The organism is Serratia bockelmannii (assembly GCF_051803255.1).
Lineage (GTDB): Bacteria > Pseudomonadota > Gammaproteobacteria > Enterobacterales > Enterobacteriaceae > Serratia > Serratia bockelmannii.
The window spans coordinates 3,689,588-3,915,195 of the sequence record NZ_CP196512.1 but is presented as its reverse complement, the minus strand read 5'-3'; the positions used below and the strand labels follow the sequence as shown (position 1 = coordinate 3,915,195).

The window sequence follows — 225,608 nt, the reverse complement described above, 5'->3', positions numbered from 1 at the left end:
TCAGCGCCCTGGTGGTGGAATCGTTCGATAAGAATCAAATGGCGACGGTGAACGGCATGCGCGGCTCCAGCGCCTGGATCGCCAGTTTCCTGTTCACGCTCCTGATCGGCGCAGTATCCGACACCCTCGGCTTTAACCCGCTGTTTATCGCGATGGGCTTCTTCGATTTGATCGGCGCCCTGTTCCTGATCGCCCTGATTGCCGAGCGCGGCGGTAAGAAAACCCCTTCACACAGCTAAGTGGAATATTTATGAAAACCTTGAAAAATTGGACATTGGCGGCGCAGCATGCGGACCACGTCGAGCTGCTGGTCGATGAACGCCACCGTTTCTGCCTGTACGTGCTGGAAGACGGTCTGTTCCGCGTGTTGATCAAACGTGAGGGCGGGCTGGCGCTGGATCGCACTTGGAGCATTGCGCCGCAAGAGGATGTGCCCTGGGAGGGGCGCGATCGGCTCAGCGTCGCCGGTTTCAGCCTGCCGGGCTATCAGCTGCGTCGGGAGGGCGATCGGCTGGTGGTCAGCACGCCGCTGCTGCGCGTGACGGTGCATCAGCCGCTGTGGCTGGCGTGGGAGTATTGCACCGCCGACGGCGAGTGGCGGCCGCTGGCGTCGGATCGGCCGACCAGCGCCTACCTGCTCAATGCGCACGGCGACGGCGTGGCGCATTACCAGCGGCGTTTCGCCGATGAGCGCTATTACGGCCTGGGGGAGAAGGCCGGCGATCTGGAACGCACCGGCCGCCGCTTTGAGATGCGCAATCTGGACGCCATGGGCTACAACGCCGCCAGCACCGATCCGCTGTACAAGCACATTCCGTTTACCATCACCCGCGGGCCGGAGGCGAGCTTCGGCCTGTTCTACGATAACCTGAGCAGCTGCTGGCTGGATCTGGGCAACGAGATAGACAACTACCACGCGGCCTACCGCCGCTATCAGGCCGAATCGGGCGATCTGGATTACTACCTGTTCCTCGGGCCGAAGGTTTTGGACGTCACCAAGGCCTTCGTGCGCCTGACCGGCCGCACCCACTTCGGGCCGAAGTGGAGCCTGGGCTACAGCGGTTCGACCATGCACTACACCGACGCGCCGGACGCCCAGCAGCAGCTGCAGCAGTTCATCGCGCTGTGCCGTCAACACGCCATACCCTGCGACTCTTTCCAGCTGTCGTCGGGCTACACCTCGATCAATAACAAGCGCTACGTGTTCAACTGGAACTACGACAAGGTGCCGCAGCCCAAGCTGCTCAGCCAGGCGTTTCACGACGCCGGCCTCAGGCTGGCGGCCAACATCAAGCCATGCCTGCTGCAGGATCACCCGCAGTATCAGGCGGTGGCGGCGCAGGGGCTGTTTATCCGCGATTCGCAAAGCGACGCACCGGAGCGCTCCAGCTTCTGGGACGACGAGGGATCGCACCTCGACTTCACCAACCCGGCGGCGGTGCGCTGGTGGCAGCAGGGCGTCACGCAGCAGCTGCTGGAGATGGGCATCGACTCGACCTGGAACGACAACAACGAATACGAAGTGTGGGACGGCGAAGCGCGCTGCCACGGCTTCGGGCGGCCGATCGCCATCAAGCATATCCGACCGGTGATGCCATTGCTGATGATGCGCGCCTCGATGGAGGCCCAGCAGCGCTTCGCGCCGCAGCGGCGGCCGTACTTGATCTCGCGCTCCGGCTGCGCCGGCATGCAGCGCTATGTGCAGACCTGGAGCGGCGACAACCGCACCAGTTGGCAGACGCTGCGCTACAACATCCGCATGGGGCTGGGCATGAGCCTGTCCGGGCTGTATAACCTCGGCCACGACGTCGGCGGCTTCTCCGGCGACAAACCGGACGCGGAGCTGCTGGTGCGCTGGGTGCAAAACGGCGTGATGCATCCGCGTTTCACTATCCACTCCTGGAACGACGACGCCACGGTCAACGAGCCCTGGATGTACCCGGCCGCCACCCCGGCGGTGCGCGAGGCGATCAACCTGCGTTACCGGCTGCTGCCGTATTTCTACACCCTGCTATGGCAGGCCTGCGCCGACGATGAACCGATGCTGCGCCCGACCTTCCTCGATCATGAACAGGATGCGCGCGCCTTCGGCGAGAACGACGATTTTCTGATCGGCCGCGATCTGCTGGTGGCCAGCGTGGTGGAACCGGGGCAGCGCCGGCGTTCGGTGTATCTGCCGGACAACGGCGAAGGCTGGTACTGCTTCTACAGCGGCCAGTGGTTCGGCGGCGGCCAGACGGTAACGCTGGCGGCGCCGCTGGAGCGTCTGCCGCTGCTGGTGCGCGCCGGGGCAGCGCTGCCGCTGTCGCAGCGGCTGGCGCATGTGGACGTGGCCGCCGACGATCGGCGCGAGCTGCGGCTGTTTCCGCTCAAGGGCTGCGGTGCAAGCCGTGGGCTGCTGTTTGAGGACGACGGTGAAAGCGACGGCTGGCGGCAGGGCGATGCGCTGTGGCTGCGCTGGGAAATGCGCTGCGACAATCAGCGCATTATGCTGGATATCACGACGGAAGGGCATTTCCGCCCGGCTTGGCGCACGCTGACGCTCAGCCTGCCGGAAGGTGAAACGCGCGCGCTGTGGGTGAACGGCGAACCGGGCGAGCGTTTTACGCTGGAGTAGGAGGGTTACTCGGCCGCGCGCTTCTTGCGCGGCTTTTTGGCGACGGTGATGGTTTTCACCTCGCTTTCCACCCAGCCATCCTGCAGGCGGGTTTTCAGCAGTTCGCCGACCTGCGCCTGCTTGGTGGTTTTCAGCAGCTCGCCGCGCGGAGTTTGCGTCACGCTGTAGCCGCGCGCCAGCGTCGCCAACGGGCTGACGGTTTCCAGTTGGCTGCAGGCCACGCCGAAGCGCTGGCGGTAGGAGTTGAGCTGCCGCTCCATCGCCTGCTGCAGACGGTATTCCTGCTGCTGTACGCGCTGTTGGTAGCGGTGAATGCGGCCCTGCGGCTGCACCTGCGCCAGCCGCTGCTGGGCGCGTTCGCTGCGGCGGGCGGCCAGGCGCAGCTGTTGCTGCATGCCGTCTTCCATCCGGCGCTGCAGCTTGAACAGCAGCGTCTGCTGGCGCGCCAGGCGCAGATGCGGATGCTGCTGCTGTAAACGGTGGTGAATGCGGGTGAACTGCTGCTGGCGCTGCGCCAGATAGTAATCCATCGCCATCTCCAGCCGCTGCTGCTGCGACTGCAGCTGGCGCAACAGCTCAAGCTGATTGCGGCTGACCAGTTCGGCGGCGGCGGAAGGGGTCGGCGCGCGCAGATCGGCGACGAAGTCGGCGATGGTGACGTCGGTTTCATGGCCGACGGCGCTGACGATCGGAATGCGGCTGGCGAAGATCGCCCGCGCCACGCGTTCGTCGTTGAAGCTCCACAGATCTTCCAGCGAACCGCCGCCGCGGCCGACGATCAGCACGTCGCATTCATCGCGGCGGTTGGCGGTCTCGATGGCGCGCACGATTTGCATCGGCGCTTCCGCGCCCTGCACCGAGGTGGGGTAGATGACGATCGGCAGCGATGGATCGCGCCGCTGCAACACCTGCAGGATATCGTGCAGCGCCGCGCCGCTGGCGGAGGTGATCACCCCGACGCGTTTGGCCGGGGCGGGCAGCGGCTGCTTGAACTGCTGATCGAACAGCCCTTCGGCGCTCAGGCGCTGTTTCAGCTGCTCGAACTGTTGCTGCAGCAGGCCGTCGCCGGCGGGCTGCATGCTCTCGGCGATCAGCTGGTAGTCGCCGCGCGGTTCATACAGCGTGATGCTGGCGCGCACCAGGACCTGCTGGCCGTTTTGCGGCCGGAAGGTGACGCGGCGGTTGCTGTTGCGGAACATCGCGCAGCGCACCTGGGCGCGGTCGTCTTTCAGCGTGAAATACCAGTGGCCGGAGGCGGGCTGGGAGAGGTTGGAGATCTCGGCGGAGAGCCAAATCTGCCCCATTTCCATTTCCAGCAGTTGGCGAACCGTCTGATTGAGGCGGCTTACGGTAAAAATGGAAGGCGAAACAGGTAGCGACATGTGACCCAGATCAAATTTCAAAACAATCACTTAATTGGTCGATACTACATGGCTGAAAAAGGTAATCAAGACTTTTTGTAAGAAAGTGCTGGAGGCAACCGATTCCGCTCTGTATAATGCCGCGGCAATATTTTATCTTTTTCACAGCCCACCCTGGTGAGATATTGCCCATGCTACGTATCGCTAAAGAAGCTCTGACGTTTGACGACGTCCTCCTGGTTCCAGCCCACTCCACGGTTCTGCCTAACACCGCAGAGCTCGGCACTCAACTGACCAAAACCATCCGCCTGAACATCCCTATGCTGTCCGCAGCCATGGATACCGTGACCGAATCCGGCCTGGCCATCGCGCTGGCGCAGGAAGGCGGCCTGGGCTTCATCCACAAAAACATGTCCATCGAGCGCCAGGCTGAAGAAGTCAGCCGCGTGAAGAAGCATGAAAGCGGCGTAGTTACCGACCCGCAGACCGTTACCCCGTCCACCACGCTGCAGGAAGTGAAAGAGCTAACCGCGCGCAACGGCTTCGCCGGTTACCCGGTCGTTACCGAAGACAACGAGCTGGTCGGCATCATCACCGGCCGTGACGTGCGCTTCGTGACCGATCTGTCTCAGCCGGTGACTGCGGTGATGACGCCGAAAGATCGCCTGGTCACCGTGAAAGAAGGTGAAGCGCGCGACGTGGTGCTGCAGAAGATGCACGAAAAGCGCGTAGAAAAAGCGCTGGTGGTGGACGACAGTTTCCACCTGCTGGGCATGATCACCGTTAAAGACTTCCAGAAAGCGGAACGTAAGCCGAACGCCTGTAAAGACGAGCACGGCCGTCTGCGCGTGGGCGCGGCGGTCGGCGCCGGCGCCGGCAACGAAGAGCGCGTTGACGCGCTGGTGGCGGCAGGCGTTGACGTCCTGCTGATCGACTCCTCGCACGGCCACTCCGAAGGCGTGTTGCAGCGCATCCGCGAAACTCGCGCCAAATACCCGGATCTGCAGATCGTCGGCGGCAACGTCGCGACCGCAGCGGGCGCCAAAGCGCTGGCTGAAGCCGGCGTGAGCGCGGTGAAAGTGGGTATCGGCCCTGGCTCCATCTGCACCACCCGCATCGTGACTGGCGTGGGCGTACCGCAGATCACCGCCATCGCCGACGCGGTGGAAGCGCTGGAAGGCACCGGCATTCCGGTTATCGCCGACGGCGGCATCCGCTTCTCCGGCGACATCGCCAAAGCGATCGCCGCGGGCGCATCCTGCGTGATGGTCGGCTCCATGCTGGCGGGCACCGAAGAATCCCCGGGCGAAATCGAGCTGTATCAGGGCCGTTCGTTCAAATCTTACCGCGGCATGGGCTCGCTGGGCGCGATGTCCAAAGGTTCTTCCGACCGTTACTTCCAGACCGATAACGCCGCCGACAAACTGGTGCCGGAAGGTATCGAAGGCCGCGTCGCCTATAAAGGCATGCTGAAAGCCATCGTGCACCAGCAGATGGGCGGCCTGCGCTCCTGCATGGGCCTGACCGGCTGCGCCACCATCGACGATCTGCGCACCAAGGCGGAGTTCGTGCGCATCAGTGGCGCCGGCATTCAGGAAAGCCACGTGCACGACGTGACCATCACCAAAGAGTCGCCGAACTACCGCATGGGCTGATGCCTTAACCTCTCCTGAGTGAGAGGCCGGGGTGGGGCGCCAAGCCCCATCCCGAAACACACATTTTCGCTCTTTTTCTCTTGTTGCTGGAATTCGCCTCACATGACACAAAATATCCATAAGCATCGCATCCTGATACTGGACTTCGGTTCGCAATACACTCAACTGGTCGCCCGCCGCGTGCGCGAAATCGGCGTTTACTGCGAACTGTGGGCCTGGGACGTTAGCGAAGCGCAGATCCGCGAATTCAACCCAAGCGGCATCATCCTGTCCGGCGGCCCGGAAAGCACCACCGAAGCCGGCAGCCCGCGCGCCCCTGACTACGTGTTCAACGCCGGCGTGCCGGTGCTGGGCGTGTGCTACGGCATGCAGACCATGGCGATGCAGCTGGGTGGCCATGTGCAGGGTTCCAACGAACGCGAGTTCGGCTACGCGCAGGTGGAAATCGTCAAAGAGAGCGCGCTGCTGCGCGACATCGAAGACGCTATCAGCCCGGCCGGCAAACCGCTGCTGGACGTGTGGATGAGCCACGGCGACAAAGTGACCGCGATCCCGTCCGACTTCGTGACCATCGCCAGCACCGATACCTGCCCGTTCGCTATTATGGCCAACGAAGAAAAACGCTTCTACGGCGTGCAGTTCCACCCGGAAGTGACCCACACCCGCCAGGGCCAGCGCATGCTGGAGCGCTTCGTACTGGACATCTGCCAGTGTGAAGCCCTGTGGACGCCAGCCACCATCATCGAAGATGCGGTCGAGCGCATCCGCGAGCAGGTGGGTGAAGACCACGTGATCCTCGGCCTGTCCGGCGGCGTCGACTCCTCCGTGACCGCGATGCTGCTGCACCGGGCCATCGGCAAACGCCTGACCTGCGTGTTCGTCGACAACGGCCTGCTGCGCCTGAACGAAGCCAAGCAGGTGATGGAAATGTTCGGCGACCACTTCGGCCTGAACATCGTGCACGTTGAGGCGGAAAACCGCTTCCTGACCGCACTGGCGGGCGTGGACGAGCCGGAAGCCAAGCGTAAAATCATCGGTCGTGTGTTCGTTGAAGTGTTCGACGAAGAAGCCTGCAAGCAAGAGCAGGTGAAATGGCTGGCACAGGGCACCATCTACCCGGACGTGATCGAATCCGCCGCTTCCGCCACCGGCAAAGCGCACGTGATCAAATCGCACCACAACGTGGGCGGCCTGCCGAAAGAGATGAAGCTGGGCCTGGTCGAGCCGCTGAAAGAGCTGTTCAAAGACGAAGTGCGCAAGATCGGCCTGGAGCTGGGCCTGCCGTACGACATGCTGTTCCGTCACCCGTTCCCGGGCCCGGGTCTGGGCGTGCGCGTGCTGGGCGAAGTGAAGAAAGAGTACTGCGATCTGCTGCGCCGCGCCGATGCCATCTTCATCGAAGAGCTGCACAAAGCCGACCTGTACAACAAAGTCAGCCAGGCGTTCACCGTGTTCCTGCCGGTGCGTTCGGTCGGCGTGATGGGCGACGGCCGCAAATACGACTGGGTGGTCTCCCTGCGTGCGGTAGAAACCATCGACTTCATGACCGCGCACTGGGCGCACCTGCCGTATGACTTCCTCGGCCGCGTCTCCAACCGCATCATCAACGAAGTGGACGGCATCTCCCGCGTGGTGTACGACATCAGCGGCAAGCCGCCGGCGACGATTGAGTGGGAGTGATCCTGCTTTGATGTAGTAACGATAAAACGAAGCCCGCTATTGCGGGCTTTTTCATATTTACTTAGTTCTCATTTTTAGCAATTTGTTGAATCGCCAAGTACTTCATTTTTAAGGTATGGTTGGTGGTATGATTTGAGCCTATTTCTATGTTTGGGGTCTGGCACCATATCGCCATGAGCAAGCAGTTCATAGTACGAGTAGGTCAAGCCACTGAGGCATATTTTATATCTATGGTTAATTTGGAGATGAACCGAGTATTACTCTCCGGTGGCTACGAGAGAAGTCTCCTTGTCAAATATAGCCTCTCACAAACAACAAATTTACGGTTCAGAGAATGGCAATTTAGGTTTCTAGCGCATTGATTCATATGCTGCTGCACTTACCCACAATGAGCAATGCCATTTACCTCCGATCCGTGGACGACAGATCAGTACGTTACCTCTATGTAGTATGCAAAACTCCGAGGAAAAGTTATTTATGGCTAAGCCTGGCTTTGTCTGTTTGTATTGCGGGCTTAATAAGCCTAAGAGTGAAGAAAGCCTTGAGCATGCGATCCCACAATTCATGGGCGGCGAGTTTGCTCCGCAACAATATATGCTTCGTAATGTCTGCAAGCAGTGCAATAACCGGCTTGGGTTGTTCGTTGATGCTTCCTACGCAAAATCATGGTTTGTGACGAATGGCCTGAGCATTGCAGCACATCGGTTATACACGAGCCTGATCGATCAACCGATACCCTTGGTCTGTATTGGCCAGAGCAAGTTTGCCGGGCTAGTTCTTGACGAGGGGCAAGTTGCCGAGCATTGGGTTGGCCCATCAGGGGAGACGATCATCTGGCTTCGTACGGATGACAAGCGACTCCATGGTTATTCGGGTGGTAATCCTATCGACAAGAAAAAGAAGCCATCGACAGCATACTATTCCTGACGAGTCAAGACCCTATCCGCTGGGAAATCGGTATTGCCAGCTTCTTGGAAATGTTCAGATCCACCAAAGTCCGGAAAATCCTTTGTGCAAGAGTAGATGAATCAGGTGAGGGACTGCTTTCTGGTTTCGATGCTTGGTCGGTAGATGATGAGTCGAATATTAGCGTTGTCATGGCTGCCCTTAAGTCAGGAAGCGTTAGGGGGCAAATTGATGTACATGTACACTTTGATCAGCGCTTCCTTGCAAAGCTGGCAATGGGGGTGGGTTGCTCACTGTTTGGCGAGTTATATCTGGATACTGATATGGCGAAAGAGGCACGCAAGACCTGCTGGCCGAAGGATGGAGAGTCTGGACAGACACGAGGTAGCGCGACTTTGATAGCGCCAAAGAATCCATTGTTTTCTAAATTCATTGGTTACCGAGGGGCTGTCGTGTTTACTGTGGTGAACACGGGTTCCTCTTATACGCTGAGTGGCACTATTGATCAGGCTATTCCGTTTGTTGTGGAACTGGCTCCATCGACTTTGTCTAGCCCATTCATTAACTGCGAAGAGGGTTACGCATTGGTGTTGTTCCCGTCGCTTGGTAAAACCATAGAGATGACGCTGGTTGAACTGGTAGCCCATTCTTCTGGTGTAAAAAAACATCCAGAGCTGGTGGCGATCGATTCGCGTATTGAGACATCCGTCGAGTTTTGGAGCCAACTTGCTTCTCTGTGACGTATTACTGTCTGTTTTTTAATGGGAGAAAGTAAGCCATGGGTAAAACAGATTATTGTTTTTGGTCTAAATTTGGCCTATATTTAGACCTTGGTGTGATTGATAGCCTTGGGGGCACGATGAAAGTAGAGACCATCAGCTACGTTAAAAAAAACGCGGCCACGCTCGATCTCTCTGAGCCTATCTTGGTCACGCAAAATGGGGTTCCCGCCTACGTGATAGAATCCTATGAGCAGCAGCAGGAGCGGGAGAACGCCATTGCTTTGCTGAAATTGCTGACGCTGTCAGAGAAAGATAAAGCGGAAGGGCGCGTGTTCTCGAAGGAACAGCTGTTGAATGGGCTTTAAGCATTACAGTGCTCAACATTAAGGGATTGCAATGGAACAGCAGGTGACCTTTGAGTACACGCTTACGGTAAAGCACTGCATCGATACAATAGTGAACCATCTCCGTCGCGTTGATGTCGAACCGCGCCCGGTTATCGCAGATATTCTCACTCAATTTGAGAGCATCATTGGCCAGTTCCCGCAGGGATGCCAGATTTGCCCTGAGCTGCTCAAAATCGGCTGCGCAAAGTACCGGGAGTTTAATCATGCTGGCGGTTACCGGGTTTTGTATTCCGTAGACGGAAGGTTGGTAACAGCACATGCGATTTTGTCACATCGGCAGGATATCCAGCAGCTGCTGTTTAAGCGTCTGATCATGCCCTGATAGCCCGTTCGATTGCCTAATTCCTGTTTTCCGACAATGATGCGGCCTTCAATAATTGGAACAGGAGGAACCGCATCACTCGTCCTGCTCATCATACTTGCGTTGGCACTCCTGAATCGCCTCAATATTCCCCAGCGTCCAGTCGAACAGTACCGAGAACGGCCCCTGCAGGGATTTGCCAAGCGGCGTCAGCGAATACTCGACGCCAAGCACCCGCCCGTCCAACACTTTGCGATGCACCATGCCGTTGCGTTCCAGTTTGCGCAAGGTCTGGGTCAGCACGCGTTGCGTGACGCCATCCAAACGGCGCTTGATGGCGTTGAAGCGCTGCGGTTCACGCAGCACTTCCAGCACCATCATGGACCATTTATCGGCAATCTGATCGAGGACGATGCGGCTTGGGCAGTCGGCGCGGTAAACAAGGTCGGTCGTATCCATCGGTATCCTCCTGCATCCCTGGGATGCTTAAGGTGCGTAATTGACGCCAGGTATGCAAAGTATACCATTCGACACACGGCGTGAAAAACCCGCACTTGTACCCCAGGTAAAAGGACATTGAGATGACAGATACAGATTTCAGCAAGCTCAGGCTGTCTCATGCGCACGGCGTGATGACGATCGCTATCGATAACCCACCGGTAAACGTGCTTGATGTGGCGCTGATGTCGGAAATCAGCCGTTTATTGCTCGCGGTGCGTGACGATCCGGATACGCGGGTGTTGGTGTTCCAGAGCGCGAACCCAGCGTTCTTTATTGCTCACGTCGATATGACCTTGATCGATGAGCCGCACGCTTTCGACGAACTGGCGAGCAACGCGCCGGAGGGGCTAAATCCGTTCCAGGCGTTTGGCGAACTGCTGCGCAGCCAGCCGCAGGTCACTCTCGTTAAGCTGGCCGGGCTGGCGCGCGGCGGTGGCGCCGAGTTTGTGGCGGCGGCCGATATGGCTTTCGCGGCACGGGAAGCGGCGGGGCTGGCCCAGTGCGAGGCCTTGATGGGCATTACGCCCGGCGGCGGCGCGACGCAGTATCTGACGAGCCGAATGACACGCGGCCGCGCTCTGGAAGTGATCCTGGGCGCCGATCTCATCGATGCCGCTACCGCAGAACGTTATGGCTGGATTAACCGCGCCTTGCCTGCCGCCGAGCTGGATGATTTCGTCGAGCGGTTAGCGCGCAATATCGCGGCATTGCCTGCGGGGGTGATTGCGGCGGCCAAACAGGCGATGCCTGCACCGGATCTGCAGGCCGGTTTTTATCGCGAGCACGACGCCTGGGCGGGATTGTTCGCACGCCCGGCCGCGGAGCGGTTGATCCGCGGTGGGCTGAAGGCCGGTGCGCAAACCCCGGAAGGGGAGCGCAACCTTGAAGGCCTGCTGCGGCATCTTGCCCGCTAAGGCACCGCCTCGCGCTAGCCCGCCCCCCACTGCGTCAGCAGCGCATGCAGCTTGGCCGGCTCCAGCGGCTTGCGCAGCACCAGATAGCCTTCCTGCTCGGCCTCTTGCAATATCTGTGAGTTGAACTCGCCGCTGACCATCGCGCCGCTCACGTCCGGCAGGCGCTCGAACAGCGCTTTCAGGATGTCGAAACCGCTCTCGCCGGAGCGCAGGCGCTGGTCGCACAGCACGGCGAACGGCGTAAAACCGTCCTCGACAATGGCGAAGGCCTCCTCGGCGGAGGCCGCGCAGCGCACGGTGATGCCCCAGGTGCTCATCAGGCTCTCCCAGGCGGAGGTCACCAAGGGATCGTCGTCCACCACCAGGCAGGCGCCGCGCAGCGGCGCATAGCGGATAGGCGTGGCGGTGTTGTCGTAGGCGGCCGCGGTGTCCGGCGCTTTGTCTTCGCCGCTGTATTGCGTGAAGCGCATCCAGAAGCGCGAACCTTTGCCTTCGACGGAGTGCATGCCGTACTTCACCTTCATCAGCTTGGCGCAGCGCGCCACCACCGCCAGCCCCAGCCCGTGGCCGGCGCTGTCGATTTTCCACGCCAGTTCAGGGCGGTAGTAAGGGGAGAAGATTTTGCTTTTCTCTTCGTCGGCGATGCCCACGCCGGTGTCCCACACTTCCACCAGGCACTCGGCGCCGCGTGGGCGGATGGCGATCAGCACGCCGCCCTGTTGCGTATAGCGCAGGGCGTTTTGGATCAGGTTGATCAGCGATTGCCGCACCAGCAGCGGATCGCCCATCACGCTGATACGCCGTCTAGGCCGCCAGGTGCGCAGCGCCAGGGCGCGGCTGTTGGCCTCTTCGCGGAACAGGGTGACTACCGAGTCGAGCAGGGCGCCGATATCCACATGGGTGGCGGCGGTGCGCACGTTGCCGGATTCGATCTTGCTGAGATCGAGCAGTGAATTGAACATCAAATGCACCGAGCGCACGCTCTGCTGCAGATCCAGCAGCTGCGGCGTCAGGCTGTCGTCGCGGTTTTTGTGGATGATGGCTTCGATCAGAAAGCCCATGGCGTGCACCGGCTGGCGCAGATCGTGGCTGGCGGTGGTCAGAAACTGGTTCTTGTCCAGCAGCGCCTGTTCCGCTTCCTCTTTAGCCTGGCGGAACTGCTCCGCCAGGCGCGAGCTTTGTTCTTCGAGCAGCGCCTGCTGAATAAAGAACGCATGCGAGGTTAATGCGTGGCGGTAAATGGCGAAGCCGTACAGCAAGTTCAGCATCAGTACGATGAACATCACGTCTTCCAGCCGCCAGATGATGCCGAGGTTCAGCAGCCCCCAGGAGGCGAAGAAAAAGCGGGTAAAGGTGCTGATGACGGGCGTCAGGTGCGTTGCGTTGGCGGCGACGATCGCAGCGATGCTGATATTGAGCAGCAGAAAAAAGTCAAAGTTATGGGTCTGTGGGGTAATTAAATAGAGTGATGAGATCCCCAACCCGTGAATAAACGCCACCTTATTAATGCGCGGCAGCCAGCGGCGCAGCACGGTGTCTTCATCATTTTCTTTGGCCTCATGCAGGTAGCGACGATGTCCTATTCGGATCGCCACGGCGCATAGCAGGTAAACGATGATCCAGGTAATGGTTGGGCCGAGTTCATCACCCAGCAAATAAATCCAGATGGCGAACGGGATACCGACGAAAGGCACGGCGGTGAAGCTGAACACTAGCCGCATGAAGGTGTTGTCCAGCAGGCGGATCTGTGCGCGTGGGGAGATGCCATCATTTTGTAAATGTTGGAAAAACCTCATGACGACGGATCCCGTTTGCCGTGCAACAGCGTGATGGCTTCCACTCGGCTGTTGACGCCGATCTTTTTCAATATATTGCTGATATGCTCTTTGACGGTCGGCTCGGAAATAGACAGTTGCGTGGCAATTCTTTTATTTGGCAGGCCGCGCAGCATCATAGTTAATACGTCTAATTGCCTCGGCGTTAAATTGAATTTATTTAAATGGTCATGGTTGTTTTTAATGGCGGCTTCATTGCCTTCCGGGAACCATTCCTGATTGTTATTCAGCGCAAAAACCGCCCTGGCGAATAATTCTGGCGGTTCATTTTTTAACACGAACCCATGCCCGCCGGCATTGTGCACTTTCTGCCAGATATCGTTATTCTCGTCGCCGCTGACCACCAAAATCCGCACCTGCGGATAACGTTGTTTTACTTCTTTGAGTAATTTCAACGCCGTACCGGAAGAGAGCCAAAAATCAATCACCAGTAAACGCGGTGGGCCATTTTCCCTAATATGGCGGTAGTAATTCTCTTCATTGGTCACCACATGCGCCTGTTTGAATCGGCAATGCGTGCTGAGAAAATTGGCAATGCCGCTTGCTACCAATGGATGGTCATCAACGACCAACGCATAATCCTGCCCCAAAGGATTCTCCTTTCGCCTTCAAATATCAGATAGGTCTGATGAATTATTATCAACCCTCCCTACTTTAGGAGGGTTTTTTCGTTTAGGAAAGGGAAATATATTATTCGAGGATTTGGATAAGAGAAAACATAAAGCTAATCGGTAATTTTAACTGATTGGTTATAAAGGATAATTTATGAAGAAACCACTTATCGCTTTAACCGTTACGATGATGATAGCCGGTTGTTCCACCCTGAAAACCGATCAGGCCATTCCATTACTGCAGGCGGAAACCGCCAAAATGCTGGGCCTGGGCTCATCGGACGAAATTACCGTGACCAATGTCAATGGCGCACAGCCAGATGCGCTGGGCGGCCAAAAACTTTCTTATCGCGCCACCACGGAAAAAGGCCGTATTTTTGATTGCTCGTCGCTGATGATGCCGGGAATTTTAGGTTCGTCGCCGTCGCTGAGCGCGCCGACCTGTACGCCGGTGGTCACGCATAAATAATTCGCTTCGGGGGCGGTATTGCCGCTTCCTGGTTTTCCATCGTCGGAGCGTCAGCGCCGGGGGGCAATAAGCTTTTGCTTCGACGATCACTAAACCGGCGTGCGCGAAATAACGCCTCACACCTCCTCTAGTGTATTGAGTTTTCCTATAACAATAAATTTCGCGACATCACGCTAACGAGTACGGAGATAGCCCGTGAATGACAAGACATCGCACCCTTTAGCGGTTAGTACACCGCTTTCCAAACTTTACCTCGCTCTATTTTCTGCGCCGCTGTTGATGCTGGCGCCCGCCGATATCGCTCGTGCAGACGATGCCATTTTTGACGGCGAATCAAAAATTACCGAATCATTGGCCTACACCGGGGACGTTTACGTCGGCCGCAATCAAAGCGGCAACCTGCTGATCGAGAATGGCAAGATCAGCGCCTATAACATCAATATCGGCCGGATGTTCAACGGCCAAATTCATGAGAGCGTAGTCACGGTCCGCGGGCCGAACGCCGAGCTGAACGCGGTGAACGATCAGTTCGTGCTGCGTGGCGGCCTGAATCTGGGGCGGGGCACCTTGCGGGTTGAAGACGGCGCGCTGGCCAGCGCGAAAGAGATCGTGGTCGGCACCACCCGCGGCTACGACAGCCACCTGATCGCCACCGGCGCCGGTTCTCGCGTCACCAGCAATTTTCTCAGCGTCGGCACCGACTTAGGGGCACGATCCACGCTGGCGATTGAAGACGGCGCGGTGCTGAACACCGCCTTTGACGCGCGCATCGGTAATGGCAGCGGGCCGGGCGAGACCGATACGCTAAGCCCGAAAGCCACGGTCATGGGGGCCAATTCCCAATGGAACGTTGGCCGCGCGCTCACGCTTTACGGCGATCTGGACGTGCTGAACGGAGGCGCGGTCAACGTCGGTAATATTCAGGTGGCGGGCGTCTCCGGCGCGCGTAAAACCGCCGAGCTGACGATCGCCGGCAACGGCTCACGGTTTACCAGCGGCAGCAGCGTCAACGTCGGCGATTACGGCAATGGCGTGTTGGCGGTCATGGACGGCGGCACATTCTCCGCCGGCGGCAACGACGTGGTGCTGGGCAAGACCGGTTCCGGTTCTAACCGCGGCGCGCTGATTATCGGCAGCCGCGGCAACATGGATACCGGCACCGGGTTGACCGAGCCGACGCTCGGCGCGGCGGGCGCTGCAGGCACTATCGATGCCCAGACGGCGATCGCCCTGCGGGGCGGATTGTTCCGCAGCTATGTGTACTTTAACCATACCGACGGCAATTACGTCTTCAGCAACAAGATGAGCGGCGAAGGCGAGGTGATCAACACCGCCGGGCACACGACGCTGAACGGCGATCTCACTGGGCTGCAGGCAAACGTCACCGCGCGCGGCGGTAAGCTCATCATCGCCAGCGACATCAACACCCAGAAAGAAGACGATATCTTCGAGATCCAAACTCTCAGCGCCGAGAACGGCGGCACGCTGATCCTCAATGCGACGGCGGGTACCGACGTCAATAACGGGCTGGGCTACAGCAGCGCCGCGTCGATCAAGGCCGGCGGCACGCTGGGCGGTAATGGCACGCTGGGCCAGACCGAGATCCTGTCCGGCGGCCATATCTCGCCCGGCGACGGCAATATCGGCACGCTGACGCTGAAACGCTACCTGAACTTTATCGGCGAATCCTTCTATGACGTCGATATCGCCGGCGACGGCCGCAGCGATCAACTGCTGGTGGCGGGCAAAACCACCATCAGCGATCAGGCCAAGGTGCAGGTTACGGCGCTGGATCCGCAAACCAGCTATAAAACCGGCCAAAGCTACCGCATTCTGACCTCGGACGGCGGCATTGACGGCCAGTTCGCGTCGGCGGTTTCCAAGTCCGCCTTCCTCGATGTGGCGTTGAACCACAGCGCCAACGCCGTGGATCTGACCATCGCGCAGAAAGACACGGGCGGTGAAAACCCTGGCGGCGAGAACCCGGGTGGGGAAAACCCAGGCGGTGAGAATCCAGGGGGCGAGAATCCAGGCGGCGAGAATCCGGGCGGAGAAAACCCAGGCGGTGAAAATCCGGGGGGCGAGAATCCAGGCAGCGGCAAACCGGGCATTTTCCAAACGGTGGCCGAGAGCGGCAACCAGTGGAATACCGCTGGCGCGCTCTCGACGCTGGCGCAGAGCGGCCCTTCGCTGGCGCTGTATAACTCGCTGCTGCTACTGAGCGCGCCGGAAGCGCGCGAGGCGTTCAATCAGCTGTCCGGTGAAGTCTATCCGTCGATGCAGTCTAACCTGATCGCCGGCAGCACCCAGCTGTTCAGCGTGCTGAACCAGCGCATGCTGCGCCTGTTCGACAATGACAGCCTGCCGATACCGCCGTTGGCGATGTCGCTGGTGCAACCGGCGCAGGCGCAAAACAGCGGCGTTTGGGGGCAAACCTTCAGTTCCTGGGGCAAAAACAGCGGCAACGGCAACGTGGGCAAGCTGGATGGCAACACCACCGGCTTCCTGTTGGGCGCGGATCGCAAGCTGGCGGACCATAACGTGCGCATCGGCGGCTACTTTGGTTACAGCCGCGGCGACTACGACGTCGACAGCCGCCGTTCCAAGGCCGATACCGACAACTACCACCTCGGCCTGTATGCGGCGGGGCAGCAGGATGCGTTCTCGCTGCGCGGCGCGCTGGGTTACACCTGGCACAAGATTGAAGGCAAGCGCAACGTCGATTTCAGCGGCTTCTCGGATCGGCTGAAGTCGGATTATGACGCGAACTCGCTGCTGGCGTTCACCGAAGCGGGTTACCGTTTCGGCCAGCCGGAGATGAACGTCGAACCGTTCATCAACCTGAGCTACATCCGCCTGCATACCGACAGCTTCCAGGAGTCGGGTGGCGCGGCGGCGCTGAGCGTGCGCAATGAAACGATGAACACCTTCTACTCTACGCTCGGGGTGCGCGGCGTGACCGAACTGCCGAAGAACGTCAGCCTTTACGGCTCGCTCGGCTGGCAGCACGCCTACGGCGATAAGAACACTTCATCGCGCATGGCGTTTGCCGGCAGCGACGCGTTCGTCACGCAGGGCCAGGCCGTGGATGACAACGTGATGGTGGGCGATATCGGTGTGAGCGTGAAACTGTCGCACGCCGCGACGCTGGATGTCGGCTATCAGGGGCAATTTGGCGCCGATACTCGCGTTAATTCGGTCAACGCCAACCTGCGCTGGTCGTTCTGATTTTTTCCTCCAGACTTCTCTGGTACTTGCAGGCCCGCTTGATGCGGGCCTTTTTTATGGTGAGAACGCAGTGGCGGCCTGTGGCTGACTTTTATGATGAAAAAGCCCGCGCAAAGGCGGGCTGAGCGAGGGAGAAAGGGCGTTAACGCCCTTTTTTCTTGCGCCCTGGCTGGGTAAAGCGCTTGCGGCCGGCTGGCGCAGCGGCTTTGTCGGCGCCTTTCGGCCCGCCGGCGTTCGGTTTTTTCGCCGGGGCAGATTTGGCCGGGGCTTTCTTCGTCGGTTTAGCCTCGGACGAAGAGCCTTCAATCAGCTTGAACAGCTCAATCAGCTCGTCATCGGTCAGATCGCGCCACTCGCCCAGCGGCAACCCTTTCAGGCTGACGTTCATGATGCGCGTGCGTTCCAGCTTGGTGACCTCATAGCCGAAGTGTTCGCACATGCGGCGGATCTGGCGGTTCAGCCCCTGGACCAGCGTGATGCGGAACACGAACGGCGCCTCTTTCTTCACCTTGCACTTTTTGGTCACGGTGCCCAGCATCGGCACGCCGGCGCCCATGCCGCGAATAAACTCGTCGGTCACCGGCTTGTTGACCGTCACCAGATACTCTTTCTCATGATTGTTGCCGGCGCGCAGGATCTTGTTGACCAGGTCACCGTGGTTGGTCAGAAAGATCAGCCCCTGTGAATCCTTGTCCAAACGGCCGATCGGGAAGATGCGTTTGCTGTGGTTGACGAAGTCGGCGATGTTGTCGCGCTCGCCGTCTTCGGTGGTGGTGACGATGCCGACCGGTTTGTTCAGCGCGATCAGCACCAGATCTTCTTCATTGCGCGGTTCGATCAGCTGACCGTTAACCTTTACCACATCGCCGGCAAATACCTGAGCGCCCACGGTGGCGCGTTTACCGTTGATGAAAACGTTGCCCTGTTCGATGTATCGATCGGCGTCGCGGCGTGAGCAGATGCCACTCTCGCTAATGTATTTGTTCAAACGAATGGATGAGTTAGTCAGCATGGGTTCTCCGTAAAACGCGGACTATACATTACCCGCAGGGGATTGCGGAAGCTGTTCGATAATAGATGCAATAGCGCAAGGTGATGCAGGCCTTATTGAGATGCTTCATACCTTCACCACCCGGGTATTCAGCGGGGTGAGCGTTTGCCCGGCGCTGCCGATCGGCGTCAGGCGCGGGACGGGGCGGCCGCTGTCGCTTTCCACCAGCGTTGAGTGCGCTTCTCCCTCGGCGAACAGATGATCTTCCCCCCACTGGCGCAGGCCGACGATCACCGGAAACAGCGCGCGGCCTTTCTCGGTCAGCACATATTCCTGATAGGCGCTGCCGTCTGCGGCGGGCACGATCTCCAGCACGCCGTGCGTCACCAGCGCGCGCAGGCGGGTGGCAAGGATGTTCTTCGCCATCCCCAGCCCTTTTTGAAATTCGCTAAAGCGGGTGACGCCGTCGAAGGCGTCGCGCACGATCAGCAGCGACCACCAGTCGCCAATCACATCCAGCGTGCGCGCCACCGGGCACGGCGCGTCTTCCAGGCTTTTACGTTTCACGGCGGTTATCTCCAGCTGCACATTCTGGTTGCATTATAAAACCTCTGCGCCTAAAGTTCATTGGGTTTAATAATGAAACCAGATTGAGGTGTGTAATGAGCGACAAACTGCTGGATCCCCCCTGTGCGGTGCTAGGGCGCCTGCCGGCCACCCTGGTGCTGCTGCTGGCTGCCGCCAGCGCATTTAGCGTGGCCAACGTTTATTATGCGCAGCCGTTGCTGGACGCTATCGCCCGTGATTTTTCCATCAGCCTGGCGGCGGTCGGCATGGTGATCACCGTGACTCAGTTGGGCAGCGCGCTGGCGTTGCTGTTGGTGGTGCCGCTGGGGGATCGGCTGAACCGGCATCGGTTGCTGGCGGGGCAACAGCTGGGGCTGATCGGCGCGCTGCTATTGGTGGGCTGGGCGCACAGCGCGCCCTGGCTGCTGGTAGGGATGTTGCTGGTAGGCTTATTGGGCACCGCCATGACGCAGGGGCTGATCGCTTACGCCGCAGCCCTGGCGGCGCCGCAGGAGCGCGGGCGGGTGGTTGGTGCGGCGCAGGGCGGAGTGGTGCTGGGATTGCTGCTGGCGCGCACTCTGTCCGGCGTGCTGGCGGACGTTGGCGGTTGGCGCACGGTGTATTTCTTCTCTGCCGGAGTGACGCTGGTATTGCTGCCGATCCTGTCGCGGCTGCTGCCTGCGCCGCACACCGCTCCCAGCACGCTGAGTTATCCCGCGCTGCTGCGTTCGATGCTGAGCCTGTTGCTGCATGACCGCACGCTGCAAATTCGCGGCATGCTGGCGCTGCTGATGTTCGGCGCTTTCAGCCTCTTTTGGAGTTCGCTGGTGTTGCCGCTGAGCCAGGCGCCGTTCAACTTCAGCCATGCCGCGGTGGGGGCGTTCGGCCTGGTCGGCGCGGTGGGCGCGCTGGCGGCGGTGCGCGCCGGGCATCTGGCGGATCGCGGGCTGGGGCAGGTGGCCAGCGGCGCGTGTCTGCTGCTGTTGACACTGGCCTGGCTGCCGCTTGGTTTGCTCGGCAGCGGCCTGGTTTGGCTGGTGGCGGGCATCGTGCTGCTGGATCTGGCGGGTCAGGCGATCCACGTGCTAAACCAGAGCATGATCTTCAGCGCGCACCCGCAGTCGCACAGCAGGCTGGTGGGCTGCTATATGCTGTTTTACGCCGTCGGCAGCGGTCTGGGCGCCTTTGCCGGCACCCATATGTACGCCTGGGCGGGCTGGAGCGGCGTCTGCTGGCTGGGGGCAGGCGTCAACCTGAGCGCACTGCTATTTTGGCGGCTGACGCTGCGCGGCATGCCGGATGCGGCGGGTAAGGGCTAGCGGGCCGGCGAATGCATCAGGTAATAATCTTCTTCGCCGTCGTTACCGGTAGAGATGATGCGCCAACCGTGTTTGCGGTAGAACGCCAGCGCCTTTTCATTCTTCACCAGGCATTTCAGCGAGCCGGTGGCGGTGAAGGTGGCTTGCGCTGCCTGCAGTAGCGCACTGCCGACGCCGCGCGGCGGCTGATGGGGATCGACATACAGGTTATGAATGAAGTTGTCTTCGCGGTAGACGGAGACGAATCCCAGCAGCGTGCCGCCGTCTTCCGCCACCCAAATCGCTTCGCCCAGCGTCGCGCCGTCGAAATCTTCCAACTGATAGTTTGAGGTATCGCGCCAGCCGAACGCCGCCTTGCGCGACGCCAGGTACAGCGTGCGCAGGAAGGGGCGATCGGTCTCTTGGTAGGGTCTTATCTGCATGGCATCTCCCGGTGGTTTGTGCTCACTATAGCGCATTGCACCGGGCGTGCACGGCCACAAACGGAAAATGCTAGGCGTCGCCCCAGGCGGGCAGGCGATTGAGCCCGTCGCTCAACTCCTGAGCCAGGTGGCGCACGGTGTCGGCATGCAGGGCGGCCAGCGGTGGATGAAAGTCGGGCGTCCGCAGCGCTTGCGGCGCGCTGGCAAGCTGCGCCGCATACTCGGCGAGAACGCGCCCGCCCTGGCGTTGCACCTCGATCAGCGCCTGGCGTTCGTGCACGGACAGCGCCGCGCCGCCGCCTGCCAGATAGGTGTTGAGCTTTTCGCTGGTCAGCAACAGGCTGCGCGTCTGGTTAAAGATCAGTTGGATGTGCCGGGTGAAGCTTTCATGGTTATCATCTGCCAACTGCCAGGTAGGCTCCAGCGTCACCCGGGCCACCACCGCTTCGCAGCCCTCGATCTTTTGCCAGATGCCGATGGCGTTTGTGTTCTCGCCGCCGAGGAAGCGCGCCAGTTCCCGCAGCACGTTGGCAACCTGCTGCCGCAGCGACTCCCCTTCGTATTCCGGCCACAGCGTGGCGTGAATGAAAGTGGCGAACCCTACCCCCAGCACGATGCCGATCAGGCGATCGCGGATCTCGGTCAGCTCGGTGACCGGGCCAAAGCTTTCCAGCAGCGCCAGGGAAAAGGTGAACAGGATCTGTACCCCTGCATAGCTTATCTTCTCGGAGCCGGCGGCGATCCAGGCGGAGAGGGCGATCACCGGCAGCGTCAGCAGCAGTAAGCCGACGAGACTGTCGAGGTGAGGCATGATCCACACCACCGAGATCAGCGCCAGCAGGCTGCCGATCGCCGCGCCGCCGAGACGCAGCCGCGCCCGCCGCTGTGTGGCGCCAAGGCTGGGCTGGGCCACGATCAGGCAGCTCAGCATGATGGTATGAATGCCGGGCCAATCGACGGCGGTATAAAACACGTAGGCGACCAGCACGGTCAGCAGCGTTTTCAACGAAAACTGGATGTAAACCGGGTTGGTCAGGGCATCGGGGGTAAAGAAGGGCACTTTTGGCGGTGGCGCGGCCTGCAGGGCGTCGGCGTAGTCGCTGCGGTTGGTGTAGACCTGCAGGAGGCCGGCCATTTCATTGAGCGGCGCCGGCACCTGCGGATCGTCGCTGCCGGCGATCGCGACGGAAAATCGCAGCGCGCTGTCGTGGCTGATCGCGGTTTGCAGCGCGCGGCAGGCGGCGTCTATCTCTTGCGCCAATTGACGCGCGGCCGCGCCGAAAGCCGGCGGCAGCTGATAGGCCAGAATATTCAGCTGCAACACCAGGGTGATCAGCGCCAGATAACCGGGCTCGCTGGCGCGGCAGCGATCGCTGCGCATCACCGAAAAGCGCAGCAGCTTATGCAGCTCGGTGGCGTGCTGCGAGATGGCGCTCAGATCGCGCGTCTCGCCGCCGTTGGCCAACATAGCGCGGGTTTCGTCCAACACTGCGTTCATCCGGCCCTTTAGCTGCTTCAGCGGTTCGGCCGGCAGCAGCAGGGTATTGACGATCAGGGTGAGCAGGATGGCGTAATTGATCGCCACCCATACCCACAGCACCAGCCGTATCACCACTTCCGCCTGCGGAGTGAGATCGACAAAGCTTTGCGTGTAGATCACCACCAGCGCCATCAGGAAGAACAGTACCCCAACCTTGGTCACCCGCATCAGGAACACGCTGAGGAAAAACAGCGCGCTGGAGAGCAGGATGCGCAGCATCGGGTAGTCGTAGGTGAACTTCAGTACCAGGATAGCGGCGCCGATCGCCAGCGTGGAGCTGACGAAAAACAGGATGCCGATCGTGCGGGTGATAACGATATTGGACTGCGTGATAAAGAAGACAGCGATCAGCGACAGCGCCAGCCACGGCACCTGCAGCGTCTGCGAGATCACGATGGCGATCGCGCTGGAGAGCAGGGCACGGATCACCAGGTTGATGCGGCTGTCCGAAGGGCGCAGTTCGTCGATCAACGAGGACAGCCAGCCGCGAGACATCGTTTTATTCTTCATGGCGCAGGTTCAGCTTGGCCACCGCCGAAGCGCCCACGCGGAACAGCGCCGGGTTGGGGGCCTCGACCGCGATCTTGACCGGGAAGCGCTGCGACACGTGCACCCAGTTGATGTTGCGCGACACGTTGGGTAGCCCGCCCAGCACGGTGCCGCCGTCGTCGGGCTGCACGCCGTAGCTGATCGATTCCACCTTGCCGCTGAAGGTCTGGCCGGCGTCGCTCATTAAATACAGCGTGGCCGGCACGCCGGGATGCACGCCTTTCAGGTCGGTTTCGCGGAAGTTGGCGACCACGTACCAGTGGCGGGTGTCAATCAGCGTGAACACCGGTTTGGCGCTGGAGGCATATTGGCCGACGGTGGTTTTCAGGGAGGCGATGCGGCCGTCGAACGGCGCTCTCACCTCGGTGAACTCCAGGTTCAGGTTGGCGATGGCGATGTCGGCCTGCACTTCGGCGCGCTGTGCGACCAGGGCTTCGACGCCGCTGACGGCGGCTTCCGCCTGTTTCGCCTGCAGCAATGCGGCCTGCAATTCCGCCTGCGCCGAGCGCTGGGAGGTGCGGGCGGTTTCCACTTCTTCCGCCGAAACGTAGTTCTTGCCGAGCAGCTTTTGCCGGCGGTTAAGGGTGTCGGTCGCCTGCGCCACCAGCGCCTGTGAGCGTTTGATGATGGCGTTCATCGATTCGGCGTTGTACTGCTGTGCGTTGACCGAACGCTGCGTCAGCTTGATCTGTTCATTCAGCGTGATCAGGCGCGCTTCGCTGGCCGCCAGCGCGTCCTGGTAAGGGCGCGGATCGATGCGGAACAGCAGATCGCCTTGCCGCACTTCCTGGTTGTCGCGGATCGGCATCTCGACGATGCGACCGTTCACCTCCGGCACCACGTCGATGGTGTCGGCATAGGCGTAGGCATCGTCGGTACTGGGGGCGTTTTCCACCCGCCAGACGACGACGGCGGCCACGATGAATGTCAACGCCAGGATGGTAAGCACCAGCAGTCTGCGCCGGTTTGGGGTGTGTGGTTGGGTCATGGCGTCAGTCTCAGTGGGGGAAAACCAGTAACCAGATCAGCATGGCGATCAGCGCGGTCAGCGCCGGATACGTCAGCAGCTGCGGCGCCAGCCAGGCGCGTTTTTCCGGGGTGCGCAGCAGCAGGTGGATCGCCACCATACCCGCCACGCCGCCGCACAGGCAAAACAGCCAGTCGGGGAACGAAGCGCCGAACACCACTATCGACGGTGCCGGCGAGCACCCGGTGAGCAACAGCGCGGTCAGGCAGGTGATGAGCAGTTTTTTGTCGGGCATAGGGCATTCTCTGACGATTGGCTTGGGCGACGGGCCGAATGAAATGACTCTTTTTCAGTGAGTGAGGTCACTGTTTGTCTTCCCCACGCTTGCGTCAGGGTAAACTAGAATAAATACTCTACTCTAAACTAGAGGGGTTAATCTAGTTTTTTGTGTCGCCCTGCCTTCGTAGCGGCAAATGGGTATAATGCGTTGATGACAGCGGGCAGAAACGAATATGCAAATCGACGAAAACATCACCGGGCGAGAGCCACAGCAGGAAAGAGGGCGGCAACGCGTACAAACCATTCTGGATTCGGCGGCGGCGATCGTGGCGCAGGACGGCCTGGCGGCGCTCAGCATGCAGCGGCTCGCCAAGCACGCCAAAACCTCCATCGGTTCGATGTATCACTTTTTTCCCGATCGCCACGCGGTGATCAAGGCGCTGGCAGATCGGCATACCGAGTCGATTGAGGCGCTGGTGCGCGACATGGCGTTGGCCAGTGACGATGAGTGGCGGCGCCTCTCCGCTGAAGCGGTGATCCAGCGGCTGTTTTCACCCTATGCGCAGTACCTGCGTGAGCATGCCGACTACCTGCCGGTGATGCGGGAAATGAACCTGCCGGATGAAAAGTCCAGCTTCCTGACGCTGATCGCCAGCGTGTTGCAGCTGCGCCGCCCCGAGACCGCCGAAGCGGAGATCCTGCAGCAAACCCGGCTGTTGCAAAGCCTGGTGGCCGGTACGCTGCACCATATCTTCAAGACGGCGCCGCAGAGCGTGGCGTTCACGCTGGCGGAGCTGCCCGGCGTGCTGAGCCTGTATCTGGCGGGAAAAGAGGGAAACATCGCTTAGGCGCGAGTCAATTTATTCGCTTGTTTGTCCGCGCCGCCGCTGGCATGATCCCCTGCAGGGATTAACGCAACGTTGATCACAACCTATTGATTTTCATGACTCGGGGTGCCCTTCTACGTGAAGGCTGAGAAATACCCGTATTACCTGATCTGGATAATGCCAGCGTAGGGAAGTCACGGCCGCCCAGCCGGCGCCGCCTTCTTGAACGCCGGTTGGGAGGAATATGATCGCTCGACCTGATGCACTACCCGGCGCGCGCGCCGCGGCCTGTCTGACCCAATTCCAACAGCGCCCTCCGCTGATCCACTGCCTGACTAACGAAGTGGTGCAATCGCTGACCGCCAACGTGTTGCTGGCGCTCGGCGCTTCCCCGGCGATGGTGGTGGAGCCGCAAGAGGCGGCGCAGTTCAGCGCGCTGGCCGACGGCCTGCTGATCAACGTCGGCACCCTCAACGCGCTGCGTGCCGAATCGATGCGGGCGGCGGTGGCCGCCGCCAATCGGGCCGGCAAGCCCTGGACGCTGGATCCGGTGGCGGTCGGTGCGCTCTCCTACCGCACCGCCTTCGCCAAACAGCTGCTGGACGAGAAACCGGCGGCGATACGCGGCAACGCTTCGGAAATCATGGCGCTCAGTGGGTTGCTGGCCAGCGGCCGCGGCGTGGACAGCGGCGACGATTCCTTGGCGGCATTGCCCGCCGCGCGTGAGCTGGCGCGGCGCAGCGGCGCGGTGGTGGCGGTCACCGGCGCGGTGGATTACGTCACCGACGGCCAGCGCGATTGGGCGATCGAAGGCGGTTCCCCGCTGATGACGCGGGTGGTGGGCACCGGCTGCGCGCTGTCGGCGGTGGCGGCGGCGTTTTGCGCCCTGCCGGGCGATCGCCTGGATAACGTGGCGACCGCCTGCCGAGTGATGTCCCACTGCGGCGGCCTCGCGGCCAGGCAGGCCGCCGGGCCGGGCAGCTTTACGCCGGCGTTCCTCGACGCGCTGTATCAACTGCGCGGGGAGGATCTGTGATGAAACGCATTAACGCGCTGACCATCGCCGGCACCGATCCCAGCGGCGGCGCCGGCATTCAGGCCGATTTGAAAGCTTTCTCGGCGCTCGGCGCTTACGGCACCTCGGTGATCACCGCGCTGGTGGCGCAGAATACCCGCGGCGTGCAGTCGGTGTATTACATCGATCCGGCGTTCGTCGCCGCGCAGCTGGACTCGGTATTCAGCGACGTGCGCATCGACAGCGTCAAGATCGGCATGCTGGCCAACGCTGACATCGTGCAGGCGGTGGCCGAACGGCTGCGCCATTACCGGCCGGAATTCGTGGTGCTGGACACCGTGATGCTGGCGAAAAGCGGCGATCCGTTGCTGGCGCCGGAGGCGGTAGCGTCTATTCGGCGCGAGCTGTTGCCGCTGGTGTCGATCATTACGCCGAACCTGCCAGAAGCGGCGGCGCTGCTGGCGTGCGCGCCGGCGGAAGATGAAGCGCAGATGCGTGAGCAGGGACGGGCGCTGCTGGCGATGGGCTGCCGAGCGGTGCTGATGAAGGGCGGCCACCTGAGCGAAAGTGAGAGCCCGGACTGGCTGTTTACCGCAGAAGGCGAGCAGCGCTTTACCGCGCCGCGCGTCGCCACCCGCCACACCCACGGCACCGGTTGCACGCTCTCGGCCGCGCTGGCGGCGCTGCGCCCGCGCCATGCCGACTGGGCGGCCACGGTGGCCGCCGCCAAGGACTACCTGCAACACGCGCTGCAACAGGCGGACACCCTGGAAGTGGGGCACGGCATCGGGCCGGTGCATCATTTTCACGCCTGGTGGTGAGTCAACTTTTTGCCGCAACCGTGGTCTGACTAGTTCAGGCCCGGTTTGACGGGCGAAACCTGATTTAACCTAGGGAGAAGGACTATGACGGGACACCAGGCGCTGCGTTGCGCCCTCTTCGGCGCACTGCTCAGCTTCAGCGCGGGCAGCTTTGCCCAGCAGATCGTCACCACGTCGGATTTAATTCAGCAGCCGGGGTATCAGGCCAGCTGGCAAAACATGGTGAAAGGCCAGGCGCGGATGCCGGGCTGGGCGCGCAAGGGCGTCGGCACCTCTACGCCGGCGCAGAACCTGAGCTGGAAGGGCAAAGAGTATCTGGTCGGCAACCTGTGCAAGCCGCACGACTGCGGCAACAACTTTTTGATCGTGGCGTTCAGCGCGGATAAATCTCAGGCCTGGGGCGTGCGGGTCGCGGTGGAAGATCGGCCGGAAGCCGTCGATCATCCGAAGAAGTATGCCAAGTACCAGTGGCTCGGCAAGCCGGATGACGACATGAAGGCGCTGCTGAAGCAGCAGTTCGAGAACAATCCCGACTGGAAATAATCTGACCGGGGGCGCCGGTGATGGCGCCCCCGGCGTTGATCAGCCGATGCCGGCCTGATGCAGATCGTGCAGGTTGAGCGCCCCCACCAGCACGCCGTCCATATCGACCACCGGGGCCGCGCTGATGTGCTGTTCGTGCAGCGCTTCCAGCGCCTCGCCGGCGCGCCACTGCTCCGGCAGCCGATAGCCGGGGCGGGTGATCGCCGGGCTGAGCGGATCCTGCAGGCTGTTGCCCTTCACCAGCCAGCGGCGCAGGTCGCCGTCGGTAAATACGCCCACCACCCGCTGCTGCGCGTCGCAGACCGCCACCAACCCGAGCCCGGTGCGGCTCAGTTCCAGCATCGCTTCCATCACGTTGGCGCTTTCGCTCACGCGCGGCAGGCGATCGCCGGTGCGCATCAGGTGATGCACGCGGTTCAGCAGGCGCGCGCCCAGACTGCCGCCCGGGTGCGAGCGGGCGAAGTCTTCCGCGTTGAAACCGCGCTGGCGCATCAGCGCCATCGCCAGGGCATCGCCCATCATCAGGGTGTTGACCGCGCTGGAGGTGGGCGCCAGCCCCATTGGGCAGGCTTCTCGCTCGACGCCGATATCCAACACGCAGGCCGCGGCCTGCGCCAGCGGCGACTCTTTGCCGCCGGTAACGGCGATCACCGGAATACCGTTCTCCGCCAGCAGCGGCAGGATCAGGTCCAGCTCTTTGGCGCGGCCGGAGTAGGAGATGAACACCACCACGTCGTCGGCGCCGATCATGCCGAGATCGCCGTGCAGCGCCTCCGCCGGGTGCACGAAGAACGACGGCGTGCCGGTGCTGGCCAGCGACGCGGCGATCTTCTTGCCGATATGGCCGGACTTGCCGATGCCGGAAATCACCGCTTTGCCACGGCAGTTCAGCAGCAGTTCGCAGGCGCAGACAAAGTTGTCGTCCAGGCGCGCCAGCAGGCGCTGCGCTTCGGTCAGCTCGATCTCCAGCGTTTCGCGGGCGAAGGCGAGCAGGGCGTTGGCGTTACTCATCGGGGTCTCCTACCAGAAGGATATTGATGCCTTTCGCCTGCAGGGCGGCGAGGTAATCGGGGTTGATGTCTCGGTCGGTGATCAGCGTGTCGACGGCGCTGAGTTCGCACACCACGTTCGGGCTCTTACGGCCGAATTTCGAGGAGTCTACCAACAGAATAATGCGGCCGGCGGCTTCGCACATCGCTTTGCTGACGTTATGCACTTCGTTGAAGGTGGTGACGCCGGCGTTGAGATCGACGCCGTCCGCGCCGATAAACAGCTTGTCGAAGCTGAACTGCTGGAACGCCGATTCGGCCAGGCTGCCGTGGAACGAGGCCGATTTTTTGCGGTAGGTGCCGCCGGGCATCAGGATGGTCTGATCGTTGTCCAGCTCCACCAGCGCGTTGACGATGGTCAGGCTGTTGGTCATCACCGTGATGTTATTGAACTGCGCCAGGTGCGGCACCATCTGCAGCACCGTGCTGCCGGCGTCGAAGATCAGCGAGTCGCCGTCGGCGATCAGCGCCACGGCGGCGCTGGCGATGTGGCGCTTTTTCTCGGTATTGATATGGGTTTTGCGGTCGATCGGCTGATCGCCGTCGTCGCGGCTGAGCACCACGCCGCCGTAGGTGCGGATCACCTCGCCTTCGTCTTCCAGCAGGGTGAGATCCTTGCGGATGGTGGTGCCGGTGGTGGAGAAATGCTCGGCCAGGGCGTCCACTGCCGTTTTGCCATGCCGCTGCAGATATTCAAGGATAGCGGCCTGCCGCTGCTTTGGTTTCATCGCGATTCCCGTTCACAAGAGTGGGGCATTTCCCCTCGCTGAATAATTCACTATGAAAGGTAATGCCTTTTAATATGAAAATATCACGATTTGGGTTCAATCGCTAACGATAGTGCAGACTGGCATGCGCGATCCTCGGGGAAGATCACATCCGGGCGCAAATCCCGCTGATGCAAACCGTGTAATCGAGGCAGCGGGCGGGGCTGGGCGAAAACGGTCAGGCCGCGTAGCAACAGGCTGCCGCACACCCGCCGATCGGCATCGAAGGCCAGCGCCAGCACCACCCGCGGGCGGAAACGGCCGCCGGAACGGCCGACGCCGACGGCGCCCAGTTGGCACAGGCCGTCGAAGGCGCGGTTGAAGCGCTGCAGTTGCCACCAGCCGAAGGCGATTTGCAGCAGCCAGGCCAGCAGTGCGAAGGCGATCAGAGCTTGTGTCATGGGGTTCTCCTTAGGCCCCCTTCCGCGGGAGGGGGCGTCGGTGGCGTCAGAACATTACCTGGCCGCCGGTGATGTTGATCGACTGGCCGGTGCAGTAAGAGGCCTTCTCGCTGGCGTAGAACAGCAGGATGTTCAGCACGTCCTGATAGTCGCAACCGCGTTTCAGCGGCACCTTGTCGATGTAGTACTGCTCCACCTGGTCCGGTGCGATGCCCAGTTTTTGCGCGTATTGCGGCAGCAGCGACTGGAACATCGGCGACTTCAGCAGGTTGCCGAGCATCAGCGAATGCACGGTGATGCCGTACTCCGCCAGATCGAGCGCCAGCGACTGCGTCAGCCCCACGCCGCCGAACTTGGCGGCGCTGTAGCCGGAGTTGTGCTTGCTGCCGACCTTGCCGGACTTGGAGTTGATCTGAATGATGCGCCCGGCGATGCCGTCGCGGATCATCAGGCGCGAGAACTCGCGGGCGCAGAGGAAATAGCCCACCAGGTTCACCTGCAGCGAGCGGTCGAAGTCGCCCAGCGGGAAGTCGGTGATCGGCGCCGCCTTGGCGATGCCGGCGCTGTACACCAGCAGGTTGGTTTGGCCAAATTCCCGGTCAACCGCCGCTGCCAACGCGATCACGCTCTGCTCGTCGGTGGCGTCGGCCTGAAAACCGCAGGCGCTGCCTGCGCCAAACGCTTCGTTGATCTGCTGTGCCACCCGATTGGCATTGTCGGCGTTCAGATCGGCCACCGCCACCCGATAACCGGCCTGCGCCAGCCCGTGGGACAAAAAGGCGCCTAACGTTTGGCCGCCGCCAATCACTACAGCTACTTCAGACATGGTCTACTCCTTATGCGATAAATGACAGCGTGCTGCCCAACGGGATATCGGTCGGCGTCGGGCCGGATACGTGGACCGATCCGGGGAATTCGGCTTCGGCTTCGCCGTCGAAGCGCACGGTGATGTGGCCCAGTTCGCGCAGATTCTGCGTGGCGACGCTGCCGACGGCGGTGATGGCGTAGCGCTGCTGCGCCAGCTCCATCACGCCGCCGACCTGCAGCTCGCCGGCGGTCGCACCGTGGCGGTGGATGAAGCAGAACTCTTCGATATCCGCCGGCGCGCCTTCACGGAAAGTGATCAGCATGTTGTCCAGCAACGCGTCGCGGGCGCAACCGCCGATCTGTGTGATGGTGGTATGAAAAATGGTGTGCATAAATGTCTCCCTAGGGATCAACTTATTGATAAATGAAGGCCGAGGCGGCCCAGGCGATCAACACCGTCGGCGCGCCGGTCAGGAAGCGGCCGACCAGCACTGAAGGCACGCCGACTCGCACGGTGTCCTGCTTGGCTTCCGCCAGCGACAGGCCGACCGGAATGAAGTCGCAGGCGGCCTGCGCGTTGATGGCGAACAGTGCGGGCAGCGCCAGCTGCGGCGGAATATGGCCGAGGCCGATCTGCACCCCGACCAGCACGCCGATCACCTGGGCGATGACCGCGCCGGGGCCGAGGAACGGCGACAGCAGCGGGAATGAGCAGATCAGCGCCAGCGTTACCAGGCCGATCGGGCTATTGGCCAGCGGCGTCAGGCCGTGAGCGATAAAGTCCCCGAGGCCGGAGGCCATGATGATGCCGATCAAGGCCGAGACGAACGCCATAAACGGCAGGATGGTCTTCAGCACGGTGTCGATGGTGTCGCGCCCGGCCTGGAAGAACACCGCCACCACCGATCCCATGCCCATGCCGACCTTCGCCAACAGCCCGTCGCTTTGCTCGGTGATTTTCTTGCTGGTGTCGTAGTCGCGCGCCTTGGGCGGCGCTGCAACGGCGGCGGCGGGTGGGTTCTCCGTCGCGTCGATTCGGCTGATGTTGTGGTCACGCACGCCGGAGACATAGATGTCTTCGAGGATAAACTGCGCCAGCGGGCCGGACTGGCCGGTGGCGTGGATGTTGACTGTCGGAATGCGGCGTTTCGGGTACAGGCCGCAGCGCAGGGTGCCGCCGCAGTCTATCACCGCCACGCCGATCTCTTCCGCCGGCGGCTCGCCCTCTTTGAAGCCGTCGACGGCCGGCCAGCCGGTCAATTCGCTGAGGCGATCGACGATGGAAGGTCGGGTGCCGGCGGTGATGTACACTACTTTTTTACCGGGTTCGATCGGCAATTCCAGGGGGCCGCCCCAGCCGCTGGCGCCTTTTTCAATACGGATATAAGCACTCATGCTGCACTCCACGAATTAAAGTTGCACCTGGCGATCCAGACGGATGCCCATCTTGCGTTCAAACAGGCTGGTGGTCAGATCGGTGACCCAGCCGCGGAAGAAGTTGGTGAACAGTCCCACCAGGAAATAGCTCACCGCCAGCGGGCCGAGCGGCAGACCGAGGGTGGTCAGGCCGCTGGCGATGCCGAGATAAACGAACAGTTCGCCGGGGTTGATGTGCGGAAACAGGCCGTTCATCGAGTGGCAGCTGTAGGAGGCCGCCGCGTAGTAGCTCGGCTTGTATTTCTCCGGCATGAAGCGCCCCAGGCTGAGGGTCATCGGGTTGCAGAAGACAAAGGTGCCAATTAGCGGCAGCAGCAGATAACGCGAAACGGGGTTGCCCGCGCAGCGCTGCGCCAATCGTTCGATACGTTCCTGGCCAACAAATTTGATCAGCGCGTTCATGATAACCAACAGGCTGATCAACAAAGGTAAAATGCCGGTCACCATGCCGACAAACACTTCACCGCCTTTCTGAAACAGGCCGATAAACCACTCGGCGCCGTGGGTGATTAGCTCAATCATTATGTTCTCCTGTAATGGACTGATATGGCCTGGAGCGAACGGCGGCTCTGTCGCCATGGGCCTTACAGTAGTCACTTTGGTGGGCTATTTGTTTTAAATAGATCACAATTTGAAAGATAAATATTTTATTTTGAAAGTTTAAGGTGAAAGAAAGAGAAGGTTGACGGCGTCGGGTTTAGGGGGACGGGCACAAAAAAGCCCGGCGAACCGGGCTTTGGGTAGGGTGATATACGGAAATCGCCGTTGTTAGCTTGTTTCTGTTACTGTTCGAGAATCTTTTGTATTGTCTGTACGGAAGCACCGTTTCTTTCGGCCGTTTGGGCCAGCTCTTGCTTTTGTTTGTCTTTTTCAGCGATTGCCATATCTTTGGCGGCGGCTATCGCGGCCAGGAAAATTTCTTTTTCCGTAGCGGTGAGCGGGCCTTGTAGCCTGGCTTCGCAGACGCGATACAACGTATCACGGATAAAATTTACCGTGGTGGTGCGCCGAGCCAGATCGACTACGGCGGTGCTGAACCCTGCATCTCCACTGACTTTTTGAATTTGTTCCGTGCTCATTTCAGCTTTCAGCGCGGCAATAACGGACTGCGCGACATCAGGTGGGGGAGCCACGCAGTACTTGATATTTGAGTCTGCGGGAATATAAATGGCGCTGCTTCTTGTTGAGTCATAGTCAAACCAATACGTTTCTCCCGGTTTCAACTCATGCTTAGAGGCCGGAGATTTAAATAGCGCGCAAGACGATAGCGAAAGGATGAGCAGGGAGATGATGACAATATTGACTTTCATGATAGCACCACCATAAAAGTGTGGATTAATTAGCGTAAAATTTAGTCAAAAGTCCATAAATAACAATGAACTATAATAATTATTAATGCGCTAACTTTTTGTGTTTTTGGAAAAGGTGGGAAATTTGAAATTTGATAAGGTTAACTTTCAATCTTTAATGATTTATGTCGTTCTCTTTCGCATATTTGGAATAAAAAAAGCCCAAGGATAGTAAATAAAAACTAATTCTTATTTTTGCTTATAAAATACATTCGGTTGCATTATTTCCTTGTCAAGACCTCCCTCGATGCACAAAAAAGCCCGGCGAACCGGGCTTTGGGACAGGCGGTCTGTCACATCAGGCGATGGTGACCTTCTTGTCCAGGTAGGCGTCTTGCACGGCGTTGATCAGCGCCACGCCGTCTTTCATCGATTTCTTGAAGGCTTTACGCCCCAGGATCAGGCCCATGCCGCCGGCGCGTTTGTTGATCACCGCGGTGCGCACCGATTCCTGCAGATCGTTCTCACCGGCGGCGCCGCCGGAGTTGATCAGCCCGGCGCGGCCCATGTAGCAGTTGGCCAGCTGGTAGCGCACCAGATCGATCGGGTGATCGGTGGTCAGCTTGGTGTAGACGCGGTCGTCGGTATAGCCGAATTTCACCGCGCGGTAGCCGCCGTTGTTTTCCGCCATTTTCTGTTTGACGATGTCGGCGCCGATGGTGGCGGCGATGTGGTTGGCCTGCCCGGTCAGATCGGCGCTGGAGTGGTAGTCCACGCCGTCTTTGTTGAACGCCGGATTACGCAGATAGGCCCACAGCACGGTGACCATGCCCAGCTCATGCGCGCGCTCGAAGGCGATCGAGATCTCTTCGATCTGGCGGCGCGACTGCTCGGAGCCGAAGTAAATGGTGGCGCCGACCGCCACCGCCCCCATGTTGAACGCCTGCTCGACGCTGGCGTACAGGGTCTGGTCGTACTGGGTCGGGTAGCTCAGCGTTTCGTTGTGGTTGAGTTTGACCAGGAACGGGATCTTGTGCGCGTAGCGGCGCGATACCGACGCCAGCACGCCGTAGGTGGAGGCGACGCAGTTACAGCCAGCTTCAATCGCCAGCTCGACGATGTTCTTCGGATCGAAATACAGCGGGTTGGCGGCGAACGAGGCGGCGGCGGAGTGCTCGATACCCTGATCGACCGGCAGGATAGACAAGTAGCCGGTGCCGGCCAGGCGGCCGTGGTTGAACAGGGTTTGCATCGAACGTAGCACGCTGTTGGGGCGGTTGTTATCGATCATTACGCGGTCGACGAAGTCGGCGCCCGGCAGGTAGAGATTCTCGGCGGGGATAGTGGTACAGCGGTGTTGCAGCAGATCTTCCGCTTCCTTTCCTAGCAACTGCACAATATCAGTCATGATTCACTCCCGATTAAGCTTCTTCATACACCGGCAATGCAAGGGTTTTTGACCACCGGCGCAGTAAAAAAGCGGTGATTGAAGCTGTAAAGCGATGCTACCGAACTTGATCCGGCAAGGACAAACAATAGATGCGATTGAGAGGAAATGCCATTGGCGTGGCCAAATACGCGGGGGCGATCGCCCCCGGCGCGCTAAGCGATTGATTATTCGATCTCGAACCACTCGGTGTTCTGCAGGGCGATCGGGGTGATGGAGTAGATCATCTCCTGCAGGTGATCGTGGATGGCGCGCTCCGCCGCCTCGGCATCGCGCGCTTTCAGCGCCTCGTAGATGCGGTAGTGCTGCTTGATCAGGCTCTCCGGCGGCGAGACTTCGCTCAGGCTGAGGAAACGCACCCGATCCATAGTGGCCTTGATGGTTTCGATGGTCTCCCACGCCAGCGGGCAGTCGGCAAACTGGGTCAGCAGTTGGTGGAATTCGTCGTCCAGCGCCAAAAACTCGCGCGTTTGCCCGTTCTGCGCGGCCAGCGCCTGGCGGTGCAGATTATGCTCCAGCGTCATCAGCTGCGCCGGGGTGGCGCGCTCGGCCGCGCGGCGCACGATGGCGCATTCCACCGCCTGACGGATAAAGCGCCCGTCGGCCACGCGCTTGGCGGAAATCTTCATCACGAAGGTGCCGCGCTGCGGCAGGATCTGCACCAGGCCGGCCTCCGCCAGCTTGATGAAGGCTTCGCGCACCGGCTGGCGCGAAACGCAAAAGCGGGTAGAAATCTCTTTCTCGGACAGCAGGGTGCCGGGGGGAATGGTGCAGTCGACGATATCCTTGCGCAGGAAGCGATAGATCTGTTGGTTGACCGGGACGTTGTTGGTGAGACTGTACGTTTCAGACATGGCGACAATCAGGCATCTGGCTGGAATTCGAATGCCACCATACTAGCAGATTATTGGTTAAGGGCGGGGGGATAAATCCACCCGCCGAGCAGGGTAACTCAGTGATGCCAATCCTGATATTCCTGCTTGCGCCGCGCTGGCGCAGTTTCCGGCATCAGGCTCAGGCCGATGGCCGACACCACGCCCAGCACCATCATGTACCCCGCCAGCCCGTAGTAGTGGCCGCCGGTCACCTGCAGGATCTTCACCGCCAACAGCCCGAGAATGCCGCTGCCGATCAGCGAGCCGATCTGCCAGATCAGCGCGATGCCGCTGCAGCGCACGCGGGTGGGGAACAGCTCCGGGAAGTAGGAGGCCTGCGGCGCGTAGCACATGCTGTGGCCGAAGGTCAGCACCACGATCATGGCGATCTGCGTCACCCAGAAGCTATCGAGGTTGATCGCCATAAAGAACGGCACGATGCACACCACCTGCAGCAGCGCGCCGGCGATGTAAACCGGTTTGCGCCCCAGCCGATCGGAGAGGCGGCCCATCAGCGGAATGGCGAAAATCTCCAGCAGCACCGCCACGATCATCGCCTCCAGCAGAATAGTCTCGTTGAGGTGGTTGGCTTTGCCGTAGGCCAGTACGATCACCGTGAACATGGCGAAGGCGCAGGCTTCGATCAGCTTGGCACATACCCCTTTGCCGATAAGGCCGGGATAGCGGCGGGCCACTTCCACCACCGGCCGGCTCTCCACCGCTTTGGTGGCGCGGATCTGGGTAAACACCGGCGATTCGTCGATCCTCAGGCGAATAAACAGCCCGACCAGCACCAGCAGCAGGCTGAGCAGGAACGGAATGCGCCAGCCCCAGTCCAGCATCTGCGCCGGCGACAGCACGGCGGTCAGCAGCGCGAACAGCCCGGACGGCAGCAGGAAACCGGCGGGCGCGCCGATCTGCACCCAACTGGCGTAGAAGCCACGCCGGGGCGGCGGCGCATATTCGGCGGTCATCAGCACCGCGCCTGCCTGTTCGCCGCCGACGCCGAAGCCCTGCAGCACGCGGATAAAGATCAGCGCGAGCGGCGCCCAGATGCCGATCTGCTCATAGGTGGGCAGCAGGCCGATGCAGAAGGTGCCGAGGCCGACGATCAGGATGGTGATCACCAGCGCCTTCTTGCGGCCGACCTTGTCGCCGATATGGCCGAACACGATGCCGCCCAGCGGGCGCGCCAGGAAACCGACCGCGTAGGTGGCGAAGGCCGCCAGCGTGCTGATCAGCGGATCGGCGCTGGGGAAAAACAGCTGGCCGAAGAACAGCACCGCGGCGGTGCCGTAAGCGAAGAAATCATAATATTCGGCGGCGGTGCCGATGGCCGAAGCGCTGGCGACGCGCCGCAGCAGCGGTTGATTGCCGGTATTGACGGCGTTATGCGTGGTGACGGTCATCGGAAACCTCCCGGGCGGTAAGCGGCAGAGCGGCGACGGTGGCTTTGGCCCCCAGACTCAGCAGTTGATGATAAGCGTGGCTGACGGCGCGGACGAAGTCAGGCGAATCGGGCAGATCGTGGCCGAAGACGCTGTCGAGCTGCAGCAGCGCCAGGACGCGGGGCCGGCCTTCCTCACTGCCGGCGACCAACGCGGCGAGGCACTCGCGCAGCGGATCGCTGATATCGATCGGCCCGCCTTGTTCATCGCGGCCGCCGACGTAGCGCATCCAGCCGGCGACGCCCAGCGCCAGGCAGTCGAAGCGGCTGCCACGCGCCAGATGCCAGCGGATCGCGTCCAACAGCCGCTGCGGCAGCTTCTGCGTGCCGTCCATGGCGATCTGCGCGGTGCGGTGTTTCAGCGCGCGGTTGCGGTAACGCTGCAGCAGCGAGTCGGCATACTGCGCCAAATCGACGTTCGGCACCTGCAGGGTCGGCGCCTGTTCCGCCAGCATCAGGTGACGGGCGGCGCGGACAAAATCCGCATCCTGCATACAGTCGCCGACGTGCTGATAACCGGCCAGGTAGCCGAGGTAGGCGAGGAAGGAATGGCTGCCGTTCAGCATGCGCAGCTTCATCTCCTCGTACGGCAGCACGTCGCTCACCAGTTCGGCGCCGGCCTTTTCCCAGGCCGGGCGCCCCTGAGGAAATCGGTCCTCAATGACCCACTGGCTGAACGGCTCGCAGGCCACGCCGACGTCATCCTCGACGCCGCCCAGCCAGGTGCGCAACTGCCGGCGGGCCTCCGGCGTTACCGCCGGCACGATGCGATCCACCATGGTGGAAGGGAAGGCGACCTCTTGACGCACCCAGTCGGCCAACGCCGGATCCTGCCGCTGCGCCAGTTCGACCAGCACCTGGCGAGTGACCCGGCCGTTAGCCGGCATGTTATCGCAGGACATCACGGCGAACGGCGGCAGCCCGCGTTCACGGCGCAGGCGCAGTGCCGCCAGCAGCAGCCCCGGCGCCGACTGCGGCCGTGCCGGGTGGGCGATATCGTGCGCGATCGCCGGGTGTTCCTCCATCAGCCGACCGCTGGCGGGGTGGTAGCAATAGCCCTTTTCGCTGATGGTCAGCGAGACGATGGCGATCTCAGGCTGTGTCAGGGCCGCCAGCACCGCCGCCAGCCCGTCGGTTTGCAAGTGCAGCGCCTGGCGAACCACGCCGATGACCCGGCCCCGCCAGCCGTCGTCGTCCATCTCCGCCACCGAGAACAGCAGGTCCTGTTGCCGTAGGTCGGCGATCTTTTGCTGGCCGTGCTGCATGCTGATTTCGCAGTAACCCCAGTCACTGCCGTGCTCGCTGGCCAGCCTGTCGGCGTACATCGCCTGGTGCGCGCGGTGAAACGCGCCGAAGCCGATATGCGCCATGCGCGGTTTCACGCGCTCACGTGCGTAGCCGGGCCGGATAACGGCGGCCGGCAGCGCGCTGTGGTCGGAAAGTCTCATGTTCAATGTCCCTGGAGAGGTAAGCAAAGGGGCGAAGCCGCCCCGTCTGGCGTTAGGGTTTTAAGATTTGCACGCCCGCCGTTGCGCGCGGCGCCTTGATCACCAGCAGCACCAGCAGCGCGCCCAGCGCGGCGACGCCGCCCGCCAGCATAAAGGCGCTGTCGAATTTGCCGGTGTTCTGCACGATGTAGCCGGTGACGATGGGCCCGATGATGCCGGAGACGCTGCCGATCAAATGAATGAACCCGCTGGCGCCGCCGACCCGGGATTTATGCACCACGTCCTGGATAATCGCCCAGTAGAGAGCGCCGGTAATGTAGAGGAAGAAGATCGACACCGACATCAGCATCACCGCCGGCACCACGCTGCTGACGGTGCCCGCCAACGCCACGCACACCGCCGCCGCCAGCAGGCTGGTGACCAGCACGATCTTGCGCGACAGCAGCAATTTGCCGGTGATGTTGAAGATCTTGTCGGAAATATAGCCCCCGAGCGCCAGCCCGACGAAGCCGACGATCCACGGGATCATCGTGGTCAGGCTCATCTCTTTGATGTTCAGGTTGTGCGCCTGCACCAGATACGAGGGGAACCAGCTCAGGAAGAAGAACAGGATGTAGTTGTAGCAGAAGAAGGCGAAGGCGGTGACCAGAATGATCGGCTGCTTCAGGTAGTAACCCAGCCCGTGAGCGGCGTCGCTCAGCACGCTTTCCTCGCCGAGATTTTCCTGTTTCAACTGTGCGATCAGCGCCCGTTCTTCGTTGCTGACGCGTTGGCTTTTCGCCGGGTTATCCGCCACCACGAAGAACCACACCAGCATCCAGACGATGCCGATGGCGCAGATGATCATAAACGCCGGCCGCCAGCCGAACGCCAGCGCCAGATAGCCGACGATCGGCCCGGCCACCGCGCCGCCCAACGGTGAACCGGCGCTGAGCAGGCCCATAGCGGTCGCCGCCTGTTTCTTCGGGAACCAGCCGTTGATCATCTTGTTGGCCGAGGCGCAGATCGGCCCTTCGGCCATGCCGAACAGGACGCGCAGGATCAGCATTGAGTAAAAGCCGGTGGCGATCGCCGTCATGCCGCAGAAGATGGACCACAGGCCGACCGCCACGCCCAGCACCAGCGTCGGGCCGAAGCGGTCGACCGCCAGCCCGCCGACGAAGTTGAAGATGGCGTAGCCGAAGAAGAAGCTGCCGAAGATCAGGCCGAACTGTTCGGCGTTCAGCATCAGATCCTGTTCGATCATCGGCACGGTGATCGACAGCGCCACGCGATCGAGGTAGTTGATCATGTAGACCATGAACAGCAGGAACACGATGGTCCAACGCAGGTTTTTAAACATAAAGCACTCCACTGGGTGTCGTTTTAATCGTGATGCTTCGTTGTTTGCACGGGCGGCGGGTGCCGCCCCATGCCCCGATGCTGCCGTGACGTTACTCGAACTGCAGCAGTACCTTGCAGCAGGTGCGCTGATCCCGCTCGAACATCTGCATTGCCCGTTCGACGTCGCCGGCGGGCACGCAGTGGGTGAGTAGCCGCTGCGGGTCTAGCTTGCCGTCCGCCATCCAGGCGATCACCTGCGGGAAGCGCGCGCTGTTCAGGCGCGAGGAGAAGATCGACAGCTCCTTGCTGGTGATGCTCTGCTGGGTCAGGGTGCAGGCGTCGCCGGAAAAGCCCATGATGCCGATGCGCGCCGCCGGCGAAGCCAGCGCGATCGCCTCCGGCAAAATGGCGGGGTGGCAGGCGGCATCGACGATCAGCGTCGGCTGAATGCCGCGCTGCTGCAGCGCCTGCGGCAATGCGGCCTCGGCGTTGTTGAATACTTCGTCGGCACCGTTGGCGCGTGCCATGTCCAGCCGTTCGGCGATGCGATCGACGACCCACACCTGCTTGACGCCGTACACGCCTTTCAGCGTCTGGATCACCGTGAGCCCCATCGGCCCGGCGCCGTAGATCAGCGCGATGTCGTCGGGGCGTGGTTGCAGATGGGCGGTAATGTTGGCGGCGATAGTGAAGGGTTCGATCATCGCGGCGTGGCGATCGCTGATGGCGGCCGGAACCGGATAGGCGTTGCGTGCCGGCACGCAGGCGTAGTCGCTGAAGCCGCCGTCGCGGTGCACGCCGATCACCTGCAGCGAGGTGCAGACGTTGGGGCGGCCGACCGAACAGGGATAGCAGTGGCCGCAGCTCACCACCGGGTCTACCGAGACGCGTTCGCCGAGGCGCGCCGGATCGACGCCTTCGCCCAGCGCATCGATCAGGCCGAAGAACTCGTGGCCGATCACCCGCGGGTAGCGGGCGAACGGGTTATGGCCGTGATAGATATGGACGTCGGAGCCGCAGATGCCGGCGAATTTCACCTTGACCCGCACCTCGCCGGCCGCCGGCTGTGGCAGCGCGCGCGTCTGCAGAGCCAGGCGCCCGGGCTGTTCGATCACGACGCTGCGCATGGTGTTTACCAGTTCCATAAGGTGCCATCCTCCAGACGCGCGACCGGCAGGTAGGCCGGTTCATAGGGGTAACGGGCCGCCAGCTTCTCATCGAACTCGATGCCGATACCCGGCTTGTCGCCCGGATGCATATAGCCGTCGTCGAACGTCCAGCTGTGCGGGAACACCTCGAGCATTTGCTCGGAATAGCCCATGTATTCCTGCACGCCGAAGTTTGGCACCCACAGATCGAAGTGCAGCGCCGCCGCCATGCAGATCGGCGACAGATCGGAAGGGCCGTGAGAACCGGTGCGCACCTGATACAGCGAGGCGAAGTCGGCGATGCGCCGCATGCCGGTAATGCCGCCCGCGTGCGTCAGGGTGGTGCGGATGTAGTCGATCAGCTGTTCTTCGATCAGCTGTTTGCAGTCCCAGATGCTGTTGAACACCTCGCCGACGGCGATCGGCGTGACGGTATGCTGGCGGATCAGGCGGAAACAGGCCTGATTTTCCGCCGGCGTCGGATCCTCCATCCAGAACAGGCGATACGGCTCGGCGCTTTTACCAAAGCGCGCCGCTTCAATTGGCGTCAGGCGGTGGTGCATGTCGTGCAGCAGGTGCTCGTTGAAGCCGAACCTGTTGCGCACCGCGTCGAACAGTTTGGGGGTGAAATCGAGGTATTTTTCCGTCGACCACAGCTGCTCTTCCGGCCAGTCACCCTTGGTGGCCGGCTCATAGGCCTGGCCTTTGCCCTTGGCCATGCCGTAGGTGGTTTTCATGCCGGGCACGCCGCATTGAACGCGGATCGCCTTGAAGCCTTGTTCTTTATGTTTGGCGTAGTCGTCGAGCACCTCGTCGATCGAGTGGCCGGTGGTATGGCAATACACCATCACTCCCGAACGTGAGGCGCCGCCCAACAGCTGATACAGCGGCATGTTGGCGGCCTTGGCCTTGATGTCCCACAGCGCCATGTCGACGGCGGAAATGGCCGACATGGTCACCGGGCCGCGCCGCCAGTAAGCGCCTTTGTAGAAGAATTGCCAGAGGTCTTCGATCCGCTGCGCGTCGCGGCCGATCAACTGCGGGCAGAGGTGATCTTTCAGGTAAGAGGCCACCGGCAATTCGCGCCCGTTCAGCGTGGCGTCACCGAGGCCGATGATGCCGTCATCGGTGGTGATTTTCAGCGTGACAAAGTTGCGCCCCGGGCAGGTGACGAACACCTCGGCGTTGACGATTTTCATAACCTTCACATCCTGTAGCTGCGGAGAGATAGCGCGAAAATACGTCATGAACTAACTACCATACAAGTATGAATTGATGAATTTGCCGGAGAGGATCACATTTGATCGCGAGTGGAAGCGGATGAACGGAGGGGAAGAAGTGGGGCGCAGCGGCTGCGCCCGACAAGGTCAGCCCAGCAGGGCGCAGTTAGGCGGCAGGCGGCATTCGATGGCCTGCGGCAACACTTCGATGCGGAAATGGCGGCCTTTGAGCGGTTCGCCGTCGAGGTTGAAGGTCATCTCATGCGGCGCGTCGATCTCGAGCCACGGCAGCGCCGCGCTGAGGATGCTGTTGCTCTCTTCGTCGTTGAACAGGGCGGCGACCAGTGCCGGCAGCAGTTCATCGGCGATCAGCAGGCGCAGCTGCAGCAGGCCGTCGTTGATCAGCGCGCTGGGGCACAGTTCCTGGCCGCCGCCGGCCTGCTTGCCGTTGCCGATGCCGATCACCAATGCTTCGCCGGCCCAGCGGAAGTCCGGCCCGCGGATTTCACAGCGGTCGGCCTGCAGCGTATCCATGCGCAGCAAGCCGTGCACGAAGTAGGACACGCCGCCCAAGGCCGCCTTCAACTTCTCCGGTGTCTCGGTGGTGATGCGGGTGCCGAAGCCGCCGGTGGCCATGTTGATGAAGTAGCGCTCGCCGTTGACCTTCGCCAGATCGATCGGCACCGAGCGGCCCTTGATCGCCAGCTGCAGCGCCAGTTCGGGGGATGGGGGGATATTGCACGCCATGGCGAAGTCGTTGGCGGTGCCGAGCGGCAGAATGCCCAGCGCCGGCCGGTTATGCGCCGGCAGCTGCACCAGCGCGGCGGCCACTTCGTTGATGGTGCCGTCACCGCCGCCGGCGACGACGGTGCCGACGCCGAGTTGTGCAGCTTCCGCGACGTAGCGCGCGGCGTCGCCGTGCTCCCAGGTCACGCGCACGTACAGCGTGATTTGCTCTTCGCGCAGCCGTGTGACCGCCTGACGCAGTTCTTCGTTGCCGGCGCCCTTGCCGTTGAGAATAAGCAGGGCGGCTGCATGTGAGTGTTGAGGCATTACCGATCTCCTCCGGCGGAAAACCAAGAATGCCTCAAGATAAACCAGCCTACGCCGCCAAGCCATCAGAATATTCAGCTAATTCCGGTTATTTCCTATTGTGCCGTGAATATGAAGACGATGCGAATTTATCTGAATTTAACCTGACAATAAGCGGAATTTTAATGGCGGCAGGATTAATCGCTATAGCGTTATTTATATATCGATGTGGCGTTATTATTTTTATTAAAATGGATAACGGGAAAACGTAATGAAAAATAGGCGCACCGGCGGCAATGGCGGACCCATAAAGAAAAAGCCAGCCCAAGGGAGATTGAGCCGGCTAAGGAGGTGGTTCCTAGTATTGCTATGCAAATATTTTCGTTGTTCGTTTTAAGCAGCGTGATAGTAACCAAGCTGCGGGCACATTGATGTGATCCAATTCTAATATTTGCTAAAAATCGCCGCCGAATGGCGACGATTGATTGTTAGGCTCCGGCGCTATTTTCTTCCGCCAAATTGCGGATCAGCAATGCATAATTGAGATCAATATCCTGCGGGATCGGCAAATAAACGATATGGCCGTTGCCCGGCGCGACCTCAATCGGCTCGCCTTTCTTATTTTGCATGCTTTCGAGGGTGAACAGCACGTTGCCGCCTGGCGTCATCATCTCGACGCTGTCGCCGAGTGAGAATTTATTCTTCACGTCGACTTCCGCCCAGCCTTCGCGGCGCACGCCGGTGAACTCGCCGACGAACTGCTGGCGCTCGGAGAGCGAAGAGCCGTATTCGTAATTCTGCTGCGCTTCGTGCACGTGGCGGCGCAGGAAGCCTTCGGTATAGCCGCGGTGCGCCAGGCCTTCCAGCGTGGTGAGCAGGGTCGGATCGAACGGTTTGCCGGCAACGGCGTCGTCGATGGCGCGGCGGTAGACCTGGGCGGTGCGGGCGCAGTAGTAGAAGGACTTGGTGCGCCCTTCGATCTTCAGCGAATGCACGCCGAGCTGCGTCAGACGCTCTACGTGCTGGATGGCGCGCAGATCCTTGGAGTTCATGATATAGGTGCCGTGTTCGTCTTCGAAGGCGCTCATATATTCACCTGGCTTTTGCGCTTCAGACAGCATGAACACCTTGTCGGTCGGCGCGCCGATGCCCAGCGTCGGCTCGACGGTCTGCACCGGGATCGGTTCGTGCAGGTGCACGATATTGCCGGTGTCGTCCTCTTTGCCTTCCTCCGCCTTGTACTGCCAGCGGCAGGCATTGGTGCAGGTACCCTGATTGGGATCGCGTTTGTTGATGTAGCCGGACAGCAGGCAGCGGCCGGAGTAGGCCATGCACAGCGCGCCGTGGACGAAGATCTCCAGCTCCATGTCCGGCACTTCGGCGCGGATCTCGGCAATCTCTTCCAGCGACAGTTCGCGCGACAGGATCACGCGGGTCAGGCCCATTTGCTTCCAGAACTTCACCGTCGCCCAGTTAACGGCATTGGCCTGCACCGACAGGTGGATGTCCATCTGCGGGAAGGCTTCGCGCACCATCATGATAAGGCCAGGATCGGACATGATCAGCGCATCCGGGCCCATATCGATAACCGGCTTCAGATCGCGCAAGAAGGTTTTCAGCTTGGCGTTGTGCGGGGCGATGTTCACCACCACGTAGAATTTTTTGCCCAGCGCATGCGCTTCGTTGATGCCCTGCGCCAGATTCTCGTGGTTGAACTCGTTGTTGCGTACCCGCAGGCTGTAGCGCGGCTGGCCGGCGTAAACCGCATCGGCGCCGTAGGCAAAGGCGTAACGCATGTTTTTCAGCGTTCCGGCCGGGGAGAGAAGTTCCGGTGTAAACATAGTGTGTCTCGGTCTGATTTCAGGTCAGCACCACGCCACCTGATGGCGCAGTAAAAGCGGGGGATTGTAGCCGCAGCGCGGCAAGAAATCAGCAGTTAACCGGATTTATTCAAGGGAGATTGATCCCGGTCAAACGGAAAACGCGCGGTGGCGGCCACCGCGCGGGCGAAACGGGGGATCAGGCGCTCAAATCGCGGATATCGGTGGTCGGGCCGTTTTTCGTCACCGACTGGATACCGTTTTTGGCCGCGCTTTCGGAGCTGTACATTTCGCTGACGCCGATCACCTGATGGTTCTTGGCCTTCAGCACAAAATAGGGCTGATTGCTGGCGCTGTGCTTCAGTTCGTACTGCGCTTCGTGCGGTGAATTGGTCTGCACCGAGGCGATGCCGTTCTCCGCCGAGGCTTTGCTGGCATACATCTCGCTGGCCAGAATAATTTCGCCGTTACTGGCTTTCAGGTTGAAGTGGTACTGTCCGTTCTTTGCTTTTTTCAGCTCGTAATGACCGATTGCCATGGTTCTTCTCCTGTAGGTTCCGATTCGTGATGTAAGTGTAGCCAATCGCTTGAAAATCGGCGGCTAAACCTCACAGCAGCTTAGTCGAAAAAATGCGCAGTTTTTTTGCGCCGGCGCGGAGTTTTCATTCGGTGAGCCCGGCGCCGCACGGGAAGCTAAGGAAAGGCGCGGTGATTGCGCAGTGCGCCGCATAATGACAATTACGTGGTTTCATCGAGCAGCATTGCGCGTTACCGTTTGCCCGCTACGTAAAGGTGAGTGAAAAGTGAGCGATAGATCTTGGCATCGACGCGCTGCAGGCATATGCTTTGGCCTATGCCTGCTGTGGAGTGTCGAGATGGAAAGAATCGCCAAGCTGTTTAAAAACGGTAGAAATCAGGCGGTGAGGTTACCGGTGGAATTTGAATTTGATACGGATCGTGTGTATATCCGTCGCGATCGGGAGGGAAACGTGATTTTATCCAAATATCCGGCAAAGCCGGACAGCTGGGCACCGCTGCTGAGCATTATCGCCCAAACGCCGGTGCCGCAAGAGTTTCTTGGCGCGGAAGATCGTCAGCAAGGGGTTGCAGACCGCGATCCATTCTCAGAGGAAGAGTAGGCGATGTACATGTTTGATACCAACACCGTCAGCCACTTGTTTCGGCAGCATCCGCAGGTGCTTAACGTCATGCAAAAGCTCCCGCCTTCTGCCGTATGTATTTCCAGCGTCACGGAGGCGGAACTGCTTTACGGTGTGGCCAAACGGCGGAACAAAGCGTTGCAAAGCATGGTCGAGGCCTTTCTTGCTGCGGTGACGGTCTATGCATGGGATCGCGAGGCCGCCCGCTGCTACGGTGAAATGCGGGCAAACATGGGGAGAAAGGGCAAAATCATGGGCGCGATGGATCAACTGATCGCCGCTCACGCGCAGAGCCGTGGCGCGACGCTGGTGACCAACGATCGCGCATTCGCCATGGTGCCCGGGTTGGCGGTTGAAGACTGGACGCGCTGATTTCCCTCTAAACCCCATTCATCAGCCGGCAGGGCTCGGCTTCCCAGCGGTAGCCCACACCGTATACCGAGCGAATAAAGGATTTTTCCCCGTCGATCAGTTCCAGCTTGCGGCGCAGGTTTTTGATGTGGCTGTCGATGGTGCGGTCGGTGACCACCCGGTAGTCGTCGTACAGGTTGTTCAGCAGCTGCTCGCGAGAAAACACGTTGCCTGGCTGGCTGGCCAGCGTTTTCAGCAGGCGGAACTCCGCCGGCGTCAGATCCAGCAACTGCCCCTGATAGCTGGCCTGGAAGCGCGGTTCATCGATGTGCAGCAGATCATCTTCCCGCGCGTTCTCCTGCGGCCGATAGCTGCGGCGCAGGATGGTTTTCACTCGCGCCACCACTTCACGCGGGCTGTAGGGTTTGCAGATGTAATCGTCGGCGCCGATCTCCAATCCCAACAGGCGGTCAATCTCTTCGATTTTCGCCGTCACCATCACGATGGGCACGTCGCTGAAGCGGCGCAGCTCGCGGCACACCGTCAGGCCGTCGGCCCCTGGCAACATCAGGTCGAGTAAGATCAGCGCCGGCGGATGCTGGTGCACGGTCGGCACCACTTCATTACCGTTGGTCAGCCAGCGGGTGGCGTAGCCCGCCGCCTGCAGATAATCCACCAGCAGCTGGCCCAGCTTGGGCTCGTCTTCAACAATCATGATCTGCACGGGTTGATTCTGAATGTCCATCAGGGCGCCTTATTTTTTATCGGGGTAGCAAATTCTACTGTAATGCGCACGCCGCCTAAAGGCGAATGCTCGGCGCGGATTTTCCCGTCGTGCGCTTCCACGATGTTGTGGCAGATCGCCAACCCCAGCCCTGAGCCGCCGCTGGCGCGGTTGCGTGAACCTTCCGCCCGATAGAAGCGTTCGAAAATGCGCGTCAGTTGCTGATCGCTGATGCCCGGCGCGCTGTCCTGCCAGCAGAGGATCAGTCTCCCCGGCTGCAGCTCGGCGCCGATCTCCAGCCGGCCACCGACGTCGGTGTAACGCAGGCTGTTTTCCAACAGGTTATTGAACAGCTGGTTCAGGCGATCGGGATCGCCGAACAGCGGCGCCTGGGCCGGCAGATGGGTGACGATCTCCAGCCCTTTGGCGCGGAAGCGTTCGCGGAAGGCGGCGACGGCGATCTGCACCAGGTGCACGCAGTCCACCTGCGCCTTGCGATAGGCCAGCGCGCCGAGATCGGAGAGCGATAGCTGGTGCAGGTCGTCGACCAGTTTGGTCAAGGTGGATACCTCAGCCTGCAGCGAGCTGAGCGACGCCGGCGTCGGCTGGCGCACGCCGTCCTGCAGCGCCTCCAGCTCGCCGCGCAGCACCGCCAGCGGCGTGCGTAGCTCGTGCGACACGTCGGCCATAAAGGCGCGACGCATCTGCTCGTTTTTTTCCAGCGAGGTGGCCAACTGGTTGAAGTCGTGCGCCAGCCTGCCCAGTTCATCCTGGCTGCTGACCGCCACGCGGGTGGTGAAATCGCCCGCCGCCAGGCGGTGGGTGCCCGCCACCAGGCGCTTGACCGGGGCCAGCATGCCGCGCGACAGCAGCCAGGTCACTGCCGCTGCCAACAGGGTGGAGAGCGCGACGATAATCCAACTGGTGCGCCGCTGCTGGCGATCGAAGTTGATGTCCGTATTGCGCGTCAGGCGCTCGACCGGGGTGGTGAGCACCCAGCCGACGATCTCGTTGTTATAGCGGATTGGATGGCGCGGCCCCTCTTTCGGCAACGGGCCGGAATGCCCGACCAGCCGATTGAACTGGCTGTCCACCACCCAAAACTGGGTGCGCCAGCCCTTGGGCGGCAGATTGTGGCTGCTGTCGCTGTTCTGTTCGAACGAACGCATGATTTGGTAGACCACCTGATCGTTGTTGCGCAGGAATATCCAATTGCCATGATGGCTGTACTGTTCCTCCAGCGCTTCGCTCAGCATGTTGATGCGCTGCTCGTTGCTGCTCTTGATGTAATCGATAAAGCCGCGCTCAAAGCTGACGCGCACCCCCCAATGCATGGTGATCAACACCAGCATGCAGGTAGCGAAAATGGCCAGGAACAGCTTCCCGGTAATGCCTATCCTCATTGCAACCTCGTTGAGCCGGTACCCGGCTCTTTGGTCAGCGTGCGGTTGGGCGCGCTATCGGCCGGCACGCGCGCGAAGGCGAGCGCGGGCAGGGCGATAATCAACGCCATACAGCAGTAGCTGTAAATAAATGCGCTGTGAATGGCTGGGCTATCGGCCACCACCTGGTGATGGGCGAAGCTGCCGATCAAGATGCCGGCGACGCTGACGCCGAGGCTCATCGACAGCTGCATGACCATCGACAGCAGGCTGTTGCCGCTGCTGGCCAGCCGGTCCGGCAGATCTTTCAGCGTCAGGGTGTTCATCGCCGAGAAGCGCAGCGAGTTGACCATCCCCTGGAAGAACAGCACCACCGGCAGCAGCCACAGCCAGTCGAGCATCGCCGCCAGCAGGAAACTCAGGCTGACCAGCGCCAGCAGCAGCGTGGCGGCCACCAGCACGTTGCGGTAGCCGAAGCGGTTGACCACCTGCACCACGATGCGCTTCATGCCCATGCTGCCGATGATCATCGGGATCATCATCAGCCCGGCGTGGAACGGCGAGAAGCCCATGCCCACCTGCAGAAACAGCGGCGTCATGAACGGCAGCATGCCGCTGCCGATGCGCCCCAGCAGGCTGGCCAGCAGTCCGATCTTGTAAGTCGGGGTGCGCAGCAGCCGCAGCGAGAACAGGGCGCGGCTATTGCCGTAAGCATGCCAAACATACCCCAACAGCGCCGCCACGCCTAGCGCCACCAGGCCGGCGATGGCGCTGCCGGACAGCCCCATGCCTTTGTGGCCGTCGAGCGCCAGCGTCAGCGACGCCATGCCGATCGCCAGCAGGAGAAAGCCGCTGACGTCGAAGCGGCGGGTCTGCATTTGGTAGTTGGGCATCAGCAGCAGCGTGGCGATGGCGCCCACGATACCCACCGGAATATTGATCAGGAAAATCCAATGCCAGCTGGCGTATTGCACCAGGAAGCCACCCAGCGCCGGCCCCATCAGCGGGCCGATTTGGCCTGGCAGCGTTACGAAGGTCATCGCCGCCATGTACTGCTCGCGCGGCACGATTTTCATCACCGTCAGGCGGCCGACCGGCACCATCATCGCGCCGCCGACGCCCTGAAGCACGCGCGAGGCGATCAGTTCGTTCAGGGTTTCCGAGCGGGCGCAGAGGAGGGAGCCGAGGGTGAACAGCACGATGGCGCTGAAAAACACCCGCTGTACGCCGACCTTGTCCGCCAGCCAGCCGCTGGCCGGCAGCGTCACCGCCACCGTCAGCACATAGGAGACGATCACCGACTGCATGCGCAGCGGGTTCTCCCCCAGGCTGGCGGCCATCGAGGGCAGGGCGGTGTTGACGATAGTGGTATCCAGCGTCTGCATAAAGAAGCCGAATGCCACTATCCAGAGTTGCCAGCGTACCGTGGCGGTGTGTTTCATCAGCATCGGTCGGCCATTAATGGGGCAGCGGGGCCAGTTGCTTGTTGCGGCGGAACTTCGCCTGCAGCCGGTCGAAGTAAAGGTAGACCACCGGGGTGGTGTACAGCGTCAGCAGCTGGCTCATCACCAGGCCGCCGGCGATGGTGATGCCGAGCGGCTGGCGCAGCTCCGCGCCGTCGCCGCGGGTCAGCACCAGCGGCAGCGCGCCGAACAACGCCGCCAGCGTGGTCATCATGATCGGCCGGAAACGCAGCAGGCTGGCCTGGAAAATCGCCTCGCGGGCGCTGATGCCGCCATTGCGCTGCGCTTCGAGCGCGAAGTCGACCATCATGATGGCATTTTTCTTCACGATACCGATCAACAGCATGATGCCGATCAGCGCGATCAGGCTGAACGGTGCGCCGAACAGCTCGAGCGCCAGCAGCGCCCCCACGCCGGCGGAAGGCAGCGTGGAAAGGATGGTCAGCGGATGGATATAGCTCTCATACAGCACGCCGAGCACGATATACACCGTGGCGATCGCTGCCAGGATCAGGATGAGCTGCGACTTCAGGGTGTCCTGGAATACCTGGGCGGTGCCGGCGAACGCGCCGCGCACCGTGGACGGCACGCCGAGCTGAGTCATGGTGCGCTCTACCGCCGCGGTGGCGTCCGACAGGCTGCCGCCGTCCGGCAGGTTAAAGGAGATGGTCGAGGCGGCGGACAGCCCCTGATGGTTTACCGACAGCGGCGCGTTGGCCGGTCGCCAACTGGCGAAGTAGGAGAGCGGTATCGCCTTGCCTTCGTTGTTGATGATGAACATTTTGTCCAACGAGCTCACGTCCTGAGTGTAGGGCGGCGCCACTTCCATCACGACTTTGTATTGGTTGAGCGGTTGATAGATGGTCGAAATCTGTCGCTGGCCGAAGGCGTTGTTCAACAGGTTGTTGGCGTCGGACACCGAAATGCCGAGGCGCGCCATGGTTTCGCGATCGTAGACCAGATCCATCTCCGAGCCTTTATCCTGCTGATCCGAGTTGACGTCCGCCAGCTCGGGCAATGCGGCCAGCGCGGTGCGGATCTTCGGCTCCCATTCGCGCAGCGCGGCGAGATCGTCCGCCAGCAGCGTATATTGGTAGCTGGCGTTGGCCTGCCGGCCGCCGACGCGGATATCCTGTACCGCCATCAGAAACAGGCTGGCGCCCGGTTCTTTGGCCAGGCGGGCACGCAGGCGGGCGATCACTTTCTGCGCGTCGTCGCTGCGTACCGACAGGGGTTTCAGTGAGATGAACATCGAACCGCTGTTGGTGCGCGAGCCGCCGGTAAAACCGGTGACGTTTTCCACGTCCGGATCTTCGCGCACGATTTTCATGAAGTCTTCCAGTTTGCCGCGCATCGCCTGGAACGAAATGCTTTGGTCGGCCTGGATAAAGCCCATCAGACGCCCGGTATCCTGTTCAGGGAAGAAGGTTTTCGGGATGCTGATATACAGCCAGACGTTGAGCGCAACGGTGGCGAGGAACACCGCCAGCACCCAGCGCGAGTGGCCGAGCACCCAGTTCAGCGAGCGTCCGTAACCCTGCTGCAGCGCCAGCAGCATTTTGCCGAAGCCGCGTGCGCGCCGCTGCGAACGCGCCGGCTGGTGGCGCAGCAAATAGGCACACATCATCGGCGTGAGCGTCAGCGAGACGATGAGCGACAGCCCGATCGATACCGACAGGGTGACGGCGAACTCGCGGAATAGCCGGCCGGGCAGGCCTTCCATCAGCAGCAGCGGGATAAACACCGCCACCAGCGAAACGCTCATCGACAGCACGGTGAAGCCGACTTCCCGCGCGCCCAGCAGCGCGGCGTTGATCGGTTTCATGCCGGCCTCGACGTGGCGGGAAATGTTTTCCAGCACCACGATGGCGTCGTCCACCACAAAGCCGGTGGCGATGGTCAGCGCCATCAGCGACAGGTTGTTGAGGCTGAAGCCGCACAGATACATGGCGGCGAACGAGCCGATCAGCGACACCGGCACGGCGACCGCCGGGATCAGCGTGGCGCGCCCGGAGCGCAGGAAGATGAACACCACCAGGATCACCAGCCCGATGGCGATCGCCAGCGACTGTTCCACCTCGGCCAGCGACGCGCGGATGGTTGGCGAACGATCCTGCGCGACGTTGAGTTGAATCGAGGCCGGGATATTCTCCTGCAGGGCGGGCAGCTCGGCGCGAATGCGATCGACGGTTTCGATGATGTTGGCGTCCGGCGCGCGGCTGATGGCCAGAATGATCGCCGGTTTGGCGTCGGTCATCCCGGCGTTACGCACGTCTTGCACCGAGTCTTTGACCTCGGCCACGTCGGCTAAACGCACCGCCGAGCCGTTGTTGTAATGAATGATCAGCGGACGATAAGCATCGGCGGTTTTCAGCGCGTCGTTGGCCTGGATCTGCCAGCGCTGCTGCGGGTTTTCCACGGCGCCCTGCGGACGGCGCACGTTGGCGTTGGCGATGGCCTGCCGCACGCTGTCCAGCGACACGTCCTGATTGAACAGCGCCGAAGGGTTCAGCTCCACCCGCACCGCCGGCAGCGAGCTGCCGCCTACGGAAACGTCGCCGACGCCCTCGGTCTGGCTGATCTTCTGCGCCAGCTGGGTGGAGGCGAAATCGTAAAGCTGCCCCTGGCTGTAGGTGTCCGAGGTCAGCGTCAGGATCATGATCGGCGCGTCGGAAGGGTTGACCTTACGGTAGCTGGGGCGGCTCGGCATGCCGGTCGGCAGCAGGCTTTGCGCGGCGTTGATCGCCGCCTGCACGTCGCGCGCGGCGCCGTTGATGTCGCGATCGAGATCGAACTGCAAAATGACGCGGGTACTGCCGAGCGAACTCATCGAGGTCATTTCGTTAACCCCGGCGATGCGGCCCAGCGCGCGCTCCAGCGGCGTCGCCACCGAGGACGCCATGGTTTCCGGCGAGGCGCCCGGCAGCGACGCGCTGATCGAAATCACCGGAAAATCCACCTGCGGCAGCGGCGACACCGGCAGCAGGCGAAAGCCGATCGCGCCGCTGATGGCGATGGCCAGCGTCAGCAGGGTGGTGGCCACCGGCCGGTGAATGAACAGGGCGAAGAATTTCACGGCAGCTCCTGCGTATCCAGCTGGCGATGCGTGTTACGCGCCAGTTTGTCAAACAGCAGGTAGATCACCGGCGTGGTGAACAGCGTCAGGATCTGGCTCATGATCAAACCGCCGACCATACAGACGCCGAGCGGATGCCGCAGCTCCGCGCCGACGCCGGTGCTCAGCATCAGCGGCAACGCGCCGAGCAAGGCCGCCAGCGTGGTCATCAAGATCGGCCGGAAACGCAGCAGACAGGCCTGATAGATGGCGTCGCGCGGCGATAAACCCTGCTCGCGTTCCGCCGCCAGCGCGAAGTCGATCATCATGATGGCGTTCTTCTTCACAATGCCGATCAGCAGGATGATGCCGATGATGGCGATCACGTCCAGCTCGCTGCCGGCCAACATCAGCGCCAACAGGGCGCCGACCCCGGCGGTCGGCAGGGTGGAGAGGATGGTGACCGGATGAATGAAGCTTTCATACAGCACGCCCAGCACGATGTACATCGCCACCACCGCCGCCAAAATCAGCCACAGCGTGCTGCCGAGCGCCGCCTGGAAGGCCAGGGTCGCCCCCTGGAATTGGGTGGTGATGTCCCTTGGCATATTGAGATTTTTTTCCGCCTGGGTGACCGCGTCGACCGCCTCGCCGAGCGAGTAGCCGTCGGCGACGTTGAACGAAACGGTGGCCGACGGGAACTGGTCGAGATGGTTCACCGACAGCGGGCCGAAGCGCTCTTCGATTTTGGCGATGGCGCTCAGCGGCACCACGGCGCCGTCGTTGCCGCTCAGACGGATCTCATTGAGCGCCGCCAACCCCGGTGTCGTGCTGACGTCGTGCTCCAGCACCACGCGGTATTGATTGGCCTGGGTGTAGATGGTGGAGATCAGGCGCTGGCCGAACGCGTTATACAGCGCATTGTCCACGTCGCTCATGGTGACGCCGAGGCGGGAGGCCGAATCGCGATCGACGTTGACATAGGCGACCAGCCCCTGATCCTGCCAGTCGCTGGTGACGTCCGCCAGCTGCGGGGTTTGCTTCAGCTCATCCATCAGCTGCGGCACCCACAGGCTGAGATCGTCCAGCGACATCGCCTGCAGGGTGAACTGGTACTGGGTGCGGCTGACCTGGGTATCGATGGTCAGATCCTGCACCGGTTGCAGATACAGTTTCACGCCGGGGAACTGCGCCGTTTGCTGCTGCAGGCGGCTGATGATCGCCGGAATGCGCTCGCTGCGTTCGCTCAGCGGCTTCAGGTTGATCTGCAGCCGGCCGCTGTTGAGCGTGGCGTTGCTGCCGTCGACGCCGACGAACGAGGTCAGGCTCTCCACCGCCGGATCTTTGAGGATCTGCGCCGCGACCTGCTGCTGGCGCTCGGCCATGTTGCTGAACGAGACGCTCTGCGGCGCCTCCAGCGTGCCCTGAATGATGCCGTTGTCCTGCACCGGGAAGAAACCTTTCGGGATCAGCAGGTACAGCAATACCGTCAGCGCCAGCGTGCCCACGGCCACGCCGAGCGTCAGCCAGGGATGGTTAAGCACCGTTTTCAGCCACTTGCCATATTGCGCGATCACCCGGTCGAAAAAGCGTTCGGAGGCGGCGGAAAAACGGTTCTGCTTGCGCAGCGATTCGTGGCTGAGCATGCGTGCGCACATCATCGGCGTCAGCGTCAGCGACACCACGGCGGAGATCAAAATTGCCACCGCCAGCGTGACGGCGAACTCGCGGAACAGGCGGCCGACGATGTCGCCCATGAACAGCAGCGGGATCAGCACCGCCACCAGCGAGAAGGTCAGAGAGATGATGGTGAAACCGATCTCGCCGGCCCCTTTCAACGCGGCGTCGAGCGGTTTTTCCCCTTTCTCGATGTAGCGCGAGATGTTCTCGATCACCACGATGGCGTCGTCCACCACGAAGCCGGTGGCGATGGTCAGCGCCATCAGCGTCAGGTTGTTGATGGAGAAGCCAAGGAAGTACATGGCGGCGAAGGTGCCCACCAGCGACAGCGGCACCGCCACGCTGGGGATAATGGTCGCCGGCACGTTGCGCAGGAACACGTAGATCACCATCACCACCAGCGCGATCGCCAGCAGCAGCTCGAACTGCACGTCGCTGACCGAGGCGCGGATGGTGGTGGTGCGATCGGTCAACACCTTGACGTCGACCGATTTGGGCAGGCTTTTAATCAGCGTCGGCAGCATTTCGCGGATGCTGTCGGCGGTGGTGATGACGTTGACGCCGGGCTGGCGTTGGATGTTCAGCACGATCGCCTGTTGCTTGTTGGCCCAGGCCGCCAGTCGGGTATTTTCCGCCCCTTGTTCGATGGCGGCGATATCCTGCAGGCGGATCGCCGCGCCGTTCTGATAGGCGACGATCAGCTGGCGATAGTCGTCGGCAGATTTCATTTGGTCGTTGGCGGAGAGGGTGACCGATCGGGTCGGGCCGTCAAGGCTGCCTTTCGCCGAGTTGACGTTGGCGTTGCTGATGGCGGCGCGAATGGTTTCACTGTTCAGGCCATAGGCGGCGACCGCCGCCGCGTTCAATTTTACGCGCACTGCCGGGCGTTGGCCGCCGGCCAGCGTCACCAGGCCGACGCCGGTCACCTGAGAAATTTTTTGCGCCACGCGGGTTTCCACCATGTCTTCCACCTGCGTCATCGGCATGGCGGTGGAGGTCACGGCCAGCGTCAGGATCGGCGGATCGGCGGGGTTAACCTTGCTGTAGATCGGCGGGTAAGGCAAATCGGTCGGCAGCAGGTTGGTGGCGGAGTTGATCGCCGCCTGCACTTCCTGCTCCGCGACGTCGAGCGGCAGCGCCAACTGGAACTGCAGTGTGACCACCGAGGCGCCGCCGGAGCTTTGCGACGCCATTTGCTTCAGGCCGGACATCTGGCCGAACTGGCGTTCCAGCGGTGCGGTAATGGCGGAGGTCACCACGTCCGGGCTGGCGCCGGGGTACAGCGTCACCACCTGGATAGTGGGGTAATCCACCTCCGGCAGGGCGGACACCGGCAGCGCGCGATAACCGATAATCCCCGCCAGCAATATTGCCACCATCAGCAGCGTGGTGGCGACCGGACGCAGAATAAACAGGCGGGACGGACCGCCGCCGGCGTTGGGAGGCATCACCTGCATCAGGACTTCCTCTGAACGTCAGGTTCGCGCTTGGCGTTGGCCGCCGCCGGCGCTTCGCTCGGCGCGAGCACTTCCACCTGCATGCCTTCGGTCAGGCGATCGATGCCGTCGGTCACTACCCGATCGCCGGCGTTGAGGCCGGCGCTGATCACCACCTGCCGGCTGTCCTGCACGCCGGCGGTGACCCGATGTTTGCTGACCTTGTTGTCTTCGCCGAGCGTCCAAACGAAGTTGCCCTCGTTGCCCATCTGCAGCGCAGCGGTCGGGATCACCACCGCATCGTGCAGGGTATCCACCTGCAGCCGCGCGTTGACGAACTGATTGGGGAACAGCGCGTCATCTTCGTTGGCGAAGCGCGCTTTCAGCTTGATGGTGCCGGTGGCGGTATCAATCTGGTTGTCCAGGCTCAGCAGCGAACCGGTCGTCAGCTTGTTCTGGTTGGTGCGATCCCAGGCTTCGACGCTCACCGGCCCGGCTTTTTGCGCCTTGAGCAGATCGGCGATGTTGCCTTCGGGCAGCGTGAACACCATGTCGATCGGGTGCGTCTGCGTGATCACCACCAGACCGGTGGTGCTGCCGCTGGTAACGTAGTTGCCGACGTCGACCAGTTTCAGGCCGACGCGGCCGTCGATTGGCGCAGTGATGCGGCTGTAGGTGATCTGCAGTTTGGCGCTGTCGACCGCGCCCTGATCGGCCTTGATCGCGCCTTCGGTTTGCTGCACCAGCGAGGCCTGCGTATCCAGCTCCTGACGGGACACCAGATTGGTTTTCACCAGCTGCTGATAGCGCGCCAGATCGCGTCGGGCGTTGGCCAGCGTGGCCTGATCTTTTGCCAACTGCCCCTGAGCCTGGGTCAACTGAACCTGGAATGGCCGGGGATCGATTTCCGCCAGCAGATCGCCGGCTTTGACCTGCTGGCCTTCGGTAAAGTGGATCGCCATCAGTTGGCCATCGACCCGGCTGGTGACGGTCACGGTATTGGCGGCGGTGGCGGTGCCCAAGCCGGAAAGATAGCGTGGCACCGTCTGTTGCGTGGCGGTCGCCGCTTGCACCGGCGACATCGGCGCGCCGCGTCTGCCGCCCGCCGCGCGGCCCGCTCCCGTTTTACCGGCGGCCTGGTGCGCGCCCGGCGTCGTCCCAGCGGTCGGTTGGGCGGCGCTGAAATGGCGCCAGGCCAGAACGGCGACGATGATCGCAATCGCCGCAACCAGCAGGCGCAGCAGCAGGGAACGACGTTGGGGTTTTGCATTCATGGTGGTGAAAATTCTCTCCAAAAGGCAGGGGCGCGGGCACTCATTGCCACAAAAATGACACTCCTTACAGGATACTAGTTTAGCCAGCGAAGACGGCATAAAAATGAAGGAAATATGGAGGAACCGTCAGCATTGTCTTAATAAGTGGGTGATTTGAGCGTGCTATGTTTATAAGTGATTTATTCCGGCTTATAGCCAATACGTTTTAACGATTCCCTGTATTTGGCGCTAATAATTAACAGGAAAATCATTTAACCCATGGAGCCTTTGTGATGAGCAAGAAACAACTGGGTCGTTCAGGCATTCAGGTGCCGGCGTTAACCTTCGGTGGCAACGTGTTCGGCTGGACGGCGGATCAAGCGACCTCGTTCAGCCTGCTGGATGCGCTGGTGGACAATCAGCTCAACTTTATCGATACCGCCGACGTTTATTCCAGCTGGGCGCCGGGCAACCGGGGCGGCGAATCGGAAACCGTCATCGGCGAATGGCTGAAGAAGAGCGGCAAGCGCGACCAGGTGATCATCGCCACCAAGGTGGGCAAACCGATGGGCGAAGGCAAGCAGGGGCTGTCGCCGCGCTATATTCAGCAGGCGGTGGAGGACTCGCTGCGTCGCCTGCAAACCGATTATATCGATCTTTATCAGTCGCACGACGATGACCGCGATACGCCGCTGGAAGAGACGCTGGCGGCGTTCGATGCGCTGATCAAGGCCGGCAAGGTGCGGGCGATCGGCGCCTCTAACTATCAGGCGGATCGCCTGGAAGAAGCGCTGCGGGTGAGCGAGAGCAACGGATTGGCGCGCTACGAAACCCTGCAGCCGGAATATAACCTGTATGCGCGCGAAGGGTATGAAGCCGAGCTGGAAGGCGTGGCGCAGCGCCATGGCCTCGGGGTGATCAACTTCTTCGCGCTGGCCAGTGGTTTTCTGACCGGCAAATACCGCAGCAAAGCGGACGAGGGCAAAAGCCAGCGCGGCGATCGCATCGTCGAACGCTACCTGAACCCGCGCGGTTTCCGCATTCTGGCGGCGCTGGATCAGGTGGCGGGCAAACACGGCAGTTCCCCGGCGCAGGTTTCGCTGGCCTGGCTGATCGCGCGCCCGAGCATCACCGCGCCGATCGTCAGTGCGACCTCGTTGCCGCAGCTGGATGAGTTGGTCAGCGCCACTAAGCTGACGCTGGATGCGGACGACATTCAGGCGCTGAACGACGCCAGCGCCGAGTAGGGGGCGTTACCCGGCGGCGATTTTGCTCTATGCTGAAGGGGTTAACATGGCCCATTCAGGAACCCGCAATGTCTGGTGATACCATCAACGACCTCGCGACGCTGGAACAGCTGTACGGCAAACCCGCCGCGCCCTCGGTTTTTAAAGAAGTCAGCTATATTCACCCGGCGTACCGCCCGTTTATCGAGGCGGCGCCGTTTGCCGCGCTCTCGACGGTCGGGCCGGACGGCATGGATGTCTCTCCGCGCGGCGATCCGGCCGGTTTTATCCATATCGAAGACGAGAAAACCCTGCTGCTGCCGGACCGTCGCGGCAATAACCGCATCGACAGCCTGCGCAATATCCTGCACGACAACCGGGTGGCGCTGCTGTTGCTGATCCCCGGCATCGGCGAAACGCTGCGGATTAACGGGCGGGCGGAAATCGTGGTGGCGCCAGCGATGCTGCAGCGCTTCGTCCACCGCAACCAGCTGCCGCGTTCGGTGCTGCGCATTCGGGTGGAGGCGGTGTTCTTCCAGTGCAGCCGGGCGATCTTGCGTTCGGGATTGTGGGAAGAGGGCAGCCGCCTCGAACGTTCGGCGCTGCCCAGCCCCGGCCATATTTTGGCCGCGGTGAGCCAAACGCGCTTCGACGGTGAGGAGTACGACAGCGCGCTGCCGCAGCGGCTGAAGGATACGCTGTATTAATCGCCGTGGCGTTCGCGCCACATTTGCCGGTTCAGCCGATACAAGACGTGCTTTTGCAGCGGATGGCCCGTCGGCAGGCGCGGATGCAGGAAGGTTTCGCCGTCAAACTGCATGCCGATGCGCGTCATCACCCGGCGCGACGGCTGGTTATTTTCGGCGGTGAAGGACACCACTTCCGGCAAGCGCAGCGTGTCGAAGGCGTACGCCAGCGCGGCGCGCGCCGCTTCAGCGGCGTAGCCGTTGCCCCAGTGAGCCGCCGCCAGCCGCCAGCCAATCTCCACGCAGGGGGCACAAGGCAGATCGTCGCCCGGCCGCGCCAGCCCGACAAAACCGATAAAAGGCGCGCCGCCTTTCACTTCCACCGCCCATAGCCCCCAGCTATGTTGTTGCATGAAGGCGCGGATGCGTTCGGCCTGCGCGTGGCTTTCCTCGGCCGTCATCGTCGCCGGGAAATAGCGCATCACCTGCGGATCGGCGTTAAGCGCGGCGAAGGCCGGCAGATCGTCGTCGCGCCAGGCGCGCAGCCGCAGCCTGGCGCTGTCGAGGGTAAGGATGGTCGACATGATGCATAGCCTCCAATGAACAAGGGCGCGGCGAGCCGCGCCCTTGGGCTGTCAACGGAACAGCGTTTGCGCCCAGCGCGCCAGCCCGGCGGTGACCGAGCCGAAGTCGTTGCCGCCGACGATCGGAATGCCCGGCAGCTGCTGTTGCAGCGCGGCGCGCAGCAGGGGTGAGCGTGCGCTGCCGCCGGTCAGGTAGATCACCTGCGGCGCGGTCTGGCTGCTGGCCAGCGCGGCGCTGACCTGCTCCTGAATGCGCATCAACGGCTGCGAAATGGCGTCGGCGAGCTGAGCCTGGCTGATGCTCTCCGCCAGATCGGCCTGCACGAAATTGAGCGGCGCGCTGATGGCCGTTTGGCCGGACAGGGCGATCTTACTCTCTTCGGCCGCCCGCACCAATCGGTAGCTCAGGCACTGTTGGTACACTTTCAGCAGGCGTTTGACCTTTTCCGGCTCCGCCGCGTCGAGGATCAGATCGCGCAGCACGCGGCCGTTGGCGGCGCTGTAGAAGTCATTTTGCGCCGGCACGTCGTTGGTCGCCACCGCGTTCCAGTAAGGCAGCGCCGGCAGGGCGATGCCCTTCGCGGTTTCGCCGCCCAGGCCGAACAGCGGCATCAGCTGTTTGAAGGCCAGCATGATGTCCAGATCGTTACCGCCGACCCGGCAGCCGCTGTGGCCCAGCAGGCTCTGCTGGCGATCGGCGCGGTCGCGCCACTGCGGCCCCATCAGCAGCACCGAGCAGTCGGTGGTGCCGCCGCCGATGTCCACCACCAGCACGGTTTGCTCTTCGCTCAGCGTCGCCTCGAAGTCCAGCCCCGCCGCCACCGGCTCGAACTGGAATTCAATGTCCTTGAAACCGGCACGTTCGGCGGCGCGCTGCAAAATGCCCTGCGCCTGCCGGTTGGCTTCGTCGCCGCCGATGCCCTGGAAGTTGATCGGCCGGCCGATCACCGCCTGATCGATGCCGGTCTGCAGCACGTTTTCCGCCTGGCGTTTGATGTGGAACATCATGGCGCACACCAGGTCTTCGAACAGCGCGATCTGCTGCGGTTTCAGGCCGTTGGCGCCGAGGAAGGACTTCGGCGAGCGCACGAAGTACACCTCTTCGGGATCTTCCATATAGTGCGCCAGCGCCTGCAGGCCGAACAGCACGCTGTCGCCGTTGACCGGAATGTCTTCTTCGCGGTTGTAACTGATGGCGCGGCGCAGCAGCTGCTGGTTTTCTTCGCTGCCGGTCGGCACCTGCCAATGGCGGTGCAGGCATTCGCTCACCGCTTCGCGGGTCGGCGCGCACAGCATCGAAGGCAGATACGGCTCGTTGTTTTCCAGCGTCAACAGCTCGGGGCCGTGGTCGCGCATCACTGCAACGGAACAGTTGGCTGTCCCGTAATCGAATCCAATAAACATCTCTTTTTTGTCCCCATGCCAATGAAGGGGGGCGACTTTACCCGAGACGGGGCCGGCGGGCAATGCGCCAATGCGCGAGTGTCGAAAAATTTAGCGGGCGCGGCGGCGGCGTGCTTAACTTAATGTCCGAATTCCGCACGTCAGCGCGCCAGGCGAGCCCCATAATGCAGAAAAAACCGAACCCGAGCGTTGCCATGAATACTCAACAGCAAGCGTTGTACGACGCGCTGCGCGCGCGTGACCGCAAATTCGACGGCCGTTTTTTCGTCGGCGTCTCTTCCACCGGCATCTATTGTCGCCCGGTGTGCAGCGCCCGCACGCCGAAGCGGGAAAACTGCACCTTTTATCCGAGCGCGGCGGCGGCTGAACTGGCGGGGTTTCGCCCCTGCCTCAAATGCCGACCGGAACTGGCCCCTGGCCTGGCGCTGATCGATCTGGGCAACCGCTATGCCCAGGTGGCGGTGCAGCTCATCGAGCAAGGCTATCTGTCCGAGCACAGCTGCGAAGCGCTGGCGGCGCGGCTGGGCATTTCCGATCGCCACCTGCGGCGTATCTTCGCCGAACAGTTTGGCGCTTCGCCGATCGATTACGCGCAGTCGCACCGGTTGCTACAGGCCAAGCGTCTGCTGGCGGATACCGACCTGCCGCTCAGCGAGGTGGCGTTCGCCGCCGGTTTCGGCAGCCTGCGGCGTTTCAACGAGCTGTTCAAGGCGCGCTACCGCCTGATCCCGTCGGCGCTGCGCAGCGGCGGCGCGCGCGGTGAACGGGCGGCCGCCAGCGGGTTGGTGTTTCACCTGGGCTATCGGCCGCCCTATGACTGGGCGCGCATGCTGAATTTCTTGCAGGCGCGCGCCGTGCAGGGCGTGGAGCGGGTCGAGGGGCGCCGCTACCTGCGCTCGATCGCCGTCAGCCAGGGTGGCACTGAACACCGCGGCTGGTTCAGCGTGCAGCCGGAAGAGGCGCGCAATCGGGTTCGGGTCGAGATCGCGCCGACGCTCAGTCTGGTGACGACGGAGGTGTTGCGCCGGGTCCGCTTGCTGTTTGATCTGGACGCCGCGCCGGATCGCATTAATGAGGCGCTGGGCTCGCTGGCGGCCGATGCGCCGGGATTGCGCCTGCCGGGCTGCGTGAACAGTTTCGAGCAGGCGACGCGTGCGGTGCTGGGGCAACTGGTCAGCGTGAAAATGGCGGCGACCTTCGCCGGGCGGATGGCCGAACGTTGGGGCGAAGCGCTGGCGACGCCGCATGAGGGCATCACCCACGTTTTCCCCACCGCAGAACGGGTGGCGCAGCTGCAGCCCGAAGAACTGCGCCCGCTCGGGGTGCAGGTGAAGCGTGCGGCGGCGCTGATCGAGATCGCCCGCGCGCTAGGCGAAGGACGGCTGCAGCTCGATAACGTGCTGGATATCGAACAGGGCATCAAGGCGCTGACCGCGCTGCCGGGCATCGGCAGTTGGACCGCCAGCTATATCGCGATGCGCGCCTGGTCGTGGCCGGACGTGTTCCTGGCCGGCGACTACCTGATCAAACAGCGTTTCCCTGGCATGACGCCACGCCAGATTGAACGCTACGCCGAGCGCTGGCGCCCGTGGCGCTCTTACGCCACGCTGCACCTGTGGCACAACGGTGGCTGGGCGCCGGAAGGGGAGAGTTGAACGTGGCTAGCGGGGGGACTCGATCAGCTGCAGCAGGCGGCTCATGCCTTCACGCATCAGGAACGCCAGCAGCTTTTCCCGTTCGGCCGGCGTCAGGTGGTAGTAATACTCGATCCAGACCCGTATTGGATCCTGGCGTTTGACGTCGTAGTCCGGATGATCGGCCTCGTGCAACGCCGAGAGGCTGCGCGCGCCGAATGGCAGGCTGTCGATATGGTATTCCAGCGCTTTGCCCTGTACGCCGCTGCGGCGGCGACTGACCCAGCCTTCTCGCCGGGCCATCAAATTGACTCCTTGTGGGGTTGAGGGCAACCCCGCCTTCCCCATCAGTTCCCTGGCGGAAAACCATTTCTTTTCCATAGTCCCTTATCCTGAGTCATCACATGTCGAGGAAAATCAACGGATACGCTGATACTCGCATGGGCGATTCATCTTACTTAATCGTTTAAGCCTAAGGTGTTATTTATATCACTAATCTCGTATGGGTTAACACAATGTGAAATACGGGGGAGTGCGGCGCTGCCCGTGCGACGGCGCCGGTGAGGAAGAGGGATTAGCGAATGCCGAAATAACCGTCGCTGAGCAACACCGCCAGCGGCTGCTCCAGCGCCACCTGATCGCCGTCCGCCAGATCGATGCCGATATCGCGCAGCGCCTGCAGCGTCACCGGCTGGTGGGCCGGCCCGGCGAGCGTCTGCGCCTTGATTCGATGCGCCGCGCCGTTGAGCATCGCGACCATCAGCTCGTCCATCTGGTTGCAGTGCACGTTGGTGATAAAGCGCTCATCGATGCGAATGATGTCGATTCTCTGGTCGCTGAGCTCATCGAACGCATTGATGTTATGCCCGAAGCCGTTGACGATCAGCCGGCAGCCCTGCTGCTGCAGTTCGCGGAGAAATGCCCGACACTGCGCGGCGTGTTCCAGTATCGCGGCCTCGTCGACGCTGAACAGCAGCGCCTGCGGCGGCAGCGAGGAAGCGCGCACCGTTTCCGTCAGCTCGCGCTGGAAGTCGGCGCTGAGCAGACTGTCGATAGCCAGCGGCAGCGCGAGCGACAGCCCTTTGCGTTTGATGTCGTCGGCATATTTCACCAGCAGTTGCGCCGCCGTCCAACGGTCGATGTCCGGCATCAGGCCGTACAGCTGCGCGGCGGCGATGAACGCCTCGTGCGACAGCGGGCACTCGTCCGGCGCCATCACCTGCAGCTTCACCTGGTGAAACGCGGCCGACAGCGGCGTCGCCGGCGGCGCGACCGCGTGAGTCAGCAGCCGCAGTTGCCCCTCGCTGATGATCGTCTGCACTTCCTGCAGGCTCAGCACCTCGTGCTGCCGCTCCAGTCGCTGTTTCTGCCGCGTTTCGTACAGATAAACCTGGCCGCGCCCCTGGTGCTTGGCGGTGTAGCAGGCGATATCGGCCTGCGCCAGCAGTTCGCTGCTTTTGGCGTCGGCGCTGATGCGTGTGATGCCGGCGCTGGCGCCGACGCGGTAAATCTTCCCTTCCCAGTAGAACGGGTGCTGGCTGATTTGATTAACCACTTGCTGCACCAGCGATTTGGCCTGTTCCAGCCGGCAGTCGTACAGGATCAGCCCGAACTCGTCGCCGCCCAGCCGGGCCAGGCAGTCGCTATGGCGCAGCTGATGCCGCATCAGCTGGGCGATGTCCCGCAGCAGGGCATCGCCCGCCGCATGGCCGGCGGTGTCGTTCACCGCCTTGAACCGATCCAGATCGAGGAACACCAGCGAATGCGGCGACGACGGTTCCCCGCCGGCGACGATCGCCGCTTTCAGCTGTTTCTCGAAGCGGGTGCGGTTCGGCAACCCGGTCAGCGCATCGTGCGAGGCGCTGTAGCTGAGTTTTTTCATCAGTTCGCGCGAAGCGGTGACGTCCTGCAGCACCATCACCGCACCCATGGTTTCCCCGTCGAGGGTTTTCAGCGGTGAGACCGACTGCTGCACGTCGAAATAACGCCCGTCGCGGCTGTGCAGCACCAGCGCATAATCCGCCGGCCACTGCCGTGGGTATTGCGTGAGGTTTTCGATTTCCGGGCCGTCTTTGCCGTTGGTCAGGCGCACCACGCCGGCGACGGGCATACCGATCGCCAGTTCGAGCGGCCAGCCGCACATCTGTTCCGCCACCGGGTTCATAAAGGTGATACGCAGGTGGCTGTCGGTGGAGATCACCCCTTCGCCGATGGCGTCGAGAGTGATGTGCAGGCGCTCCTTTTCTTCGTGCAGCGCCTCGGCGAGGCTCTTGAGCTCGGTCATGTCGATATTGGTGCCGATCAGGCGCAGCGGCCGACTCTGATCGTCGAGGATCACGTTGCCCTGGCCGCGGATATGGCGCACTTTGCCGCCACGCGTCGTGATGCGAAACTCCATGATGAATGGCCGCGGCTGCGCCAGGAGCTCGGCCAGTTCGCGATCGGTGCGCTCGCGATCTTCCGGCACCAGCAGGGTGCGCCACAACGCCAGCGTCGGCGTTTGGTCGGGGGTGAGATCGTAGAGTTCGAACATGCGCTGATCCCAGGTGAAGTTTTCCTGGCCCATCACCCATTCCCAGATGCCGACGCCGCCCACCTGGTTGGCCAGCGTGATGCGCTCCACCAACCGGTTGTTCTCCGCCTCGCTGCGCTTAAGGTCGCTGATGTCCTCCACCTGAGAGATGAAGTACAACGGCCGGCCTTCGCCGTCGCGCACCAGCGAGACCGCCAGCAGCGCCCAGACCGTCTGGCCGTCGCTGCGGATATAGCGCTTCTCTAGGGTGTAGCTGCTGATATGGCCGTCGAGCAGTTCGTGCAGTTGGGATAGGTCGGCGTTCAGATCGTCCGAGTGGGTGATCTCTTGAAAGGTCAGGCGATAAAGTCTTTCGGGCGGATAGCCGAGCAGCTTGCACAGCGCCTGGTTAACCTGCAGCCATTTGCCCTCCGGCGACACCAGCGCCATGCCGATGGCGGAATACTCCAGCGCGCTGCGAAAGCGGCTTTCGCTCTCGACGATATGTTGCTTTTCCACCCGGAAGGTGTGCATCACCATCGCCATGGCGTGCGCCGGGATCAGGATCAGCAACATCGGCAGATAGAGGCCGAGTTCGCCCAGGAAAGTGTGCCGGGAAGAGGTAAGGCGCAGCAGGCCCAGCGACAGCAGGACGGTGATCAGCAGGATTGTACAGAAACAGACGGTGAAGGTTTCGAAGCGTGACAGGGCGATAGCCGCCCACAGCAGCGGCAGGATGACGAAGGTAAAGGGGAAGGGCAGATGCGTCAGCGCCAGATAGCTGAAGGCCAGCGATCCCATCAGGGTCAACAGCAGCGGATACGGATTCAGCCCAGCCAACAGGCGGCGGTGATAGGTGAGCCCGAGCGGCGCCAGCGACAGCACCCCTATCGCCTCAGCGATGAACCAGGTGCCGAACGATTGCCAAAACGTCTGGTCCGGCGTGGGGGTCAGTCCGGCGGCCAGCAGCGCGCTGAACAATGGGGTAAATATCACCGCGCAGACCACGAAGCGCAGCCAACAGCCCAGATCGCTCAGCGGATCGATCGCCGGCAGCGTGCGGCGCAGCAGCAGAGCGCACACTGCCGCTTCCAGCAGGTTGATAGCGGCCAGCTTGACGGGAATGGCGCTGAGGCCGAACAGCAGGAAGCTGGCGAGCACGATGCCTGTGCCGCTGGCCAGCAGCGGCAAACCCCAATGACGCGGGGGATGGCGATACAGCACGGCGATCGCGGCGGCGGTCGGGAACCACAGCGGCGTGAAGTGATGAGCCTCACTGGATAACGACAGGCTCAGCAAGGCGAGCAAAAACGTCGCCAGCGCCACGAACAGGGAATGCGTCAGCACGACGCCTTTGTGTGTGCCGAACGTGTTCGGCGCGCTGATCTCCATAGACACCCTTACCGATGGCCTCTGCCTGTGATTGAATTCATGACGTGAATGAATTAAGACGATTTATTGGCAAAGGGTAGTACAGCGTGAGAGGAAAACCTACCGGGAGGGCCGACTTTACTGCATTAGCGCAGGCCCGGCGACAGAATGACGAAAAAGCCGGCGCGGGGCCGGCTTTGAGCGTCTTACAGCAGGAACAGGGTGGCGAGGCCGAGGAAGATGAAGAAGCCGCCGGTGTCGGTCAGCGCGGTGATGAGCACGCTGGAGCCGACCGCCGGATCGCGGCCCAGTTTGAGCATGGTCATCGGGATCACCACGCCCATCAGCGCCGCCAGCAGCAGGTTGAGCAGCATCGCCAGCGTCATTACGCCGCCCATCGCCGCGTCGCCATACAGCAGCCAGGTGATCACGCCCATGATGCCGCCCCACACTACGCCGTTGATGATGGCCACCCCCAACTCTCTGAGCATCAGGCGCGAGATGTTGCCGACTTCGATCTGGTGCAGCGCCAGCGCACGCACGATCATGGTGATGGTCTGGTTGCCGGTGTTGCCGCCGATGCCGGCGACGATCGGCATCAGCGCCGCCAGTGCCACCAGCTGGGAAATGGTGTGTTCGAACAGGCCGATCACGCGGGAGGCGATGAATGCGGTGCAGAGGTTGATCGCCAGCCAGGCCCAGCGGGTCTTGACCGCCTTGCTGACCGGGGCGAACACGTCTTCTTCCGGGCTCAAACCGCCCATGCGGCGCAAATTGGTGTCACTCTCTTCGTTGACGGCGTCGACGATCTCTTCGATGGTCAGGCGGCCCATCAGTTTGCCTTTGGCATCAACCACCGGGGCGCTGATCAGGTCATAACGTTCGAAGGCGCCGGCCGCATCATCGGCCTTGTCTTCGGGCTGAAAGGTGGCGGGATCGCTGTCCATCACGTCGCGCACCGGGATCTCCGGGTCGTTCAGCAGCACCGCGGTCAGCGGCAGCTCGCCCAGCAGGGTGTTTTTGCGATCGGTGACGAACAGTTTATCGGTGGCGTCGGGAATGGTTTTGCGCATGCGCAAAAAGCGGTGCACCGCGCCGAGCGTGACGTCCGGCCGCACCGTCACCAGTTCGAAATCCATCATCCAGCCGACGCTGTCTTTGGCGTATTGGCTCATCTCGCGCACCTGGGCGCGCTGCTCCGGCTCCAGCGAGGTCAGCAACCGGCCCATCAGGTTACGCGGCAGGTATTGCGCCAGGTAGGCCTGTTCGTCGACATCCAGCGTTTTGATCGCCTTGAGCAGGTCTTTGTCGCTCATTTCCTCGATCAGGCTGTCCCAGACCGGCTCGGCGACTTCCACCAGCGTCTGGCCGCGCTTGCTGTTGCCCACCAGCCGCCACAGCGCCATGCGTTCGTCCTGCGGCAGTGCTTCCAGCAGGTCCGCCAGGTCGGCGGCGTGCATGTCGTCCAGCAGGCCGGTAATTTCCGCCGTTTGGTTCAGCCGTTCGCTTTGGCTGAGGGCGTGTTCATCCCCCGGCCGGCCGAGAATGCCGTCGACCAATTCCTTATTGTTCAACAACAGAGTAAGAATGCGCTGGCGGTGTTCAGCGACTTTTTTGACGTTATGGGTTGCGGCTGACATGGTGTTCCTTAACGGGCGCTCGGCGTTCCTGACGCAGGCTCATTAAAAGATAGAGCATAGCGAGTGCCGGAGTCATTTTTATGAAACGGACGGGGCGCGGCGGTTATTCAGAGGAGGCGTCCTGTTGCGGCGCGCTGACTTCGGCGGCGTTTTGCGCAGCGGCCTGCTTTTTTTCCTGATGATGAGGCACCGCCACCACGGCGGCGTACAGCAGTCGGCCGACTAAAATGATAAAGCTGATAAACAACACTATCTTCGTCATCTGTCCGGTGGTTTTCTTGCGCATATATCACCCGGTATGCCGGTGTCCTGTGTTATTCGCTCGAGAATTTGTAACCGGATTTTAGGCGCTGATGACAAAAGTTGTCCATTTTTTTCCGGCGGGCGGCGCGCCGTATTAGGGTTTCGTTTAGGTTGGCGGAGCGGGGGCGGAAAGAAAAACCCCCTGGCTGGCAGGGGGCGGAGGATCAGGCGGAGCGTTGTTCGTCTTGCGAGCCTTCTTCGTCGATCAGCAGCTTCCAGCCGACGACGTCGTTCCAGTAGGCCTGCTCGCGCTCGAAGTCCAGCTGCACCAGGTTGTTTTGCGCCAGGTAGCCGGCCGGGAAGCGCAGCGTCCAGTGGTTGTCGTCGGTGGTCAGGCGCAGCGTTTCCGGCGTGGTGGTCGACTGGCGCTGGTTGTTGAGCAGGGTGCTCAGACGCAGCAGCTGGATCAGCGGCAGGTAGTGTTTCTTTTTGAACAGGTTGAGGCGCGGCAGCTCTTCCAGCTTGATCGCCTTGCGGTGGAAACGCACCAACGCCGCCAACAGCAGCTGCTGTTCCTGGTTAAAGCCAGGCAGATTGGAGTTTTGCAGAATGTAGGCCGAATGGCGGTGCATGCCGCTGTGGTTGATGCTCAGCCCCACTTCGTGCAGCATGGCGGCCCATTTCAGCAGGGCCTCCAGCTGCGGATGCGCCAGCTTGGTGTTTTGCGCCATCCACTGCGAGTAGAGCAGTTCGGTGGTTTCCAGCACCCGCTTGGCCTGTTCGCGGTCGATGTTGTAGTGATCGGCCAGACTCTTGGCGGTGCGGCTGCGGATGTCCTGGTGGCGGAAACGGCCTTCCATTTCATACAGCACGCCTTCGCGCAGCGCGCCGTCGGACAAGCGCAGATCGCGGATCGCCAGCGCGTCGAACACGCCGCACAGGATAGCCAACCCCGGCACGAATACCGATTGGCGGTCTTCCGACAGCCCCGGCAGGCTCAGCGAGCCGAAGCTTTTGAACTGCAGCACCTGTTCGGCGAGCATTTCCAGGCGTTCGAGGGTGATCAGACCGTCTTTTTCGCCCATCGCCACCAGCACTTCGTGGGCGGCCTTGATGGTGCCCGAGGCGCCCAGCGCGTACTGCCAGCCCTGAATGCGGTACTGCCAGGCCAGCGTTTCCAGCTTCTGTGCCGCCGCCAGCCGCGCGCGGCGGAAGTTGTTTTTGCTGATCTCTCCGCCCGGGAAGAACAGCTGGGCGAAGCTGACGCAGCCCATGCGGCGGCTTTCCGCCAGCAGCGGCTCGAAGTCTTCGCCGATCACCAGCTCGGTGGAGCCGCCGCCGATGTCGATCACCAGCTTGCGGCCTTTCTCCGGCTGGGTGTGTTCCACGCCCATGAAGATCAGGCGCGCCTCTTCCTGGCCGGCGATGATTTCGATCGGGTAGGGGATCACTTTGGCGGCGCGCTTGAGGAACACTTCGGCGTTCACCGCCTGACGCAGGGTATGGGTCCCGACGATGGTGACGTTATCCGCCGGGAAGCCCTGCAGCCGTTCGGCAAACAGCGCCAGGCAGGCCAGGCCGCGTTCTATCGCCTCTTCACTGAGTACGTTGTTGCTGTCCAATCCGTCGGCGAGATGTACCCGTTGTTTCAAACGGCCCAATACCTGTAAAGCGCCGTTGACGACGCGGGCGATCACCATGTGGAAGCTGTTCGACCCGAGGTCGATGGCGGCGATTTCCTGCGGTTTGTTCGATGCAGTGTTTTTTAGCGGCATAGTTGCTGGCCTACTGTCCTGGTTGTTCCAGAGCTTTTAAATACTCGTAAATAGCCACCTGGGCGCGCACTTTGCGGCGGTTGCCGCGCGGCACGTACTGGTTGCTCAGTTCTTTATCCACATAACGGGCCTTGACCGTATCGCTGAACAGGATCTCCAGAATGTCCAGAACGCGCTGTTTCAGCGCCGGATCCAGCAGCGATACCGCCACTTCGATACGGTAATCTATGTTGCGGGTCATCCAGTCGGCGGAGGACAGATACACCCGTTTGTCACCTTTATTGTCGAAAACGTAAACCCGATCGTGTTCCAAAAAGCGATCGACGATGCTGATCACCTGAATATTGTCGCTGATCCCCGGCAGGTTGGGAATCAGGGAACACATGCCCCGCACCAGCAGGCGGATCTTCACGCCGGCGCCGGACGCGGTATATAACCGATCTACCAGTCCTTTATCCACCAGATTATTTATTTTCAACATAATGCCGGCCTGTTCCCCGGCCTGCGCGTTGGCGATTTCGTTGTCGATCAGCTCATACAGCTTCAGGCGCGAGTTCTGCGGCGACACCATCAGGTTGTCGAAGGTGACCGGCCGGTAGGGGTTCTCGATAAAGTTGAACACCCGGCGCACTTCGTTGGTGATGCGTGAGTCGGCGGTCAGCAGCGAATAGTCGGTATAGATGCGCGCGGTTTTTTCGTTAAAGTTGCCGGTGCCGATATGAGCATAGCGCACAATTTCATCGCCTTCACGGCGCGAAATCAGGAACAGTTTGGCGTGGATTTTCAGCCCCGGCGCGGAGAAGATCACGTGTACGCCGGCCTCGGTCAGGCGCTTCGCCCAGTGAATGTTGGCCTCTTCGTCGAAGCGCGCCTGCAGCTCGACCACTACCGTGACCTTTTTGCCGTTGTGCGCGGCGTGGATCATCGATTCGATGATGCGCGAGTCTTTCGCCACGCGGTAGATGTTGATTTTGATCGCCAGCACGCTCGGATCGAACGATGCCTGGCGCAGCAGCTCCAGCACGTGCTCAAAGGTGTGGTACGGGTAGTAGAGCAGCACGTCTTTTTCGCGAATGGCGTCGAAGCCGTTGCGGAAACCGTCGAACCAGATGTGGCGCAGGCGCGGCAGCGGCTTGTTGACCAGATTGGCCTTGCCGACGTTCGGGAAGCTGATGAAGTCTTTAAAGTTGTGGTAGCGGCCGCCGGCGATCACCGAATCGTAGTTGGAGATGCCCAGCTTGCCGCGCAGCAGTTCCACCATCTCGTTCGGCATGTCGCGCTGATAAACAAAGCGCACCGGCTCGGCGGTCAGGCGCTGTTTCAGGCTGGAGGACATCAGTTCCAGCAGGCTGGATTCCATTTCGGTGACCAGATCGTACTCCGCGTCGCGGGTCATTTTCATCGAATAGGCGTTGAGCGCATCGTAGTCGAAGAAGCCCTTGAAGATATCGTCTAGGCAGTAACGCAGAATGTTGTCCAGCAGGATCATCGGCTTACGGCGGCGCGGCGCTTCCGGCGGCAGATTGACGAAGCGCGGCACCTTGTCGGACGGGATCTCCAGCAGCGCATAGTCGGTGCGGGCGCCGCGGATGATCTCCACCGCCAGATAGGTGTAGTCGTCTTTCAGGAACTGCACCAGGTTGGTGTCGTGGTTGATCAGGATCGGCGTGATGTGCTGGCGCAGATGCTGTTTGAAATATTGCCGCAGCCAGATTTGCTGGTTCTCGGACACCTGGCGTTCGTTGATCAGGAAGATCTGGTTGCGGGCCATTTCCAGCAGCAGATCGTTGTACAGGCCGTCGAACTCCTGATCGGTTTTCAGCACCTTGGCCTGGATCTTTTTCAGCAGGTGGCGCGAGGAACCGGCGGAGCCTTGCTCTTCGCTGATCAGGATGCGCCGTTTGAGATCGGCGAAGCGGACTTTATAGAACTCGTCGAGGTTGTTGGAGTAAATGCCCAGAAAACGCATACGTTCAATCAGGGGATTGCTCTTATCTGCGGCTTCCTGCAACACGCGTTCATTAAAGGATAACCAGCTTAGTTCTTTTTCGATGTAGAGCTTTTCCTGACCCATTGCCACTCCAGTTCAAATTTAGAATAGGATCCGGGACGCAGCGCCCGGATGCCGCTCTAGTGTCCTTCATCATTATTGCGAGAGATTGACAGGAAAGTCCAACATATCCATTGCGTTGGCGCGCGGCGTTTTTCGGCGGCAATAAATTTTCCCCGCGGCGGGATGCTCGGCAGTAAAACGATCAGCATGAAATGACGGCTAGCAGGCTTATTCTTGGCGTTATAAAGCGTGTTTATGGTCATTTTTCAGCAATATATCAAATTCATATTGTCTGTTGGCAGTGTAAAAAACCTGGGTTGAGTCGGGTAACTTTGTCATGCAAACGTCATAAAACTGACATAAGATGCCCGGTTATCTTACGGCGTAAGCCCGATTACATCAGCGACAGCGAGACACATGACACAGACGACGGCCAATCAACATCCCCGAGATCGCATGCGCGGGCGCATCGACCGCGGCGTGCAGGCGGCAGTGACCGCCAGCGGGCTGATGGTGCTGATGACGTTGATGCTGATCTTCGTTTATCTGCTGTTTGCGGTGCTGCCGCTGTTCAAACCGGCCTCGCTTGGGCAGGCTCAGCCGCTGCCGATCGCGGTGTCGGCCCCGGCGCTGGCGCTGGGCATGGACGTGCAGCAGCGCGTGGGTTATCGCATCGACGCGCAGGGCGCGGGGCAATTTTATCGTCTGACGCCGGCGCCGAGCGGCCAGGCCCAGACGCCGCTGGTGCAGCAGACGCTGCTGGCCAAACCGGCGCTGCTCGCGCAGGCTGCCGGAGAGCGCGATCTGTTTGCGCTGGCGCAGGCCAACGGCCGGTTGGTGGTGGCACGCGCGGACTTCGCGACGGCGGAAAACGGCCGGCCGCAGTGGCAGTTCCCGCTTGGGCAACAGCCGTTGGCGCTGGATCCGCAGAACAAACCGCTGAAACTGCTGTCGTTGGCGGATGCGCATCGCGGGCAGTATCTGTTGGCCGGGGTGACCGACGATCGGCGCCTGGTGTTCGGTCGCTTCAGCCCCGACCGGCCGCCGCAGTTCAGCGAGCGTCCGCTGGAGCACGACGGGGAGCAACTGGTGCTGACGCCGGATGGCCGCCAGCTTTACCTGCTGACCGGCAACCGGCTGGCGCGTTATCAGATCGACGGCGCGCAGCTGCAGCTGCGTGAAACGCGTACCCTTGGCGAACACGCCCCGTATCAGATGACGGCGCTGCCCGGCGGTAGCGCGCTGCTGATCAAGGGCGCCGACGGCAATCTGCGCGAGTGGTTCGAGGTGGAAAAAGATCGGCGCTGGCGCCTGACGCCGGTGCAGCATTTCGATCACGGTGCTGACGGGCAGGAGCTGACGGTGGCCGAGCCTTACCGCCGTGTGTTCGCCACTCTGCGGCCCGATGGCGGCTTCTCGTTATTTTCCACCATTCAACCGCAGCCGCTGCTGAATACCCGTTTGGGTGCCGAGGTGCGGCAGATGGCGTTCGCGCCGCGCGGCGATGGTCTGCTGCTGGAGCGCGCGCAGGGCTGGCAGCGCTATGCGCTCGACAACCCGTATCCGGACGTCACCTGGCGTTCGCTGTGGGGCAAGGTGTGGTATGAGAACTACCCGCAGCCGGCCTACGTCTGGCAGTCCACCTCCGGCGAAGACAGCTACCAACCCAAATTCAGCCTGATGCCGGTGATCTTCGGCACCTTCAAGGCGGCGGCTTACGCGATGCTGTTCGCCATACCCTTGGCCTTGGCCGGCGCCATCTATACCGCTTACTTTATGACGGCGGGGCTACGGCGGGTGATCAAACCGGCTATCGAAGTGATGGGCGCGCTGCCGACGGTGGTGATCGGGCTGGTGGCAGGCATCTGGCTGGCGCCGATCATCGAGCAGTATCTGTTGGCGGTGCTGGCGTTGCCGCTGTTGCTGGCGGCGGCGGTGTTGCTGTGCGGCGCGTTGACCCATCGTTTTATGCCGCGCTGCCGGCCGGGCGTCGATCTGCTGTTGCTGTTGCCGCTGCTGGCGTTGACGGTGTGGCTGGCGTTCAGCCTGGGGCCGTGGCTGGAGGTGGCGCTGTTTGGTGAGCCGTTGCATTTCTGGCTGGGGGATAATTATGACCAGCGTAATGCGCTGGTGGTGGGCGTGGCGATGGGCTTCGCGCTGGTGCCGATCATCTTCTCGCTGGCGGAGGACGCGCTGTTCAGCGTGCCGGCCACCCTGAGCCAGGGCTCTTTGGCGCTGGGCGCCACCCAATGGCAGACGGTGATCAAGGTGGTGCTGCCTTCCGCCAGCGCCGGCATTTTCTCCGCGCTGATGATCGGCTTTGGCCGCGCGGTGGGGGAAACCATGATCGTGCTGATGGCTACCGGCAACACGCCGATTATCGACGGCAGCCTGTTCCAGGGGCTGCGCGCGCTGGCGGCCAACATCGCCATTGAAATGCCGGAGGCGGTTTCCGGCAGCAGCCATTACCGCGTGCTGTTCCTGACTGCGCTGGTGCTGTTTGTCTTCACCTTCGTGTTCAACACGCTGGCGGAGGCGGTGCGCCTGCGGTTGCGTAAGCGTTACACGCCGAATCAGGAGGCGCCATGAAGAGCTGGGTGAAGAGCGGGTCGCCGTGGGTGTGGCTGACCGCCGGTTCGGTGGCCGTCAGCCTGTTGGCGCTGATCGGCATTCTGCTACTGCTGGCCGGGCAGGGGATGCGCTATTTCTGGCCGAGCCCGGTTTATCAGTTCGAACTGAATCAGAACGGCGCTGGGCCGGTGACGGTGATCGGTGAGTTGTACCAGCAACAAAGCATTTCCCGGCGCCAACTGGCCGAGGCGGGCGTCACGCCGCCGGGCGAGGCGCAGAACGTCGAACGTTATCTGATTAAGGTCGGCAACCGCGAACGCGAGGGGCAGGATTTCCGCACCTTGCTGGCCAGCGATATCCGCAGCCAAAGCACGCCGCGCAGCCTGCTGGTGCTGGAACGCGACAGCCACGGCACCGCTTACGGCTATCTGGCGGGGCTGCTGGAAGACGGGCAACCACTGACCGGCCGCAATCTGGGGCAGGCGTTGCAGCAGCGCCTGCCGCAAATCGCCGCGCTCTCGCGCCAGGCGCACGACATTCAATTCCGCGACATGGCGCGCATCAATCAGCAGTTTGACGCGCTGCGGCTGCGGGAAAAGCGCCTGCAGCGCGACGATAAGCTGGACGCCCGCGCACAGGACGCCATCAAGGCCGAACGGCTGGAGCTGCAGCGGCAGTATCAGCTGTTGTCCGAACGTCTGGCGGGGCTGAACCGCGATCGCCAGCGCGACGCGTTGCTGCTGCGCGACATGCACGGGCAGACGTTGACCATTCCGCTCAGCCAGGTGCGCGATGCCTGGTACCCGAACGCCATGAGCACCACCGAGAAGCTGACGCACTGGGGCGAGCAGGTGAAGAAGTTTCTCACCGACAGCCCGCGTGAGGCGAATACCGAAGGCGGGGTGTTCCCGGCCATTTTCGGTACGGTGTTGATGGTGATCCTGATGTCGATCGTGGTGATGCCGTTTGGCGTGATCGCGGCGCTGTATCTGCACGAATATGCCGGCAACAATCTGCTGACGCGGGTGATCCGCATCGCGGTGGTCAATCTGGCCGGCGTGCCCTCGATCGTCTACGGCGTCTTCGGCCTCGGCTTCTTCGTTTATATGATCGGCGGCACGCTCGATCAGCTGTTCTATCCTGAATCTTTGCCCAACCCGACCTTCGGCACGCCCGGCGTGCTGTGGGCGGCGCTGACGCTGGCGCTGCTGACGCTGCCGGTGGTGATCGTCGCCACCGAGGAAGGGCTGTCGCGCATTCCCGCCTCGCTGCGGCAGGGCTCGATGGCGCTGGGCGCCAGCCGGGCCGAGACGCTGTGGCGCATCGTGCTGCCGATGGCGGCGCCGGCGATGATGACCGGCCTGATCCTGGCGGTGGCGCGCGCCGCAGGGGAGACCGCGCCGCTGATGCTGGTGGGGGTCGTGAAATCGGTGCCGGTGCTGCCGGTGGACGAGATTTTCCCGTATCTGCACCTGGAGCGGAAGTTCATGCATTTGAGCTTCCAGATCTACGATATGGCATTCCAGAGCCCGAGCGTGGAGGCGGCGCGGCCGCTGGTGTTCGCCACCGCCTTCTTGCTGGTGACGATCGTGGTGAGTTTGAATCTGGCGGCGATGGGCATCCGCCATTCGTTGAGGGAGCGGTACCGAGCATGGTCGCAGTAACAATGACGCTATTTTTGGGGAGTGCGTAATGGGTTTGATGACGCCAGGCAGTTTGCCCCGGCTGGATGTCCAGCATCTCGACGATGAACAGACCGCGCTGGCGGTCAACGGCCTGAACCTGTTTTATGGTGACAAACAGGTGCTGCACGATATTTCGCTGCGTATCCCGAAACATCGGGTGACGGCCCTGATCGGCCCTTCGGGCTGCGGCAAATCGACGCTGCTGCGCTGTTTCAATCGCATGAACGATCTGGTGGACAACTGCCGCATTGAGGGCGATCTGCAGCTGAACGGCGCGGCGATCTCCGGCGCGCAGATCGACGTGGCGGCGCTGCGGCGGCGGGTGGGCATGGTGTTCCAACGGCCGAACCCGTTCCCGAAATCGATCTATGAAAACGTGGTGTACGGCCTGCGGCTGCAGGGCGTGCGCGACCGGCGCTTGCTGGATGAAGCGGTGGAGCGTTCACTGCGCGCCGCCGCGTTGTGGCATGAGGTAAAAGACCGGCTGCGCGAAAATGCGTTCCGCTTGTCCAGCGGCCAGCAGCAGCGCCTGGTGATCGCGCGCGCCATCGCCATCGAGCCGGAAGTATTGCTGCTCGACGAGCCGACCTCGGCGCTCGATCCGATCTCCACGCTGACCATCGAAGAGCTGATTTCCGCGCTGAAACAGCGCTATAGCGTGGTGCTGGTGACGCACAACATGCAGCAAGCGGCGCGCGTCTCCGACTACACCGCCTTTATTCATCAGGGGCGGCTGGTGGAATACAACGACACCGACGCCATTTTCACGTCGCCGCGCCAGCGCCGCACCGAGGATTATATTACCGGGCGGTATGGGTGAGGCCGTTTGGGCTATGAACAAACGAAAGGCTGCACAACCGTGCAGCCTTTCGTCTATCAGGGGCGTCAGTAATTTTTACGAATGCGGATCGCTTCTTCTACCCACTCAGCCAAATTGTCTTTTATATGGTTATAGACATTGGTGCTGGTCGAATAAGGCGGATCATAGGCTTTGGCGATTGTGGAAAGCTTTGCGTCACCCAGCTTGATGTGATCCAACGGGTTTTTACCTTTCGTGGTTTGGTCGCCGGCGCTGTCTTTCAAATTGTGTATATACACCACCAGCACGCCCATGCCTTTTTTCCAAGCCTCGCATATTTCGAAATTAATCCATTTGCGATCAGCGGTATCTTTACCGGCGAGAATCACGGCGCAGCTGCGATTGTCCAACTGGCCCTTGATCCAAGCGGCGATGGCGGCGTCACCGCCTTTTTTCACTTCCTCCCAATCGTTATCCGTGGCTGGCCGGTTACCTTCCAGAGAGCCCATTTCGCGTACCTGAGAAGCGCGCCAGTTGTCCGGCTCATAATGGAAACTGTAAAAACATTTTCTGGTCATCGGGGGTTATCCTTAGTAATGATATCGATAAGCGCCAACAGGCTTTTTTTCTTCTCCGCCAGGCTGCCCGGTTCGTTAAGCTGATCCAGCAGATTCATGGCGGCGGGGTTGCGGTAGTAGAGGGTTTCTTTCATCTCCTCCTTGATTTTTCGGTAGATCTCGGCAGATGCGCTGCCGGTACAACCGATAGGAATGCAGACGCAGCCTTGTTCCGTGGCGATCTGGAACTCTTTCAATAAACCGTCGGCCAGCACGTATTCGCCTTCGGCGTTGCGTTTGTTGCCGAACAAAAAGATTGCGATGCCGCTGAGCGAAATCATGTTCTGACGATATTCGTGCCAAAGTGCCGGTAGGGTAATGCCGCCGCTGGCGAATTGGGGGAAAGGACGCAGCACCAGCTGGCTTTCGCTGATTTTTCCTTGGCTGTCGTAAATGGCTTCCAATGCGCCGTTGATCACCGCTGTGCCTACGCCCCAGCCGAAACCGTTGACGATGCGATACTGTTTGTGGATAAGCAGGCGCGCCAGACGATGTATGAACTGGATGGACTCTTCACGGGCATAGGGCTGGTAGTTGTCGGCGCTGCCGGAGATAAACACCGTGCTTTTCTTGAACTGCGTTTCGATGGCATACAGCAGGTCAGTGATTTGCCGATAGTCATCCACCAACAGCGTTTGAATGCCGTAACGGCGCAGATCGTTAATCATCAAGCCTTGTTTGCGGCTGTTGTAATCGCAAGACGCCTGATCCTCGCTGCCGCTGTCGCCGAGCTGGACGCGCCGCATGATGCAGTAGTGGTTTCTCTGCCCTTCGCCGTACTGCGCGTAAAGGCGGCTCAATACATATTGCAGGTTGGGGTCTTCAAAGCTGAAACCGATAAACAGGAAGGTTTTGGCAGTCAGCTCCGCCATCAGCATGTTGATAAAAGGAAGGTGTGTACGGGAGTAAGTTTCGTATTGTTCGCGGGTGATAATCGCCTGGTTGGGATTTCTATAGTCACCATGCATTTTATATAAAACAACATCACGTTTATGAATGTTATTAGTCAGGCTTTCCGGCGTGGTTTTGACGTCGCAGACGCGATTATAACGGGCATAGGTTTTTTCAATCAGGTCGTCGTAGTTAGTGGTCCAAAGTGACGCTATCGGTAATCTGGCGATAATCCGGTGGTTTTCTGTTTCTTCCGCCTGTTCAGCGAATTCTGTAATTATTTTTTGATTTATCTTATGTCTGTTGCCTTTTTCATTGAGGTGATATTGCGCCAGAGAAATAAGATCGCTCTCTTTTTCGATATCCAGCTCCAGTTCATAAGCGATATCGCCGATAAGCTCTTTCCAGCTAACGAAACCGGCGGGGATGGACAGCCCGGCGCCGGCAAACAGCGCAGCGCTGCCGGCTTTGATATCATTAACGTAATCTCGAATAAACAGTTCTATATCACGGTTAAACATGAGGCTATTCCCGATATTGTTTTTCTTTATTGGTTAATTAATAACTATGTTTTTTATGAATTAATTATGCGAATAGAACTACCAAGATAAAATGACGAGTTAACTTTGTAAACTCTGCTTGTTTGTTTTTGTCGATATTGAATGTGTTATTTTAATATTGAATTTATTTGCTCTTATTATTTGTTTTTTTAATTTTAATATTAATTAAATGCACTCTGGGTAATAAGACACGGTGGTTGTGGCATATCTGCATTTTTTGTCACATTGTGACTTTGATTAAATGGAAGTGATTCTCATTATCGTTGATTTGCGGCGTAAATTGTATATACTTCGCTAAGGTATGTAAGTTAACGTAAATGGATGTGTTTAAATGTGTGCATGGAAGCTGAGGATTTGGCCTGTGCTCTTGGCGTTTTGCAGCTCTGCGTGGTGCGCGGAAATCACCAGCCCTGCTGACCGCGACAGCATTACCCAACAGCAGAAAACGTTGCTGGAACAGGCGCAGCAGCAACGCGAGGCGCTGCAAAATAGCGTTGAACTGCCGGCGTTACCGCTGCCTGAGCCGGCCGCCGCAGGGGCGGTTTGCCAAACGGTGCGGCAGATTGTTTTTGAGAGCGCCGAGCATCTTTCCTGGTCGGTGAAAGAAAGCCTGGCGCGCCCGTATCAGGGAAGCTGTCTGACGCTGGAGCACATCAACCGCCTGGTGCGTGAAACCACCAATGCTTATCTGCAACGCGGCTATGTCACTTCGCAGGCCTGGCTGCAGGAGCAGGATATCTCCCGTGGCGTGTTGGTCGTCAGCGTCAGCGAAGGGCGAATCGAGTCCATCACGCAGAATGGCGAGCAGACGCCGGCGCTGAAGATGGCATTTCCCGGCCTGGTCGGCGACGTATTGAATCTGCGCGATATCGAGCAGGGCATGGAGCAGCTCAACCGGCTGGCTTCGCAGCAGGTGACCATCGATATTCAACCTGGCGAGCAACCCGGCTTTTCCAACGTGGTTTTGCTGCGTGGCGCCACGCGCGCGCCGGTCTCTTTCTCTTTCGGCGCCGATAACAGCGGCCAGAAAAGCACCGGCACCGGGCAGATGAATGCCGGCGTGGTGCTGGACAACCCGCTGCGCCTGGCCGACCAGTGGTCGCTCTCCGCAGCGCGCAATAACGATTTCAGCCCGCATCATCGCAGCCGCAGCCTGAACGGCAGCGTCACCTTACCCTATGGCTATTGGCTGTTCAGCTACCAGTACGCCTGGAACGATTTTTTCCAGCAGGTGCCATTCAACGGCGCGGCTTACCGCTATCAAGGCAATAACCAGACCCAGCGTTTGGGCGCCAACCGCACGTTGCTGCGGGATGGCAAACGCAAGCTGGCCGTCGATATCGGGCTGGCGCGGCGCACCACGGAAAATAAGCTGGCGGGTGAACGGTTGGGCGTCAGCAGCCCGACGCTCAGCATTGCCAGCCTGGGCCTCAATTACAGCGCGGTCGCGGGCGGCGGCTATATGACGCTGAACCCGACGGTAAGCCGCGGGCTGCGCATGCTGGGCGCCACCGCCGACGATCCGGAGCGCGACGGAGCGCCGCGCAGCGAGTTCCGCAAGCTTGGCCTCGGCGCCAGTTATTTCTATCCGCTCGCACCCTCCCTCTACTACCTGACCTCGGCCTATGGGCAAACCAGCGCAGACAACCTGTATGCCGGGGAGCGCATTTCCATCGGCGGGCAATACTCGGTGCGTGGCTTTAAAGAGCAGTACCTGACCGGTAATCGCGGCGCCTACTGGCGCAATGAACTCAACTGGCAATGGCAGACCTTGCCGAGGCTGGGGGAGCTTTCTTTGACCGGCGCGTTAGACGCCGGCTGGCTGCAGGGGCGCGCCGGGCAGATAGACGGCGGCAGCGTCGTCGGGGCGGCGCTGGGCGCCACGCTAAGCGGCCGCTGGTTCAATCAGGCGGTCACCGTCGGTAAACCGCTGACGCACCCAGACAGCCTGCAACCGGATCGTTGGGTGGCCTACTGGCAAGCCACCGTCACGTTATAACGCCAGCACATAGCAGGAGCGCCTCGGCGTTCAAAACAACATCCTTTCGAAGGAATGAATATGGATAAGCTCAATCATCCGCTGGCGCGGGGCGCCAGCTATTTGCTGATCTACCTGACGGCTTTCCAGCCGTTGCACCCGGCGTTCGCCGCCGGCATTACCGCCGCTAACGGCAATACGCAGGTGGTTATCAAGCCGGGCAACGTACCGGTGGTGAATATCGCCACGCCGAACGGTGCGGGCATCTCCCACAACACCTATAAAGATTTCAACGTTGGGCCACAGGGTGCCGTATTGAATAACGCCACGCACGGCGGCAAAACGCAGCTGGGCGTGGAGATCTACAGCGCGCAGGGCAACACCTACCTGAAGGGAAAACCGGCGGAGTTGATCATCAATGAGGTGATCGGCGGCAGTCGTTCCGAGTTGCAGGGTAAACTCGAGGTATTCGGCAACAAGGCCAACGTGATGATCGCCAACCCGAATGGCATCACCTGCGACGGCTGCGGCTTTATCAACGCGCCGGGCGTGACGCTGACCACCGGCAAACCGCAGTTCGACAAGCAGGGCGCGCTGGAAGCGCTGGAGGTGAAAAAAGGCGGCGTCACCATCGGCGGTAAAGGGCTGGACGGCAGCGGCGCCGACTATGTCGATATCATCAGCCGCGCCACCGAGTTGAACGGCAAAATCAATGCACAAAATCTGTCGCTGACTCAGGGCGCCAACCGCATCAGCTTCAAGGACGGCAGCATCAAACCGATCGCCGGTGAAGGCGCTAAGCCCCAACTGGCCGTGGATACCAAAGCGCTGGGCGGCATGTACGCCAACAAAATCCGCCTGGTGGCCAACGAGGATGGGGTGGGGGTGAACCTGAAAGACCTCATCAGCAAACAGCGGGATATTACGCTGAGCGTTAACGGTAACCTGGTGCTTAACGGCACCACGCACAGCAAGGGTGACCTCAATGTCAGTGCCAAGGGATTGCACATTACGCGGGGTACTGTCGTGCAGGCGGACGGCAACGCCACGCTGGCAGCAACGACGCTGGTGAATGACGGGCAAACCAGCACCAGCGGCGATATGCGTATCTTTGGCGACCATATCCGCAACGCCGGGGAAAACGCCAAGCTGCACGCTAATAAAAATATGTGGATCCAAAAGGATGCGCAGGGCAACAAGGCTAAATCCGTCGAGAACCGTTCGGCGAAAATCCTGACCAACAGCGGCGATTTAGTGATACGCACGGAGAGTTTGAACAATGTCAGGCAAGAGGTTCAGGCCGTATGGAAAAATACCCCCGGTAATTCCAAAGCGTTCAATAAATCCTTGGTGGGAAGTTATTACGACTCACGGCAAGGTGTTGACGCTATTGTGCTGCTGGAACCTGAACTGAAGGACTTTGGCATCGGCAGTTGGTTTGGCGAAATCAATCTGTCGAAAGGCGACAAGGTTAATGTGGGGAAAGACGAGTATCTCCTGGTGAAATCGCAGGCGCCGGGGGTGATAAATTCAGGCAACAACGCTTATATCAACGCGACAACGTTATGGAACGATCAGTCGAATATCAGCGCGGCCAAAGATCTGATCCTGACGGGGAATGATTTTACTGTAAAGAGCATTCAACTCGGTCAGAAAGATCGGTACTGGCGTCTGGGAACGAACACGTTTGGCGTTGGGGAGTTTGCCCGTGACGAAGATGCGCCTCCCGGAGATTGGGATCTGTTGTATGTCACGGAAAAAGCCCCTTATACCAAGCAGCAGGAGCTTGTTGTCTGGCAAGCAAAGGGACAGCAGAAATCATCGATTACCGCCGGCAATAATCTCACTGCGGATTTTAAAAATAAGATAGAAATCAGTACGCCGACGCCTCATGAAAATCAGCTGAATGAAGTGGTCACCTCCGGCAGGCCAGAGTCGCTTAAGGCGCGGAATGTTCTGCTGCATGCCAAAAATATCGTCGGTACTGATGTGATTCGTGCCGACGGAAATATCACCGCGATTGCCGAAGATCGGATTGTTCTTGGGCAAGGCATCTTGGCCGCCGGAAAAGAGCTGTCTCTGACGGCAGTCAACGCTATCGATGCGTGGCAAAGTGAGCTGAAAGGGCAGGACGTCACGTTAAACGCCAAAAACGGTGAGATAAAAATACATTCCAGCGAGAAACCTCATTACTTCCGCCCTGACGGTTCTCGCTGGTTGGGCAGCCTTGAGGCTGCACGCGATTTGTCTCTCACGGCTGGCAGCACCATTACGTTGCTGAATACGCTGTTGGCGCCACAAAGCCGAAATATCGCCATGACGGCTAACGGCAGCATTGCAATCGTCAAAAACAGTGCGTTGTTGGAGGGGCCGCTATTGGGGGGGCCGGTTTCTCCGGCTAAACGGCAAGAATACTTCAACCAACTGTTGGCCAGTGGCCAAATGAGGGCAACGGGTTCGGTGCTGCTCAATAGCGGTGGCTATCTGGCGCTACGCGGCGCCAAGATTAATGCGGACAAGGACGTTACGCTGTTAGCCGCCCATAACGCCGATCTTAACTACCGTGAGCTTGACGGCCGATTCAATGCGCTTTTCCCTGTTTCCCGCACGCCTGAACTGGGTAGCCGGGTACACGCCGGCGGCAATTTACTGATTAACTCGGCTCGCGACATCGGCACCCAAGGCGGCGCGCTCTCCGCCAACGGCAACATCACGTTGCTGGCCGGGCAGAATCTATGGTTGTCGAACCTGGCCTATTCCGCCATTGATGCCGCTAACGACAACAACAAAGACGACCGCCATGTGGTCACTACCCTCAGCGCCGGGAAAAACCTGACCGCGTCGGCGAATAACCAACTGCTGACTTACGGCGCCAGGCTGACTTCCGGCGCCAACATGACGTTGACCTCCGGCGGCGATATGCGCTTCGAGGCGGTGCAAAACCACACTTACCGCGAGAGCGGCAACGAGTTCACCGAAACCCGTGCCCAGCAAGGGACCGAGCTGAATGCCGGTGGCCTGATGACGGTGATTGCCGGCGGCAGCATTCTGTTCCAGGCGACCAAGCTGGTGGTTAAAGGGTTGGGAGCTAACTGGAAACCGCCGGTAGCGGTGACGGACTGGGGGAGTCGTATTGCGTCGGCGGAGCAGGCGGTTAGAAATGCAGAGCAAAATGTCAATCAAAAACAGAATGTGCTGAACAACGTTAGAAATACGCCTGAAGGCTTGTTACTCGATAATCCAGCTCAGCATCCTATTTCATACAAGCACAGTAGTTCTGTAACGATACCGGGCACGGGGACTTATCACCTCGATATGGGGAATATTGAAATAAAAACCCGTTCAGATCTGGATAGATTGCTTAATGAGGGAGGAAAGGCATTTGACCCATTCCCTTATGGTGTCGATCCTGCGGAAACATCCGGTGATGGTTATGAGATTGCGCTGGCAATTCGAAAAAAGACGATAGATGAATATGAAAATTTGCGTCAACGCATAATCAAAAAAAAGAATGAGATATACGCAGCCCAACAAGCATTGAATTCTGTTGATAGTGAAAAGGTAAACGCAAATAGGAAATTAGTTAGCGTTCGACAGGAAGCCCAAGCTAAACATGCGGAAGAAACAAGGCTGAAAGCCTATGCCGACGCCCACAACCAGGCCGAAGCCATGCGTGTCGGCAATATGGATATAGCCGCCAAGGGTGGCTATCTCTACGCCCAGGCGATGGAGGAGTCCAGCCACTACGAGAAAAAGGAAACCAAGCGCAAATGGTGGGGTAAGAAAACCGAGGTTAAGCAGACCCGCCATGACGTGACCAACAAGGTCACCGAGTTTACCGCCGCTGGCAATATCACGCTGATGAGCCGCGACGACAGCACCTATGAAGCCAGCAAAATCGCCGCCGGGCAAAACGCGCGCCTGACCAGCTCCCGTGGCCAGGTTAACTTCCGTGCGGTGAAAAACACCTCTTTCGAACAGACCGTCAGCAATTCGAAAGGCTTCTTTATCAAGCAGGCCAATAAAGGCTACGAAGACAATAAGTGGGTGCTGCCGAGCATTCATACCGGTGGAGCCCTGACCGTGGAAGCCGCCAAGGGCGTCAGCGCCGATGTGAAGGTGAAAAACGGGCAGGCGCTGCAAAGCGCCATCGACGCCCTGGGCAATACGCCGGGCACCACCTGGGTCAAAGATCTGAACAAGCGCAACGACGTGCAGTGGAGCAAGGTCAAAGACGCTTACGACAGCTGGGATTACAAGAGCCAGCACCTGAACCCGGCGGTGGCGGCGGTGATCGCCATTGCGGCCGCGGCGGTGACCGCGGGCAGTTCATTGGCGGCTACGGCGGCTTCCAGCGTTTCCGGCGCCGTAGGCGGCGGGGCGATAACCAGCGGCGCAGTCACCGCTGGTATGTCTTCTTTGGCCTCTCAGGCGGCGGTCGCGCTGGTGGAGAATCAGGGCAACCTGTCGAAAACCCTGCAGGCGTTGGGCCGAAATGAAAACGTCAAAGCGACCGCCACGGCGATGGCGATCGGCGGCGCGCTCAACGGCTTCGACAGCGCGATGGGCTGGAGTAAGGACGCGGCGGGCAAACCGCTTAACCCGAACAACGTCAAATTGCCGCAGCTGAGCAACGGCGACTGGAGCAAGGTGGCGCAGCGGGTGGCCGGGCAATCGGTCATCAGCTCCAGCCTGAATACCGCCATTAATGGCGGCAGTTTCAAAGACAACCTGACCAATGCGCTGCTGGCGAACATCGGCAGTCAGGTTCAGGCCGAGGGCGCCAACCTGATTGGGGATAACGGTCAGGTTCTCGATATACCGGGCCGGGCCGTAAGCCATGCCGTTCTGGCGGGCGTGGCCGCAGAAATCGGCAAGGGCAATGCCAAAGGCGCGGCGGCCGGGGCGCTGGCGGCGGAGCTGGCTGGGGTGATCATCAATGATAATCTGGTCAGAAGTGAAGGTTGGCAAGAGCGTCAGGCTCAGATCAGCCGCGTAGCGGGCGCCTTTGCAGGGGCCATCGTAACTGCCAAAGCCGCAGGTGCCACCAGCGGTGCAAATGCGGGGGAGTTTGTCGAACGCTTCAATCGACAGCTGCATCAGGAAGAACTCAACGCGATTAAAGAGTTGGCTAAGGGCGACAAGGAAAAAGAAGCGCGTCTGATGGCGGCTTCATGCCGAAAAGTAGCTTGCACCACGCAAGAGGCGTTGAACTCAGACGAACGCAAGCAGTTTGAAGCCCTGATGAATAAGTACCCGTCAACGCGGGATGAAGACGGTCTCATCGCCAACTACTGGGTACAAAAAGAGCGTCAGCGCTTCGGCAACTATCCGGCGTTTGCCGGCTATGACAGCGAAAAGTTATTCACGTATGATTTGGGCGACCAGATAACCGACGGCCAGCTGTTTGCTCGCAACCAGCAGATAGAACAAATCAGCAAGTTGACCGGGTGGTCGCCGGACTGGGTGAATGCCTCGGTGATGGCGGTCTCTATTGCCAGCACATTTGCCGGTATGGGTAAAGCAAACGTCGGCAACCAATACCTGTCATCCAAATTGGTAGGCCCAACCAGCGCCTGGAAAGGGTATCTGGTCAATGAGAAGACCGTTCAACAGGCGGCTGCGTTCAGGCAGCAAGTGCTGGATGCTAGGGCGCCATTTGCGGAAAAAATCCGAAAAAAAGGAAATGCAGCTGTTGCACAAATCGATGTTCCTGGTATGCCGAAAACACTTGCGGCACACAGCAGGATAGCTAAAGCAGAAAAAAGTTTCATAGGTGATGGAAACCAAAACTTTAAATATGAAACCATTAAAAGTTCTGATGGTATCCTCATATCTAGGAATACAGATTCAGAGTACAAAATTCTGGACAACCTGGCTGATAAGTTAGGTAACAATGTATCAGCTGAGGGGAGAGTCACCATTTTCACTGAACGTGCTGCATGTGATAGCTGCTTGGGTGTCGTAGAACAATTTCAGAAAAAATACCCTGGAATAAAAGTAGAGGTTCTCGACAATAACGACGTAATGCTGATCCCTGGGAGATTGAAATGATGGATGAAGAACGCATGACTTATGAAGAATTGCGAGCTGAGTATTTAGATTGCTTTTATAGCTGTTGTAGAAGTCACATTAATGCTTTTAATAAAAATGGTACGACCTGGGAGTACGGTATTGAAGAAATAGGGTATGCATCTTATCAATACGAAAATGCAAAGTTATCGCCTGTGGAAATGTTAATGCTGAAAGTGTTTACACTCATCCTTATAGCCGGTAGAGGGCCAAAAGATGTTGAGAATAATTACCGAAACTCAATTTCTTCCATTTTGGAAAAAACAAACCTTGAATCTCTAATTCAAGGTATTGGCGAAGATGAAAAAAGCGATTTGCTTTATGATATGGAGTTGCTTGGATTGCTTGAGAAGCCTGAGTAACCTCACCGCTCCCAACAGTTTGAGGTTAGGCACGCTTTGCTCATGCAAATGAGCCAAGGTAAAAAGTACCACTATAGGCCACGGTTGACGGAAATCTAACACCCATATGAACGGCTCTTCGGAGCCGTTTTCTGTTTTTAACGTCCCCGCCCCGAAACCCGCAACACTACCCCCACCAGCAGCAACGCAGCTCCCGAGGCATAGAGCGGGAACCAACGCGTCCACCAGAGTGAGGAAAACAGCGGGGTGCTATTGGGATCTGCGGAGGCGTAGCCGCTATAGGTATTCAGGCCGGCGGCGATGGCGAGCATCGCCAGGCCGATAAAAAGCAGCAGGTTTGAGACGGTCGTCATGGCATTTTTCCTTTGTAGAGGCAGAGGGTAATTCTTACTATTAATTATTGTTCGATTAATTATCTCGGGAAATATTATTTATTTTCGTATTCATCTGGCTATTTCCTGACGATAAAATAATATTCCTTAATACTAGCCGCTTATTTCCCAATAAAAAACCCGCCTGGGCGGGTTTTCTCTTTTTTCTCGCAAATTGTCACTTCACCAGCGGCTTATCATTGGGCGTTTTGAACTTCGCCAGATATTGCGGCTGGAAGATGCACATGCGCAGCACGGTGCGGTATTCGCCGTTGACGAAGAACTCGTCGATCAGCTCGCCTTCCACGTTGAAGCCCAGCTTGCTGTAGATGTGGATCGCCTTCGGGTTCTCCTTATCGACGATCAGGTACAGCTTGTACAGGTTCAGCACCGAGAAACCGTAGTCCATCGCCAGACGGGCGGCGGTGCTGGCGTAGCCTTTGCCCTGGTGGGCAGGATCGATGATGATCTGGAACTCAGCGCGGCGGTGGATGTGATCGATCTCCACCAGCTCTACCAGGCCGACCTTGGCGCCTTCGTGCTCGATGATAAAGCGGCGCTCGCTCTGATCGTGGATGTGTTTGTCGTAGAGATCGGAAAGCTCGACAAAGGCTTCGTAGGGTTCTTCAAACCAATAGCGCATGACGCTGGCGTTGTTGTCCATCTGGTGGACGAACGACAGATCGTCCCGTTCCAATGGGCGTAACCTGACGCTGGCAGTGCTGGACATGTGGGCTCCTCTGTGCCGTGAAATTGTGCAAAGTATAACTTCACAGAATGGATGAAGGCGAAAAAAAACGGCGCCGCGTGGGCGCCGTTTAGGCAAGGTTCAGGCTGCGCGCATCAGTCGGCGGCGTGACCCTGCTCAGGCAGGCGTTCGCCGTCCAGCCAGGCGGCGCCATCGCGCATCGCCAGGCGACCGTCGACGAACCAGCTCACCACCAGCGGATAGATCGTGTGTTCTTGGGTTTGCACCCGTTCAACCACGTCATCCTCTTCGTCGTCAGCGAAAATCGGCACCTTGGCCTGTAAAATCACCGGGCCGCCGTCGAGCTGTTCGGTCACGAAGTGCACCGAGGTGCCGTGTTCGCTGTCGCCGTTGTCGATGGCCTGACGGTGGGTATGCAGACCCGGGTATTTCGGCAGCAGGGAAGGGTGGATGTTCAGCATGCGGCCGGCATAACGCTGCACGAACTGCGGGCTGAGGATGCGCATGTAGCCGGCCAGCACCACCAGATCGGGCTGGTGCTGGTCGATGGCGTCCGCCAACGCGGCGTCGAACGCCGTGCGATCGGCGTAGGCCTTGGCATCCAGCGCCTGGGCGGCGATGCCCGCCGCTTCGGCGCGTTGCAGGCCATAAGCCTGCGCCTTGTTGCTGAACACCGCCACGATTTCAGCGGCGATGCGGCCCTGCTGGCAGGCGTCAATCAGCGCCTGGAGATTGCTCCCCTGGCCGGAGACCAACACCACGATCTTTTTCATCAGTTGATGACCACTTGTTGTTCGTCGGAAGAGGCGGTCAGTTTACCGATTTTCCACGCTTTTTCACCTGCCGCGGTCAGCAGCGCGATGGCCGCTTCCACTTCGGCTTCCGGCAGGGCGATGACCATGCCTACGCCGCAGTTGAAGGTGCGGTACATTTCATGACGGCTGACGTTGCCGGCCTGCTGCAGCCAGGTGAACACTGCCGGCCACTGCCAGCTGGTTTCGTCGATCACCGCCTGCATGCCTTCCGGCAGCACGCGCGGAATGTTTTCCCAGAAGCCGCCGCCGGTGAGGTGAGCGATGGCGTGTACGTCCGCCTTCTCGATCAGCTCCAGCACGGACTTCACGTAAATTTTGGTCGGCGCCAGCAGGTGGTCGGCCAGCGGCTTGCCTTCCAACTGAGTGGCGGTCGGATCGGTGTTGCTCACTTCCAGGATTTTGCGCACCAGCGAGTAGCCGTTGGAGTGTGGGCCGGAAGCGCCCAGGGCGATCAGCGCGTCGCCGGACTGCACTTTGCTGCCGTCGATGATCTCGGATTTTTCGACCACGCCGACGCAGAAACCGGCCACGTCGTAGTCTTCGCCGTGGTACATGCCCGGCATTTCAGCGGTTTCGCCGCCCACCAGCGCACAGCCAGACTGTTTGCAGCCCTCGGCGATGCCGGTGATCACGCTGGCCGCGGTGTCCACGTCCAGCTTGCCGGTCGCGTAGTAGTCGAGGAAGAACAGTGGCTCGGCGCCCTGAACCACCAGATCGTTGACGCACATCGCCACCAGATCGATGCCGATGGTGTCGTGGCGTTTCAGATCCATCGCCAGACGCAGCTTGGTGCCCACGCCGTCGGTACCGGAAACCAGCACCGGCTCGCGGTATTTCTGCGGCAACGCACACAGGGCGCCAAACCCGCCCAGACCGCCCATCACTTCCGGGCGACGGGTCTGTTTAACTACACCTTTGATGCGATCTACCAATGCGTTGCCTGCATCGATATCGACACCTGCGTCTTTATAGCTGAGAGAGGTTTTGTCGGTCACTGCGCGATTCCCCACGACGATTTGCGGTTTGAAAACTGTGCTTCCGATGTTGATTCCGGAATAAGGCGCGGCAATTCTAACAGCGCAGGCAAACGTTTGCGAGCGGCTTGTGAACCGGCTCCGCTTTTTCGTCATCTATACTGATATTCAAACTTTTGTTGATCCCGATCGGGCTATTGTGGGTGGCGCGGCGAAAAAAAGGAGGTATAATCCCGCGATTTTTTTGGCCGCAACCACCTTAATAGGAGAAAAATGATGAAGATCGTTGAGGTGAAACACCCGCTGGTAAAACACAAGCTTGGCCTGATGCGTGAAAATGACATCAGCACCAAACGCTTCCGTGAGCTGGCCTCAGAAGTGGGTAGTTTACTGACCTATGAAGCGACCGCCGATCTGGAGACGGAAAAAGTCACCATCGAAGGCTGGTGCGGGCCAGTTGAAGTGGATCAGATCAAAGGGAAAAAGATTACCGTAGTGCCAATCCTGCGCGCAGGTCTGGGCATGATGGAAGGGGTGCTGGAGCACGTGCCGAGCGCACGCATCAGCGTGGTGGGCGTATACCGCGACGAAGAAACCCTGGAGCCGGTACCGTACTTCCAGAAGCTGGTTTCCAACATCGAAGAGCGCATGGCGTTGGTCGTCGACCCGATGCTGGCCACCGGCGGTTCGATGATCGCCACTATCGATCTGCTGAAGAAAGCCGGCTGCCACAGCATCAAGGTGCTGGTCCTGGTCGCAGCGCCGGAAGGCATCGCCGCGCTGGAGAAAGCGCATCCGGACGTTGAGCTGTACACCGCCTCCATCGATCAGTGTCTGAACGACAAGGGCTACATCGTGCCTGGCCTGGGCGATGCGGGCGACAAGATATTTGGTACTAAGTAAACATTTGAGCCGACTTAACGAGTCGGCTTTTTTTTGACTAAAACCTATAAAACCAATAAACCGAGGAAAAGCACACATGACCCGTCGCGCCATCGGCGTCAGCGAGCGCCCGCCGCTGCTCCAGACCATTCCGCTCAGCTTCCAGCACCTGTTCGCCATGTTCGGCGCCACCGTGCTGGTGCCTATCCTGTTCAAGATCAACCCGGCGACCGTGCTGTTGTTCAACGGCATCGGCACGCTGCTGTATCTGTTCATCTGTAAAGGCAAGATCCCGGCCTACCTCGGCTCCAGCTTCGCGTTTATCTCGCCGGTGCTGCTGCTGTTGCCGCTCGGTTACGAAGTGGCGTTGGGCGGTTTCATCATGTGCGGCGTGCTGTTCTGCCTGGTGGCGCTGATCGTGAAAAAGGCCGGCACCGGCTGGCTGGACGTGATGTTCCCGCCGGCGGCGATGGGGGCGATCGTCGCCGTCATCGGGCTGGAGCTGGCGGGCGTAGCGGCCAACATGGCGGGGCTGCTGCCGGCGGAAGGCACCAGCGCCGACTCGACCACCATCACCATTTCGCTGGTGACGCTGGCGGTCACGGTGCTCGGTTCAGTGCTGTTCCGCGGCTTCCTGGCGATTATCCCGATCCTGATCGGCGTGCTGGTGGGCTATGCGCTGTCGTTCTTCATGGGCGTGGTGGATTTGACCCCGATCCGCGAGGCGCACTGGTTCGCGCTGCCGACCTTCTACACCCCGCGCTTTGAGTGGTTCGCCATCTTCACCATTCTGCCGGCGGCGCTGGTGGTGATCGCCGAGCACGTCGGCCACCTGGTGGTGACCGCCAACATCGTGAAAAAAGACCTGATCCGCGATCCGGGCCTGCACCGCTCGATGTTCGCAAACGGCATCTCGACGGTGTTCTCCGGCTTCTTCGGCTCCACGCCGAACACCACCTATGGCGAGAACATCGGCGTGATGGCCATCACCAAGGTCTACAGCACCTGGGTGATCGGCGGCGCGGCGGTGCTGGCGATCCTGTTGTCCTGCATCGGTAAGCTGGCGGCGGCGATCCAGGCGGTGCCGGTGCCGGTGATGGGCGGCGTTTCCCTGCTGCTGTACGGTGTGATCGGCGCTTCGGGCATTCGCGTGCTGATCGAGTCCAAAGTGGATTACAACAAAGCGCAAAACCTGATTTTAACCTCGGTGATCCTGATCATCGGCGTGAGCGGCGCCAAGGTGCACATCGGCGCGGCGGAGCTGAAAGGCATGGCGCTGGCGACCATCGTGGGGATCGGCCTGAGCCTGCTGTTCAAGGTCATCAGCCTGTTCCGCAAGGAAGAAGAGGTGCTTGACGCGCCGGACGAATCGGCGGAGCAGAAGTAACGAAAAGGGCAGCCCAGGGGCTGCCCTTTTGACTTATGGCATTCGCCTTAGCTGCGAATTTTGCGGTACACGAACAGCACCACGATGGCGCCGATAACCGCCACCACGAAGCTGCCGAAGTTGAAGCCGTCAACCTTGCCGTAGCCGAAGAAGGTGCTGATATAGCCGCCGACCACGGCGCCGATGATCCCCAGCACGACGGTCAGAATAAAGCCGCCGCCGTCTTTGCCGGGCATGATCCACTTAGCCAAAATACCGGCGATCAGGCCGAAGATAATCCAGGAAATAATCCCCATTTACTGCTCCTTTCTTTGGTGGCTGAGAATAGCTTACTGCTGGGTGGCCGGCTGAGTATTGCCGTTCACCGCCGCATCGGTCTCTTGTTTCAACTCTTGCGCTTTGTTTTCGGCGCTGTTCTTGATGGCTTCGGTCTTCGCCTTGGCCTGCTCGGTCAGATCGTTGGCGCCGTTGATGGCGTCGTTTTTGATGGCCTTGGCCTGATCCACCAACTGCTGGCTCTGTTTACCTGCGTCGTCTTTGATCGCGGCGGCTTTGGCCTTGGCGTCGTTGGTGATGGCGTCCGCCTGCTTGGCGGCGTCTTCTTTAATCGCCGAAGCTTTGTCTTTCAGCTGATCCGCCTGAGTGGCGGCCTCTTTTTTGATTTCATCCGCCGTCGCTTTCGCTTTGTCCGTCAGATCGTCCGCTTTTTTCTGGGCGGCGTCTTTCATCTGCTCGGCGCTGTCTTTGGCTTTATCCAGGTTGGCGTCAACCTTGGACGAGTCATCACAGCCGGCAACCAACAACCCGATAAAGGAGGCCAACAGCACTTTATTCCATACTTTCATCGTCTATATCCTTGCAGAAACCTTGTTGATGGTGATTGCATTTAGCCTACCTATACTAGGTCAGATTTTACTTAAATTACAAATTTAACCTGCGCAGGCATGGAGTTAGGGAATGATATCGGATAATTCTTGCCTCGACGGGTGCCGCAGCCGATCAAGCGGCGCTTAGGCATTGTTCACTATTGCGGCATAAGATCCTGCCGGTTCAACAGCGCCCGTTTTCTGTGTTAAACTGCCCACGTTTTTCTGCCAGTTTTGGTTGAGGTGCTTCTCTGAATACGCCGGCACAGCTTTCACTGCCACTTTATCTTCCCGATGATGAAACTTTCGCCAGTTTTTATCCGGGCGAGAACCCATCCCTATTAGCCGCGATCCAATCCGCCGTCCGTCAGGAACATGGCAGCTATATCTATTTCTGGTCGCGTGAAGGCGGCGGGCGCAGCCATCTGCTGCATGCGGCCTGCGCCGAGCTTTCGCAGAAAGGCGAAGCGGTGGGCTATGTGCCGCTCGACAAGCGCGCTTACTTCGTGCCTGAAGTGTTGGACGGCATGGAGCAGCTGGCGCTGGTCTGCATCGACAATATCGAATGCATCGCCGGCGACGAAGAGTGGGAGATGGCGATCTTCAACCTCTACAACCGCATCCTGGAAACCGGCCGCACCCGGTTGTTCATCACCGGGGATCGCCCGCCGCGTCAGCTGAACCTGCGTTTGCCGGATCTGGCTTCGCGCCTGGACTGGGGGCAGATCTACAAGCTGCAGCCGCTGTCGGACGAAGAGAAACTGCTGGCGCTGCAGCTGCGCGGCAAACTGCGCGGCTTCGAGCTGCCGGAAGACGTGGGCCGCTTCCTGTTGAAACGGCTGGATCGCGAGATGCGCACGCTGTTTATGACTCTCGATCAGCTCGATCGCGCCTCGATCACCGCCCAGCGCAAGCTGACCATCCCGTTCGTTAAAGAGATCCTGGGGCTGTAACGAGCCATCAAGCCTGTTTTTCTGTATGTTCCAGCAGGGTGCAATAATGCTCAACCTGCTGGCGTTGCCGATCGCTTCGCAGTTGCAAAGCGAGATTGATGTATTCCAGACACTGCGCATTGTCTGCAAGCCGTGGGTCGATTTTCCCCTGCTGTGCCAACCAGGCCGCCACGTCAGCCCAGCGCCATAGCGGTGAGGCTCCGCCGAGCCGTTGAATGGGGGAAGGGAAGCCGCCGGGGCCGCGAGTCCCGTCTTTTAGCATGGCGATCGCCTGACGCGACAGTTCAGTGAGCTCGGCAATATCGCTTAACCCTACCAGGCTGTAGTCCACCGATATCACCTTGGCGCCAATATTTGCAGACTCGATATCGCTGATGGCGCTGCAAATCGCGTGCGCAAAGTTATCGCTTTCTCGATCGAATTCCAGGTAAACGGCTTTACCGTAGAAACAGATCAGCGCGTCATCGCATCCCGCCGCATACAGCGCATCCTCCAGCCCGGCGGTATCGGCAGTGACCCCGCCCAGCGTCAATGCGAAATGATAAAGCGTCATGGTGATTCTCCGGTTATTTTTTCTGCGACAGCGCCAGGCAGTGATCGACCTTGCGCCGAATCTGTTTGGCATGTACCTCTGGGTTTTTTGGCGTGCTCCAGATGCTCATCATATGTTCTTGGTGCCCGACAAAGGCGCAATGTAGCCGACCAAATGCGTGCCCCTTACTGGGCCGAAAATACCAACCCTGAGAAAGGGCGTAAGCTAATGCCGCCTGAATGTGCTTGTCTGGGTGTTTTTTCATCGCTCGTCCAGTGATGCGCTCAGGGTAGGTGGGGTGTTGACGATTGTCAACGGCTGTTTCACCGAGAGATTTGGCGTTTGCGCAGCATAGCAGTAGAAGAAGACTGGGATGATGAAAAGTATTTATATAACAAACAATTAAAAATAGCCCTGTTCAGGGCTATTGGTATTTTGCGGTTCAATAACAGACTTTCCGGACGATTACAAAATCTCCAGCACCTGCTCCGGCGGTCGGCCGATGCGCGCCTTGCTGCCTTTTACCACGATCGGGCGTTCGATCAGTTTCGGGTTCGTCGTCATTGCCGCCAGCAGCTGCTCTTCGCTCAGGCTGTCGTCCGCCAGCTTCAATTCCTTGTACAGATCTTCTTTTTTGCGCATCAGCTCGCGCGCGGATGTGAAGCCCAGTTCCTTCAACAGCTTTTTCAGCTCATCGACCGTAGGGGGCGTTTCGAGGTACAGCACCACCTTGGGATCGACGCCGTGCTGTTCCAGCAGCGCCAGGGTTTCACGGCTCTTGGAGCAGCGCGGGTTGTGGTAAATCGTGACGTTTTTCATGGCGTTCATTCCTTGTTGAATCAGCTGCGTTGGTATTGGCGGAAGCGCTGTTGCAGTTGGCGCAGCTGGTCGATGCGCGCATCGTAGCGCGCCTGTTTTAGGCTGCCGAGTTTTTGCAGCGAGCTGGCATTGCTGAGCAGGCCGATGGCCTGATCGAGCCGGCCGTTCAGCGCCAGGCTTTCGGCACGGGCCGACAGCTCTTCATCGCGCAGCCCTTGTGCGGCGCTGGCCTGCGCCAGCAGATCCCAGCCGTTCGGATCGTCCGGATGGGCAAAGGTGTAGCGGTTCAGGATCTTCGACGCCTGCGCCGGCTGGTTGCCTTCGACATAGGCGTTGGCCAGGTTGAGCTGCAGCACCGGATTGTTGCTTTGGGCGGCGTTGGCCGCCTGCAGGCGGGCGATGGCCTGCGGCGCGCGTTTCTGGCCGAGATCGATGTCGGTCATCAGGTCGATCAGCCAGACGTTTTTCGCATCCTGCGCCAGCATCGGTTGAATGATATTGCGCGCGTCGTCGTATTTTTTCGCTTCATAGAACAGGATGGCGCGGCCGTATTTGGCGGCCGCCTGTTCGCGCACGTTGCCCTTGCTGAGCGAGCCGAGCAGTTCTTCGTTCAGGCCATAGCCTTCCGAACTGTACATGCCCAGTGCGCGCACTTTGGCCATCAGGTAATCCTGCGAGGACTGCACGATGTGTTTCGGCATCTGGTTGGCGCGGTTGCGTGCGTCGGAGAGGCGGCTGTCCGGCAACGGGTGCGTTAGCAGCATTTCCGGCGGTTTGGAGGCGTAGCGCGACTGATCCGAGAGTTTCTGCAGGAAGTCGGGCATCGCTTCCGGATCGAAACCGGCGCGCTGCAGCACCTGAATGCCGATGCGATCGGCTTCCTGTTCGTTCGATTGGGTAAAGCTGATCATGCCTTGCTGGGTGCCGGCCATGGTGCCGCTCAGCGCCGCCATGCCCATGGTCGGGTTGGCCATCGCCAGCAGGATGGAACCAAGCGCGCCCACCCAGGTCAACGGGGCGTTGCGCTGCTGATCTTCCATGGCGCGCGCCAGGTGGCGCTGGGTGACGTGCGAGATTTCGTGCGCTAGCACCGAAGCCAGCTGGCTTTCGTTGTCGCTGACGCGGAACAGGGCGGAATGCAGCACCACGTTGCCGCCGAAGAAGGCGAAGGCGTTGATTTCGTCGTTGCGCACCAGATAGAAATGGAACGGCGTGCGCACCGAATAGGCGCTGGCCACCAGCCGGTTGCCCAGCTGATTGATGTATTGGATTAGCAGCGGATCGTTGATCAGCGGGGCGCTGGCGCGCAGTTGGCGCACGTAAAAATCGCCCATCGCCAGTTCTTGTCCGATGCTCAGGGTGCCGCCGGCGGAGGTGCCCATATCCGGCAACTGGTCCTGGCTTTCCGCCTGTGCTGGCGCCAGGGCGGTGGCGTTCAGCGTGCCGAGCAGCAGCACCGCTAACGCGGTTTTGGTCAACCGGTTGGTCATAGTCAGGCGTTTCCCTTAAATAATCATTTCTAAGACGTCAGCAGCAGACAAGAGTTCTTTATTCCCACGGCGCAATCCGCGTGAAAGTGCGGCGGCTCACAAACCGCGGCGGCGGTGCCCATCACATCATAGTCAGCCGTTGGCAACAAGGAAACGTTAGCCGGGCGCGAATCGGGCAAAAAAGTTTTATTTTTCATTTCGAAGGGCGTTTTCTGCGTCGCCGGTGGCCTGCATTGTCAATAAAACACGGACAAAGTTGATCCGCGTTTTATTGACAAGATAAACGCAGACTCATATAGTCTGCGTTATTGAAGGTTCATTGACGGTCGAAAACGGACATATGGCGTACATCACAACCAGCGTTGAATATGGCATCCACTGCCTGCTGTGGCTGGTCGGCGATAACCAGCGGGCGCTCAGCAGCCGCGAACTCGCCGAGCTGCAAGGGATCTCACCCAGCTTTCTGGCCAAGATTTTCCCCAAGCTGGAAAAGGCGGGGATCGTCGCCGCCAGCGAAGGGGTGCGCGGCGGCTACCGGCTGGCCCGCCCGGCGAACGAGATCAGCTTTCTGGCGATCATCGACGCTATCGAGGGGCACAAGCCGCTGTTCGATTGCCAGGAGGTGCGCGGGCGCTGCGCGGTGTTCGATGACTCCCCGCCGGATTGGGCGGTCTCCGGCAAATGCGCTATCCATGCGGTGATGCTGCAGGCGGAGAAGGCGATGCGCGATGCGCTGGCGGCGCAGACTCTCGGCGCCGTCGCCGCCCGTTTTGGCCGCAAAGCGCCGCAAGGCTTCTTCGGCGAGGTCAACCTCTGGCTCGACGAGCGCATGACGGAACGCACCGCGCGCAGCGGCAAAACGGCGCGCGCCAAGACCTAACCACCGCCTTTCCTTAAAACGAAACACACTTTTTCCCGCCTCTTCGGAAGGGGCGGGCGGGCCTTCTGCACCCTGTTACGGGAGCGGGACGGCATCGTTCATCCGAAAAAACTGCGGGCAGCCTTGTCGCCCGGTTAACCCTGTATGAAGGAGTCATCCCATGACGCAGAAAATAGTGATTGCCGGTTCCGGTTTTGCCGGTTTTTGGGCCGCCGTGTCCGCCATGCGCGCCATTACCCTTGCCGGTAAGCATGACGATATCGAGGTGCTCATGGTTTCACCGACGCCAACCGTTACCATCCGGCCACGCCTGTATGAAGCCGTGCTGGAAAACATGAACCCGGACATTTCCGCGCAGCTCGCCGTCGTCGGTGTGCGCCACCTGGCCGGGATGGTAGAGCGTATCGATGCCGCTGCTAAAACGCTCACGGTGGCGCAGGCGACGGGGGAACCCCTTGAGTTGGCCTACGATCGTTTGGTGTGGGCCACCGGCAGCCGGCTGTCCGTGCCTGCGGTGCCGGGCTTTGCCGAATACGGCTTCAACGTCGATACGCTGGAAAGCGCACAGCGTTTGGGCGCCCATATCAACGCGCTGGCGGCCAAACCCTCGACGCCGGCGCGCAACACCGCCGTGGTGGTGGGCGCGGGGCTGACCGGGCTGGAGAGCGCGGCGGAGATGCCGCAGCGGCTACGCGATGCGCTGGGCAAAGACGAGAACGTGCGCGTGGTGATCGTCGATACCGCCCCGGAAGTGGGCGCCGGGATGGGGGCGGAGCCGGGGGCGGTGATACGCCAGGCGTTGGCGGAGTGCGGCGTGGAAGCGCGGGCCGGCCTGCGCGTCTCGGCCATCGACGCCGAGGGGGTGATGCTGTCGAACGGTGAGCGCATCGCCGCCAACACGGTGATCCTGGCGGCGGGCGTGCGAGCGCATCCGCTGACCGAGCAGATCCCCGGCGAGCACGACGGCAGCGGCCGGGTGATCGGCGACGCCTTCCTGCGCGCGCCGGCGGCGGCGGGCATTTTCGTGACCGGCGATACGGTGAAGGCGGCGACAGACGATCTCGGTAACCACAACCTGATGACCTGCCAGCATGCGCTGAGCCTGGGCCGCGTGGCCGGCCACAATGCGGCGGCGGAGCTGACGGGCTTGCCGGCGCACCCTTACAGCCAGCCGAAGTATGTGACCTGTCTGGATCTGGGCCCCTGGGGCGCGCTGTATACCGAAGGCTGGGAGCGCCAGGTGCGCTTTACCCGTGAGGAAGGCAAAAAGATTAAGCAGGAGATCAACACGCAGTGGATTTACCCACCGGCGGCGGATCGCGAGGCGCTGTTTGCCGTCGCCAATCCGGATTTCGTGATTGTGCCTTAAAGAAAAGAGAAAACGGGAGCGGTAACGCTCCCGTCGTCATTTGCCCAGCGGCAGGAACGAGCGCTCCGGCACCACGGTTTTCATCACCAGCGTGGAGCTCAGGCGCTGCACGCCCGGCAGAGCGGAGAGTTTCTCGTCGTAAAGCTGCTGGAAGGCGGGCAGATCGCGGGCGATCACGTGCAGCAGATAGTCGGGATCGCCAAACAGCCGCTGTGCCTGCACCACCTGCGGAATGTCCACCATGGCGTTTTCGAAGGTTTCAACGGCGCGGCGATCGCCTTCGCGCATGGTGACGAACACCAGGGCGGAAAAGTTATAGCCGAGGCTGCCGGGGTCGAGCTGGGCGCGGTAACCCCTGATCACCCCGGACTCCTCTAATGCCCGCACCCGGCGGTGGCAGGGAGACACGCTCAAACCGATCCGCTCGGCCAGCTCGGTTACCGACAAACGGCCATCGACCTGCAGTTCAGCAAGAATCTTGCGATCAATCTTATCCATTTGGAAAAATTTCCCTGCTTATGCCGATTTCAGGCAAGTAATTGAAAGCACATTTTAACGCCTTGAGGATATTCTTGCCATCTGTTGAACGGTTTTGACGGCCACCGCGGCAGGCGGAGGCCGTTCTTCTTCCACGAGGAAAGGCAATGGTTCTCTGTTTGGTGTGGCGTGGCGCGTCTGAGAGGGCGCCGGCATGACGCTCGCTCTGTTCGCCGCTTTTTGGGCGGTGTCGATTTTGTTGGTGATCACGCCGGGTATGGATTGGGCCTATGTGATCTCGGCGGGCATTCGCGGCCGGGTGGTGGTGCCCGCCGTCGCCGGCTTGCTGTTCGGCCATCTGCTGATGATTGCGATTGTGGTGGCGGGCGTCGGCGCGCTGCTGGTCGGCAACCCGCTGGCGCTGACGGCGCTCACCCTGTTGGGGGCGGCTTATCTGTTGTGGATCGGTTTCAACATGCTGCTGCACCCGCCAGTGCCCGGCGCCGGTGAAGATCAGCGTTCCGATTCCTGGCTGCGCTGGGCCGGCAAGGGCGTGTGCGTCAGCGGCTTGAACCCCAAGGTGTTTCTGCTGTTTCTGGCGCTGCTGCCGCAGTTTACCGACGCCCGAGCCGAATGGTCGGTGCCGATGCAGATGCTGGCGTTGGGCGTCGTGCATTTGATCAGCTGCGGCCTGGTGTATCTGCTGGTGGGATTCGGTTCGCAGTCGGTACTGCGCACGCGCCCGCAGGCTGCGAAGATAGTGGGGCGCATCTCCGGCGCGGCGATGATCGTCATCGCGCTCGGGCTGCTGGCCGAGCAGGCCCTGAAATAGCATTACCGTCGATAGATGTCCGGCCGGGCGATCTGCCAGACAAAGTCGGGGTGGTTGATGGCCGAATAGCCCACTTTCTCATAGAGCCAGGGGGCGGTGCTGGTGACCAGCATGATTCGCCTCAGCTTCGCCATCAGCGGATGGGCCTGGCAGCATTCCGCCAGCCACAGGCCCAGCCCGCTTTTTTGATGCGTCTCCAACACGTACACGTCGCACAGATAGCCGAAAGTGGCGTAATCGGTGACCAGCCGGGCGAAACCGATCTGCCTGGCCTCGTGATACAAACCGAAGCACAGGCTGTGGGTGAGGGACTGGCGGACGGTTTCTTTATCGATTCCCTCCGCCCATGACGAACGGGTCAGAAAAGCGTGGATGGCATCGAGATCAAGCAGGGCGGGATCGGTGCTGACGAGATAGTCCGCACGCTGCCAGACAAGTGCGGCAGGGGTTGTCATGATGATTCTTCTCCTGTGAAAGCGTTCAGGTCAGGGCCGCCGTTCAGGCGTGCAGTTCGGCGACCGTCATGGTGAAAATCAGCGTGTCTTCGCCCTCGTTGGCGTACCGGTGCGGGCCGTCCGTTCTGGCGACCGCCGAACAGCCCGGCGCAATTCTGAGCTTGGTTTGTTCGACGGCAAGGCTTAAGACGCCTTGCTCAACGTGCAGCAGCTCAAACGTGCCCGTCGGGTGGCCGCCCGATGCATAGGATTCCCCGGGCGCCATTTCCCACCGCCACAGTTCTATCATGTTCGGGCCTTGGGTGCCCGCCAGCAAACGGGCCGAGCCGCCGCTATCGCCATGCCACAGCGTGGGAATATCTTGGCTTTCAATCAGGTAGGCGGCGGGCGCGCGGGTGACGTTGACGATGTCCGCCACCGAGAGACCCAGCGCCGCCGCGAGCTTGCACAGGATGGCGATGCTGGGATTGGCGGCGCCTTTCTCGATCTCTACCAGCATGCCTTTGCTGACGCCCGCCCGGCGCGACAGTTCGTCCAGTGATAGCTTTTGGCTTTTTCTCTGTTGCTTGATGCGATGTGACACCGCTTCGCTGACGGTTTGCACGTCGGCGCCAAACTCGGTCGGTCTGTTGACTTTTTTGTTCATCGGTCAATATTATGAAATGAAATGGTCAATATAGGATTATTTAATGATTTTAGTCGATCCGTCAATCGATCCGGCCGTCGCTGCGCTGGCACCCGGTTTCCGGGCGTTAAGCATTACCGCGGTTGCGGCTCCCATAGCCCATCCGGACGTGGGGGCGTTAGCGTTGGCGCAAGCCTGTCGCGCCCTCGGCGAGGAAGACGCACCCTGGGCAGAGGCGCATCTCACGGCCTGGCGCGAGGTTTTCATGCAGTTTGGCGCCAAACCCAAGCGTACGCCCTGTTCCGCCGACGCCCTGCGCAAGCGCGCGCTGCGCGACGGCACGATGCCCAGCATCGATCCGGTCGTCGATCTCTATAACGCCGTCAGCATCCGTTATGCGGTGCCGGTGGGGGGCGAGAATATCGCGGCCTATGTCGGCGAGCCGCGGCTGATCGTCGCGGATGGCAGCGAACTGTTCGATACCGTCAAGGAGGGGGCGGTGATCCATGAATCGCCGGAGGTGGGCGAAGTTGTTTGGTGCGACGATCGCGGCGTGACCTGCCGCCGCTGGAACTGGCGCCAGGGGGTCAGAACCCGGTTGAGCGCCGAGGCCGAGCGGATGTGGTTCATCCTGGAGAGCCTGCCGGCGATGCCGTTGGCGGCGCTGCACGAGGCGGGCGACGAATTGATTGCCGGTTTACGGCAAATGATGCCCGGCGTCACGGTAGAGCAACGGCTCATCGGCTGCGCCTCGTAACGGGTGTCAGCACTGGCGGCGGACCAAACCGGTGATCAAATCCAGCGCGTCGTCCGCCGCCGCGATTTCGCTTTCGCTGAGCGCTTGCCGTTCGATGAAGCTCTCGATCGCTTCCAACAGGGAGAAGACGCTGATTTCATCCCCTATCTTCACGACTTCGCAAACGCCACGCCCGATCGCCAGACAGATGGCTTCATCAAATTCACACGGTTTGCTGTTCATCTTTCCCCCTACGGCGTTTGGGATGATATCGGCCATGCTACCGGTTTTTTCCCGACGGCTGTCTGATGAAAATCCCATTTTTTCGTTGATGCTGACTGGCGCACGACCGCGGGCATTGGCGAAATTCTGATTTCCTCACCGTGGTCAAATTTCCCTTGTGACCACCGTGCCGGCGCGGTATTGTCGCCAAATGACGACAATACCGCCTCATTGTCCGCATAAAAAATTCATGACGTTATCATCCCTTCATCCCGCTGCCGTGCGGGATTTTTTTATGAGGTTTATCTCAAAGTGCGGATAACCTCGACGCGATCGCTTGCCATGCTCTGAGAATAATCCTAGCTTGAAATAGTCATTTAGGGTTAGCAATCCCTCATGACCTCCTTGTAACACTTGATGCACCAGAACGTTTTCTCCCCCGCTGCGGCGGGGGTTTTTAATGACGTGCATCAGAAAAGGCCGCAACGCAAGAACCGACAGAGTTCGTGACGATAACCAGTTTAAGTATCAGGGGACGGGACTATGAAAAATGATCTGGCGGCGGCGATCGCGATTGGCTGTGTGTTGTTGTTCGCATTGGCAGTCGGTTCGCCCCTTTCTATCGGTACCTCGCTGTAATCTTCCGCGGCCCCGTTCGGGGCCGCTCACCGAACCTGTCGCCGCGTCTGCGGATTTTTGCGCCGATCGCCTGCCCGCGCGATAAAATCAGCCAAATCGCTGTTGATGTATGGTGAACTTTGAGTACTCTGAGTGCTTTGCACACCTCGCGTGCGCCCGTTCTATCTATGCTTTAATCAGGCCCATCACAGGAATCGCCATGCCCGCCCGCCAAATCTCGAGGAGCCCGCTCTGATGCTGGAGATGTTATTACAGTGGTACCGCCGCCGCTTCACCGATCCGCAGGCTATCGCGCTGCTGGTGATCCTGGTCGCCGGGTTCCTCATTCTCTATTTTCTGCACGGCATTCTGGCCCCGTTGCTGGTCGCCATCGTGCTGGCGTACCTGCTGGAGTGGCCGACCGCGCGCCTGCAGCGCATCGGCTGTTCGCGCACCTGGGCGGCGAGCATCATGCTGTTGGTGTTCGCGGGCGTTGCCATGCTGCTGGTGTTTGTCGTCGCGCCGACCGCTTGGCAGCAGGGCATCAATCTGATGAGCGATCTGCCGGGCATGCTCAACCAGTTCTATAACTTCGCCGCGACGCTGCCGAAGCGTTATCCAGCGCTGGTGGATGCCGGCATCATCGACATGATGGCGGAAAACCTGCGCAGCCGGCTGTCCGGCATGGGCGAATCGGTGGTGAAATTCTCGCTGGCGTCGCTGGTCGGCCTGCTGACGTTGGCTATCTACCTGATCCTGGTGCCGATGATGATGTTCTTCCTGCTGAAGGACAAAGATCAACTGTTGAACGCGGTGCGCCGCGTGCTGCCGCGCAATCGCGGCCTGGCGGGGCAGGTCTGGAACGAAATGAATCAGCAGATCACCAACTATATCCGCGGCAAGGTGCTGGAGATGGTGATTGTCGGCGTGGCGACCTACCTGGTGTTCGCCGTGCTGGACATGCGCTACTCGCTGCTGCTGGCGGTGCTGGTGGGCTTTTCGGTGCTGATCCCCTACATCGGCGCGGTGCTGGTCACCATACCGGTGGTGGTGGTGGCGCTGTTCCAGTGGGGCGTCGGCGCCGATTTCTGGACGCTGATCGTCGCCTATCTGGTGGTACAGGGGTTGGACGGCAACCTGTTGGTACCCATTTTGTTCTCCGAAGCGGTCAACCTGCATCCGCTAGTGATTATCCTGGCGGTGATCGTGTTCGGCGGGATGTGGGGCTTTTGGGGCGTGTTTTTCGCCATACCGCTGGCGACGCTGGTGAAGGCGGTGATTCACGCCTGGCCCGATGAACTGCGGGTCGAGGTGGAAGACAAGGCCGGCTGACAGGGAAGAAACGAAGCGCAGCAGGCCGCTGCGCTTCGTGAGAATTACTGCTGCAGGTAGCTCAGAACGATGTCGTGGTGATTGGTGGTTTTGAAATCATCAAACACTTTTTCAATCTTGCCGTTGGCGTCGATCAGGAAGCTGATGCGGTGAATACCGTCGTAGGTCTTGCCCATGAAGGTTTTCTCGCCCCACACGCCAAACTGTTGCGATACCTGATGATCTTCATCAGACAACAGCGTGAAGTTGAGCAGCTCCTTTTCGGCGAAGCGCGACAGTTTTTCCGGTTTGTCGGTGCTGATGCCCAGCACTTCGACGCCGACCTTTTTCAATTCGTCCATGTTGTCCCGCAGGCCGCAGGCTTGCACGGTGCAGCCCGGCGTCATCGCCTTCGGATAGAAATAGACCAATACTCGCTGTCCCTGGAAGTCGGCCAAATTAATTTCCTCACCGTCCTGGTCAGGCAAACTAAATTTCGGCGCTGTGTCACCGGCTTTCAATGGGCTCATCACTACTCTCCATCTTTCTCATCATGCTGTGGATAGTTCACCACGCTAATACTGCCTTGCGCGTTCAATTCTGTACATAGGCGATGGAAGGCTTGCTCAATATTTGAGGCATCCCGATCGCCGGAGCTGTGGGCGGTGATTTGGATATACAGCTGCGGTGGCAGGTCGCCGTCCGCCGGCTGCGTGCGCGAGACCAGCTCGGCGATATTCATCTGGCTGGAGTCGAACAAATCGGTAAAGCGTTCGATGATATGTGGCGAGTCCTTGACTTCCACCTGCACCCATACCGTGGCCGGCATCGGCGGCCTTTCGTGCGAGTTTGTGCGCTTCATCACGATCAGCAGATCCAGCTCCGCGCCTTTTTGCGGCAGGGTGGATTCGATCAGGGTGATGGCGTTCCAGCTGCCGGACAGCAGCATGATGAACGTGAACTCCTCCCCCAGCATGGCCAGACGGCTATCTTCGATATTGCATCCGCAACTGCTGACGTGGCGGGTGATGGTATTGACGATTCCGGGGCGGTCGGCGCCGAGCGCGGTAATCACGAGATAGTGTTCGTCTGACTGAGGCAAAATAGCGCTTCCTGTCGTGCTTAATGGGGTTACCATGGTAAACATAAAAAAAACCGCCTGCCAAGCGCTTACAACGCGGTTGTGCGCTTGCTTTTGGATAGGCAGCAAAAGTACCATGAGTGACTTGTTTGTGGAGGGGACGGCCAATGTTTACGGGAAGTATTGTTGCACTGGTTACGCCGATGGACGACAAAGGTGCTGTCGATCGCGCGAGCCTGAAAAAATTGATCGATTATCATGTAGCCAGTGGCACCGCGGCGATCGTTTCCGTAGGGACCACCGGCGAGTCCGCAACGCTTGCCCATGACGAGCACGTTGACGTGGTGCTGCAGACGCTGGAGCTGGCCGACGGCCGCATCCCGGTGATCGCCGGCACTGGCGCCAACGCTACCGCCGAAGCCATCGCGCTCACCACCCGCTTCGCCAACACCGGCGTGGTGGGGGGTCTGACGGTGACGCCGTACTACAATAAGCCGACGCAGGAAGGGCTGTATCAGCACTTCAAGGCGATCGCCGAGAGCACCGAGCTGCCGCAGATCCTGTACAACGTGCCTTCGCGCACCGGTTGCGACATGCTGCCGCCGACCATCGCTCGGCTGGCGAAAATCAAGAATATTGTTGCTGTAAAAGAAGCGACGGGGAACTTAAGTCGCGTTAGTCAGATCCAAGTGCTGGTTGACGATGAAGATTTCATTTTGCTGAGCGGCGACGACGCCAGCGGACTGGACTTCATGCAACTGGGCGGCAAAGGGGTGATTTCCGTGACGGCCAACGTGGCCGCGCGCGAGATGGCGGAACTTTGCGCGCTGGCGGCGCAGGGCAAGTTTGCCGAAGCGCGCCGCTTAAATCAGCGCTTGATGCCGTTGCATCAGGATCTATTTGTAGAAGCAAACCCAATTCCGGTGAAGTGGGCCTGTAAGGCGTTGGGATTGATGGCAACCGATACGCTGCGTCTGCCGATGACGCCGTTGAGTGAAACCGCCCGCCCGGTGGTGGAGCGCGCGCTGAAAAGCGTCGGTTTGCTGTAACTCTAAGGGAAATTTGATGGCTTATTCATTGCAAAAGTCGACGGTAGCAAAAGTAGTGGGCATCTCTTTGGTGATGATGCTGGCAGCCTGCAGCAGCGATCAGCGCTACAAGCGCCAGGTCAGCGGCGACGAGGCCTACCTCGACGCGGCTCCGCTCAAGGCGCTGAACGCGCCGTCCGGCATGATCCTGCCGGTGCAGAGCGGCAACTATGACGTTCCCGCCACGAAGCTGCAAGGCAACGTCGGCAAGCAGCTGGACATTCGTCCGCCGGTGCAGCCGTTGGCGCTGCTGAGCGGTTCACGTGCGCAATACGCCGGCGACAGCGGCACGCTGCTGCTGGAAAACAGCCCGCAGAACCAGAACCTGTGGTCGCGCGTCGTCAGCCTGCTGCAGGCGAAGAACATCGCGATCGCTTCCCGCCAGGACGCCGGTCAGACCCTGACCACCGACTGGGTGAAGTGGAACCGTCTGGACGAAGACAACCAGTACGAAGGCCGTTATCAGATCAGCGTGCAGCAGCAGGGCTACCAGCAGGCGCTGGTGGTGAAAAGCGTTGGCCTGCAGCAGCAGGGCAAGAGCGAGCAGGTGACCGACCAATCTGAGATTCAGCGCTACAACGGCATGATGATCAACACCCTGATCGAAGGCCTGGACAAGCAGGACAACCTGGCGAGCAGCCAGACCGCCAGCCGCTTCGGCGCACTGGACGTGCAGAGCGGCGCCGATGACACCGGCCTGCCGATGCTGGTCGTGCGTGGCCCGTACACCGTTGTGTGGGATCGCCTGCCGCCGGCGCTCGAAAAACTGGGGATGAAAGTGGGTGACCGCAGCCGTCCGCAGGGCACCGTCGCCGTGACCTACAAGTCCCTGAGCAGCAGCGATTGGGATGCGTTGGGCGTTAAGGATCCTGAACTGGCGGAAGGGGATTACAAGCTGCAGGTCGGCGATCTCAACAACCGCACCAGCCTGCAATTCATCGATCCGAAAGGCAAACCGCTCACCCAGTCGAAAAACGATGCACTGGTGGCGGCATTCCAGTCTGCCTTCAGTAAAACCAGCGTTAACTAATCAAAAAGGGGCCTCGGCCCCTTTTTGTTTTGTCTATACGGTATCGTTTGCGTCGCAGGTTTGGCACAATAGTGTCCGGCACGCCAAAGAATTCATTAGGTCAATTCTATACCCCCTAATTTCGGGCCGCGCTCGGGAGACAACGGGGATACATCACTGGAGTAAGTAAGATGCAAAAGCTAGCTGAGCTGTATCGCGGAAAGGCAAAAACCGTTTACACCACCGAGAATCCCGATCTGTTGGTGTTGGAGTTCCGCAACGATACGTCAGCACTGGATGGTCAGCGCATTGAGCAGTTCGATCGCAAAGGCATGGTGAACAACAAGTTCAACCATTTCATCATGAGCAAACTGGAAGAAGCCGGCATCCCGACCCAGATGGAGCGTCTGCTGTCCGACAACGAAGTGCTGGTGAAGAAGCTGGACATGGTGCCGGTGGAATGCGTGATCCGCAACCGCGCCGCCGGTTCGCTGGTGAAGCGTCTGGGCATCGAAGAAGGTCTGGTGCTGAACCCGCCGCTGTTCGATCTGTTCCTGAAAAACGACGCCATGCACGATCCGATGGTGAACGAATCCTACTGCGAAACCTTCGGCTGGGTGAGCAAGGAACATCTGGCGCGCATGCGCGACCTGAGCTACCGCGCCAACGAGGTCTTGACCCAGCTGTTCGATGACGCCGGCCTGATCCTGGTCGACTTCAAGCTGGAGTTCGGCCTGTTCAACGGCGAAGTGGTGCTGGGCGATGAGTTTTCGCCGGACGGCAGCCGCCTGTGGGACAAAAACACCCTGGACAAGATGGACAAAGACCGTTTCCGTCAAAGCCTGGGCGGCCTGATCGAAGCCTATGAAGAAGTGGCGCGCCGCATCGGCGTGAAGCTCGACTAAGCGTTGGCACCGCCATTCGGGGCGATCCGGCCGGATCGTCCCGCTATTCTGCGTTTTTCCAGAAAATTTCTACATTTCCTCCGCGGCAGACCATTTATAATGATGGATGCGAGATGACTAAAACCTATCCCACTCAGGCTTGAAGCTGCCTTTGCGCTTACGATCGCGGCGCAACTTCAACGAGCAGGGGAAATATCTGGAGTATATTTATGCGTTGGCAAGGGCGTCGGGAAAGTGACAATGTTGAGGATCGTCGCGGGCAATCTTCAGGTTTGGGCGGCGGTGGCGGCGGCTTTCGCGTGCCGCGTGGCAAGGGCGGCATTGTCATTCTGGTGGTGGTGCTGGTGGCCGGCTATTACGGTATCGATCTGTCGCCGCTATTGAACGGCGGTAACGTCGCACCGCAGGGTCAACAGCAGAGCGCTAACATCAGCCCGAAAGACGATGAATTGGCCAAATTTACCTCGGTGGTGCTGGCCTCAACCGAGGATAACTGGAAAGAGATTTTCCAGCGCATGGGCAAAACCTATCAACCGCCGAAGCTGGTGATGTATCGCGGCGTGACGCGCACCAGCTGCGGCACCGGTCAGGCGGCTATGGGGCCGTTCTACTGCCCGGGTGACAGAACGGTGTATATCGATTTGTCTTTCTACCAGGATATGAAAACCAAGCTGGGCGCCGGCGGTGATTTCGCTCAGGCCTATGTGGTGGCGCACGAAGTCGGCCACCACGTGCAGAACCTGTTGGGCATCGAGCCGAAGGTCCGCCAGATGCAGCAGGGCGCCAGCCAAGCGGAAGTAAACCGCCTGTCGGTGAAAATGGAGCTGCAGGCGGACTGCTTTGCCGGCGTGTGGGGCAAATACGCTGAGAAGCAGCAGATGCTGGAAGAGGGCGACCTGCAGGCGGCGCTGAACGCCGCACAGGCGATTGGCGACGATCGGTTGCAGCAGCAGAGCCAGGGCCGCGTTGTGCCGGACAGCTTCACTCACGGCACCTCGCAGCAGCGCTATACCTGGTTTAAACAGGGCTTCGACAGCGGCGATCCCAATACCTGCAACACCTTTGCATCCCGTTAACGCCTCAAGTGCCGGAGCCTGACTCCGGCATTTTTTTCGGATTGAGACACAGCGTTATGTTACAGGCAGCGCAACAACTTATGCGGCGGCAGGGCATCCGACGCCTGCTGGTGCTCAGCGGTGAACCTGACTGGTGCCGCGAACAGGCGCAGCGGCTGGCGGCTACGTTGCCAGGCGACTGGCCGTGGGTCGGGGAAAATCCGCCGCCCGGCCAGGTGGCTTTAGCAAGCGGCGCGATGCGCCAATTGCTGGGGCAGGAGCGGCTGCACGCGGTGTTCGACGCCTGTCACTCGCTGGACGTAGAGGCGCTGGCGGCGTTGAGTGGCGCCTTGCGCGCCGGCAGCTGGCTGCTGCTGTTGACGCCCCCCTGGCGACAATGGCCTCAGCAGCCGGACGGCGACAGCCTGCGCTGGAGCGATTGTCCGCAGCCGATCACCACTCCGCATTTCATTCATCATCTGCAGCAGCATCTGGCCGATGACAGCGAAGTGACGATCTGGCGGCAGGGAGAGCCCCTGATGCTGGCCGCGCTGCCGGCGCGTGAAGGGTGGCAGCCGCCGGATGGCCGCCCGACCGAGGAACAACAGGCGATCTTGACGGCGCTGCTGCAGGCCGAGTCCGGCGTGTGGGTGCTGACCGCCGCCCGTGGCCGCGGCAAATCGACGTTGGCGGGTATGCTGGTGGCGCAGTCGCCGCTGACCTGCTGGATCACCGGGCCGAGCCGCGCCGCCACTGAGGTGGCCGGGGAATGGGCGCAGGGGCGCGCGCAGTTTTGGGCGCCCGATGCCTTGCTGGCGCAGTGTCGTGAGGGTGACGTCAGCGCCGTGGGGTGGCTGCTGGTGGATGAGGCGGCGGCGATCCCCGCGCCACTGTTGCAGCAGTTGATCGGTTATTTTCCTCGCGTGCTGTTGACCACCACGGTGCAGGGCTATGAAGGCACCGGCCGCGGTTTTCTGCTGAAGTTTTGCGCCGGGCTGCCGTCCTATCAGGCGCTGAGCCTGCAACAGCCGATGCGTTGGGCACAGGGGGACGCGTTGGAACGGATAACGGACAATGCGCTGTTGTTCAACGAGCTGCCCGCCTGGCCGGCGGACGGCCAGGCGATCGATTACAGCCAGGCGGAGCAGCGTGAACTGTGCGCCGATCCGCAGCGGCTGGCGCGTTTCTATGCTCTGCTGAGCAGCGCGCATTACCGCACCTCGCCGCTGGATTTGCGCAGGTTGATGGATGCGCCAGGCATGCATTTCGGGCTGGCGCAGGCCGAACAGGAAGTGGTGGGCGCCGTGTGGCTGGTGGACGAAGGCGGGTTGAGCGCCGAGTTGGCGCACGACGTGTGGGCCGGCCGCCGCCGACCGCGCGGCAACCTGGTGGCGCAGTCGCTGGCGGCGCATGGCGGCCAGTGGTGGGCGCCGACGCTGCATTCACGGCGCATTACCCGCATCGCGACGCTGCCGGCGTTGCGGCGGCAGGGTATCGCGCGTCAGCTGGTCGAGCGGCAACGCCGCCAGGCGCAGGGTCTGGACTTCCTGTCGGTCAGCTTCGGCTATACCGAGCCGCTGTGGCGCTTTTGGCAATCCTGCGGTTTCGAGCTGGTGCGCATCGGCAGCAAGCCGGAGGCCAGCAGCGGCTGCTATACCGCGATGGCTATCTTGCCCCTGAGCGAGCAAGGAGAGGCGCTGCGGCACGCGGCGCACAAGCATCTGGCGCGCGACTGGCCCTGGCTGCGGCAGCGTATTGAACTCGCGCTGGCGATCCCAGGCGACGACGGCGACACGCCGCTTGGCGAAGAGGACTGGCGCGAGCTGGCCGGATTCGCTTTCGCCCATCGGCCGCTGGAGGCCAGCCTGGGGGCATTGCAGCGTTTGCTGTTGGCCAGCAATTTGCCGCTGCCCGCGCTGCGCGGCCATCTGCAACGGCGACAATCCCCGGCGGCGTGCGCGGAGCAGGCGGGCGTAAGTGGCCAGAAAGCCTTGCTGCGGCACTGGCGGCACGAAACGGCGCAGGCGCTGGAACAGTTGAATGCGCAGCACTGCCGTTACTGGCGCGACTGGGCGCAGTCGTTGCAATAAATTGAATAACTCGCTCAATAAAACCCGATTTTCCCGATTTCTCAACGGCGTATAGTCACTGTCAGCGGTGCGGCGGCGACTGTCGCCGCACCAGGTTTGGTTACTATTAAGGAGTCATCGATGAAACATGAGCATTTCGTTGTCCAAACCCCGGCGACCCCGGCGGCGCAGCTGATCTTGCTGTTTCACGGTGTCGGCGACAACCCGGTGGCGATGGGGGAGATCGGCAGCTACTTCGCCAAAGACTTTCCTCAGGCACAGGTGGTGAGCATCGGTGGCCCCGAAGCGTTCGGCAACGGTGCAGGGCGTCAGTGGTTTTCGGTGCAGGACGTGACCGAAGAGAACCGCGCAGCCCGCATCGCAGACGTGATGCCACAGTTTGTGGCCGTGGTCCGTCATTGGCAGCAGTTGAGCGGCGTAGGCTATGCCGGCACGGCGCTGGTGGGGTTCTCGCAGGGGGCGATCATGGCGCTGGAAGCGTTGAAAGCAGAAACCCGGCTGGCCGGGCGCGTGGTCGCGTTCAGCGGGCGTTTCGCGCAACTGCCTGAGCGGGCTTTCGGCGACAGCGTGGTGCATTTGATCCACGGTGAAGAGGATGCGGTGATCGCGGTGCAACACGCTCACGCGGCGGCGGAGGCGTTGCGGACCAACGGCGCCGATTTCACGCTGGACGTGGAGGAAAACGTCGGGCACGCAATCAACCAGGGCATGATGAACGCCGCGTTGGAAAGGCTGCATTATTATGTGCCGCAGCGCTACTGGGACGAAGCCTTGTCCGGCAAGCGCGGCGAGCTGATCGCCTTTCGCTAAAAATTCAGGGCGCCGATGAGCGCCCTGATGTCATTTCTTTTTCGGCCAGTCGTCTTCGTCATCCCACTGGGCATTATTGTCGCGGTGCGGCGGTATCTCCGGCTTGTTGGCCAAATAGCTTTTAACGTCGACGCGGCGCAGTTCCTTGATGCCGCTGACGACCATCCCCACCAGAACCAGCAGGATAATCCACCAGTAATCAGCTAACCATTGCATAGCTACTCCTTTCCTTCACTGCGTATAAAACGCGAAAAAATCGAGGGCAGATGGCGTTCGAGCCATTCGGCACCGGCGACCTCCTTATCATGCCAGGCCGCCAGCAACAGCGCCGGGGTCAGCAAATGTTCGGCCTCTTGCGCCAGCGGCCGGTAGCTCAGATGCCACGGCTCCACCGCCACGCCGCCGCAGTCTTCGGTAAAGGGGCGGTAGAAACCGAATTCGGCCATATGCGCCGTCAGCCACTGGTTGAGCGGCGCAAAGTAACCGCCTTCCTCATATTCCCACGGCTCCAGCTGCAGCTTTTGCCCTTCCGGCAACAGCGACGGATCGTACACGTCCAGATCGCTGCCCCAGTGATGGCGGCTGGCGCCCGGCAGGGCCGACCAGCGCAGGATCGCCTCACAGCGCTCGGCGGCCGATAGCGTCGCGACGTCGATCGGGCGGCTGTCCTTATCTAATACTGGCCGCTGGCCGCAGAATTTGCCATTCCAAATCGCCAACTGGCGGTCGAAATCGCGGAAGGTGCTGGCGGGCTGGAGATCGAATCCCGCCTCATGCGCCGCCTGCTGCATCGCCAGGAAGGCGTTGACCGCCTGCGGCTGCAGGCGGTGGTTCCCGCTCAGCGGCGCGAGGTGTTCGGTTGAGCGGCCGGTGAGCATCTCTGCGTTGATCATGCGACCAATTGCTCCATGATGCGTTGATACATGCGGCTCAGCAGCTGCAGATCCGCGGCGTTGACACATTCGTTGACCTTGTGGATGGTGGCGTTGACCGGCCCCAGTTCCACCACCTGCGCGCCCATCTGCGCGATGAAGCGGCCGTCGGAGGTGCCGCCGGTGGTCAGCAACTGCGGCGTCAATTCAGAATAGTGCTCGACCGCGTTGACCACCGCATCCACCAGCGCGCCGCGCGAGGTGAGGAACGGTTGACCGGACAGCCGCCATTCGATGCTGTAATTCAACTGATGGCGTTCCAGCAGCTCTTCCACGCGCTGCTTGATCATCGCGTCGGTCAGTTCGGTGCTGAAACGGAAGTTGAACTGCACGTAGAGATCGCCCGGGATCACGTTGTTGCTGCCGGTGCCGGCCTGCACGTTGGCGATCTGCATACTGGTCGGCGGGAAGAACTCGTTGCCGCGATCCCATTCGATCGCCACCAGTTCATTCAGTGCCGGCATGGCGCGGTGCACCGGATTGTCCGCCAGATGCGGATAGGCAACGTGCCCCTGTACGCCGTGGATATGCAGGTTGGCGGTGATGGAGCCACGACGGCCGTTTTTCACCACGTCGCCGACGCGCTCGGTGCTGGACGGCTCGCCGACCAGGCAGTAATCCAGCCGCTCGTTGCGCGCCATCAGCGCTTCGACCACTTTAACCGTGCCGTGAGTGGCGCTGGCTTCTTCATCCGAAGTGATCAGGAATGCCAGACGGCCCCGGTGATTCGGGTTGGCGGCGACAAAGCGTTCCGCGGCCACCACCATCGCGGCCAATGAGCCTTTCATGTCCGCCGCGCCGCGGCCATAGAGCATGCCGTCACGGATTGCCGGTTCAAACGGCGGGTTGTCCCAGCGTTTTTCATCACCGGTCGGCACCACGTCGGTGTGCCCGGCAAACGCCAGGGTTTGCCCTTCACCGCGCCAGGCCCAGAAGTTTTGGGTATCTTCGAAGTCCATTGCTTCGACGGTGAAGCCGATCGCCTGCAGGCGATCGATCATCAGCTGCTGGCAGCCTTCGTCATTCGGGCTGAGGGAAGGGCGTTTGATCAACTGCTGGGCCAGTTCGATAACCGGGCAAGTCATACGGCAACCTCGGTGATAAATTGTTGGTAAGTGTCGGCGTTAAAACCGAGCAGGGCGTGGCCGTTGCCGTCGTCCAGCAGCGGACGTTTAATGATTGCCGGCTGCGCCAACATCAGCGCGATGGCGGCGTCGGCATTATCACAGGCGTTGCGCTGCGCTTCATCCAGCTTGCGCCAGGTGGTACCGCGGGTATTGAGCAGCGGCTCCCAACCCAGTTGCGCGACGAAACCGCGCAGTTGCTGTTCGGTCAGGCCGTCGGCGCGGTAGTCGTGAAAATGATAGGCTATGCCCTGATCTTCCAGCCAGCGGCGGGCTTTTTTGATGGTGTCGCAGTTTTTGATGCCGTACATCGTCAGCGTTGTCTGTTGCGGTTTATTTGCCATGGCGTAAAGCTACCTGTCTCGTCGAGTCGATACTGAGCGGCGGGCGCGGTCTTAGGCCTTCTCGCCGCCCGGCGATAGCAGAGATAATGCCAGTAAAGCGGCGGCGAGATCCAGACAACGATGCGCGCGAAAGACGATTGGGCGCCAGGGAGAGAGAGGTTGGCAAAGCGATGAAACGGCGACCTTCGCCAGCGGTGCTTTTAAAAGACGCCGGCGAACGCATTCAGCCGCCAATGCGGAGCTGGGGGGCGGTCACTACTCTTTATTGGTTCTTATGTTTAAACGATCGGTCAAACACCGTACGCGGGTAATATGCAACAGCGGTTTTATCCTGCTGGCGCCGAGCTTTTTCATTATTCGCGACTTGTAATGATTGGCGGTTTTATTTCTGATATTCATGGCATTGCTGATATCGGCCAGCGATTTTCCCGTCGACCACTCCGAAAGGAAAAGGGACTCGCGCTGGGAGAGTTGCGGCGGTTCGGTATAGTGACTGTAACGCTTATATAAGTCACCGATCAGGTGGCTGAAGCGGCTCAATGATATAAGGTTTGATAATATAATGGTCTTATTGTCGACAATCACCACCTCATGCAGGCAGTCGGTGATAATGATTATTTTGTAGGTATTGGGGTTGGCATATTCATCGCGGTAACGTGCTTCAAAATTGGCGATAGTGACATCGATAAAGCAGACCCTTTTACGGCTAAAGCCGGCCGGCGCGCGTTTTTCCGCCCATGTTTGGTTAATGAGTTGTCGAATGCCGACGGTGGTATAGGCACACTCGCTGAAAATATCAATTTCCATTTTATTATAGTCCTTTACTTTCTATTTCCCGGTGAGGATTGATATCTTAAAACATAAAAAAAGAAATAATCTAAATAATTTCATGTTGAACTTATCTTGCACCGCAAACGAATGAGCGTTATCTGGGCGCGAGCTTTGAAGGGAAGGTTATATACTAGCATGATTTATAAAGAGTAAATCTTTTTTTCAACTGAATTTTTAAGCAAGGTAAGGCTAATAGAATAGACATCTTCTATTAATACCTCGGTAATTGAAAGGAATTAACATAGATATTGGCTATCAAAATTATCAAAACGATCGTTTTTGACGATCATTAAATGACGGAAGATTGCGTTTAACGAGTTAAAAACTAAGATTTTTCTTGGTTTTATCACGATGAGAAGCTTTACTTGGATCGACAGTAAAGTCGGCGCTGAAGTCATGCGAAAATTAACGTGGAAATTGAGACAAAGATAATTCTAAACAAAGAAAATGCGATGTTTTAAGCTGTGAGCAGAGTGCGAACGTGGATGATTGATACGGAGAGCTGGCGTGAAAGAATGTCATATCGAAATTTCCGATCGGGTAACGCAGGAAATAACGTCCTGTATCGCGGAGGGGTTGGACCGTTTTAATGATCAACATATCGGCTACGGCGATCGTCTGCCGTTGGCCGTGGTGGTAAAAGATCCCGATAGTGGGGAGGTTCTCGGGGGGATTACCGGGCGCTCATCATTAGGGCTGCTGTTTCTCGATCTCTTTTATCTGCCGGAAGCGTTGCGCGGGGCGGGGCTGGGCAGCGAATTGTTGCGCCGTTTCGAGCAGGAAGGCCGCCGGCGCGGTTGCCTTTCCGCCGTGTTGTACACCATCAGCTTTCAGGCGCCGGACTTTTATCAACGACATGGCTGGCAGCGTATGGGGGAGGTGCCGTGCCTGCCGCCGGGGACCTGCCGTATCTTTATGAGCAAAACCTTGTAATGCGCGATTAACGTACGTAGCCTCCCTGTTGCAAACGCCGCAGGGCGGCGCCCTCAGCGAACACCATGCCGGTGGTCAAATCGTGAAAGCCGTACTTTTTATAGAAGGCCAGTTTTTCCGGCACCGAATAGATGAAAATCTTGCCGAGCGGCGCCAGATCTTGCATCACCCGGTCCATCAACCTGCGCCCCAACCCCTGTCCCTGAAAGCGCGGATCGATCGCCACGTCGGCCAGGTAGGCAACCGAGGTCAAATCGCTGATGGCATGTGCGGTGGCGATCAGCTCATCGCCGATAAACCCCCAATAGCAAAACTGGCTGTGTTGGTAAACGCGTTGCAGCGTATGCGGATCGCGTTCGCCCAGCCCGGCGGCCTGCAGCAATTCACACAGCCGCTGCCAGTCGATGGCGCGGCGGCTCATATCGGTGATGATTTCCATGGTTTTCCTCTAATCAATATGATTGAGATCGGCGGCATAGTGCCGAATGGCGCGCTGATAGCCGCGGATACCGGGGTCTGACGAGGTGTCCGCCAGCAACAACAACAGATCGGCCACGGCGCGTTTATTTTCACCCAGGTTGTACAGCGTCATGGCGCGAAACAGCATTAGTTCGTTGGCCTGCGGGAATTCGGTCAGGCCATCGTCGAAAGCGCGCAGCGAAGCCGGGTATTTCCCCAGGGCGCGGTAAGTGCTGCCGAGGCCCAGCCAGGCTTCACGGCGCTGGGCGGGCGGCAAATCGCGAGCCAATGCCGCGAGGTAGCAGGGAATGGCCTGTTGTTCCAGGCCCTGAACGTCATACAGGCAGGCCAGCTGAAAGTGTAACATCGCCGCTTCCGGCTCGGCCGCCAGTTGCCGTAACGCCAGCGAAGTCGCTTCCTGATAGCGGCCCTGCGTTTTCAACTGCGAGAGAGACAAAGAAGTGGACATGATCGGCGCTCCCTTGGCGTATTTTTATACCTTTTACACGCTACCGTGGAGAAATTGATATCACAAGGGAATAGCTGTACTGCACATTGATCAGATAAATACGAAAATGTGCGCTAAGCCCGATTTCCGGGCCCGGCATCGTTCCCGTTTCCCTTCACATGGTCAAAAAACAAGCGTAGAATCCGCTTCGTCAAATAATTGAGGTTGTAAAGTATTATGGTTGATCGTGAATTAGGAAACTGGAAAGACTTCATTGATGAGATGTTGGGCAACTGACACAGCGTTGAAGCAGATGGCAAGGTTGAGTCATTGGAACGTCACTGAAACACCTTGGGAACGAGATTATCGTTCGAAAAAAAGCAGCATCGGTTACCCGACGCTGCTTTTTTTATGCGCTGCCTGTTACTCCTCAGTGGTCGGCGTGGTTGCCGGATGCGCTTTACCCGGGAAACGGCGCCGCACCAGCACGAAGAACAGCGGCACGAAGAAAATCGCCAGCAGGGTGGCGGAGATCATGCCGCCCATCACCCCGGTGCCGACCGCATGCTGGCTACCGGAACCGGCGCCGCTGCTGGTGGCCATCGGCAGCACGCCGAAGATGAACGCCAGCGAGGTCATCAGGATCGGCCGCAGACGCATGCGGGACGCGTCGAGCGTCGCCGACATCAGATCCTGGCCTTTATGGTTCAGCTCATTAGCGAACTCGACGATAAGAATGGCGTTTTTCGCCGACAGCCCAATGATGGTCAACAGGCCAACCTGGAAATAGACGTCGTTCTCCAGACCGCGCAGCCAGGTGGCGGCGACCGCGCCGATCACCCCCAGTGGCACCACCAGCATCACAGAGAACGGTATCGACCAGCTCTCGTACAGCGCCGCCAGGCACAGGAACACTACCAGCAGCGAGATGGCGTACAGCGCCGGCGCCTGCGAGCCGGACAGCCGTTCCTGATAGGACATCGCCGTCCATTCCAGCCCGAAGCCGGTCGGCAGTTGGCTGACCAGTTTTTCCATTTCCGCCATCGCGGTGCCGGTGCTGACGCCGTTGGCCGCTTCGCCGACGATCTCCAGCGCCGAGCTGCCGTTATAGCGCTCCAGCCGCGGCGAACCGTACTCCCAGTGCGAGCTGGCGAAGGCCGAGAACGGCACCATGCCGCCCGCGCTGTTGCGTACATACCATTTGTTAATGTCATCCGGCAGCATGCGGAACGGCGCTGCGGCCTGCACGTAGACTTTTTTCACCCGGCCGCGGTCGACGAAGTCGTTGACGTAGGTCGAGCCCCAGGCGGTGGAGAGGGTATTGTTGATGTCGTCGATAGACACGCCCAGTGCCTGAGCCTTGCGTTGATCGATATCGATTTGCAACTGCGGGCTGTCGTCCAGGCCGTTGTGGCGCACGCGCGACAGCAGCGGGTTTTGCCCGGCCAGCTGTAGCAGCTGATCGCGCGCCGCCATCAGCTTGGCGTGGCCGAGGCCGGCGTGGTCTTCCAACTCCATATCGAAGCCGGAAGAGTTGCCGAGGCCGGTGATAGCCGGCGGGCTGCTGGCGATCACCCGCGCTTCGTTAATCTTGTTGAACGCCAGGGTGGCGCGATCGATGATGTCGAACGAGCTGTTGGCGCCCGAGGTGCGCAGATCCCAGTCTTTTAGCCGAATGAACAGACGCGCCACGTTTTGGCTGTTCCCCCCGGCCCGGAGCCGATGATGGCGAACACCGACAACACATCCTGTTTCTCTTCGGTGAGGAAGTACCGCTCAACCTTTTCCACCACTTTGGACGTTTGTTGCAGGGTCGAACCTGCCGGCAGCTGCACCTGTACGGTGAAGATGCCACGGTCTTCCTGCGGCAGGAAGGAGGTCGGCAGCTTGATGAACAGCAACGCCATGCCGCCGAGCAACAGCAGATAAATCACCATGTAGCGGCCGCTGGCGTGCAGGATGCGCCCCACGCCGCGCTCATAGCGTTCGGTGTTGCGGTTGAACATGCGGTTGAACCAGCCGAAGAAGCCGCGCTTACCGTGGTGGTGGCCCTTGGCGATCGGTTTGAGCAGCGTGGCGCACAGGGCCGGGGTCAGGATCATCGCCACCAGCACCGATAGCACCATGGCGGAGACGATGGTGATGGAGAACTGTCGATAGATGGCGCCAGTGGTGCCGCCGAAGAACGCCATCGGCACGAACACCGCCGACAGCACCAGGGCGATGCCGACCAGCGCGCTCTGGATTTGCCCCATGGATTTGCGCGTGGCTTCACGCGGCGGCAAGCCTTCTTCGCTCATCACGCGTTCGACGTTTTCCACCACCACGATGGCGTCGTCCACCAGCAGGCCGATCGCCAACACCATGGCGAACATGGTGAGGGTGTTGATGCTGAAGCCGCAGGCGGACAGGATGGCGAAGGTGCCCATTAGCACCACCGGCACGGCGATGGTGGGGATCAGCGTGGCGCGGAAATTCTGCAGGAACAGGTACATCACCAGGAACACCAGCAGGATGGCTTCCAGCAGCGTTTTCACCACGTCCTTGATCGAGGCTTTGACGAACGGGGTGGTTTCATAGGCAACTTTGGCCTCCAGCCCGCGCGGGAAGTACTGCGACAGTTCGGCGATCTTGTCCTTCACCAACTGGTCGGTCTGCAGTTCGTTGGCGCCGGAGGCCAGCTTGATGTTCATGCCCGCGGCCTGCATCCCGTTGTAGCGGCTGAGGTAGTTGTAGTTCTCGCCGCCCAGTTCGACGGTGGCGACGTTGCCCAGCGTCACCAGCGATCCGTCCTGATTGACCCGCAGGGTGATCTGGCGGAATTGTTCTGGCGTCTGGAGCTGCGACTGGGCGTTGATGGTGGCGTTCAACGCCTGTTTATCGACCGATGGCGTGCCGCCCAACTGGCCGACCGCCACTTGGGCGTTCTGCGATTGAATGGCCTTGACCACGTCCTGGGTCGTGAGCTGGTAACTGTTGAGCTTGTTGGGATCGAGCCAGATACGCATGGCGTATTGCGAGCCGTACACGTCCATGCTGCCGACGCCGTTGATGCGGCTGAGCGGATCCTGCAGGTTGGAGACGATGTAATCGGCGATGTCCTGCTTGTCCATGCTGTTGTCGGTGGAGACGAACGCCACCATCATCAGCGTGGTGTCGCCGGATTTCGACACCGTGACCCCCTGATTCTGCACCGCCTGCGGCAAACGTTTGATCGCCGCCTGCAGCTGGTTTTGCACCTGCTGCATCGCTTCGTTGGGATCGGTGCCGGCTTCGAACGTCAGCGTGACGGTTGCCTGGCCGGTATTGGTGCTCTGCGACGACATATACATCATGTTGTCGAGGCCGGTCATATTCTGTTCAATGATCTGCGTGACGGTGTTTTCCAGCGTTTGCGCCGAAGCACCTGGGTAAGTTGCGCTAATGCGCACGTTCGGCGGCGCCAGATTCGGGTATTGTTCTACCGGTAAAGAAAAAATCGCCAATGCCCCGGTCAGGCAAAGAATAATTGCCAGCACCCAGGCGAAAATCGGGCGATCAATAAAAAAATTGGCCATGCAGCGCGAACCTCGTTATGACTTGTTCTATCTTTAAAACGCATCGGAAATATGCATTTCAGCGGCAGGGAAGGATTCCGGCGCTATTGCACTTTACTCGGGATAGTCGAGGAAAGCGTGGAGAAAAAAAGGAGATAGTGTAAATAACGGTAGCGGAAAACGGCGTGGATGCACCGACGCCGATAATTGTACGCTATTAAGACATTTTTATTACTATCAAAGGCCTTGCGCATGTCTTCGCCGCAGGCAACCGAAAGTAAAAACTGGACTCACCTTACAGCAGGAGCTTGGCATGGGAATTAACCCGGTATTTGCCCGTCGGCTTTATTTATGCTGGCTGATCAGCCACAGTGAGCGGCCCAATGTGCCGCGGTTGATGGCGCTGACCGGTTGGCCGCGCCGCACGTTGCAGGATGTGCTGAAGGCGCTGCCCGGCATGGGCGTCGAGCTGCAGTTCGTGCAGCAGGGCGTGCGCAACAACGACGGTTTCTATCAGTTGGAAAGCTGGGGGCCGTTCAACAAGAGCTGGGTGCATCAGCACCATCAGGCGCTGCTCAGCGCCATCGAGTAAGCGGCCCCGGCGTATTGGCCGGGGCGGGGCGATCAGTGGCTTTTGTACTCCAGGTACATCACCGTCGCCGCCACGCGAGAACGCACGTCCAGCTTGCGCAGTATATTGCGGATGTGCACCTTCACGGTTTCTTCAGAGATATGCAGCTGCGCCGCCACCTGTTTGTTGGACAGGCCGCGCGCCACCTCTTGCAAGACGTCCAGTTCGCGTTCGGTCAAGGCGGCGAAGGGATCGCGTTGCTCGCCGCGCGCCAGCAAATAGTCGGCCATGGCGTCGCTGATCACGTTCTGCCCTTCGGCGGCGGCGCTGATGTGTTCCAGCAGCTGTTCCGGTTCACTGTCTTTCAGCAGATAGCCGTCGGCGCCGGCGTCGATCAGCGCATACAGATCGCTGCGCGCATCGGAGACCGTCAGCACGATGATGCGCGCGTCCACGCCTTCGTCGCGCAGGGCCCGCAGCGTATCCAGCCCGGACATGCCCTTCATGTTCAGATCCAACAAGATCACGTCCGGCGCGTGCTGCAGTGCCAGCGCAACCGCCTCGCTGCCGTTGCCGGCCTCCGCTACCACGCCAAATCGCGCATCCAGTCCCAGCAGCTGTTTGATGCCGCGCCGCATCAACGGATGATCGTCAACGATCATGACTCGGTATTGCTTCATCACCATGAAATATGCTCCCTGTAGCAAGTAAAGCCACTCAAACGCGCCCGGAGGCGTGCTTCACAGTGGGACTGTCTCTTCAAAAATAGCGGCATTCTGCACCGCAAACCTCTCTGGGCAGCCTTCTGCCCGGCGGCAACCGTAACGCCGAGTGAACAGCCGCAAGGTCAGGGCGAGAATGTCAGGCAGACCGCCGTGCCGCCGCCGCCTCTGCGCCGGATGCGCAGCGTTCCTCCCAGTCGCGCCGCGCGTTCGCTCATGATGGTCAAGCCGTAATGCCCTTCCGGTTCTTCCAGACTGGCGATGCCGCAACCGTCGTCGGTAATGCTGAATACGTTGTCGCCTGCGGCATTGACCTCGCAACACACCGCGATCTCGTTCGCTCCGGCGTGCTTGACGGCATTGAGTACCGCTTCGCGCACGATCTGCAGCGCGTGCACCTGCTGTTGGGCGTTGAGCGCCTGCGAGGGCAGCCGACAGTGTAACTGAATCCGCGCGGGGGTTAGCGCCTTTAATGGCTGCAACAGTTGCTCCAGCGCGGCATTCAGATCCGCCTCCTGAATGTTGAGGCGGAAGGTGGCCAGTAATTCTCTCAGCTGGCGATAGGCATCGGCCAGCGTGCGATCGAAATCATCGATAATCGTCTGCGCCGCCGGATCGTCGGCGGCGCGCCGGAGCAGCGTCAGCTGGATGCGCAGGAACGACAGCGTCTGCGCCAGCGAATCGTGCAGCTCGCGGGCGATGGTCCCACGCTCTTCCATCAGCAACAGATATTGGTGCTGCTTTTGCGCGCGGTTGAAGTAGACGCCGCGGCCCAACATATTGGCCAGGCTCTGCATCAGGTGAGGATGCGGCGGCTGCGCCTCGGGCTGCCAACGCAATTCGCCCAGCAGTTTATCGCCTTGAGTGATCGACAGCGCGCTCCAGGCTTGCGCCGGCGCCGGCTCTCCTTCGTTCAGTTGCCACTGGCCATGGTCGTCCGCCACGTTCAACCGGATGCAGCGCAGTCGTTCACTTTGGCGCACGATGCGCAGCACATTTTCAAACGCCTGCTGATCGATCTGGCGCACGCTCAGCGCCTGCGAGCAGCGATACAGCACCTCCAGCGTTTCGTTGGCCTGCTGCAGGCGCTGGGTCTTTTCCTGCACTTTCAGCTCCAGCGATTGATAGAGCCGGGCCAGCTCGTCCGACATGGCGCTGAAGGTTTGCGACAGCACGCCGAGTTCGTTCGGCAGCGCCACGTCCAGCTGCGGGTGGCGAAAGTCGCGCTGTTGCACGCGCTGGCTGGCGTCGACCAGATGCTGCAGCGGCGTGACCACCTGGCGGCGCATAAAACGGATGCAGAACAGCACCAGACCGATGATGGCGGCGTAGCCCAGTACGCTGATGGCGGCCACCAGGGTGAGTTTCAACTCTGAATAACGCTGTAGAGCGGAAACGAAATGATCGACGCGGTTGACGTAGCCGGCAACCTCTGCCCGGTAGGCGGCCGCCTGCCCGTCGCGGATCTGCTGCTCCATCGTTTGCCATGTTCGTTGCAACGCCAGATAGTGGTTGCGTACCTCGGCCGGGACGTAAAAACGCGCCAGCTTTTGCAGCGCGGGTGCCTGCAAAGATTGCCGGTATTGCTGCAGGTGCAGCTCCAGCTCCGGGTTCTGCCGGTCGAGGTCAAAGGCCAAGCGGTAGCTTTGCATGCGCAGCGAACCGGCGATGTTGATTGCCTCGGCATCGCTCTGGCTGCCGGCGACGGTCGTCAACGCCAACCCAGTGGCGAGCACCGACAGGATCACGATGCCGAACAGCGCTCTGGCCAGGCTGCCGGTCACGGAACGTTTAACAAGCAATCACGGAATCCTTTTCTCTCAGGTGAGGCGCTTCGCCATTTTCATTCGAAAGCAAAACTATAACTTTTGCAACTAAATTGCACCGCGATTTGTATCAAGTTGTCAACAAAACGGAACAATTGTCGTTGTGTAATCAAATGAATAGCGAAATGCCCACCGATTTTCAGCCGCAGCCCGGTTTCCACTGATGATTTGCCTTTGCGGATGCGATTCGTCCTGACTCGTCTGTCAGAGTTTGCGTCTGCCCACGATGTATTTTAAATCCTGGTTTACCCGGAGAGACGATGTGATTTTTGTTGCAAATCGTCTGCCGCGGCGCGGCCTAATCGCGGTATGATCTTCACGTTGTCACGCAAGGGAAAAGGGTTATGTCGTCGAAAATTGAGAATGTGAAGAAAGAGCTGCTGTCGGACAACTGGTATGTGCTGCACAAGTACACGTTCGATCTGAAACGCAAAAACGGCGGTTCGGTGCAACAGGTGCGCGAGGTCTACGATCGTGGCAACGGCGCTACCATTTTGCTGTACAACCGCGCCAAGGGCACGGTGGTGCTGACCAATCAGTTCCGCATGCCGACCTACGTCAACGGCAACGAGAGCGGCATGCTGCTCGAGGCCTGCGCCGGCCTGCTGGACGCCGACTCTCCGGAGCAATGCGCGCGCCGCGAAGCGGTGGAGGAGACCGGTTTTCAGGTCAGCGAGGTGAAGAAAATCTTCGAAGCGTACATGTCGCCGGGCGGCGTGACTGAAATCGTGCACTTCTTTATCGCCGAATACCATGACGATGAGCGGCGCGCGGCCGGCGGCGGCATTGAAGATGAAGATATTGAGGTGATCGAACTGCCGTTCAGTGAAGCGGTGGCGATGATCGCCGACGGCCGCATTAAAGACGGCAAGACCATCATGCTGCTGCAATATTTGCAGATTCATCGGGTGATGGCATAAAAAAAGCCGGTCACGATGACCGGCTTTTTTATCGGCTTGCGCCAGGCCGCTTACTTCAGCAGCGCCTGCGCCTTCGCCACCACGTTGTCCACGGTGAAGCCGAACTCGGCGAACAGCTGCTCCGCCGGCGCCGACTCACCGAAGGTGGTCATGCCCACGATGGCGCCGTTCAGGCCCACGTACTTGTACCAGTAGTCCGCGATACCCGCTTCCACCGCCACGCGCGCCGTCACCGCCGCCGGCAGCACCGACTCGCGGTACGCCGAATCCTGCTTGTCGAACGCGTCGGTCGACGGCATCGACACCACGCGCACCTTGCGGCCCGCCGCGGTCAGCGTGTCCGCCGCTTCCACCGTGATGCCCACTTCGGAGCCGGTGGCAATCAGGATGACGTCCGGCGTGCCCGCGCAGTCTTTCAGCACGTAGCCGCCGCGGTACACGTTCGCCAGCTGCTCTGCGGTGCGCGGCTGCTGGGTCAGGTTCTGGCGCGAGAACACCAGCGTGGTCGGGCCGTCGTTGCGCTCGATACCGTACTGCCACGCCACCGCCGATTCCACCTGGTCACACGGGCGCCAGGTGCTCATGTTCGGGGTCACGCGCAGGCTCGCCAGCTGCTCCACCGGCTGGTGGGTCGGGCCGTCTTCGCCCAGACCGATGGAGTCGTGGGTGTAGACAAACACATTGCGCAGCTTCATCAGCGCCGCCATGCGCACCGCGTTGCGGGCGTATTCCACGAACATCAGGAAGGTCGCCGAGTACGGCAGGAAGCCGCCGTGCAGCGCGATGCCGTTGGTGATGGCGGTCATGCCGAACTCGCGCACGCCGTAATGAATGTAGTTGCCCGCCGGGTCAACGTTCAGCGCTTTCGAACCGGACCACATGGTCAGGTTGCTCGGCGCCAGGTCGGCGGAGCCGCCCAGGAACTCCGGCAGCACCTTGCCGAACGCTTCCAGCGCGTTCTGCGACGCCTTGCGGCTGGCGATGTTGGCCGGGTTGGCCTGCAGTTTTTCCACGAACGCTTTGGCGTCGGCTTTCCAGTCGGCCGGCAGCTCGCCGCTCATGCGGCGCTTGAACTCGGCGGCCAGTTCCGGGAAGGCTTTGGCGTAGGCGGCGAACTTGTCGTTCCAGGCCGCTTCTTTGGCCTGACCGGCTTCCTTGGCGTCCCACTGGGCGTAGATGTCCTGCGGGATTTCAAAGGCGGCGTATTTCCAGCCCAGCGCTTCGCGGGTGGCGGCCACTTCGGCGGCGCCCAGCGCGGCGCCGTGCACGTCATGGGTGCCGGCCTTGTTCGGCGAACCGAAACCGATAACGGTCTTGCACATCAGCAGCGACGGCTTGTCGGTCACCTTGCGGGCTTCTTCAATCGCGGCCTTGATGGCGTCCGGGTTGTGGCCGTCGACGTTGCGCACCACGTGCCAGCCGTAGGCTTCGAAACGCAAGGCGGTGTCGTCGGTGAACCAGCCGTCGACGTGGCCGTCGATGGAGATGCCGTTGTCATCGTAGAAGGCGGTCAGCTTGCCGAGCTTGAGGGTGCCGGCCAGGGAGCAGACTTCGTGCGAGATACCTTCCATCATGCAACCGTCGCCCATGAAGGCGTAGGTGTGGTGGTCGACGATGTCGTGGCCAGGGCGGTTGAACTGCGCCGCCAGGGTGCGTTCGGCGATGGCGAAGCCGACGGCGTTGGCGATACCCTGGCCCAGCGGGCCGGTGGTGGTTTCAACGCCTGGGGTGTAACCGTACTCCGGGTGCCCCGGGGTTTTGGAATGGAGCTGACGGAAGTTCTCCAGCTCGCGCATCGGCAGGTCGTAGCCGGTGAGGTGCAGGAGGCTGTAAATCAACATGGAGCCGTGGCCGTTGGAGAGCACGAAACGGTCGCGGTCAGCCCAGTGCGGGTTAGTCGGGTTGTGGTTGAGGTAGTCACGCCACAGGACTTCGGCGATGTCCGCCATGCCCATAGGGGCCCCCGGGTGGCCGGAATTTGCTTTTTGTACGGCGTCCATGCTGAGTGCGCGGATGGCGTTGGCAAGCTCTTTACGAGAAGACATAACGAAACTCCAGTGCGATTACAGTTGAGCGGCCAACATGTCTTCCAGCTTCTGCTGGTCGACGGCGAACAGGCGGATGCCTTCGGCGAGTTTTTCCACCGCCATGGCGTCCTGATTGTGCAGCCAGCGGAATTCCGCTTCGGCCAGCGGAGCGGGTTGGTGGAAGCCCTCGGTCGACGGGGTCAGCTTGCGCTCGACCGGCTGTTCGCTGTTTTTCAGCTGCTCCAGCAGGTTCGGCGCGATGGTCAGGCGATCGCAGCCGGCCAGCGCCAGGATCTGCTCAACTTTGCGGAAGCTGGCGCCCATGATCACCGTCTGGTAACGATGACGCTTGTAGTATTCATAGATGGTGCGCACCGATTTCACGCCCGGATCCTGATCGGCGTCATAGTCGGCGGCAGGCTGTTTGGCCTGGTACCAGTCATAGATGCGGCCGACGAACGGCGAGATCAGATACACGCCGGCTTCGGCGCAGGCGCGGGCCTGTGCGAAGGAGAACAGCAGCGTCAGGTTGGTGTTGATGCCTTCTTTTTCCAGCTCTTCGGCGGCTTTGATGCCTTCCCAGGTGGAAGCCAGCTTGATCAGGATGCGCGATTTGTCGATGCCCTGTTCCTGATACATGCCGATCAGTTTGCGCGCTTTGGCGACGCACATGCCGCGGTCGAACGACAGGCGGGCGTCCACTTCGGTGGAGATGCGGCCCGGCACGCTTTTGAGGATCTCGACGCCGATGTTGACCGCCAGTTTATCGCTGGCGTTGATCAGCTGGGTTTCCTTGCTGCCGCCCTGGCGGCGGGCATACTCCAGCGCTTCGGTGATCAGCGCTTTGTACTGCGGCAGCGCGGCGGCTTTCAGGATCAGCGAAGGGTTGGTGGTGGCGTCCTGGGGTTCGAACTGGCGGATGGATTCGATATCGCCGCTGTCGGCGACCACCGTGGTCAGCTGCTTGAGTGCGTCTAATTGATTCATTGATAAGCTCCTTGACCAAGCTCAACGTAGGGAAATGAGAACCTTTTTCATCATAGGGGGAACACACTGCATCATCGGGTCGAGAATGAAAATGCGCTTTTTCTGATTGTTGCGATGGATAATAACAATGAATGCCGAGTAAACCCAGGCGGAGCGCGGCTTATGCACGACCGCCATCATGGCTGCAGGCGATTTAACGCCGTCCGACCGCGTTTTCGTAATAGCCGATTCGCTCGACTTTCGGCGCCGAACCTCCCCCTTCAAACTCCGACTCCAGCCAGGCATCGACGATGGTTTTCGCCAGCTCGGCACCGATGACCCGCGCGCCCAGCGTGATGATCTGAGCATCATTGCTTTTGCGCGCCCGTTGGGCGGAGTAGGTATCGTGACATTGCGCCGCGCGAATGCCGGGCACTTTATTGGCCACGATGCTCATACCGATGCCGGTGCCGCACAGCAGGATGCCCCGCCGATGTTTTTCCTCCCGTATCGCCTGTGCGACGCGATAGGCGATATCGGGATAGATCCCCGTTTCTGCGGTGCGATCCGTCGTGTAGTCAATGACGGGAATGTCCCGTTGTTGCAGGTGGGCGACGATCAGATCCTTCAGTTCAATGGCGGCATCGTCGGCGCCGATGGCGATAGGCAGCATAGCGGTCTCCTGATTGGTAACGAAAAGGGCGGCGATCCTCGATGGCGCCACGTTCATTACCGTATCTCTGTTTAATCAAATGTTCAATCTATGTTCTTTTGTTTTTTCGTCGTGTTTTCTGTTTGCGCCTGTAAAAGGTGACTTTCGTCACTAAAAAAGAGGTTTTAATCGTTATTCATCCTCATGTAGACGGGTTTTTGAGCGATATCACACTTTGATAAGTTCACTGTGGGCAAATTGAACGCGTGGCGTTAGTGTTCATTTGTTCTTTGCGTGTGTTAATGATCAAAATAAGTTCCCCTACCAGAGGAGAGTGCTATGTGTCAGACCTGCATGACAGAGGCGAAAATGGCGGCCGGTATCCCCGAGATCATGAAGGCGGTTGTGGCGTACGCCCCGAAAGATTACCGCCTGGAACAGGTGCCGGTACCGAAGATTGGCCCGAAAGAGATCCTGGTGAAGATCGAGGCCTGCGGCATCTGCGCCGGCGATGTTAAAGCGTTCGAAGGGGCGCCCAGCTTCTGGGGCGATGAAAAACAACCGGCATACATCAAGGCGCCGATGATCCCCGGCCATGAATTTATCGGCCACGTGGTGGGATACGGCGAAGGCGTCGAGGGCTTCAATCTCGGCGATCGCGTGATATCAGAACAAATCGTTCCCTGCTGGCAATGCCGCTTCTGCAACCGCGGTCAGTATTGGATGTGCGAAAAGCATGACCTGTACGGTTTCCAGAAAAACGTCAATGGCGGCATGGCCGAGTACATGAAGTTCACCAAAGAGGCGATTAACTATCACGTGCCGGCCGACTTGCCGATCGAAAAAGCCATTCTGATCGAACCCTATGCTTGCTCCTTCCATGCGGTGCAACGCGCCAATATCAAACTGGGCGATGTCGTGGTGCTGGCCGGCGCCGGCACCCTGGGGCTGGGCATGATCGGGGCGATCAAAAAGTCCGGGCCCTCGAAGCTGGTGGTGCTGGATCTGTCCGACGAGCGTCTGGCGCTGGCGAAGCGCTTCGGCGCGGATGTGACGCTGAACCCGACCCGTGACGACGTGCCCGCGGCGGTTAAAGCGATGACCGACGGCTACGGCTGCGACATCTACATAGAGGCGACCGGCGCCCAAAAGTCCGTGGAACAGGGCCTGACGTTGATCCGCAAACTCGGCACCTTCGTCGAATTTTCCGTGTTCAAGGATCCGGTGACCGTCGACTGGAGCATCATCAGCGACCGCAAGGAGCTGGACGTGCTCGGTTCGCACCTCGGCCCTTACTGCTACCCGCTGGTGATCGAAGGCATCGCCAATGGCGATCTGCCGACCGAAGGCGTGGTGACGCATACGCTGCCGCTGGAACAGTTCGCCGAGGGCTTCGAGCTGATGAAGCGCGGCATCGGTTCAATCAAAGTGGTGCTTAATCCAAACCTCTGAAACCTGCATCGTTCTTCGGGTGCGGGCGAGCCTGCGCCTCCATAATCACATGTGCTGGGGTGTTCTATGTTGCATGGACTGATTCATCGCATTGGTCTGTCACCGAAACTGCTGCTGGGCTATGCCGGCGTGTTGGTGTTCATGATGGGCGAAGGGCTGGAACAAGGATGGCTGTCGCCTTATTTGATTGGCAAAGGGCTGAGCATTCAGGAATCGGCGCTGCTGTTCAGCGTTTATGGCTTTGCGGCCGCGATCGCCGCCTGGTTTTCCGGTGTGCTGGCGGAAATCTTTACCGCCCGGCGGGTGATGTTGGCCGGCCTGCTGCTGTTCTTGTTCGGTTCGGTGTGCTTTTTGACGTTTGGCCTGCCGAGCAACAACCTGGCGATCATGGTGCCGACCTATGCGCTGCGCGGCTTGGGCTATCCGCTATTTGCCTACGGTTTTCTGGTGTGGGTGGCGTATGAGGCGCCGCCGGAAAGGCTGGGGTCGGCGGTGGGGATTTTCTGGTTCGTCTACAGCGGCGGGCTCAGCGTGCTGGGCGTGCTGTATTCCAGCATCATGCTGCCTTATCTCGGCGAGATCCACACGCTGTGGAGCGCGCTGATTTTCGTCGTGCTGGGCGCGGTGATTGCGCTGATGCTCAATCGCGACGACGGCGCGGCACAGAGCGGCAACCGGGAAAAAGCGTCGCTGGGTTACGTCTTGAAAGGCATCACCATCGCGTTTGAAAACCCGAAGATCGGCCTGGGCGGCATCGTGCGCACCATTAATACCTCTGCGGCTTACGGCTTCGTCGTATTCATGCCCATGTACATGATGGATATGGGGTTCACCCGTACGCATTGGCTGCAGATGTACGCCGCGCTGTGGACGGTCAACATCATTTTCAACTTGATTTTCGGCGTGATCAGCGACGGTCTCGGCTGGCGCAATGTGGTGATGTGGTTCGGCTGCGTCGGCTGCGCCTTGACCACGCTGATGTTCTACTACGTGCCGCAATTCTTTGGCGCCAACTACCTGCTGACCGTTTGTGCCGCCGGTTTGTTCGGCGCCTGCCTGGCGGCGTTCGTGCCGCTGTCGGCCATCATGCCGTCGCTGGCGCCGGACAATAAGGGCGCGGCGATGTCGATTCTCAATCTGGGCGCTGGCCTGAGCACCTTTGTCGGCCCGGCGGTGGTGGGGCTGTTTATCGGCAGTCTCGGCACCGTTGGCGTGATCTGGATCTTTACCGGCTTGTACCTGTTCAGCGGCGTGCTGATGAAATTTGTCACGCTGCCGAAGGAAAGCGCGACGGCGTCGGAAGAACGCGGCGCGAGTTTGGCGAAAATATCCTGACCGAGGGTGAAGTTCACAGTTTTAAGGGGAAATATATGATTAATCATCAAACTACGGCGCCGCGCGAGCTCTCGCTGCAGGGCAAGGTGGCGCTGATTACCGGCGGCGCTGCGGGGATCGGCCTCGCTATCGCCGAACGCTATCTGCAAAACGGCGCGTGCGTGGCGCTGCTCGATCGGGCGCCACAGGTTGCGGAAGTGGCGCGACAGCTGGACGCCGAGGCGGCGTTGGGCGTCGTGGCCGACGTCACCGATGCCGCGTCGGTGGAGCGGGCGGTGGCGCAGATTGAGGCGCATTTCGGGCGGCTGGACGTGCTGGTCAACAGCGCCGGCATCGTCGCGCTGCATCCTGCTGAGGAACTGCCGGAAACGGCGTGGGATGCAACCCTGGCGGTCAATCTGAAAGGCGTGTTTCTTACCTGCCAGGCGGTAGGGCGCCGTTTCATTAGTCAGCGCGGCGGCAGCATCATCAATCTCGCCTCGCAGGCCGGGGTGGTGGCATTGCCGAATCACCTGGCCTATTGCGCCAGCAAAGCGGGCGTGATCGGGTTGACTCAGGTGCTGGCGCTGGAGTGGGGGCCGCACAACGTGCGGGTCAACGCCATTTCACCCACCGTCGTTTTGACGGAGCTGGGCCGTAAGGCCTGGTCTGGCGAGGTGGCTGAGCAGATGAAGCAGAAAATCCCGCTGCGGCGCTTCGCCGAGCCGCAAGATATCGCCGCCAGCGCCCTGTTTTTGGCCGGCGACGCGGCGGCGATGATCACCGGCGCCAACCTGGTGGTCGACGGCGGTTACACCATTCAATAATTTCTTATTCAGGCGACAGAGAGGCCGCGATGAACAGAATCATTAACGATCCCGATCACGTAGTGGAAGACGCCATTCAGGGCTATAGGCTGGCCCACCCGGACTATTACGCCGCCACCGACAATGCGCGGGTGTTGAAATATCCGCCGGCGCCGATCGCCGGCAAAGTCGGCATCGTCACCGGCGGCGGTTCCGGCCATGAGCCGGCGTTCCTGGGCTATGTCGGCAAAAACATGCTGGATGCCGTCGCGATTGGCGAGATTTTTTCATCGCCTACGGCGGGGGCTTTTCTCGACGCTTTCAAGGCGGCGGACAGCGGTGCGGGCGTCGCTTGCCTGTACGGCAACTACGCCGGCGACAACATGAACGTCAAGATGGCGATCAAGAAGGCCACGGCGGCCGGCATACGGGTGAAAACCGTGGTGGCCAACGATGACGTCGCCTCGGCGCCGGCCAGTGAGATCGATAAACGGCGCGGCGTGGCCGGCGAAATTCTGATGTGGAAGGTCGGCGCGGCGGCGGCGGCCAAGGGATACGATCTGGACGGCGTGATCGGCGCGGCGCAAAAAGCCATCGACCGGTGTCGTTCGATCGGCGTCGGCCTCAGTTCCTGCACCATTCCCGCGGTCGGCAAACCCAATTTTCATATCGAAGACGGCAAGATGGAGATCGGCATTGGCCATCACGGCGAACCGGGCATTGAGGTGTCGCCGATCCAGTCGGCGTCGGCGATGGCCGGCACCATGCTCGATTTCGTGCTCAACGACATGCCGCTGGAACAGGGGCAGGAGGTGGCGTTGCTGATCTCCGGGCTTGGCGCCACGCCGGTGATGGAGCTGTATATCTATTATGCCGAAATAGAGCGCCGATTGACGGCGAAAGGCGTGCGGGTGCATCGGCGCTACGTCGGCAATTACTTCACGTCGCTGGAAATGATGGGCGTGACGCTGACGCTGATGACGCTGGATGACGAACTGAAAACGCTGCTGGACATGCCGGCGCAATCTTTAGGCTTAACCCAGGTGGAGTGAATCATGACGGAACAAATTTCAACCCGGTACGGCAGTGAGATCGTTACGGGGCTGATAGACACCATTGTCAGCAACCGCGAATACCTGAGCGAAATAGACGGCGCCATCGGCGACGGTGACCACGGCATTAACATGTCGAAGGGATTCGCGATGTGCGGCGATGCCATTCGCGGCCGCACGCTCACGCTGGCGCAGGCGTTCGATGCGGTTTCCGATGCGCTGATGGAGGGCATCGGCGGTTCGATGGGGCCGTTGTACGGCAGCCTGTTCATGGGCATGGCGGAGAGCGTGCGCGAGCGCAGTGTGCTGGATAAGCAGGCATTTTTGGCGATGTTGCACGGCGGATTGCGCGAACTGCAGGACATCAGCAGCGCGGGCGTGGGGGACAAGTGTCTGATGGATACGCTGATACCGGCGGTAGCGGCGTTTGAGCAGGCGGCGGGGTGCGGTGACGACTTCGCCGCTGCGCTGGAACAGATGAGGAGCGCCGCGGCGCGCGGGCGCGATTCCACGCGCGAGCTGGTGGCGAAAATCGGCCGCGCCAGCCGTCTGGGCGAGCGTTCGCGCGGCGTATTGGATGCCGGCGCGGTATCTTGCTGTCTGCTCTTGACCCGATTGGCGGACGAGGTGGAGCAACGACTGAATACCGTTGCCGCCTGATCGCGTTATACTAGCGGGCATTCAGCATTGTCGGAGGGGCGTGTATCGTCCCTCCGCCATGATTAACCGGCCTGCCGTGGGGAAACGTCTAACGGATGGAAAAACAAACTGTGTCCCAGGATAACGAACTGCTGACCGAAATCGCCGTTGCTTATTATCAGGATGAGATCACGCAGGAAGAGATCGCCAAAAAATTCGGCATTTCACGGATCAAAGTCGGTCGTTTGCTCAAGCGCGCCAAGGAAGAAGGCATCGTCGAGATCAACGTGCGTTATCACCCGGTATTCAGCACCCGGCTGGAACAGCAGATGATGGAACGTTTTCCCATCAGCCGCGCGCTGATCGCGCTCGACCATCAGGACGAAGAGGAACAGCGTCGGCAAGTGGCGGCGCTGGTGTCCAACTATCTGGCGATGTCGCTGAAAGACGATATGGTGTTGGCGGTTGGCCAGGGACGCAACGTGGCGGCGATTGCCGATCACGTCGGCAACGTGACGGAGCGCAACTGCAAGTTCATCTGCGGCATCGGCGGTACTCACCGTCCGGGCGATGCGATCAATGCCGACCATATCAGCCGGCGCTTGGCGAAGAAGTTCGGCGGCAGCAGCGAGACGCTTTACGCGCCGGCCTACGTTGAAAATCGCGCGCTGAAAGACGCCTTCATGCAGAACGGCACGATCAAGGAAACCCTGGATCGCGCGCGTAAGGCCGATGTGGCGTTAGTCGGCATTGGCGACATGAATGAAAACAGCTATATGGTGAAATTGGGATGGTTCACGCCGCACGAGATTATCGACGCCAGCCTTAATCAGGGCGTGATCGGCGACATCGCCGGCTATGACTTTTTCAATGCCCAGGGGCAGCATGTCGACACGGTAATGAATGACAGAGTGATCGGGCTAAGCATCGATGAGCTGCGCAAAATCCCTTGTGTGATCGCCATTGCTTCCGAGAATACCAAGGCGTTGGCGATTTTGGGCGCTTTGCGTACCGGTGCCATCGACATTATCGCCACCAGCGCGCTCAATGTGCGCACTATCCTCAACATGTCGCAATAGCGGCACCTGCAAAAATAAAGGGTTCAGCGCCAGGCTGAACCCTCAACGATCTCCTCATTTGACCGATTATTTGCTCAGGTTGACGTCGATCGCCTGATAGAAGGCGTTGGCGGTGTCGGCTATGTCCCACACGGCAAGGATCACGTGCGAACCGCTGCGATCTGCCGGTATGTTGCACTGGTGGGTGACCTGTGCGGCAGGGATGGCGCCGCCGTCGTTGAACTGGCAGAACGGCGTCAGGTCAAAGGAAGCGCGGGTCAGCGGCTGCGAAGCGTCCCAGTTTGGCTTGGTGATGAAATAGCGCCAGCTGGTGGTGCTGTGACGGGCGGTCAGCTTCCAGGTAAAGGAGTTCGGGCCGGTTTTCAGGTTGAGCTTGTTCCAGCGCGTCGGCGTTTGCTGATCCAGTTCGAAGAAGGTGGACTTGTCGGCGCTGGCGATGTGGCCGTCAGCCGGGCCGGCCTGTGGGAAGCCTTTCAGGCCTTCGACGCTCTGCGGTTCGTACTGCACGCTGCCGCACTGCGTGTTGAGCTGCAGTTTGCACTGGTAGGCGCGGCTGGCTGGCGACTCGACATAACCGTGAGCATTCGCCTGTTGCGAAACGCCGAACATGGCCGCGCTCAGCAGGCCCAGAGAGAGCAGGGTACGGGAAGTTTTGTTCATAAGTCACTCCTGACTGAAATAATGTTGTAAGTTGAGCGTATTTCACCGACAAAATGAGAGAGTAATAACGCAATTGGAAATAACCCTTCTTGTCGGCTTGTTTTATTTTTATCATTCTGGTCATGCGATAGAGCGGAATGTTTTAACGGCTATTAACGAAAATTATTATGATGACGATCTTTGATCGTTAGGCTGAATTTATTTAACTGTCGCTGTGTAAAAGTAGGGCGCTATGATGAATTTTATATCAGGTCGTGATGAATAGTATTTAAGATAGCGCTCTCATTTATGAAGTATATTGCTTGTTGCTATGAGTACCCTTGTTCGATTTGATCGATTTTTGTGCGCCACCACCTTGGGAATTTAGTGTCATTTTTCTTATTTTATTTTAAAGAGGAATTTGTATGACTAGATTATCCCTGGACGCGATTAAAATAATCAGCACCATCAAGAGCACCGGATCTTTCTCTATGGCGGCGGAGGCACTGCATAAAACGCCTTCGGCGATTTCTTATCGGGTTTCCAATATTGAAAGCAAACTCTGCGTGAAACTTTTTCATCGCAATGGCCCCATGATTACCCTGACGGATGAAGGGGAGTTTCTCCTGCAGGAGGGCAGCTGGATATTAAATGCGGTGCAGGATCTGGAAAGCCGGGTGCGCAACATCCCCAAGCTGGACAATAATATCCGCTTGGCGGTAGACACCTTCTTCCCGTTGGAAACCCTGACGCAGGATATCCGCGACTATATTCAGCATTGCCCGAACGCCAGTATCTCGGTGCAGCGGGAAGCGTTGAACGGTACCTGGGATGCGCTGAAGAACAACCGGGCGGATCTGATCATCGCCATCGGCCAAATTCCCGACAGCGTACAGGCCAAAACCCTGATGCTCGGCAAGCTCAACTTTGTGCTATGCGTGTCGCCTTCGCACCCGTTTGCGGCGCAGAGAAAACCGGTGTGCAAGAAACAGCGGTTGAACGACATCGTGGTGGTGATCGCCGACAGCAGCCACGAGCTGCCCAAGCGCAATCACGGCACGCTGCCCTTGCAGCGTCAGTTGGTGGTATGCGACGTGGAAAGCAACCTGGCGCTGCTCAAACGCGGCATCGGCCACGCTTTTCTGCCGCCTGCTTTGATCGAAAAGGAATTGGCCAGCGGCGAACTGGTGACGGTGCCGGTGGAAATGCAAAAGGGCGACGAAATGATTTGGCTGGCGTGGCACCCGGCCAGCAAGGGCGCCGGGTTTAACTGGTGGCATGAGCGGCTGACGCGCAAAAGCGATGTCTACAGCCTGATGGGCCGCGAAGTGGTACGGGATGGCGGCTATCCGTGGTGCCACAACTGATGGAATAGACACGAAGGGACGCGAAAATCAAACGGTTAACTCAATGAAAACCCCGCAGCATTCGGCTACGGGGTTTTTTACGGCTTACGCCACGCGGCCCACCTTCAGCCAGGCGCTGTCTGAGCCCGGCGCCGAGGTGATGTAACCCCACTTGGTCTGCCAGACGTAACCCTGATAGGACACCAGTGCCCCCTGCGCGTAAGTGGTGCCCGGCACGTAGGCCGGCGCGGTCATGATCGGCAGGTTACCGGGGCCGACGCCGGTGTAGCGCAGCCCGGTGCCCATATCTAGCTGGCTGTCGTCGTAGTCCGCGGCGTTGAAATAGCGATCCAGTGCGGCCAGCAGATCGCCGTTGCGGTTGTCTTGCCCCAGGTGCCAGAACATCACGCCGCCCAGCTGCTGCTGCTTGATGTACTTCGCTTTGTATTTGAAGCTTTCGGCATCGTCATAGGTGACAAACAGCCCGTTTTGCGCATGATACAGGTAAGGGGTTTTGGTCTTGTCGTTCCACAACCGCTGATAGCCGTAGTTGCCCTGCAGCATCTGCTCCAGCTGGCGATAGGAAGCGATACGCGGATCCTTGTCGCGTACGCACTCTTCGCAACCCACCAGCCAGTAATCAGTATTCGGATACGGATCTTCACCCGGCGTGCTGTGGCTGCTGTACTGGCCGCCGTTGCTGCCGCTGACGCCCTTGAAGGCGCGGCCGTAGAAGGGGACGCCCATCACGATTTTGGCGCTCGGCACGCCTTCCATCATCAGGTGTTGCTGCACCGCAGCGTCGACCGTCAGGCTGAACGGGCTGGGGAAGGCGCGGGTCAGCTCTTCCCAGCTCCAGCCCAGATTGGCTTCGCGCAGCGCGTTGTAGAAGGTCGGCCCGGCCGCGTCGCCGAACAGCGCCGCCTGGTGGTTGGTTACCTTCTCCCAAGGGCCGGCCAGATCGTAGGTCATCAGGTTAATGTAATCGAGCGGCGCGACGATCTGCGCCAGCTTGCTGTAATAGCGCGACAGGAAGAAAGCGCCGCCGGCGCCAGCGATGGTCAATTGATACGGCAGCACCTGGCGGCCGTCGGTGACGGTTTGCTGGTTCAGCAGGGTGCGGATCTCCTGCAGCGCGGCGATGAAACCGTCTACTTCCGCCGCCTGCGGATACTCCCAGTCGATGTCCACGCCGTCGAAGCCGTAATCCTTCATGATGCGCACGCAGGATTGGGCAAACTTGGTGCGCGACGCCGGGGTCTTCACCGCGTTGACGTAGTTGGCGTGCGACACACCCAAATCGTTGGAGTAGTACCAGCCGCCGATGGAGAACATGATGCGCAGGCTGGGGTTGTGCGCTTTGAGCGCGGTCAGACGATTGACCACATCGCGCGCCTTGGCGTCGTTGGTGGCCGGATCCCAGGCGCATTCCAGATTGCTGTTGATATCCAGGAACGAGAAGTTGATGTGCGTCAGCTGTTTGGCTTTGGCCGGCGTGATGTTGGAAACCGGGAACGGCACGACAGACGTATCGGTCTCGGTGTAATTATTGATTTGGTTGGTCGGAATAAAATAATACCCAATAACGGCTTTACGTGTGGACATGGCATTTCTCCAGAGTGGATGTTTTTATGATGGGGAAATATTTCCCGTTGCCATTAATGTTTATTTTTAGTGAAAACAAAAGTCGAAATAAATCACAATGACAATGAATTTTTATTCACTGCTGCACAAATTGGCGCTGATGAGTTGTGCCAGCGCTCAGCATGAATGAATTCGACCATAGGGGCTGTATTTATTCATTTGCTTTGTAATAGCATCCTTAATTAGATTCTGAATATCCGATGTCCCACCGGCCGTGATTGGCATTTAATTAAAAATAAAAAAGGAGATGAGCTATGTCCAGCATAGAGCCTGACGCTGTTGGCTTAATAGTCCAGCGAGTATGTGAATATCTTCAGCCGGTATTGAACGCCATTCTGGCCGGCGTGATGGCGCTATTGCACGGTGCCTATCGCAACGTGGGTATTCGGCGCCGTTTATTGAATGCGGCGATGTGCGCGTTATTGGCCTGGACGGTGCGCGATGCGCTGGCGTTGATGGGCCTGGAATTAAACTGGGCGAATTTGGCCAGCGTACTGATTGGTTTTATGGGGGCGGATTACATCAACGCCTTAATTAAAAAATTCATCGGCAAAAAGACGGGGTTTAAAAATGTTAAATGACATCGAAGAGATTCGCTTTACTGCCCGCAGCGAAGAAAACCTGCGCGGCGTACACCCGGATCTGGTGCGCGTTATTCGTCTGGCGCTGCGTTATTCCCTGGTGCCGTTTTCCGTCAGCGAGGGGCTGCGCAGTATGGCGCGCCAGCGGGAAATGGTGCGCGCCGGCAGCAGCCAAACGCTGCGCAGCCGCCATCTGACCGGTCACGCGGTGGATGTGGTGGCGATGCCGGCGGGTGTGGTCTCCTGGGAGTGGGATTACTACGCGCAGATTGCGGTGGCGGTGCGGCGCGCGGCGCGTGAATGCGGCATCATCGTCGAATGGGGCGGCGAATGGAAAACCCTCAAGGACGGCCCGCACTTCCAGCTGACGTTCCGGGACTACCCGGCATGAGCGGTTGGCTGCAAAAACTGATGCAGGGCGGGTTGCTGCTGCTGTTGCTGGCGGCTATCTGCCTCGGCGGCTACAGCTCGCTGCTGTCGCACCAGTTGGCGTCTGTGCGCCAGCAGGCGGAGGAACTGCAAAAAAGCCTGGCGCAGCAGGCGGGGCTGATCGCCACCCTGCAGACTCAGGATGCGCAAAACCGTGCGCTGATGGCGGCGCAGCAGCGGCAGGAACAGCAGCTACGCCAACAACACGAGGCTTATCAGAGGAAATACCGTGAAGCGATTAAAAACGATCCCTGCGCCGCTCAGCCTCTGCCTGGCGCTGTGTTTGAGCTCCTGCGCCCGGCCGCCGGCGCCGCAGGCCGTGCCGCTGTTGCCCCCTGAGTCGGTATTCTCTCCCTGTGAGCAGCCGCAGTTGCAGGGGAAGACCTGGGGCGATGCGGTAAGCTATGCCCTGGCGTTACAAACCTCGTTACACATTTGCGCCGGCCAGGTGGATACGCTCAACGCCTGGCGCGCCATGCTGCCGCCGCGCTGACGGCGGCGTTTCTTTGCTCGTCCCGCAGACCTTCTTTTTTTTACTTTTAAAACGGAATTTCGACCAAGGTTATGGCGCGCTTCAAAGTTTGTGAGGTTTCTCTCACTATACTTCAAGGCTGTGCCCTGTCATTGTACTTGGGCGCCATGGCCCACGGCAGGGCGCAGCCTCAAAGCCTTACCTCAACATAAAAGCAAAAAACAAAGGAATCCATAATGGACGAACAGCTCAAACAGAGTGCCCTTGATTTCCATCAGTTTCCTGTCCCAGGGAAGATCCAGGTTTCCCCTACCAAACCGTTGGCGACCCAGCGCGATCTGGCGCTGGCCTATTCGCCGGGCGTCGCCGCGCCTTGCCTCGAGATCGCCGAAGATCCGCTGGCGGCCTACAAATACACCGCGCGCGGCAACCTGGTGGCGGTGATTTCCAACGGCACGGCGGTACTGGGTCTGGGCAATATCGGCGCGTTGGCCGGTAAGCCGGTGATGGAAGGCAAGGGCGTTTTGTTCAAGAAGTTTTCCGGTATCGACGTATTTGATATCGAAGTGGATGAGCATAACCCTGACAAATTAATCGACATTATTGCCGCGCTGGAACCGACCTTCGGCGGTATCAACCTGGAAGACATCAAGGCGCCGGAGTGTTTCTACATCGAACAGAAACTGCGTGAGCGCATGAAGATCCCGGTGTTCCACGACGACCAGCACGGCACGGCGATCATCACCACTGCGGCGGTGCTCAACGGCCTGCGCGTGGTGAAGAAGAACATCTCCGACGTACGGCTGGTGGTGTCCGGCGCCGGTGCGGCCTCTATCGCCTGTCTGAACCTGCTGGTGGCGCTGGGGCTGCGTCAACAGAACATCACCGTCTGCGATTCCAAAGGCGTCATCTATAAAGGCCGCGACGCCAACATGGAGCAGACCAAAGCCGCCTATGCCATCGAGGATAACGGTCAGCGCACGCTGGGCGACGCCATCCCGAACGCCGACATCTTCCTCGGCTGCTCCGGCCCGGGTGTCCTGACGCAGGATATGGTGAAAACCATGGCGCGCGATCCGCTGATCATGGCGCTGGCCAACCCGGAACCGGAAATTCTGCCGCCGCTGGCCAAAGCGGTGCGCCCGGACGCCATCATCTGTACCGGCCGTTCCGACTACCCGAACCAGGTGAACAACGTCCTGTGCTTCCCGTTCATTTTCCGCGGCGCGCTGGACGTGGGCGCCACCACTATCAACGAAGAGATGAAACTGGCCTGCGTGCATGCCATCGCCGATCTGGCGCTGGCGGAGCAGAGCGACGTGGTGGCTTCCGCCTATGATGACCAGGATCTCTCCTTCGGCCCGGAATACATCATTCCGAAACCGTTCGATCCGCGCCTGATCGTCAAGATCGCGCCGGCGGTGGCCAAGGCGGCGATGGATTCCGGCGTGGCGACGCGCCCGATCGAAGACTTCGACGCCTACGTCGAGAAGCTGGCGGAGTTCGTCTACAAAACCAACCTGTTCATGAAGCCGATCTTCTCGCAGGCGCGCAAAGAGGTGAAGCGGGTGGTGCTGGCGGAAGGCGAGGAAGAGCGCGTGCTGCACGCCACGCAAGAGCTGGTGTCGCAGGGGCTGGCTTTCCCGATCCTGGTCGGCCGCCCGAGCGTGATCGAGATGCGCCTGAAAAAGCTGGGTCTGCAGCTGACGCCGGGTAAAGATTTCGAAGTGGTGAACAACGAGTCGGACCCGCGCTTCAACGAATACTGGGGCGAGTACTACCAGATCATGAAACGCCGCGGCGTTTCGCAGGAACAGGCGCGCCGCGCGGTGATCGGCAACCCGACGCTGATCGCCGCCATCATGCTGCACCGCGGCGAAGCGGATGCGATGATCTGCGGCACCATCGGCAGCTACCACGAGCATTACGACGTGGTGAAGAACGTGTTCGGTTTCCGTGAAGGCGCGCACGTCGCCGGCGCGATGAACGCGCTGCTGCTGCCGAGCGGCAACACTTTCATCGCCGACACCTACGTCAACGACGATCCGACGCCGGAACAGCTGGCGGAGATCACCCTGATGGCGGCGGAAACCGTGCGCCGCTTCGGTATCGAACCTAAGGTGGCGCTGCTGTCTCACTCCAGCTTCGGTTCGTCTGATTGCCCGGCGGCGCGCAAGATGCGTAAAACGTTGGAGCTGGTGAATGAGCTGGCGCCGGAGCTGGAGATCGACGGCGAAATGCACGGCGACGCCGCGCTGGTGGAAAGCATCCGTCACGATTTGATGCCGGACAGCCCGCTGAAAGGCTCAGCCAACCTGCTGATCATGCCGAACATGGAAGCGGCGCGCATCAGCTACAACCTGCTGCGCGTCTCCTGCTCGGAAGGGGTGACCGTCGGGCCGGTGCTGATGGGGGTCGCCAAGCCGGTGCACATCCTGACGCCGATCGCCTCGGTGCGCCGCATCGTCAACATGGTGGCGCTGGCGGTAGTGGAAGCCCAGACCGAACCACTGTAAGCCCGGGTTGAGTGACTGGCCCCCTGCGCTGTTGGCGCCGGGGGCTTTTTTATTTCCAGTGGACGTGGTACAAATAATCGTCAAATATGTACATGTACAGGTAAAGAAAATGACTACGATTAGCTACACGGCGGCGAGAAACAATTTGGCCGAGGTGCTTTTGGAAGCGCAAAAACAGCCGGTGGAAGTGACGCGCCGCGGACACGATGAGGTTTACATCATCAGTAAGGCCGACTATGAGGTTTTGGTCAAAGCCAAAGTGAAAGCGCGCATTCAGGCTAAACACGCGGATACGATTAAGGCGCTGGCGAATAGATGATCTTTTTGACCGCAGAGGATATTGCGGAGTTCAATGCTGAAATTGTGCCTCACGGCCGCCAGGAAGGCAGCAAAGTTGAGGCTGTAGCCAACCGCGTGCTCAATGCTTACCACTACGAGAACGTCACAGACGTTTACCGCTTGGCCGCGCTCTATCTCATCGCCATCAGCCACGGTCACATTTTTCTTGATGGCAACAAACGTACGGCCTTCCAAAGCATGGCGCTATTTCTCGGTATTAATGGCATTGCACTGCGGGAAGACGCAGAACTGGTCGAAATTACGGTTGAAGCAGCTCAAGGCCGCCTCAACGTTGAACAAGCCGCTGAACACTTACGCCGGCTAACCGAATAACCCCCCTGCTCATTTCTTACAGCGCGCGGCGATGGCGCGAATATCCTGCGGCGTAGTGCGACAACAGCCGCCGATCAATTGTGCGCCGAGCGCGCGCCACTCTGTCGCCTGATCGACCAGGCTGCCGTGCTCGCCGCCGCACGCGTGCCAGGTTTTGCTGATCGCATCGTAGTGCTCGCCGGAGTTCGGATAAACCAGCAGCGGTTTGTCGGCCAGCGCGCCCAGTTGGCGCAGCGCTGGGGCGACCTTGTCCAGCGCGATGCAGTTGATGCCGATCGCCAGCACCTGCGGATTGCCGCGCAGCGCGGACAGGACTTCCGTCAGCGGCGTGCCGTCGCTGAGATGTTGGCTGTCGCGCAGGGTGAAGGCGAACCAGGCGCCGAGCGTCGGGAACTCCTGCAGCAGCGTCAGCAGCGCCTGCAGTTCGGTGAACGACGGCAGCGTTTCGCAGGCCAGCAGATCGACGCCGGCGGCGGCCAGGGCTGCGAGGCGCGGGCGGTGGAAGGCAATCATGTCATCCTGTGCCAGCCGGTAGTCGCCGCGGTATTCCGAACCGTCGGCCAGATAGGCGCCGTACGGGCCCACCGAACCGGCGATCAACAGCGGCGCCGCCTGCGGGTGTGCGGCCAGATAATCGTGGCGCGCGCGTTGCGCCAGCTGCACGCTTTTGGCGATCAACGCCAGCGATTGATCCTGATCCAGGCCGCGGCGCAAGAAGCCCTGCGGCGTGGCCTGATAACTGGCGGTGATGGCGCACTGGGCGCCGGCGTTGAAATAATCGAGGTGTATCTGATAGATAAGCTCGGGATTTTCAATCAGCACCTTGGCCGACCACAGCGGATCGGTCAGATCGCAGCCACGCGCTTCCAGCTCGGTGGCCAGCGCGCCGTCCAGGATCAGCGTGGGGTGTTCGGCCAGCAGGCGGGCGACAGGGTTGTTAACCGACATGTTGTTCTCCCAAAGCGTTTTTTTGCCCGGCGCGCCGGGTCAGGAAATAGGTGAGGTAGCACAGGGCGACGAACGGCAGCCCGCAGTAGAGCGCGATGCGCTGCTCCGGATCGAACGCCAGCCCGATGCAGGCCAGCAGGCACAGCGCAAAGCCGAGGATCGGCGTCAGCGGGTAGCCGGGCGCGCGGTATTTCAAGCCGCTTATCGGCTGGCCGCTGCGCAGGTAGGCGCGGCGGAAAGCAAAGTGGGCCGCGCAGATGCTCAGCCACACCGCCACCACCGCAAAACCGGAGATCGCCGACAGGGCGACAAACACCGTGTCCGGCGCGATCACGCTGGTCAGCAGCGCCAGCACGCCGCCGAGCATGCTGAAGGTCAGGGCGTTGATCGGAATGCCGCGCGCATTGACGCGCGCAAAGTAGGCCGGCAGGGTGCGCTGGTGGGCCAGCGACCACAGCATGCGCCCCGAGGCGTACAGGCCGGAGTTGGCCGCCGACAGGATGGCGGTCAGGATCACGAAGTTGAAGATATCGGCCGCGTAAGGCACGCCGATGCGTTCAAACACCAACACGAACGGGCTTTTGACGATCCCCGCCTGATCCATCGGGATCAACGCCGCCAGCACGAAGACCGTGCCGATAAAGAACAGCATCAGGCGGATCACCGTGGTACGGATCGCCAGCGGTACGACTTTTTCCGGGTTCTCGGTTTCACCGGCGGCAATGCCGATCAGCTCCGTGCCGGAGAAAGCGAAGTTCACCGCCACCATGGTCATCAGGATCGGCAGCGTGCCGTGCGGCAGCCAGCCGGAAGCGGTCAGGTTATGCAGGAACGGCGCCGGCGTGCCGTCTTTCATCGGCAGAAGACCGAACATGGCGGCACCGCCCAGTATGATGAACGCCAGAATGGTCACCACTTTGATCAGCGAAAACCAGAATTCGCTTTCGGCGAAAAAGCGGGTGGTCACCACGTTAAGCAGGAAAATGGCCGCGCAGAAGATCAGGCACCACAGCCACACCGGCGACTGCGGGAACCAGTACTGCATGCAGAATCCGGCGGCGGTGAGGCTGGAGCCGAGCGCCACCGTCCAGGTGAGCCAATACAGCCAGGCGACGGCATAGCCGGTGGCCGGCCCCAGATAGCGCGAAGCATAGACGTGAAAGGCGCCGGTTTCCGGCATCGCCACCGACAGTTCGCCCAGGCACAGCATCACCAGATACACCACCAATGCGCCGATCAGGTAGGCCAGCAGCGTGCCGAGCGCGCCGGTGGTGGAGATGATGTAGCCGGTGTTGAAAAACAGCCCAGTGCCGATCACGCCGCCCAGCGACAGCATCACCAGGTGCCGGGCCTTCATGCTGCGTTTGAACTGTCCTGCGGCGGGTGCCGATGGTTGCATAATAATCTATCCGTATAGACGTCTAAATATCTGAATGGCTATTGGTTATACCCGCAATGCTTTTTCAACGCAATGCGCAGCCGGCGATCGCCGCGTAAAAAATCGTTAAGCCAAATCTATATGCAAATGATAATTATTATCTATAATGTCGCCATTTTCGATAATGGGGCAACATGATGAGATATCTGATTTTATTGGCGGCGTTGGCGCTTGGCGCCTGCAGCCAAACGCCGGTTAAGACGCCGGCCAGCGACGTCGTGAGTCTGGGTAGCATCACCGATCTGCACAGCGGCGCGACCCTGACGCCGGAGCAGCTGTTGACGCGATTGGCGCAGCAGCCGCGGGTGATCCTGGGGGAGAAGCATGACAATCCTTACCACCATCAGATTGAGCAATGGCTGGTGCAGCAGCTGCCGCAACGGCGGCCGCAGGGCAGCGTGCTGATGGAGATGATCAACCCGAACCAGCAGGCGCAGGTCGACAAGGTCAAACAGTGGCTGCAGAGCGATCCCACGGTGCGTGACGGCCGCGTAGCGGAACTGATCGCCTGGCAGCCGGGCTGGAAGTGGGAGCTGTATGGCGGGGTGACGATGGCGGCGATGCGTGCGCCTTACCCGCTGTGGTCGGCCAACCTGGATCGCAGCGAGATTACGGCGTTCTATCAGCAGCCGCAGTTCCCGGCGGGGCAGCTATCGGCGCAGCCGGCGGTGCGCAAGGCGCTGGAAGAGACCATCCGCACTTCGCACGGCGGCAAGATTGAGGCCGACCAGCTGCACGCGATGCTGGCGATCCAGCAGCAGCGCGATCGGCGCATGGCGGAACGTCTGCTGGCGGCACCGACGCCCGCGTTGTTGATCGCCGGTGGCTATCACGCCGCCAAATCGGTGGGCGTGCCGCTGCACGTGCGGGATCTGCAACCGGCGGCGGTGCCGACGGTGCTGATGCTGGCGGAACCGGGCGTACAGGTCGATGCGAACACCGCAGACTACCTGTGGATCACACCATCAGTGAAATGAATACGTTAAGAGAGTGAAAAGGGGTGTTAATTATAGTTGCAAATGATTATCATTAGTAAATGTGATCTGCAATCATTCGCAATTAAGCAAGCTAATGCCCCTATGTTAAGTCAGTCTTACTCCCTCCCGGCCTTTGAACTGCCGCAGCCGCGCTGGGCGCGCGGCCTGCTGCTCGCCCTGGCGGCGCACGCGGCGTTGGTGCTGCTGTTTTACTGGCCGCAGACGGCGCTGGAGCCGGTGGTGTTGCCGCCGCCGGCGGTGATGATGAGCTGGGCGGCGCAGATTGAAGCGCCGGAAAGCAAGCCGCTGCCGCTGGGCGTGCAGCAGGCGGAATCCGCCGCGGCGCAGCCCGCGGAGCAGCAGCAACAGCCGGATCTGCCCAAGCTGGCGCGCGCCGATAAAGCAAAAATCGTGACGGCGCAGAAGAAGCGCGCTGAACACCGTCCCCCGCAAAAAGCGCAGCCGAAGCCGCAAGAACAGGCCAAAGAGACGCGCAATGCCGCCGCGTCCAGCGCCGCCGCGCCGCAGGCGCAGACGATCTCCCACCAGACCGCCGCCCCGATCAACAGCGACGCCAACAGCAATGCGCAGGCCAAACTGTCGTGGGAGAGCCTGGTGAAAGGCAAACTGAACCGCATCAAGGATTACCCTTTGGATGCCCGCAGCCGGCGGCGCAGCGGCATGCCGCAGGTCAGTTTCAGCGTTGACGCGCAGGGACGGGTCTCGAACGTCATGCTGCAGGTGCGTTCCGGCACCGCGTCGCTGGATCGGGAAGCGGTGGCGGTGGTGTCGCGCGCCCAGCCGTTGCCGCCGCCGCCGCCGGAGATGCTGCAACAGGGGGCCGTCAAGGTGACGATGCCGATCGATTTCAATCTGGCGGAGCTGAATGCCCGCCGTTAATGCCCGCAGGCGCCGCATCGCCGTCGTGCGCCTCTTCAAACTTCGTGAGGGATTATGAATCCGCTGTTATTCACCCCGCGCCGTCGCATCGCGGCCGCGCTCTGGCTTTCTTTAGGCCTCGCCGGCGGTGCGTTAGCGCAACCGCAGCCGCCGTTGGCGGAACGCGCGCCGAAAGCGCTGACGGCCCACGGCGAGACGCGCACCGACGATTACTACTGGCTGCGCGACGACAGCCGAAAAGAACCGAAGGTGCTGGACTACCTGAAGGCGGAGAACCGTTATACCGAGCAGATGATGGCGCCGTACCAGAAGCTGCGCGCCACGCTGTATCAGGAGATGCTGGGCCGCATGAGCCCTGACGATCGTTCGGTGCCGTATCAGCTCAACGGCTATCGCTACCAGGAAAGCTACGCCGCCGGTAAAGATTTCGCACTGTATCAGCGCCAGGCGCTCACCGCCGACGCGCCGTGGCAAACCTTGCTGGACGCCAATCAGCGCGCGGCCGGCCACGCCTATTACCGCCTGGGGGCGATGGACGTCAGCCTGGACAACCGCCGCCTGGCGGTAGCCGAAGATCTGCAGGGCCGTCGCCAATACCGCATCTCCCTGCGCGAGATAGACAGTGAGCGTTGGTCGCCGGAAACGCTGGAAAACACCTCCGGCAATATGGTGTGGGCCAACGACAACCAAACCCTGTTCTACGTGCGCAACCACCCGCAAACGCTGTTGCCGTACCAGGTCTACCGGCATCGGTACGGGACGCCGACGGCGGAAGATAAGCTGGTGTACCAGGAGAACGATCCGGCGTTCTACCTCAGCCTCGGCCGCTCGTCCTCGCGCGATTACCTGATTCTGACCATCAGCGGCAACACCACCTCCGAAGTGCGCCTGATCGACGCCAACCAGCCGCAGCGCGAGCCGCAGCTGTTCGCTGCCCGGCAGAACGGCCGCGAGTATTACCTCGATCACTACCGCGGCGAGTTCTACCTGCGTTCCAACCATCAGGACCCGAACTTCGGCCTGTACCGCACGGCGGCGGCGGGCAAACCGTGGCAGACGCTGATCGCACCGCAGGCGCAGCACGAGGTGGAAAGCTTCAGCCTGTTCCGCGACTGGCTGGTGGTGCAGGAGCGCGCCAACGGGCTGGTGCAGCTGCGGCAAATCAGCTGGGACGGCAAAACCGAGCGCGCCATCCCGTTCGACGACGCCAGCTACATGGCCTGGCTGGGCTATAACCCGGAGCCGGACAGCGATCGCTTGCGCTACGGCTATTCGGCGATGACCACGCCGACCCGCACCTATGAGTGGGATCTGAATAAGGGCGAGCGCACCCTGCTGAAGCAGCAGGAGGTGAAAGGCGTCGATCCCAGCCTGTATCACAGCGAGCGTATCTGGGTCACGGCGCGCGATGGCGTGAAGGTGCCTGTCTCGCTGGTGTACCGCACATCGCTGTTCAAAAACGGGCATAACCCGCTGCTGGTGTACGGCTATGGCGCTTACGGCATGAGCATGGATCCGGCGTTCAGCGCCAACCGCATCAGCCTGCTGGATCGCGGCTTCGTCTATGCGCTGATCCACGTGCGCGGCGGCGGCGAGCTGGGGCAGAGCTGGTACAAACAGGGTAAGCTGACGCAGAAACCGAACAGTTTCAACGACTTCATCGACGCCACCCAGGCGCTGATCAAAGACGGCTACGGCCAACCGGGGCGCATCTACGCCATGGGCGGCAGCGCCGGCGGCTTGCTGATGGGGGCGGTGATCAATCAGGCGCCGCAGCTGTACAACGCGGTGGTGGCGCAGGTGCCGTTCGTCGACGTGGTGACCACCATGCTGGACGACAGCATTCCGCTGACCACCGGCGAATACGAGGAGTGGGGCAACCCGCACCAGCCGGCCGCCTATGCGCTGATGAAATCCTACAGCCCGTACGACAACGTGCGCCGGCAGCATTACCCGAACCTGCTGGTCACCAGCGGTTTATACGATTCGCAGGTGCAGTATTGGGAACCGGCCAAATGGGTGGCGAAGCTGCGGCGTTTCAAACAGGGCGATTCGCTGCTGCTGCTTTCCACCGACATGACCGCCGGCCACGGCGGCAAATCGGGCCGCCTGGCGCGGCTGGAAAACGGCGCGCTGGAGTACGCCTTTATTTTGGCGGCGGACCGGCAGGCGCAGAAATAACCTTCAGCGCCGCAGCACGCTGCGGCGCAATAAAACAATAACAACCTTTTACCGCGCTTTCGGCGGGCTTTTTGCTGGGCATTGTCGGCCATCAAACCTTATTGGCTATTTCTGGGGATATATGAAAATCAAAATGATAGCGAGCCTGATCGGCGCGGGACTGGCGCTGTACGGGCAGGCTGCGGCCGCGCAGGAACAGGTGGAAAATAATAAAGGCAGCGTGGCGTTCAGCCCGCTCAACGTCTCGGCCGCCGACAGCGGCAAAAGCAGCGAAAAAGAGGCGTTGGCCCGGCCGGGCGCGTTCAGCTCGCGCGACGAAAACAAGAATCTGGAGTCGGTGGACAGCATTCTGCGCAGCATGCCGGGCACCTATACCCAGATCGATCCCAGTCAGGGGGCCGTCAGCGTCAATATTCGCGGCCTGAGCGGTTTCGGCCGGGTCAATACCATGGTCGACGGCATTACCCAGAACTATTACGGTACTTCCACGTCTGGTGTGATGTCACATGGTTCGACCAATAACCAGGCGGGGGTCTTGATAGATCCCAATTTTATCGTCGGAGTGGACGTGGCGCGCGGTGAGAACAGTGGCGGCAGCGGCGTAAATGCGTTGGCAGGCAGTGCTAACTTCCGCACAATCGGTGTCGATGATGTGATCTTTTCTGGCAATCCTTTCGGGGTGAGAACCAAATTCTCGGTCGGCAGCAACGGCATTGGCCGCAGCGGCATGATCGCCGTCGCCGGTAAGGGGCAGGCGTTTACCGATACCGGCAGCATTGGCGCGATGGCCGCGGTCAGTGGGAGCTCCATTTACTCGAACTTCAACAATGGCGACGGTATCAGCAGCGAAGATTTTGGGTACGATGAATTTATGAAGCAAAATCCCAAGTCACAGCTGTTCAAACTGGATATCAAACCGAACGAGTTCAATAGCATTGAGTTTTCCGCCAGAAACTACCAAAACCGCTTTTCTCGGCGCGATATCGATAGCCATGACCTCTACCTCAAATATCACTATGCGCCGTTTTCGGAGCTGGTGGATTTAAACCTCACCGTCAGCACCAGTAAAGGCAATCAAAAATACGACGGCGGTTCGCTGTTCACCTTCTTTAACACCAACGCGGAAAACCGCTCCGATGCGCTGGATATCAATAACACCAGCCGATTCAGCCTGCTGGATACCGATGTAGCCTTCAGCTATGGCGGCAAACTGATGCGCAACCAATACCGCAAGCATGTAGAATCGGCTATAGAGAATTCGCAGACGGCGCAGGAAGCAATAGAAAATAATACCTTTGCGCCATCCGGCGAGCAGCGAATCGGCAGTTTATATACCGGCCTGCAGCTTAACCGGGATATCTATCAGCTCGATCTCAACCTGAACTACACCAGCAACAAGCTGACCGGTTACAAGCCTGAATGCGATTATCGCGTGGAGTGCTTCCCGCAAGGGGCCGCTAGCATCAATTTGAAAGAGCAAGGGTTCAATCCTTCGGTAATGCTATCGGCACAGGTGACGCCGTGGTTGCAGCCATTCGTCAGCTACAGCAAGTCGATGCGTGCGCCGAACATTCAAGAAGTGTTCTATTCCAACTCGGGTGGCGCATCGATGAACCCGTTCCTCAAAGGTGAACGAGCGGAAACCTGGCAGGCCGGCTTCAACGCCAACGGACACGATCTGCTGGTGAAGGAAGACTCTTTACGCCTCAAGGTCGTGGGCTATACCAGTAAAGTGCGCAATTACATCTTCAGTGAATCTTACATGGTGTGCCGCAATGGACGGAAATGCAGCTATCGCGAAAATCTGGAAAACGATTGGGCCGATGCGAGCGAAGATTACTCGGACAATATGTATATCTACGTCAACTCTCTGACGCCGGTGCGTATGCATGGTGTTGAGGTTGAAGCCAACTATGATGCCGGCCGAGCCTTCGCGCGCGTCTCTTTCAGCAAACAGCACACCGAGCAGCCGACCTCCATCGCTAGCACCTATTTCGGCGCCGGGGATATCAATGAACTGCCGGACATGTACTTTACGTTGGATACCGGGGTGCGTTTTCTTGATGAATCGCTAACCGTCGGCAGCATCGTGAAATATACGGGCAAGACGCGTCGCCTGTCGCCGGATTATGAGCAGAGTGAATCGACCGGTGAAATCCTCAAGCAGGAAATGCCGAATATTCCTACCGTTATCGACCTGTACAGCACTTATCAGATCAACCGCAACGTCATGCTGAAATTCAGCGTGCAAAACGTGATGAACAAGAGCTATTCCGAGGCGTTGAACAAACTGAATATGTTGCCGATCCAAGGGGATGACGCGACGGCCGCCAACACTGCCCGTGGACGCACCTATATCTTCGGCGGGGAGGTGCGCTTCTAAACTGCAGCAGAACAGGGCGCAGTCACTGCGCCCGTTTCGCCTGCAGCAGCCATTTGTCCAGCTCGTTGGCGAACTGCTGGCGGTCGCGCTGGTTCAGGGCGTTCGGGCCGCCGGTCTGAATGCCGCTGGCGCGCAGGGTATCCATAAAATCGCGCATGTTGAGGCGCTCGCGAATGGTGTCCGGCGTATAGCGTTCGCCGCGCGGGTTCAGCGCCACCGCGCCTTTCTCTATCACCTCCGCCGCCAGCGGAATGTCGGCGGTGATCACCAGATCGCCCGCTTCGCAGCGGCGCACGATCTCGTTGTCGGCCACGTCGAAGCCGGCCGCCACCTGCAGCGAACGGATGTACTTCGACGGCGGCGTGCGCAGCGGTTGGTTCGCCACCAGCGTCACGGTGATGGCGGTACGATCGGCGGCGCGGAACAGTACCTCTTTGATTACGTTCGGACAGGCGTCTGCATCGACCCAAACCTGCATCATTTCGCCTCCTGCAGCCAGTCGCGCACCGGCAGGAAATCGCGCTCCAGCGCCGCTTCCGGGCTGTCGCCTTCCGGCTGGTAGTTATACTCCCAACGCACCAGCGGCGGCATCGACATCAGAATGGACTCAGTGCGCCCGCCGGTTTGCAGCCCGAACAGCGTGCCGCGATCCCACACCAGGTTGAACTCCACGTAGCGGCCGCGGCGGTACAGCTGGAACTGGCGCTCGCGCTCGCCCCAGGTCAAGGCCTTACGTTTTTCGACGATCGGCAGGTAGGCGTCGAGGAAGCCCTGGCCCACCGCGCGGGTGAAGGCGAAACAGTGGTCGAAGTCCGGGGTGTTCAGATCGTCGTAGAACAGGCCGCCGATGCCGCGTGCTTCGTTGCGGTGCTTGATGAAGAAGTAATCGTCGCACCACTGTTTATATTTCGGGTAGACCTCGTCGCCGAACGGCGCGCACAGATCGGCCGCGGTGCGGTGCCAGTGCACGGCATCCTCTTCGAAGCCGTAGAACGGCGTCAGATCAAAGCCGCCGCCGAACCACCACACCGGCGCTTCGCCCGGTTTTTCGGCGATGAAGAAACGCACGTTGGCGTGGCTGGTGGGCACGTAAGGGCTGAGCGGATGGATAACCAATGAGACGCCCATCGCCTGGAAGCTGCGCCCGGCCAGTTCCGGACGGTGCGCGGTCGCCGAGGCCGGCAGGGTGGCGCCGGAGACGTGCGAGAAGTTAACCCCCGCCTGTTCGAACACCGCGCCGTTGGTCAGCACGCGGCTGCGGCCACCGCCGCCTTCTTCACGCGTCCATTGGTCTTCGGTGAACACGGCGCCGCCGTCGGCCTGAGCGAGCTGCGCACAGATATGATCCTGCAGCGCCAGCAGGAAGGATTTTACTTCAGCGATGTTAGGTAAACTCATGCGGGGTCTTTATAGCGTCTGGCTGAACAAGGCGCTGAGTATACTCTTATTCGCCGCCCGCGGCATCAGCGGGGTTTGCGCTGGTGGGCGTCGAAGTAGTCGAAGAAGTTGACGATGCCGTCCGCGATGGCGCGGGCGATTTTCTCGCGAAACGCGGTGGTGCCCAGCAGCCGCTCTTCGTTCGGGTTGGTGATGAACGAGGTTTCCACCAGCACCGAGGGAATGGACGGGGATTTCAACACCGCGAACGCCGCCTGTTCGGTGCTGTCGCTGTGCAGATGGTGCACCGGGCGAATTTGGCCGAGCACGTGGCGGCCGAGCGTCAGGCTGTTGTTGATGGTGTCGGTTTGCACCAGATCGAACAGCACCTGCTGCAGGTAGTTGTCCTGATCCTTGTATTTGCCGCCCGCCACGTCGTCGGCGGCGTTTTCACGGTTGGACAGGTAGCGCGCCATGGCGCTGCTGGCGCCGCGGTTGGAGAGGGCGAACACCGAAGCGCCGGAGGCCGACGGGCTGGTAAAACCGTCGGCGTGAATCGAAATGAACAGATCGGCCTGGTGCTGGTGGGCGATCTCCACCCGCTGGAACAGCGGAATGAACTCGTCTTCTTCGCGCGTCAGGCGCGCCTCGACGTGATCGTGCTCATGCAGGAAACGGCGCACGTGGTTGGCGATTTCCAGCACGATGTGTTTTTCCTGCGAACCTTCGTGGCCGACCGCGCCGGAGTCAATGCCGCCGTGGCCGGGATCGATCATCACCCGCTTTTTGCCGCCGGCCGGTTTCGCCGCCGGTTTGCTGTGCTGATTACGCAGCAGGCCTTCCGCCCTGGCGCTTGGGTTTTTCACGCCGAACAGCGCCACCGCCAGGCCGGAAAGCAAAAGTTGGCGTCGCGTCGGGGAAACGGCAAGCGGTTTAAAATTGAGGAATTGTTTACCCTGCTTTTTCATTACGCAACGCTCCATCGACGTTTCTATTTTGCGACGTTATATCGTATTGATAATCATTAATCGACCCGATAACTATTTCCATTTATTACGCCTGTTACCGGCGATTTCCGGGTAAATAGCGCGGTAAATCGCAGTTTGATATTGCGTAAGTGAATAATCACGCGATAATCAGATAAACACCTTAATTAACAGCGGCCAACATCGATGGAAATTCGCGTATTTCGACAAGACGACTTTGAAGAAGTCATTACCCTGTGGGAGCGCTGCGATCTGCTGCGGCCCTGGAACGATCCGGAAATGGACATCGAGCGCAAGCTGAACCACGACCCGGAGCTGTTCCTGGTGGCGGAAGTCGGCGGCGAAGTGGTCGGTTCGGTGATGGGCGGCTATGACGGCCACCGAGGGTCGGCGTATTACCTCGGGGTGCATCCCGACTATCGCGGGCGCGGCATCGCCAATGCGTTGATCAACCGTCTGGAGAAGAAGTTGATCGCCCGCGGCTGCCCGAAGATCCAGATTATGGTGCGCGAAGACAACGACACGGTGGTCGAGATGTACGAGAAGCTCGGCTACGAGATCCAGGGCATCACCAGCCTGGGCAAGCGGCTGATCGAAGATCAGGAATATTGATCGCGCGTCGGGCGGCGGTGTTGCACCGCCCGACGCAGTGCATTACGGCAGCTTTTTGACGGTTTTCACGTCCACTTCGAGGCTGTTCCAGTCTTTATCCACTTTGCCTTCCAGCTGTACCTTGTCTTTCGGCGTAACGGTTTGGCCGTTCCAGCGTTTGCGATCGATATCGACCGTCAGGGTGCCGGTGGCGTCGCGGAAAGTATAGGTTTCGTCGCCGATGCGCTGCTCGATGTTGCCCTGCAGCATCACCCAGGTGTCGTCGCTCAGCGATTTCACCTTGTCCACGGTGGTCAGCGCTGCGCTGGGGCCGGCGAAACCACCTTGTGCGGTGGTTTGCGTTTGGGCCTGCGGCGCGGCCGGATCGAGGAACCCGCCTTGTTGCGCCAGTACCGGTGCGCTGCACAGCGCGATCAGAGCGGCCAGAGTCAGTTTTTTCATGTTGCGCTTCCTTATTGTTATCGAAAATCACATCCCGCTGATATCGGGTTGCTTGCTTAGTGATAAGCATTAAAACACGCCGATCTTAAGAGCTTCTTAAGCCGACATATTGAAATTCCCATCGCCGGCGCCCATCTGTAGCCATAGTCTTTATTCTGTTGGCAAGGAACGATCGTTGAAGCCATTCTCACCCCGGTTTTCCCCGGACGATTACGACCAGCACGGCGCGCTGCGACTGCCGCTGGGATTTTGGGCCGTGCTGATTCTGCAGGCGCGCACCTGGCTGCTGTTCGTGATGGCCGGCGTTTCGCGTGAACAGGGCGAAAGCTTGCTGGCGCTGTTTTATCCGGATACCCAACGCTTTTGGTATGGCATGTTGCTCGGCTTGCCGGCAGCGCTGGCGTTTTTGCTGAGCGGCCGTCGCCATCAATGGCCGCGGCTGTGGCGCGGCTGGCGCTGGGGGCTGGTTATCTCCGTGCTGGCGTCGCTCTGCGGCGCGTTGTTCAGCCTGTGGCGCCAGGACGGCGATGCGCCGGGGCTGGAACTGACGCTGGCGCTGCTCGATGCGCTCGCGCTGAGCTATCTGCTGTTGAATGCGCGTCTGAAAGCCTGTTTCGCGCCGGCGGAGCACGCCGACTAATTGCCGAGAAGTGCGGCACTTTTCGCATTTTCCGCACTCCAAGCTGGCAACCGTTGGCGTAGTGCGGGCCGTTGTGAGAGGCTGGCACGCAGCAAAACGCCGAGTGCGGCAGGGGCGGGTTACCGCCCCGTGCCATTGATGTTTAAGGAGCTAGAGATGAATATTCGCCCCCTGCTGTTAGGGCTTCCGCTGTTATTGACCGGCTGTTCGAGCATGTCCAATTTCTCCTGGTCCAGCCTGTCGCCGTTCAACTGGTTCGGCAGCAGCCTGGAGGTCGGCGCCAAGGGCGTCGGCAAGCTCAACGCCGGCACGCCGATGTCGGAAAGCGCCATCAACGACGGGCTGGACGGCAACTACCGTCTGCGCGGCGGCATGGCGACCAACAACGGCCAGATCGTCTCTTACTACCAGGCGCTGTCCGGCGACGAGGTGAAGCTGGTGATCACCGGCGAACCGAAGGGGCGCCTGCAGCGGGTGGACGTGCTGGATCCGAAAGTGGCGACGGAGTGGGGCAACAAGCTCGGCACACCGTTCGGCGATATGTACAGCAAGGCGTTCGGCTCCTGTAAACCGGGCAGCGGCGAAGACGCCGGTAAAGTGGAGTGCGTGGCGGAGCAGAGCAAGTACGTCACCTACATCTTCAGCGGCAACTGGGCCGGGGCGCAGGATATCATTCCGCCGGACGACACCCTGAAAAGTTGGACGGTCAGCAAAATCATCTGGCACGCCAAGCCGCAGCAGTAATGCGTTCAACGGGCGCCGGTTCACGGCGCCTGCCTTTTCAAGCCATTACCCCTATTTTCTTTGCGCTGCTGCAAGGCAATCGCCCGTGCTTGCGGTATGATAGCGCGCGTTTGTAACAGGGAACCCGCGCGTCAACCGCCATACCTTACCTGTTGCCGGATTCTGGTATCGAGGATAACAACATGACACAGGTTCAGAGCGGCATTTTGCTGGAGCACTGCCGTTTCGCCATTTTTATGGAAGCCAGCGTACAGGGCGAATTCGCCGACTTGCGCCAGGGCTGCAAGCAGTTTTGTCAGACGCTGAGCGAGCTGCAGCAGCAGTTCCCCGATGCGCGCCTTGGCGCGGTGATCGCTTTCGGCTACGACGTTTGGCACGATCTCTCCAGCGGCCAGGGGGCGAAAGAGCTGAAGCCGTTCACGCCGCTCGGCAAAGGGCTGGCGCCGGCCACCCAACGCGATATGCTGATCCACATCCAGTCGCTGCGTCACGACGTCAACTTCACGCTGGCGCAGGCCGCGCTGGCAGCGTTCGGCAACGTCATCAAAATTGAAGAAGAAACCCACGGTTTCCGTTGGGTGGAAGAGCGCGATCTGAGCGGCTTCATCGACGGCACCGAAAACCCGCAGGGCGATCAGCGCCCGGCAGTGGCGACGATCGCCGAAGGCGAAGAGGACGCAGGCGGCAGCTACGTGCTGGTGCAACGTTACGAGCACAACCTGCGCCAGTGGCAGCGCTTTACCACCGAGCAGCAGGAGCAGATCATCGGCCGCACCAAGCACGACAGCGAAGAACTGCCTGCGGATCAGCGCCCGGATACCTCCCATGTCAGCCGCGTCGATCTGAAAGAGAATGGCAACGGCCTGAAAATTCTGCGCCAGAGCTTGCCTTACGGCACCGCCAGCGGCAAGCACGGCCTGTTCTTCATTGCCTATTGCGCGCGCCTGCACAATATCGAGCAGCAGCTGCTAAGCATGTTCGGCGATCTGGACGGCAAACGCGACGCGATGCTGCGTTTCAGCCGTGCGGTCACCGGCAGCTACTACTTTGCGCCATCGCTAACGCGCCTGCTGTCACTTTGACGCCGTTGCCGAAGCCGGTGCGCCCGGCTTCGGCCCGTTTTTCCGTCCCGAAAACGCCTCGCATTCCCTGCCTTATAGCGTTTGATGCTTGTAAATCACCAAACGGTATATAAAAGCGTTACAGCTCCGCACCGAGTTATAAATACACTGGTCGTCAATAAGGCGAAAGCCTGAAGGAATGACTCAGTGATAAGGTGCAGAATGAAACAAAACCGGGTTAAAAATCTCGTGCTGAAAGGTTGGCTGGCGGCTGCGCTGTTGGCGAGCGGTGCTGCGTCGGCGGCGGAATTGCTGAACAGCTCTTATGACGTTTCCCGTGAATTGTTCGTCGCGCTGAATCCCGGCTTTGAACAGCAGTGGAATCAACAGCATCCGAACGACAAGCTGACCATCAAACAATCGCACGCCGGCTCGTCGAAGCAGGCGCTGGCGATCCTGCAGGGCCTGCGTGCTGACGTGGTGACTTACAACCAGGTCACCGACGTACAGATCCTGCACGATCGCGGGCAGCTGATCCCGGCGGACTGGCAGTCGCGCCTGCCGAACAACAGCTCGCCGTTCTATTCCACCATGGCGTTTCTGGTGCGCAAGGACAACCCGAAGGGCATCCACACCTGGAACGATCTGGTGCGTGACGACGTGAAACTGGTGTTCCCGAACCCGAAAACCTCCGGCAACGGCCGTTACACCTATCTGGCCGCCTGGGGCGCCGCCAGCCAGGCCGACGGCAATGATGCGGCCAAGACTCGCGCCTTCATGACCCGTTTCCTGAAGAACGTGCTGGTGTTCGATACCGGCGGCCGCGGCGCGACCACCACCTTCGTCGAGCGCGGTTTGGGCGACGTGCTGATCAGCTTCGAGTCCGAAGTGAACAACATCCGCAAGCAATACGGTGAAGACAAGTACGAAGTGATCGTGCCGCCGGTCGATATTCTGGCGGAGTTCCCGGTGGCCTGGGTCGACAAAAACGTCGAGCGCAACGGCACCGAACAGGCGGCCAAAGCCTATCTGAACTATCTCTACAGCCCGGCGGCGCAGCAGGTGATCACCAGCTTCTACTACCGCGTGTATGACCAGAAAGCGATGGCGGCGGCCAAGGGGCAATTCCCGGACACCCAACTGTTCCGGGTGGAAGATCAATTTGGCGGCTGGCCGCAGGTGATGAAAACCCATTTCGCCACCGGCGGCGAGCTGGATCAGCTGTTAGCGGCAGGGCGCAAGTAAATGTTGGCGTTGTCGTCCAGTAAGCGGGTGCTGCCCGGATTTGGCCTCAGCCTCGGCAGCAGCCTGTTTTATACCTGTTTGATCCTGCTGCTGCCGCTCAGTGCGTTGGTGATGCAGCTGGCGCAGATGAGCCTGGCGCAATATTGGGAAGTGATAGCCAACCCGCAGGTGGTGGCGGCGTATAAAGTGACGCTGCTGGCGGCCGGCGTTGCCAGCCTGTTCAATGCGGTGTTCGGCATGCTGATGGCCTGGATCCTGACGCGCTACCGTTTTCCCGGCCGTTCGCTGCTGGATGGCCTGATCGATCTGCCGTTCGCGCTGCCGACGGCGGTGGCCGGCCTGACGCTGGCGGGGCTGTTTTCTACCACCGGCTGGTACGGTCAGTGGCTGGCGCACTTCGACATCAAGGTTACCTTTACCTGGCTCGGGATCGCGGTAGCGATGGCGTTCACCAGCCTGCCGTTTGTGGTGCGCACCGTGCAGCCGGTGCTGGAAGAGCTGGGGCCGGAATACGAAGAGGCGGCCGAGACGCTGGGCGCCACGCGCTGGCAGAGTTTTCGCCGCGTGGTGCTGCCCGAGGTGGCGCCGGCACTGCTGGCCGGCACCGCCATCTCCTTTACCCGTAGCCTGGGCGAGTTCGGCGCGGTGATTTTCATCGCCGGCAACATCGCCTGGAAGACGGAAGTGACCTCGCTGATGATTTTTGTGCGTTTGCAGGAGTTCGATTACCCGGCGGCCAGCGCCATCGCCTCGGTGATCCTGGCGGCGTCGCTGCTGCTGCTGTTCAGCATTAACGTATTGCAAAGCCGCTTCGGCAGACGTTTGGTAGGAGGGCACTGATGGCTGATGTTTCCGCCTTCAACGGCGCCGAGCGCCCACGCGTTAACTGGGGCAAGTGGACGCTGATCGCCATCGGAACGCTGTTCTCGGTGCTGCTGCTGGTGGTGCCGATGATGTCGATTTTCGCCGAGGCCTTTTCCAAAGGATTCGGCTCGATGTGGAGCAACTTGCTCGATCCGGACATGCTGCACGCCATTTGGCTGACGGTCTTGATCGCGCTGATTACCGTGCCGTTTAACCTGGTGTTCGGCACGTTGCTGGCGTGGCTGGTGACGCGTTTCACCTTCCCCGGCCGCCAGCTGCTGCTGACGCTGATCGATATCCCGTTCGCCGTTTCACCGGTGGTGGCGGGGCTGATTTACCTGCTGTTTTACGGCAGCAACGGCCTGCTGGGCGGCTGGCTGGATGCGCATAACATCCAGATCATGTTCTCCTGGCCGGGCATGGTGTTGGTGACTATTTTCGTCACCTGTCCCTTCGTGGTGCGCGAGCTGGTGCCGATGATGCTCAGCCAGGGCAGCCAGGAAGACGAGGCCGCCATTCTGCTGGGGGCGTCCGGCTGGCAGATGTTCTGCCGCGTGACGCTGCCCAATATTCGCTGGGCGCTGCTGTATGGCGTGGTGCTGACCAACGCACGCGCCATCGGCGAGTTCGGCGCGGTGTCGGTGGTGTCCGGTTCGATTCGCGGAGAAACCTACAGTCTGCCGCTGCAGGTCGAGCTGTTGCAGCAGGATTACAACACCGTCGGTTCCTTTACCGCTGCCGCGCTGTTGACCCTGATGGCGATCGTTACCCTATTTTTGAAGAGTGCGCTGCAGTGGCGTCTGGAACGTCAAAACGCGCGTCTCGAGCGGGAGGAAAATCATGAGCATTGAGATTAACGGCATCAACAAGTACTTCGGTCGCACCAAGGTATTGAACGATATCTCGCTCGATATTGCTTCCGGCGAGATGGTGGCGCTGCTCGGGCCGTCCGGTTCCGGCAAGACCACGCTGCTGCGCATCATCGCCGGGCTGGAAAGCCAGAGCGGCGGCAAGCTGGGCTTCCACGGCACCGACGTCAGCCACATGCATGCACGCGACAGGCGCGTGGGTTTCGTGTTTCAGCACTATGCGCTGTTCCGCCACATGACGGTGTTCGACAACATCGCCTTCGGCCTGACCGTGCTGCCACGCCGCGAGCGGCCGAACGCCGCGGCGATCAAACAGAAAGTCACTCAGTTGCTGGACATGGTGCAGCTTGGCCATTTGGCCAATCGCTACCCGTCGCAGCTGTCCGGCGGCCAGAAACAGCGCGTGGCGCTGGCGCGCGCCCTGGCGGTGGAACCGCAAATTCTGCTGCTGGACGAGCCGTTTGGCGCGCTGGATGCGCAGGTGCGTAAAGAGCTGCGTCGCTGGCTGCGCCAACTGCACGAAGAGCTGAAGTTCACCAGCGTATTCGTCACCCACGATCAGGAAGAAGCGATGGAAGTGGCCGACCGCATCGTGGTGATGAGCCAGGGTAATATCGAACAGGTTGGCTCGCCGGAGGAGATTATGCGCGAGCCGGCCAGCCGCTTCGTGCTGGAATTCATGGGGGAAGTGAACCGCCTGAACGGCGAAATTCGCGGCTCCCAGCTGTTCGTCGGTGCGCATCAGTGGCCGCTGTCGTTCCAGCCGATGCACCAGGGCAGCGTCGATCTGTTCCTGCGCCCGTGGGAAATGGAAGTGGCGACCGAAAGCAGCGAACGTTGCCCGCTGCCGGTTCAGGTGCTGGAAGTCAGCCCGCGCGGCCATTTCTGGCAGCTGACGGTGCAGCCGATCGGCTGGCATCAGGAACCGATAAGCATAGTGCTGCCGGAAGGCAACGCCACGCCGGTGCGCGGCGGCCGTTATTACGTCGGCAGCCTCAATGCGCGGCTGTATGCCGGCGATCAACTGCTGCAACCTGTTGCGTTAGCCAAAAGCGCCTGATAGGTTTTAACAGCCCTTTTTTTCAAGGCAACCCCAGGGTTGCCTTTTTACTTTACGCACACCAACACACAGGCAAAGATCGTGACAACGCTCGAACAATGCATCGGGAATACCCCGCTGGTAAAACTGCAACGGCTGGCCGCCCAGGCGGGCAGCGAAGTATGGGTCAAACTGGAAGGCAATAACCCGGCGGGATCGGTGAAGGATCGCGCCGCGTTGGCGATGATCCAGCAGGCGGAGCTGCGCGGGGAGATCAAGCCCGGCGACGTGCTGATCGAGGCTACCAGCGGCAACACCGGCATTGCACTGGCGATGATCGCTGCATTGAAAGGCTATACGCTGAAGCTGCTGATGCCGGAGAACATGAGCCTGGAACGGCAGGCGGCGATGCGCGCCTACGGTGCGGAACTGATCCTGGTCAGCCGTGAGCAGGGGATGGAAGGGGCGCGCGATCTGGCGTTGGAGATGCAGCGCCAGGGGCAGGGCAAGGTGCTGGATCAGTTTAACAATCTCGACAATCCTTATGCCCACTTCACCACCACCGGCCCGGAGATCTGGCGCCAGACCGAAGGGCGCATCACGCACTTCGTTTCCAGCATGGGCACCACCGGCACCATTACCGGCGTGGGCGGTTACCTGAAGAGCCAGAATCCGCAGGTGCAGATCGTCGGCCTGCAGCCGGCGGAGGGCAGTAGCATCCCCGGCATTCGCCGTTGGTCGCCTGCTTACCTGCCGGGGATTTTCCGCCCGGAGCTGGTGGATCAGGTGTTGGATATCGAACAGGGCGATGCCGAGCAGACCATGCGCCAGTTGGCGCAGCGTGAAGGCATTTTCTGCGGCGTCAGCTCCGGCGGTGCGGTAGCCGGCGCCTTGCGCATCGCGGCGGCCCACCCTGGCAGCGTCGTGGTGGCGATCGTTTGCGATCGCGGCGACCGTTACCTCTCTACCGGCGTGTTCGACTGATCGCTCCTTCCCGGCGGTGTGTTCCGTCGGGAGAATCTTTCCCCCTTTCCTTTCGACAGACGGCAGCCCCGCTTGCGTGGTAGCTGCCGCTTGCTCGTGCGCCAATGCCATGACTGAAGTAGAGAAATTGCGCGGCAGCGGCCACAATAACGGTGGCGAGACGCAAAGAGCGATGTGTAAGGATTGAGTAAAACCGGCTGCGGGCCGGCGGAATTGGCGGGAAAATAACGAAAATCGGTGAAGGAGCAAGGCATGAAAATTTTACTGGTCGACGATGACCTGGAGCTTGGCACCATGCTGAGCGAATACCTGACCGGCGAAGGCTTCGATGCCACGCTAGTGCTGACGGGCAAGGCGGGGGTAGAGGGCGCGCTGTCGGGCGACTATACCGCGATGATCCTCGACATCATGCTGCCGGACATGAGCGGCATCGACGTGCTGCGCGATGTGCGTAAAAAGAGCCGGCTGCCGATCATCATGCTGACCGCCAAAGGCGACAACATCGATCGGGTGATTGGCCTGGAGATGGGCGCTGACGATTACATGCCCAAACCGTGCTACCCGCGCGAATTGGTGGCGCGTCTGCGCGCGGTGCTGCGCCGTTTCGAAGAGCGGCCGCAAGAGGCGGACGACGAAGCCGCCATCAGCTTCGGCGAGCTGACGCTGAACCCTTCAACCCGCAGCAGCGAATGGCGCGGTAAGGCGTTTGATCTGACCGCTTCGGAATTCAATCTGTTGGAGCTGTTGCTGCGCGCGCCGGATCGCGTGGTGTCGAAGGACGAGCTGTCCGAGAAGGGGCTGGGGCGCCCGCGTGAGGCCTATGACCGCAGCGTGGACGTGCACATCAGCAATATTCGCCAGAAGCTGAGCGCGTTGGCCGGCAGTAAGCTCAGCATCGAGACGGTGCGCAGCATCGGCTATCGCATCCGGTAACCTGATATGCGCGGAAGACTGTTCTGGAAAATTTTACTCGGCTTTTGGTTGACCTTCCTCATCATGACGCAGGCGCTGTGGGTGGCGTTTTCTCTTTATGGCGATCGTTATGTGCCGCCGGAGAACGCCATGGCGCGGCGGGTCATTGGCCTGCAACTGACCTCCGCCGCCACCCAGTTGCGCAGCGGCGGTATGCCGGCGCTGGAAGCCCTGATGCGCGACTGGCCCGAGGACGACAGGCGTCTGCTGTCGGTTACGCCGATGACCCAACCGCCGCCGCCCGCGCCGGAAGAACCGGTGTTTGAAGGGCGTCGTATGCCGAAAGCGATTTCCGCCTGGGTGCAGACCGGGGAAGGGCAAGGTTACTGGCTGAGCTATGACGTGCGCGGGCTGCGGGAAGAGTATCGGCCGGAGCGGCGTTCCCACTTCTTCAACATTCCTGCGCCGATGCTGTGGGTCGGCGGGCTGGGCGGTTTGCTGTTCAGCGCCGTGCTGGCCTGGAATCTGACCCGGCCGATGCGTCAGCTGCGCGGCGGCCTGGATCGGGTGGCGCAGGGCGATCTGTCGGTGCGGCTGTTCCCGAACATGCGACGCCGCCATGACGAGCTGTCCGACGTGGCGCGCGATTTCGACACCATGGCCGAGCGGCTGGAACTGCTGGTTAGCGCCCGCGAGCAGTTACTTCATGACGTTTCGCACGAGCTGCGTTCACCGCTGGCGCGCCTGCAGCTGGCGATTGGCCTGGCGCGGCAGAATGCCGGTAACGTCGAAGCCTCGCTCAAACGTATCGAACACGAGTCGGGGCGGCTGGACAAAATGATCGGCGAGCTGCTGGCGTTGTCGCGTACCGAACACAGTAGCCTGCCGGACGAGGAGTACTTCGATCTGTACGGCCTGGTGGACGCGGTGGTGAGTGATGCACGCTACGAGGCGCAGGTGCCCGGCGTGGATATCGTGCTGCAGGCCGAGTCGGACGTGGAGTATACCGTCAAGGGCAATGCGGAGCTGATGCGGCGAGCGGTGGACAACATCGTGCGCAATGCGCTGCGCTTTTCCAGCCACGGCCAGCGGGTGACGGTGGCGCTGTCGCGCGTCGATAACCAGTTCCAGATCGCCGTCAGCGATCAGGGGCCGGGGGTCGAAGAGGCGAAGCTGTCGAGCATCTTCGATCCGTTCGTGCGTGTGAAGTCGGCGCAGTCGGGCAAGGGTTACGGCTTGGGGCTGGCGATTACCCGCAAGGTGGTATTGGCGCACGGCGGCCAGGTTGAGGCGCGCAACGGCGACAGAGAGGGGCTGGTCATTACCCTGCGTATCCCGCGCTGGTCGTCATAACGTAGTGAGATTGGGATACGACGAAGGGGATAAAAAAACGGCGCCGAGGGCGCCGTTTTTCTTGCTCATCCGCGCTTACTTCTTGATGCGGATGATCGGGGTTTCGCCAACGGTCACGCTGCCGGACAGTTTGACCAGCTCTTTGATCTCGTCCATGTTGGAGATAACGACCGGCGTCAGGGTAGACTTGGCTTTCTCTTCCAGCAGTGGCAGGTTGAACTCGATAACCACGTCACCTTTCTTGACGCGCTGACCTTCTTCGGCGATGCGTTTGAAGCCTTCGCCTTTCAGTTCTACGGTATCGATGCCGAAGTGGACGAACAGCTCAATGCCGCTGTCGGATTCGATAGAGAATGCATGGTTGGTTTCGAAAATCTTACCGATGGTGCCGTCAACCGGAGCAACCATTTTGTTACCGGCCGGTTTGATGGCGATACCGTCGCCAACGATTTTTTCAGCGAACACTACGTCCGGCACATCTTCGATATTGACGATTTCGCCAGAAAGGGGAGCGACGATCTCGATAGTGCCCGTGTCTTTCTTGTCATCAGAAACCAGAGATTTCAGTTTATCGAACAAACCCATGATCTTCTCCTAAGCATTAAATTGGGCGGCGTTCCAGTGTCGTGGAAGTTTAGCAGAGCGTTTTTTCTTCGATGAATTTATTGACGCAATTCATCAGGTCTTGTGCCGTTGGCTGTGCCAAGGCCTGCGCTGCCAACGCCTTCACATCTTCGAAATTCGTGTTACGAATAATTTTCTTGATGCGCGGGATTGAAATCGCACTCATGCTGAACTCATCCAGCCCCATGCCCAATAACAACAGTGTAGCACGCTCATCGCCAGCCAGTTCGCCGCACATGCCGGTCCACTTGCCTTCTGCGTGAGATGCATCAATAACCTGTTTGATCAGGCTAAGTACTGATGGGGACATCGGGTTATAGAGATGAGAAATCAGCTCGTTGCCGCGATCTACCGCCAGAGTATACTGGGTTAGATCGTTTGTCCCAATACTAAAGAAGTCGACTTCTTTCGCCAGGTGGTGAGCGATGACCGCCGCAGCCGGTGTTTCCACCATCACGCCCACCTCGATGCTCTCGTCAAACGCCTTGCCTTCTTCGCGCAGCTGCGCCTTCAGCGTCTCGATTTCGCCTTTCAGATCGCGCACTTCTTCCACGGAGATGATCATCGGGAACATGATGCGCAGTTTGCCGAACGCCGAGGCGCGCAGGATGGCGCGCAGCTGGGCGTGCAGGATTTCACGGCGGTCCATCGCGATGCGGATGGCGCGCCAGCCGAGGAACGGGTTCTCTTCCTTCGGCAGGTTCATGTACGGCAGGTCTTTGTCGCCGCCGATGTCCATGGTGCGGACGATCACGGCCTGCGAGCCCATGGCTTCCGCCACGGCTTTATAAGCCTGGAACTGCTCGTCTTCGGTCGGCAGCGAGTCACGGTCCATGAACAGGAATTCGGTACGATACAGGCCGACGCCTTCCGCGCCGTTGCGCTCTGCACCCGCGACGTCGCGCACGGTGCCGATGTTGGCGCAGACTTCAACCTGATGGCCGTCCAGCGTAATCGCCGGCAGGTCCTTCAGCTTGGCCAGATCGTTTTTCTCGGTGATGTATTGGTTCTGGGCGGCTTTCAGCTGATCGATAACGTCAGCGGTCGGGTTAACGTAAATTTTGTTGTTAACCGCATCCAGAATCAGGTAGTCGTCGTTTTTCACCTGCTTGGTCACGTCGCTGGTACCGACGATCGCCGGCAGCTCCAGGGAGCGCGCCATGATAGAGGTGTGGGAGGTGCGGCCGCCGAGATCGGTAATGAAGCCCAGCACTTTGTCCAGGTTCAGCTGCGCGGTCTCGGACGGGGTCAGATCGGTGGCCACCAGGATCACTTCGTCCTGAATGGAGCCCAGATCGACGATCGGCATGCCCAGAATGTTTTGCAGCAGGCGTTTGCCGATGTCGCGCACGTCGGCGGCGCGTTCTTTCAGGTATTCGTCGTCCAGCTCTTCCAACGCTTTTGCCTGACCTTCGATCACGGTGTAGGCGGCGGCGTCTGCGGAGGCCAGATCGTCTTTGATTAGGGCTATGATTTCCTGCTCAAGCTCTTCGTCTTCCAGCAACATGATGTGGCCTTCGAAGATAGCTTCCTTCTCTTCGCCGAAGGTTTCGCCAGCTTTGGTCTTGATCGCTTCCAGCTGTTCGGACGCTTTCGCGCGGCCGGCCAGAAAACGCGAGACTTCCTGCTCTACTTGATCAGCAGAGATTTTTTTCCGGTTGATGACGATGTCGTCTTCTTTCAGCAAGAGAGCCTTACCAAAAGCGATGCCCGGTGATACTAAAATGCCTGAAATCATAACCCTACCTTACTCTTGACTGGTGTTAACTAAAAAGACGGGCCGATTACTCAAGCTCTGCCATCAGTTTTACCAAGTGCTCAACGGCTTTCTGCTCGTCTTCACCTTCAGCTGAGATGGTCACTACGGTCCCTTGAGTCAGCCCCAGAGTTTGCAGTTTGAACAGGCTTTTAGCGCTGGCGCTTTTGCCGTTGGAGGTCACGGTGATGTCAGACGTGAAGCCTTTGGCTTCTTTAACGAACTGAGCGGCAGGGCGAGTATGCAGACCATTCGGAGCGGTAATAGTAACTTCTTGCTGGAACATTGATGTTTCCCCAACTTATTGGATTAATGTTGTGGAGTTAAAGTTTAGCCCAGGGGCCTGACTTTAACTTGTCTGGTTATAGCGCCTGACTATGGACAGGGGCGAACGTTGATGCAACAGAAAACGACGCGTTAGGCACTTCAGATCAAAAAACTCGGCTTTAGACGTCGTTCCAATCCGCTCCCCATTATGCCCGATTCGCCGCGTCGGCGACAGATGAGTAAATCGATTCAGCCTTGACCGTGCTCGGAGAGTGATTAATTTTGCGCATCGAAATAATGCAACGTTAAATACTAAAGGCGACGGGCAAAAGCAATCTTGGACTGCTATAAAGTTTGATCCAGTCCACAAAAAAGCACCCCGCAGGGTGCTTTTTTAGCGATTTGTGCAGTTGCGGAATTACTGCTGCAATTCCTGCTCGGTGAACAGATCGGCGAACAGCGCGGTGCTGAGATAACGTTCGCCGGAAGAGGGCAGGATGACCACGATAGTCTTGTCGGCGAACGCCGGTTCTTCGGCCAGTTTCACCGCCGCCGCGACCGCTGCGCCGGAGGAGATGCCCGCCAGGATGCCTTCTTCGTCCATCAGACGACGCGCCATGCTGATGGCTTCGTCGTTGGAGACTTTCTCGACGCGATCCACCAGGTCAAGATCGAGGTTGCCCGGAATGAAGCCGGCGCCGATGCCCTGGATCTTGTGCGGGCCCGGTTTCAGCTCTTCACCGGCCAGCGCCTGGCTGATGACCGGCGAGTCGGTCGGCTCGACCGCCACGGTGGTGATGGCCTTGCCTTTGGTGTTCTTGATGTAGCGGCTGACGCCGGTCAATGTGCCGCCGGTGCCGACGCCGGAGATGAACACGTCGACTTCCCCATCGGTGTCTTCCCAGATTTCTGGGCCGGTGGTTTTTTCATGGATGGCCGGGTTGGCCGGGTTGCTGAACTGCTGCAGGATCAGGTAACGGTTCGGATCGGTGGCGACGATCTCTTCGGCTTTGGCGATGGCGCCTTTCATGCCTTTCGCCCCTTCGGTCAGCACCAGATTGGCGCCCAGCGCCTTGAGCAGCTTGCGGCGCTCGATGCTCATGGTTTCCGGCATGGTCAGCGTCAGCTTGTAACCGCGCGCAGCGGCGACGAAGGCCAGCGCGATGCCGGTGTTGCCGCTGGTCGGCTCCACCAGTTCCTTGCCGGCGGTCAGCACGCCGCGTTGTTCCGCATCCCAAATCATATTGGCACCGATGCGGCATTTGACGCTGAAGCTCGGGTTGCGTGATTCAACCTTGGCCAGAATGCGTCCGTTGCCGATACGGTTCAGACGAACCAGCGGCGTATGGCCGATTGTTAATGAGTTGTCTTCATATATCTTGCTCATAGCCCGTCCTTTAACTCTATGAAAATGTGGGGAACATCGAAAGCATACGCTAACAGTACCGGCAGGGAAGTAAAGAATTGGTATATCTATATGTTATTAGGAAATAAGTTTTAAGCACAATGATAAGGGCGCGAAATGCGCGCCCTGTCGAAAATTCCCGCGCTATCGGCGGTAAAAAACGGCGGTTATCGAACGAATTGCGAGCGGTAGCGATCGACCCACATCGCGGTGGCGCCGCAGACGGCGACCGGCAGGATCACCAGGTTGAGGATGGGGATCATGGTGAACAGGCTGACCAGCGCGCCGAACTGCAGATTGTCGGTTTTGTGCTGGCGCAGTGCGCGGCGCATGTCGGCAAAGCTCACCTTGTGGTTGTCGAACGGGTAGTCGCAATACTGGATCGCCAGCATCCAGGCGCTGAACAGGAACCACAGCACCGGCGCCACCGTCTGGCCGATGCCGGGCACGAAGTACAGCGCCAGCAGCAGCAGCGCGCGCGGCAGGTAATACATTAGCTTGCGCCATTCGCGCGCCATGATGCGCGGCAGATCTTTGGCGATGCCGAGCAGGCCGGTGTCCGGCAGCGGTTTGCCGGTCAGGCTGCCTTCGAGCTGCTCGGCCAGCAGGCCGCAGAACGGCGCGGCGATCAGATTGGTGATAGTGCTGAATAGATAGCTGAACACCAGCAGCACCGAAATGACCGCCAGCGGCCACAGCAGGTAGCTCAACCATTGCAGCCAGTCGGGAACGTGGCTCATCATCGCCGGGATCCAATCGCCAAGCCGGCTGAACAGCCACCAGAAAGCGGAGCCCATCAGCAGCACGTTGACCAGCAACGGCAGGACCACATAGCGTTTAATCCCCGGGCGCGAAATCAGGCGCCAGCCTTCGGCGAAATAGTGAATGCCGCTGGTCGAGCGGGAAGGGAGCTGCGTATAGGACATATCTTAAGTTATCTCGTTGTCTGAACAGGCATCATTATCATATAGGGATGATTTTCCACTGGCTAGGGTAGGGTTGGCTGAAAAACCAGCAGAAAAAGGCAGTATAATCATCTTTATTGGCATAAAGTTCAGCACGGACTTGCACTTGTGTGCGCGGGCAAATAGAGTTAAAGAGTGAATGTTTGCCGCGGTGGCAATGTATTGGAACAACAGAGATAGCAATGATGCAGGATTTGCGTCTGATATTAATCGTTGTTGGCGCGATCGCCATAATAGCGCTGTTATTGCACGGTCTGTGGACCAGTCGCAAAGAACGGTCAGCGCTCTTCCGCGATCGCCCAGCCAAACGTTCCCAAAAGGAACGTGAACAAACTCCGATCGACGATCTCGAAGAAGGCGTCGGTGAGGTGCGCGTACGCGCCGCTCACCCGCAAGACGAGCCGTCATTCGGCCATTTCGATGCCGCACGCGAAGAACCCGTGGCCGCGCCGAAGCCCGCTCCGGCGGCTGCGCCAGCGCCCCACGCCGTTCAGCCGGCTGCCCATCAGACGCCGCCTCCGCTGTCTCAGCGGCCGGAATATGATGATATCCTGCTGAACAACTACGCGCCGGACGAAGAACAGGCCGAACCGCAGCAACCGCAACCGGCCGTGCGCCGTGAGCCGCGCGTCGACGATCTGCCGCATGAACATGAGGCGCCGCAGGGGGCAGAACCGGCATTCCACGCCGAACCGGCTCCTGTGCAGCAAGCGCCGGAAGTGAAGCCTGCGCCGGAACCTGCACCGCAGCCTGCGGCTGCGCCAATTCAGGCTAAGCTGAAAGAGACCGTGCTGGTGCTGCACGTCGCGGCCCATCAGGGCGGCGTGATCGGCGGCGAAGTGCTGCTGCAGAGCGTGTTGCAGGCGGGCTTCCAGTTTGGCGAGATGGGCATCTTCCACCGCCATATCAGCCCGGCCGGCAGCGGCCCGGTACTGTTCAGCCTGGCGAACATGGTCAAGCCGGGGTCGTTCGATCCTGACATGATGTCCGATTTCTCCACGCCGGGCGTGTCGATGTTCATGATGGTGCCGTCTTACGGCGACGCCAATCAGAACTTCAAGCTGATGCTGCAGTCGGCGCAGCGCATCGCCGACGACGTGGGCGGCGTGGTGCTGGACGACGAGCGCCGCATGATGACGCCGCAGAAGCTGGAAACCTACAAAGCGCGTATCCGTGAAGTGTTGGAAAACAACGCCTGACCGGGTTGCCGCGCGCACTGAACATCCGTAACAACAAAGCCCCCGCTAGCCGGGGGTTTTTTATCTTTGATGGTGAGCCATGGAATCGATAATCCAACAAATCAATCAACTACGAGCCACATTGCGCCATCATGAATACCAGTATCATGTGCTGGATGCGCCGGAAGTGCCGGATGCGGAATATGACCGCCTGATGCGTGAGCTGCGCGAGCTCGAGAGCGCGCATCCGGAGCTGATCACCGCCGATTCGCCGACCCAGCGCGTGGGCGCGGCGCCGCTTGCGGCGTTCGACCAGGTGCGTCACGAAGTGCCGATGCTGTCGCTGGACAACGTGTTCGACGAAGAAAGCTTCCTGGCGTTTTACAAGCGCGTGCAGGACAGGCTCAAAAGCAGCGATCCGCTGACCTTCTGCTGCGAACTGAAGCTGGATGGCCTGGCGGTCAGCCTGCTGTATGAAGACGGCGAACTGGTGCGCGCGGCGACGCGCGGCGATGGCACCACCGGGGAGAACATCACCACCAACGTGCGCACTATTCGCGCCATCCCGCTGCGCCTGACCGGCGACAACATCCCGCGCCGGCTGGAAGTGCGCGGCGAAGTGTTCATGCCGCAGGCCGGTTTTGAACAGATGAACGAAGAGGCGCGGCGCAAAGACGGCAAGGTGTTTGCCAATCCGCGCAACGCCGCCGCCGGTTCGCTGCGCCAGCTCGATCCGCGCATTACCGCTAAACGCCCGCTGACCTTCTTCTGCTACGGCGTAGGCCTGCTGGAGGGCGGCGAGCTGCCGCGCAGCCACTTTGAGCGCCTGATGCAGTTCAAGGCCTGGGGCCTGCCGGTTAGCGATCGCGCCCAGCGCCGCACCGGCAGCGAGGAAGTGCTGGCGTTTTATCGTCAGGTCGAGCAGGACCGCGCACAGCTCGGTTTCGACATCGACGGCGTGGTGATCAAGATTGACGACATCGATCTGCAGGAAACGCTGGGCTTTGTGGCGCGAGCACCGCGTTGGGCGACGGCGTTCAAATTCCCGGCCCAGGAGCAGATCACCGTGGTGCGCGAAGTGGAGTTTCAGGTTGGCCGCACCGGCGCGATTACGCCGGTGGCCCGCCTTGAGCCGGTGTTGGTGGCCGGGGTGACCGTCAGCAATGCCACCTTGCACAATGCCGATGAAATTGAGCGGTTGGGGCTGCGCATCGGCGATACGGTGATCGTGCGCCGTGCCGGCGACGTGATCCCGCAGGTGGTGGGGGTGCTGGAAGACCGCCGGCCGCAGGATGCGCGCGAAGTGGTGTTCCCGCTGCACTGCCCGGTGTGCGGCTCCGACGTTGAGCGCGTGGAAGGCGAAGCCGTGGCGCGCTGCACCGGCGGTCTTATCTGCGGCGCGCAGCGCAAAGAGGCGTTGAAGCATTTCGTTTCCCGCCGCGCGCTGGACGTTGAAGGCATGGGCGACAAGATCATCGAGCAACTGGTGGACAAGGAGTACGTGAAGAACCCGGCCGATCTGTTCCGGCTGTCCGCCGGCATTCTGACCGGTCTGGATCGCATGGGGCCGAAATCGGCGCAGAACCTGGTCAATGCGCTGGAGAAATCCAAACAGACCACCTTCGCCCGCTTCCTGTATGCGCTCGGCATTCGCGAGGTCGGCGAAGCGACCGCCGCCAACCTGGCGGCGCATTTCGGATCGCTCGAGAAGTTGTTCGCCGCTGACATCGAGGCGCTGAAAGAGGTGCCGGACGTCGGCGAAGTGGTGGCCAAACACACCCGCAATTTCCTCGATGAAGCGCTCAATCAGCAGGTGATCAACGAGCTGGTGGGCGCCGAGATCGGCATCCACTGGCCGGCGCCGGTGGTGGTGGCGGCGGAAGAGATAGACAGCCCGTTCGCCGGCAAAACCGTGGTGCTGACCGGCTCGCTGAGCCAGCTGTCGCGCGACGAGGCCAAAGATCGCCTGACGGCGCTGGGCGCCAAGGTCAGCGGCAGCGTGTCGAAGAAAACCGATCTGGTGATCGCCGGTGAGGCGGCCGGTTCCAAGCTGGCGAAGGCGCAGGAGCTGGGTATCGCCGTGATCGACGAAGCGGAGATGATCCGCTTGCTGGGTGAGTGATGGAAAAAGAACACCTGCTGGAGATCGCCAATACCGTGATGCCGTTCGGCAAGTACCAAGGGCGGGTGCTGATCGATCTGCCCGAAGAGTACCTGCTGTGGTTCGCCCGCAAGGGCGAATTCCCCAAAGGCAAGCTCGGCATGCTGATGGAGATGACGCTGGCGATTAAAATCGAAGGGCTTGACCACCTGGTCAAGCCGCTGAAGAAAAGCTGAACTGACGGGCCTTGGCCCGTCTTTTTTTACCCGCGCGACGCCTGTGCGTTGGCGTTGGGCACCGCCTGTTGCGCTCGCTGCTTGCGCTGGTATCTTTTGGCCAGCACTGCGCAGGTCATCAGCTGCACCTGATGAAACACCATCAGCGGCAGCACCATGATCCCCACCGTCGCCGCCGGGAACAGGATATTGGCCATCGGAATGCCGTTCGCCAGGCTCTTCTTCGAACCGCAGAATACGATGGTGATCTCGTCCGCTTTGCTGAACCCCAGCCAACGCGCCATGTAAGTGTTCACCACCAGCACGATCGCCAGCAGCACGATGCTGCCGCCGACGATAAACGCCAGCGAACCGATCCCCACCTGATGCCAGATACCGTGCGTCACCGCCTCGCTGAAGGCGGCGTACACTACCAGCAGAATCGAGGTCTGGTCGGTTTTACCGATAAGCGGCCGATGGCGCTCGATCCAGCCGCCGATCAGCGGTCGCAGCAGGTGGCCGGCGACAAACGGCACCAGCAGCTGCAGCACGATCGAACCGACCTGCCGCAGGCCGCCGGTATCGCCGTGCACGTTCATCAACAGGCCGACCAGCAGCGGCGATACGAAGATCCCGAGCAGGCTGGAGGCGGAAGCGCTGCACACTGCCGCCGCGACGTTGCCGCCCGCTAGCGAGGTGAAGGCGATGGCCGACTGCACGGTGGCGGGCAGAATGCACAGGTAGATGAAACCGGCGTACAGTTCGGGGCTGACGTCGATCGGCGCCCACCAGGCGAACAGCATCCCCAGCGCCGGAAAAATGATGAAGGTGCTGAACATCACCCACAGATGCAGCCGCCAGTTATTGCTGCCGGCCAGGATGGCCTCGCGCGACAGCTTGGCGCCGTGCATGAAGAACAGCAGGGCGATGGCGGCGATGGTCAGGGCGTTGAGCCAGCCGACGAACTCGCCGCGCGCCGGCAGGAACGACGCCAGTAGCACGGTGGCGATCAGCGTCAGGGTAAAACGATCGGGCAGGAATCTCATGGCGATGCGCTCGGGTAGAAAATCGATGGGGCTATTCTCCCGCGCGGGCATATAATAATAAAATTGATTTATTTAATTCATCCATGAATAAAACACATGAATTACTCACTCAAACAGCTGCGGGTGTTTGTCGCCATCGCCCGCCACGGCAGCTTCAGCCGCGCCGGTGAGGCGATCGGCCTGACGCAATCGGCGGTCAGCCACAGCGTGAAAGAGCTGGAGGCGGAGGTCGGCGTGCGCCTGCTGGATCGCACCACGCGTGAGGTGGCGTTGACCGACGCCGGTCTGCGGTTGGCCAACCGGGTCGAGCGGCTGCTGGATGAACTGCAGGCCGCGTTGCTGGATGCGCGCAGCTTTGGCGTACAGCGCAGCGGCACGGTACGGGTGGCGACGAGCCAAACCATTTCCGCCCATCTGATGCCGCAGTGCATCGCCGCCGGCGAGCGTGAATACCCGGAGATCCGCATCATGCTGCGCGATCAGGCGCAGCAGCAGGTGCTGCACAGCGTGCGCAACGCCGAGGTGGATTTCGGCATCGTGGTCGATCCGGTACAGGCGGTGGATCTGGAGTGCGAAGCGGTGCTGCACGAGCCTTTCCTGTTGCTGTGCCGCGACGATCATCCGTTCGCTGCGCAGCAGGCGGTGCGTTGGTCGGCGTTGAACGGCTGCCGCCTGGTGTTGCAGGATTATGCGTCGGGCAGCCGACCGCTGATCGACAGTGCGCTGAGACAGCAGGGCGTGGAGGCGCAGGTGGTGCAGGAAATCGGCCATCCGGCGACGCTGTTCCCGATGGTGGCGGAGGGGATTGGCATCAGCATTTTCCCGGCGTTGGCGCTGCCGTTGCCGGAAGGGGGACGGCTTAGGGTGCGGCGGCTGGTGCCGGAAATTAACCGCGCGTTGATGCTGGTGCGGCGCAAGAACCGCTCGCTGACGCCGGCGGCGGAGGCCATCTGGCAGGTGGCGCGTCAGCAGGCGACGCTGCTGCACCAGCGCCGGCAGGAAAGCGCGGAATATTGAGTCAGATATAGACGTCCACTGCGTTGAGCGGCGTTGGGCGGTTTACGCCGTCGCCGGCTTGCGCTGCGGCTTTTGCCATCTGCTCCTGCTGCTGCTTTTCCATTTCTTCTTTCTGGATGCGCGCGATCTCGGCCTGCAACATCTTGATCTGCGCTTCGATCAGCTGTTTCTGTTTTTCGATCTCTTTGGGGTCGGCGCTGGAGTCCTTCAGTTCCACCAGCTTTTGCTGCAGCGCCTGAATCTGCCGGTTCAGCGCCTTGATGCGCACCGAGGCGCGGCTTTCGTTGAGGTTAGCCGGTTCTTCATTGCCGTTGGCGCGTTCGTTTTTCTCCATCTTGCCGCCTTGCGGCTGGTTGTTGACCGGTTTGGCCATCAGCAATTCGCCCTGATGGCCCGGCGCGCTAAAGACGTTGCTGACGCCGGGAACGGTATTTTTGATCGGTACGATCATGGTGATGGTGGTCGACATGGATGCTCTCCCTGAGTCGGTATATCGCTGATCAGGGTATCGGCAGCGGCGGCTAAATCTTTACCTGCCGCAGACGCGGCCAGCGCAACAGCCAGCCTTTGTCGAGCACACGCTGGGCATAGGCTGTGCGATCGCCATTTTTCACGTTGAAGGTAATGGTGTCGTCGAACAGCGCCGCGAGCCCGAAAGGGGCGACCAGCGTGATGCTGTCGTCGGCGTTCAGACGCGCGCCGATCGCCGTTTCCACTTCAGTCCAGAAGCTGATGGCCTCTTCGCTGTTGCGGTAGGGCGCCCGGCCGCCGCGCAGGTGCATGCGCGCCTGATTCTTGACCGACCACGGCTGCGGCAGCCACTGTTGCAGCCGCGCCTCCAGCATGCGATCGCGTTCGGCGTCCGCCCGCTGCGCATCGAAGTGGATCACGTCGATATCGTTGAGCGGCGTGGGCTCCACATAGCCGTGGCGCCGATCCCACACCAGGTTGCGCACAAAGCCGGCGCCGAGGCACCAGTCATTCAGGCCGAGCCGGCGCACGGTGCGCAGGGCGGCCATGCGCGCGCTATCTTGTTGCAGCCAGTCGATAATTTGCCGTTGCGGATCCATCACCCCTCCTGTTTTCGCGGCTACTGTAACCCGAAGCGGCGGCGGGTGAAATGGAGAGAAGCGTGATGGCGGCGATCGCGTGCAAAATAATTTTCTTTTCCCACTGACTACACTTGGTGCAGGGTTGTTATCTCGTCACTCGGGGCAAGGGAGGGGGCTATGTATCAGGCAACGGTGGGCCAACGCGGCTATCGCTTTGGCGATCTGCGCCAGCTGATGGCGAAGGCTTCGCCGGCGCGTTCCGGCGATTATCTGGCGGAGGTGGCGGCGCAAAGCGCCGAAGAGCGCATGGCGGCGCGCATCGCGCTGGCGGACTTGCCGCTCAAGGCATTCCTGCAGCAGACGCTGGTGCCGTACGAGCAGGACGAGGTGACGCGCCTGATCATCGATAGCCACGACGCCGCCGCCTTTGAGCCCATCTCGCACCTCACGGTCGGCGATTTTCGCGACTGGTTGCTGAGCGAGCAGGCGGACAGCGCCATGCTGGCGCAGGTGGCCACCGGCATTACGCCGGAGATGGCGGCGGCAGTGAGCAAGATCATGCGCAATCAGGATCTGATCCTGGTGGCGAAAAAGTGCCGGGTGGTGACGCGCTTTCGCAATACGATTGGCCTGCTGGGCCACCTCAGCGTGCGGCTGCAGCCCAATCACCCGACCGACAGCCTGCAGGGCATCGCCGCCAGCATGCTGGACGGCCTGCTGTACGGCAGCGGTGATGCGGTGGTTGGCATCAATCCAGCCAGCGACAGCCTGCCGCTGCTGGAAAAGCTCAACTACATGCTGGACGACGTGATCCAGCGCTTCGCCATTCCCACCCAATCCTGCGTGCTGACCCATGTGACCAACACGCTGCGGCTGATGGAGCGCGGCGCGCCGGTGGATCTGGTGTTTCAGTCGATCGCCGGTACCGAAGCGGCCAATCGCGGTTTCGGCATCAGTCTGGCGCTGCTGGCGGAAGCGCAGCAGGCGGCGCTGAGCCTCAAGCGCGGCACGTTGGGCGATAACGTGATGTACTTCGAAACCGGGCAGGGCAGTTGCCTGTCGGCTAACGCGCATCACGGCGTCGATCAGCAGACCTGTGAGGCGCGTGCCTATGCGGTGGCGCGCCATTTCTCACCGCTGCTGATCAACACCGTGGTGGGGTTTATCGGCCCCGAATACCTGTATGACGGCAAACAAATTATCCGCGCCGGGCTGGAGGACCACTTCTGCGGCAAGCTGCTCGGCCTGCCGCTGGGTTGCGACGTCTGCTACACCAACCATGCCGAAGCCGATCAGGACGACATGGACACGCTGCTGACGCTATTGGCCGCCGCCGGGTTGACGTTCCTGATCGGCGTGCCGGGCGCGGATGACATCATGCTCAACTACCAAAGCACCTCATTCCACGACGCGCTCTATATCCGAGAGCTGCTGGGGCTGAAGCACGCGCCGGAGTTCGCCGCCTGGCTGGCGGCGATGAACATCACCGACGAACGCGGGCGGCTGCGCGACGCCGCCGCCAATCACCCGCTGTTGCTGGCGCTGCAGGGAGAACGGACATGAGCAAACCGGTTCACGTCAACAGTTGGGATGTGCTGCGCGCCTTTACCGACGCGCGCATCGCGCTGGGGCGCACCGGCGCCAGTCTGCCGACCGACGAGCTGCTGCGCTTCGGCCTGGCCCATGCCCAGGCGCGCGACGCGGTGCATCAGCCTTTCGACAGCGAGCGGCTGGCGGCGGATCTGCACGATGCCGGTTGGCCCACGCTGGCGGTGCACAGCCAGGCTGGCGACCGCGCCGCCTACCTGCGCCGTCCGGATCTGGGGCGGCGATTGGCGCCGGATAGCCGCAGCCTGCTGCTTGGTTTACCGCCGCGCCGCGTCGATCTGCTGCTGGCGGTGGCGGACGGCCTCTCCTCCAAGGCGGTGCACCGCCAGGCGCTGCCGTTGCTGCAAGCGCTGCGGCCCTATCTCGATACGCTGGGGCTGACCGTGGCACCGGTGGTGCTGGCGCATCAGGCGCGGGTGGCGCTGGGGGATGAGATCGGTGAATGCCTGCAGGCTCGGGCGGTGGCGATGCTGATCGGCGAACGGCCGGGGCTGTCGTCGCCGGACAGTCTGGGCATCTATTTGACCTGGGGACCGAGCGCGCGCAGAACGGACGCCGAGCGCAACTGTATTTCCAACGTACGGCCCGAGGGGCTGGATTACCCGCAGGCGGCGTTCCGCCTGGCCTGGCTGCTGGAGCAGGCGTTCCAGCGGCGGCTGAGCGGCATCGAGCTGAAGGACGAGAGCGACAACCCGGCCCTGCATGGCCGAGTGACGCCGCTTTACCCCCAGCTGGGCGGCTGACCGATGGTTTGCTGCAGCAGGGCAGTGAAGGCAGCCAGCCGGGCGGACACCTTCGCCATCGGGCGCAGCAGATAGATGCCTTGCTGCTCATGGCGCGGATCTTCAAGCATCTGCACCAGTTGCCCGTGCTGCACGTCCGGCCCCACCACCCAGTTGGGCAGAAAGGCGATGCCGAGCCCGAGCAGTGCGGCCTGACGCTGCGCGGTGAAGTCGTCGCAGCGCAGCGCCATGGTGCAGCGGCTCATCAGCGCCGCGTCGAGGATCTGCGCCCAGCAGGCCGGCTGCTGCTTGTGGTAGCGGGCGATCAGCCGATGCTGCGGCAGCGCTTCCAGATCGGCCGGCAGGCCATAGCGGGCGACGTAGGCGGGGCTGGCGCACATTACCCAGCGTTGGGTGGCGATGCGGCTGGCGTACAGCGCGCTGTCCTTCTGCTCGCCAATGCGGATGGCGGCGTCGAGCCGTTCCTGCGTCGGATCGGTCAGGCGTTCGGTCAGATCGAGGTCGACCCACAGCTGCGGGTAGCGTTCCGCCAGCGTCGGCAGCAGCGGCAGCACATAGGTTTTGCCGAAGGTCGGCAGACAACTGATGCGCAGCGTGCCCTGCGGCGTTTCGTTCAGCGCGCTCAGCTCGGCGCGAAGACCGGTAATGTCCGTCATCAGCGCGGTGGCGCGCGTCAGCAGCAGCTCGCCGGCGTCGGTCAGCAACAGGCCGCGGGTGGAGCGCACGAACAGCGTCGCACCGAGCGCGCTTTCCAGTGCATCGATATGGCGCACCAGCGAAGAAGGCACCATACCCAGCTGGCGCGCGGCGGCGGAAAAGCTGCCCAGGTGGGCCACGTCGAGAAAAATTGGCAGATGTTCTACATAGCGGGCGTCATTCATTTTTGCATTATATGCAAAAGCGTTTCTTATGAATACCCGCTTCTCTGCCGGCGGCGCGGCGGCTACTCTGGCTGCGGGTTGACGACGGGCTTCAACGCCGCCTTATCCCGGCCGTATAGAGAGAAAACGCATAAACCTCGCGGCGCTTAGCACTAAATAACAGATATTTTTCCCAGGATGCGCGAGCCGCCTGCGGAGTTGATAGTCGCTCCAACACCAGATTAACCGTTCAATTTGATATCCGATCCAGCATTAATGATTAGTGAGCCTTTACTTTCACTCATCATGCTGTTGACTCTGGATATCGGCCGGCCAGCCGTGCCGGTTTTTTTGTCGCCTCAGGCTGAATCGTTCCAACTGATGAACGCGCCTGAGAGGCATCTTGGCCCGCCGTCGGTGGGTCTTTTGAACGCGCGGAACCGCGATCCCGCGCTGGTGGAGGAGTTAGTCATGAACGAAAAACACGGGTGTTCCTGTGCGCGCCATTTGGCGCAGGGTTTTGCCAGGCAGTCGATCAACGCCGGGGAGGGCGAAATCTATCAAATCTCGCTGATGAGCGCGCTCATCGACGGGGTCTATGAGGGCGAAACCACCATTGCCGAGTTGCTCAAACACGGCAACTTCGGCCTCGGCACCTTCAATCATCTGGACGGTGAACTGATCGCTTTCGACCAGGAAATACACCAGCTGCGCGCCGACGGCAGCGCCCGGCCGGCCGGCCTGCAACAGAAAACCCCCTTCGCCGTCGTCACCTTTTTCCAGCCCAGCGTCAGCCAGCAATTCGACCGGCCGATCACCAAGGCACAGCTGCACCAGTGCATCGACGAACAGGTCGCCTCGCCGAACCTGTTTTGCGCGGTGCGGGTGGACGGTGAGTTCAGCCATGTCGAAACCCGCACCGTACCGCGTCAGGAACGGCCTTATCGCCCGATGCTGGAAGCGATAGAAGAGCAGCCGACCTTCTCGTTCCATCAGCGGCGCGGCACGCTGGTCGGCTTCCGATCGCCGGATTACATGCAGGGCATCGGCGTGGCCGGCTATCACGAACACTTCGTTACCGACGACCGCAGCGGCGGCGGCCACGTGCTGGACTATCAGCTCGATCATGGCCGTCTGCAGTTCGGCGTCATCACGCGTCTCAATCTTCAGTTACCGCATGATGCGGATTTCTTGCGCGCCAACCTCTGCCCAGAGGATTTGGATCGTGCGATTCGTTCCGCCGAGGGCTAACCCCGGCGATCGTTTTCTTAGGAGGTGGAACCATGGCACAGGAAAAAACAGGCAATGACTGGCAATGCGGCGCCGATTTGGTGGTGAAAAACCTGGAAGCGCAGGGCGTCAAACACGTTTTCGGTATTCCGGGCGCCAAGATCGACCGGGTGTTCGACTCGCTGGAGGACGCGCCGTCGATCGAAACGGTGGTGGTGCGTCATGAGGCCAACGCGGCCTTTATGGCGGCGGCGGTCGGCCGCTTGACCGGCAAGGCCGGGGTGGCGCTGGTCACCTCCGGGCCGGGCAGCTCCAACCTGATCACCGGGCTGGCTACCGCCACCTCGGAAGGGGACGCGGTGGTGGCCTTCGGCGGGGCGGTGAAGCGCGCCGACAGCCTGAAGCAGACGCACCAGAGCATGGATACCGTCAGCATGTTCCGGCCGGTCACCAAGTATTGCGCCGAAGTGCATGCCGGTTCGGCGATTTCCGAGGTGATCGCCAACGCCTTCCGCCGCGCCGAGTTCGGCCGGCCGGGGGCATCGTTCGTCAGCCTGCCGATGGATATCGTCAATGAACCGGTCAGCGCGCCGGTACTGGCGGGCTGCCGCTTGCCGCGCATGGGGGCCGCCGCGGCAGACGACATTCAGGCGGCGGTGAAACTGATCCGCCAGGCCAAATGCCCGGTATTGCTGCTCGGCCTGCAGGCCAGCCGGCCGGAGAACAGCGAGGCGGTGCGCCATCTGCTGTACCGCACCCATATGCCGGTGGTCGGCACCTATCAGGCGGCGGGGGTGATCGACGTCAACCACTTTGCCCGTTTCGCCGGCCGCGTCGGCCTGTTTAACAACCAGCCGGCCGATCAGCTGCTGCAGAAGGCCGATCTGGTGGTGAGCGTCGGTTATGATCCGATCGAATACGATCCCTGCATGTGGAACAGCCACGGGCGGCTGAAGCTGGTGCATATCGACGTGCTGCCGGCGGATATCGATACCTGCTATCGGCCGGACGTCGAGCTGGTGGGCAACATCAGCGCTACGCTGAACATGATGACCGAAGCGTTCACTGAGGCGGTCTGCGTGCCGCCGGAAGTGGAGCTGATCCTCACCGATCTCGGCCGCCAGCGCACTGAACTGGCGGAGCGCGCCGCTCGCCGCGGCGGCATGCCGATCCACCCGCTGCGCATCGTCAAGGAGCTGCAGGACATCGTCAGCGACGACGTGACGCTGTGCGTGGACATGGGCAGTTTCCACATCTGGATCGCCCGCTATCTTTACAGCTTCCGCGCTCGCCAGCTGTTGATCTCCAACGGCCAGCAAACCATGGGGGTAGCGCTGCCGTGGGCCATTGGCGCGGCGCTGGTGCGCCCCGGCGACAAGGTGGTGTCAATCTCCGGCGACGGTGGCTTCATGCAGTCGAGCATGGAGCTGGAGACCGCGGTGCGGCTGAAAAACAACATCGTGCACGTGATCTGGGTCGATAACGCTTACAACATGGTGGAAATGCAGGAAGTGAACAAATACCAGCGCAAATCCGGCGTGGAGTTCGGGCCGATAGACTTCAAGGCCTACGCGGAATCCTGCGGCGCGGTCGGTTTCGCCGTGCAGTCGGTGGAAGATCTGCGGCCGATGCTGCGCAAGGCGATGGAGATCCAGGGGCCGGTGGTGGTGGCCATTCCGGTCGACTACGCCGATAACTATAAGCTGATGGCGCAGATGAACTTCAGCCAGATGATTTAATTTCATCATCCTCGCGCCGTTTCACCGGGGCAGGCCGCTTGCGCGCCTGCCCGTTTTTATGCGCGGAATTTGTCCTTTACATCGCTAACAGCATGATTTATTGCTATCCGTTCGGCTGTTTTTTCACCACTGGGGATAGCGCAATGAAAAGAAAAGCAATAACGATCGGGCTGCTGGCGTTGGCGATTGCCGGCGGCGCGCGGGCCAATACGCTGGTCTACTGTTCCGAAGGCTCGCCGGAAGGCTTCAACCCGCAGCTGTTCACCTCCGGCACCACGGTAGACGCCAGTTCGGCGGCGATCTACAACCGGCTGGTGGATTTCAAACCCGGCACCGTCGAGCTGCAACCCAGCCTGGCGGAGAGCTGGGAAGTGAGCGAAGACGGCAAGCGCTATACCTTCCACCTGCGCAAGGGCGTGGCATTCCAGAGCAATAAATATTTCACGCCCACCCGCGATTTCAACGCCGATGACGTCATCTTCTCGTTTATGCGCCAGAAGGACGCCAACAACCCGTATCACAAGGTCTCCAACGGCGCCTACACCAACTTCGAGTCGATGGAGTTCGGCACGCTGATTGACCGGATCGTCAAGGTGGATGACCACACCGTGCGCTTTGAGCTCTCCCGCGCCGAGGCGCCGTTCGTCGCCGATCTGGGCATGTATTTCGCCACCCTATTATCGGCGGAATATGCCGACGCGATGCTGAAGGCCGGCACGCCGCAGCGGGTGGACAACGATCCGATCGGCACCGGGCCGTTCCAGCTGGTGCAGTACCAGAAAGACGCGAAAATCCTCTACAAGGCGTTCGACCGCTACTGGGAAGGTAAGCCGAAGATCGATCGGCTGGTGTTTTCGATCACGCCGGATGCGACGGTGCGTTACGCCAAGCTGCAAAAGAACGAGTGCCAGGTGATGCCGTTCCCTAATCCGGCGGATCTGGCGCGCATGCGGCAGGACGGCAACCTTCAGGTAATGGAAAAATCCGGCTTGAATATCGGCTTCCTGGCGTTCAACACCCAGAAGAAACCGTTGGATAACGTCAAGGTGCGCCAGGCGTTGGCGCTGGCGGTCAACAAGCCGGCGATCATCGACGCGGTGTTCCACGGCGCCGGCCAGCCGGCCAAGAACCTGCTGCCGCCGACCCAATGGGGCAGCAACGCGCAGCTTGAAGACTACCCGTATTCGCCGGAGCGTGCGAAGCAGCTGTTGCAGGAGGCCGGGTTGGGGCAGGGCTTCGATATCGATCTATGGGCGATGCCGGTGCAGCGGCCCTATAACCCCAACGCCAAGCGTATGGCGGAGATGATCCAGGCCGACTGGGCTAAAATCGGCGTGCGCGCCAAAATCGTCACCTTCGAGTGGGGCGAATATTTGCAGCGGATTAAAAACGGCGAACACCAGACCGCGCTGATGGGCTGGACCACCGCCAACGGCGATCCAGACAACTTCTTCGGCCCGCTGTTCACCTGCGCTTCGCTCGGCGGCTCCAACTCGGCGAAATGGTGCTACAAACCGTTCGACCAGCTGATCCTGCAGGCGCGTGAAGAGAACGATCATGCCAAGCGGGTGGCGATGTACCAGCAGGCGCAGGTGATGATGCACGATCAGATGCCGGCGCTGATGATCGCGCACTCGACCATCTTCGAACCGGTGCGCAAGGAAGTGAAAGGCTACGAAATAGACCCGTTCGGCAAACACATCTTCAAGCAGGTGTCGCTGGAGAAATAAGGCACAGGCCGGGTTAACCCGGCCTTTTTCATGCCTGCGGCGCGTCGCAGTGGTAGCGGCCGCGCGGGATCACCAGCGGCGTGTGGGACAGCGGATCGTCGATGATCATGCATGGCATGCCGAACACCCGTTCCACCAGCTCGGCGGTAATGATCTCCGCCGGTTTCCCCTCAGCCACGATCTTGCCGTCGCGCATGGCGATGATGTGATCGGCATAGCGGCAGGCGTGGTTGAGATCGTGCAGCACCGCGATAAGGGTTTGGCCGCGCTCGCGGTTGAGCTGGCGGAACAGATCCAGCAACTCTATTTGGTGCGCGATGTCGAGGTAGGTGGTCGGTTCATCCAGCAGCAGCAGCGGCGTTTGCTGCGCCAACGCCATCGCCACCCAGACGCGCTGTCGCTGTCCGCCGGACAGCTCGTCGACGCTGCGATCCGCCAGCTGGCTGACGTTGGTGGCCGCCATGGCGGCTTCCACCGCCTGTTTGTCGGCCTGCGTCCACTGTTTCAACAGGCTCTGGTGCGGATAGCGGCCGCGCGACACCAGGTCCGCCACGGTAATGCTGTCCGGTGCGATCGAGGTTTGCGGCAGCAGCCCAAGCTCGCGCGCCAGCGCTTTGGTGGCGAAGCTGCTGATGTTTTTGCCGTCCAGCATCACCTCGCCGGCGCTGGGTTTCAGCAGGCGGCACAGGGCGCGCAGCAGCGTCGATTTGCCACAGGCGTTCGGCCCGACGATCACCGTGAAGGCGCCATCGGGGATCGCCACGCTCAAATCGTCAGCGATGATTTTATTGTCGTAGCCCAGCTTCAGGTGCGAGGCGTGCAGGCGGTGGCTCATGGCATTATCACTCTTCATTATCTGCGGGCCTCACGGATGAGCAGCCAAATCAGGTACAGGCCGCCGATGCAGACGGTCACGACCCCGACCGGCAGTTGGATCGGCGCGAAAAGATGTTGGGACACCACGTCGGCGCTGAGCAGCAGCGCTGCGCCCATCAGCGCCGATGACGTCAGGGTGACCGAGGATTGTCCGGCCAGGCGGCGGGCGATCTGCGGCGCCGCCAGCGCGATAAAGGAAATCGGCCCGGCGGTGGCGGTGACGGCGGCGGTGAGGGTAACGCCGAACAGCATCAGCCACAGCCGGCTGCCTTCGGCGTTCACGCCCAGCGCGCGCGCCGTGTCGTCGCCCATTTCCAATAGCTGCAGCCGTTTGCCCATCAGCAGCGCGGCCGCGGCCGCCAGCAGGATGAACGCCGTGGCGGGCTGGGCTTTCTGCCAGGTCATGCCGTTGAGCGAACCGGCCTGCCACATGGCGGCGTCCATGGCGCGCTCCAGCGAAGCGGTGATGATCAGCCAGGTATTGGTGGAGACCAAGACCGCGCTGATGGCGATGCCGACGATGATCAGCCGGAAGCCGGCGATGCCTTGCCGCCAGGCCAGCAGGTAGATGGCCAGCGCGGCGAGAATGCCGCCGGCCAGCGCGCCGCCGGCGATGTAGTAATAGCCGCCGTTGAACAGGGTGATGGCGATCAGCGCGCCGGTGTAAGCCCCCATGTTAAAGCCAATCACGTCCGGGCTGCCGAGCGGGTTGCGGATAATCGACTGGAAGATGGCGCCGCTCATGCCGAGCGCGCCGCCTAACAACAGCGCCATGGCAATACGCGGCAAACGCCATTGGGTGACCACGGTGACCAGATTTTTCGGCGCCTCGCCGCTGAGCGCGGCAAAGACCTGTTCCAGCGAAAGTTGCAGTGTGCCGTAGCACAGCGCGGCAACGGCCATCGCCAGGCACAACGCCAGCAGCGAAAGATTGACCAGCAGCAGGCGCAGCGGCAGGCGCCCGTTGATGACGCCGTCCGGGCGGCCGATATGCAACATGTGGGGCAGACTCATTACAGACCCCCCAGTGTTTTCTTGCGGCGCACCAGCCAGATCAGCACCGGCGCACCGATGAAGGCCGCCACGATGGAAACCCGCAGTTCACCGGCCGCCAGCAAGCGGCCGACCACGTCGGCGCACAGCAGTAAAATCGGCGCCAGCAGCATGGAGTAGGGCAGGATCCAGCGCTGGTCGGGGCCGACCCACCAGCGGGCGATATGCGGCACCATCAGGCCGATGAAACTGATTGGGCCGACGGTGGCGGTCGCCGCGCCGCACAGCAGCGTGATGGCGACCACCGCGACAATCTGAGTCAGCACTACGCGCGCGCCGAGCGCGATAGCCAAATCTTCCCCCATACCGATGGTATTCAGCGGCCGGGCGATGAGCAGCGTCAGCAGGCAGCCGAGCAAAATGGCGGGGGCGGTGACCGGCAGCGTGGACAGCGTGCGGATATCCAGCGTGCCGGCCTGCCAGAAGCGCAGTTGGTCAAAGGTTTGTGGATCGATCAGCGACAGCCCGGTGGTGATGCCGAGCAGTACCGCGCCGATCGCCACGCCGGCCAGCGTCAGCCGCACCGGGTTGATGCGCCCACCCGCCAGCGTGCCGATCAGGTAGACCAGCAGGGTGGTGAGGGCAGCGCCGACGAAGGCATAGGCCATATAGCTTTCAGTGGTGGCGGCGCCGAAAAACATGATGCCGATGACCACGGCGAAGCTGGCGCCGGCGTTGATGCCGAGCACGCCGGGATCGGCCAGCGGATTGCGCGTCAACGCCTGAATCAGCGCGCCGGCGGCGCCGAGCGCCATGCCGGCTAAAATGCCCGCCAGCGTACGGGGCACCCGGGCGTTGAGAATGATGGTGCTGTCGGAACCGCTCGCGGCGCCCTGCAGGCTGAGCCAGACGGTATGGAAGGGGATGGCCTTGGAACCCAGCATCAGGCTGGCAATGATGCACAGCAGCAACAGCACCAAACCGATACCGAACCCGGCGAGGCGTTTGAAGCCACTGGCGTAAGCTGCGTGCGGTGCGGACGAAAGCGTCCGCTCAGTCGGAGTGGGTACGTTCACACCGGTAACTCCTGTATGATTTTTATTCTCATTGTTATTTGCGTTCATGCGGGCGCTAATAGTAGCACGAGTTTACGCCCGCATGCACCCGCCGGTTGGTGGCAAAGGTGCGTTGACGATGTTAATAACTATTGATATTTCAATTGATTGAATGTGAACGGTCGCCCCGCTTGTTGAAAGCGTCGGCAGGAGCCTGACCTGCCGACGGCGTGGCTCAGGGCTTTTTGAACAGCCGTTCGATTTGGTTCAGCATGTTGGTGGCACTGTAATAATCGAGGCGGAAGGTGTCGTTGCCGACGGCGTAGACGTGCCGCTGTTCCACCGGCTCCAGATGTTTAAGGAACGGGTTGGTCAGCACCTCTTGCACTTTGCGCTCATTGGTGGCGAACAGGATCAGGGTTTTGCCGTTCAGGCCTTCGGCCATTTTTTCGCCGGAGATCTGGATGATGTCATGGCGTTTACCCATGCTGGCGTTGCCTTTGGCGCTTTCCGGCGGGGTGGCCAATTGGAAGCCAAGCTGGGTCAGCAGCTTGCCCTGGGCGGAGCCCGGTGTCCACAGCATAGCCTCGCGGCCGTTGTCGGCATACACCAGCGGCGTGGTCGGCTGTGGCGGCAGGGTGATCGCCTGCTTCACTTGCTCCACACGCTGTTCGAAACGATCTTCCGCCTGTTTGGCGCCGGCTTCGTGACCGGTGATCTCACCGAGCTCGCTGGCCAGCTGTTGCCAGCTTTTGTCGCCATAATCGAGTACTAACGTCGGCGCAATGGCGGACAGCTGATCGTACAGCTTCAGCGCTGAATCCCCGCCGGTGGCGGCGACGACGATCAAATCCGGCGCGGCGGCGGCGACGGCTTCGGCATTGGGCTCCACCTGATACAGCCGTTCGACGTGGCGCTGTTTGGCCACTTCGCTCCACTGGGTAAAGAAGCCTTGTTTATCGGCCACCAGGGGATTTGGGCTGGTGGCGGCGCTGGCGACCACCGGGGCGTCGATCGCCAGCAGCGTACCGGTGATGGTGACGCTGGTGGACACGATGCGCAGCGGCGGTTTTTCCAGCGTGAATTTCCCTTTGGCGCTGTCGATGGTGCGCGGCCAACTGCTGTCGGCAGCAGGGGCGGACGGTTTTTGCTCGTCGCTCTTGTCGTCCGGGCCGCAGCCGCTGAGCAACAGGCTGGAGGTGGCGATAAATGCAATGAACAGCTGGCGTAAGGATAGGGTCATGAGCGGGCTCTTTCTTTCCTTGAACTAAGGCGTATCAATCCGGCGGCGGATTGGCTGCGTGGTGGATGCTCGCTAATTTACCATTCAAGCCGGCAAAATGATAACCATTCGTATCTCAGCGCGTGGTGAATAAAGAAAGAATACGAAGAAAAGGGAAGTGGGTGAGACAGAAACGAAAAAAGCGCCCAAAGGCGCTTTTCTCTGAATGGGTGGGTCGTGCAGGATTGATTCGGCCTGTGGCCTCACCCTACGGGCAACGCTGCGCGTTGTCGTATCGCTGCGCGATGCTCGAACCTGAACGCAGGATCTCACCCGCACGACTCAGTGGGCCATGTCAGTAAGAAGATAAAGGCAGAGTCAGGTGGCGCAGAAACGAAAAAAGCGCCAAAAGGCGCTTTTTTCTGAATTGGTGGGTCGTGCAGGATTCGAACCTGCGACCAATTGATTAAAAGTCAACTGCTCTACCAACTGAGCTAACGACCCGCAGAAGTGGTGGGTGATGACGGGCTCGAACCGCCGACCCCCTCCGTGTAAAGGAGATGCTCTACCAACTGAGCTAATCACCCACTTCAGGACTTCCAGGTACTGCTAAACGAGAGAATGATGGTGGGTGATGACGGGCTCGAACCGCCGACCCCCTCCGTGTAAAGGAGATGCTCTACCAACTGAGCTAATCACCCTCATTCGTTCTCATTTTTCTCAACAAGATGGTGGGCGATGACGGGCTCGAACCGCCGACCCCCTCCGTGTAAAGGAGATGCTCTACCAACTGAGCTAATCGCCCCGTCTTGTTGGAGTCGCATTATAGGGATAGTTCAAAGTGAGTCAACGCTTTTTAAAATGATTTCAATCGTTCGCCGCAAATTTAGGCAGGGCGCGATAATTATCGCCAGTAGCGCTGATTCTTTGCGCAACGCTATGCGAAACTCGCCGCAAAACGCGCGAAATCGACCGGCGCAATATCGTGTCGGCGTTGAGGAATTAGCGCGTGGTGATACAATGTCGTCCACTCTTTTTTCAATTCCGAGCAATCGTCGGCCATCGCCGACACGCGTTGCGTAATAAGGCAGTGAACCCAATGAAAATCAAAACCCGTTTTGCACCGAGCCCGACCGGCTATCTCCACGTCGGCGGCGCGCGTACCGCACTTTACTCCTGGTTGTTCAGCCGCCATGCGGGCGGTGAGTTCGTTCTGCGTATCGAAGATACCGATCTGGAACGTTCGACCCAGGACGCGATCGACGCAATTATGGATGGCATGAACTGGTTGAACCTGGATTGGGATGAAGGCCCGTATTTCCAGACCAAGCGTTTCGATCGCTACAACGCGGTCATCGACGAGATGCTGGAGCAGGGCACGGCCTATAAATGCTATTGCTCCAAGGAACGTCTGGAAGCGTTGCGCGAGAAGCAGATGGAAAACGGCGAGAAGCCGCGTTACGACGGCCACTGCCGCGACAGCCAGTGCAGCCACACCGACGACGAGCCGCACGTGGTGCGTTTCCGCAATCCGCAGGAAGGGTCGGTGATCTTCGACGACAAAATTCGCGGCCCGATCGAATTCAGCAACCAGGAGCTGGACGATCTGATCATCCGCCGCACCGACGGTTCGCCAACCTATAACTTCTGCGTCGTCGTCGATGACTGGGATATGGAAATCACCCATGTGATCCGCGGTGAAGACCACATCAACAACACCCCACGCCAGATCAACATTCTCAAAGCGCTGGGTGCGCCGGTGCCGGAATATGCGCACGTGTCGATGATCCTCGGCGACGACGGTAAAAAATTGTCCAAGCGCCACGGCGCCGTGGGTGTTATGCAATACCGCGACGACGGCTATCTGCCGCAGGCGCTGCTGAACTACCTGGTGCGCCTGGGTTGGTCCCATGGCGATCAGGAGATCTTCTCCATCGATGAGATGAAAGAGTTCTTCACGCTGGAAGCGATCAACAAATCCGCCAGCGCCTTCAACACCGAGAAGCTGCAGTGGCTGAACCACCACTACATCAACCATATGCCGGCGGAAGAAGTGGCGGTGCATCTGGCATGGCACGTTGAGCAACTGGGCATTGAAACCCGCAACGGTCCGGAATTGAAAGACCTCGTCAAGCTGCTGGGCGAGCGTTGCAAGACGCTGAAAGAGATGGCGGAGTCTTGCCGTTACTTCTACGAAGACTTCAGCGAGTTCGACGCCGACGCCGCCAAGAAGCACCTGCGCCCGGTCGCGCGTCAGCCGCTGGAAGCGGTGCGTGCCAAGCTGGCCGCCATCACCGTCTGGACGCCGGAAAATGTGCACGACGCCATTCAGGGCACGGCGGATGAGCTGGGTGTCGGCATGGGCAAAGTCGGCATGCCGCTGCGCGTCGCGGTGACCGGCGCCGGCCAGTCGCCGGGCATGGACGTGACCGTGCATGCGATCGGCCAGAAGCGCTCGCTGCAGCGTATCGATATGGCGCTGGCTTACATCGCCGAGCGTGAAGCCCAGGCCTGATTAGGCTGATACGCCGTAAATGAAAAAGCCCCGTGGAGCGATCCCGGGGCTTTTTTATTGCTTGCTGTCAGGCTTGTTCGCCGGCCGGCAAACCCGGACGGTAGGCGATGAAATACATCAGCCCGACAAAGCCGGCGCCGCCCAGCGCATTGCCGAGAAATACCGCGACGAAATTAGGCAGATACTGTTCCCAACCCATGCCGCCGGCAAAGATGGCCGCCGGGATGATGAACATATTCGCCACCACGTGCTGGAAGCCGATGGCGACAAAAGCCATGACAGGGAACCACATGCCGATCACTTTGCCCGGCACATCTTTGCTGGCGAAGGCTAACCACACCGCCAGGCACACCAGCCAGTTGCAGCCGACGCCGGAAATGAAGGCGTGCAGGAAGTCCGCATCCACTTTGGCCTGCGCGATCGCCAGCGTCTTATGCAAGAACGCGCCTTCGGTCAGGCCCAGCAAATGGCCGAAGAAGTACGCGACGGCCACGCTGCCGGCCAGGTTGGCCAGAGTGACCCAAAACCAGTTGCGCAGCACGGCGATGGCGGGGATTTCGCGGGCAAACCAGGCCATCGGCAAGGTCATCATGTTGCCGGTCAGCAGTTCGCCGCCGGCCAGAATGGTCAGGATCAAACCGATAGGGAAGACCGCGGCGCCCAATAGGGCGCCGAAAGAGCCCCATTCAGCCGGCAGGGTGCCGATGACGTGAATATCCAGCAGGAAGCCGGTGGCGATAAAGGCGCCGGCGAGAAAGCCCAGAATCAACAGATTAGCGAGAGGGGCGCGGCTTTTGTTTACCCCGGCCTGAACGGCGAGGGCGGCGATTTCTTTTGGTGAATGCAAAGACATGACGGACTCGGTTTATAGTAATAAAGTTTATGGCGCGGGCAGTCTATGCCGCTCGGGAGCCCGACTCAAGCGCATTTCGCTAACATTCCGTTAATTAAAAATCAACGTGATATGCAGGGTCTTTTGCTATTTTGAGATGTAGCGCGCAAAATGGATGAACTCTGCACAAACTGATGATTTTTTGGCGCCAAACATGCTGATTTGGCGGCTTTTTCAACGCTTGATTCAGTAATTCAATTTAGCCGTTGACAGCTTTGAATGGGTTTCATATTATGCGCCCCGTTCACAGCACAAAGTGATTGTGGAACGGGGCTATAGCTCAGCTGGGAGAGCGCTTGCATGGCATGCAAGAGGTCGACGGTTCGATCCCGTCTAGCTCCACCAACCTTCTTCTCAGAGAGGTTGGGGAATACCGTAACGCCGGTCAACGCGTACCACTTTTGTGGGGCTATAGCTCAGCTGGGAGAGCGCTTGCATGGCATGCAAGAGGTCGACGGTTCGATCCCGTCTAGCTCCACCACCATTTAAAAAGCCGACCCTAGGGTCGGCTTTTTGCTTTTCGTCATTTATCCTTCGCCGAATGCCAATGACTAGTCCTGATATAGGTTGACACTTTTCAACCGGATAACGCCCGATGAACCTCATCGGGCGTTTTGTATTTCAGCGACAAGTGCGGCCGCCGCGTGTTGTAGAGGTTCACCGACTCCCTGACCATCTTTCTTGCCTGCGCGATATCTTCTGGCCTGCCGAGCAGGTATTCCGTTTTGAGTATCCCGTTTATCCGTTCCGCCAGCGCGTTCTGATAACAGTCATACCCGTCCGTCATCGAGCAGATGACGCCATACTGCTGATGTAACGCCTGATATTCCTGCGAGCAGTACTGGATACCCCTGTCCGAGTGATGCACCAACGGCAACGCCGTGCGTCTGCCGGCCAGTGCCATTTTGAACGCGCAGGCGACATGCCGGGTATGCAGACTGTCATGCACGTGATATCCCACGATTTTTCTCGACCAGGCATCCGTTACCAGGCTGACATACGCCGTCCCCGTTCTCAGCGGCAGGTAGGTGATATCCGCCACCCATACCTGTTCCGGACGGCTGGCTATTACTTGATTGTCTCCCGCTTTTAGCAGGTTGGGATGGCGATAAAAACGATGATGGCTGTGCGTCGTCTTGTGATATGCCCGTTTAGGCATCACCAGTAACCGCGCGCAGCGCAGGATACTGAACAACCGGTCACGGCCCACATGCAACGCCGGTTCGGGGTGTTGCCGCAACAGGTGATGCAGCTTACGTGTCCCCAGTCGGGGTTGGTGCAAGCGGATGGCCGTCACCTGTTCGACGAGATGCCGGGCCTGCTCCTCTTTGCCTGCTTCACGCTGCAGGGACTGATACCACGCTTGTCGGCTGATGCCCATCCATCGGCAGGCCCGCGTTACTGTGAGTCCCGGTACTTGTGTTTGCGCGATAAGGCGGTTAGCTGCTTTTTTGTCAGCGTGGCGCCAAAGTCGGTGTTCATCACTTTGACGACAGCTTCGAAGAACTGGGCTTTGACTTCAGATTCAGCCAGTTGCTGCTCAAGTTCTTTAATACGCTGTTCGGGTGTCAGGGGGAGTTTGGGCATGTTGTCTCCGCACGTTCTGGTGGAAGGAGAAGTTCGCCAGTCAAGTTGACCGTATTTGCGCAGCCAGTTCATGACAGTCTGGCTGCCTTGGATACCGTAGCGATCTTGCGCTTGGCGGTATGTCATCTCGCCTTTTTCGACCTGTTCGACGACAGCCAGTTTAAAGGATAGAGAGTAATCGCGTTGTGTGCGTTTAATATACTGGTTCATCACATTTTCCTCTGTGCGTGAGTAAAATGTGTCAACGCTATTCAGGACGGGTCACAAGCAATAAAAAAGGCGCCCGCAGGCGCCTTGTTATCGTCGTCGGTTCGAGGCTTAGCCCAGCACCAGACCCGCGATGGAAGCGGACAGGATGCTGACCAGCGTAGAGCCGTACACCAGCTTCAGACCAAAGCGCGACACCACGTTGCCCTGGTGTTCGTTCAGGCCCTTGATCGCACCGGCCACGATGCCGATGGAAGAGAAGTTGGCGAAGGACACTAGGAACACCGACAGGATCCCCAGGCTGCGCGGCGACAGCTCGGCAGAGACTTTCTGCAGCTCCATCATGGCCACGAATTCGTTGGAAACCAGCTTGGTGGCCATGATGCTGCCGACCTGCAGGGCTTCGTGTTTAGGAATGCCCATGATCCAGGCGAACGGATAGAAGAAGTAACCGAGGATTTCCTGGAAGCTCAGGCCGAAGATAGCGCTGAATACGCCATTGAGCGCGGCGATCAGGGCGATGAAACCAATCAGCATCGCGGCGACGATAATCGCTACTTTGAAGCCGGCCAGGATGTATTCACCCAGCATTTCGAAGAAGCTCTGGCCTTCGTGCAGATTGCCCAGATGCAGCTCTTCTTCTTTATTGGTGTCGTACGGGTTGACCAGCGACAGCACGATAAAGGTGCTGAACATGTTCAATACCAGTGCCGCCACCACGAACTTGGCGTCCAGCATGGTCATGTAGGCGCCGACGATAGACATGGACACCGTAGACATCGCGGTTGCCGCCATGGTGTACATGCGCTTTTCCGACATCTTGCCCAGGATATCCTTGTAGGCGATGAAGTTTTCGGATTGGCCCAGGATCAGCGAGCTGACGGCGTTGAACGACTCCAGCTTGCCCATGCCGTTCACTTTCGACAGCACGGTACCGATAATGCGGATGATGAAAGGCAGCACTTTGATGTACTGCAGAATACCGATCAGCGCCGAAATGAAGACGATCGGGCACAGCACCTTCAGGAAGAAGAACGCCAGGCCTTTGTCGCCCATGCCGCCGAACACGAAATCAGTCCCTTGTCCCGCAAACCCGAGCAGTTTGTCAAACAGCGCGGCGAATCCTTTTACGAAGCCCAAACCCGCTTCCGAATGCAGGAAAAAGTAGGCCAGCAGTACTTCGATAACCAGTAATTGAATAACATAGCGAATGCGGATGCTTTTACGATCGCGGCACACCAACAGGGCCAGGATCGCCACCACTACTATCGCCAACGCAAAGTGCGCAATATGGGACATGTTTGCTCCAAATTTGAGGCAGGCTGAATTTCGGCTGTCATTTTATGTAACGCTACGTTTAAAAACGAGACTTCTATTGCAAATATGGAAAATCATAGCGGGAATTCTCCTAAAGTGTTGCGCAAAAGCATAAAAAATCAAGATGTTAACGCAGAGATAGGAAATTCGTATTCTTGTGCTAACCTGTCTTTCAGGGGTATTGCAGCTAAAATCCCATCCCAAAAGCACGGAAATCGGCATGCTTGGTGTCGGACCCTTCGATAAAACCATTAATGTTGGCTATTACAGAGATAAGTTTTACCGCTCTAAATGCGCTTGATAATTATTATCATTTATATAGAGTGGAGATAAACGTAATTTCAGTAAGGGTTCAACATATGCTGAACAGTCGCGTGGTTGAAACCACCCCCGGTCGCTCCGCCAGAAAAATCAAACTCTCGCTGATGGGGCCCGCCTTCATCGCCGCTATCGGCTATATCGATCCCGGTAACTTCGCCACCAACATCCAGGCCGGCGCCTCGTTCGGCTACAGCCTGCTGTGGGTCGTGGTCTGGGCCAACGTGATGGCGATGCTGATCCAACTGTTGTCTGCCAAGCTGGGCATCGCTACCGGAAAAAACCTGGCTGAGCACATTCGCGATCGCTTTCCGCGGCCGGCGGTGTGGGCCTATTGGGTGCAGGCGGAGATCATCGCCATGGCGACCGACCTGGCCGAGTTTATCGGCGCGGCGATCGGCTTCAAGCTGCTGCTCGGGATTTCCCTGTTGCAGGGCGCGGTGCTGACCGGCATCGCCACCTTTTTAATTTTGATGCTGCAAAAACGCGGGCAAAAGCCGCTGGAGCGGGTGATTGGCGGCCTGCTGCTATTCGTCGCCGCCGCTTACATCGTCGAGCTGGCATTCTCTCAGCCGCAGCTTTCGCCGCTGCTGAAGGGGATGGCGCTGCCCGATCTGCCCAACGGTGACGCGGTATTTCTGGCCGCCGGGGTATTGGGCGCCACCATCATGCCGCACGTGATCTATCTGCATTCGTCGCTTACCCAAGTCGGCGGTGAGCACGATAAGGCGGAGCGCTATGCCGCCACCAAAGTCGACGTCGCCGTCGCCATGACCATCGCCGGTTTCGTCAACCTGGCGATGATGGCCACTGCCGCCGCCGCGTTTCATTTCAGCGGCCACAGCGGTATCGCCGATCTCGACGTGGCCTATCTGACGCTGCAACCGCTGCTCGGGCAAGCCGCCGCCACCGTGTTTGGCCTGAGCCTGGTGGCCGCCGGTCTCTCCTCTACCGTGGTGGGCACGCTGGCGGGGCAGGTGGTGATGCAGGGGTTTGTGCATTTCCATATCCCGCTGTGGCTGCGTCGCGCGGTGACCATGCTGCCGTCGTTTATCGTTATCATGCTGGGAATGGACGCCACGCGCATTCTGGTGCTGAGTCAGGTGCTGCTCAGCTTCGGCATTGCGCTGGCGCTGGTGCCGCTGCTGGCTTTCACCGGTAATCGGGCGCTGATGGGGGAAATGGTCAACGGCCCGCTGGTGCAAAACCTGGGCAAGCTGATCGTACTGGTGGTGGTGGGATTGAACGGCTACCTGCTGATCGGCAGCGTGCTGTAGGCAAAAAAAACGCGGGCCGGCATTACGCCGGCCCGTCGTCGTTAATCGCGGTCGTCATCGCCGTGGCGGCGCCAGCGATCGCGGTCATGATCGTGGTGGTGCTTTTTCTCTTTCTTCCAATGGTGCTTATCGTAATGCTTGTCGTATTTACGATAGCGTCCTTCATGATAGTAATAGTGTTTGCGCCAGTAGTCGCGGTCGCGCCAGCGATAGCCGTCCCAGTAGTAACCGCGACGGCTGCGGTCGCCGAGATAGCGCCCCTGATGGCCTTGCCACCAGTCGCGATCGCGCCAGTCGTAACCGTCCCAGTAACGGCCGCGATTGTCCTGATCGCCGATGCGCAGTGAAACGCCCGGCATCAGATCGATGCTGATCCCTTCGGCGTGTGCTTGCTGTGCGGCGGGCAGTACCGTCGCCGCCAAGATGGCGGCCAAGAGCAGAGGTTTAAACATGGCTTCTCCTTCCCGCTTGCGCGGCTTGGCCGTTTGTCACTTTATGAAGCGCGTTCATCAGTTTAAAAAAGCGGCCTTATCGTTATTTTGCTGCAATATCGGCATCATAGCGCCAGCGCATAGGGTTGAATCTGAGAGCCACTCTGAAAACGGTGCGGGAGGCCAAGATTTGAGATTTTTCTGGAGTCTCGCCGCTCGATTGAGCGGCGGAATTTGTAAACGATTACAATAAGATTTTCTCGATCTGCGCGAGCTCTTCTTCACTGAAGTGACGATTGGCCAGCATGCCCACCGCGTCTTCTATCTGCGCATTCTTACTGGCGCCGATCAGCACCGAGGTAACGCGATCGCCGCGCAGCACCCAGGCCAGCGCCATCTGCGACAGCTTCTGCCCGCGTTGCCGCGCCAGCGCATCGAGGCGGCGCACCTTGTCCAGCCGCTCGTCGGTCAACTGCTCCGGCTGCAGGAAGCGGCTGCCGCTGGCGGCGCGGGAATCTTGCGGGACGCCGTGCAGGTAGCGGTCGGTCAGCAGGCCGCCCGCCAGCGGCGAGAAGGCGATCGAGCCGACGCCATGCTCCGCCAGCGTATCCAGCAATTCCGCCTCCGGCGTGCGTTCCAACATCGAATACTTGGGCTGGTGGATCACGCACGGCGTACCGAGCCGCTGCAGAATGTCGAACGCCTGCCGCGCGCGCTCGGCCGGGTAGTTGGACAGGCCGACATACAGCGCTTTGCCCTGGCGCACCAACAAATCCAGCGCCGCCATGGTTTCTTCCAGCGGCGTGTCCGGATCCGGCCGGTGGTGGTAAAAGATATCCACATACTCCAATCCCATGCGCTTCAGGCTCTGATCGAGGCTGGCGACCAGGTACTTTTTCGAGCCCCAATCGCCGTAGGGGCCGGGCCACATGGTGTAACCGGCTTTGGATGAGACGATCAGCTCATCGCGCCAGGCCCGCAGATCGGCGTTGAGAATGCGGCCAAAGTTCTCCTCGGCGGCGCCGGGCGGCGGGCCGTAGTTATTGGCCAGATCGAAATGGGTAATGCCGCGATCGAAGGCGCAGCGGATCAGGCCGCGGGCGTTGTCATACAGCGTGGCGTCGCCGAAGTTGTGCCACAGCCCGAGCGAGACGGCGGGCAGCTTCAGCCCGCTGCGGCCACAGCGCCGGTATTCCATATCTTGATAACGCGTAGGGGAGGCTTGGTAGGACATAGTTATCCTTGTCGGCGAGAGGTGAAGTGCTTTGAGTGTATACGTTTCCACACCACGCTGCCGGGGGAGCGATCACAGCGCCGGCATGTAACGCCAGGTTGCCGTTCGATGCCGGAGCGTTTGTTCGAAATTTGAACGGCATCTTCGATAATTAAGATAATCGCTCCAGCTGCAGACAGGTGATGATCATGACTCAGACCTATACGGTGGCCGATTATCTTCTCGATCGTCTGGCCCAAATCGGCATCCGTCATTTCTTCGGCGTGCCGGGGGATTACAACCTGCAATTTCTTGATCATGTTCTCGCTCATCCGCAAATCACCTGGGTAGGCTGCGCCAACGAATTGAACGCCGCCTACGCCGCCGATGGCTACGCGCGCTGCAAACCGGCGGCCGCGCTGCTCACCACGTTTGGCGTCGGCGAGCTAAGCGCGTTGAACGGGGTGGCCGGCAGCTACGCCGAATACCTGCCGGTGATCCACGTGGTCGGCACGCCGGCGCAGCGAGCCCAGCGCGCCGGTGATTTGCTGCACCATTCATTGGGGGATGGCGACTTTACCCACTTCGCCCGGATAGCCAAAGAGGTGACCGTCGCACAGGCTAACCTGACCGCCGATAACGCCGCCGTGGAGATAGACCGCCTGATGGGCGTCGCCTTGCTGGAACATCGCCCGGTTTACCTGATGTTGCCCAGCGACGTCGCACAAGCGCCGCTGTCGGCCAAACCGGCGCCGTTGATGTTGCGTCAGGCCAGACTGTCGCGCAGCGCATTGCAGGCATTTATCGCCGCAGCGCGCGAAAAGCTGCTGTCGGCGCGGCGGGTATCGCTGCTGGCGGACTTCCTGGCCGATCGCTTCGGCGCCGAAGCGGCGCTGGACGAGTGGATGCAGGAGGTCGACATTCCGCATGCTACGCTGCTGCTCGGCAAAGGCGTGCTGGATGAGAACCGAGCCGGATTTGTCGGGACTTACTGCGGCGGCGCCAGCGATCCGGCGGTGAAACAGCTTATCGAAAACGCCGATGTGGTGATCAACGTCGGCGTGCGTTTGACCGACACCATCACTGCCGGTTTCACGCATCATTTGCCGGTGGAAAAATGCATCGATATTCAGCCGTTCGAAGCCTGGGTTGGGCGGCAGCGCTTTAGCCGCATTCCAATGCGCGAGGCGGTGCAGGCGCTGCACCGCCTGAGCCTGTCTCTGGCGTCACGCTGGCCGTTGCCGCCGATCGTCCGCCCAACGCTGCCGGAAGCCGATGGGGAAGGGCTGGTTCAGCACGCCTTCTGGCGGCAGATACAGGATTTCCTGCGGCCCGGGGATATCGTGCTGGCCGATCAGGGCACCGCCTGTTTCGGCGCGGCGGCGCTGACGTTGCCGCGTGGCTGCCGCCTGATCGTGCAGGCGCTCTGGGGATCGATAGGCTATACCCTGCCGGCGACGTTTGGCGTACAGATCGCCGAACCGCAGCGGCGGGCAGTATTGCTGATCGGCGACGGCGCCGCGCAGCTGACCGTACAGGAATTGGGATCGATGCTGCGCGACGGGCTTAAGCCGGTGATCTTCGTGCTGAATAATCAGGGCTACACGATCGAGCGTGCGATCCACGGGCCGGAGCAAAGTTATAACGACATCGCGCACTGGAACTGGACGCAGTTGCCGCCGGCGCTGGCCGGTGAGCGGCCGGTGAAGGCGTTGCGGGTTAGCGATCCGGACGGATTGCGCCAGGCGCTGCGCGAGGTAGCGGACGATGATCGGCTGGCCTTTATTGAAGTGATGCTGCCGAAGATGGACATGCCGGAACTGCTCGATACCGTCTCACGCGCCATTCAGGCACGCAACGCCGCCGCTTAAGGCAGGGTATCGCCCAGCAGGCGCTCCAGCATCCAGAACCCCGCCGGGCCCGGCGGGGTCAGTTTGGACCATACCGCATCCACCGAAATCAGTTTTGGCCAGCCGCGCGGCCGCAGCTGGGTGAGCCTGCCGTGGCCGTATTGCTGCACCAGCCAGTGCGGCAACACCGCCCAACCGAATCCTTGTTCCGCCATCTCCAGCAACAGCAGATAGCTGGGCGCCGACCAGACCAGGCCACCCTGTCTGGCCGCTTCGGCGCCGGTGTAGGTATTCAGGATCAGCTGGCGGGTGCTCGACAACTGCTCCGGCGTCGGCGCGGCGACCTGCGCCAGCGGATGCTGATGGGCGACGAACAGCCCCATTTCGGTCTGCTCAGGCAGCCGGGAGAAGGCGATATCCGGCGGATAACTTTTTTGCACTTCCACCATGCCCAAATGCGCGCGGCCGCTTTGCAGCAGATCGATAACGTCGCCTTCCTCGGCGATCATCCATTCCAGCTCAATTTCCGGGTAGCGCTGTTCGAACAGTTGCATCAACCGATCGTGATGTTTGGGCTGGTAGGTATCGGAAAACACCATGCTCAGGCGCGGTTCAACCTCGCCCGCCAGTTGAATGCTCAGGGCGTCGAGCCGTTCGCTGGCCGCGAGGATCGCCTGTACATGCCCCAGCACTTTGCGGCCGGCGGCGGTGAGCACCGGCTGGCGCGCGCTGCGATCGAACAGCGTCAATGCCAGGTCGGCCTCCAGATTGGCGATGGCGGTGCTGACGGTGGATTGGCTTTTACGCAGCTTGCGCGCGGCGGCGGAAAATGAGCCGAGGGCGGCGGCTTCCACGAACGCCTGTAACGCTTCCGGTGAATAGTGCATATGTATCTACTTTATCGATGGAACCTATTTTTAATCTACCCAAAAAAACGATGATAATCACCTGGCTTTCGCAACAACTGTTGAAAAAAAGGTGATGTATGCAACTGCAAAACAAGTCTCTCATTGAACGTATCGTCCACGCCGTCGGTTTCGAGGCCATCGCCGTGATGGTTTGCGCCCCGCTGGGCGCGTGGTTGTTGAACCGCTCAATGGTGCAGGTCGGTGCGTTGGCGGTGATGCTCTCCACCGTCGCGATGCTGTGGAACATGGTTTACAACACGGTGTTCGACCGCCTGTGGCCGGCCAGCCGGGTGGTGCGTAACCTGAAGGTGCGCGCGCTGCACGCCGTCGGCTTTGAAGCCGGTTTTATCCTGATCGGCGTGCCGATCGCCGCCTGGATGCTGAGTATCTCCTGGGCGCAGGCGTTTATGCTGGAAATCGGTTTCTTCCTGTTCTTCCTGCCGTACACCATGGCCTATAACTGGCTGTACGACACGCTGCGCCAGCGCTGGTTCGAAGCGCGCCAGCCGATCAATTCCGGCGCCAAATAAGGCGTCGTCAGCCCGGCGATTCTCAGGTAAGGTCAGAGGATCGTCGGAAATGCTGAGGAACGAAGGATGAAAGTGTTGGGTCTGCTGGGCGGCATGAGTTGGGAATCCACCATTCCGTATTACCGCACCATCAACGAGCAGGTAAAGGCGCGCCTCGGCGGGCTGCATTCGGCCAAAATCGTGCTCTACAGCGTCGATTTTCAGGAAATTGAACGCTTGCAGCATCAGGGCGATTGGGATGGTGCCGGCCGGCTGCTGGCCGAGGCCGCCGTGGCTTTGCGCGCCGCCGGCGCCGAAGCCATCGTGATCTGCACCAACACCATGCACAAGGTGGCGGAGGCGGTCGAGCAGGCCAGCGGCCTGCCGCTGATTCACATCGCCGACGCCACGGCGCTGCAGGTGCGGGAAAAAAACATTCACCGCGTCGGGCTGCTGGGCACGCGTTTTACCATGGAGCAGACCTTCTACCGCGGCCGCCTGCAGGAATTGCACGGCATTGATGTGGTGACGCCGGTCAGCGCCGATCGTGACATCGTGCACCGCATCATCTATGACGAGCTGTGCCTCGGTAACATTCGCGATGCCTCGCGCGATGAGTATCGCCGGATCATCAGCGACCTGGAGCAACAGGGCGCGCAGGGGATTATTTTCGGCTGCACCGAGATAGGGTTGCTGGTGAGCGAGCGGGATGCGTCGGTGCCGGTGTTCGACACCACCGCGATCCACGCCCGCGCCGCCGCCGCGTTCGCGCTGGACTAATCGTCGTGCGGCGGTTGCCGGCGGTTCACCAGCATCAGCGGTTTGCCTGCCAGCGTCAGCCAGGCGGGCAGCATCACGATGCATAAGACGGGCAGCAGGTGCAGATCCGGCACCACCGCCACGGCCATGAACAGGCTGAGCCAGCCGTCGCGCGTGACCACCAGCACCAGCCCCATAATGGCGCAGGAGACGGTGATCGCCGCCGGCACCGCCGGAACGTGCTGGTGCAGCATCAGCCCCAGCGCCACCCCGACGAACACCGCTGGGAAGATGCGCCCGCCGCGAAAGCCGCTGGCGGCGGCGATCACCAGCGCCGCCAGCTTGGTCAGGGTAACGGTCAACAGCGCCGGCACCGAATAGTTGCCGTCTGCCGCGAGGCGCTTCATTTCATCCAGCCCTTTGAACAGGGTAATCTCTCCGCCCACCAGCGCCAGCAGGCCCAGCACAAAGCCCCCCAGTCCTAACATCAACACCGGATTCTTCATCGAATGGAACAGGCGGTGAACGTGTGGGAAGCACCACAGCGCCACCATGCCTAGCGCGATGGCGATCAGCGCCACGATGGCGCCGCTGAAGATGTCCGGCAGTCGCGTTACGTCGTAGGCGTCGAGCTGCAGGGCGAAATTGGGTACGAAGAACATCTGGGTGGTGACCGCGCCGGCGGCGGCGGCCACCAGCGGGGCGAACAGCCGATCCCACAGCGGCGTTTCGTTATTGCCCGCCAGGGTTTGCGAGAAGATCAGTGCGGCGGCGACCGGCGTGCCGAACATCGCGCCGATGGTGCCCGCGGCCGCCAGGATGATCCAGTCCATGCGCGGCACCTTCGGCAGCAGGCGCGCCCCCGCCGTCGCCACCAGCGCGATATTGATGGCGGTGATCGGGTTTTCCGGCCCCAGGCTGACGCCGCCGGCCAGGCCGACGATCAGCGCCAATCCCAGCCCCGGCAGGGCGGAGAGCGGCAGCGGCATGCCGATCAGCGATTCCGTCGCCGGATCCGGCCCGGCGTGGCCCGGCATGTAGCGCACGATCAGGCCGACCGCCACGCCGGTCAGCGTCAGCATGCCGAGCGGCCACCAGGGTGCCTGGGCGTCCAGGCTCAGCGCGTCGGGCAGCGTCACCCACAGCCATTGCTGCAGCGTAGCGGCGACTTTCATCATCAATAGCAGCACCAGACTGGAGGCGGAACCGATAATCAGCGCAGGCAAAGCAAAGGCCAACATGGCATTGGCGCGCGGATGCAGCATGGATAATCCCTTGTCGATGCCTCCATGCAGGGCAGGGAGAGCGGGTGGTTGGGCAGTGGCCACAGCTTGCCAGACTATCGGCGAGCAGGCACGCATTGATATTGCCCGGCGTCGATGACGGTTAACAGTCGCGGCGGCGCGTTTTTTGCCGCAATTTGTTTCAAATCGCGGCATCACGGGCAAGCTGAAACGTTTTTTGTGATCCGGATCGCTATTGGGGCGCAGATCCGAGGCGGGTGATTGTTGTTTTCGCAGCAGGATTTTACAGTGTGGGCAGCTTTTTATTTTTCATTTTGCGGAGACGAAATCAATGACCTATGCCCTCGTGGGTGATGTTGGCGGCACCAATGCCCGCCTGGCGTTGTGCACTGTTGCGACGGGTGAAATTACCCAGGCGAAAACCTATTCCGGCCTGGAGTTCGACAGTCTGGAGGCGGTGATCCGCCACTACCTGAAAGCGTGCGATATCGAGGTGCAGGACGCCTGTATCGCGATCGCCTGCCCGGTGACGGAAGACTGGGTCGCGATGACCAACCACAGCTGGGCGTTCTCTATCAAAGAAATGAAGGCCAACCTGGGGTTGAGTCATCTGGAAGTGATCAACGATTTCACCGCCGTCTCGATGGCGATCCCGATGCTCTCGCCGGACGACGTGCTGCAGTTTGGCGGCGGCGATGCGCAGCCGGGCAAACCGATCGCGGTGTACGGCGCCGGCACCGGGCTGGGTGTTGCCCACCTGGTGCAGGTCGATCGCCGCTGGGTCAGCCTGCCGGGCGAGGGCGGCCATGTCGATTTCGCACCGAACAGCGAAGAAGAAGACATTATTCTGGAGGTGCTGCGCGGTGAAGTGGGGCACGTTTCCGCCGAGCGCGTGCTGTCCGGGCCGGGCCTGGTCAACCTGTATCGCGCCATCGTCAAGGCGGACAACCGCCTGCCGGGGAAACTGGAGCCGAAGGACATTACCGAGCGGGCGCTGGCCGACAGCTGCATCGACTGCCGCCGTGCGCTGTCGCTGTTTTGCGTGATCATGGGGCGCTTCGGCGGCAACCTGGCGCTGAATCTGGGCACCTTTGGCGGCGTGTACATCGCCGGCGGCATCGTGCCGCGCTTTATGGAATTCTTCAAGGCCTCGGGCTTCCGCGCCGCTTTCGAAGACAAGGGGCGCTTCCGCGACTATGTGCGAGACATTCCGGTGTTCATGATAACCCATGGCCAACCGGGCCTGCTGGGGGCCGGCGCGCATCTGCGCCAGACGCTGGGCATGCAGCTGTAAGCAACGCGGCGGCACGAAAAAGACAAGGGGCGCAATCCGCAGATTGCGCCCCTTGTCTTTTTCGTGGGGTATCAGGCTTTGGCCAGCTCCGCCGTTTGGGCGGTTTCTACCGTTTCCGCTGCCACCGCCTTCGGCGCTTTGATGAACAGCGTAATCAGCAGAGAAGCGGCGGACAGGACGCCAATCACCATAAAGGTGGCGTGGAAGCCGCCGAAGTATTTGGCGACGAACGAACCGGCCAGCGCGCCCAGGCCGAAGCCCTGGTAGATGATGCCGTAGTTCTTGCTGTGGTTTTTCAGGCCGAAGAAGTCGCCGACAATCGCCGGGAACACGGTGATGTTGCCGCCGAAGCAGAAGGCCACCGCGCCGACGCAGATGAAGAACAGCGTGTGGTTCAGAGTCATGAAGCTCAGGGCGACAATCGCCAGCACGGTAACCAGCATGGTGAAGCTGATGACGCGCATGCGGCCCACTTTATCGGACAGCGTACCCAGGATGATGCGGCCGGCGGTGTTGAAGATGGCGACGGCGGACACTGTGTTGGCGGCGGTGGCCAAGTCCATCCCGGCCAGTTGAACGCCCATGTCTTTCACGATGCCAATCAGATACAGACCGCTCATGCAGGCAGCGAAGAAGATGGTGAACAGCAGGTAGGCTTCTTTGGTGGCCAGCATCTGACGCACGCTGTAGTCGTTACCCAGACCGTTGGCGCCTGGCTGTGCGGCGTTGGTCGCCAGCACCGGCTCTTTCAGCAGCAGGGAGCCGACGACGATCAGGCCCATCACGATGGCACCCCAGTAGAAGAAGGCACCGGAAACGCCGACGTCGGCGATCAGGGAGGCGTTGACGTATTTGAACAGCAGGCTACCGCTGCCGAAGGCGCCGACGGAGATGCCGGAAATCAGGCCTTTGTTGGCGGGGAACCACTTAATCAGGTTGGACAGGGTGGAGATGTAGGCGATACCGACCGCAAAGCCCACCACCACGCCGGCCAGCAGGTAAATCATGTCAAGCGAGCTGACGTGGGCGCTGGCGATGAGACCCAGGCCGACCAGGATGCCGGAACACAGCGTCAGATTGCGGATGCCGAAGCGTTCTTGCAGCTTGCCGGCGAACAGCGTGGCGAAGGCCAGGAAGAAGCTGGTGATGGAGAAGGTGGTGGCGACGTCTGCCAGCCCCCAGTGGAACTTGTCGACCAGCGGCTGGTTGAACAGGCTCCAGGTGTAGATGGTGCCCAGACCCATCTGACAGATGATGGTGCCGAGAACGATTAAGCTGCGATTTGCCGGTTTGGTGTTCATGGCCGGTCTCCTTCCTGTGTGTGCGTTGCCGGGCGTGAGCCGTTGGCTGAAATTTGCGGGGTGAATCTGTGTTCCCGCGGTATGGGCTTATTATATGGCCGGCACCCCCGGCGGGCGGCGGATCGGGAATGAGTTGCACGACGGAAGGAATGAAATGCATGTTATGCGGCGTGAGTTGCCGTTTTTGCGCCGAAAAGCGCGTGAAATGCCGGGGGTGACACGTGATCTACATCAAAGATATCAACGATTTATTGTTAATCGGCGGTGAACGATTGTGGTGAAATTGTGAAGGATGCGTCTGAAAGGCGTAAATCGGCATTGCGCCTATAGAGCGGCGATGAGCGCGGGACTATGTTATCTGCGATCGGACGAGGTCCGCTCTGCAGGAGTCCATGAAATGAAAAAAACGCTGTTGTTACTGGCCGCGCTGCTGGCGCTGCCGCTGGCGAGCCAGGCCGACGTGTCCATCGGCGTGAACGTGCCGGGCCTGTCGTTGCATATCGGCGATCGCGATAATCGCGGCCACTACTGGGACGGCTATCGCTGGCGCGATCCGCGTTGGTGGGCCGATCATCACCGGTATGAACGCCCGCGCGGGTACTATTACGGCCCGCCGCCACGGGTGATTTACTACGGGCCACCGCGGCGCGACTGGCGAGATCGGCCGCATTACCGCATGCCGCCACCGCCGCCGCCGGGGTATTACTACCGTCCGGGCCCGCGCTGGTAAGCGCTTACAGGCGCATCAGCTTGCGGAACTCTTTCACCTTGCTGCGGCTGACCGGCACTTCAAACTCGAGATCGCTCAGCCGCAGAATGTAGGTATTGTTGAACCAGGGGACGATCTCGCGGATCTTCGCCAGGTTAACGCAGTAAGAGCGATGGCAGCGGAAGAAATGTTCTTCCGGGAGCCGGCCGTAAAACTCGGTGATGTTCATCGGCATCACGAACTCTTCCCGGCGGGTATAGACCCGCGTCACCTTTTCATCGGCGGCGGCGTAATAGATGTCGTTGATGTCGGTAACGATGATCCGCTCGTCTTTGATCAGGTTGATGCTGTGGCTGCCGCGGCTCGGCGCGCTGGCCGGCTCCGTCGCGCCGGCGGGGCGATGATGCAGCGCCTCCAGCTTTTGCAGCATGGTGACGATGCGCGCCTCGTGATAGGGCTTGAGGATATAGTCGAACGCTTCGATCTCGAACGCTTCCACCGCGTGCTCTTTATAGGCGGTGATGAACACGATCGACGGGCGATGCGCGAACTTGCTGATGTTTTGCGCCAGCAGCACGCCGTCCAGCGACGGGATGTTGATGTCGAGGAAAATGGCGTCGACCTGGTGGGTTTGCAGGTATTTGAGGACGTCGAGGCCGTCCTCGAAGGTGGCGACGATCTCGATATTGCTGTGTTTCTTGATCAGGTAGCTGAGTTCTTCCTGCGCGAGGAATTCGTCTTCCACGATGATGGCTTTCATGAGGCCTCCCCGACCGGCGGCGCGCTCGGCTCCTGATGCAGCTTGCCGCCGTTTTTGCTGATGTAGAACGCGATTTCGGTGCCCGGCTCCAGGCGGCGGATATGCAGCCCTTCACCGTACAGCAGCGACACGCGGTGGTGTACGTTGAGCAGGCCGATATTGTGGCCCGGCATTTCGTTGCGCGCCACCCGGTCGATGGTGTCCTGGTTGATGCCGTGGCCGGTATCCTTCACCGAAATCTTCACCCGGTCGCCCTGATCTTTCACCGCGATCACCACCACCCCTTTCCCCTTGCAGGGTTGGATGCCGTGCACGATGGCGTTCTCCACCAGCGGTTGGATCAGCAGGCTCGGAATACGCACCGAGACGTCGTCGTCGATGTCGTAAATTACCGTCAGCTTGGCGCCGAAACGCGCCTGTTCGATGGCGATGTAATCCTGGATCTGATGCAGCTCCTTGCGGATATCGATCAGTTCATCGTTCAGCTCCAGGTTGTAGCGCAGGTAGCGCGACAGGTTGATGATCAGCTGGCGCGCGGTGTCCGGATTCAGGCGAATGGAGGAAGAGATGGCGTTCAGCGCGTTGAACAGGAAGTGCGGGTTAATCTTGCTCTGCAGCGCGCGCATTTCGGCTTTATCCGCCATCTGGCGCAGGTGTTCGATGCGCGAAACCTCCATCTGCGTGGAGATGATCTGCGACAGCCCGACCGCCATCACCTTCAGCGTGTTGGTGATCTGGTGGGCGTGGCAGTAGTAGATTTTCAGCGCGCCGGTCACTTCGCCTTTTTCCCACAGCGGTACCACCAGCTGCGAATGGATCTGCGGCGCGGCCGGGTTTTCCAGGTTGTTCTTGATGATGATTTTGCCGTGGCGAATGCTTTCGCGGGTGACGCGGCTCAGCCCTTCGCGGCCGATCGGGTAGGCTTCACGCCCTACGCCGACGTAGGCCAGCACCTGGTGGGTATCGGTGATCGCCACCGCGTCGGCGCGGATGTCCTGGCGAATGATATCGCAGATGGTGGCCAGCGATTCGCTGTTGATGTTGCGGAAATAGGGCAGCGTCTTGTGGGCGATATCCAGCGCCAGTTTGGCCTGGCGCGCGGCGATCACTTCTTTCTCATCCTCGACGCTCTGTACCAGCAGCACGATCAGGCCGATGCACACCGTACCGAGGATCATCGGCAGGGCGATCTGCGACACGATATCCAGCCCAAGCTCGGTCGGCTTGGCCCACAGCACGATCAGCAGCATGGTGAGGGATTCGCACAGCATGCCGCCGACGATGCCGGCACGCCAGCGCTGCTCTTTTTTCACCTTGAGGTTGATGTAACCGGCGCTGATGCCGGCGATGATGCTGGTGATAAGACAAGGCACCGAGGTGATGCCGCCGATGTCGATCAGATAACGGTGCACGCCGGCGATGATGCCGGTGACGATCCCCACCCAGGGGCCGAACAGGATGCCGCCGGCCATGATGGCGATGACGCGCACGTTAACCAGCGATCCTTCGACGTTGATGCCGGAGTAGGTGCTGAACAGCGCGAACAGCGAGAAGATCGCCGTGACGATGCCGAGCTCGAGCGGCGTATGGTCTTCTTTTTGCAGCAGTTGGCGGAACAGCCGGGTGCGGGTCAGGAAAAACAGACAGATCAACATCAGCGCGGCGCGATCAAACACCGCCAACAGCATTTCAAAAAAAGGGTGCACGACGGGTTCTCGCTGCGGCTTACGGATGGCGGCAGTATACCACAGCGAAAGGGGCCCGTGGCGTGCGCCACGGGCGGGGGATTAGCCCATGCCGAGCTGCGCTTTGCCCAGTGGCGTCAGCAGGTCGACGGTGGCGCGTCCGTCGAAATCCACCTCGAAGTCGTCAGGGGCGAAGTCTGGCGGCGTTCTGCCGTCGATAAAGCTCGGCAGCTGGCGCTGCAGATAGGCGTCGTTTTTCTCGCAGCCCGGCGCGGCAGCGATGTACATCACGTTGCTGTCGAACTCGCCGTTATGCTCGTTCTCCACCGCGTGGATCACATCGCAGTGCCAAAAGACCGTGTCGCCCGGCTCCAGATCGGGAATGGGGGAAATCCCACTTAATAAAAGGGGATGCCACTTTTCCGAGATCGACAGCGCGCGGCCCGGTGCCGCATCGCACAGATCGTCGTCGGCGACGTCGTCCTGCAGCGCGCGCAGCAACACATAGGCCATGGCGTTGGCGATCGGCACCAGGTTCAGCGTGCCGGCGTTGGTGCGCTGCGGCGTCAGCGCCGTCCAACCCTGGAAGGTGCGGAACATCGAGCAGACCGCCGGGGAGGCTATTTCGCGCACCTCGGTGCGGCCGTCGGCGGCGAAGGGATCGTACTGCTGCCAGTCGCCGGAGAAAACGTGGCGATATACATAGCGGAAGTTTTCGTCCAGCCAGCGCTCAATGGTGCCGCTGTCGACGTGCGGTGACAGGCCCAGCGACGAGGAGTTCGGCGGGCGGCGGCGGGTGCGATCGGCGTAGGTGGCGACGCGGGTCGGATCGAAATGCTGTTTGCCGTTGCTCTCGGTGGCCCACAGGCTGTTGAGGAACACCTGCACCGCATGCATGCGCGCATCCTGCCGCGCTTCAACCTGCGGTTTTGACCAATAGATGCCGTAAATCTGCGGCTTGCTGGCGGCCAACTTGCCGAAATAGTTGTCTTCGGCGGCGTTTTTCAACCGTTCGACGAAGTTGTTGCGCTCAAGGTAGTCGCCGATTTCCCGGTTCCAGCCTTCGGCCTTGGCGCGGGGGAACACGCCGCGAATGGCGCAGGCGCCGCGCTGTTTGATCAGCGCTATTTGCTGCTCGCTGACGCGCTGCTGCAGGATATCTTCTGCGTCGATCTGCGGCACCGGATTATGGCCGGCGGCCAGCTCGCGGCGGATCTGTTCGACCTGGCCGCGGATGTTCTCTTCCAGCGCTAGAAAGACGTCGCGGTAGTTCGGCAATGCCTGGCGCAGCTGGCGCTTGACGTTAACGATCGTCTGCGGAATATCGTCGATGACTAAAGAGGCCATGGTGTTCTCCTGGTGCCGCGTGGATAACGGCGGCGGGCAGTTGTAGGGAATCGGGCAAGACGTTAAGGTTTTGTGGTTTTAACGTGAATGATTATCGGCAACCAATCGGGGAAAATAAAGAGATATCTTTCATTCGTAAGTTCCTCTTTTTCGTTTTTCGGAGATTTTATGAAGCTGGTCACTGAACGTCTGCACTTACTGTCGATAACCGTCGAGGATTGGCCGCTGTTTCTGCGCCTGTACCAAGATCCCGAGGTGATCCGTTACATCTCCGATCCGCGCAGCGAAGCGGAGATCCGCGCTCGGTTCGAAGAGCGGCTGCCGGCCTGGGACAAACACGGCGAGCAGTGGTTGTGTCTGGTGATGCGTGAGAAGCACAGCGGAGAGGCGGTGGGCATTACCGGCTTTCGTCCGCACTGGGCGCCGTATCGGCAGGCGGAAGTGGGATACGGGAGTTTGCCTTCCGGCCAGGGCAAGGGCTATGGCAAGGAGTCGCTACGGGCAGTGCTGGATTTTGCGGTGAACGCCTGCGGTTTTCACAAATTGACCGCCACCGTGACCGTGGGCAATCTCGCCTCGCGTGGCCTGCTGGAGTCGTGCGGTTTTCAGCTGGAAGGCACGCTGCGCGACAACTACCGTCTGGCGGATCAGTGGTGCGATGACTGGCTGTTCGGGCTGTTGGCGGCGGAGTTTCAGGGCGGCAAATAAAAATATCGCGCCAGGTATCGACAAGCTCGTCGGCGCTGCGCTATGTTCGATATTCGGTCAGTTCGCTGGCCAGCGTCGCTCGGACGGTCCGGGCGCTAACGTCTATCGAGGAATCCCCTATGGCTGATAACAGTCCACAGCGCCGTTTTACGCGCATTGAACGCCTTCCCCCTTACGTATTCAACATCACCGCCGAACTGAAGATGGCCGCACGCCGTCGCGGTGAGGATATTATCGACTTCAGCATGGGGAACCCCGACGGCCCGACGCCGCCGCACATCGTGGAAAAACTGTGCGCCGTCGCCCAGCGCGACGACACCCACGGTTATTCCACCTCGCGCGGCATTCCGCGCCTGCGGCGCGCCATTTCGCGCTGGTATGCCGATCGTTATCAGGTGGATATCGATCCGGAAAGCGAAGCCATCGTCACCATCGGTTCGAAAGAGGGGCTGGCGCACCTGATGCTGGCGACCCTCGATCATGGCGATACGGTACTGGTGCCGAATCCCAGCTACCCGATCCACATTTACGGCGCGGTGATCGCCGGCGCCCAGGTGCGCTCGGTGCCGCTGGTGGACGGTGTGGATTTCTTCGGTGAGCTGGAGCGCGCCATTCGGGAAACCATTCCGCGCCCGAAAATGATGATCCTCGGCTTCCCGTCCAACCCGACCGCGCAGTGCGTGGAGCTGGATTTCTTCGAGCGGGTGGTGGCGCTGGCCAAACAGTACAACGTGCTGGTGATCCACGATCTGGCCTATGCCGATATCGTCTATGACGGCTGGAAAGCGCCGTCGATCATGCAGGTGCCGGGGGCAAAAGACATCGCGGTGGAGTTCTTCACCCTGTCGAAAAGCTACAATATGGCCGGCTGGCGCATCGGGTTCATGGTCGGCAATCCCGAATTGGTCAGCGCGCTGGCGCGCATCAAGAGCTATCACGACTACGGGACCTTTACGCCGCTGCAGGTGGCGGCCATCGCCGCGCTGGAGGGCGATCAGCAGTGCGTGCGCGATATCGCCGAGCAGTATCGGCAGCGCCGCAATGTGTTGGTGAAAGGGCTGCACGAGGCGGGTTGGATGGTGGAAAACCCGAAGGCGTCGATGTACGTCTGGGCGAAAATTCCCGAACCTTATGCCCATCTCGGTTCGCTGGAGTTCGCCAAACGCCTGTTGGCGGAAGCCAAGGTTTGCGTTTCGCCGGGCATCGGCTTCGGCGACTATGGCGATACCCATGTGCGCTTCGCGCTGATCGAAAATCAGGACCGTATTCGCCAGGCGGTGCGCGGCATCAAGGCGATGTTCCGCGCGGACGGGCTGCTGAAGCCGGGCAAAGCCGGCAGCGCCAAATAATCCTGTCAGGCCGGGCGTTCGCCCGGCCTTATTTTTTCCGTCCCAAGGTTTTCTTCATTATTTCCCCATTATGCTCAACTACGCTGAATTTTATTTTTTGGATAGAGTGTATGAGCAACCGCTACGCGCGATCGCAAATCGTTTTACATTGGCTGACTTTGCTGATGGTGATCCTCACCTATGCGGCGATGTTGCTGAAGGATTCAGTGCCGGAGGCGTGGGCGCCGCTGGTCAAAAATCTGCACTTTAATTTTGGGGTATCGGTTTTTGCCCTGATGCTGATTCGGTTGGCCATGCGCGCTTTCCACGCTGCGCCGCCGACCACGCCGCCGCTGGAGGAATGGCAGGAAGTGGGCGCCAAGATCTTCCATTGGCTGCTGTACGTGGTCTTCCTGATGTTGCCGTTGCTGGGCATGTTAACCCTGGCCTACGGCGGGAAATCGTGGTCTTTGCTGGGCTGGCCGATGCCGCAGTGGGTGACGCCGGATCCGGTGATGCGCAGGCTGGTCAAAACGGTTCATGAGACGCTGGCGAATATCGGCTACTTTATCATTGGCGCACATGCGTTGGCGGCGCTGTTTCATCACTACCTGCGTAAGGACGACACCTTGCGCCGCATGATGCCGGGCAAATGATCGTTAACAGAAACGACAAAGGGACGCTTGCGCGTCCCTTTGGCTGTGTTCCTGGTCTGGCTACCGTCAGGCAACCATCAACATGAAGGTGCCAACCCAGGCAACCAGCATGAATGACACGCCCATCAAAAAATATTTCACTGAACAACTCCTGTCTGGAGTCCTCGCCAGCAATGATCCCGATTGTTGTGCTGAGTATTTTATGGGCAGCCTGCTTGTCGGGCGGATTCTTCCAAGCGAAAGAACAACGTCCTCGAGCGCGGGCTGTCCGGTTGTCGCGCCTCATGCTCCGTGAGGTAAAATCCGAACCGCGACAGGATCGGCGCTAATGTACTCTCAATACTGGTCTGATTTCAATACTGTGTTTTTGATCACAATTTTCGGCTATTTTTTGAACAGGGTGCGCTGTTTTATAACGCTTTTTATGGGCGGGCGACAGGAACTAGCCCGCCGTGGCGGGCTGTTAAATAGGGGATGAAACAATGCAGCGGCGGGCGCTCAGGCGACGGCGTTGATGCCGGTCGCCAAAATGACCCAAAAAACGAGACAAGACAGCAGAATAACGGCCCAAATATGACGGCGACTCCACTCCATTTTTAGCCTTCGTTGTTGCGACAAGTGATTAGGTAGCCATCATATCGGCGCAAAACGGGGAAAATTTAGTCCTGTTGACGAATATTTCGCTAACTTAGCGCTAACTCATTGGCAAACTTCGCTTATCGTCACGCGCACTTCGTAGCCCAGCAGATACAACGCCTGCTCCAGCGCTTCAACCTTCGAGGCGTAGCCGATATCCAGCAACCGCTCCATTTGCCCGCCGTTGAATCCCAGCTTGCGCGCCAGCGCCGCTTTGCCGGTGTTTTTGCGTAGCATGGCATTGTGCAGTTCGATCTTCAGCGCCACCAGCGCCGGCAGGTGTACTTTCAAGTCATCGGTTTGCGCAGGAGAAGGGGCGGGCAGAGGCAGACCTTCATCCATCGCGGCGGCGATGGCGGCCAGCAGGCTTTCCTGCGCTTCCAGCTCGATGTCTTCGCGTTTATAGCAGGCAGATTGCCACTCGGGGAAGTCGTGGAAACCGATCTGCCAGGCGTCGCTGTCGCTATCGAAGGTGTAATGGGCGGGGTAGTGGCTGTACATGGCAATCCCTGATTGAAACCTGAATGAGGCGCTATTGTGACGGCGCGGCCGGCGGATAGCCATAGCCTTGAGCGGAATGGCGCTCAATCGGCATGTTCACGCGGCTTGCGACGCAGCCCGTCGGGCGGCAACAGTAGGGCGCAGATCATGACGGCCAGACTGAACAGCGGCAGCCAGCGCGCCACCGGGCCGGGGGAGTAGTTGTTGAGCACCGAGCAAACGTAGCATGTGACGGCCAGCACCCAACCGGGCAGGCCGATATCATTAAGGCGAAACGCGGTTTTGGCCATAAACCACGCCACCAGGCCAAAACAGAACAGCGCCCACACCATGATGCACAGCAGATACAGCAGCACCGAGACGAATTCCTCGGTGTCGCCGTGCGCATGGGCGCGAAAATGGTTTTTATCCAGATAGGTCGACAGAAACGACAGCAGCACGATGCCAACGGCGAAGATCGCCAGCGAGAAAACAAAGGGTTTGCGCGAGATGCGCCCGCGGTAAAGGTCTTTGGTGAGTTGTCCGAGAGATTCCATCACAGTCCGTTGTCGTCATCATTGGCCGCCCGGCGGAGGCCGGATGGCAAGCAGCCGGGCATTCTAGCGGGGTAAACGGGGGCGTCAAGGTGATAATTTTTCTCATTTAGTCGCGGTTGAGATTCCACGCGGCCGCACAGGGCGTCCTTTCACCGAGCAAAACGTCACAATTTGGCACGTTTGGCTACCTGACGCGGTCATTGGCGGCATAATCCTGTTTGTTCGCGTTGAACAATGCATTAACATAACTCCCACTTATCTCTTGCATGGCTATGGATATCCGATGCGTCACCTGGTTGCGCTTTTACCGCTGATTACCTTGCTTGCTGCCTGTAGCAGCACGCCGAAACCCAGTACCACTGCTACGCCGCAGAGCACCCCGGTAAAGGGCGGCTTTTTGCTGAGCCCGGCGCACAGCGGCGCGCCGCTGGGAGGGGATTTCGCCAATAACCCGAATACCGCGCGCTTTATCGATAAGATGGTGCAGGAACACGGGTTTGACCGGCAGCAGCTGCACGACGTGCTGGCGCAGGCTCGGCGATTGGACTCGGTGCTGCGGCTGATGGACAGACAGGCGCCGACGCCGTCTACTCAGGGGCCAACCGGGCCGAACGGTTCCTGGCTGCGCTACCGCAACAAGTTCATCACCCCGGATAACGTGCAAAACGGCGTGGTGTTCTGGAATCAATATCAGGATGCGCTGCAGCGCGCCTGGCAGGTGTACGGCGTGCCGCCGGAGATCATCGTGGGGATTATTGGCGTGGAGACCCGCTGGGGCCGCGTAATGGGTAAAACCCGCATTATCGACGCGCTGGCGACGCTGGCCTTCAACTACCCGCGCCGCGCCGATTACTTCGCCGGTGAGTTGGAAACCTTCCTGCTGATGTCGCGCACCGAAGGTGACGATCCGCTCGAGCTGCGCGGCTCCTTCGCCGGCGCGATGGGCTATGGGCAGTTCATGCCTTCTTCCTTCAAAAGCTACGCGGTTGACTTCAACGGCGATGGGCATATCAACCTGTGGGATCCGGTCGATGCCATCGGCAGCGTGGCCAATTACTTCAAGGCGCACGGCTGGTCCAAGGGCGAGCCGGTCGCCATTCAGGCCAACGGCCAGGCGCCGGGGTTGGAAAACGGCTTCAAGACCCGCTACTCGGTCGCCGCACTGGCTGAAGCCGGCCTGAGCCCGCAGGGTTCGCTCGGCGATAATCAGGAAGCCAGCCTGCTGCGGCTGGACGTCGGCACCGGCTACCAGTATTGGTACGGTCTGCCGAACTTCTACACTATCACCCGCTATAACCACAGCACCCATTACGCCATGGCGGTATGGCAACTGGGCGAAGCGGTAGGGCGCTCGGCGCGCGGCGGCTTCTGACCGCTGCTTCAAACAACGAAAAAGGCCGCTTGCGCGGCCTTTTTTACGTTCTGAGCAATCAGAAATCGTAGCGCAGACGGACCACGGTCATATCGCCGAGGTTGTCGGTGCTCGATGTCAGCACGTGCTCTACGTCAACGCGGAAACCGTAGTCAAACTGTACGGTAACCCCGAGGCCGTTATCGATGCGCTGGTAGTTGCGGCCGCTGATGTATTCCAGGCGGTCGCCCATGAAGTACGGCATCACCGATTTCACCGCGTACTGGCCCACCGGCACGGTATAACCGGCCAGGTATTCGATACCCCACGCATCGCCGGCGAAGTAATTGTTGACGTCGGCTTTCTTGGTGGTCAGGAAGTCGTTGTAGTAACCGCCGCCGAAGGTGAGCGTCCAGTTGTCCGGTTTCCAGCTGATGGCGGTACCGAAAATGTTCTGGTCATAACTCTTGCTGCCGCTGGTGGACGGGTTGCGCATTTCGGCGCGGGTGTAGTTCCAGGCGGTACCCCAGGTCAGATCCTGTGTAATGTGGTAATCCACGCCCAGTGAGCCGCCGCCTTTGCGCTTATAACGCAGGCCATTGCCCGGCAGGTAGTCGCTGTCGCTGAACAGGTACGAGGCGTAAACGTCCGCATCGCCGAAGCGGTTCTTGTACTTCAGCATTTTGCGTGAACGGTAAGAGCCGTCGTAGTCGCCGTTGATGCCGTTGCCCGGTGCCTGGGCCAGCATGTCGTAGTCCCAGATATCGGTCTTGGCGCCAACCACGTCATAGTAAACGCTGTTTTGCTGACCGAAGGTCATCTGGCCCCAGGTGTTGCTTTTCAGGCCGGTATACAGCATACGGCGGCTGGTGTTTCTCGCGCCGTCGGCATAGTGGTGATCCCAGTCAAACAGCGCCGGAATGTTCACACCCAGCTCGTAGTAGCTGATCCAGCTGATATCGTCGAACAGGTAGTAGTCCGCTGCGAAACGGAAACGGGTGCCGCCATCGAAGCCGTTACGCTTATACGAGCCCTTGTCACCGTCGCCCGTCATGTTGTTGAACTGCGGACGGATGCTGCCGCCAACGGTGAAGTTCAGGCGGCTGAGCGGATCGCCGGCCTGTGGATCTTGCTTCAGCAGAGTGATTTCTGCCTGAGCGGCGAACGACGCGCTGCCGATCGCCAGACCCAGCGCCACCGCTTGAGTCACTACGCGCAATTTCATTGCCATGTGTTATCCCTGTTTTATGTATGACCGCCCCATCAGCGCCGCCATGCCGATGTTTTGCGCAGAACGCTGCGTTTTCACGCATTTTGACGGTTTTTTTGGTGTTTTAGCGGCGGGCGGCATTTGTAACATAAACGGTGAGATAAATAATTACTTTTCTTGCTAATTATTGGCCGGTTTTTGACCATTTCGTGCGGTGAAAAGCGCCATTATTTATGTCTCTCGATTCGGATGAATTCATCTAACGCCAAGGTTTATATTTTTCATTTGTCAGTCATTGGCGTCAGCCTGTAATTTTAGTCGTGCAAGAGATAATTAATTTCAGCCTGTCACCGCCGTATTAACGTTTGCCTTCTTCTGCGTAATCGGTCGGCAGGAATAAGCGATTGGGAGGTCGCCATGAGAAATCTATTAATGTTGTTGGTGGGGCTGTTTTCATTACCGGCGCTGGCGGCGGAGTCGCACGTTTGCCATTCTCAAGCTTATGATTATGCAGAGGTTAGCAAACTCAGGTTATCTGACGATACCCTGTTTACCTGCCGCGGCGTGGGGCGCCTGACGATCCCGGAATTGGCGCGTAAAGGATGGCGGGTGATTCATTTAGCGCAGCAAACTGAATATACCGACTCCGTCGACAGCGATGGTGAGGTTATTAAACTTTATCAGGAAATCGTGGTGTATAAAGAATAATTCTACGGTGGCCTGTGATTATTTCAACGGTGGCGAGAATTCTATTATGAATGCAAGAGTCGGTATTGACGGCAGGGCCGCCGCCGCCATGGTGCTGCTTTGCGCCATCTGGGGGATGCAGCAGGTGGCGATCAAGGCCGCCGAGCAGGATGTGTCGGCGGTGCTGCAAATTGCCATTCGCTCGGGCCTCGCCGCGCTGGGGGTATACCTGTTGGCGCGTTGCCGCGGCGAGTGTTTCACCTGGGATCGCGCCACGCTGAGCGCCGGTTTGAGCGTAGGGGCATTGTTCGCGCTGGAGTTCTTTTTTGTCTCCGAAGGGCTGCGCTACACCAGCGCCTCGCATATGGCGGTGTTTTTGTACACCGCGCCGCTATTTTCCGCCCTCGGTCTGCATTTTCTCCTTCCTCAGGAGCGTCTGTCGCCGGTGCAGTGGCTGGGCATGCTCATCGCCTTTGGCGGCGTGGTGCTGGCCATATCGGGCATGGCTGACGGAAGTGGCGGAGCCGATCGGCTGAAAGGCGATTTCTATGGCCTGCTGGCGGGGATCGCCTGGGGCGGTTCTACCCTGGTGATCCGTACCACGCGTCTGGCGGAGTGCCCGGCCAAACAGACGTTGTTATTCCAGTTGACGGGCGCCTGCGTGCTGCTGTCGCTGCTGGCGATAGCGACGGGCAATTTGCACGTCGTCCTGAGCCCGGTGGCCTGGTGCAGCCTGCTGTTCCAAACGCTGATCGTGTCGTTCTTCAGCTACCTGATCTGGTTTTCACTGCTGCGCCGTTATCAGGCTTCCTCGCTGGGCATTCTCACCTTTATGACGCCGGTATTCGGCATCCTGGCGGGGGTCGCCATTCTCGGCGAACCACTGCAAATTGAGTTTGTATTGGGTGCCGTGCTGATCGTGCTGGGGTTAATCGTGGTGAGTTGTTCATATCTTCTTTATTTTGACCGAAGGGTGGCACCAAAAATATAAATTATGGATGTTGATGTACAGAACTACCAAATAAGCTGCGAAAGCCAATTCATTATTCAGTTGCAAATATCCCGCTATGCTTGGGGCGTGCCGCTGATTACGCTCAGCGATAACGGTGATTTTACCGTGATAAGAAGCCGAGGCTGGTCGAGGTTGGCGAATGGGATGCAAGTGGAGGTTTATTATTTTGCCAATAATTCCCTGCTGACCTGGGATAAAATTCGCAAATATATTTCTTATTCAAAGGCCGGCCGGCTCTACGCCTGCGCGCTGCATTTTTCTTATTCCCCCAAAGTAGAGCGCTAACCCTCTGGCCATCAGACCAGAGGGGAGATTTTCATGATCCACTGCTTAAACGCGAGGATCTTGGGCCACTGCCGTTCGGAAATGGTCGAGGTAAAATAGCAGTGCTCACAGGGCACGGTCATGTTGGTGAACGGAATGATCAGTTCGCCGCTTTTTATCCAGTCCTGCACCAGATTAAGCCGCCCCATGGCGACGCCAAGGTGCCGCGTGGCGGCCAGTACCGCGAGATCGGAACGGTCGAACTCCATGCTTTTACTGTCGGTATCCAGCCCCAACGCAAAGTGTTGTGACCAGGTTTGCCACTCATCTTCGCCGGAGTTGTAGCGATCGTGCAGCAGCGTACAGTGAGCCAGGTTTTCCGGCGCATCGTACAGGTTATGTGCAGCGGCGTACTGCGGCGTGCAAATCGGCACCATCGATTCCTGCATAAAGGCCTCGTCCAGATGCCGCCCCGAGGGCAGTTTGCCGAAGTACATCGCCAGGTCCACGCCGCGGTTGGCCAGGTTGATGATTTCCTGCCCGGTCAAAATGTTGAGGTGAATGGTGGGGTGCTGGGCGATAAAGTCGCCGATGCGCGGCAGCAGCAGACATTGCACCAGGGACGGGTGTGAGTAGAGGGTCAATGTTCCCGTCAACTCGCGATTTTTAATGTCCAGAATTTCCTGATTCAAGGTGTTGAAGGAACTGTTCAGCGCCCATTGCATGCGCTCGCCCTCCGGCGTCAGGGTAATTCTGCGATGAAAGCGCTGAAACAGCAGAAAGCCCAATTCCTTTTCGAGCAAATTAATGCGGTGGCTTACGGCGCTGGGGGTGATCGACAATTCTTGCGCCGCCAGCGCAAAAGATAAATGGCGGGCGACGCATTCAAAAGTATGCAGCCGGGAAAATTGATAGCTGGTCAGCGGGGTCGCCCGCTGTGAATGTTTTTTACTGGGGAACATGCTATTTCTCCGTGCGCACAATCTGGCAATATTAACATTTAATGGCGCGGAGGATAAACCCAGCCTGATTGATCTATTCGGTTTTTATACCGAGGGATTTCGATATGTTGAAGAGAATTGCATAACAACCGGAAATAACAGACGGTGGAGGCGATGATAATCAGCAATAGGACGAATATAATAAAAAGAGGTGCCGTTAAGCAGCGAGTAAAGGCGGTGTACCGCATCCTGAACGATAAAAGCTCATATTCCCTGCGGGATATAACGGTTTCGCCATAATCATCCGTCGCATGGCGACGTTGAGTACGCGTTAAGCCCGGATGCCAACGAGATGGAGGTAGCAATCGATAACGCTGAGCCCCGCCTGGCCAGAGAACCGTGCCCAGTGGTTACCCACCGGGCACAACATTCAGGGAAAAGCAGGTTGATCGTCGGCGCTAATCAACGGCGACGCAGCAGCAGGCCGGCCAACAAACCTGCGCCGGCAACGAGTGCCAACGCGGCGAGGGGGTTTTTCTTCATCATACTGCCGGCGCAGCTCAGGGCGTCGCCGTATTTTTCTTGCAGCGCGCCCACTGCCTGGCGCGTGACGCCTTCGGCCTGCCAACGTTCGTTACCGCTGACGTCGCCTGCGATTTCCTGCGCTTTGCCCGCCACTTTGTCCATCATGCCATTGGCTTTTTCGCTGTTCATTATGATGTGCTCCTAAGGTTCGATCCGTTTGGCGTTCGCACAGAGCGAAAGCCTGCATTTGCACCGCCATGTTATGCACTTCACTCTGCGCTCATAAGGGGCGTTTGCATCGGTGCGGGTAGTGCATTTGCAGGCTACTTGCCATTCCTGGAGGCCGCTCCGCCGGTAAACAGCCCGCGCTCTCTGGCCCAGACGATGGCTTCGCTGCGGCTGTGCACGCCGAGTTTGGAATAGACCGTCGCGACATGATTGCGGATGGTGTTGAGCGCCAGATTGAGACGCGCCGCGATTTTCTTGTCCGGCAGCCCCTCGCAAATCAATTCCAGCACATCGCGCTCGCGCGGCGTGAGGTCGCTGGCGGTGAATCCAGCCTGGTCGGGCCGGTTGATGCTTTTTACGTTGGCCAGTTTTTCGATCAAAGTTTGGCTGAACCACGAGGCATCCTGCATCACTTCTTCGATGGCATTCACCAGCTCCAGCTCCGATCGTTTACGCTCGGTAATGTCCATGAGCACCAACAGGTAGCAGGGCGCATTATGGATACTGACGGCATCCGCCGAGGCCACGCAGTCGATTAGCTCGCTCCCTTTCTTTCGCACCTGGATATCCAACCCTTCGACGTTGCCGCTTTTTTCCAGTGCGGCAAACAAACGGCGGTTCGCCTCGGGATCGTCAATAAACTGGATCTCATCGACCGTTTTGCCGATCAACGCTTCGGCGTCGTACTCGGTGGTGCGGGTGAACGCTTCGTTGACGTCCAGCACGCGCCGCTCGTCTGCGGTACACACCAACGTCGGCACCGGGCTCAGGCGAAATGCCTTGGCGAACCGCTCTTCACTTTCTCGCAGCGCCGATTCCGCCAGGCGCCGGGGTTCGAGATCGGTAAACGTGAACAGCATGCAGTCGTCTTCATTGATATCCAGCGGTTGACCGGCAACCACCACCAGCTTGCTTCCTCCGCCGGGCAGTTTCAGCTCGGCCTCCATCTGCGGAATGGTGGCACCTTCCCCCAGGCGCTGAACCGCCAGCTCTTTGTGCTCTGCCTGTTCCAAGACGTCGAGTTCATAAACCGAACGCCCCATGACCTGTTCACGCTGGTAACCGGTCATATCGAGGAACCCCTGGTTGACCTTGACGTAACGCAGGTCGCTTAGCCGACAAATGACCGCCGGTGCCGGATTGGCGTTGAAGGTTTTTTCAAAGCGCTGTTCGGCGCTGGCCCACTCCGTTGCGTCGCTCAGGATCAGCGCCAGCAGCTCCGGCTGCCCCTGCGCATCGGTGATGATCAGGCTCCGCAGGCGGTGCACCCAGAAGCTCTCCGGATCGTCGACCTGCCGAACCTCCACCACCACATCGGTGAAGGTTTCGCCATCGGCAACCCGGCTCAGCGGGTACTGTTCCAGCGCCAGCGGGTGGTTGTTGCGATAACGCAGTGCAAAACGCGCCGCGTACTCGCCGGCATCAGCCCCCAGGGCTTTCTGGTGGCTCACGCCGTGCATGGCCAACGCGGCTTCGTTAGCCCAGAGAAGCGTTTGATCGGTATCCGTCAGGATCACGCCGTCGGACAAGCCGGAGATGATTTGCTGCAGGTGGCCGCGGTGGGTTTCGCTGGCCAGGACGGATGGGTTCATGTGCTCTCCGCTAGACAGAAGGGGAGCGGCCTCTGACGGGGCCGCGGGTTACGCTACTCGCTGAGCAGCTTAGTGCATAACGTGCGTATTCGCAGGGTGTGAATGCACTAGGCATTCTGGCGCAAATGAACCGGGACGGCCGACGACGCCGCGCGGCAGACTGAATTTGTCTGCGCGGTTATCCACCGTGCGTGCAATCACTTGTCCAGAAAATATAAGGAACAACGATGACCACTGTCTATGAATCAAATCGCTTTGCGTTTCAGGTGTCATGGGGCTCGATATTGGCCGGGAGTGCCGTAGCGCTGGTGACCTACCTGATCTTCAGCGTGCTGGGCACGGCGATCGGCGCCCAGGCCGTAGATATGATGCAAAAGGGCAATCCGCTGAGCGGCTTTGGCACCGGCACCGGGATCTGGCTGCTGGTTTCCACGCTGGCATCGCTGGCCGCCGGCGCGTTCGTCGCCGGACGCACTGCGCCGAACCGCGGCGGTTTGCATGGCCTGCTGAGCTGGGCGATCACCACCTTGCTGACCACCTGGCTGATGGTTTCATTGGCAAGCGGCGTGGTGGGGCTGGCGGGCAGCGCGGTGGGTAAAGGGCTCTCACTGGCGGGCAGCGGCCTGGCGGCGGCAGCGCCAAACGTGGGTGAAGGCCTCAAGCAACAGCTGGATAAAAAGGGCATCAGCCTTGACTGGGGAAGCCTGGAAAATCAGTTGAACGCCACGCTCAAGCAGACCGGCAAGCCGGAATTGGATCCGGCTCGGTTGGAACAGAAGGCCGATAGGGCGACCGCCGACGGCAAACAGTCGGCCGTGGATGCCGCGGCAGATCCGGCGCAGGCCGCTACCGAGCTTAAGCAGTGGTTCGAGCGCGTCAAGCAGTCCGGTGAGCCGACGTTGAGCGCCGCCGACAAGGATGCGTTGGTGAATATCGTTGCGGCACGCACCGGCAAGAGCCGCGATGAAGCGAGCCAAATCGTCGATAATTATGCTCAGGCTTACCAGCAAGCGGTGCAGAAAGTGGGGAAACTCAAGGCCGAGGCCGAGCAGAAAGCGCGTGAAGCGGCTGATGAAGCGGCCAAACAACTGTCTCGCGCCGCATGGGGCTCACTGCTGATACTGCTGTTGGGCGCTGCGCTGAGCGCCGGCGTGGGGCGGATTGCCGAATCAACCCGCCGTACCGTCGCGGTAAGTTGAGATGAGAAAAAACCTGTCGTGCATCTCGCTGAACTATCGAAAAGTGGCGGGAGCGTCTGCTCCCGTGCTCGTCATCGATTTTTGCAACGAGAACAACGAGCGCTACACCTTGCGCTACAACCTGCCGCCGGATACCCCGGAACGCACCGAGCGGCGGGTATCTTTGCTGCTGTATCTGTTGCGCAAGCACCGATCGGCAGAGATCGACAACCTGGCTGATTAATCAGTCCGTTAATGAAAAGCCCGGCCTGGCGAGCCGGGCTTTTTGCCGTGCTGTGGCAACAAAGCACAGCGTATGCAGACATGGCACTGTTACGAGGGAAGAGCGAGGCATAAATGGCGCCCCAATTGGCGTGGAGGGTAACGTAGGGCATCGAACAAGGTTTGTTGAAACATCGATTCTGCTTTGTTGGGAAAAGATAAAAAAGAAACGCGCTATGAAGCTCTGCGATTATCTG

The 225,608-nt window shown here is 60.1% G+C and carries 210 protein-coding genes, 6 tRNA genes, 1 other RNA gene, 2 pseudogenes and 1 riboswitch (1 of these 220 cut by a window edge); of the genes and pseudogenes, 102 read left to right on the top strand and 117 right to left on the bottom strand.

Translation table 11 applies throughout. The features are described 5' to 3' along the window. Both ACSJLU_RS18675 and ACSJLU_RS18670 read left to right on the top strand, forming a co-directional pair. Positions 1–239 carry the end of an MFS transporter gene (locus ACSJLU_RS18675; protein ID WP_099816858.1) on the top strand. It extends 1,072 nt beyond the left edge of the window, so the window shows 239 of its 1,311 coding nt (coding positions 1,073–1,311); its start codon lies beyond the left edge, outside the window; the stop codon is at positions 237–239. Positions 240–250: 11 nt separating this feature from the next. Beyond that, positions 251–2,617 (top strand): glycoside hydrolase family 31 protein, encoded by a 2,367-nt coding sequence (locus tag ACSJLU_RS18670; protein WP_380826106.1) that lies wholly within the window; start codon positions 251–253, stop codon positions 2,615–2,617. Between the two features lie 5 nt (positions 2,618–2,622). On the opposite strand, the gene xseA is transcribed toward ACSJLU_RS18670, so the two are convergent. Then, the gene (gene xseA / locus ACSJLU_RS18665; protein WP_380826105.1) at positions 2,623–3,999 is read right to left on the bottom strand and encodes an exodeoxyribonuclease VII large subunit; all 1,377 of its coding nucleotides are present in this window, start codon (positions 3,997–3,999) and stop codon (positions 2,623–2,625) included. A gap of 170 nt (positions 4,000–4,169) precedes the next feature. On the opposite strand from xseA, the gene guaB reads away from it, so the two are divergent. The 6 genes from guaB (at position 4,170) to ACSJLU_RS18635 (ending at position 9,670) form a co-directional block, all read left to right on the top strand. After that, on the top strand, positions 4,170–5,633 hold the full coding sequence (guaB, locus tag ACSJLU_RS18660) for an IMP dehydrogenase (RefSeq protein WP_038629838.1): 1,464 nt from the start codon (positions 4,170–4,172) through the stop codon (positions 5,631–5,633). Positions 5,634–5,735: 102 nt separating this feature from the next. Beyond that, positions 5,736–7,313 (top strand): glutamine-hydrolyzing GMP synthase, encoded by a 1,578-nt coding sequence (gene guaA / locus ACSJLU_RS18655; RefSeq protein WP_043138057.1) that lies wholly within the window; start codon positions 5,736–5,738, stop codon positions 7,311–7,313. A gap of 477 nt (positions 7,314–7,790) precedes the next feature. Beyond that, positions 7,791–8,240, top strand: coding sequence for an HNH endonuclease (locus ACSJLU_RS18650; protein WP_439041019.1), 450 nt, complete (start codon positions 7,791–7,793; stop codon positions 8,238–8,240). A 50-nt stretch (positions 8,241–8,290) separates the two neighbouring features. Then, positions 8,291–8,959: a hypothetical protein gene (locus ACSJLU_RS18645; protein WP_439041018.1), complete on the top strand. Its 669-nt coding sequence runs from the start codon at positions 8,291–8,293 to the stop codon at positions 8,957–8,959. A 119-nt stretch (positions 8,960–9,078) separates the two neighbouring features. After that, positions 9,079–9,306, top strand: a complete 228-nt coding sequence (locus tag ACSJLU_RS18640; RefSeq protein ID WP_025303897.1) for a type II toxin-antitoxin system Phd/YefM family antitoxin — start codon at positions 9,079–9,081, stop codon at positions 9,304–9,306. A 31-nt stretch (positions 9,307–9,337) separates the two neighbouring features. Beyond that, positions 9,338–9,670: a type II toxin-antitoxin system RelE/ParE family toxin gene (locus ACSJLU_RS18635; RefSeq protein WP_025303896.1), complete on the top strand. Its 333-nt coding sequence runs from the start codon at positions 9,338–9,340 to the stop codon at positions 9,668–9,670. A gap of 75 nt (positions 9,671–9,745) precedes the next feature. Here the strand turns inward: ACSJLU_RS18635 and ACSJLU_RS18630 are convergent, their stop codons facing one another. After that, positions 9,746–10,108, bottom strand: a complete 363-nt coding sequence (locus tag ACSJLU_RS18630; protein WP_089196169.1) for a winged helix-turn-helix transcriptional regulator — start codon at positions 10,106–10,108, stop codon at positions 9,746–9,748. Between the two features lie 122 nt (positions 10,109–10,230). On the opposite strand from ACSJLU_RS18630, the gene ACSJLU_RS18625 reads away from it, so the two are divergent. Further along, positions 10,231–11,064 carry an enoyl-CoA hydratase/isomerase family protein gene (locus tag ACSJLU_RS18625; RefSeq protein ID WP_025303894.1) on the top strand — a complete coding sequence of 278 codons (834 nt, stop codon included), beginning with the start codon at positions 10,231–10,233 and terminating at the stop codon, positions 11,062–11,064. A gap of 14 nt (positions 11,065–11,078) precedes the next feature. Here the strand turns inward: ACSJLU_RS18625 and ACSJLU_RS18620 are convergent, their stop codons facing one another. Together ACSJLU_RS18620 and ACSJLU_RS18615 are read right to left on the bottom strand one after the other, a co-directional pair. Then, positions 11,079–12,860: a hybrid sensor histidine kinase/response regulator gene (locus ACSJLU_RS18620; RefSeq protein WP_265527388.1), complete on the bottom strand. Its 1,782-nt coding sequence runs from the start codon at positions 12,858–12,860 to the stop codon at positions 11,079–11,081. Beyond that, entirely contained in the window at positions 12,857–13,489 is a 633-nt protein-coding gene (locus ACSJLU_RS18615) for a response regulator transcription factor (protein WP_167324519.1), read from the bottom strand. The genes ACSJLU_RS18620 and ACSJLU_RS18615 overlap by 4 nt, the downstream gene beginning before the upstream one ends. Positions 13,490–13,664: 175 nt before the next feature. On the opposite strand from ACSJLU_RS18615, the gene ACSJLU_RS18610 reads away from it, so the two are divergent. Together ACSJLU_RS18610 and ACSJLU_RS18605 are read left to right on the top strand one after the other, a co-directional pair. After that, positions 13,665–13,979 carry a hypothetical protein gene (locus ACSJLU_RS18610; protein WP_025303891.1) on the top strand — a complete coding sequence of 105 codons (315 nt, stop codon included), beginning with the start codon at positions 13,665–13,667 and terminating at the stop codon, positions 13,977–13,979. Between the two features lie 195 nt (positions 13,980–14,174). After that, entirely contained in the window at positions 14,175–17,207 is a 3,033-nt protein-coding gene (locus ACSJLU_RS18605; RefSeq protein WP_380826093.1) for an autotransporter outer membrane beta-barrel domain-containing protein, read from the top strand. Positions 17,208–17,349: 142 nt separating this feature from the next. Here the strand turns inward: ACSJLU_RS18605 and rluF are convergent, their stop codons facing one another. Together rluF and ACSJLU_RS18595 are read right to left on the bottom strand one after the other, a co-directional pair. Further along, positions 17,350–18,219: a 23S rRNA pseudouridine(2604) synthase RluF gene (gene rluF / locus ACSJLU_RS18600; protein WP_025303889.1), complete on the bottom strand. Its 870-nt coding sequence runs from the start codon at positions 18,217–18,219 to the stop codon at positions 17,350–17,352. Positions 18,220–18,324: 105 nt separating this feature from the next. Beyond that, the gene (locus ACSJLU_RS18595; protein WP_025303888.1) at positions 18,325–18,765 is read right to left on the bottom strand and encodes a winged helix-turn-helix transcriptional regulator; all 441 of its coding nucleotides are present in this window, start codon (positions 18,763–18,765) and stop codon (positions 18,325–18,327) included. A 95-nt stretch (positions 18,766–18,860) separates the two neighbouring features. Here ACSJLU_RS18595 and ACSJLU_RS18590 point away from each other — a divergent pair, with 95 nt between their 5' ends. Beyond that, positions 18,861–20,084, top strand: a complete 1,224-nt coding sequence (locus ACSJLU_RS18590; RefSeq protein ID WP_380826085.1) for an MFS transporter — start codon at positions 18,861–18,863, stop codon at positions 20,082–20,084. Here the strand turns inward: ACSJLU_RS18590 and ACSJLU_RS18585 are convergent. The 4 genes from ACSJLU_RS18585 to ACSJLU_RS18570 all read right to left on the bottom strand — a co-directional run bounded on the left by ACSJLU_RS18585 (position 20,081) and on the right by ACSJLU_RS18570 (position 23,857). Further along, positions 20,081–20,506 carry a GNAT family N-acetyltransferase gene (locus tag ACSJLU_RS18585; protein WP_099816852.1) on the bottom strand — a complete coding sequence of 142 codons (426 nt, stop codon included), beginning with the start codon at positions 20,504–20,506 and terminating at the stop codon, positions 20,081–20,083. The genes ACSJLU_RS18590 and ACSJLU_RS18585 overlap by 4 nt on opposite strands. A gap of 70 nt (positions 20,507–20,576) precedes the next feature. Further along, positions 20,577–22,556 carry an FUSC family protein gene (locus tag ACSJLU_RS18580; RefSeq protein ID WP_439041017.1) on the bottom strand — a complete coding sequence of 660 codons (1,980 nt, stop codon included), beginning with the start codon at positions 22,554–22,556 and terminating at the stop codon, positions 20,577–20,579. Further along, on the bottom strand, positions 22,546–23,583 hold the full coding sequence (mdtN, locus tag ACSJLU_RS18575; RefSeq protein WP_346421431.1) for a multidrug transporter subunit MdtN: 1,038 nt from the start codon (positions 23,581–23,583) through the stop codon (positions 22,546–22,548). Before mdtN ends, ACSJLU_RS18580 begins: the two co-directional genes overlap by 11 nt. A 10-nt stretch (positions 23,584–23,593) precedes the next feature. Next, positions 23,594–23,857, bottom strand: a complete 264-nt coding sequence (locus tag ACSJLU_RS18570; RefSeq protein WP_025303884.1) for a YtcA family lipoprotein — start codon at positions 23,855–23,857, stop codon at positions 23,594–23,596. Between the two features lie 217 nt (positions 23,858–24,074). Between ACSJLU_RS18570 and ACSJLU_RS18565 the strand changes: the two genes are divergently transcribed. The 4 genes from ACSJLU_RS18565 (at position 24,075) to ACSJLU_RS18550 (ending at position 27,047) form a co-directional block, all read left to right on the top strand. Continuing rightward, positions 24,075–24,689 carry a TetR/AcrR family transcriptional regulator gene (locus ACSJLU_RS18565; RefSeq protein ID WP_025303883.1) on the top strand — a complete coding sequence of 205 codons (615 nt, stop codon included), beginning with the start codon at positions 24,075–24,077 and terminating at the stop codon, positions 24,687–24,689. A gap of 91 nt (positions 24,690–24,780) precedes the next feature. Next, positions 24,781–24,877: riboswitch (TPP riboswitch) on the top strand. Positions 24,878–24,912: 35 nt separating this feature from the next. After that, positions 24,913–25,704, top strand: coding sequence for a hydroxyethylthiazole kinase (gene thiM, locus ACSJLU_RS18560; protein ID WP_025303882.1), 792 nt, complete (start codon positions 24,913–24,915; stop codon positions 25,702–25,704). Further along, positions 25,704–26,504 carry a bifunctional hydroxymethylpyrimidine kinase/phosphomethylpyrimidine kinase gene (gene thiD / locus ACSJLU_RS18555; protein WP_025303881.1) on the top strand — a complete coding sequence of 267 codons (801 nt, stop codon included), beginning with the start codon at positions 25,704–25,706 and terminating at the stop codon, positions 26,502–26,504. Before thiM ends, thiD begins: the two co-directional genes overlap by 1 nt. An 84-nt stretch (positions 26,505–26,588) precedes the next feature. After that, the gene (locus ACSJLU_RS18550) at positions 26,589–27,047 is read left to right on the top strand and encodes an inhibitor of vertebrate lysozyme family protein (RefSeq protein WP_033648850.1); all 459 of its coding nucleotides are present in this window, start codon (positions 26,589–26,591) and stop codon (positions 27,045–27,047) included. Positions 27,048–27,086: 39 nt separating this feature from the next. Here the strand turns inward: ACSJLU_RS18550 and gutQ are convergent, their stop codons facing one another. The 16 genes from gutQ to yegS all read right to left on the bottom strand — a co-directional run bounded on the left by gutQ (position 27,087) and on the right by yegS (position 42,758). Further along, the gene (gene gutQ, locus ACSJLU_RS18545; protein ID WP_016926691.1) at positions 27,087–28,058 is read right to left on the bottom strand and encodes an arabinose-5-phosphate isomerase GutQ; all 972 of its coding nucleotides are present in this window, start codon (positions 28,056–28,058) and stop codon (positions 27,087–27,089) included. Then, entirely contained in the window at positions 28,051–28,824 is a 774-nt protein-coding gene (gene srlR, locus ACSJLU_RS18540) for a glucitol operon DNA-binding transcriptional repressor SrlR (RefSeq protein ID WP_025303878.1), read from the bottom strand. The genes gutQ and srlR overlap by 8 nt, the downstream gene beginning before the upstream one ends. An 83-nt stretch (positions 28,825–28,907) precedes the next feature. Continuing rightward, positions 28,908–29,264 (bottom strand): transcriptional regulator GutM, encoded by a 357-nt coding sequence (gene gutM / locus ACSJLU_RS18535; protein ID WP_043138008.1) that lies wholly within the window; start codon positions 29,262–29,264, stop codon positions 28,908–28,910. A gap of 46 nt (positions 29,265–29,310) precedes the next feature. Then, complete coding sequence (srlD, locus tag ACSJLU_RS18530; RefSeq protein WP_197759285.1) at positions 29,311–30,090, bottom strand: sorbitol-6-phosphate dehydrogenase; 780 nt, start codon at positions 30,088–30,090, stop codon at positions 29,311–29,313. Positions 30,091–30,100: 10 nt separating this feature from the next. Then, positions 30,101–30,463 carry a PTS glucitol/sorbitol transporter subunit IIA gene (gene srlB / locus ACSJLU_RS18525; RefSeq protein ID WP_380826074.1) on the bottom strand — a complete coding sequence of 121 codons (363 nt, stop codon included), beginning with the start codon at positions 30,461–30,463 and terminating at the stop codon, positions 30,101–30,103. Positions 30,464–30,485: 22 nt separating this feature from the next. Next, a complete protein-coding gene (srlE, locus tag ACSJLU_RS18520; protein WP_016926695.1) occupies positions 30,486–31,466 on the bottom strand; it encodes a PTS glucitol/sorbitol transporter subunit IIB in 981 nt (326 codons plus the stop codon). A 15-nt stretch (positions 31,467–31,481) separates the two neighbouring features. Beyond that, complete coding sequence (gene srlA, locus ACSJLU_RS18515; protein WP_004941528.1) at positions 31,482–32,030, bottom strand: PTS glucitol/sorbitol transporter subunit IIC; 549 nt, start codon at positions 32,028–32,030, stop codon at positions 31,482–31,484. Positions 32,031–32,290: 260 nt separating this feature from the next. Further along, positions 32,291–32,818 carry a hypothetical protein gene (locus ACSJLU_RS18510; protein ID WP_025303874.1) on the bottom strand — a complete coding sequence of 176 codons (528 nt, stop codon included), beginning with the start codon at positions 32,816–32,818 and terminating at the stop codon, positions 32,291–32,293. Positions 32,819–33,155: 337 nt separating this feature from the next. Further along, positions 33,156–34,205 (bottom strand): class I fructose-bisphosphate aldolase, encoded by a 1,050-nt coding sequence (gene fbaB, locus ACSJLU_RS18505; RefSeq protein ID WP_033644067.1) that lies wholly within the window; start codon positions 34,203–34,205, stop codon positions 33,156–33,158. A 206-nt stretch (positions 34,206–34,411) separates the two neighbouring features. Further along, positions 34,412–35,098 carry a GntR family transcriptional regulator gene (locus ACSJLU_RS18500; protein ID WP_025303872.1) on the bottom strand — a complete coding sequence of 229 codons (687 nt, stop codon included), beginning with the start codon at positions 35,096–35,098 and terminating at the stop codon, positions 34,412–34,414. Between the two features lie 98 nt (positions 35,099–35,196). After that, complete coding sequence (locus tag ACSJLU_RS18495; protein WP_049204863.1) at positions 35,197–36,528, bottom strand: MFS transporter; 1,332 nt, start codon at positions 36,526–36,528, stop codon at positions 35,197–35,199. Next, the gene (locus ACSJLU_RS18490) at positions 36,509–38,014 is read right to left on the bottom strand and encodes a mannitol dehydrogenase family protein (protein ID WP_380826070.1); all 1,506 of its coding nucleotides are present in this window, start codon (positions 38,012–38,014) and stop codon (positions 36,509–36,511) included. Before ACSJLU_RS18490 ends, ACSJLU_RS18495 begins: the two co-directional genes overlap by 20 nt. Before the next feature lie 52 nt (positions 38,015–38,066). Continuing rightward, positions 38,067–39,356: an MFS transporter gene (locus ACSJLU_RS18485; RefSeq protein WP_380826068.1), complete on the bottom strand. Its 1,290-nt coding sequence runs from the start codon at positions 39,354–39,356 to the stop codon at positions 38,067–38,069. Positions 39,357–39,447: 91 nt separating this feature from the next. After that, the gene (locus ACSJLU_RS18480) at positions 39,448–40,464 is read right to left on the bottom strand and encodes a Zn-dependent oxidoreductase (RefSeq protein WP_161800876.1); all 1,017 of its coding nucleotides are present in this window, start codon (positions 40,462–40,464) and stop codon (positions 39,448–39,450) included. A 5-nt stretch (positions 40,465–40,469) separates the two neighbouring features. Further along, positions 40,470–41,684 (bottom strand): D-mannonate dehydratase ManD, encoded by a 1,215-nt coding sequence (gene manD, locus ACSJLU_RS18475; RefSeq protein WP_025303867.1) that lies wholly within the window; start codon positions 41,682–41,684, stop codon positions 40,470–40,472. A gap of 168 nt (positions 41,685–41,852) precedes the next feature. Continuing rightward, the gene (yegS, locus tag ACSJLU_RS18470) at positions 41,853–42,758 is read right to left on the bottom strand and encodes a lipid kinase YegS (RefSeq protein WP_043137977.1); all 906 of its coding nucleotides are present in this window, start codon (positions 42,756–42,758) and stop codon (positions 41,853–41,855) included. Between the two features lie 29 nt (positions 42,759–42,787). On the opposite strand from yegS, the gene ACSJLU_RS18465 reads away from it, so the two are divergent. Further along, positions 42,788–43,009 carry a hypothetical protein gene (locus tag ACSJLU_RS18465; RefSeq protein WP_141998673.1) on the top strand — a complete coding sequence of 74 codons (222 nt, stop codon included), beginning with the start codon at positions 42,788–42,790 and terminating at the stop codon, positions 43,007–43,009. Between the two features lie 216 nt (positions 43,010–43,225). Here the strand turns inward: ACSJLU_RS18465 and trhP are convergent, their stop codons facing one another. Together trhP and ACSJLU_RS18455 are read right to left on the bottom strand one after the other, a co-directional pair. Beyond that, entirely contained in the window at positions 43,226–44,578 is a 1,353-nt protein-coding gene (gene trhP, locus ACSJLU_RS18460) for a prephenate-dependent tRNA uridine(34) hydroxylase TrhP (RefSeq protein ID WP_025303865.1), read from the bottom strand. A 178-nt stretch (positions 44,579–44,756) separates the two neighbouring features. Continuing rightward, a complete protein-coding gene (locus ACSJLU_RS18455) occupies positions 44,757–45,095 on the bottom strand; it encodes a YegP family protein (protein ID WP_016926703.1) in 339 nt (112 codons plus the stop codon). Between the two features lie 337 nt (positions 45,096–45,432). Here ACSJLU_RS18455 and ACSJLU_RS18450 point away from each other — a divergent pair, with 337 nt between their 5' ends. Both ACSJLU_RS18450 and ACSJLU_RS18445 read left to right on the top strand, forming a co-directional pair. After that, positions 45,433–45,696, top strand: a complete 264-nt coding sequence (locus ACSJLU_RS18450) for an antitoxin (RefSeq protein WP_004941563.1) — start codon at positions 45,433–45,435, stop codon at positions 45,694–45,696. Between the two features lie 3 nt (positions 45,697–45,699). After that, the gene (locus ACSJLU_RS18445; RefSeq protein ID WP_025303864.1) at positions 45,700–46,089 is read left to right on the top strand and encodes a type II toxin-antitoxin system VapC family toxin; all 390 of its coding nucleotides are present in this window, start codon (positions 45,700–45,702) and stop codon (positions 46,087–46,089) included. 7 nt (positions 46,090–46,096) lie between these two features. On the opposite strand, the gene baeR is transcribed toward ACSJLU_RS18445, so the two are convergent. Genes baeR through ACSJLU_RS18415 form a run of 6 tightly spaced genes read right to left on the bottom strand, consistent with a single transcriptional unit; the run spans position 46,097 to position 57,082 of the window. After that, on the bottom strand, positions 46,097–46,813 hold the full coding sequence (gene baeR, locus ACSJLU_RS18440) for a two-component system response regulator BaeR (RefSeq protein WP_004941568.1): 717 nt from the start codon (positions 46,811–46,813) through the stop codon (positions 46,097–46,099). Next, positions 46,813–48,195 carry a two-component system sensor histidine kinase BaeS gene (gene baeS / locus ACSJLU_RS18435; protein WP_049204856.1) on the bottom strand — a complete coding sequence of 461 codons (1,383 nt, stop codon included), beginning with the start codon at positions 48,193–48,195 and terminating at the stop codon, positions 46,813–46,815. The genes baeR and baeS overlap by 1 nt, the downstream gene beginning before the upstream one ends. Next, a complete protein-coding gene (locus tag ACSJLU_RS18430) occupies positions 48,192–49,622 on the bottom strand; it encodes an MFS transporter (RefSeq protein ID WP_380826060.1) in 1,431 nt (476 codons plus the stop codon). The genes baeS and ACSJLU_RS18430 overlap by 4 nt, the downstream gene beginning before the upstream one ends. 10 nt (positions 49,623–49,632) lie before the next feature. Next, positions 49,633–52,713 carry a multidrug efflux RND transporter permease subunit MdtC gene (mdtC, locus tag ACSJLU_RS18425; RefSeq protein ID WP_089196162.1) on the bottom strand — a complete coding sequence of 1,027 codons (3,081 nt, stop codon included), beginning with the start codon at positions 52,711–52,713 and terminating at the stop codon, positions 49,633–49,635. Next, positions 52,710–55,829 (bottom strand): MdtB/MuxB family multidrug efflux RND transporter permease subunit, encoded by a 3,120-nt coding sequence (locus tag ACSJLU_RS18420; protein WP_439041016.1) that lies wholly within the window; start codon positions 55,827–55,829, stop codon positions 52,710–52,712. The genes mdtC and ACSJLU_RS18420 overlap by 4 nt, the downstream gene beginning before the upstream one ends. Continuing rightward, the gene (locus tag ACSJLU_RS18415) at positions 55,829–57,082 is read right to left on the bottom strand and encodes an MdtA/MuxA family multidrug efflux RND transporter periplasmic adaptor subunit (protein ID WP_380826056.1); all 1,254 of its coding nucleotides are present in this window, start codon (positions 57,080–57,082) and stop codon (positions 55,829–55,831) included. The genes ACSJLU_RS18420 and ACSJLU_RS18415 overlap by 1 nt, the downstream gene beginning before the upstream one ends. A 272-nt stretch (positions 57,083–57,354) precedes the next feature. On the opposite strand from ACSJLU_RS18415, the gene ACSJLU_RS18410 reads away from it, so the two are divergent. Both ACSJLU_RS18410 and ACSJLU_RS18405 read left to right on the top strand, forming a co-directional pair. After that, positions 57,355–58,308, top strand: a complete 954-nt coding sequence (locus ACSJLU_RS18410; RefSeq protein WP_043137956.1) for an aldo/keto reductase — start codon at positions 57,355–57,357, stop codon at positions 58,306–58,308. Between the two features lie 68 nt (positions 58,309–58,376). Then, the gene (locus ACSJLU_RS18405; protein ID WP_025303857.1) at positions 58,377–58,994 is read left to right on the top strand and encodes a pyridoxamine 5'-phosphate oxidase family protein; all 618 of its coding nucleotides are present in this window, start codon (positions 58,377–58,379) and stop codon (positions 58,992–58,994) included. Here the strand turns inward: ACSJLU_RS18405 and ACSJLU_RS18400 are convergent. Both ACSJLU_RS18400 and yegD read right to left on the bottom strand, forming a co-directional pair. Next, positions 58,991–59,557, bottom strand: a complete 567-nt coding sequence (locus tag ACSJLU_RS18400; RefSeq protein ID WP_025303856.1) for a GNAT family N-acetyltransferase — start codon at positions 59,555–59,557, stop codon at positions 58,991–58,993. The two genes, ACSJLU_RS18405 and ACSJLU_RS18400, sit on opposite strands and share 4 nt — an antisense overlap. A 51-nt stretch (positions 59,558–59,608) precedes the next feature. Next, the gene (gene yegD, locus ACSJLU_RS18395; protein ID WP_380826053.1) at positions 59,609–60,961 is read right to left on the bottom strand and encodes a molecular chaperone; all 1,353 of its coding nucleotides are present in this window, start codon (positions 60,959–60,961) and stop codon (positions 59,609–59,611) included. Between the two features lie 164 nt (positions 60,962–61,125). Between yegD and alkA the strand changes: the two genes are divergently transcribed. Continuing rightward, on the top strand, positions 61,126–62,616 hold the full coding sequence (gene alkA / locus ACSJLU_RS18390) for a DNA-3-methyladenine glycosylase 2 (RefSeq protein ID WP_025303854.1): 1,491 nt from the start codon (positions 61,126–61,128) through the stop codon (positions 62,614–62,616). A 6-nt stretch (positions 62,617–62,622) separates the two neighbouring features. On the opposite strand, the gene ACSJLU_RS18385 is transcribed toward alkA, so the two are convergent. The 6 genes from ACSJLU_RS18385 to ppk1 all read right to left on the bottom strand — a co-directional run bounded on the left by ACSJLU_RS18385 (position 62,623) and on the right by ppk1 (position 72,210). Then, entirely contained in the window at positions 62,623–62,976 is a 354-nt protein-coding gene (locus ACSJLU_RS18385) for a DNA-binding protein (RefSeq protein ID WP_025303853.1), read from the bottom strand. Positions 62,977–63,169: 193 nt separating this feature from the next. Next, the gene (locus ACSJLU_RS18380) at positions 63,170–66,499 is read right to left on the bottom strand and encodes a diguanylate cyclase (RefSeq protein WP_380826049.1); all 3,330 of its coding nucleotides are present in this window, start codon (positions 66,497–66,499) and stop codon (positions 63,170–63,172) included. Between the two features lie 185 nt (positions 66,500–66,684). After that, entirely contained in the window at positions 66,685–68,118 is a 1,434-nt protein-coding gene (gene mgtE, locus ACSJLU_RS18375; RefSeq protein ID WP_025303851.1) for a magnesium transporter, read from the bottom strand. A 103-nt stretch (positions 68,119–68,221) separates the two neighbouring features. Then, entirely contained in the window at positions 68,222–68,404 is a 183-nt protein-coding gene (locus tag ACSJLU_RS18370; protein WP_004941600.1) for a YfgG family protein, read from the bottom strand. A gap of 181 nt (positions 68,405–68,585) precedes the next feature. Next, a complete protein-coding gene (gene ppx, locus ACSJLU_RS18365) occupies positions 68,586–70,136 on the bottom strand; it encodes an exopolyphosphatase (RefSeq protein ID WP_025303850.1) in 1,551 nt (516 codons plus the stop codon). Positions 70,137–70,146: 10 nt separating this feature from the next. After that, positions 70,147–72,210, bottom strand: a complete 2,064-nt coding sequence (gene ppk1 / locus ACSJLU_RS18360) for a polyphosphate kinase 1 (protein ID WP_016926720.1) — start codon at positions 72,208–72,210, stop codon at positions 70,147–70,149. Positions 72,211–72,606: 396 nt separating this feature from the next. Here ppk1 and ACSJLU_RS18355 point away from each other — a divergent pair, with 396 nt between their 5' ends. From ACSJLU_RS18355 to pstB, 3 genes are read left to right on the top strand one after another with little or no spacing between them, the layout of a single operon-like run. Next, positions 72,607–74,778, top strand: a complete 2,172-nt coding sequence (locus tag ACSJLU_RS18355; protein WP_380826043.1) for an ABC transporter permease subunit — start codon at positions 72,607–72,609, stop codon at positions 74,776–74,778. Beyond that, positions 74,775–76,424 carry a phosphate ABC transporter permease PstA gene (pstA, locus tag ACSJLU_RS18350; RefSeq protein WP_049209520.1) on the top strand — a complete coding sequence of 550 codons (1,650 nt, stop codon included), beginning with the start codon at positions 74,775–74,777 and terminating at the stop codon, positions 76,422–76,424. Before ACSJLU_RS18355 ends, pstA begins: the two co-directional genes overlap by 4 nt. A 28-nt stretch (positions 76,425–76,452) precedes the next feature. After that, positions 76,453–77,265: a phosphate ABC transporter ATP-binding protein PstB gene (gene pstB, locus ACSJLU_RS18345; protein ID WP_019452422.1), complete on the top strand. Its 813-nt coding sequence runs from the start codon at positions 76,453–76,455 to the stop codon at positions 77,263–77,265. 65 nt (positions 77,266–77,330) lie between these two features. Here pstB and ACSJLU_RS18340 read toward each other — a convergent pair whose 3' ends face one another. Further along, the gene (locus ACSJLU_RS18340) at positions 77,331–77,822 is read right to left on the bottom strand and encodes a TIR domain-containing protein (RefSeq protein ID WP_049296092.1); all 492 of its coding nucleotides are present in this window, start codon (positions 77,820–77,822) and stop codon (positions 77,331–77,333) included. Beyond that, positions 77,819–79,273, bottom strand: coding sequence for an SIR2 family protein (locus ACSJLU_RS18335; RefSeq protein ID WP_049296091.1), 1,455 nt, complete (start codon positions 79,271–79,273; stop codon positions 77,819–77,821). The genes ACSJLU_RS18340 and ACSJLU_RS18335 overlap by 4 nt, the downstream gene beginning before the upstream one ends. 370 nt (positions 79,274–79,643) lie before the next feature. Here ACSJLU_RS18335 and ACSJLU_RS18330 point away from each other — a divergent pair, with 370 nt between their 5' ends. Genes ACSJLU_RS18330 through ACSJLU_RS18320 form a run of 3 tightly spaced genes read left to right on the top strand, consistent with a single transcriptional unit; the run spans position 79,644 to position 87,724 of the window. After that, positions 79,644–81,311 (top strand): ShlB/FhaC/HecB family hemolysin secretion/activation protein, encoded by a 1,668-nt coding sequence (locus ACSJLU_RS18330; protein ID WP_043140462.1) that lies wholly within the window; start codon positions 79,644–79,646, stop codon positions 81,309–81,311. 60 nt (positions 81,312–81,371) lie between these two features. Then, the gene (locus tag ACSJLU_RS18325) at positions 81,372–87,344 is read left to right on the top strand and encodes a DUF637 domain-containing protein (protein ID WP_380826038.1); all 5,973 of its coding nucleotides are present in this window, start codon (positions 81,372–81,374) and stop codon (positions 87,342–87,344) included. Further along, positions 87,341–87,724, top strand: a complete 384-nt coding sequence (locus ACSJLU_RS18320) for a hypothetical protein (protein ID WP_141998659.1) — start codon at positions 87,341–87,343, stop codon at positions 87,722–87,724. Before ACSJLU_RS18325 ends, ACSJLU_RS18320 begins: the two co-directional genes overlap by 4 nt. A 137-nt stretch (positions 87,725–87,861) precedes the next feature. On the opposite strand, the gene ACSJLU_RS18315 is transcribed toward ACSJLU_RS18320, so the two are convergent. The 4 genes from ACSJLU_RS18315 to purM form a co-directional block, all read right to left on the bottom strand. Beyond that, positions 87,862–88,077, bottom strand: a complete 216-nt coding sequence (locus ACSJLU_RS18315; RefSeq protein WP_043140451.1) for a hypothetical protein — start codon at positions 88,075–88,077, stop codon at positions 87,862–87,864. A gap of 196 nt (positions 88,078–88,273) precedes the next feature. After that, positions 88,274–88,825 carry a spermidine N1-acetyltransferase gene (gene speG, locus ACSJLU_RS18310; RefSeq protein ID WP_004941631.1) on the bottom strand — a complete coding sequence of 184 codons (552 nt, stop codon included), beginning with the start codon at positions 88,823–88,825 and terminating at the stop codon, positions 88,274–88,276. Between the two features lie 113 nt (positions 88,826–88,938). Further along, complete coding sequence (gene purN, locus ACSJLU_RS18305; protein ID WP_021504400.1) at positions 88,939–89,577, bottom strand: phosphoribosylglycinamide formyltransferase; 639 nt, start codon at positions 89,575–89,577, stop codon at positions 88,939–88,941. Next, positions 89,577–90,614, bottom strand: coding sequence for a phosphoribosylformylglycinamidine cyclo-ligase (gene purM / locus ACSJLU_RS18300; RefSeq protein ID WP_167324509.1), 1,038 nt, complete (start codon positions 90,612–90,614; stop codon positions 89,577–89,579). Before purM ends, purN begins: the two co-directional genes overlap by 1 nt. A 255-nt stretch (positions 90,615–90,869) precedes the next feature. Between purM and upp the strand changes: the two genes are divergently transcribed. Both upp and uraA read left to right on the top strand, forming a co-directional pair. Further along, entirely contained in the window at positions 90,870–91,496 is a 627-nt protein-coding gene (gene upp / locus ACSJLU_RS18295) for a uracil phosphoribosyltransferase (RefSeq protein WP_004941642.1), read from the top strand. 76 nt (positions 91,497–91,572) lie between these two features. After that, a complete protein-coding gene (gene uraA / locus ACSJLU_RS18290; RefSeq protein WP_016926727.1) occupies positions 91,573–92,862 on the top strand; it encodes a uracil permease in 1,290 nt (429 codons plus the stop codon). A 47-nt stretch (positions 92,863–92,909) separates the two neighbouring features. Here the strand turns inward: uraA and ACSJLU_RS18285 are convergent, their stop codons facing one another. After that, positions 92,910–93,158, bottom strand: coding sequence for a GlsB/YeaQ/YmgE family stress response membrane protein (locus tag ACSJLU_RS18285; protein WP_016926728.1), 249 nt, complete (start codon positions 93,156–93,158; stop codon positions 92,910–92,912). Positions 93,159–93,191: 33 nt separating this feature from the next. Further along, positions 93,192–93,707 (bottom strand): hypothetical protein, encoded by a 516-nt coding sequence (locus tag ACSJLU_RS18280; protein WP_016926729.1) that lies wholly within the window; start codon positions 93,705–93,707, stop codon positions 93,192–93,194. 272 nt (positions 93,708–93,979) lie between these two features. On the opposite strand from ACSJLU_RS18280, the gene hda reads away from it, so the two are divergent. Beyond that, complete coding sequence (gene hda, locus ACSJLU_RS18275) at positions 93,980–94,681, top strand: DnaA inactivator Hda (protein WP_025159568.1); 702 nt, start codon at positions 93,980–93,982, stop codon at positions 94,679–94,681. A 7-nt stretch (positions 94,682–94,688) separates the two neighbouring features. Here the strand turns inward: hda and ACSJLU_RS18270 are convergent, their stop codons facing one another. The 4 genes from ACSJLU_RS18270 to ACSJLU_RS18255 all read right to left on the bottom strand — a co-directional run bounded on the left by ACSJLU_RS18270 (position 94,689) and on the right by ACSJLU_RS18255 (position 97,522). Further along, complete coding sequence (locus ACSJLU_RS18270; protein WP_380826029.1) at positions 94,689–95,234, bottom strand: helix-turn-helix transcriptional regulator; 546 nt, start codon at positions 95,232–95,234, stop codon at positions 94,689–94,691. 13 nt (positions 95,235–95,247) lie between these two features. Next, positions 95,248–95,478, bottom strand: coding sequence for a hypothetical protein (locus tag ACSJLU_RS18265; RefSeq protein WP_060434427.1), 231 nt, complete (start codon positions 95,476–95,478; stop codon positions 95,248–95,250). A gap of 200 nt (positions 95,479–95,678) precedes the next feature. Beyond that, positions 95,679–96,032: an arsenate reductase (glutaredoxin) gene (arsC, locus tag ACSJLU_RS18260; protein ID WP_049296087.1), complete on the bottom strand. Its 354-nt coding sequence runs from the start codon at positions 96,030–96,032 to the stop codon at positions 95,679–95,681. A gap of 20 nt (positions 96,033–96,052) precedes the next feature. Beyond that, positions 96,053–97,522 carry a beta-barrel assembly-enhancing protease gene (locus ACSJLU_RS18255; protein ID WP_025303839.1) on the bottom strand — a complete coding sequence of 490 codons (1,470 nt, stop codon included), beginning with the start codon at positions 97,520–97,522 and terminating at the stop codon, positions 96,053–96,055. Between the two features lie 340 nt (positions 97,523–97,862). Here ACSJLU_RS18255 and ACSJLU_RS18250 point away from each other — a divergent pair, with 340 nt between their 5' ends. Further along, complete coding sequence (locus ACSJLU_RS18250) at positions 97,863–98,402, top strand: RrF2 family transcriptional regulator (RefSeq protein WP_380826024.1); 540 nt, start codon at positions 97,863–97,865, stop codon at positions 98,400–98,402. Positions 98,403–98,562: 160 nt separating this feature from the next. Next, positions 98,563–99,771 carry an NAD(P)/FAD-dependent oxidoreductase gene (locus ACSJLU_RS18245; RefSeq protein ID WP_060448085.1) on the top strand — a complete coding sequence of 403 codons (1,209 nt, stop codon included), beginning with the start codon at positions 98,563–98,565 and terminating at the stop codon, positions 99,769–99,771. Positions 99,772–99,807: 36 nt separating this feature from the next. On the opposite strand, the gene ACSJLU_RS18240 is transcribed toward ACSJLU_RS18245, so the two are convergent. Further along, positions 99,808–100,269: an Lrp/AsnC family transcriptional regulator gene (locus tag ACSJLU_RS18240; protein ID WP_019452433.1), complete on the bottom strand. Its 462-nt coding sequence runs from the start codon at positions 100,267–100,269 to the stop codon at positions 99,808–99,810. A 193-nt stretch (positions 100,270–100,462) separates the two neighbouring features. Here ACSJLU_RS18240 and ACSJLU_RS18235 point away from each other — a divergent pair, with 193 nt between their 5' ends. Beyond that, on the top strand, positions 100,463–101,080 hold the full coding sequence (locus ACSJLU_RS18235) for a LysE family translocator (protein ID WP_025303836.1): 618 nt from the start codon (positions 100,463–100,465) through the stop codon (positions 101,078–101,080). A gap of 2 nt (positions 101,081–101,082) precedes the next feature. Here the strand turns inward: ACSJLU_RS18235 and ACSJLU_RS18230 are convergent, their stop codons facing one another. Next, positions 101,083–101,535, bottom strand: coding sequence for a GNAT family N-acetyltransferase (locus ACSJLU_RS18230; protein ID WP_060448084.1), 453 nt, complete (start codon positions 101,533–101,535; stop codon positions 101,083–101,085). Between the two features lie 43 nt (positions 101,536–101,578). Continuing rightward, positions 101,579–102,181: a helix-turn-helix domain-containing protein gene (locus ACSJLU_RS18225; RefSeq protein WP_043140438.1), complete on the bottom strand. Its 603-nt coding sequence runs from the start codon at positions 102,179–102,181 to the stop codon at positions 101,579–101,581. Between the two features lie 43 nt (positions 102,182–102,224). Between ACSJLU_RS18225 and ACSJLU_RS18220 the strand changes: the two genes are divergently transcribed. Beyond that, positions 102,225–102,917, top strand: coding sequence for a B3/B4 domain-containing protein (locus tag ACSJLU_RS18220; RefSeq protein WP_025303833.1), 693 nt, complete (start codon positions 102,225–102,227; stop codon positions 102,915–102,917). Positions 102,918–102,923: 6 nt separating this feature from the next. On the opposite strand, the gene ACSJLU_RS18215 is transcribed toward ACSJLU_RS18220, so the two are convergent. Continuing rightward, on the bottom strand, positions 102,924–103,139 hold the full coding sequence (locus tag ACSJLU_RS18215; protein WP_025303832.1) for a hypothetical protein: 216 nt from the start codon (positions 103,137–103,139) through the stop codon (positions 102,924–102,926). An 852-nt stretch (positions 103,140–103,991) separates the two neighbouring features. On the opposite strand from ACSJLU_RS18215, the gene ACSJLU_RS18210 reads away from it, so the two are divergent. Next, positions 103,992–105,068 (top strand): AI-2E family transporter, encoded by a 1,077-nt coding sequence (locus ACSJLU_RS18210; protein ID WP_439041015.1) that lies wholly within the window; start codon positions 103,992–103,994, stop codon positions 105,066–105,068. Between the two features lie 44 nt (positions 105,069–105,112). Here ACSJLU_RS18210 and bcp read toward each other — a convergent pair whose 3' ends face one another. Both bcp and ACSJLU_RS18200 read right to left on the bottom strand, forming a co-directional pair. Further along, a complete protein-coding gene (gene bcp / locus ACSJLU_RS18205; protein WP_025303830.1) occupies positions 105,113–105,577 on the bottom strand; it encodes a thioredoxin-dependent thiol peroxidase in 465 nt (154 codons plus the stop codon). A 2-nt stretch (positions 105,578–105,579) separates the two neighbouring features. Beyond that, positions 105,580–106,185, bottom strand: coding sequence for a glycine cleavage system transcriptional repressor (locus ACSJLU_RS18200; RefSeq protein ID WP_369783268.1), 606 nt, complete (start codon positions 106,183–106,185; stop codon positions 105,580–105,582). Positions 106,186–106,295: 110 nt separating this feature from the next. On the opposite strand from ACSJLU_RS18200, the gene dapA reads away from it, so the two are divergent. The 6 genes from dapA (at position 106,296) to ypfH (ending at position 113,085) form a co-directional block, all read left to right on the top strand. Continuing rightward, positions 106,296–107,177 carry a 4-hydroxy-tetrahydrodipicolinate synthase gene (gene dapA / locus ACSJLU_RS18195; RefSeq protein WP_380826016.1) on the top strand — a complete coding sequence of 294 codons (882 nt, stop codon included), beginning with the start codon at positions 106,296–106,298 and terminating at the stop codon, positions 107,175–107,177. Between the two features lie 16 nt (positions 107,178–107,193). Next, entirely contained in the window at positions 107,194–108,246 is a 1,053-nt protein-coding gene (gene bamC / locus ACSJLU_RS18190) for an outer membrane protein assembly factor BamC (protein ID WP_025303828.1), read from the top strand. Between the two features lie 170 nt (positions 108,247–108,416). Continuing rightward, a complete protein-coding gene (gene purC, locus ACSJLU_RS18185; RefSeq protein WP_043140423.1) occupies positions 108,417–109,130 on the top strand; it encodes a phosphoribosylaminoimidazolesuccinocarboxamide synthase in 714 nt (237 codons plus the stop codon). 209 nt (positions 109,131–109,339) lie between these two features. Next, the gene (ypfJ, locus tag ACSJLU_RS18180) at positions 109,340–110,206 is read left to right on the top strand and encodes a KPN_02809 family neutral zinc metallopeptidase (RefSeq protein ID WP_043140420.1); all 867 of its coding nucleotides are present in this window, start codon (positions 109,340–109,342) and stop codon (positions 110,204–110,206) included. Positions 110,207–110,262: 56 nt separating this feature from the next. Next, on the top strand, positions 110,263–112,275 hold the full coding sequence (locus tag ACSJLU_RS18175) for a tRNA(Met) cytidine acetyltransferase TmcA (RefSeq protein ID WP_197826853.1): 2,013 nt from the start codon (positions 110,263–110,265) through the stop codon (positions 112,273–112,275). 120 nt (positions 112,276–112,395) lie between these two features. Then, positions 112,396–113,085 carry an esterase gene (gene ypfH / locus ACSJLU_RS18170; protein WP_025303825.1) on the top strand — a complete coding sequence of 230 codons (690 nt, stop codon included), beginning with the start codon at positions 112,396–112,398 and terminating at the stop codon, positions 113,083–113,085. A gap of 30 nt (positions 113,086–113,115) precedes the next feature. Here ypfH and ACSJLU_RS18165 read toward each other — a convergent pair whose 3' ends face one another. From ACSJLU_RS18165 to ACSJLU_RS18145, 5 genes are all read right to left on the bottom strand, one after another. Then, on the bottom strand, positions 113,116–113,301 hold the full coding sequence (locus tag ACSJLU_RS18165; protein WP_004941720.1) for a YpfN family protein: 186 nt from the start codon (positions 113,299–113,301) through the stop codon (positions 113,116–113,118). Between the two features lie 2 nt (positions 113,302–113,303). Next, the gene (locus ACSJLU_RS18160) at positions 113,304–113,978 is read right to left on the bottom strand and encodes a M15 family metallopeptidase (protein ID WP_025303824.1); all 675 of its coding nucleotides are present in this window, start codon (positions 113,976–113,978) and stop codon (positions 113,304–113,306) included. Next, entirely contained in the window at positions 113,975–115,102 is a 1,128-nt protein-coding gene (gene dapE, locus ACSJLU_RS18155; protein ID WP_025303823.1) for a succinyl-diaminopimelate desuccinylase, read from the bottom strand. Before dapE ends, ACSJLU_RS18160 begins: the two co-directional genes overlap by 4 nt. Further along, a complete protein-coding gene (locus ACSJLU_RS18150; protein WP_025303822.1) occupies positions 115,099–115,485 on the bottom strand; it encodes an ArsC family reductase in 387 nt (128 codons plus the stop codon). Before ACSJLU_RS18150 ends, dapE begins: the two co-directional genes overlap by 4 nt. Before the next feature lie 255 nt (positions 115,486–115,740). Next, positions 115,741–116,292, bottom strand: a complete 552-nt coding sequence (locus ACSJLU_RS18145; protein ID WP_049204816.1) for a LuxR C-terminal-related transcriptional regulator — start codon at positions 116,290–116,292, stop codon at positions 115,741–115,743. A 531-nt stretch (positions 116,293–116,823) separates the two neighbouring features. Between ACSJLU_RS18145 and ACSJLU_RS18140 the strand changes: the two genes are divergently transcribed. Next, the gene (locus ACSJLU_RS18140; protein WP_060434453.1) at positions 116,824–117,249 is read left to right on the top strand and encodes a GNAT family N-acetyltransferase; all 426 of its coding nucleotides are present in this window, start codon (positions 116,824–116,826) and stop codon (positions 117,247–117,249) included. A gap of 7 nt (positions 117,250–117,256) precedes the next feature. Here the strand turns inward: ACSJLU_RS18140 and ACSJLU_RS18135 are convergent, their stop codons facing one another. Together ACSJLU_RS18135 and ACSJLU_RS18130 are read right to left on the bottom strand one after the other, a co-directional pair. Beyond that, positions 117,257–117,688: a GNAT family N-acetyltransferase gene (locus ACSJLU_RS18135; RefSeq protein ID WP_025303819.1), complete on the bottom strand. Its 432-nt coding sequence runs from the start codon at positions 117,686–117,688 to the stop codon at positions 117,257–117,259. Between the two features lie 9 nt (positions 117,689–117,697). Then, positions 117,698–118,177, bottom strand: coding sequence for a tetratricopeptide repeat protein (locus ACSJLU_RS18130; protein WP_197791332.1), 480 nt, complete (start codon positions 118,175–118,177; stop codon positions 117,698–117,700). 216 nt (positions 118,178–118,393) lie between these two features. Here ACSJLU_RS18130 and ypfM point away from each other — a divergent pair, with 216 nt between their 5' ends. Next, positions 118,394–118,453: a protein YpfM gene (ypfM, locus tag ACSJLU_RS18125; RefSeq protein WP_100396732.1), complete on the top strand. Its 60-nt coding sequence runs from the start codon at positions 118,394–118,396 to the stop codon at positions 118,451–118,453. A gap of 126 nt (positions 118,454–118,579) precedes the next feature. On the opposite strand, the pseudogene acrD reads toward ypfM, so the two are convergent. Next, a pseudogene (acrD, locus tag ACSJLU_RS18120) lies at positions 118,580–121,713 on the bottom strand (multidrug efflux RND transporter permease AcrD). 292 nt (positions 121,714–122,005) lie between these two features. Between acrD and ACSJLU_RS18115 the strand changes: the two are divergent. Next, positions 122,006–122,284, top strand: coding sequence for a winged helix-turn-helix domain-containing protein (locus ACSJLU_RS18115; protein WP_004941750.1), 279 nt, complete (start codon positions 122,006–122,008; stop codon positions 122,282–122,284). Between the two features lie 32 nt (positions 122,285–122,316). On the opposite strand, the gene ACSJLU_RS18110 is transcribed toward ACSJLU_RS18115, so the two are convergent. Together ACSJLU_RS18110 and narQ are read right to left on the bottom strand one after the other, a co-directional pair. Continuing rightward, positions 122,317–122,949: a response regulator gene (locus ACSJLU_RS18110; RefSeq protein ID WP_025303816.1), complete on the bottom strand. Its 633-nt coding sequence runs from the start codon at positions 122,947–122,949 to the stop codon at positions 122,317–122,319. A 161-nt stretch (positions 122,950–123,110) separates the two neighbouring features. Continuing rightward, positions 123,111–124,787 carry a nitrate/nitrite two-component system sensor histidine kinase NarQ gene (narQ, locus tag ACSJLU_RS18105; protein WP_025303815.1) on the bottom strand — a complete coding sequence of 559 codons (1,677 nt, stop codon included), beginning with the start codon at positions 124,785–124,787 and terminating at the stop codon, positions 123,111–123,113. A 368-nt stretch (positions 124,788–125,155) separates the two neighbouring features. On the opposite strand from narQ, the gene nudK reads away from it, so the two are divergent. Next, positions 125,156–125,731: a GDP-mannose pyrophosphatase NudK gene (gene nudK, locus ACSJLU_RS18100; RefSeq protein WP_025303814.1), complete on the top strand. Its 576-nt coding sequence runs from the start codon at positions 125,156–125,158 to the stop codon at positions 125,729–125,731. 50 nt (positions 125,732–125,781) lie between these two features. Here the strand turns inward: nudK and tkt are convergent, their stop codons facing one another. From tkt to rpiB, 3 genes are all read right to left on the bottom strand, one after another. Then, on the bottom strand, positions 125,782–127,776 hold the full coding sequence (tkt, locus tag ACSJLU_RS18095; protein ID WP_380826000.1) for a transketolase: 1,995 nt from the start codon (positions 127,774–127,776) through the stop codon (positions 125,782–125,784). 18 nt (positions 127,777–127,794) lie between these two features. Continuing rightward, entirely contained in the window at positions 127,795–128,745 is a 951-nt protein-coding gene (tal, locus tag ACSJLU_RS18090) for a transaldolase (protein WP_016926754.1), read from the bottom strand. Between the two features lie 193 nt (positions 128,746–128,938). Then, complete coding sequence (rpiB, locus tag ACSJLU_RS18085; protein WP_025303812.1) at positions 128,939–129,397, bottom strand: ribose 5-phosphate isomerase B; 459 nt, start codon at positions 129,395–129,397, stop codon at positions 128,939–128,941. A 318-nt stretch (positions 129,398–129,715) separates the two neighbouring features. Between rpiB and ACSJLU_RS18080 the strand changes: the two genes are divergently transcribed. From ACSJLU_RS18080 to ACSJLU_RS18055, 6 genes are all read left to right on the top strand, one after another. Next, on the top strand, positions 129,716–130,828 hold the full coding sequence (locus ACSJLU_RS18080; RefSeq protein ID WP_025303811.1) for an MDR/zinc-dependent alcohol dehydrogenase-like family protein: 1,113 nt from the start codon (positions 129,716–129,718) through the stop codon (positions 130,826–130,828). Between the two features lie 66 nt (positions 130,829–130,894). After that, on the top strand, positions 130,895–132,163 hold the full coding sequence (locus ACSJLU_RS18075; RefSeq protein ID WP_025303810.1) for an MFS transporter: 1,269 nt from the start codon (positions 130,895–130,897) through the stop codon (positions 132,161–132,163). 35 nt (positions 132,164–132,198) lie between these two features. Then, complete coding sequence (locus ACSJLU_RS18070; RefSeq protein WP_025303809.1) at positions 132,199–132,969, top strand: SDR family oxidoreductase; 771 nt, start codon at positions 132,199–132,201, stop codon at positions 132,967–132,969. Positions 132,970–132,998: 29 nt separating this feature from the next. After that, entirely contained in the window at positions 132,999–134,000 is a 1,002-nt protein-coding gene (locus ACSJLU_RS18065) for a dihydroxyacetone kinase subunit DhaK (RefSeq protein WP_015378693.1), read from the top strand. 3 nt (positions 134,001–134,003) lie between these two features. Continuing rightward, a complete protein-coding gene (gene dhaL, locus ACSJLU_RS18060) occupies positions 134,004–134,660 on the top strand; it encodes a dihydroxyacetone kinase subunit DhaL (RefSeq protein WP_049205376.1) in 657 nt (218 codons plus the stop codon). A 95-nt stretch (positions 134,661–134,755) separates the two neighbouring features. Then, positions 134,756–135,718: a sugar-binding transcriptional regulator gene (locus ACSJLU_RS18055; RefSeq protein WP_025303807.1), complete on the top strand. Its 963-nt coding sequence runs from the start codon at positions 134,756–134,758 to the stop codon at positions 135,716–135,718. A 66-nt stretch (positions 135,719–135,784) separates the two neighbouring features. Here the strand turns inward: ACSJLU_RS18055 and ACSJLU_RS18050 are convergent, their stop codons facing one another. After that, complete coding sequence (locus ACSJLU_RS18050) at positions 135,785–136,378, bottom strand: lytic polysaccharide monooxygenase (protein WP_004936574.1); 594 nt, start codon at positions 136,376–136,378, stop codon at positions 135,785–135,787. Positions 136,379–136,782: 404 nt separating this feature from the next. Between ACSJLU_RS18050 and ACSJLU_RS18045 the strand changes: the two genes are divergently transcribed. Beyond that, positions 136,783–137,724, top strand: a complete 942-nt coding sequence (locus ACSJLU_RS18045; protein ID WP_025303805.1) for a LysR family transcriptional regulator — start codon at positions 136,783–136,785, stop codon at positions 137,722–137,724. 84 nt (positions 137,725–137,808) lie between these two features. Here ACSJLU_RS18045 and ACSJLU_RS18040 read toward each other — a convergent pair whose 3' ends face one another. Beyond that, positions 137,809–139,308: a glycosyl hydrolase family 18 protein gene (locus ACSJLU_RS18040; RefSeq protein WP_043140380.1), complete on the bottom strand. Its 1,500-nt coding sequence runs from the start codon at positions 139,306–139,308 to the stop codon at positions 137,809–137,811. A 293-nt stretch (positions 139,309–139,601) separates the two neighbouring features. Between ACSJLU_RS18040 and ACSJLU_RS18035 the strand changes: the two genes are divergently transcribed. The 7 genes from ACSJLU_RS18035 (at position 139,602) to ACSJLU_RS18005 (ending at position 144,017) form a co-directional block, all read left to right on the top strand. After that, complete coding sequence (locus ACSJLU_RS18035; RefSeq protein WP_033643982.1) at positions 139,602–139,928, top strand: phage holin, lambda family; 327 nt, start codon at positions 139,602–139,604, stop codon at positions 139,926–139,928. Next, positions 139,918–140,319 carry a M15 family metallopeptidase gene (locus tag ACSJLU_RS18030; protein ID WP_025303803.1) on the top strand — a complete coding sequence of 134 codons (402 nt, stop codon included), beginning with the start codon at positions 139,918–139,920 and terminating at the stop codon, positions 140,317–140,319. Before ACSJLU_RS18035 ends, ACSJLU_RS18030 begins: the two co-directional genes overlap by 11 nt. Continuing rightward, entirely contained in the window at positions 140,316–140,696 is a 381-nt protein-coding gene (locus ACSJLU_RS18025) for a DUF2570 family protein (protein WP_043140376.1), read from the top strand. The genes ACSJLU_RS18030 and ACSJLU_RS18025 overlap by 4 nt, the downstream gene beginning before the upstream one ends. Further along, positions 140,677–140,850 (top strand): Rz1-like lysis system protein LysC, encoded by a 174-nt coding sequence (gene lysC, locus ACSJLU_RS18020; protein ID WP_380825991.1) that lies wholly within the window; start codon positions 140,677–140,679, stop codon positions 140,848–140,850. The genes ACSJLU_RS18025 and lysC overlap by 20 nt, the downstream gene beginning before the upstream one ends. 215 nt (positions 140,851–141,065) lie before the next feature. After that, positions 141,066–143,345 carry an NADP-dependent oxaloacetate-decarboxylating malate dehydrogenase gene (maeB, locus tag ACSJLU_RS18015; RefSeq protein WP_016926766.1) on the top strand — a complete coding sequence of 760 codons (2,280 nt, stop codon included), beginning with the start codon at positions 141,066–141,068 and terminating at the stop codon, positions 143,343–143,345. A gap of 7 nt (positions 143,346–143,352) precedes the next feature. After that, positions 143,353–143,664: a type II toxin-antitoxin system Phd/YefM family antitoxin gene (locus tag ACSJLU_RS18010; protein WP_226905689.1), complete on the top strand. Its 312-nt coding sequence runs from the start codon at positions 143,353–143,355 to the stop codon at positions 143,662–143,664. Next, positions 143,661–144,017 (top strand): type II toxin-antitoxin system death-on-curing family toxin, encoded by a 357-nt coding sequence (locus tag ACSJLU_RS18005; protein ID WP_025303801.1) that lies wholly within the window; start codon positions 143,661–143,663, stop codon positions 144,015–144,017. The genes ACSJLU_RS18010 and ACSJLU_RS18005 overlap by 4 nt, the downstream gene beginning before the upstream one ends. A 9-nt stretch (positions 144,018–144,026) precedes the next feature. Here ACSJLU_RS18005 and mmuM read toward each other — a convergent pair whose 3' ends face one another. Next, complete coding sequence (gene mmuM / locus ACSJLU_RS18000) at positions 144,027–144,965, bottom strand: homocysteine S-methyltransferase (RefSeq protein ID WP_089181192.1); 939 nt, start codon at positions 144,963–144,965, stop codon at positions 144,027–144,029. Further along, a complete protein-coding gene (gene mmuP / locus ACSJLU_RS17995; RefSeq protein ID WP_123892304.1) occupies positions 144,955–146,364 on the bottom strand; it encodes an S-methylmethionine permease in 1,410 nt (469 codons plus the stop codon). The genes mmuM and mmuP overlap by 11 nt, the downstream gene beginning before the upstream one ends. Before the next feature lie 176 nt (positions 146,365–146,540). On the opposite strand from mmuP, the gene ACSJLU_RS17990 reads away from it, so the two are divergent. The 4 genes from ACSJLU_RS17990 to ACSJLU_RS17975 all read left to right on the top strand — a co-directional run bounded on the left by ACSJLU_RS17990 (position 146,541) and on the right by ACSJLU_RS17975 (position 152,844). Continuing rightward, positions 146,541–147,380 (top strand): ChaN family lipoprotein, encoded by an 840-nt coding sequence (locus tag ACSJLU_RS17990; RefSeq protein WP_025303798.1) that lies wholly within the window; start codon positions 146,541–146,543, stop codon positions 147,378–147,380. Positions 147,381–147,482: 102 nt separating this feature from the next. Continuing rightward, a complete protein-coding gene (locus ACSJLU_RS17985; RefSeq protein ID WP_025303797.1) occupies positions 147,483–148,280 on the top strand; it encodes an energy transducer TonB family protein in 798 nt (265 codons plus the stop codon). A 54-nt stretch (positions 148,281–148,334) separates the two neighbouring features. Next, positions 148,335–150,461, top strand: a complete 2,127-nt coding sequence (locus ACSJLU_RS17980; protein WP_380825986.1) for a S9 family peptidase — start codon at positions 148,335–148,337, stop codon at positions 150,459–150,461. Between the two features lie 121 nt (positions 150,462–150,582). Next, entirely contained in the window at positions 150,583–152,844 is a 2,262-nt protein-coding gene (locus tag ACSJLU_RS17975; protein ID WP_049209346.1) for a TonB-dependent receptor domain-containing protein, read from the top strand. 22 nt (positions 152,845–152,866) lie between these two features. On the opposite strand, the gene ACSJLU_RS17970 is transcribed toward ACSJLU_RS17975, so the two are convergent. The 3 genes from ACSJLU_RS17970 to amiA all read right to left on the bottom strand — a co-directional run bounded on the left by ACSJLU_RS17970 (position 152,867) and on the right by amiA (position 155,189). Further along, positions 152,867–153,322 carry a YaiI/YqxD family protein gene (locus tag ACSJLU_RS17970; RefSeq protein WP_025303794.1) on the bottom strand — a complete coding sequence of 152 codons (456 nt, stop codon included), beginning with the start codon at positions 153,320–153,322 and terminating at the stop codon, positions 152,867–152,869. After that, the gene (gene hemF, locus ACSJLU_RS17965; RefSeq protein ID WP_025303793.1) at positions 153,322–154,242 is read right to left on the bottom strand and encodes an oxygen-dependent coproporphyrinogen oxidase; all 921 of its coding nucleotides are present in this window, start codon (positions 154,240–154,242) and stop codon (positions 153,322–153,324) included. Before hemF ends, ACSJLU_RS17970 begins: the two co-directional genes overlap by 1 nt. A gap of 65 nt (positions 154,243–154,307) precedes the next feature. Then, a complete protein-coding gene (gene amiA / locus ACSJLU_RS17960) occupies positions 154,308–155,189 on the bottom strand; it encodes an N-acetylmuramoyl-L-alanine amidase AmiA (RefSeq protein WP_380825982.1) in 882 nt (293 codons plus the stop codon). A 204-nt stretch (positions 155,190–155,393) separates the two neighbouring features. On the opposite strand from amiA, the gene ACSJLU_RS17955 reads away from it, so the two are divergent. Beyond that, entirely contained in the window at positions 155,394–155,819 is a 426-nt protein-coding gene (locus tag ACSJLU_RS17955; protein ID WP_004936504.1) for a GNAT family acetyltransferase, read from the top strand. Between the two features lie 42 nt (positions 155,820–155,861). Here the strand turns inward: ACSJLU_RS17955 and ACSJLU_RS17950 are convergent, their stop codons facing one another. Beyond that, the gene (locus ACSJLU_RS17950; protein WP_025303791.1) at positions 155,862–156,260 is read right to left on the bottom strand and encodes a YgiW/YdeI family stress tolerance OB fold protein; all 399 of its coding nucleotides are present in this window, start codon (positions 156,258–156,260) and stop codon (positions 155,862–155,864) included. A gap of 175 nt (positions 156,261–156,435) precedes the next feature. Between ACSJLU_RS17950 and ACSJLU_RS17945 the strand changes: the two genes are divergently transcribed. The 10 genes from ACSJLU_RS17945 to ACSJLU_RS17900 all read left to right on the top strand — a co-directional run bounded on the left by ACSJLU_RS17945 (position 156,436) and on the right by ACSJLU_RS17900 (position 165,971). Next, entirely contained in the window at positions 156,436–156,900 is a 465-nt protein-coding gene (locus ACSJLU_RS17945) for a DUF2919 domain-containing protein (protein ID WP_025303790.1), read from the top strand. A gap of 156 nt (positions 156,901–157,056) precedes the next feature. Next, a complete protein-coding gene (locus ACSJLU_RS17940) occupies positions 157,057–157,644 on the top strand; it encodes an RpoE-regulated lipoprotein (protein ID WP_049205388.1) in 588 nt (195 codons plus the stop codon). A 182-nt stretch (positions 157,645–157,826) separates the two neighbouring features. Then, positions 157,827–158,726 carry a Dyp-type peroxidase gene (locus ACSJLU_RS17935; protein WP_043140353.1) on the top strand — a complete coding sequence of 300 codons (900 nt, stop codon included), beginning with the start codon at positions 157,827–157,829 and terminating at the stop codon, positions 158,724–158,726. 201 nt (positions 158,727–158,927) lie between these two features. After that, a complete protein-coding gene (locus ACSJLU_RS17930) occupies positions 158,928–159,950 on the top strand; it encodes a sulfate ABC transporter substrate-binding protein (protein ID WP_049205389.1) in 1,023 nt (340 codons plus the stop codon). Continuing rightward, positions 159,951–160,790 carry a sulfate/thiosulfate ABC transporter permease CysT gene (cysT, locus tag ACSJLU_RS17925; protein WP_380825977.1) on the top strand — a complete coding sequence of 280 codons (840 nt, stop codon included), beginning with the start codon at positions 159,951–159,953 and terminating at the stop codon, positions 160,788–160,790. Beyond that, positions 160,790–161,665 (top strand): sulfate/thiosulfate ABC transporter permease CysW, encoded by an 876-nt coding sequence (gene cysW / locus ACSJLU_RS17920; protein ID WP_380825975.1) that lies wholly within the window; start codon positions 160,790–160,792, stop codon positions 161,663–161,665. The genes cysT and cysW overlap by 1 nt, the downstream gene beginning before the upstream one ends. Further along, a complete protein-coding gene (cysA, locus tag ACSJLU_RS17915; protein ID WP_025303786.1) occupies positions 161,655–162,743 on the top strand; it encodes a sulfate/thiosulfate ABC transporter ATP-binding protein CysA in 1,089 nt (362 codons plus the stop codon). The genes cysW and cysA overlap by 11 nt, the downstream gene beginning before the upstream one ends. Positions 162,744–162,824: 81 nt before the next feature. Further along, complete coding sequence (gene cysM, locus ACSJLU_RS17910) at positions 162,825–163,706, top strand: cysteine synthase CysM (protein WP_025303785.1); 882 nt, start codon at positions 162,825–162,827, stop codon at positions 163,704–163,706. A gap of 252 nt (positions 163,707–163,958) precedes the next feature. Continuing rightward, a complete protein-coding gene (locus ACSJLU_RS17905) occupies positions 163,959–164,639 on the top strand; it encodes a response regulator transcription factor (RefSeq protein WP_025303784.1) in 681 nt (226 codons plus the stop codon). Positions 164,640–164,645: 6 nt separating this feature from the next. Next, positions 164,646–165,971 carry an ATP-binding protein gene (locus ACSJLU_RS17900; protein ID WP_025303783.1) on the top strand — a complete coding sequence of 442 codons (1,326 nt, stop codon included), beginning with the start codon at positions 164,646–164,648 and terminating at the stop codon, positions 165,969–165,971. A 75-nt stretch (positions 165,972–166,046) separates the two neighbouring features. On the opposite strand, the gene crr is transcribed toward ACSJLU_RS17900, so the two are convergent. The 5 genes from crr to cysZ all read right to left on the bottom strand — a co-directional run bounded on the left by crr (position 166,047) and on the right by cysZ (position 170,949). Next, positions 166,047–166,556: a PTS glucose transporter subunit IIA gene (gene crr / locus ACSJLU_RS17895; RefSeq protein ID WP_380825971.1), complete on the bottom strand. Its 510-nt coding sequence runs from the start codon at positions 166,554–166,556 to the stop codon at positions 166,047–166,049. A 49-nt stretch (positions 166,557–166,605) separates the two neighbouring features. After that, the gene (gene ptsI / locus ACSJLU_RS17890) at positions 166,606–168,333 is read right to left on the bottom strand and encodes a phosphoenolpyruvate-protein phosphotransferase PtsI (RefSeq protein WP_025303782.1); all 1,728 of its coding nucleotides are present in this window, start codon (positions 168,331–168,333) and stop codon (positions 166,606–166,608) included. 46 nt (positions 168,334–168,379) lie between these two features. After that, entirely contained in the window at positions 168,380–168,637 is a 258-nt protein-coding gene (gene ptsH, locus ACSJLU_RS17885; protein ID WP_004936458.1) for a phosphocarrier protein Hpr, read from the bottom strand. A gap of 399 nt (positions 168,638–169,036) precedes the next feature. Next, positions 169,037–170,005 carry a cysteine synthase A gene (gene cysK / locus ACSJLU_RS17880; protein ID WP_004936453.1) on the bottom strand — a complete coding sequence of 323 codons (969 nt, stop codon included), beginning with the start codon at positions 170,003–170,005 and terminating at the stop codon, positions 169,037–169,039. 185 nt (positions 170,006–170,190) lie between these two features. Continuing rightward, positions 170,191–170,949 carry a sulfate transporter CysZ gene (gene cysZ / locus ACSJLU_RS17875; RefSeq protein ID WP_197770170.1) on the bottom strand — a complete coding sequence of 253 codons (759 nt, stop codon included), beginning with the start codon at positions 170,947–170,949 and terminating at the stop codon, positions 170,191–170,193. Between the two features lie 221 nt (positions 170,950–171,170). Here cysZ and zipA point away from each other — a divergent pair, with 221 nt between their 5' ends. The 3 genes from zipA (at position 171,171) to ACSJLU_RS17860 (ending at position 174,503) form a co-directional block, all read left to right on the top strand. Continuing rightward, a complete protein-coding gene (zipA, locus tag ACSJLU_RS17870; protein WP_043140339.1) occupies positions 171,171–172,187 on the top strand; it encodes a cell division protein ZipA in 1,017 nt (338 codons plus the stop codon). A gap of 79 nt (positions 172,188–172,266) precedes the next feature. Beyond that, positions 172,267–174,288, top strand: a complete 2,022-nt coding sequence (gene ligA, locus ACSJLU_RS17865) for an NAD-dependent DNA ligase LigA (RefSeq protein WP_025303779.1) — start codon at positions 172,267–172,269, stop codon at positions 174,286–174,288. After that, a complete protein-coding gene (locus tag ACSJLU_RS17860) occupies positions 174,288–174,503 on the top strand; it encodes a DUF3820 family protein (RefSeq protein WP_127146823.1) in 216 nt (71 codons plus the stop codon). Before ligA ends, ACSJLU_RS17860 begins: the two co-directional genes overlap by 1 nt. A 26-nt stretch (positions 174,504–174,529) precedes the next feature. Here ACSJLU_RS17860 and ACSJLU_RS17855 read toward each other — a convergent pair whose 3' ends face one another. Further along, positions 174,530–175,528 carry a bile acid:sodium symporter family protein gene (locus ACSJLU_RS17855; protein ID WP_025303778.1) on the bottom strand — a complete coding sequence of 333 codons (999 nt, stop codon included), beginning with the start codon at positions 175,526–175,528 and terminating at the stop codon, positions 174,530–174,532. A gap of 96 nt (positions 175,529–175,624) precedes the next feature. Here ACSJLU_RS17855 and ACSJLU_RS17850 point away from each other — a divergent pair, with 96 nt between their 5' ends. Beyond that, positions 175,625–176,545: a LysR family transcriptional regulator gene (locus ACSJLU_RS17850; RefSeq protein WP_380825967.1), complete on the top strand. Its 921-nt coding sequence runs from the start codon at positions 175,625–175,627 to the stop codon at positions 176,543–176,545. A gap of 1 nt (position 176,546) precedes the next feature. Here ACSJLU_RS17850 and ACSJLU_RS17845 read toward each other — a convergent pair whose 3' ends face one another. Together ACSJLU_RS17845 and ACSJLU_RS17840 are read right to left on the bottom strand one after the other, a co-directional pair. Further along, positions 176,547–177,014 carry a FlxA-like family protein gene (locus tag ACSJLU_RS17845; protein WP_025303776.1) on the bottom strand — a complete coding sequence of 156 codons (468 nt, stop codon included), beginning with the start codon at positions 177,012–177,014 and terminating at the stop codon, positions 176,547–176,549. A gap of 52 nt (positions 177,015–177,066) precedes the next feature. Then, complete coding sequence (locus ACSJLU_RS17840) at positions 177,067–177,615, bottom strand: nucleotidyltransferase family protein (RefSeq protein WP_025303775.1); 549 nt, start codon at positions 177,613–177,615, stop codon at positions 177,067–177,069. Between the two features lie 159 nt (positions 177,616–177,774). Here ACSJLU_RS17840 and ACSJLU_RS17835 point away from each other — a divergent pair, with 159 nt between their 5' ends. Then, positions 177,775–179,160: an ethanolamine ammonia-lyase subunit EutB gene (locus tag ACSJLU_RS17835; protein WP_197771143.1), complete on the top strand. Its 1,386-nt coding sequence runs from the start codon at positions 177,775–177,777 to the stop codon at positions 179,158–179,160. Next, on the top strand, positions 179,157–179,948 hold the full coding sequence (gene eutC, locus ACSJLU_RS17830; protein WP_380825965.1) for an ethanolamine ammonia-lyase subunit EutC: 792 nt from the start codon (positions 179,157–179,159) through the stop codon (positions 179,946–179,948). Before ACSJLU_RS17835 ends, eutC begins: the two co-directional genes overlap by 4 nt. On the opposite strand, the gene ACSJLU_RS17825 is transcribed toward eutC, so the two are convergent. Continuing rightward, positions 179,927–180,829: a LysR family transcriptional regulator gene (locus ACSJLU_RS17825; protein ID WP_164099478.1), complete on the bottom strand. Its 903-nt coding sequence runs from the start codon at positions 180,827–180,829 to the stop codon at positions 179,927–179,929. The two genes, eutC and ACSJLU_RS17825, sit on opposite strands and share 22 nt — an antisense overlap. 450 nt (positions 180,830–181,279) lie before the next feature. On the opposite strand from ACSJLU_RS17825, the gene budA reads away from it, so the two are divergent. The 3 genes from budA to ACSJLU_RS17810 all read left to right on the top strand — a co-directional run bounded on the left by budA (position 181,280) and on the right by ACSJLU_RS17810 (position 185,507). Further along, complete coding sequence (gene budA, locus ACSJLU_RS17820; RefSeq protein ID WP_025303770.1) at positions 181,280–182,059, top strand: acetolactate decarboxylase; 780 nt, start codon at positions 181,280–181,282, stop codon at positions 182,057–182,059. Positions 182,060–182,091: 32 nt separating this feature from the next. Further along, positions 182,092–183,777, top strand: coding sequence for an acetolactate synthase AlsS (gene alsS, locus ACSJLU_RS17815; protein WP_164099479.1), 1,686 nt, complete (start codon positions 182,092–182,094; stop codon positions 183,775–183,777). 143 nt (positions 183,778–183,920) lie between these two features. Beyond that, the gene (locus tag ACSJLU_RS17810; protein WP_016926798.1) at positions 183,921–185,507 is read left to right on the top strand and encodes an ABC transporter substrate-binding protein; all 1,587 of its coding nucleotides are present in this window, start codon (positions 183,921–183,923) and stop codon (positions 185,505–185,507) included. Positions 185,508–185,535: 28 nt separating this feature from the next. Here the strand turns inward: ACSJLU_RS17810 and ACSJLU_RS17805 are convergent, their stop codons facing one another. The 9 genes from ACSJLU_RS17805 to ACSJLU_RS17765 all read right to left on the bottom strand — a co-directional run bounded on the left by ACSJLU_RS17805 (position 185,536) and on the right by ACSJLU_RS17765 (position 190,458). Further along, complete coding sequence (locus tag ACSJLU_RS17805) at positions 185,536–186,342, bottom strand: ABC transporter ATP-binding protein (RefSeq protein ID WP_004936408.1); 807 nt, start codon at positions 186,340–186,342, stop codon at positions 185,536–185,538. 17 nt (positions 186,343–186,359) lie between these two features. Then, positions 186,360–187,397, bottom strand: a complete 1,038-nt coding sequence (gene fepG / locus ACSJLU_RS17800) for an iron-enterobactin ABC transporter permease (protein WP_380825961.1) — start codon at positions 187,395–187,397, stop codon at positions 186,360–186,362. Further along, a complete protein-coding gene (gene fepD, locus ACSJLU_RS17795; RefSeq protein WP_142591496.1) occupies positions 187,397–188,452 on the bottom strand; it encodes a Fe(3+)-siderophore ABC transporter permease in 1,056 nt (351 codons plus the stop codon). The genes fepG and fepD overlap by 1 nt, the downstream gene beginning before the upstream one ends. Before the next feature lie 214 nt (positions 188,453–188,666). Further along, positions 188,667–189,674, bottom strand: coding sequence for a Fe2+-enterobactin ABC transporter substrate-binding protein (fepB, locus tag ACSJLU_RS17790; RefSeq protein ID WP_079450329.1), 1,008 nt, complete (start codon positions 189,672–189,674; stop codon positions 188,667–188,669). 207 nt (positions 189,675–189,881) lie between these two features. Further along, positions 189,882–190,006, bottom strand: a non-coding RNA gene (locus ACSJLU_RS17785) — RtT sRNA. Between the two features lie 75 nt (positions 190,007–190,081). Continuing rightward, positions 190,082–190,157: transfer RNA gene (locus ACSJLU_RS17780), tRNA-Lys, on the bottom strand. Between the two features lie 7 nt (positions 190,158–190,164). Then, a tRNA-Val gene (locus ACSJLU_RS17775) sits at positions 190,165–190,240 on the bottom strand. Positions 190,241–190,278: 38 nt separating this feature from the next. Beyond that, positions 190,279–190,354, bottom strand: a tRNA-Val gene (locus tag ACSJLU_RS17770). Positions 190,355–190,382: 28 nt separating this feature from the next. Next, a tRNA-Val gene (locus ACSJLU_RS17765) sits at positions 190,383–190,458 on the bottom strand. 294 nt (positions 190,459–190,752) lie between these two features. Between ACSJLU_RS17765 and gltX the strand changes: the two genes are divergently transcribed. After that, a complete protein-coding gene (gene gltX, locus ACSJLU_RS17760) occupies positions 190,753–192,168 on the top strand; it encodes a glutamate--tRNA ligase (RefSeq protein WP_025303764.1) in 1,416 nt (471 codons plus the stop codon). A gap of 67 nt (positions 192,169–192,235) precedes the next feature. On the opposite strand, the gene ACSJLU_RS17755 is transcribed toward gltX, so the two are convergent. Continuing rightward, entirely contained in the window at positions 192,236–193,021 is a 786-nt protein-coding gene (locus ACSJLU_RS17755) for a formate/nitrite transporter family protein (protein ID WP_043143749.1), read from the bottom strand. A 308-nt stretch (positions 193,022–193,329) separates the two neighbouring features. Here ACSJLU_RS17755 and ACSJLU_RS17750 point away from each other — a divergent pair. Continuing rightward, positions 193,330–193,405: transfer RNA gene (locus tag ACSJLU_RS17750), tRNA-Ala, on the top strand. A gap of 60 nt (positions 193,406–193,465) precedes the next feature. After that, a tRNA-Ala gene (locus ACSJLU_RS17745) sits at positions 193,466–193,541 on the top strand. A gap of 70 nt (positions 193,542–193,611) precedes the next feature. On the opposite strand, the pseudogene ACSJLU_RS17740 reads toward ACSJLU_RS17745, so the two are convergent. After that, positions 193,612–194,857: pseudogene (locus ACSJLU_RS17740) on the bottom strand (IS3 family transposase). Positions 194,858–194,965: 108 nt separating this feature from the next. Further along, on the bottom strand, positions 194,966–196,153 hold the full coding sequence (locus tag ACSJLU_RS17735) for a NupC/NupG family nucleoside CNT transporter (RefSeq protein WP_004936373.1): 1,188 nt from the start codon (positions 196,151–196,153) through the stop codon (positions 194,966–194,968). A 377-nt stretch (positions 196,154–196,530) separates the two neighbouring features. On the opposite strand from ACSJLU_RS17735, the gene ACSJLU_RS17730 reads away from it, so the two are divergent. Further along, the gene (locus tag ACSJLU_RS17730) at positions 196,531–197,766 is read left to right on the top strand and encodes an Nramp family divalent metal transporter (protein WP_149570106.1); all 1,236 of its coding nucleotides are present in this window, start codon (positions 196,531–196,533) and stop codon (positions 197,764–197,766) included. Positions 197,767–197,807: 41 nt separating this feature from the next. On the opposite strand, the gene ACSJLU_RS17725 is transcribed toward ACSJLU_RS17730, so the two are convergent. Continuing rightward, on the bottom strand, positions 197,808–198,218 hold the full coding sequence (locus tag ACSJLU_RS17725) for a DUF2502 domain-containing protein (protein WP_025303761.1): 411 nt from the start codon (positions 198,216–198,218) through the stop codon (positions 197,808–197,810). Positions 198,219–198,441: 223 nt separating this feature from the next. After that, positions 198,442–199,431, bottom strand: coding sequence for an L-glyceraldehyde 3-phosphate reductase (gene mgrA / locus ACSJLU_RS17720; protein WP_060433780.1), 990 nt, complete (start codon positions 199,429–199,431; stop codon positions 198,442–198,444). A 188-nt stretch (positions 199,432–199,619) separates the two neighbouring features. On the opposite strand from mgrA, the gene ACSJLU_RS17715 reads away from it, so the two are divergent. Beyond that, a complete protein-coding gene (locus tag ACSJLU_RS17715) occupies positions 199,620–201,281 on the top strand; it encodes an alpha-keto acid decarboxylase family protein (protein ID WP_141967449.1) in 1,662 nt (553 codons plus the stop codon). Here ACSJLU_RS17715 and ACSJLU_RS17710 read toward each other — a convergent pair. Next, positions 201,278–202,147 (bottom strand): LysR family transcriptional regulator, encoded by an 870-nt coding sequence (locus tag ACSJLU_RS17710; RefSeq protein ID WP_016926808.1) that lies wholly within the window; start codon positions 202,145–202,147, stop codon positions 201,278–201,280. The two genes, ACSJLU_RS17715 and ACSJLU_RS17710, sit on opposite strands and share 4 nt — an antisense overlap. Before the next feature lie 98 nt (positions 202,148–202,245). Here ACSJLU_RS17710 and ACSJLU_RS17705 point away from each other — a divergent pair, with 98 nt between their 5' ends. Both ACSJLU_RS17705 and ACSJLU_RS17700 read left to right on the top strand, forming a co-directional pair. Beyond that, a complete protein-coding gene (locus ACSJLU_RS17705) occupies positions 202,246–202,698 on the top strand; it encodes a multidrug/biocide efflux PACE transporter (RefSeq protein ID WP_049300106.1) in 453 nt (150 codons plus the stop codon). Positions 202,699–202,764: 66 nt separating this feature from the next. After that, positions 202,765–203,457 (top strand): aspartate/glutamate racemase family protein, encoded by a 693-nt coding sequence (locus ACSJLU_RS17700; RefSeq protein WP_261464638.1) that lies wholly within the window; start codon positions 202,765–202,767, stop codon positions 203,455–203,457. Here the strand turns inward: ACSJLU_RS17700 and ACSJLU_RS17695 are convergent. After that, complete coding sequence (locus ACSJLU_RS17695; protein ID WP_313257484.1) at positions 203,454–204,701, bottom strand: ion channel protein; 1,248 nt, start codon at positions 204,699–204,701, stop codon at positions 203,454–203,456. The two genes, ACSJLU_RS17700 and ACSJLU_RS17695, sit on opposite strands and share 4 nt — an antisense overlap. Before the next feature lie 310 nt (positions 204,702–205,011). Here ACSJLU_RS17695 and glk point away from each other — a divergent pair, with 310 nt between their 5' ends. Further along, positions 205,012–205,974, top strand: coding sequence for a glucokinase (gene glk, locus ACSJLU_RS17690; RefSeq protein ID WP_342096467.1), 963 nt, complete (start codon positions 205,012–205,014; stop codon positions 205,972–205,974). A gap of 71 nt (positions 205,975–206,045) precedes the next feature. On the opposite strand, the gene ACSJLU_RS17685 is transcribed toward glk, so the two are convergent. After that, on the bottom strand, positions 206,046–207,275 hold the full coding sequence (locus ACSJLU_RS17685) for an L-lactate MFS transporter (protein ID WP_342096466.1): 1,230 nt from the start codon (positions 207,273–207,275) through the stop codon (positions 206,046–206,048). 397 nt (positions 207,276–207,672) lie between these two features. Between ACSJLU_RS17685 and ACSJLU_RS17680 the strand changes: the two genes are divergently transcribed. Beyond that, positions 207,673–208,005: a DUF2502 domain-containing protein gene (locus tag ACSJLU_RS17680; protein WP_025303752.1), complete on the top strand. Its 333-nt coding sequence runs from the start codon at positions 207,673–207,675 to the stop codon at positions 208,003–208,005. Positions 208,006–208,009: 4 nt separating this feature from the next. Here ACSJLU_RS17680 and ACSJLU_RS17675 read toward each other — a convergent pair whose 3' ends face one another. The 3 genes from ACSJLU_RS17675 to ACSJLU_RS17665 all read right to left on the bottom strand — a co-directional run bounded on the left by ACSJLU_RS17675 (position 208,010) and on the right by ACSJLU_RS17665 (position 211,776). Beyond that, complete coding sequence (locus ACSJLU_RS17675; protein ID WP_141998612.1) at positions 208,010–208,744, bottom strand: LytR/AlgR family response regulator transcription factor; 735 nt, start codon at positions 208,742–208,744, stop codon at positions 208,010–208,012. Continuing rightward, positions 208,741–210,432, bottom strand: a complete 1,692-nt coding sequence (locus tag ACSJLU_RS17670; protein WP_141999285.1) for a sensor histidine kinase — start codon at positions 210,430–210,432, stop codon at positions 208,741–208,743. The genes ACSJLU_RS17675 and ACSJLU_RS17670 overlap by 4 nt, the downstream gene beginning before the upstream one ends. Positions 210,433–210,531: 99 nt before the next feature. Then, positions 210,532–211,776 carry a DUF1479 domain-containing protein gene (locus tag ACSJLU_RS17665; RefSeq protein WP_049203742.1) on the bottom strand — a complete coding sequence of 415 codons (1,245 nt, stop codon included), beginning with the start codon at positions 211,774–211,776 and terminating at the stop codon, positions 210,532–210,534. A gap of 168 nt (positions 211,777–211,944) precedes the next feature. Between ACSJLU_RS17665 and ACSJLU_RS17660 the strand changes: the two genes are divergently transcribed. From ACSJLU_RS17660 to ACSJLU_RS17650, 3 genes are all read left to right on the top strand, one after another. Beyond that, positions 211,945–212,484 (top strand): GNAT family N-acetyltransferase, encoded by a 540-nt coding sequence (locus tag ACSJLU_RS17660; protein WP_049207371.1) that lies wholly within the window; start codon positions 211,945–211,947, stop codon positions 212,482–212,484. 119 nt (positions 212,485–212,603) lie between these two features. Further along, positions 212,604–213,833: an alanine transaminase gene (gene alaC / locus ACSJLU_RS17655; RefSeq protein WP_016926818.1), complete on the top strand. Its 1,230-nt coding sequence runs from the start codon at positions 212,604–212,606 to the stop codon at positions 213,831–213,833. A gap of 110 nt (positions 213,834–213,943) precedes the next feature. Continuing rightward, entirely contained in the window at positions 213,944–214,468 is a 525-nt protein-coding gene (locus ACSJLU_RS17650) for a cytochrome b (protein ID WP_043140246.1), read from the top strand. A 66-nt stretch (positions 214,469–214,534) separates the two neighbouring features. Here the strand turns inward: ACSJLU_RS17650 and ypdK are convergent, their stop codons facing one another. From ypdK to ACSJLU_RS17635, 3 genes are all read right to left on the bottom strand, one after another. Beyond that, complete coding sequence (gene ypdK / locus ACSJLU_RS17645) at positions 214,535–214,609, bottom strand: membrane protein YpdK (protein WP_099782600.1); 75 nt, start codon at positions 214,607–214,609, stop codon at positions 214,535–214,537. 558 nt (positions 214,610–215,167) lie between these two features. Next, a complete protein-coding gene (locus tag ACSJLU_RS17640; protein ID WP_025303746.1) occupies positions 215,168–215,605 on the bottom strand; it encodes an antitoxin HicB in 438 nt (145 codons plus the stop codon). An 83-nt stretch (positions 215,606–215,688) separates the two neighbouring features. After that, positions 215,689–216,141: a DUF805 domain-containing protein gene (locus ACSJLU_RS17635; protein ID WP_043140239.1), complete on the bottom strand. Its 453-nt coding sequence runs from the start codon at positions 216,139–216,141 to the stop codon at positions 215,689–215,691. A 283-nt stretch (positions 216,142–216,424) separates the two neighbouring features. Between ACSJLU_RS17635 and mltB the strand changes: the two genes are divergently transcribed. Next, a complete protein-coding gene (gene mltB / locus ACSJLU_RS17630) occupies positions 216,425–217,513 on the top strand; it encodes a lytic murein transglycosylase B (RefSeq protein ID WP_049203736.1) in 1,089 nt (362 codons plus the stop codon). 58 nt (positions 217,514–217,571) lie between these two features. Here mltB and ACSJLU_RS17625 read toward each other — a convergent pair whose 3' ends face one another. Further along, positions 217,572–218,723, bottom strand: coding sequence for a porin (locus tag ACSJLU_RS17625; RefSeq protein ID WP_025303743.1), 1,152 nt, complete (start codon positions 218,721–218,723; stop codon positions 217,572–217,574). A 396-nt stretch (positions 218,724–219,119) separates the two neighbouring features. Here ACSJLU_RS17625 and ACSJLU_RS17620 point away from each other — a divergent pair, with 396 nt between their 5' ends. The 3 genes from ACSJLU_RS17620 to ACSJLU_RS17610 are packed head-to-tail and all read left to right on the top strand — an operon-like array spanning position 219,120 to position 220,686. Continuing rightward, complete coding sequence (locus ACSJLU_RS17620) at positions 219,120–219,410, top strand: hypothetical protein (RefSeq protein ID WP_043140228.1); 291 nt, start codon at positions 219,120–219,122, stop codon at positions 219,408–219,410. A 46-nt stretch (positions 219,411–219,456) separates the two neighbouring features. Then, complete coding sequence (locus ACSJLU_RS17615) at positions 219,457–220,380, top strand: DMT family transporter (RefSeq protein ID WP_148123880.1); 924 nt, start codon at positions 219,457–219,459, stop codon at positions 220,378–220,380. 3 nt (positions 220,381–220,383) lie between these two features. Then, on the top strand, positions 220,384–220,686 hold the full coding sequence (locus ACSJLU_RS17610) for a hypothetical protein (protein ID WP_043140224.1): 303 nt from the start codon (positions 220,384–220,386) through the stop codon (positions 220,684–220,686). A gap of 11 nt (positions 220,687–220,697) precedes the next feature. Here ACSJLU_RS17610 and dsdC read toward each other — a convergent pair whose 3' ends face one another. From dsdC to ACSJLU_RS17595, 3 genes are all read right to left on the bottom strand, one after another. Beyond that, positions 220,698–221,627, bottom strand: coding sequence for a DNA-binding transcriptional regulator DsdC (gene dsdC, locus ACSJLU_RS17605; RefSeq protein WP_261439225.1), 930 nt, complete (start codon positions 221,625–221,627; stop codon positions 220,698–220,700). Between the two features lie 441 nt (positions 221,628–222,068). After that, positions 222,069–222,320, bottom strand: a complete 252-nt coding sequence (locus ACSJLU_RS17600; RefSeq protein WP_025303738.1) for a CsbD family protein — start codon at positions 222,318–222,320, stop codon at positions 222,069–222,071. 134 nt (positions 222,321–222,454) lie between these two features. After that, positions 222,455–223,951, bottom strand: coding sequence for a helix-turn-helix transcriptional regulator (locus ACSJLU_RS17595; protein WP_043140220.1), 1,497 nt, complete (start codon positions 223,949–223,951; stop codon positions 222,455–222,457). 227 nt (positions 223,952–224,178) lie between these two features. Between ACSJLU_RS17595 and ACSJLU_RS17590 the strand changes: the two genes are divergently transcribed. Both ACSJLU_RS17590 and ACSJLU_RS17585 read left to right on the top strand, forming a co-directional pair. After that, complete coding sequence (locus tag ACSJLU_RS17590; RefSeq protein WP_342096465.1) at positions 224,179–225,150, top strand: hypothetical protein; 972 nt, start codon at positions 224,179–224,181, stop codon at positions 225,148–225,150. A 64-nt stretch (positions 225,151–225,214) separates the two neighbouring features. Further along, a complete protein-coding gene (locus tag ACSJLU_RS17585) occupies positions 225,215–225,373 on the top strand; it encodes a hypothetical protein (protein WP_230201404.1) in 159 nt (52 codons plus the stop codon). Positions 225,374–225,608 lie beyond the last annotated feature (235 nt).

Bases quoted from the DNA above. Each gene is read 5' to 3' on its own strand.
- zipA (WP_043140339.1), top strand. From the start codon at position 171,171: ATGATGCAGGATTTGCGTCTGATATTAATCGTTGTTGGCGCGATCGCC.
- alsS (WP_164099479.1), top strand. From the start codon at position 182,092: ATGGCACAGGAAAAAACAGGCAATGACTGGCAATGCGGCGCCGATTTG.
- ACSJLU_RS18280 (WP_016926729.1), bottom strand. From the start codon at position 93,707: ATGAAAGTATGGAATAAAGTGCTGTTGGCCTCCTTTATCGGGTTGTTG.
- ACSJLU_RS17600 (WP_025303738.1), bottom strand. From the start codon at position 222,320: ATGAACAGCGAAAAAGCCAATGGCATGATGGACAAAGTGGCGGGCAAA.
- ACSJLU_RS17980 (WP_380825986.1), top strand. From the start codon at position 148,335: ATGAATCCGCTGTTATTCACCCCGCGCCGTCGCATCGCGGCCGCGCTC.
- thiD (WP_025303881.1), top strand. From the start codon at position 25,704: ATGAAACGCATTAACGCGCTGACCATCGCCGGCACCGATCCCAGCGGC.
- ACSJLU_RS18385 (WP_025303853.1), bottom strand. From the start codon at position 62,976: ATGGAAAAGAAATGGTTTTCCGCCAGGGAACTGATGGGGAAGGCGGGG.
- ACSJLU_RS17670 (WP_141999285.1), bottom strand. From the start codon at position 210,432: ATGCTGTTGGCGGTGTTTGATCGCGCCGCGCTGATGTTGATCTGTCTG.
- ACSJLU_RS18450 (WP_004941563.1), top strand. From the start codon at position 45,433: ATGGAAAGAATCGCCAAGCTGTTTAAAAACGGTAGAAATCAGGCGGTG.
- ACSJLU_RS17665 (WP_049203742.1), bottom strand. From the start codon at position 211,776: ATGGCCTCTTTAGTCATCGACGATATTCCGCAGACGATCGTTAACGTC.
- ACSJLU_RS17990 (WP_025303798.1), top strand. From the start codon at position 146,541: ATGAGATATCTGATTTTATTGGCGGCGTTGGCGCTTGGCGCCTGCAGC.
- dapE (WP_025303823.1), bottom strand. From the start codon at position 115,102: ATGACTTGCCCGGTTATCGAACTGGCCCAGCAGTTGATCAAACGCCCT.
- budA (WP_025303770.1), top strand. From the start codon at position 181,280: ATGAACGAAAAACACGGGTGTTCCTGTGCGCGCCATTTGGCGCAGGGT.
- ACSJLU_RS18480 (WP_161800876.1), bottom strand. From the start codon at position 40,464: ATGCGCAGCGTCGTGATCGAACAGCCCGGGCGCCTGGCTCTGCAGACG.
- ACSJLU_RS18055 (WP_025303807.1), top strand. From the start codon at position 134,756: ATGGAAAAACAAACTGTGTCCCAGGATAACGAACTGCTGACCGAAATC.
- ACSJLU_RS17610 (WP_043140224.1), top strand. From the start codon at position 220,384: ATGGATGTTGATGTACAGAACTACCAAATAAGCTGCGAAAGCCAATTC.
- ACSJLU_RS17615 (WP_148123880.1), top strand. From the start codon at position 219,457: ATGAATGCAAGAGTCGGTATTGACGGCAGGGCCGCCGCCGCCATGGTG.
- amiA (WP_380825982.1), bottom strand. From the start codon at position 155,189: ATGAAAAAGCAGGGTAAACAATTCCTCAATTTTAAACCGCTTGCCGTT.
- ACSJLU_RS17860 (WP_127146823.1), top strand. From the start codon at position 174,288: ATGGAAAAAGAACACCTGCTGGAGATCGCCAATACCGTGATGCCGTTC.
- ACSJLU_RS17955 (WP_004936504.1), top strand. From the start codon at position 155,394: ATGGAAATTCGCGTATTTCGACAAGACGACTTTGAAGAAGTCATTACC.
- trhP (WP_025303865.1), bottom strand. From the start codon at position 44,578: ATGTTTACACCGGAACTTCTCTCCCCGGCCGGAACGCTGAAAAACATG.
- ACSJLU_RS17935 (WP_043140353.1), top strand. From the start codon at position 157,827: ATGACACAGGTTCAGAGCGGCATTTTGCTGGAGCACTGCCGTTTCGCC.
- cysT (WP_380825977.1), top strand. From the start codon at position 159,951: ATGTTGGCGTTGTCGTCCAGTAAGCGGGTGCTGCCCGGATTTGGCCTC.
- ACSJLU_RS18145 (WP_049204816.1), bottom strand. From the start codon at position 116,292: ATGGAAATTGATATTTTCAGCGAGTGTGCCTATACCACCGTCGGCATT.
- ACSJLU_RS17985 (WP_025303797.1), top strand. From the start codon at position 147,483: ATGTTAAGTCAGTCTTACTCCCTCCCGGCCTTTGAACTGCCGCAGCCG.
- ACSJLU_RS18115 (WP_004941750.1), top strand. From the start codon at position 122,006: ATGGGAATTAACCCGGTATTTGCCCGTCGGCTTTATTTATGCTGGCTG.
- bcp (WP_025303830.1), bottom strand. From the start codon at position 105,577: ATGAGCCCATTGAAAGCCGGTGACACAGCGCCGAAATTTAGTTTGCCT.
- rluF (WP_025303889.1), bottom strand. From the start codon at position 18,219: ATGCTGACTAACTCATCCATTCGTTTGAACAAATACATTAGCGAGAGT.
- eutC (WP_380825965.1), top strand. From the start codon at position 179,157: ATGAGCAAACCGGTTCACGTCAACAGTTGGGATGTGCTGCGCGCCTTT.
- cysK (WP_004936453.1), bottom strand. From the start codon at position 170,005: ATGAGCAAGATATATGAAGACAACTCATTAACAATCGGCCATACGCCG.
- ACSJLU_RS18210 (WP_439041015.1), top strand. From the start codon at position 103,992: ATGCTGGAGATGTTATTACAGTGGTACCGCCGCCGCTTCACCGATCCG.
- ACSJLU_RS17705 (WP_049300106.1), top strand. From the start codon at position 202,246: ATGCAACTGCAAAACAAGTCTCTCATTGAACGTATCGTCCACGCCGTC.
- ACSJLU_RS18585 (WP_099816852.1), bottom strand. From the start codon at position 20,506: ATGCAGATAAGACCCTACCAAGAGACCGATCGCCCCTTCCTGCGCACG.
- srlB (WP_380826074.1), bottom strand. From the start codon at position 30,463: ATGCACACCATTTTTCATACCACCATCACACAGATCGGCGGTTGCGCC.
- manD (WP_025303867.1), bottom strand. From the start codon at position 41,684: ATGAAAATCGTCAACGCCGAGGTGTTCGTCACCTGCCCGGGGCGCAAC.
- purC (WP_043140423.1), top strand. From the start codon at position 108,417: ATGCAAAAGCTAGCTGAGCTGTATCGCGGAAAGGCAAAAACCGTTTAC.
- ACSJLU_RS17590 (WP_342096465.1), top strand. From the start codon at position 224,179: ATGACCACTGTCTATGAATCAAATCGCTTTGCGTTTCAGGTGTCATGG.
- ACSJLU_RS18570 (WP_025303884.1), bottom strand. From the start codon at position 23,857: ATGCCCGACAAAAAACTGCTCATCACCTGCCTGACCGCGCTGTTGCTC.
- crr (WP_380825971.1), bottom strand. From the start codon at position 166,556: ATGGGTTTGTTCGATAAACTGAAATCTCTGGTTTCTGATGACAAGAAA.
- ACSJLU_RS18030 (WP_025303803.1), top strand. From the start codon at position 139,918: ATGTTAAATGACATCGAAGAGATTCGCTTTACTGCCCGCAGCGAAGAA.
- ACSJLU_RS18070 (WP_025303809.1), top strand. From the start codon at position 132,199: ATGATTAATCATCAAACTACGGCGCCGCGCGAGCTCTCGCTGCAGGGC.
- ACSJLU_RS17700 (WP_261464638.1), top strand. From the start codon at position 202,765: ATGAAAGTGTTGGGTCTGCTGGGCGGCATGAGTTGGGAATCCACCATT.
- ACSJLU_RS18045 (WP_025303805.1), top strand. From the start codon at position 136,783: ATGACTAGATTATCCCTGGACGCGATTAAAATAATCAGCACCATCAAG.
- ACSJLU_RS17970 (WP_025303794.1), bottom strand. From the start codon at position 153,322: ATGCAGGTTTGGGTCGATGCAGACGCCTGTCCGAACGTAATCAAAGAG.
- ACSJLU_RS18245 (WP_060448085.1), top strand. From the start codon at position 98,563: ATGACGCAGAAAATAGTGATTGCCGGTTCCGGTTTTGCCGGTTTTTGG.
- ACSJLU_RS18335 (WP_049296091.1), bottom strand. From the start codon at position 79,273: ATGTTTAACCGTGATATAGAACTGTTTATTCGAGATTACGTTAATGAT.
- dhaL (WP_049205376.1), top strand. From the start codon at position 134,004: ATGACGGAACAAATTTCAACCCGGTACGGCAGTGAGATCGTTACGGGG.
- ACSJLU_RS17835 (WP_197771143.1), top strand. From the start codon at position 177,775: ATGTATCAGGCAACGGTGGGCCAACGCGGCTATCGCTTTGGCGATCTG.
- hemF (WP_025303793.1), bottom strand. From the start codon at position 154,242: ATGAGTTTACCTAACATCGCTGAAGTAAAATCCTTCCTGCTGGCGCTG.
- ACSJLU_RS18465 (WP_141998673.1), top strand. From the start codon at position 42,788: ATGCCTCAAGATAAACCAGCCTACGCCGCCAAGCCATCAGAATATTCA.
- nudK (WP_025303814.1), top strand. From the start codon at position 125,156: ATGTCGTCGAAAATTGAGAATGTGAAGAAAGAGCTGCTGTCGGACAAC.
- mdtN (WP_346421431.1), bottom strand. From the start codon at position 23,583: ATGACCCAACCACACACCCCAAACCGGCGCAGACTGCTGGTGCTTACC.
- mgrA (WP_060433780.1), bottom strand. From the start codon at position 199,431: ATGTCCTACCAAGCCTCCCCTACGCGTTATCAAGATATGGAATACCGG.
- ACSJLU_RS18650 (WP_439041019.1), top strand. From the start codon at position 7,791: ATGGCTAAGCCTGGCTTTGTCTGTTTGTATTGCGGGCTTAATAAGCCT.
- ACSJLU_RS18620 (WP_265527388.1), bottom strand. From the start codon at position 12,860: ATGAGGTTTTTCCAACATTTACAAAATGATGGCATCTCCCCACGCGCA.
- ACSJLU_RS17660 (WP_049207371.1), top strand. From the start codon at position 211,945: ATGAAGCTGGTCACTGAACGTCTGCACTTACTGTCGATAACCGTCGAG.
- ACSJLU_RS17900 (WP_025303783.1), top strand. From the start codon at position 164,646: ATGCGCGGAAGACTGTTCTGGAAAATTTTACTCGGCTTTTGGTTGACC.
- ACSJLU_RS18370 (WP_004941600.1), bottom strand. From the start codon at position 68,404: ATGCGCAAGAAAACCACCGGACAGATGACGAAGATAGTGTTGTTTATC.
- ACSJLU_RS18035 (WP_033643982.1), top strand. From the start codon at position 139,602: ATGTCCAGCATAGAGCCTGACGCTGTTGGCTTAATAGTCCAGCGAGTA.
- tal (WP_016926754.1), bottom strand. From the start codon at position 128,745: ATGAATCAATTAGACGCACTCAAGCAGCTGACCACGGTGGTCGCCGAC.
- ACSJLU_RS17975 (WP_049209346.1), top strand. From the start codon at position 150,583: ATGAAAATCAAAATGATAGCGAGCCTGATCGGCGCGGGACTGGCGCTG.
- ACSJLU_RS18110 (WP_025303816.1), bottom strand. From the start codon at position 122,949: ATGGTGATGAAGCAATACCGAGTCATGATCGTTGACGATCATCCGTTG.
- srlE (WP_016926695.1), bottom strand. From the start codon at position 31,466: ATGAGTGCTTATATCCGTATTGAAAAAGGCGCCAGCGGCTGGGGCGGC.
- fepG (WP_380825961.1), bottom strand. From the start codon at position 187,397: ATGAGTCTGCCCCACATGTTGCATATCGGCCGCCCGGACGGCGTCATC.
- ACSJLU_RS17940 (WP_049205388.1), top strand. From the start codon at position 157,057: ATGAATATTCGCCCCCTGCTGTTAGGGCTTCCGCTGTTATTGACCGGC.
- ACSJLU_RS18400 (WP_025303856.1), bottom strand. From the start codon at position 59,557: ATGTCGACCATCCTTACCCTCGACAGCGCCAGGCTGCGGCTGCGCGCC.
- ACSJLU_RS18325 (WP_380826038.1), top strand. From the start codon at position 81,372: ATGGATAAGCTCAATCATCCGCTGGCGCGGGGCGCCAGCTATTTGCTG.
- guaB (WP_038629838.1), top strand. From the start codon at position 4,170: ATGCTACGTATCGCTAAAGAAGCTCTGACGTTTGACGACGTCCTCCTG.
- ACSJLU_RS18610 (WP_025303891.1), top strand. From the start codon at position 13,665: ATGAAGAAACCACTTATCGCTTTAACCGTTACGATGATGATAGCCGGT.
- upp (WP_004941642.1), top strand. From the start codon at position 90,870: ATGAAGATCGTTGAGGTGAAACACCCGCTGGTAAAACACAAGCTTGGC.
- ACSJLU_RS18165 (WP_004941720.1), bottom strand. From the start codon at position 113,301: ATGCAATGGTTAGCTGATTACTGGTGGATTATCCTGCTGGTTCTGGTG.
- ACSJLU_RS18500 (WP_025303872.1), bottom strand. From the start codon at position 35,098: ATGTCTGAAACGTACAGTCTCACCAACAACGTCCCGGTCAACCAACAG.
- ACSJLU_RS18590 (WP_380826085.1), top strand. From the start codon at position 18,861: ATGAGCGACAAACTGCTGGATCCCCCCTGTGCGGTGCTAGGGCGCCTG.
- ACSJLU_RS17755 (WP_043143749.1), bottom strand. From the start codon at position 193,021: ATGTCTTTGCATTCACCAAAAGAAATCGCCGCCCTCGCCGTTCAGGCC.
- ACSJLU_RS17930 (WP_049205389.1), top strand. From the start codon at position 158,928: ATGAAACAAAACCGGGTTAAAAATCTCGTGCTGAAAGGTTGGCTGGCG.
- uraA (WP_016926727.1), top strand. From the start codon at position 91,573: ATGACCCGTCGCGCCATCGGCGTCAGCGAGCGCCCGCCGCTGCTCCAG.
- mltB (WP_049203736.1), top strand. From the start codon at position 216,425: ATGCGTCACCTGGTTGCGCTTTTACCGCTGATTACCTTGCTTGCTGCC.
- glk (WP_342096467.1), top strand. From the start codon at position 205,012: ATGACCTATGCCCTCGTGGGTGATGTTGGCGGCACCAATGCCCGCCTG.
- ACSJLU_RS17710 (WP_016926808.1), bottom strand. From the start codon at position 202,147: ATGCACTATTCACCGGAAGCGTTACAGGCGTTCGTGGAAGCCGCCGCC.
- mmuM (WP_089181192.1), bottom strand. From the start codon at position 144,965: ATGTCGGTTAACAACCCTGTCGCCCGCCTGCTGGCCGAACACCCCACG.
- ACSJLU_RS18250 (WP_380826024.1), top strand. From the start codon at position 97,863: ATGGCGTACATCACAACCAGCGTTGAATATGGCATCCACTGCCTGCTG.
- thiM (WP_025303882.1), top strand. From the start codon at position 24,913: ATGATCGCTCGACCTGATGCACTACCCGGCGCGCGCGCCGCGGCCTGT.
- ACSJLU_RS18285 (WP_016926728.1), bottom strand. From the start codon at position 93,158: ATGGGGATTATTTCCTGGATTATCTTCGGCCTGATCGCCGGTATTTTG.
- ACSJLU_RS17840 (WP_025303775.1), bottom strand. From the start codon at position 177,615: ATGGATCCGCAACGGCAAATTATCGACTGGCTGCAACAAGATAGCGCG.
- ACSJLU_RS18130 (WP_197791332.1), bottom strand. From the start codon at position 118,177: ATGTCCACTTCTTTGTCTCTCTCGCAGTTGAAAACGCAGGGCCGCTAT.
- ACSJLU_RS17680 (WP_025303752.1), top strand. From the start codon at position 207,673: ATGAAAAAAACGCTGTTGTTACTGGCCGCGCTGCTGGCGCTGCCGCTG.
- ACSJLU_RS18635 (WP_025303896.1), top strand. From the start codon at position 9,338: ATGGAACAGCAGGTGACCTTTGAGTACACGCTTACGGTAAAGCACTGC.
- mgtE (WP_025303851.1), bottom strand. From the start codon at position 68,118: ATGTCAGCCGCAACCCATAACGTCAAAAAAGTCGCTGAACACCGCCAG.
- ACSJLU_RS18230 (WP_060448084.1), bottom strand. From the start codon at position 101,535: ATGACAACCCCTGCCGCACTTGTCTGGCAGCGTGCGGACTATCTCGTC.
- ACSJLU_RS17675 (WP_141998612.1), bottom strand. From the start codon at position 208,744: ATGAAAGCCATCATCGTGGAAGACGAATTCCTCGCGCAGGAAGAACTC.
- bamC (WP_025303828.1), top strand. From the start codon at position 107,194: ATGGCTTATTCATTGCAAAAGTCGACGGTAGCAAAAGTAGTGGGCATC.
- ACSJLU_RS18175 (WP_197826853.1), top strand. From the start codon at position 110,263: ATGTTACAGGCAGCGCAACAACTTATGCGGCGGCAGGGCATCCGACGC.
- srlR (WP_025303878.1), bottom strand. From the start codon at position 28,824: ATGAAACCAAAGCAGCGGCAGGCCGCTATCCTTGAATATCTGCAGCGG.
- ACSJLU_RS18495 (WP_049204863.1), bottom strand. From the start codon at position 36,528: ATGACCGTCACCACGCATAACGCCGTCAATACCGGCAATCAACCGCTG.
- ACSJLU_RS18415 (WP_380826056.1), bottom strand. From the start codon at position 57,082: ATGAATGCAAAACCCCAACGTCGTTCCCTGCTGCTGCGCCTGCTGGTT.
- ACSJLU_RS17845 (WP_025303776.1), bottom strand. From the start codon at position 177,014: ATGTCGACCACCATCACCATGATCGTACCGATCAAAAATACCGTTCCC.
- mmuP (WP_123892304.1), bottom strand. From the start codon at position 146,364: ATGCAACCATCGGCACCCGCCGCAGGACAGTTCAAACGCAGCATGAAG.
- gltX (WP_025303764.1), top strand. From the start codon at position 190,753: ATGAAAATCAAAACCCGTTTTGCACCGAGCCCGACCGGCTATCTCCAC.
- ACSJLU_RS18215 (WP_025303832.1), bottom strand. From the start codon at position 103,139: ATGAACAGCAAACCGTGTGAATTTGATGAAGCCATCTGTCTGGCGATC.
- ACSJLU_RS18645 (WP_439041018.1), top strand. From the start codon at position 8,291: ATGTTCAGATCCACCAAAGTCCGGAAAATCCTTTGTGCAAGAGTAGAT.
- fbaB (WP_033644067.1), bottom strand. From the start codon at position 34,205: ATGACTGATATTGTGCAGTTGCTAGGAAAGGAAGCGGAAGATCTGCTG.
- maeB (WP_016926766.1), top strand. From the start codon at position 141,066: ATGGACGAACAGCTCAAACAGAGTGCCCTTGATTTCCATCAGTTTCCT.
- ACSJLU_RS18630 (WP_089196169.1), bottom strand. From the start codon at position 10,108: ATGGATACGACCGACCTTGTTTACCGCGCCGACTGCCCAAGCCGCATC.
- dsdC (WP_261439225.1), bottom strand. From the start codon at position 221,627: ATGTTCCCCAGTAAAAAACATTCACAGCGGGCGACCCCGCTGACCAGC.
- pstB (WP_019452422.1), top strand. From the start codon at position 76,453: ATGGGTTTGATGACGCCAGGCAGTTTGCCCCGGCTGGATGTCCAGCAT.
- ACSJLU_RS17625 (WP_025303743.1), bottom strand. From the start codon at position 218,723: ATGGCAATGAAATTGCGCGTAGTGACTCAAGCGGTGGCGCTGGGTCTG.
- ACSJLU_RS17805 (WP_004936408.1), bottom strand. From the start codon at position 186,342: ATGAGCCACCGCCTGCACGCCTCGCACCTGAAGCTGGGCTACGACAAT.
- ACSJLU_RS18075 (WP_025303810.1), top strand. From the start codon at position 130,895: ATGTTGCATGGACTGATTCATCGCATTGGTCTGTCACCGAAACTGCTG.
- ptsI (WP_025303782.1), bottom strand. From the start codon at position 168,333: ATGATTTCAGGCATTTTAGTATCACCGGGCATCGCTTTTGGTAAGGCT.
- srlD (WP_197759285.1), bottom strand. From the start codon at position 30,090: ATGTCTGAAGTAGCTGTAGTGATTGGCGGCGGCCAAACGTTAGGCGCC.
- ACSJLU_RS18200 (WP_369783268.1), bottom strand. From the start codon at position 106,185: ATGGTAACCCCATTAAGCACGACAGGAAGCGCTATTTTGCCTCAGTCA.
- ACSJLU_RS17810 (WP_016926798.1), top strand. From the start codon at position 183,921: ATGAAAAGAAAAGCAATAACGATCGGGCTGCTGGCGTTGGCGATTGCC.
- guaA (WP_043138057.1), top strand. From the start codon at position 5,736: ATGACACAAAATATCCATAAGCATCGCATCCTGATACTGGACTTCGGT.
- ACSJLU_RS18550 (WP_033648850.1), top strand. From the start codon at position 26,589: ATGACGGGACACCAGGCGCTGCGTTGCGCCCTCTTCGGCGCACTGCTC.
- dapA (WP_380826016.1), top strand. From the start codon at position 106,296: ATGTTTACGGGAAGTATTGTTGCACTGGTTACGCCGATGGACGACAAA.
- ACSJLU_RS17730 (WP_149570106.1), top strand. From the start codon at position 196,531: ATGCTGAACAGTCGCGTGGTTGAAACCACCCCCGGTCGCTCCGCCAGA.
- ACSJLU_RS18355 (WP_380826043.1), top strand. From the start codon at position 72,607: ATGACACAGACGACGGCCAATCAACATCCCCGAGATCGCATGCGCGGG.
- ACSJLU_RS18255 (WP_025303839.1), bottom strand. From the start codon at position 97,522: ATGACCAACCGGTTGACCAAAACCGCGTTAGCGGTGCTGCTGCTCGGC.
- ypfH (WP_025303825.1), top strand. From the start codon at position 112,396: ATGAAACATGAGCATTTCGTTGTCCAAACCCCGGCGACCCCGGCGGCG.
- pstA (WP_049209520.1), top strand. From the start codon at position 74,775: ATGAAGAGCTGGGTGAAGAGCGGGTCGCCGTGGGTGTGGCTGACCGCC.
- ACSJLU_RS18380 (WP_380826049.1), bottom strand. From the start codon at position 66,499: ATGGAGATCAGCGCGCCGAACACGTTCGGCACACACAAAGGCGTCGTG.
- ACSJLU_RS18225 (WP_043140438.1), bottom strand. From the start codon at position 102,181: ATGAACAAAAAAGTCAACAGACCGACCGAGTTTGGCGCCGACGTGCAA.
- gutM (WP_043138008.1), bottom strand. From the start codon at position 29,264: ATGACACAAGCTCTGATCGCCTTCGCACTGCTGGCCTGGCTGCTGCAA.
- ACSJLU_RS18220 (WP_025303833.1), top strand. From the start codon at position 102,225: ATGATTTTAGTCGATCCGTCAATCGATCCGGCCGTCGCTGCGCTGGCA.
- ACSJLU_RS18160 (WP_025303824.1), bottom strand. From the start codon at position 113,978: ATGATCAACGCAGAGATGCTCACCGGCCGCTCAACCGAACACCTCGCG.
- ppx (WP_025303850.1), bottom strand. From the start codon at position 70,136: ATGCCGCTAAAAAACACTGCATCGAACAAACCGCAGGAAATCGCCGCC.
- ACSJLU_RS18320 (WP_141998659.1), top strand. From the start codon at position 87,341: ATGATGGATGAAGAACGCATGACTTATGAAGAATTGCGAGCTGAGTAT.
- tkt (WP_380826000.1), bottom strand. From the start codon at position 127,776: ATGTCTTCTCGTAAAGAGCTTGCCAACGCCATCCGCGCACTCAGCATG.
- ACSJLU_RS18270 (WP_380826029.1), bottom strand. From the start codon at position 95,234: ATGACGCTTTATCATTTCGCATTGACGCTGGGCGGGGTCACTGCCGAT.
- ACSJLU_RS17640 (WP_025303746.1), bottom strand. From the start codon at position 215,605: ATGTACAGCCACTACCCCGCCCATTACACCTTCGATAGCGACAGCGAC.
- rpiB (WP_025303812.1), bottom strand. From the start codon at position 129,397: ATGCTGCCTATCGCCATCGGCGCCGACGATGCCGCCATTGAACTGAAG.
- ptsH (WP_004936458.1), bottom strand. From the start codon at position 168,637: ATGTTCCAGCAAGAAGTTACTATTACCGCTCCGAATGGTCTGCATACT.
- ypfJ (WP_043140420.1), top strand. From the start codon at position 109,340: ATGCGTTGGCAAGGGCGTCGGGAAAGTGACAATGTTGAGGATCGTCGC.
- ACSJLU_RS18040 (WP_043140380.1), bottom strand. From the start codon at position 139,308: ATGTCCACACGTAAAGCCGTTATTGGGTATTATTTTATTCCGACCAAC.
- xseA (WP_380826105.1), bottom strand. From the start codon at position 3,999: ATGTCGCTACCTGTTTCGCCTTCCATTTTTACCGTAAGCCGCCTCAAT.
- ACSJLU_RS17735 (WP_004936373.1), bottom strand. From the start codon at position 196,153: ATGTCCCATATTGCGCACTTTGCGTTGGCGATAGTAGTGGTGGCGATC.
- ppk1 (WP_016926720.1), bottom strand. From the start codon at position 72,210: ATGGGTCAGGAAAAGCTCTACATCGAAAAAGAACTAAGCTGGTTATCC.
- ACSJLU_RS18485 (WP_380826068.1), bottom strand. From the start codon at position 39,356: ATGTTTAAAAACCTGCGTTGGACCATCGTGTTCCTGCTGTTCATGGTC.
- ACSJLU_RS18410 (WP_043137956.1), top strand. From the start codon at position 57,355: ATGAGCAAGAAACAACTGGGTCGTTCAGGCATTCAGGTGCCGGCGTTA.
- fepB (WP_079450329.1), bottom strand. From the start codon at position 189,674: ATGACCCTATCCTTACGCCAGCTGTTCATTGCATTTATCGCCACCTCC.
- baeR (WP_004941568.1), bottom strand. From the start codon at position 46,813: ATGGACATTCAGAATCAACCCGTGCAGATCATGATTGTTGAAGACGAG.
- ACSJLU_RS17650 (WP_043140246.1), top strand. From the start codon at position 213,944: ATGAGCAACCGCTACGCGCGATCGCAAATCGTTTTACATTGGCTGACT.
- ACSJLU_RS18430 (WP_380826060.1), bottom strand. From the start codon at position 49,622: ATGCTGATGAAACACACCGCCACGGTACGCTGGCAACTCTGGATAGTG.
- ligA (WP_025303779.1), top strand. From the start codon at position 172,267: ATGGAATCGATAATCCAACAAATCAATCAACTACGAGCCACATTGCGC.
- ACSJLU_RS18640 (WP_025303897.1), top strand. From the start codon at position 9,079: ATGAAAGTAGAGACCATCAGCTACGTTAAAAAAAACGCGGCCACGCTC.
- yegS (WP_043137977.1), bottom strand. From the start codon at position 42,758: ATGCCTCAACACTCACATGCAGCCGCCCTGCTTATTCTCAACGGCAAG.
- ACSJLU_RS17695 (WP_313257484.1), bottom strand. From the start codon at position 204,701: ATGCTGCATCCGCGCGCCAATGCCATGTTGGCCTTTGCTTTGCCTGCG.
- ACSJLU_RS18420 (WP_439041016.1), bottom strand. From the start codon at position 55,829: ATGCAGGTGATGCCTCCCAACGCCGGCGGCGGTCCGTCCCGCCTGTTT.
- ACSJLU_RS18510 (WP_025303874.1), bottom strand. From the start codon at position 32,818: ATGAAAGTCAATATTGTCATCATCTCCCTGCTCATCCTTTCGCTATCG.
- ACSJLU_RS17725 (WP_025303761.1), bottom strand. From the start codon at position 198,218: ATGTTTAAACCTCTGCTCTTGGCCGCCATCTTGGCGGCGACGGTACTG.
- ACSJLU_RS18670 (WP_380826106.1), top strand. From the start codon at position 251: ATGAAAACCTTGAAAAATTGGACATTGGCGGCGCAGCATGCGGACCAC.
- ACSJLU_RS18580 (WP_439041017.1), bottom strand. From the start codon at position 22,556: ATGAAGAATAAAACGATGTCTCGCGGCTGGCTGTCCTCGTTGATCGAC.
- ACSJLU_RS18150 (WP_025303822.1), bottom strand. From the start codon at position 115,485: ATGGCAAATAAACCGCAACAGACAACGCTGACGATGTACGGCATCAAA.
- speG (WP_004941631.1), bottom strand. From the start codon at position 88,825: ATGTCCAGCACTGCCAGCGTCAGGTTACGCCCATTGGAACGGGACGAT.
- ACSJLU_RS17825 (WP_164099478.1), bottom strand. From the start codon at position 180,829: ATGAATGACGCCCGCTATGTAGAACATCTGCCAATTTTTCTCGACGTG.
- ACSJLU_RS18315 (WP_043140451.1), bottom strand. From the start codon at position 88,077: ATGACGACCGTCTCAAACCTGCTGCTTTTTATCGGCCTGGCGATGCTC.
- ACSJLU_RS17620 (WP_043140228.1), top strand. From the start codon at position 219,120: ATGAGAAATCTATTAATGTTGTTGGTGGGGCTGTTTTCATTACCGGCG.
- ACSJLU_RS18625 (WP_025303894.1), top strand. From the start codon at position 10,231: ATGACAGATACAGATTTCAGCAAGCTCAGGCTGTCTCATGCGCACGGC.
- cysW (WP_380825975.1), top strand. From the start codon at position 160,790: ATGGCTGATGTTTCCGCCTTCAACGGCGCCGAGCGCCCACGCGTTAAC.
- ACSJLU_RS18065 (WP_015378693.1), top strand. From the start codon at position 132,999: ATGAACAGAATCATTAACGATCCCGATCACGTAGTGGAAGACGCCATT.
- gutQ (WP_016926691.1), bottom strand. From the start codon at position 28,058: ATGAGTAACGCCAACGCCCTGCTCGCCTTCGCCCGCGAAACGCTGGAG.
- ACSJLU_RS17715 (WP_141967449.1), top strand. From the start codon at position 199,620: ATGACTCAGACCTATACGGTGGCCGATTATCTTCTCGATCGTCTGGCC.
- baeS (WP_049204856.1), bottom strand. From the start codon at position 48,195: ATGAGGATAGGCATTACCGGGAAGCTGTTCCTGGCCATTTTCGCTACC.
- ACSJLU_RS17685 (WP_342096466.1), bottom strand. From the start codon at position 207,275: ATGAACACCAAACCGGCAAATCGCAGCTTAATCGTTCTCGGCACCATC.
- ACSJLU_RS18445 (WP_025303864.1), top strand. From the start codon at position 45,700: ATGTACATGTTTGATACCAACACCGTCAGCCACTTGTTTCGGCAGCAT.
- ACSJLU_RS17950 (WP_025303791.1), bottom strand. From the start codon at position 156,260: ATGAAAAAACTGACTCTGGCCGCTCTGATCGCGCTGTGCAGCGCACCG.
- purN (WP_021504400.1), bottom strand. From the start codon at position 89,577: ATGAAAAAGATCGTGGTGTTGGTCTCCGGCCAGGGGAGCAATCTCCAG.
- ACSJLU_RS17905 (WP_025303784.1), top strand. From the start codon at position 163,959: ATGAAAATTTTACTGGTCGACGATGACCTGGAGCTTGGCACCATGCTG.
- ACSJLU_RS18265 (WP_060434427.1), bottom strand. From the start codon at position 95,478: ATGAAAAAACACCCAGACAAGCACATTCAGGCGGCATTAGCTTACGCC.
- ACSJLU_RS17850 (WP_380825967.1), top strand. From the start codon at position 175,625: ATGAATTACTCACTCAAACAGCTGCGGGTGTTTGTCGCCATCGCCCGC.
- ACSJLU_RS18025 (WP_043140376.1), top strand. From the start codon at position 140,316: ATGAGCGGTTGGCTGCAAAAACTGATGCAGGGCGGGTTGCTGCTGCTG.
- cysA (WP_025303786.1), top strand. From the start codon at position 161,655: ATGAGCATTGAGATTAACGGCATCAACAAGTACTTCGGTCGCACCAAG.
- ACSJLU_RS18455 (WP_016926703.1), bottom strand. From the start codon at position 45,095: ATGGCAATCGGTCATTACGAGCTGAAAAAAGCAAAGAACGGACAGTAC.
- ACSJLU_RS18405 (WP_025303857.1), top strand. From the start codon at position 58,377: ATGTCTGGTGATACCATCAACGACCTCGCGACGCTGGAACAGCTGTAC.
- alaC (WP_016926818.1), top strand. From the start codon at position 212,604: ATGGCTGATAACAGTCCACAGCGCCGTTTTACGCGCATTGAACGCCTT.
- ACSJLU_RS18135 (WP_025303819.1), bottom strand. From the start codon at position 117,688: ATGGAAATCATCACCGATATGAGCCGCCGCGCCATCGACTGGCAGCGG.
- alkA (WP_025303854.1), top strand. From the start codon at position 61,126: ATGCAGAAAAAACCGAACCCGAGCGTTGCCATGAATACTCAACAGCAA.
- ACSJLU_RS18340 (WP_049296092.1), bottom strand. From the start codon at position 77,822: ATGACCAGAAAATGTTTTTACAGTTTCCATTATGAGCCGGACAACTGG.
- srlA (WP_004941528.1), bottom strand. From the start codon at position 32,030: ATGATTGAGCTAATCACCCACGGCGCCGAGTGGTTTATCGGCCTGTTT.
- ACSJLU_RS17635 (WP_043140239.1), bottom strand. From the start codon at position 216,141: ATGGAATCTCTCGGACAACTCACCAAAGACCTTTACCGCGGGCGCATC.
- ACSJLU_RS18080 (WP_025303811.1), top strand. From the start codon at position 129,716: ATGTGTCAGACCTGCATGACAGAGGCGAAAATGGCGGCCGGTATCCCC.
- ACSJLU_RS18240 (WP_019452433.1), bottom strand. From the start codon at position 100,269: ATGGATAAGATTGATCGCAAGATTCTTGCTGAACTGCAGGTCGATGGC.
- cysZ (WP_197770170.1), bottom strand. From the start codon at position 170,949: ATGTCCTATACGCAGCTCCCTTCCCGCTCGACCAGCGGCATTCACTAT.
- arsC (WP_049296087.1), bottom strand. From the start codon at position 96,032: ATGAAAAACGTCACGATTTACCACAACCCGCGCTGCTCCAAGAGCCGT.
- ACSJLU_RS18050 (WP_004936574.1), bottom strand. From the start codon at position 136,378: ATGAACAAAACTTCCCGTACCCTGCTCTCTCTGGGCCTGCTGAGCGCG.
- ACSJLU_RS18235 (WP_025303836.1), top strand. From the start codon at position 100,463: ATGACGCTCGCTCTGTTCGCCGCTTTTTGGGCGGTGTCGATTTTGTTG.
- ACSJLU_RS18330 (WP_043140462.1), top strand. From the start codon at position 79,644: ATGTGTGCATGGAAGCTGAGGATTTGGCCTGTGCTCTTGGCGTTTTGC.
- ACSJLU_RS17855 (WP_025303778.1), bottom strand. From the start codon at position 175,528: ATGAGATTCCTGCCCGATCGTTTTACCCTGACGCTGATCGCCACCGTG.
- ACSJLU_RS17595 (WP_043140220.1), bottom strand. From the start codon at position 223,951: ATGAACCCATCCGTCCTGGCCAGCGAAACCCACCGCGGCCACCTGCAG.
- yegD (WP_380826053.1), bottom strand. From the start codon at position 60,961: ATGTTTATTGGATTCGATTACGGGACAGCCAACTGTTCCGTTGCAGTG.
- ACSJLU_RS18565 (WP_025303883.1), top strand. From the start codon at position 24,075: ATGCAAATCGACGAAAACATCACCGGGCGAGAGCCACAGCAGGAAAGA.
- ACSJLU_RS18005 (WP_025303801.1), top strand. From the start codon at position 143,661: ATGATCTTTTTGACCGCAGAGGATATTGCGGAGTTCAATGCTGAAATT.
- ACSJLU_RS18490 (WP_380826070.1), bottom strand. From the start codon at position 38,014: ATGAGACTTTCCGACCACAGCGCGCTGCCGGCCGCCGTTATCCGGCCC.